223 protein-coding genes, 4 tRNA genes, 1 other RNA gene, 5 pseudogenes, 1 CRISPR repeat array and 1 riboswitch (2 of these 235 cut by a window edge) are annotated in these 230686 nt (G+C 52.3%); of the genes and pseudogenes, 180 read left to right on the forward strand and 53 right to left on the reverse strand.

Annotated elements, in window-relative coordinates:
- The 26 genes from BN1247_RS02770 to BN1247_RS02890 all read left to right on the forward strand — a co-directional run.
- Window positions 1-1409, forward strand: partial view of a valine--tRNA ligase gene (locus BN1247_RS02770; RefSeq protein WP_054949020.1) — the 3' portion only. 1459 nt of this gene lie to the left of the window's left edge; 1409 of the gene's 2868 nt are visible here — the last part of the coding sequence; the start codon falls outside the window, past its left edge; the stop codon is at window positions 1407-1409.
- A gap of 117 nt (window positions 1410-1526) precedes the next feature.
- Window positions 1527-3005, forward strand: coding sequence for a bifunctional folylpolyglutamate synthase/dihydrofolate synthase (locus BN1247_RS02775; RefSeq protein ID WP_054949021.1), 1479 nt, complete (start codon window positions 1527-1529; stop codon window positions 3003-3005).
- Entirely contained in the window at window positions 3002-4402 is a 1401-nt protein-coding gene (gene murC, locus BN1247_RS02780) for a UDP-N-acetylmuramate--L-alanine ligase (RefSeq protein WP_074011036.1), read from the forward strand. The genes BN1247_RS02775 and murC overlap by 4 nt, the downstream gene beginning before the upstream one ends.
- A gap of 166 nt (window positions 4403-4568) precedes the next feature.
- On the forward strand, window positions 4569-5330 hold the full coding sequence (locus tag BN1247_RS02785; RefSeq protein ID WP_054949022.1) for a prepilin peptidase: 762 nt from the start codon (window positions 4569-4571) through the stop codon (window positions 5328-5330).
- 32 nt (window positions 5331-5362) lie between these two features.
- Window positions 5363-6559 carry a type IV pilus biogenesis protein PilM gene (gene pilM / locus BN1247_RS02790; protein ID WP_187119703.1) on the forward strand — a complete coding sequence of 399 codons (1197 nt, stop codon included), beginning with the start codon at window positions 5363-5365 and terminating at the stop codon, window positions 6557-6559.
- Window positions 6556-7257, forward strand: a complete 702-nt coding sequence (locus tag BN1247_RS02795; RefSeq protein ID WP_054949024.1) for a PilN domain-containing protein — start codon at window positions 6556-6558, stop codon at window positions 7255-7257. Before pilM ends, BN1247_RS02795 begins: the two co-directional genes overlap by 4 nt.
- 174 nt (window positions 7258-7431) lie before the next feature.
- The gene (locus tag BN1247_RS02800; protein ID WP_054949025.1) at window positions 7432-8532 is read left to right on the forward strand and encodes a hypothetical protein; all 1101 of its coding nucleotides are present in this window, start codon (window positions 7432-7434) and stop codon (window positions 8530-8532) included.
- A gap of 187 nt (window positions 8533-8719) precedes the next feature.
- Window positions 8720-9910 carry an SPOR domain-containing protein gene (locus tag BN1247_RS02805; RefSeq protein ID WP_054949026.1) on the forward strand — a complete coding sequence of 397 codons (1191 nt, stop codon included), beginning with the start codon at window positions 8720-8722 and terminating at the stop codon, window positions 9908-9910.
- Between the two features lie 147 nt (window positions 9911-10057).
- On the forward strand, window positions 10058-11665 hold the full coding sequence (locus BN1247_RS02810) for a M2 family metallopeptidase (protein WP_054949027.1): 1608 nt from the start codon (window positions 10058-10060) through the stop codon (window positions 11663-11665).
- Between the two features lie 4 nt (window positions 11666-11669).
- Entirely contained in the window at window positions 11670-11798 is a 129-nt protein-coding gene (locus BN1247_RS18320) for a hypothetical protein (RefSeq protein ID WP_261796016.1), read from the forward strand.
- Between the two features lie 410 nt (window positions 11799-12208).
- Entirely contained in the window at window positions 12209-12880 is a 672-nt protein-coding gene (radC, locus tag BN1247_RS02815; protein WP_054951466.1) for a RadC family protein, read from the forward strand.
- A gap of 83 nt (window positions 12881-12963) precedes the next feature.
- Window positions 12964-13998 (forward strand): rod shape-determining protein, encoded by a 1035-nt coding sequence (locus BN1247_RS02820; RefSeq protein WP_054949028.1) that lies wholly within the window; start codon window positions 12964-12966, stop codon window positions 13996-13998.
- Window positions 13999-14010: 12 nt separating this feature from the next.
- Window positions 14011-14919, forward strand: a complete 909-nt coding sequence (mreC, locus tag BN1247_RS02825; protein WP_054949029.1) for a rod shape-determining protein MreC — start codon at window positions 14011-14013, stop codon at window positions 14917-14919.
- Window positions 14920-15450, forward strand: coding sequence for a rod shape-determining protein MreD (gene mreD / locus BN1247_RS02830; protein ID WP_054949030.1), 531 nt, complete (start codon window positions 14920-14922; stop codon window positions 15448-15450).
- Window positions 15451-15577: 127 nt separating this feature from the next.
- Window positions 15578-16276, forward strand: coding sequence for a septum site-determining protein MinC (locus BN1247_RS02835; protein WP_054949031.1), 699 nt, complete (start codon window positions 15578-15580; stop codon window positions 16274-16276).
- Window positions 16277-16315: 39 nt separating this feature from the next.
- The gene (gene minD / locus BN1247_RS02840) at window positions 16316-17113 is read left to right on the forward strand and encodes a septum site-determining protein MinD (RefSeq protein WP_054949032.1); all 798 of its coding nucleotides are present in this window, start codon (window positions 16316-16318) and stop codon (window positions 17111-17113) included.
- A 78-nt stretch (window positions 17114-17191) separates the two neighbouring features.
- Window positions 17192-17902: a M23 family metallopeptidase gene (locus tag BN1247_RS02845; protein WP_054949033.1), complete on the forward strand. Its 711-nt coding sequence runs from the start codon at window positions 17192-17194 to the stop codon at window positions 17900-17902.
- Window positions 17895-18773, forward strand: coding sequence for a M50 family metallopeptidase (locus BN1247_RS02850; protein WP_074011224.1), 879 nt, complete (start codon window positions 17895-17897; stop codon window positions 18771-18773). The genes BN1247_RS02845 and BN1247_RS02850 overlap by 8 nt, the downstream gene beginning before the upstream one ends.
- 210 nt (window positions 18774-18983) lie before the next feature.
- On the forward strand, window positions 18984-19472 hold the full coding sequence (locus BN1247_RS02855) for a flavin reductase family protein (RefSeq protein WP_054949035.1): 489 nt from the start codon (window positions 18984-18986) through the stop codon (window positions 19470-19472).
- A 216-nt stretch (window positions 19473-19688) separates the two neighbouring features.
- Entirely contained in the window at window positions 19689-20000 is a 312-nt protein-coding gene (gene rplU / locus BN1247_RS02860) for a 50S ribosomal protein L21 (protein WP_054949036.1), read from the forward strand.
- A 9-nt stretch (window positions 20001-20009) separates the two neighbouring features.
- Window positions 20010-20348: a ribosomal-processing cysteine protease Prp gene (locus BN1247_RS02865; RefSeq protein ID WP_054949037.1), complete on the forward strand. Its 339-nt coding sequence runs from the start codon at window positions 20010-20012 to the stop codon at window positions 20346-20348.
- Between the two features lie 6 nt (window positions 20349-20354).
- Window positions 20355-20645, forward strand: a complete 291-nt coding sequence (rpmA, locus tag BN1247_RS02870; protein WP_054949038.1) for a 50S ribosomal protein L27 — start codon at window positions 20355-20357, stop codon at window positions 20643-20645.
- Window positions 20646-20790: 145 nt separating this feature from the next.
- Window positions 20791-21393 (forward strand): Spo0B domain-containing protein, encoded by a 603-nt coding sequence (locus BN1247_RS02875; RefSeq protein ID WP_054949039.1) that lies wholly within the window; start codon window positions 20791-20793, stop codon window positions 21391-21393.
- A gap of 54 nt (window positions 21394-21447) precedes the next feature.
- Complete coding sequence (gene obgE, locus BN1247_RS02880) at window positions 21448-22743, forward strand: GTPase ObgE (RefSeq protein WP_054949040.1); 1296 nt, start codon at window positions 21448-21450, stop codon at window positions 22741-22743.
- 196 nt (window positions 22744-22939) lie between these two features.
- The gene (locus tag BN1247_RS02885) at window positions 22940-23713 is read left to right on the forward strand and encodes a DsbA family protein (RefSeq protein WP_054949041.1); all 774 of its coding nucleotides are present in this window, start codon (window positions 22940-22942) and stop codon (window positions 23711-23713) included.
- Window positions 23714-23762: 49 nt separating this feature from the next.
- Window positions 23763-24893 carry a tetratricopeptide repeat protein gene (locus BN1247_RS02890; protein ID WP_054949042.1) on the forward strand — a complete coding sequence of 377 codons (1131 nt, stop codon included), beginning with the start codon at window positions 23763-23765 and terminating at the stop codon, window positions 24891-24893.
- 106 nt (window positions 24894-24999) lie between these two features.
- Here BN1247_RS02890 and BN1247_RS02895 read toward each other — a convergent pair whose 3' ends face one another.
- Window positions 25000-25233, reverse strand: coding sequence for a hypothetical protein (locus tag BN1247_RS02895; RefSeq protein ID WP_054949043.1), 234 nt, complete (start codon window positions 25231-25233; stop codon window positions 25000-25002).
- A gap of 162 nt (window positions 25234-25395) precedes the next feature.
- Here BN1247_RS02895 and BN1247_RS02900 point away from each other — a divergent pair, with 162 nt between their 5' ends.
- The 17 genes from BN1247_RS02900 (at window position 25396) to yajC (ending at window position 40323) form a co-directional block, all read left to right on the forward strand.
- Entirely contained in the window at window positions 25396-25875 is a 480-nt protein-coding gene (locus tag BN1247_RS02900; RefSeq protein ID WP_054949044.1) for an ACT domain-containing protein, read from the forward strand.
- A 30-nt stretch (window positions 25876-25905) separates the two neighbouring features.
- Window positions 25906-27204: a homoserine dehydrogenase gene (locus tag BN1247_RS02905; RefSeq protein WP_054949045.1), complete on the forward strand. Its 1299-nt coding sequence runs from the start codon at window positions 25906-25908 to the stop codon at window positions 27202-27204.
- 1 nt (window position 27205) lies between these two features.
- Window positions 27206-28276: a threonine synthase gene (gene thrC, locus BN1247_RS02910; RefSeq protein WP_054949046.1), complete on the forward strand. Its 1071-nt coding sequence runs from the start codon at window positions 27206-27208 to the stop codon at window positions 28274-28276.
- On the forward strand, window positions 28269-29225 hold the full coding sequence (thrB, locus tag BN1247_RS02915; protein WP_054949047.1) for a homoserine kinase: 957 nt from the start codon (window positions 28269-28271) through the stop codon (window positions 29223-29225). Before thrC ends, thrB begins: the two co-directional genes overlap by 8 nt.
- Window positions 29226-29256: 31 nt before the next feature.
- The gene (gene pheA / locus BN1247_RS02920) at window positions 29257-30138 is read left to right on the forward strand and encodes a prephenate dehydratase (protein ID WP_054949048.1); all 882 of its coding nucleotides are present in this window, start codon (window positions 29257-29259) and stop codon (window positions 30136-30138) included.
- Window positions 30139-30255: 117 nt separating this feature from the next.
- On the forward strand, window positions 30256-31158 hold the full coding sequence (gene ilvE, locus BN1247_RS02925) for a branched-chain-amino-acid transaminase (RefSeq protein WP_054949049.1): 903 nt from the start codon (window positions 30256-30258) through the stop codon (window positions 31156-31158).
- Between the two features lie 251 nt (window positions 31159-31409).
- Window positions 31410-32333, forward strand: coding sequence for a LysM peptidoglycan-binding domain-containing protein (locus BN1247_RS02930; protein WP_054949050.1), 924 nt, complete (start codon window positions 31410-31412; stop codon window positions 32331-32333).
- Window positions 32334-32420: 87 nt separating this feature from the next.
- Entirely contained in the window at window positions 32421-33353 is a 933-nt protein-coding gene (locus tag BN1247_RS02935; RefSeq protein WP_054949051.1) for a protein kinase family protein, read from the forward strand.
- A 106-nt stretch (window positions 33354-33459) separates the two neighbouring features.
- Window positions 33460-34221 (forward strand): NAD(+) synthase, encoded by a 762-nt coding sequence (nadE, locus tag BN1247_RS02940; protein ID WP_054951467.1) that lies wholly within the window; start codon window positions 33460-33462, stop codon window positions 34219-34221.
- A 70-nt stretch (window positions 34222-34291) separates the two neighbouring features.
- Window positions 34292-35050: a YebC/PmpR family DNA-binding transcriptional regulator gene (locus tag BN1247_RS02945; protein ID WP_054949052.1), complete on the forward strand. Its 759-nt coding sequence runs from the start codon at window positions 34292-34294 to the stop codon at window positions 35048-35050.
- 12 nt (window positions 35051-35062) lie between these two features.
- The gene (gene ruvC / locus BN1247_RS02950) at window positions 35063-35584 is read left to right on the forward strand and encodes a crossover junction endodeoxyribonuclease RuvC (RefSeq protein ID WP_054949053.1); all 522 of its coding nucleotides are present in this window, start codon (window positions 35063-35065) and stop codon (window positions 35582-35584) included.
- A complete protein-coding gene (gene ruvA / locus BN1247_RS02955; RefSeq protein ID WP_054949054.1) occupies window positions 35581-36228 on the forward strand; it encodes a Holliday junction branch migration protein RuvA in 648 nt (215 codons plus the stop codon). The genes ruvC and ruvA overlap by 4 nt, the downstream gene beginning before the upstream one ends.
- A gap of 202 nt (window positions 36229-36430) precedes the next feature.
- Complete coding sequence (gene ruvB / locus BN1247_RS02960) at window positions 36431-37429, forward strand: Holliday junction branch migration DNA helicase RuvB (RefSeq protein WP_054949055.1); 999 nt, start codon at window positions 36431-36433, stop codon at window positions 37427-37429.
- Window positions 37426-37644: a DUF2905 domain-containing protein gene (locus BN1247_RS02965; RefSeq protein WP_054949056.1), complete on the forward strand. Its 219-nt coding sequence runs from the start codon at window positions 37426-37428 to the stop codon at window positions 37642-37644. Before ruvB ends, BN1247_RS02965 begins: the two co-directional genes overlap by 4 nt.
- Before the next feature lie 103 nt (window positions 37645-37747).
- On the forward strand, window positions 37748-38776 hold the full coding sequence (gene queA, locus BN1247_RS02970) for a tRNA preQ1(34) S-adenosylmethionine ribosyltransferase-isomerase QueA (protein ID WP_054949057.1): 1029 nt from the start codon (window positions 37748-37750) through the stop codon (window positions 38774-38776).
- 102 nt (window positions 38777-38878) lie between these two features.
- The gene (gene tgt / locus BN1247_RS02975; RefSeq protein ID WP_054949058.1) at window positions 38879-40012 is read left to right on the forward strand and encodes a tRNA guanosine(34) transglycosylase Tgt; all 1134 of its coding nucleotides are present in this window, start codon (window positions 38879-38881) and stop codon (window positions 40010-40012) included.
- A gap of 41 nt (window positions 40013-40053) precedes the next feature.
- On the forward strand, window positions 40054-40323 hold the full coding sequence (gene yajC / locus BN1247_RS02980) for a preprotein translocase subunit YajC (protein ID WP_054949059.1): 270 nt from the start codon (window positions 40054-40056) through the stop codon (window positions 40321-40323).
- Between the two features lie 186 nt (window positions 40324-40509).
- Here yajC and BN1247_RS02985 read toward each other — a convergent pair whose 3' ends face one another.
- Together BN1247_RS02985 and spoVB are read right to left on the reverse strand one after the other, a co-directional pair.
- On the reverse strand, window positions 40510-40911 hold the full coding sequence (locus BN1247_RS02985) for a TIGR04086 family membrane protein (RefSeq protein ID WP_187119705.1): 402 nt from the start codon (window positions 40909-40911) through the stop codon (window positions 40510-40512).
- Window positions 40912-40945: 34 nt separating this feature from the next.
- Window positions 40946-42559 carry a stage V sporulation protein B gene (gene spoVB, locus BN1247_RS02990; protein WP_187119706.1) on the reverse strand — a complete coding sequence of 538 codons (1614 nt, stop codon included), beginning with the start codon at window positions 42557-42559 and terminating at the stop codon, window positions 40946-40948.
- Between the two features lie 150 nt (window positions 42560-42709).
- On the opposite strand from spoVB, the gene BN1247_RS02995 reads away from it, so the two are divergent.
- The 3 genes and pseudogenes from BN1247_RS02995 to secD all read left to right on the forward strand — a co-directional run bounded on the left by BN1247_RS02995 (window position 42710) and on the right by secD (window position 46490).
- Entirely contained in the window at window positions 42710-43033 is a 324-nt protein-coding gene (locus BN1247_RS02995; RefSeq protein WP_315969586.1) for a post-transcriptional regulator, read from the forward strand.
- A 254-nt stretch (window positions 43034-43287) separates the two neighbouring features.
- Window positions 43288-43974 carry a hypothetical protein gene (locus tag BN1247_RS03000; protein WP_147675163.1) on the forward strand — a complete coding sequence of 229 codons (687 nt, stop codon included), beginning with the start codon at window positions 43288-43290 and terminating at the stop codon, window positions 43972-43974.
- A 379-nt stretch (window positions 43975-44353) separates the two neighbouring features.
- A pseudogene (secD, locus tag BN1247_RS18085) lies at window positions 44354-46490 on the forward strand (protein translocase subunit SecD).
- A gap of 253 nt (window positions 46491-46743) precedes the next feature.
- Here secD and BN1247_RS03015 read toward each other — a convergent pair.
- Genes BN1247_RS03015 through BN1247_RS03025 form a run of 3 tightly spaced genes read right to left on the reverse strand, consistent with a single transcriptional unit; the run spans window position 46744 to window position 50496 of the window.
- Window positions 46744-47856, reverse strand: coding sequence for a Ger(x)C family spore germination protein (locus BN1247_RS03015; protein ID WP_054949065.1), 1113 nt, complete (start codon window positions 47854-47856; stop codon window positions 46744-46746).
- A complete protein-coding gene (locus BN1247_RS03020; RefSeq protein ID WP_054949066.1) occupies window positions 47853-48959 on the reverse strand; it encodes a GerAB/ArcD/ProY family transporter in 1107 nt (368 codons plus the stop codon). Before BN1247_RS03020 ends, BN1247_RS03015 begins: the two co-directional genes overlap by 4 nt.
- A complete protein-coding gene (locus tag BN1247_RS03025; RefSeq protein WP_054949067.1) occupies window positions 48940-50496 on the reverse strand; it encodes a spore germination protein in 1557 nt (518 codons plus the stop codon). The genes BN1247_RS03020 and BN1247_RS03025 overlap by 20 nt, the downstream gene beginning before the upstream one ends.
- A 255-nt stretch (window positions 50497-50751) precedes the next feature.
- Here BN1247_RS03025 and recJ point away from each other — a divergent pair, with 255 nt between their 5' ends.
- From recJ to dtd, 4 genes are all read left to right on the forward strand, one after another.
- Window positions 50752-53325 (forward strand): single-stranded-DNA-specific exonuclease RecJ, encoded by a 2574-nt coding sequence (recJ, locus tag BN1247_RS03030; protein WP_054949068.1) that lies wholly within the window; start codon window positions 50752-50754, stop codon window positions 53323-53325.
- Window positions 53264-53776, forward strand: coding sequence for an adenine phosphoribosyltransferase (locus BN1247_RS03035; RefSeq protein WP_054949069.1), 513 nt, complete (start codon window positions 53264-53266; stop codon window positions 53774-53776). The genes recJ and BN1247_RS03035 overlap by 62 nt, the downstream gene beginning before the upstream one ends.
- A gap of 115 nt (window positions 53777-53891) precedes the next feature.
- Window positions 53892-56048 (forward strand): RelA/SpoT family protein, encoded by a 2157-nt coding sequence (locus BN1247_RS03040; protein WP_054949070.1) that lies wholly within the window; start codon window positions 53892-53894, stop codon window positions 56046-56048.
- Between the two features lie 118 nt (window positions 56049-56166).
- Window positions 56167-56607 carry a D-aminoacyl-tRNA deacylase gene (gene dtd / locus BN1247_RS03045; RefSeq protein ID WP_054949071.1) on the forward strand — a complete coding sequence of 147 codons (441 nt, stop codon included), beginning with the start codon at window positions 56167-56169 and terminating at the stop codon, window positions 56605-56607.
- Between the two features lie 387 nt (window positions 56608-56994).
- Here dtd and BN1247_RS03050 read toward each other — a convergent pair whose 3' ends face one another.
- Together BN1247_RS03050 and BN1247_RS03055 are read right to left on the reverse strand one after the other, a co-directional pair.
- On the reverse strand, window positions 56995-58824 hold the full coding sequence (locus BN1247_RS03050) for a cation:proton antiporter domain-containing protein (RefSeq protein WP_054949072.1): 1830 nt from the start codon (window positions 58822-58824) through the stop codon (window positions 56995-56997).
- Between the two features lie 268 nt (window positions 58825-59092).
- Window positions 59093-59521 (reverse strand): DUF2621 family protein, encoded by a 429-nt coding sequence (locus BN1247_RS03055; RefSeq protein WP_054949073.1) that lies wholly within the window; start codon window positions 59519-59521, stop codon window positions 59093-59095.
- Between the two features lie 288 nt (window positions 59522-59809).
- Here BN1247_RS03055 and BN1247_RS03060 point away from each other — a divergent pair, with 288 nt between their 5' ends.
- The 13 genes and pseudogenes from BN1247_RS03060 to BN1247_RS03115 all read left to right on the forward strand — a co-directional run bounded on the left by BN1247_RS03060 (window position 59810) and on the right by BN1247_RS03115 (window position 71316).
- Window positions 59810-60316 carry a hypothetical protein gene (locus BN1247_RS03060; RefSeq protein WP_054949074.1) on the forward strand — a complete coding sequence of 169 codons (507 nt, stop codon included), beginning with the start codon at window positions 59810-59812 and terminating at the stop codon, window positions 60314-60316.
- A gap of 80 nt (window positions 60317-60396) precedes the next feature.
- Window positions 60397-61098, forward strand: a complete 702-nt coding sequence (locus BN1247_RS03065) for a PspA/IM30 family protein (protein ID WP_054949075.1) — start codon at window positions 60397-60399, stop codon at window positions 61096-61098.
- Between the two features lie 90 nt (window positions 61099-61188).
- Entirely contained in the window at window positions 61189-62703 is a 1515-nt protein-coding gene (gene liaF / locus BN1247_RS03070; protein ID WP_054949076.1) for a cell wall-active antibiotics response protein LiaF, read from the forward strand.
- A gap of 13 nt (window positions 62704-62716) precedes the next feature.
- Window positions 62717-63817 (forward strand): HAMP domain-containing sensor histidine kinase, encoded by a 1101-nt coding sequence (locus tag BN1247_RS03075; protein WP_054949077.1) that lies wholly within the window; start codon window positions 62717-62719, stop codon window positions 63815-63817.
- Between the two features lie 85 nt (window positions 63818-63902).
- Window positions 63903-64547 (forward strand): response regulator, encoded by a 645-nt coding sequence (locus BN1247_RS03080; protein WP_054949078.1) that lies wholly within the window; start codon window positions 63903-63905, stop codon window positions 64545-64547.
- A gap of 14 nt (window positions 64548-64561) precedes the next feature.
- Window positions 64562-65620: a PAS domain-containing protein gene (locus tag BN1247_RS03085; RefSeq protein ID WP_054949079.1), complete on the forward strand. Its 1059-nt coding sequence runs from the start codon at window positions 64562-64564 to the stop codon at window positions 65618-65620.
- Between the two features lie 12 nt (window positions 65621-65632).
- Window positions 65633-65734, forward strand: a pseudogene (locus tag BN1247_RS18325) (Spo0B domain-containing protein); the annotation flags it as partial.
- Between the two features lie 45 nt (window positions 65735-65779).
- On the forward strand, window positions 65780-66424 hold the full coding sequence (locus BN1247_RS03090; protein WP_261796059.1) for a sensor histidine kinase: 645 nt from the start codon (window positions 65780-65782) through the stop codon (window positions 66422-66424).
- Entirely contained in the window at window positions 66424-67128 is a 705-nt protein-coding gene (locus tag BN1247_RS03095; protein WP_054949081.1) for a response regulator, read from the forward strand. The genes BN1247_RS03090 and BN1247_RS03095 overlap by 1 nt, the downstream gene beginning before the upstream one ends.
- 220 nt (window positions 67129-67348) lie before the next feature.
- A complete protein-coding gene (locus BN1247_RS03100) occupies window positions 67349-68425 on the forward strand; it encodes a tripartite tricarboxylate transporter substrate binding protein (RefSeq protein WP_054949082.1) in 1077 nt (358 codons plus the stop codon).
- Window positions 68426-68469: 44 nt separating this feature from the next.
- Entirely contained in the window at window positions 68470-68925 is a 456-nt protein-coding gene (locus BN1247_RS03105; RefSeq protein ID WP_054949083.1) for a tripartite tricarboxylate transporter TctB family protein, read from the forward strand.
- A gap of 98 nt (window positions 68926-69023) precedes the next feature.
- Window positions 69024-70535 (forward strand): tripartite tricarboxylate transporter permease, encoded by a 1512-nt coding sequence (locus BN1247_RS03110; protein WP_054949084.1) that lies wholly within the window; start codon window positions 69024-69026, stop codon window positions 70533-70535.
- A 265-nt stretch (window positions 70536-70800) separates the two neighbouring features.
- On the forward strand, window positions 70801-71316 hold the full coding sequence (locus BN1247_RS03115) for a CcdC family protein (RefSeq protein ID WP_074011037.1): 516 nt from the start codon (window positions 70801-70803) through the stop codon (window positions 71314-71316).
- A gap of 259 nt (window positions 71317-71575) precedes the next feature.
- Here BN1247_RS03115 and BN1247_RS03120 read toward each other — a convergent pair whose 3' ends face one another.
- From BN1247_RS03120 to BN1247_RS03145, 6 genes are all read right to left on the reverse strand, one after another.
- Window positions 71576-72286, reverse strand: a complete 711-nt coding sequence (locus tag BN1247_RS03120; protein WP_054949085.1) for an alpha/beta hydrolase — start codon at window positions 72284-72286, stop codon at window positions 71576-71578.
- A 94-nt stretch (window positions 72287-72380) separates the two neighbouring features.
- Window positions 72381-73526, reverse strand: a complete 1146-nt coding sequence (locus tag BN1247_RS03125) for an ABC transporter permease (protein ID WP_054949086.1) — start codon at window positions 73524-73526, stop codon at window positions 72381-72383.
- A 12-nt stretch (window positions 73527-73538) separates the two neighbouring features.
- On the reverse strand, window positions 73539-74477 hold the full coding sequence (locus BN1247_RS03130) for an ABC transporter ATP-binding protein (protein WP_147675165.1): 939 nt from the start codon (window positions 74475-74477) through the stop codon (window positions 73539-73541).
- 139 nt (window positions 74478-74616) lie between these two features.
- A complete protein-coding gene (locus tag BN1247_RS03135; protein ID WP_054949088.1) occupies window positions 74617-75396 on the reverse strand; it encodes an ABC transporter permease subunit in 780 nt (259 codons plus the stop codon).
- 83 nt (window positions 75397-75479) lie between these two features.
- A complete protein-coding gene (locus BN1247_RS03140) occupies window positions 75480-76187 on the reverse strand; it encodes an ABC transporter ATP-binding protein (RefSeq protein ID WP_054949089.1) in 708 nt (235 codons plus the stop codon).
- A gap of 3 nt (window positions 76188-76190) precedes the next feature.
- Window positions 76191-76607: a GntR family transcriptional regulator gene (locus BN1247_RS03145; protein WP_054949090.1), complete on the reverse strand. Its 417-nt coding sequence runs from the start codon at window positions 76605-76607 to the stop codon at window positions 76191-76193.
- A gap of 390 nt (window positions 76608-76997) precedes the next feature.
- Between BN1247_RS03145 and BN1247_RS03150 the strand changes: the two genes are divergently transcribed.
- Entirely contained in the window at window positions 76998-77522 is a 525-nt protein-coding gene (locus BN1247_RS03150) for an RNA polymerase sigma factor (protein ID WP_261796017.1), read from the forward strand.
- Window positions 77519-78277, forward strand: a complete 759-nt coding sequence (locus BN1247_RS03155) for a DUF4367 domain-containing protein (protein ID WP_054949092.1) — start codon at window positions 77519-77521, stop codon at window positions 78275-78277. Before BN1247_RS03150 ends, BN1247_RS03155 begins: the two co-directional genes overlap by 4 nt.
- Window positions 78278-78309: 32 nt before the next feature.
- On the opposite strand, the gene BN1247_RS03160 is transcribed toward BN1247_RS03155, so the two are convergent.
- Window positions 78310-78837 (reverse strand): hypothetical protein, encoded by a 528-nt coding sequence (locus tag BN1247_RS03160; RefSeq protein ID WP_054949093.1) that lies wholly within the window; start codon window positions 78835-78837, stop codon window positions 78310-78312.
- Window positions 78838-79124: 287 nt separating this feature from the next.
- On the opposite strand from BN1247_RS03160, the gene BN1247_RS03165 reads away from it, so the two are divergent.
- The 4 genes from BN1247_RS03165 (at window position 79125) to ssrS (ending at window position 84105) form a co-directional block, all read left to right on the forward strand.
- Window positions 79125-80120, forward strand: coding sequence for an LLM class flavin-dependent oxidoreductase (locus BN1247_RS03165; protein ID WP_054949094.1), 996 nt, complete (start codon window positions 79125-79127; stop codon window positions 80118-80120).
- 515 nt (window positions 80121-80635) lie between these two features.
- Window positions 80636-81913, forward strand: coding sequence for a histidine--tRNA ligase (hisS, locus tag BN1247_RS03170; RefSeq protein ID WP_054949095.1), 1278 nt, complete (start codon window positions 80636-80638; stop codon window positions 81911-81913).
- Window position 81914: 1 nt separating this feature from the next.
- Window positions 81915-83699: an aspartate--tRNA ligase gene (gene aspS, locus BN1247_RS03175; protein ID WP_054949096.1), complete on the forward strand. Its 1785-nt coding sequence runs from the start codon at window positions 81915-81917 to the stop codon at window positions 83697-83699.
- Between the two features lie 226 nt (window positions 83700-83925).
- Window positions 83926-84105: non-coding RNA, 6S RNA (ssrS, locus tag BN1247_RS16975), on the forward strand.
- A gap of 23 nt (window positions 84106-84128) precedes the next feature.
- Here ssrS and BN1247_RS03180 read toward each other — a convergent pair.
- A complete protein-coding gene (locus tag BN1247_RS03180) occupies window positions 84129-84446 on the reverse strand; it encodes a DMT family transporter (RefSeq protein ID WP_054949097.1) in 318 nt (105 codons plus the stop codon).
- Window positions 84446-84817, reverse strand: coding sequence for a DMT family transporter (locus tag BN1247_RS03185; RefSeq protein WP_187119708.1), 372 nt, complete (start codon window positions 84815-84817; stop codon window positions 84446-84448). Before BN1247_RS03185 ends, BN1247_RS03180 begins: the two co-directional genes overlap by 1 nt.
- A gap of 179 nt (window positions 84818-84996) precedes the next feature.
- On the opposite strand from BN1247_RS03185, the gene BN1247_RS03190 reads away from it, so the two are divergent.
- The 5 genes from BN1247_RS03190 (at window position 84997) to BN1247_RS03210 (ending at window position 89648) form a co-directional block, all read left to right on the forward strand.
- Entirely contained in the window at window positions 84997-85578 is a 582-nt protein-coding gene (locus tag BN1247_RS03190; RefSeq protein ID WP_054949098.1) for a 5' nucleotidase, NT5C type, read from the forward strand.
- A 265-nt stretch (window positions 85579-85843) separates the two neighbouring features.
- Window positions 85844-87175 (forward strand): AAA family ATPase, encoded by a 1332-nt coding sequence (locus BN1247_RS03195; RefSeq protein ID WP_054949099.1) that lies wholly within the window; start codon window positions 85844-85846, stop codon window positions 87173-87175.
- A 226-nt stretch (window positions 87176-87401) separates the two neighbouring features.
- On the forward strand, window positions 87402-88091 hold the full coding sequence (locus tag BN1247_RS03200; RefSeq protein ID WP_054949100.1) for a YczE/YyaS/YitT family protein: 690 nt from the start codon (window positions 87402-87404) through the stop codon (window positions 88089-88091).
- A complete protein-coding gene (gene cymR / locus BN1247_RS03205) occupies window positions 88024-88443 on the forward strand; it encodes a cysteine metabolism transcriptional regulator CymR (RefSeq protein ID WP_054949101.1) in 420 nt (139 codons plus the stop codon). Before BN1247_RS03200 ends, cymR begins: the two co-directional genes overlap by 68 nt.
- A gap of 68 nt (window positions 88444-88511) precedes the next feature.
- Window positions 88512-89648, forward strand: a complete 1137-nt coding sequence (locus BN1247_RS03210) for a cysteine desulfurase family protein (protein WP_054949102.1) — start codon at window positions 88512-88514, stop codon at window positions 89646-89648.
- Between the two features lie 279 nt (window positions 89649-89927).
- Here BN1247_RS03210 and BN1247_RS03215 read toward each other — a convergent pair whose 3' ends face one another.
- Window positions 89928-91394, reverse strand: coding sequence for a nicotinate phosphoribosyltransferase (locus BN1247_RS03215; protein WP_054949103.1), 1467 nt, complete (start codon window positions 91392-91394; stop codon window positions 89928-89930).
- A gap of 98 nt (window positions 91395-91492) precedes the next feature.
- Here BN1247_RS03215 and recD2 point away from each other — a divergent pair, with 98 nt between their 5' ends.
- From recD2 to BN1247_RS03265, 11 genes are all read left to right on the forward strand, one after another.
- Window positions 91493-93772, forward strand: a complete 2280-nt coding sequence (gene recD2, locus BN1247_RS03220; protein ID WP_054949104.1) for an SF1B family DNA helicase RecD2 — start codon at window positions 91493-91495, stop codon at window positions 93770-93772.
- 102 nt (window positions 93773-93874) lie between these two features.
- Window positions 93875-94387 carry a PRC-barrel domain-containing protein gene (locus tag BN1247_RS03225; protein ID WP_054949105.1) on the forward strand — a complete coding sequence of 171 codons (513 nt, stop codon included), beginning with the start codon at window positions 93875-93877 and terminating at the stop codon, window positions 94385-94387.
- A gap of 10 nt (window positions 94388-94397) precedes the next feature.
- Window positions 94398-94616 carry a hypothetical protein gene (locus BN1247_RS03230; protein ID WP_054949106.1) on the forward strand — a complete coding sequence of 73 codons (219 nt, stop codon included), beginning with the start codon at window positions 94398-94400 and terminating at the stop codon, window positions 94614-94616.
- A 3-nt stretch (window positions 94617-94619) separates the two neighbouring features.
- A complete protein-coding gene (locus tag BN1247_RS03235) occupies window positions 94620-94808 on the forward strand; it encodes a hypothetical protein (protein ID WP_054949107.1) in 189 nt (62 codons plus the stop codon).
- A gap of 110 nt (window positions 94809-94918) precedes the next feature.
- Window positions 94919-96091 carry an AI-2E family transporter gene (locus BN1247_RS03240; RefSeq protein WP_231633108.1) on the forward strand — a complete coding sequence of 391 codons (1173 nt, stop codon included), beginning with the start codon at window positions 94919-94921 and terminating at the stop codon, window positions 96089-96091.
- A gap of 181 nt (window positions 96092-96272) precedes the next feature.
- Window positions 96273-96401: a hypothetical protein gene (locus tag BN1247_RS18330; protein WP_261796018.1), complete on the forward strand. Its 129-nt coding sequence runs from the start codon at window positions 96273-96275 to the stop codon at window positions 96399-96401.
- A gap of 146 nt (window positions 96402-96547) precedes the next feature.
- Window positions 96548-99172 (forward strand): alanine--tRNA ligase, encoded by a 2625-nt coding sequence (alaS, locus tag BN1247_RS03245; RefSeq protein WP_054949109.1) that lies wholly within the window; start codon window positions 96548-96550, stop codon window positions 99170-99172.
- Window positions 99173-99262: 90 nt separating this feature from the next.
- A complete protein-coding gene (locus BN1247_RS03250; protein ID WP_054949110.1) occupies window positions 99263-99523 on the forward strand; it encodes an IreB family regulatory phosphoprotein in 261 nt (86 codons plus the stop codon).
- 41 nt (window positions 99524-99564) lie between these two features.
- Complete coding sequence (gene ruvX, locus BN1247_RS03255) at window positions 99565-99990, forward strand: Holliday junction resolvase RuvX (protein WP_054949111.1); 426 nt, start codon at window positions 99565-99567, stop codon at window positions 99988-99990.
- Window positions 99983-100303, forward strand: a complete 321-nt coding sequence (locus BN1247_RS03260) for a DUF1292 domain-containing protein (RefSeq protein WP_054949112.1) — start codon at window positions 99983-99985, stop codon at window positions 100301-100303. The genes ruvX and BN1247_RS03260 overlap by 8 nt, the downstream gene beginning before the upstream one ends.
- Window positions 100290-100571, forward strand: coding sequence for a DUF1292 domain-containing protein (locus tag BN1247_RS03265; protein WP_082415768.1), 282 nt, complete (start codon window positions 100290-100292; stop codon window positions 100569-100571). The genes BN1247_RS03260 and BN1247_RS03265 overlap by 14 nt, the downstream gene beginning before the upstream one ends.
- Before the next feature lie 253 nt (window positions 100572-100824).
- Here the strand turns inward: BN1247_RS03265 and BN1247_RS03270 are convergent, their stop codons facing one another.
- A complete protein-coding gene (locus BN1247_RS03270) occupies window positions 100825-101613 on the reverse strand; it encodes an ABC transporter ATP-binding protein (protein ID WP_054949114.1) in 789 nt (262 codons plus the stop codon).
- Between the two features lie 208 nt (window positions 101614-101821).
- On the opposite strand from BN1247_RS03270, the gene BN1247_RS03275 reads away from it, so the two are divergent.
- Window positions 101822-102091, forward strand: a complete 270-nt coding sequence (locus BN1247_RS03275; protein WP_054949115.1) for a hypothetical protein — start codon at window positions 101822-101824, stop codon at window positions 102089-102091.
- Between the two features lie 101 nt (window positions 102092-102192).
- Here the strand turns inward: BN1247_RS03275 and BN1247_RS03280 are convergent, their stop codons facing one another.
- Complete coding sequence (locus BN1247_RS03280) at window positions 102193-102465, reverse strand: hypothetical protein (RefSeq protein ID WP_054949116.1); 273 nt, start codon at window positions 102463-102465, stop codon at window positions 102193-102195.
- Window positions 102466-102732: 267 nt separating this feature from the next.
- Between BN1247_RS03280 and BN1247_RS17570 the strand changes: the two genes are divergently transcribed.
- Window positions 102733-102915: a hypothetical protein gene (locus BN1247_RS17570; protein WP_147675168.1), complete on the forward strand. Its 183-nt coding sequence runs from the start codon at window positions 102733-102735 to the stop codon at window positions 102913-102915.
- A 375-nt stretch (window positions 102916-103290) separates the two neighbouring features.
- On the opposite strand, the gene sigK is transcribed toward BN1247_RS17570, so the two are convergent.
- The 3 genes from sigK to BN1247_RS03295 form a co-directional block, all read right to left on the reverse strand.
- Entirely contained in the window at window positions 103291-103998 is a 708-nt protein-coding gene (sigK, locus tag BN1247_RS03285; RefSeq protein WP_054951471.1) for an RNA polymerase sporulation sigma factor SigK, read from the reverse strand.
- A gap of 109 nt (window positions 103999-104107) precedes the next feature.
- Window positions 104108-105241, reverse strand: a complete 1134-nt coding sequence (locus BN1247_RS03290; RefSeq protein WP_054949117.1) for an oxidoreductase — start codon at window positions 105239-105241, stop codon at window positions 104108-104110.
- Between the two features lie 163 nt (window positions 105242-105404).
- Window positions 105405-106907: a carboxypeptidase M32 gene (locus tag BN1247_RS03295; RefSeq protein WP_054949118.1), complete on the reverse strand. Its 1503-nt coding sequence runs from the start codon at window positions 106905-106907 to the stop codon at window positions 105405-105407.
- A 424-nt stretch (window positions 106908-107331) separates the two neighbouring features.
- Between BN1247_RS03295 and BN1247_RS03300 the strand changes: the two genes are divergently transcribed.
- Window positions 107332-107751 (forward strand): CBS domain-containing protein, encoded by a 420-nt coding sequence (locus tag BN1247_RS03300; protein WP_054949119.1) that lies wholly within the window; start codon window positions 107332-107334, stop codon window positions 107749-107751.
- 124 nt (window positions 107752-107875) lie between these two features.
- Here BN1247_RS03300 and BN1247_RS18555 read toward each other — a convergent pair whose 3' ends face one another.
- Together BN1247_RS18555 and BN1247_RS18335 are read right to left on the reverse strand one after the other, a co-directional pair.
- Complete coding sequence (locus BN1247_RS18555; RefSeq protein WP_187119711.1) at window positions 107876-108028, reverse strand: YrzI family small protein; 153 nt, start codon at window positions 108026-108028, stop codon at window positions 107876-107878.
- 709 nt (window positions 108029-108737) lie between these two features.
- Window positions 108738-108827: pseudogene (locus tag BN1247_RS18335) on the reverse strand (helix-turn-helix domain-containing protein); the annotation flags it as partial.
- On the opposite strand from BN1247_RS18335, the pseudogene BN1247_RS18095 reads away from it, so the two are divergent.
- Window positions 108828-108989: pseudogene (locus BN1247_RS18095) on the forward strand (citrate/2-methylcitrate synthase); the annotation flags it as partial.
- A gap of 80 nt (window positions 108990-109069) precedes the next feature.
- Window positions 109070-109959: pseudogene (locus BN1247_RS03305) on the forward strand (lipoate--protein ligase family protein).
- Between the two features lie 122 nt (window positions 109960-110081).
- On the opposite strand, the gene BN1247_RS03310 reads toward BN1247_RS03305, so the two are convergent.
- The 3 genes from BN1247_RS03310 to BN1247_RS03320 all read right to left on the reverse strand — a co-directional run bounded on the left by BN1247_RS03310 (window position 110082) and on the right by BN1247_RS03320 (window position 113094).
- Window positions 110082-110768, reverse strand: a complete 687-nt coding sequence (locus BN1247_RS03310; protein WP_054949120.1) for an LrgB family protein — start codon at window positions 110766-110768, stop codon at window positions 110082-110084.
- Entirely contained in the window at window positions 110695-111153 is a 459-nt protein-coding gene (locus tag BN1247_RS03315; protein WP_231633109.1) for a CidA/LrgA family protein, read from the reverse strand. The genes BN1247_RS03310 and BN1247_RS03315 overlap by 74 nt, the downstream gene beginning before the upstream one ends.
- A gap of 351 nt (window positions 111154-111504) precedes the next feature.
- Window positions 111505-113094 (reverse strand): long-chain-fatty-acid--CoA ligase, encoded by a 1590-nt coding sequence (locus BN1247_RS03320; protein WP_054949121.1) that lies wholly within the window; start codon window positions 113092-113094, stop codon window positions 111505-111507.
- A 489-nt stretch (window positions 113095-113583) separates the two neighbouring features.
- Here BN1247_RS03320 and BN1247_RS03325 point away from each other — a divergent pair, with 489 nt between their 5' ends.
- The 8 genes from BN1247_RS03325 (at window position 113584) to BN1247_RS18340 (ending at window position 119541) form a co-directional block, all read left to right on the forward strand.
- Complete coding sequence (locus BN1247_RS03325) at window positions 113584-114096, forward strand: YqeG family HAD IIIA-type phosphatase (RefSeq protein WP_054949122.1); 513 nt, start codon at window positions 113584-113586, stop codon at window positions 114094-114096.
- A 2-nt stretch (window positions 114097-114098) separates the two neighbouring features.
- Window positions 114099-115313 (forward strand): ribosome biogenesis GTPase YqeH, encoded by a 1215-nt coding sequence (gene yqeH, locus BN1247_RS03330; RefSeq protein ID WP_054949123.1) that lies wholly within the window; start codon window positions 114099-114101, stop codon window positions 115311-115313.
- A gap of 33 nt (window positions 115314-115346) precedes the next feature.
- Window positions 115347-116195 carry a shikimate dehydrogenase gene (gene aroE, locus BN1247_RS03335; RefSeq protein ID WP_054949124.1) on the forward strand — a complete coding sequence of 283 codons (849 nt, stop codon included), beginning with the start codon at window positions 115347-115349 and terminating at the stop codon, window positions 116193-116195.
- Window positions 116196-116432: 237 nt separating this feature from the next.
- Window positions 116433-117014 carry a nicotinate-nucleotide adenylyltransferase gene (locus BN1247_RS03340; RefSeq protein ID WP_054949125.1) on the forward strand — a complete coding sequence of 194 codons (582 nt, stop codon included), beginning with the start codon at window positions 116433-116435 and terminating at the stop codon, window positions 117012-117014.
- Complete coding sequence (gene yqeK / locus BN1247_RS03345; protein ID WP_054949126.1) at window positions 117004-117594, forward strand: bis(5'-nucleosyl)-tetraphosphatase (symmetrical) YqeK; 591 nt, start codon at window positions 117004-117006, stop codon at window positions 117592-117594. Before BN1247_RS03340 ends, yqeK begins: the two co-directional genes overlap by 11 nt.
- Window positions 117595-117596: 2 nt before the next feature.
- A complete protein-coding gene (gene rsfS / locus BN1247_RS03350; RefSeq protein WP_082415771.1) occupies window positions 117597-117938 on the forward strand; it encodes a ribosome silencing factor in 342 nt (113 codons plus the stop codon).
- Window positions 117905-118783, forward strand: a complete 879-nt coding sequence (locus BN1247_RS03355; protein ID WP_074011039.1) for a class I SAM-dependent DNA methyltransferase — start codon at window positions 117905-117907, stop codon at window positions 118781-118783. Before rsfS ends, BN1247_RS03355 begins: the two co-directional genes overlap by 34 nt.
- 632 nt (window positions 118784-119415) lie before the next feature.
- The gene (locus BN1247_RS18340; RefSeq protein ID WP_261796019.1) at window positions 119416-119541 is read left to right on the forward strand and encodes a hypothetical protein; all 126 of its coding nucleotides are present in this window, start codon (window positions 119416-119418) and stop codon (window positions 119539-119541) included.
- Window positions 119542-119552: 11 nt separating this feature from the next.
- Here BN1247_RS18340 and BN1247_RS03365 read toward each other — a convergent pair whose 3' ends face one another.
- On the reverse strand, window positions 119553-120758 hold the full coding sequence (locus BN1247_RS03365) for a PsbP-related protein (protein WP_054949130.1): 1206 nt from the start codon (window positions 120756-120758) through the stop codon (window positions 119553-119555).
- A gap of 618 nt (window positions 120759-121376) precedes the next feature.
- On the opposite strand from BN1247_RS03365, the gene BN1247_RS03370 reads away from it, so the two are divergent.
- The 3 genes from BN1247_RS03370 to BN1247_RS03380 all read left to right on the forward strand — a co-directional run bounded on the left by BN1247_RS03370 (window position 121377) and on the right by BN1247_RS03380 (window position 125066).
- Complete coding sequence (locus BN1247_RS03370) at window positions 121377-123464, forward strand: hypothetical protein (protein WP_054949131.1); 2088 nt, start codon at window positions 121377-121379, stop codon at window positions 123462-123464.
- Between the two features lie 9 nt (window positions 123465-123473).
- Window positions 123474-124334: an ABC transporter ATP-binding protein gene (locus BN1247_RS03375; protein ID WP_054949132.1), complete on the forward strand. Its 861-nt coding sequence runs from the start codon at window positions 123474-123476 to the stop codon at window positions 124332-124334.
- A 90-nt stretch (window positions 124335-124424) separates the two neighbouring features.
- A complete protein-coding gene (locus BN1247_RS03380) occupies window positions 124425-125066 on the forward strand; it encodes a hypothetical protein (RefSeq protein ID WP_147675169.1) in 642 nt (213 codons plus the stop codon).
- 366 nt (window positions 125067-125432) lie between these two features.
- On the opposite strand, the gene BN1247_RS03385 is transcribed toward BN1247_RS03380, so the two are convergent.
- Together BN1247_RS03385 and BN1247_RS03390 are read right to left on the reverse strand one after the other, a co-directional pair.
- Window positions 125433-126527 carry a YncE family protein gene (locus BN1247_RS03385; RefSeq protein ID WP_054949134.1) on the reverse strand — a complete coding sequence of 365 codons (1095 nt, stop codon included), beginning with the start codon at window positions 126525-126527 and terminating at the stop codon, window positions 125433-125435.
- Window positions 126528-126589: 62 nt separating this feature from the next.
- A complete protein-coding gene (locus tag BN1247_RS03390) occupies window positions 126590-127267 on the reverse strand; it encodes a YiiX/YebB-like N1pC/P60 family cysteine hydrolase (protein ID WP_054949135.1) in 678 nt (225 codons plus the stop codon).
- Window positions 127268-127744: 477 nt separating this feature from the next.
- On the opposite strand from BN1247_RS03390, the gene BN1247_RS03395 reads away from it, so the two are divergent.
- From BN1247_RS03395 to BN1247_RS03410, 4 genes are all read left to right on the forward strand, one after another.
- Window positions 127745-128056 carry a transposase gene (locus BN1247_RS03395; protein ID WP_054948915.1) on the forward strand — a complete coding sequence of 104 codons (312 nt, stop codon included), beginning with the start codon at window positions 127745-127747 and terminating at the stop codon, window positions 128054-128056.
- A 29-nt stretch (window positions 128057-128085) separates the two neighbouring features.
- Entirely contained in the window at window positions 128086-128973 is an 888-nt protein-coding gene (locus tag BN1247_RS03400; RefSeq protein WP_231633368.1) for an IS3 family transposase, read from the forward strand.
- Between the two features lie 427 nt (window positions 128974-129400).
- Window positions 129401-130669 carry an exonuclease SbcCD subunit D gene (locus tag BN1247_RS03405; protein ID WP_054949136.1) on the forward strand — a complete coding sequence of 423 codons (1269 nt, stop codon included), beginning with the start codon at window positions 129401-129403 and terminating at the stop codon, window positions 130667-130669.
- Window positions 130626-134375 (forward strand): AAA family ATPase, encoded by a 3750-nt coding sequence (locus BN1247_RS03410; RefSeq protein WP_082415772.1) that lies wholly within the window; start codon window positions 130626-130628, stop codon window positions 134373-134375. Before BN1247_RS03405 ends, BN1247_RS03410 begins: the two co-directional genes overlap by 44 nt.
- Before the next feature lie 113 nt (window positions 134376-134488).
- On the opposite strand, the gene BN1247_RS03415 is transcribed toward BN1247_RS03410, so the two are convergent.
- Window positions 134489-135256, reverse strand: coding sequence for a CDP-alcohol phosphatidyltransferase family protein (locus tag BN1247_RS03415; protein WP_054949138.1), 768 nt, complete (start codon window positions 135254-135256; stop codon window positions 134489-134491).
- A gap of 325 nt (window positions 135257-135581) precedes the next feature.
- Between BN1247_RS03415 and BN1247_RS03420 the strand changes: the two genes are divergently transcribed.
- Window positions 135582-136160, forward strand: coding sequence for a lysophospholipid acyltransferase family protein (locus tag BN1247_RS03420; RefSeq protein ID WP_054949139.1), 579 nt, complete (start codon window positions 135582-135584; stop codon window positions 136158-136160).
- 96 nt (window positions 136161-136256) lie between these two features.
- Here BN1247_RS03420 and BN1247_RS03425 read toward each other — a convergent pair whose 3' ends face one another.
- Window positions 136257-136808: a DJ-1/PfpI family protein gene (locus BN1247_RS03425; protein ID WP_054949140.1), complete on the reverse strand. Its 552-nt coding sequence runs from the start codon at window positions 136806-136808 to the stop codon at window positions 136257-136259.
- A 965-nt stretch (window positions 136809-137773) separates the two neighbouring features.
- Between BN1247_RS03425 and BN1247_RS03430 the strand changes: the two genes are divergently transcribed.
- The 5 genes from BN1247_RS03430 (at window position 137774) to BN1247_RS03450 (ending at window position 147533) form a co-directional block, all read left to right on the forward strand.
- Window positions 137774-142255 carry a S8 family peptidase gene (locus tag BN1247_RS03430; protein ID WP_054949141.1) on the forward strand — a complete coding sequence of 1494 codons (4482 nt, stop codon included), beginning with the start codon at window positions 137774-137776 and terminating at the stop codon, window positions 142253-142255.
- Between the two features lie 452 nt (window positions 142256-142707).
- Window positions 142708-143820: a serine hydrolase domain-containing protein gene (locus tag BN1247_RS03435; protein ID WP_054949142.1), complete on the forward strand. Its 1113-nt coding sequence runs from the start codon at window positions 142708-142710 to the stop codon at window positions 143818-143820.
- Between the two features lie 33 nt (window positions 143821-143853).
- The gene (locus tag BN1247_RS03440; protein WP_054949143.1) at window positions 143854-144588 is read left to right on the forward strand and encodes a GntR family transcriptional regulator; all 735 of its coding nucleotides are present in this window, start codon (window positions 143854-143856) and stop codon (window positions 144586-144588) included.
- Window positions 144589-144820: 232 nt separating this feature from the next.
- Window positions 144821-146452, forward strand: a complete 1632-nt coding sequence (gene nagZ / locus BN1247_RS03445) for a beta-N-acetylhexosaminidase (RefSeq protein WP_231633111.1) — start codon at window positions 144821-144823, stop codon at window positions 146450-146452.
- Between the two features lie 19 nt (window positions 146453-146471).
- Window positions 146472-147533: an HAD family hydrolase gene (locus BN1247_RS03450; protein WP_054949145.1), complete on the forward strand. Its 1062-nt coding sequence runs from the start codon at window positions 146472-146474 to the stop codon at window positions 147531-147533.
- Window positions 147534-147799: 266 nt separating this feature from the next.
- Here BN1247_RS03450 and BN1247_RS03455 read toward each other — a convergent pair whose 3' ends face one another.
- Window positions 147800-148579 carry an IclR family transcriptional regulator gene (locus BN1247_RS03455; RefSeq protein ID WP_054949146.1) on the reverse strand — a complete coding sequence of 260 codons (780 nt, stop codon included), beginning with the start codon at window positions 148577-148579 and terminating at the stop codon, window positions 147800-147802.
- A 253-nt stretch (window positions 148580-148832) separates the two neighbouring features.
- Between BN1247_RS03455 and BN1247_RS03460 the strand changes: the two genes are divergently transcribed.
- The 23 genes from BN1247_RS03460 (at window position 148833) to BN1247_RS03570 (ending at window position 173908) form a co-directional block, all read left to right on the forward strand.
- The gene (locus BN1247_RS03460; RefSeq protein ID WP_054949147.1) at window positions 148833-149930 is read left to right on the forward strand and encodes an ABC transporter substrate-binding protein; all 1098 of its coding nucleotides are present in this window, start codon (window positions 148833-148835) and stop codon (window positions 149928-149930) included.
- A gap of 9 nt (window positions 149931-149939) precedes the next feature.
- Complete coding sequence (locus BN1247_RS03465) at window positions 149940-151112, forward strand: ABC transporter ATP-binding protein (protein WP_054951472.1); 1173 nt, start codon at window positions 149940-149942, stop codon at window positions 151110-151112.
- Window positions 151112-151981 carry an ABC transporter permease gene (locus tag BN1247_RS03470; RefSeq protein ID WP_054949148.1) on the forward strand — a complete coding sequence of 290 codons (870 nt, stop codon included), beginning with the start codon at window positions 151112-151114 and terminating at the stop codon, window positions 151979-151981. The genes BN1247_RS03465 and BN1247_RS03470 overlap by 1 nt, the downstream gene beginning before the upstream one ends.
- On the forward strand, window positions 151978-152781 hold the full coding sequence (locus tag BN1247_RS03475) for an ABC transporter permease (protein ID WP_054949149.1): 804 nt from the start codon (window positions 151978-151980) through the stop codon (window positions 152779-152781). The genes BN1247_RS03470 and BN1247_RS03475 overlap by 4 nt, the downstream gene beginning before the upstream one ends.
- Before the next feature lie 18 nt (window positions 152782-152799).
- Window positions 152800-153939: a M20 family metallopeptidase gene (locus BN1247_RS03480; RefSeq protein WP_054949150.1), complete on the forward strand. Its 1140-nt coding sequence runs from the start codon at window positions 152800-152802 to the stop codon at window positions 153937-153939.
- 223 nt (window positions 153940-154162) lie between these two features.
- Window positions 154163-155719 (forward strand): family 10 glycosylhydrolase, encoded by a 1557-nt coding sequence (locus tag BN1247_RS03485; protein ID WP_054949151.1) that lies wholly within the window; start codon window positions 154163-154165, stop codon window positions 155717-155719.
- Between the two features lie 571 nt (window positions 155720-156290).
- On the forward strand, window positions 156291-157736 hold the full coding sequence (locus BN1247_RS03490; RefSeq protein WP_197278545.1) for an ABC transporter substrate-binding protein: 1446 nt from the start codon (window positions 156291-156293) through the stop codon (window positions 157734-157736).
- Window positions 157737-157926: 190 nt separating this feature from the next.
- Window positions 157927-158802 carry a carbohydrate ABC transporter permease gene (locus tag BN1247_RS03495; protein WP_054949152.1) on the forward strand — a complete coding sequence of 292 codons (876 nt, stop codon included), beginning with the start codon at window positions 157927-157929 and terminating at the stop codon, window positions 158800-158802.
- A 14-nt stretch (window positions 158803-158816) separates the two neighbouring features.
- Window positions 158817-159707: a carbohydrate ABC transporter permease gene (locus BN1247_RS03500; RefSeq protein WP_082415775.1), complete on the forward strand. Its 891-nt coding sequence runs from the start codon at window positions 158817-158819 to the stop codon at window positions 159705-159707.
- 119 nt (window positions 159708-159826) lie between these two features.
- Window positions 159827-160939, forward strand: coding sequence for an ABC transporter ATP-binding protein (locus BN1247_RS03505; protein ID WP_054949153.1), 1113 nt, complete (start codon window positions 159827-159829; stop codon window positions 160937-160939).
- A gap of 80 nt (window positions 160940-161019) precedes the next feature.
- Window positions 161020-161808, forward strand: coding sequence for a DUF624 domain-containing protein (locus tag BN1247_RS03510; RefSeq protein WP_054949154.1), 789 nt, complete (start codon window positions 161020-161022; stop codon window positions 161806-161808).
- Between the two features lie 314 nt (window positions 161809-162122).
- A complete protein-coding gene (locus tag BN1247_RS03515) occupies window positions 162123-163517 on the forward strand; it encodes a sugar phosphate nucleotidyltransferase (RefSeq protein WP_054949155.1) in 1395 nt (464 codons plus the stop codon).
- 61 nt (window positions 163518-163578) lie between these two features.
- A complete protein-coding gene (locus tag BN1247_RS03520) occupies window positions 163579-164229 on the forward strand; it encodes a CpsD/CapB family tyrosine-protein kinase (protein ID WP_054949156.1) in 651 nt (216 codons plus the stop codon).
- A 233-nt stretch (window positions 164230-164462) separates the two neighbouring features.
- A complete protein-coding gene (gene galU, locus BN1247_RS03525) occupies window positions 164463-165344 on the forward strand; it encodes a UTP--glucose-1-phosphate uridylyltransferase GalU (protein WP_054949157.1) in 882 nt (293 codons plus the stop codon).
- Window positions 165345-165360: 16 nt separating this feature from the next.
- Window positions 165361-166044, forward strand: a complete 684-nt coding sequence (locus BN1247_RS03530; RefSeq protein ID WP_054949158.1) for a sugar transferase — start codon at window positions 165361-165363, stop codon at window positions 166042-166044.
- A 41-nt stretch (window positions 166045-166085) separates the two neighbouring features.
- Window positions 166086-167564 (forward strand): lipopolysaccharide biosynthesis protein, encoded by a 1479-nt coding sequence (locus tag BN1247_RS03535; protein ID WP_054949159.1) that lies wholly within the window; start codon window positions 166086-166088, stop codon window positions 167562-167564.
- 119 nt (window positions 167565-167683) lie between these two features.
- Complete coding sequence (locus BN1247_RS03540) at window positions 167684-168454, forward strand: sugar phosphate nucleotidyltransferase (RefSeq protein WP_054949160.1); 771 nt, start codon at window positions 167684-167686, stop codon at window positions 168452-168454.
- A 56-nt stretch (window positions 168455-168510) separates the two neighbouring features.
- Window positions 168511-169056 (forward strand): dTDP-4-dehydrorhamnose 3,5-epimerase, encoded by a 546-nt coding sequence (rfbC, locus tag BN1247_RS03545; RefSeq protein ID WP_054949161.1) that lies wholly within the window; start codon window positions 168511-168513, stop codon window positions 169054-169056.
- Window positions 169057-169091: 35 nt separating this feature from the next.
- Complete coding sequence (rfbB, locus tag BN1247_RS03550) at window positions 169092-170081, forward strand: dTDP-glucose 4,6-dehydratase (RefSeq protein WP_054949162.1); 990 nt, start codon at window positions 169092-169094, stop codon at window positions 170079-170081.
- A gap of 34 nt (window positions 170082-170115) precedes the next feature.
- Window positions 170116-170862, forward strand: coding sequence for a WecB/TagA/CpsF family glycosyltransferase (locus BN1247_RS03555; RefSeq protein WP_054949163.1), 747 nt, complete (start codon window positions 170116-170118; stop codon window positions 170860-170862).
- A complete protein-coding gene (locus BN1247_RS03560) occupies window positions 170855-171769 on the forward strand; it encodes a glycosyltransferase family 2 protein (protein ID WP_054949164.1) in 915 nt (304 codons plus the stop codon). Before BN1247_RS03555 ends, BN1247_RS03560 begins: the two co-directional genes overlap by 8 nt.
- A 117-nt stretch (window positions 171770-171886) precedes the next feature.
- Window positions 171887-172576, forward strand: a complete 690-nt coding sequence (locus BN1247_RS03565) for a CatB-related O-acetyltransferase (RefSeq protein WP_054949165.1) — start codon at window positions 171887-171889, stop codon at window positions 172574-172576.
- 105 nt (window positions 172577-172681) lie between these two features.
- Entirely contained in the window at window positions 172682-173908 is a 1227-nt protein-coding gene (locus tag BN1247_RS03570; protein ID WP_054949166.1) for an SAF domain-containing protein, read from the forward strand.
- A 99-nt stretch (window positions 173909-174007) separates the two neighbouring features.
- On the opposite strand, the gene BN1247_RS03575 is transcribed toward BN1247_RS03570, so the two are convergent.
- Entirely contained in the window at window positions 174008-174355 is a 348-nt protein-coding gene (locus BN1247_RS03575) for a helix-turn-helix domain-containing protein (RefSeq protein WP_054949167.1), read from the reverse strand.
- A gap of 296 nt (window positions 174356-174651) precedes the next feature.
- Here BN1247_RS03575 and BN1247_RS18345 point away from each other — a divergent pair, with 296 nt between their 5' ends.
- Both BN1247_RS18345 and ytaF read left to right on the forward strand, forming a co-directional pair.
- Window positions 174652-174780: a hypothetical protein gene (locus BN1247_RS18345; protein WP_261796020.1), complete on the forward strand. Its 129-nt coding sequence runs from the start codon at window positions 174652-174654 to the stop codon at window positions 174778-174780.
- A gap of 52 nt (window positions 174781-174832) precedes the next feature.
- Window positions 174833-175471 (forward strand): sporulation membrane protein YtaF, encoded by a 639-nt coding sequence (gene ytaF / locus BN1247_RS03580; protein WP_231633380.1) that lies wholly within the window; start codon window positions 174833-174835, stop codon window positions 175469-175471.
- Between the two features lie 150 nt (window positions 175472-175621).
- Here ytaF and BN1247_RS03585 read toward each other — a convergent pair whose 3' ends face one another.
- Together BN1247_RS03585 and BN1247_RS03590 are read right to left on the reverse strand one after the other, a co-directional pair.
- Window positions 175622-176284, reverse strand: a complete 663-nt coding sequence (locus BN1247_RS03585; RefSeq protein ID WP_054949169.1) for a helix-turn-helix domain-containing protein — start codon at window positions 176282-176284, stop codon at window positions 175622-175624.
- Between the two features lie 159 nt (window positions 176285-176443).
- A complete protein-coding gene (locus BN1247_RS03590) occupies window positions 176444-177010 on the reverse strand; it encodes a beta-class carbonic anhydrase (protein ID WP_054949170.1) in 567 nt (188 codons plus the stop codon).
- A 178-nt stretch (window positions 177011-177188) separates the two neighbouring features.
- Between BN1247_RS03590 and BN1247_RS03595 the strand changes: the two genes are divergently transcribed.
- A complete protein-coding gene (locus BN1247_RS03595; RefSeq protein WP_054949171.1) occupies window positions 177189-178448 on the forward strand; it encodes an MFS transporter in 1260 nt (419 codons plus the stop codon).
- Window positions 178449-178587: 139 nt separating this feature from the next.
- Here BN1247_RS03595 and BN1247_RS03600 read toward each other — a convergent pair whose 3' ends face one another.
- Window positions 178588-179316 (reverse strand): NAD-dependent protein deacylase, encoded by a 729-nt coding sequence (locus BN1247_RS03600; protein WP_054949172.1) that lies wholly within the window; start codon window positions 179314-179316, stop codon window positions 178588-178590.
- A gap of 295 nt (window positions 179317-179611) precedes the next feature.
- Here BN1247_RS03600 and BN1247_RS03605 point away from each other — a divergent pair, with 295 nt between their 5' ends.
- Window positions 179612-181387 carry a coproporphyrinogen III oxidase gene (locus BN1247_RS03605; protein ID WP_054949173.1) on the forward strand — a complete coding sequence of 592 codons (1776 nt, stop codon included), beginning with the start codon at window positions 179612-179614 and terminating at the stop codon, window positions 181385-181387.
- 164 nt (window positions 181388-181551) lie between these two features.
- Here BN1247_RS03605 and BN1247_RS17575 read toward each other — a convergent pair whose 3' ends face one another.
- The 4 genes from BN1247_RS17575 to BN1247_RS03620 form a co-directional block, all read right to left on the reverse strand.
- Entirely contained in the window at window positions 181552-181689 is a 138-nt protein-coding gene (locus BN1247_RS17575; protein WP_157360844.1) for a hypothetical protein, read from the reverse strand.
- Entirely contained in the window at window positions 181686-183206 is a 1521-nt protein-coding gene (locus tag BN1247_RS03610; RefSeq protein ID WP_054949174.1) for a flotillin family protein, read from the reverse strand. The genes BN1247_RS17575 and BN1247_RS03610 overlap by 4 nt, the downstream gene beginning before the upstream one ends.
- A 1-nt stretch (window position 183207) precedes the next feature.
- Window positions 183208-183744 carry an NfeD family membrane protein gene (locus tag BN1247_RS03615; protein WP_074011235.1) on the reverse strand — a complete coding sequence of 179 codons (537 nt, stop codon included), beginning with the start codon at window positions 183742-183744 and terminating at the stop codon, window positions 183208-183210.
- A 276-nt stretch (window positions 183745-184020) separates the two neighbouring features.
- Window positions 184021-184656, reverse strand: a complete 636-nt coding sequence (locus tag BN1247_RS03620) for a lysoplasmalogenase (protein ID WP_054949176.1) — start codon at window positions 184654-184656, stop codon at window positions 184021-184023.
- A 239-nt stretch (window positions 184657-184895) separates the two neighbouring features.
- Here BN1247_RS03620 and BN1247_RS03625 point away from each other — a divergent pair, with 239 nt between their 5' ends.
- The 8 genes from BN1247_RS03625 to BN1247_RS03660 all read left to right on the forward strand — a co-directional run bounded on the left by BN1247_RS03625 (window position 184896) and on the right by BN1247_RS03660 (window position 198332).
- Complete coding sequence (locus BN1247_RS03625) at window positions 184896-185870, forward strand: carbohydrate ABC transporter permease (RefSeq protein WP_231633113.1); 975 nt, start codon at window positions 184896-184898, stop codon at window positions 185868-185870.
- Between the two features lies 1 nt (window position 185871).
- Window positions 185872-186774, forward strand: a complete 903-nt coding sequence (locus BN1247_RS03630) for a carbohydrate ABC transporter permease (RefSeq protein ID WP_231633115.1) — start codon at window positions 185872-185874, stop codon at window positions 186772-186774.
- A gap of 116 nt (window positions 186775-186890) precedes the next feature.
- Window positions 186891-188249, forward strand: a complete 1359-nt coding sequence (locus BN1247_RS03635) for an ABC transporter substrate-binding protein (protein ID WP_054949177.1) — start codon at window positions 186891-186893, stop codon at window positions 188247-188249.
- A 111-nt stretch (window positions 188250-188360) separates the two neighbouring features.
- Window positions 188361-189518 (forward strand): GNAT family N-acetyltransferase, encoded by a 1158-nt coding sequence (locus BN1247_RS03640; protein WP_054949178.1) that lies wholly within the window; start codon window positions 188361-188363, stop codon window positions 189516-189518.
- Window positions 189519-189658: 140 nt separating this feature from the next.
- Window positions 189659-190153: a gamma-glutamylcyclotransferase family protein gene (locus tag BN1247_RS03645; protein WP_054949179.1), complete on the forward strand. Its 495-nt coding sequence runs from the start codon at window positions 189659-189661 to the stop codon at window positions 190151-190153.
- 30 nt (window positions 190154-190183) lie between these two features.
- Window positions 190184-193867, forward strand: coding sequence for a PD-(D/E)XK nuclease family protein (locus BN1247_RS03650; protein ID WP_187119712.1), 3684 nt, complete (start codon window positions 190184-190186; stop codon window positions 193865-193867).
- Entirely contained in the window at window positions 193860-197762 is a 3903-nt protein-coding gene (locus BN1247_RS03655; RefSeq protein ID WP_054949181.1) for a UvrD-helicase domain-containing protein, read from the forward strand. Before BN1247_RS03650 ends, BN1247_RS03655 begins: the two co-directional genes overlap by 8 nt.
- Window positions 197763-197831: 69 nt before the next feature.
- Window positions 197832-198332, forward strand: a complete 501-nt coding sequence (locus BN1247_RS03660; protein WP_054949182.1) for a YkvA family protein — start codon at window positions 197832-197834, stop codon at window positions 198330-198332.
- A gap of 275 nt (window positions 198333-198607) precedes the next feature.
- Here the strand turns inward: BN1247_RS03660 and BN1247_RS03665 are convergent, their stop codons facing one another.
- Window positions 198608-199273 (reverse strand): SGNH/GDSL hydrolase family protein, encoded by a 666-nt coding sequence (locus BN1247_RS03665; RefSeq protein ID WP_054949183.1) that lies wholly within the window; start codon window positions 199271-199273, stop codon window positions 198608-198610.
- Between the two features lie 356 nt (window positions 199274-199629).
- On the opposite strand from BN1247_RS03665, the gene BN1247_RS03670 reads away from it, so the two are divergent.
- The gene (locus BN1247_RS03670) at window positions 199630-200838 is read left to right on the forward strand and encodes a 3D domain-containing protein (protein ID WP_054949184.1); all 1209 of its coding nucleotides are present in this window, start codon (window positions 199630-199632) and stop codon (window positions 200836-200838) included.
- Window positions 200839-201173: 335 nt separating this feature from the next.
- On the opposite strand, the gene BN1247_RS03675 is transcribed toward BN1247_RS03670, so the two are convergent.
- The 4 genes from BN1247_RS03675 to BN1247_RS03690 form a co-directional block, all read right to left on the reverse strand.
- The gene (locus tag BN1247_RS03675) at window positions 201174-201428 is read right to left on the reverse strand and encodes a hypothetical protein (protein WP_054949185.1); all 255 of its coding nucleotides are present in this window, start codon (window positions 201426-201428) and stop codon (window positions 201174-201176) included.
- A 312-nt stretch (window positions 201429-201740) separates the two neighbouring features.
- Entirely contained in the window at window positions 201741-202085 is a 345-nt protein-coding gene (locus BN1247_RS03680; RefSeq protein WP_054949186.1) for a hypothetical protein, read from the reverse strand.
- Between the two features lie 140 nt (window positions 202086-202225).
- A complete protein-coding gene (locus tag BN1247_RS03685; protein WP_074011040.1) occupies window positions 202226-202654 on the reverse strand; it encodes a GNAT family N-acetyltransferase in 429 nt (142 codons plus the stop codon).
- Window positions 202655-202670: 16 nt separating this feature from the next.
- Window positions 202671-203186, reverse strand: a complete 516-nt coding sequence (locus tag BN1247_RS03690; RefSeq protein ID WP_054949187.1) for a 2'-5' RNA ligase family protein — start codon at window positions 203184-203186, stop codon at window positions 202671-202673.
- A gap of 138 nt (window positions 203187-203324) precedes the next feature.
- On the opposite strand from BN1247_RS03690, the gene BN1247_RS03695 reads away from it, so the two are divergent.
- Window positions 203325-203861, forward strand: coding sequence for a phosphatidylglycerophosphatase A family protein (locus BN1247_RS03695; RefSeq protein ID WP_054949188.1), 537 nt, complete (start codon window positions 203325-203327; stop codon window positions 203859-203861).
- Between the two features lie 301 nt (window positions 203862-204162).
- On the opposite strand, the gene BN1247_RS03700 is transcribed toward BN1247_RS03695, so the two are convergent.
- Together BN1247_RS03700 and BN1247_RS03705 are read right to left on the reverse strand one after the other, a co-directional pair.
- Complete coding sequence (locus BN1247_RS03700; RefSeq protein WP_054949189.1) at window positions 204163-204807, reverse strand: hypothetical protein; 645 nt, start codon at window positions 204805-204807, stop codon at window positions 204163-204165.
- Between the two features lie 53 nt (window positions 204808-204860).
- Window positions 204861-205898: an alpha-hydroxy-acid oxidizing protein gene (locus tag BN1247_RS03705; protein ID WP_082415780.1), complete on the reverse strand. Its 1038-nt coding sequence runs from the start codon at window positions 205896-205898 to the stop codon at window positions 204861-204863.
- Between the two features lie 221 nt (window positions 205899-206119).
- Between BN1247_RS03705 and BN1247_RS03710 the strand changes: the two genes are divergently transcribed.
- From BN1247_RS03710 to BN1247_RS17580, 7 genes are all read left to right on the forward strand, one after another.
- Window positions 206120-206196: transfer RNA gene (locus tag BN1247_RS03710), tRNA-Met, on the forward strand.
- Window positions 206197-206320: 124 nt separating this feature from the next.
- A tRNA-Asp gene (locus BN1247_RS03715) sits at window positions 206321-206397 on the forward strand.
- Window positions 206398-206454: 57 nt separating this feature from the next.
- Window positions 206455-206531, forward strand: a tRNA-Ile gene (locus BN1247_RS03720).
- 18 nt (window positions 206532-206549) lie between these two features.
- Window positions 206550-206624, forward strand: a tRNA-Val gene (locus BN1247_RS03725).
- A gap of 172 nt (window positions 206625-206796) precedes the next feature.
- Complete coding sequence (locus BN1247_RS03730; RefSeq protein ID WP_054949190.1) at window positions 206797-207855, forward strand: tyrosine-type recombinase/integrase; 1059 nt, start codon at window positions 206797-206799, stop codon at window positions 207853-207855.
- A gap of 185 nt (window positions 207856-208040) precedes the next feature.
- Window positions 208041-208895 carry a helix-turn-helix domain-containing protein gene (locus BN1247_RS03735; protein WP_187119713.1) on the forward strand — a complete coding sequence of 285 codons (855 nt, stop codon included), beginning with the start codon at window positions 208041-208043 and terminating at the stop codon, window positions 208893-208895.
- Window positions 208896-209268: 373 nt separating this feature from the next.
- Window positions 209269-209487, forward strand: a complete 219-nt coding sequence (locus BN1247_RS17580) for a hypothetical protein (protein ID WP_054949192.1) — start codon at window positions 209269-209271, stop codon at window positions 209485-209487.
- Window positions 209488-210741: 1254 nt separating this feature from the next.
- Here the strand turns inward: BN1247_RS17580 and BN1247_RS03745 are convergent.
- Complete coding sequence (locus BN1247_RS03745; protein ID WP_054949193.1) at window positions 210742-210951, reverse strand: helix-turn-helix domain-containing protein; 210 nt, start codon at window positions 210949-210951, stop codon at window positions 210742-210744.
- 141 nt (window positions 210952-211092) lie between these two features.
- On the opposite strand from BN1247_RS03745, the gene BN1247_RS03750 reads away from it, so the two are divergent.
- The 21 genes from BN1247_RS03750 to BN1247_RS03840 all read left to right on the forward strand — a co-directional run bounded on the left by BN1247_RS03750 (window position 211093) and on the right by BN1247_RS03840 (window position 222290).
- A complete protein-coding gene (locus BN1247_RS03750) occupies window positions 211093-211296 on the forward strand; it encodes a hypothetical protein (RefSeq protein WP_054949194.1) in 204 nt (67 codons plus the stop codon).
- A 104-nt stretch (window positions 211297-211400) separates the two neighbouring features.
- A complete protein-coding gene (locus tag BN1247_RS03755; protein ID WP_054949195.1) occupies window positions 211401-211706 on the forward strand; it encodes a hypothetical protein in 306 nt (101 codons plus the stop codon).
- The gene (locus BN1247_RS16995) at window positions 211703-212038 is read left to right on the forward strand and encodes a helix-turn-helix domain-containing protein (protein ID WP_074011041.1); all 336 of its coding nucleotides are present in this window, start codon (window positions 211703-211705) and stop codon (window positions 212036-212038) included. The genes BN1247_RS03755 and BN1247_RS16995 overlap by 4 nt, the downstream gene beginning before the upstream one ends.
- Window positions 211969-212331, forward strand: a complete 363-nt coding sequence (locus tag BN1247_RS03760; RefSeq protein WP_187119714.1) for a hypothetical protein — start codon at window positions 211969-211971, stop codon at window positions 212329-212331. The genes BN1247_RS16995 and BN1247_RS03760 overlap by 70 nt, the downstream gene beginning before the upstream one ends.
- 193 nt (window positions 212332-212524) lie before the next feature.
- Window positions 212525-212677: a hypothetical protein gene (locus BN1247_RS17585; RefSeq protein WP_157360845.1), complete on the forward strand. Its 153-nt coding sequence runs from the start codon at window positions 212525-212527 to the stop codon at window positions 212675-212677.
- A 27-nt stretch (window positions 212678-212704) separates the two neighbouring features.
- Window positions 212705-213754, forward strand: a complete 1050-nt coding sequence (locus BN1247_RS03765) for a hypothetical protein (protein WP_054949197.1) — start codon at window positions 212705-212707, stop codon at window positions 213752-213754.
- A gap of 97 nt (window positions 213755-213851) precedes the next feature.
- Entirely contained in the window at window positions 213852-214052 is a 201-nt protein-coding gene (locus tag BN1247_RS03770) for a helix-turn-helix transcriptional regulator (RefSeq protein WP_054949198.1), read from the forward strand.
- 32 nt (window positions 214053-214084) lie between these two features.
- Window positions 214085-214609 (forward strand): hypothetical protein, encoded by a 525-nt coding sequence (locus tag BN1247_RS03775; protein ID WP_054949199.1) that lies wholly within the window; start codon window positions 214085-214087, stop codon window positions 214607-214609.
- Entirely contained in the window at window positions 214563-214820 is a 258-nt protein-coding gene (locus tag BN1247_RS17925; protein WP_187119715.1) for a hypothetical protein, read from the forward strand. Before BN1247_RS03775 ends, BN1247_RS17925 begins: the two co-directional genes overlap by 47 nt.
- A 321-nt stretch (window positions 214821-215141) precedes the next feature.
- A complete protein-coding gene (locus BN1247_RS03780; protein WP_054949200.1) occupies window positions 215142-216380 on the forward strand; it encodes a hypothetical protein in 1239 nt (412 codons plus the stop codon).
- A 1199-nt stretch (window positions 216381-217579) separates the two neighbouring features.
- Window positions 217580-217816: a helix-turn-helix domain-containing protein gene (locus BN1247_RS03795; protein ID WP_054949203.1), complete on the forward strand. Its 237-nt coding sequence runs from the start codon at window positions 217580-217582 to the stop codon at window positions 217814-217816.
- The gene (locus BN1247_RS03800) at window positions 217817-218155 is read left to right on the forward strand and encodes a hypothetical protein (protein ID WP_054949204.1); all 339 of its coding nucleotides are present in this window, start codon (window positions 217817-217819) and stop codon (window positions 218153-218155) included. It abuts the gene before it with no gap.
- Window positions 218156-218184: 29 nt separating this feature from the next.
- The gene (locus BN1247_RS03805; protein ID WP_054949205.1) at window positions 218185-218778 is read left to right on the forward strand and encodes a hypothetical protein; all 594 of its coding nucleotides are present in this window, start codon (window positions 218185-218187) and stop codon (window positions 218776-218778) included.
- Window positions 218771-218923, forward strand: a complete 153-nt coding sequence (locus BN1247_RS17590; RefSeq protein WP_157360846.1) for a hypothetical protein — start codon at window positions 218771-218773, stop codon at window positions 218921-218923. Before BN1247_RS03805 ends, BN1247_RS17590 begins: the two co-directional genes overlap by 8 nt.
- The gene (locus BN1247_RS03810) at window positions 218910-219293 is read left to right on the forward strand and encodes a cysteine-rich VLP protein (RefSeq protein WP_054949206.1); all 384 of its coding nucleotides are present in this window, start codon (window positions 218910-218912) and stop codon (window positions 219291-219293) included. The genes BN1247_RS17590 and BN1247_RS03810 overlap by 14 nt, the downstream gene beginning before the upstream one ends.
- 230 nt (window positions 219294-219523) lie before the next feature.
- Entirely contained in the window at window positions 219524-219913 is a 390-nt protein-coding gene (locus BN1247_RS03815; protein ID WP_054949207.1) for a hypothetical protein, read from the forward strand.
- Window positions 219900-220244, forward strand: coding sequence for a hypothetical protein (locus BN1247_RS03820; protein WP_054949208.1), 345 nt, complete (start codon window positions 219900-219902; stop codon window positions 220242-220244). Before BN1247_RS03815 ends, BN1247_RS03820 begins: the two co-directional genes overlap by 14 nt.
- On the forward strand, window positions 220231-220647 hold the full coding sequence (locus BN1247_RS03825) for a hypothetical protein (RefSeq protein WP_054949209.1): 417 nt from the start codon (window positions 220231-220233) through the stop codon (window positions 220645-220647). Before BN1247_RS03820 ends, BN1247_RS03825 begins: the two co-directional genes overlap by 14 nt.
- Entirely contained in the window at window positions 220611-221045 is a 435-nt protein-coding gene (locus BN1247_RS03830; RefSeq protein WP_187119717.1) for a hypothetical protein, read from the forward strand. The genes BN1247_RS03825 and BN1247_RS03830 overlap by 37 nt, the downstream gene beginning before the upstream one ends.
- Window positions 220999-221631: a hypothetical protein gene (locus BN1247_RS03835; protein WP_147675173.1), complete on the forward strand. Its 633-nt coding sequence runs from the start codon at window positions 220999-221001 to the stop codon at window positions 221629-221631. Before BN1247_RS03830 ends, BN1247_RS03835 begins: the two co-directional genes overlap by 47 nt.
- Complete coding sequence (locus tag BN1247_RS03840) at window positions 221589-222290, forward strand: hypothetical protein (RefSeq protein WP_147675174.1); 702 nt, start codon at window positions 221589-221591, stop codon at window positions 222288-222290. The genes BN1247_RS03835 and BN1247_RS03840 overlap by 43 nt, the downstream gene beginning before the upstream one ends.
- 448 nt (window positions 222291-222738) lie before the next feature.
- Here the strand turns inward: BN1247_RS03840 and BN1247_RS03850 are convergent, their stop codons facing one another.
- Window positions 222739-223017, reverse strand: a complete 279-nt coding sequence (locus BN1247_RS03850; RefSeq protein ID WP_054949214.1) for a GIY-YIG nuclease family protein — start codon at window positions 223015-223017, stop codon at window positions 222739-222741.
- A 201-nt stretch (window positions 223018-223218) separates the two neighbouring features.
- Window positions 223219-223653, reverse strand: coding sequence for a helix-turn-helix domain-containing protein (locus tag BN1247_RS03855; RefSeq protein ID WP_315969587.1), 435 nt, complete (start codon window positions 223651-223653; stop codon window positions 223219-223221).
- A gap of 172 nt (window positions 223654-223825) precedes the next feature.
- Here BN1247_RS03855 and BN1247_RS18100 point away from each other — a divergent pair, with 172 nt between their 5' ends.
- From BN1247_RS18100 to BN1247_RS03860, 3 genes are all read left to right on the forward strand, one after another.
- A complete protein-coding gene (locus BN1247_RS18100) occupies window positions 223826-223987 on the forward strand; it encodes a hypothetical protein (RefSeq protein WP_222705235.1) in 162 nt (53 codons plus the stop codon).
- A 283-nt stretch (window positions 223988-224270) separates the two neighbouring features.
- Complete coding sequence (locus BN1247_RS18350) at window positions 224271-224402, forward strand: hypothetical protein (RefSeq protein WP_261796022.1); 132 nt, start codon at window positions 224271-224273, stop codon at window positions 224400-224402.
- Window positions 224403-224477: 75 nt separating this feature from the next.
- Window positions 224478-225512, forward strand: coding sequence for an ornithine cyclodeaminase (locus BN1247_RS03860; protein WP_054949216.1), 1035 nt, complete (start codon window positions 224478-224480; stop codon window positions 225510-225512).
- Here the strand turns inward: BN1247_RS03860 and mgtA are convergent, their stop codons facing one another.
- Window positions 225513-228266, reverse strand: a complete 2754-nt coding sequence (gene mgtA / locus BN1247_RS03865) for a magnesium-translocating P-type ATPase (protein WP_054949217.1) — start codon at window positions 228264-228266, stop codon at window positions 225513-225515. It lies immediately after the preceding gene.
- Window positions 228267-228628: 362 nt separating this feature from the next.
- A riboswitch (M-box (ykoK) riboswitch) is annotated at window positions 228629-228799 on the reverse strand.
- 568 nt (window positions 228800-229367) lie between these two features.
- Between mgtA and speD the strand changes: the two genes are divergently transcribed.
- Complete coding sequence (speD, locus tag BN1247_RS03870) at window positions 229368-229772, forward strand: adenosylmethionine decarboxylase (protein ID WP_054949218.1); 405 nt, start codon at window positions 229368-229370, stop codon at window positions 229770-229772.
- Between the two features lie 332 nt (window positions 229773-230104).
- Window positions 230105-230686: a CRISPR direct-repeat array (repeat unit 30 nt; unit sequence GTTTGGATCTTACCTATGAGGAATTGAAAC); it runs 2722 nt beyond the window's last position.

Raw genomic sequence — 230686 nt, forward strand, 5'->3', positions numbered from 1 at the left:
GACACCGCATTCCAGCGTGGTACTGTCAGTCCTGCGGGGAAACGACGGTGTCTGTGGACGACGTCAACACCTGTGCCCATTGTGGCAGCGAGTCGCTCAAGCAAGACGAAGACGTGCTCGACACGTGGTTTAGTTCGGCGCTGTGGCCCTTTTCGACGCTGGGCTGGCCGGAGGAGACGGCAGACTTACAGCGTTACTTCCCGACCGACGTGCTCGTCACCGGGTATGACATCATTTACTTCTGGGTGGCGCGCATGATTTTCACCTCCCTCGAATTTAAAGGTGAAATTCCGTTTAACGACGTGCTCATTCACGGCTTAGTGCGCGATGCGGAAGGACGGAAAATGTCCAAGTCCCTCGGCAACGGCGTCGACCCCCTCGAAGTGATCGACACGTACGGTGCGGACGCGATGCGTTACATGCTGTCGACGGGCATCACGCCGGGGCAAGATGTGCGCTTCCATTGGGAGCGGGTGGAGATGGCGCGCAACTTCGCCAACAAAATTTGGAACGCGTCGCGCTTTACGCTGATGAACTTGGAAGGCTTCACTGCAGATGACGTCGATTTGTCCGGAGAGTTGTCCCTTGCCGACAAGTGGATCTTACATCGCTTGAACGAGACGACCGCCGAAGTGACGCGCGGCATCGACCGCTACGAGTTCGGGGAAGTCGGCCGCACGCTGTACGCCTTTATTTGGGACGAATTTTGCGATTGGTACATTGAGCTCGCCAAGCTGTCGCTGTACGGAGACGATGCAGCGGCGAAGCGGACGACACAGTCGGTACTCACGTACGTGCTCGACCGCACGCTACGCCTATTGCACCCGTTTATGCCGTTTATTACGGAAGAGATATGGCAACACTTACCAACGAAAGGTATGAGTATCGTCACGGCGGCATGGCCAGAAACGGACAGCGCTCACGATTTTCCAGAGGAAACAGCGGCGATGACGCTCGTCATGGACATCGTGCGCCACGTGCGCAACATTCGCGCCGAATCGAACGTGCCACCGAACAAAGCGGTCGCGTTAATCGTCCGTCCCGACGAAGCATCGTTACGAGCGGTACAGGCCGGAGAAGATTACATCGCGCGCTTGGCGAAGACGAGCGAACTTGTGATCGATCCTACGGCGACGCGTCCGGACAAAGCGATGTCTGCTGTCATCTCCGGCGCAGAACTGTATTTGCCGCTCGAAGGCCTTATCGATTTGGAAAAAGAAGTGGCGCGGCTACAGAAAGAACTGGCGCGCCTCGACCAAGAGGTGGCCCGAGTCGCCAAAAAACTGAGTAATGAAGGATTTGTGGCGAAGGCGCCGGCACACCTCGTCGAAGCGGAACGGCAAAAAGGTGTCGACTACGAACAGCAGCGCGAAAAAGTGCGCGAACAACTCGCTACGCTCCAAGCGTAAGCAGTGGGAGTAGTGCAAGCAGTAACGGGGCACGGGAAAGGTAATAAGGTATCCTTTAAGGTCCTTGTCGCGAGTGAGACGTTCACGCGCATGTACTGAACAGAGGGAGTAAAACGTATGTCGACATCACAGTCACAGTCGTTAGCAGCAGCACTCACTTGGTTAAAAAGTTTTGATCGTTTTCACATCCGTCCGGGACTGGAACGGATGGAGGCGATGCTGGCGGCGCTCGGTCACCCCGAGCGCGGGCTCCGCTTTTTGCACATTGCCGGAACGAACGGAAAAGGGTCGACAGGTGCGTTTACGGCGCAGCTATTGCGCGCGCACGGGCAGACGGTCGGCGTTTTTTCTTCTCCGGCTATTATGCATGAACTCGATCGTATAAAGTATAATGGGGATAGGATCACAGACGGGGATTTTTTACAGTGTGTCGCGACGCTTCAGACGGTCGCCGCGCAGTTAGACGAGCGGCCGACCGAGTTTGAAGTCATGACGACACTCGCACTCGTTTACTTTAGTACCGTGCGTCCCGATTGGGTCGTATGGGAAACAGGCCTCGGCGGACGGTGGGATTCGACGAACGTCGTCGATCCGGTCCTTTCGATTATTACGAACGTCGGACACGACCACATGGCGATATTGGGCGACACGATCGAACAAATTGCCGCAGAAAAGGCTGGCATCGTCAAGCAGGGGCGCCCCGTCGTTACCGCAGCAGCGCCACCGGCCACAGGCGTCATCCGCGCGCAAGCGGAAAAAATGGAGGCACCCTTCTATGCCTTGTCCGACTATGTGCACACCGGCGGCAGTTCCGGGAAAGGGAGAGGAGCTCACGATCGCAGCGAGGCACGCGCCTGCTCGGACGCTCACGGCGAGGCACACGCTCGCGTGGGTGATCGCCTAGATCGCCAAGATCACCAAGATCATCCAAACGGTCGTACGCACCGCGCGCACGACCGTAACGAGCGGAGCGGCAGGCGGCAGCAGCGCTTTACTTACCGAGGGCTAGTACATGAGTGGGAGCAGTTAGCGATTCCGCTACTCGGCGACCACCAAGTGCAAAATGCCGCCTTAAGCTTATTCGCACTCGAACTACTCGAGCGGGAAGGGTACGTGCACTTAAGCGATCTAGCCGTCACGTGCGGACTAGCTGCAACGGAGTGGCCGGGCAGGATGGAGCTTGTGCAGGAGCAGCCTCTGCTTTTACTCGACGCCGCACATAATCGGGAAGCCGCCGTGCAACTTAAGCAGGCGCTCGAGACGTATTTTACATACGATAAATGTTGGTTAATCATTGGAATTTTTGCTGATAAAGACATTGCAGCGGTCACGGAGCCGCTCGGCCAGTTAGCCGATGACATGGTGGCGACTTCCGGTGATAACCCGCGCTATGTCGCGGCTTCCACCCTCGCTGCACAGCTAAAAGAGGCGTTTCCGGCAAAGCGCGTGAGAACGGTCGCAGCGCCAGAGGCGGCTGTCCAGTTGGCGATGAGGCATTGTAAAACAAACGATTTAATCGTAGTGGCAGGTAGTCACGACTTGATGAGTCGTGTGCGTAAGCACCTAGTGCAAACGAAAGTAAAGGTTGGTGGGTGACAGTGACGAAAGAACACGTTCATTTTGTCGGGATCGGCGGGTACGGCATGAGTGCGATTGCGCGCGTTATGTTAGATATGGGGTACCGCGTCAGCGGCTCAGACGTCACGGAAAAAGAGTTGACCGTGCGATTGAAAGAGCGGGGTGCGACCGTTTATATTGGCCACGCGGCAGAAAATATAGATGGCGCCGATTTCGTCGTCTATTCAACGGGTGTCCCGAAAGACAACATCGAGTTACAGACGGCGAAGCGGGAAGAGATTCCGCTTTTACACCGTTCGGAAATGCTCGCCAAGTTGTTAAACGAGCGCAAAGGGATTGCCGTCGCCGGGGCACACGGAAAAACGACGACGTCCTCGATGATTGCGCATGTGATGGCACATAGCGGCGCTGATCCGACGTATGTGATCGGTGGCGAAGTGGTCGGTTTGGGCGGTAATGCGCAAGCGGGAAAAAGCGACTACGTCGTCGCCGAAGCGGATGAAAGCGACGGGAGCTTTCTCGCGTACCATCCATACCTAGCGGTCGTCACGAACATTGAAGCAGACCATCTCGAAAATTACGACGGGTCGTTCGCCAATCTGTTAGCCGCTTACCGCCAGTTTTTGAGTCAAGTGCAGCCGGGGGGACAGGCACTCCTTTGCGGCGATGACCGTTACATCCGCGAACTGTTACCTGAAGTCGTAGCCCCTGTCGCCACGTACGGGTTAGGAGAAGATGTGGACGTGCGCGCGACCGACATCCGCATGCAAGGGATGCGCACGCGATTTGCCGTAATAGATCGCGGACAGCTTTTGGGGGAGGTCGAGCTGGGCGTTCCTGGTCGCCATAACGTGTACAATTCACTGGCGACAATCGTCGTCTGTCTGAAGGCAGGCATCTCATTTAGCGACATTGCCGCAGCCTTACCGCATTTCCGCGGCACGAAACGGCGATTCGAAATTGTCGGTGAGGCAAACGGGGTGACGGTCGTCGACGACTATGCGCACCACCCGACAGAAATCGAAGCGACGATTGCGGCGGCGAAGGCACTCGACCAGCGCATTATCGCCGTGTTTCAGCCACAGCGGTACTCGCGCACGTATTTTTTACTCGATGCGTTTAGCCGCGCCTTCGGCGAAGCGGACGAAGTGGTCATATCCGACATTTATGCACCGATCGGAGAAGAGCGGATCGAAGGCGTTAGCGCGCGCCGCTTAACGGAATTAATCCGCGAGAACTGCAATCCACAGGCGACGTACTGTGCGACGAAGGAAGATGTGGCGAACTATTTGCTAGAGCGGGTACGGCCGGGAGATTGTGTGCTGACGATGGGTGCGGGTGACATTTGGAAGGTGGCAAAAAACTTATCACAAGCTTTGAAAACCTATCCTTTAAAACGGGCAAACAGTGAGTAAGTGTTAAAAATTGAATCGGGTCATTCAGAACGCGGCGGACTTTAGTTCCGCCGTTTTTTTTGTCAGAAGGCTTGCCACCGCAACTAATCTCATGAATAATAAGAGTTAAGATAGCACGCGACATACAAGGGCAGGCGACCAGCTTGTTGCAAGGGGAGGGCGAAGAGTGGAAACAGTTGGAGCGTACGCCGCGTTTGCCGTAGTAGGGTTAGTCGTCGGCAGTTTCAATAACGTCGTCGCTTATCGCGTGCCAGCCGGCGAATCGGTCGTCGAGCCCCCTTCCCACTGTCCGGTTTGTGCCACCCAGCTAAAGGCGAGTGATCTCGTTCCCGTGCTCAGTTTCGTCGTCCTAGGCGGACGTTGTCGCTATTGTCGGGCGCCGATCCCCTTCGTCTATCCGCTTATGGAGATCGCTACAGCGCTCCTGTTCGTCCTCGCCTTTTGGCGCTTTGGCTGGTCGGGGGAACTAGGCGTCGCCTTGCCACTGTTCGCCTTGCTGACGATCGTCACCCACACCGACGCGCGACTAAAGCGTATTCCAGATGCGATCACTATTCCCGGGATGGTTTACTTCGCCTTCGTGCGGCTCCTGTACCACCCGTTGCCGTGGCAAGATTACGTGTTCGGTTTTTTTGCCGCAGGGGGATTGCTGTTGTTAATAGCCGTCACTAGTCGCGGCGGGATGGGCGGGGGAGATATTAAATTGATGGCGCTAGCGGGCCTCGCTCTCGGCTGGCAACAAAGTTTGCTCGCCTTCGCCTTGGCGACGCTCAGCGGGGGAGTCGTTGGCACCTTCCTGTTGTTAACGGGAAAAGTTGATAGAAAAGATACACTTGCTTTCGGTATTTTTCTAGCGATTGGCATCGTTTGCGCTTACGTATGGGGCGAACAAATGTGGCAGTCGTACTGGCACGATCGGTTGCTTTAATTTTGTCATCACGCGGTAAAGGAGTCATGACGGTGTGGGGTTCACGATCTTTTCTAGGAATGGAAATAAAAGATGACTATGTAAAAATCGTAGAAATGAGTCGCCGAAACCGCGGCGTGCAGCTGGAGCATTTTGTGTATGAACGCTTGCCGCAAGGTTGGATCGAGGGCGGGCGCATCAAAAAACCGGTGGAACTCGCCGAGTTTTTGCACCGAGTCGCAAAAGACGAAATGCTGCGCAAGCGCAAGGTACATGTGTCGATTGCTAGCCCACACTTTCGCTTGCGAAAAAAAGTGTACCCATACATGTCGCAACGGTTGCTAAAAAAAGTGATCGCGCACGACGTGCACGAACAGATGGCGTTACCGTACGACGATCCGCTATACGACGTCGCCTATTTGCAACGCCCACGCAAACGTGACGAAAACAACGAATGGAAACTTCTGTTAGCTATCGCATCGCGCGCTTTCGTACGCGACTACGTCGAAGTTGTACGGGCGAGCAGATTGCGACCGGTCGGCGTCGATTTGGCGCCGCTAGCTGTTTACCGCTGGCTAAAGTACGTGCGTCCGGACCAAAGCGAAGTACAGAGCGTCCTCGTCGTCAATGTGTCCAAGCGGGTGGCAGAGGTCGCTTTATTCGCGCAGGACGTGCCCGTTTTGTCGCGTCGTTTGACGGTTAACGTCGCTGATCACGTCGTCGCGGCCGACCTTCGCACCCAACTCGTCGCGCAAGCTTCTGGCAAAGTCGTCGGGCGCATCGGAAGCGAGAAACCGGTACATACATCTAGCTGCGCCCATGAAGAGGAAGCTGCTTGCACGTCGGAGTGGATCGACGGCGAGGAAGATGGACACCCAACAGGAAGCACACGCGGTGACGGTACGCGCCATACTAAAAAGTCCGGAAACGTCACTTATTTGTCGCAAGCGGGCGTTACGGTGAAAGATCGCGCTTTGGTTACAGCTTACGCGGACGAACTCGCCGCCTTACTCGAACAGATGGTCACATTGTACGACCTCGATCTCGCGACAGAAGTTGTGTTGACTGGGGATGAGCTCCCTTTGTACCCACTCAGTCACCTCCTGCAGGAGCGATTGGCGCATCGCGTCACCGTCCTCTCGGAGGAAATACCGGTGAGTGACTCCCTCCTTTACAAACCGCCAACGGGGGTGAAAAACGGGCTATGCGTGTCCATGGGGTTGGCGCTGCAAGGATTGGTTCGCACGTGAACATTAACTTAATGCCGCGTGAACCGCTGTTTCGCCGTTTTTTTTATGTCTGGCTGGTGCTGACGCTTTTCGCCCTCATCGCTCTCGCCGGTTTTGCCCAGCAGTTATTTAATAAACAGCGCGCCGTCGCCAGTCAATTGGACAAGCACGTCGAACAGCTTTCAAGGGAGAAAAAAAACATGGCGACAGCGTTAAAAAAGTATGAGCAGCGGGAAAAGTCTTGGCAAAAAAACAAACCGTACGTCGCGTATGAAACGGTGGTCGAACAGCTTTCACAAGGCGTGTTGTATTGGGGCGACATCCTGTCTGAGATGGAAAAAGTGCTGCCGGATGGCGGGGCACTGTTTCGCCTCGAGGTGACGGGTACGACCGTGCAAGGATTTGCCGTAGTCCATTCGCTAGAGGGTGCTGCCTCGTTTATGGAAAAAATGCAAGGAATCCCTTATGTGAGCGGCTTTGCGTTGGAGACGGTCAATACTCCGACAGAGTTTGTCCCGCTGTACGTCGAGGACGAGGGTGCCCACATTTTCCGCTTTCGTTTCGAAGTCGAAGTGGCAGAAGCGGAAACTTCGGAGTCTGGCGACGCTGATGACGAGGCGCCTCGCGACGACGCGGACGCAGTTGAGGAAGACGCTCACGGCGGGGGCGGTAGGGACGACGCTCACGGTGGGGAAGCAAAGGACGATGTGCGCGATTAGTGCGAGCGGATGGCCTTTAGTTGACGTGAATAAGGCCGTATACATATGGCCGACAAGTTGTGTGCAGACGGTTAACAAAGCTGAGACGGCATGGACAGTATGGCCGTACGGACGGTTATTAAGGCCGTGACGGTATAGGTCGTACAGTCGTGCGAACGGTGAGGTGGCGCGAAAATGAGAGTTAAACTATGGCGGAACAGAATGCTACTCGTATACGTAATAATCGTTTTCGTGTCACTGGCGGGGCTCCTCGGCTATTTTGCACCAAAAATATGGCAAGAGTGGCGACGCATCGACGCGTTAACGAAACAAAAAGAATCGATGGAAGCGTACATTGCAAAGGGGAAGAAGTTGCTAAAGAAAGAAGAAAAGCGTCCGACGGCGCCGTTAGACGACGCGACGCTCGCCGACTTGCAGCAGAAGTTACCGGTGCAAGAGGAAATTCCGCGCTTTATTCAGCAACTCGCGAAGGCGTCCGAGCGCGCGGGCGCGACGCTAAACGGCCTCCACTTCGGACGTAGTGAGCAGGAATTGAATGAGCGGCTTGTAGCGCCGGGCTTTGCACCGGAAGAAGAACAGCAAGCGGCTGCCGAAGAAAAAAAGCGTGAGTGGCGTGCGGCCTTTGGGCAAAAAAACGGCGCAGAAAAAAAAGGGGAAAAGGACAAACAGGCAGAGCCCCCGCCTAAGAAACGGTCGCCGCTGTTAAAAGTGGACGAGAGCGTAAAAGCATCCGAGCGACAAACAGCCACCGCTAAACAGAAAGATAACGATCAACGTGTCAAAGCCGTATGGACCGACATCTACTTAAAAACGTCGTATCGTAATCTAGCGAACTTTTTTTCGGAGATGCAAGAGATTGAGCGATTGACAGAAGTTGTCGCCTGGCGGTTCGTCCTTCCCGACGAAGAGAACAGCAGCCACGTGCGCATTCGCGTCAAAGCGTTTTTTTACGAAGATGAACAACTGACCGCCTTACCGCTGCTTCCGGCACCAAACATTTCTCCGGACGGTGGCCGTGCCCTTACCGTGTTGCCTCGCGCGCCGCAACCGAAAGAGGATGACGACGATGCGAAAAAGGACGAGGATAAGCACCAGCGTGACGGTCGCGTCATTTTGAACATGCCGTTTATTTTGAAACCGAACGAAGACGGCGACGGCTATATCCTCTATCCGTGGGATCCCGACGAGGCGGAGGATGATGAGGAGGACGAAGAGGCTAACGGCAGCAGCAATAAACGCGAGCGGGCTAAAGGCAAAAGTGATCAGCGAGAATAGACAGCGTATGAGTAGATAGGCGACGTATGGGTGATTAGGGCGACATATAGGTTGTTAGGGCGACGAATGGGTGGTTATGCGACAGTGGCAGTAAGCGGGAACGAAGAAATGCGTATCTGCGGTTCTATCTTCTCTACTTTTTCATACAATACGAGTAAAACAAGCTCGTACTAGGGAGAAGATGAGAATGAGTGAACCGCGGGTTAACGTGCGCAGTAAAAATAAGCGGATCTTTAAGTCGGCTGGCGGAGGGCAGGAACGGCAACATTGGCTCGGCGGAGGCGACGCGCCGAACGCGCACGAGCTTCCCGAAGGAGTAAGCAAACGGCGTTCGGATCAAGATTATTGGTCGCACTACGTATACAGAAGGAAACGCAAAAAGCCGCGGCGATCGGAAGGCAAACAGCCGTTTACGGTGAAAGCAAAGCGGGCGGTAAGCGGGGGCCATATCGCGACAAAACTCGTCATCGCCGGTTTAAGTGCCGTATTAATCGGCACGCTGATGGGCTTGTTCATTTTAAACGTGTTCGTTACCGGAGACGGGCAAGGCGAGACGGGGACGATCGACGATCGACTGCGCGGCGCGACCGGAGGCGCGAACGGTAAGGGGCAGCCGTCACAGACGGGTAACGGGACATCGCCCCAGCCCGAGGCAGGTAAGCAATCGTCACAGTCAGGCGAAGGAGATAAGCAATCGACGCCGGGGAGTGGGGCGGGGCAAGGTGTGCCAGCGGCGGAAGACGGTTCGGATGCGGTGTACCTCCCGGAAGTGAAAGCCGTCTGGGTGCAGGGGGGCGTGTTCGCCAAGCAGAGTGGTGCGGAAGAGGTGGCAGCTGCACAGCGCAAGCATGGATTTGCGTCTGCAGTCGTCCCGATGGGCGATCAGTACCGCGTGTTTTTAGGAGTCAGCTTTAATCGAGACGATGCGCTTAAGATGGCCGCCGAAATTAAGGACAGCGGCACAGACGTCTATTTACAAGACGATATCGCCATCCCGCTAGTGCCGCTGACAAACATCGCGCAAGCGCAGGGGCAACAGCTGCAACAAGCAGCTGTTGCTGGCCAAACGGTGTTAGACAGAGTCGCCCGTTTAACAGCGCAAGGCATAGCCGGTGAAAAAGTGTCAGGCGGGATACAGCGCGAGATTAAAACGATCGAACAGGCGCATCGCACCTTTTTAACGGCGCTTAAAAACGTCGAGGGTGAGCTGTCTAGAGACGGGCAGGAAGCAGTGAAAGTGATGGCGCAAGGCCTGTCGGAAGTGGTCGCAGCGATGAAACAGTATGCGGAAGAAGCGAAAACGTCGTATTTGTGGCAGGCGCAAGAGGGGATGATCAACTACCTCATCGCCTACTGGCAACTTGGCCAAGCGAAGTGAACCAACTCGGGGTGCGATTCGTTTAACAATTGAGGGCTGGAGGTTAGTAGGCGTACGCAGCGGAATGATTTATAAAATTATAAAGCAAATGCTGTCATAATTCGCAGTTATGTGGCGGCTGTATAACGGTAGAAAGGAATCATCACCATGGCTATTACTGAATTTTTAAGACGACAAAACGAAGCACTCATTCCATTGTACAAAGAGAGCGCGCTGACAGCGTGGATGAGTGCGACGACGGGGGAAGAGGCGTGGAGCACGCGACGGGAACGGGCGCTCCACGCCTATTACCGTTTTTTCGCCGACGAAGCGCGCTTTGAGCAAGTGATGACATACCGCCAACAGGCAACGCTCGACCCCCTACAGCGCCGTCAATTGGACGACCTGTACATAAACATGGTTCGCAATCAGCTGGACGGGGATCTCGCCGCGCGCACGGTAAAAATGACGCAAGAGCTGTCGCACCTTTTCACGACCTTTCGCCCCACCTTGAATGGACAAGCCGTCACGAACAACGATCTGCTTAAGATCTTGAAGGAAAGTGACGATTCACATGAGTGTCAAGAAGCTTGGCTCGCGAGCAAGCAGATCGCTAAACAGGCCGAGAGAGACATTCTCGCCTTAGTCGCGCAGCGGAACGCCGAGGCGCGGTCGCTCGGATTCGACAATTTCTATCACATGAGTTACGCCACCGAGGAACTAGATTTGGACGAGACCTTCGCCCTGTTTGAAGAAGTGCGTGCGTTGACAGAGGAGCCGTATCAACGCGTCAAACGGGAAATCGACGAACAGGTGGCAGAAAAGTTTTCCCTCCCGCTAGACGAACTGCGGCCGTGGCACTACGGCGATCCTTTTTTTCAAGGGGCACCACCGGAACCGCGAGTGGCGGTGGACGAGCTATATCAAAATAAAGATTTGGAACAGCTAACTGCAGACACCTTTGCGAGTATGGGCTTTGATATTACCGATCTGCTAGCGAAGAGCGACCTTTACCCGCGTGAGAACAAATACCCCTTCGGGTTTTGTACAAGTATGGATCGCGAAGGGGATGTGCGCGTCCTCGTCAATGCGGACGCAAGTCAATTTTGGATGACGGCACTCTTACACGAATTTGGCCACGCCGTCTATTATAAACACGTCGACCGCGCACTGCCGTTTTTGCTCAGATGTCACGCGCACACGTTGACGACAGAAGGCGTCGCTATGTTTTTCGGCCGCTTGAACAAAACGCCCGCTTGGATCGACAAGTTTTTATGCACGGATGGCGAAGGAATCCAGGGGCGAAACGGTGGCCGCGGCAGAGCGTCACAGGTGGCTGCTGCCGGCGCCCATGCCCTTCAGCGGGAGTTACTTGTAGGCATGCGCTGGTTTTTGGCGTTCGTCTTTTTCGAACGGGAATTGTACGAACGGCCGGAGCAAGATTTAAATCGTCGCTGGTGGGAAATAGTGGCGGATATTCAACAGCTTCATCCTCCGGAGGAGACGCATTATCCGGATTGGGCGGCGAAAATGCACTTTTCCCTCGCGCCTGTCTCGTACCAAAACTACATTTTGGGCGAATTGACGGCGTCACAGTTGCAGCACTACATTGAAACACACGTCAGTGACGATTGGTTCACCCCAGAAGTCGGCAAGTACTTACGGGAAGTGTTTTTCGCCCCTGGTGCCCGCTGGGAATGGCAGGAAAAAATCATCAAAGCGACTGGGGAGCCGTTAAACGCACAGTTTTTTGGCCAACAGGTGGCACGCGTTTAACGACGTGGAACGAATGTTAGTCGGCGGACAGCAGCGGGCGCGCACGTCGACTACGATCGAAAAAAATGGTCGCTTAGTAGACGCGCATAGATGCGCGCGAACGGTTGTCGGTGGACATGGGCGTACAGGTTGACGCCTTCGACCGACAGGCGGGTACCGGGAGTGTCCTTTCTACTTCCTATGAACGGAAAATTCGCTAGAAAACTTTTTACAAACAATTACTGTTTACGACCATTTCTGAGCTTGTCACTGCGGGTTCGCTTTGTTAAACTGGACGTTAGGTAAAAGTCGAAGGAGTAAATAATCTGTTCGTTTTTGACGAAAGATGTAGCTGAATGAACGTTAGCATATAGGGGTTATCGTTTAAGCAGCGAAATATGCCTCCAGAGATGTTCATCTTGAAAATTTCGTTGCCCCTTATTTACTTTAGTGACAAGTACTCGTCGACCGTTGCGGTCGCGGACGGCACGTTGTGACTTAAGACGGTCATCGCGCTATTGTCATAAGGAGGCACGGGGTGTGAAAGAAGAGACGAAACACGTAATGATTCGCGACGTTCCTGTAGATGAACGGCCGCGCGAACGATTGATGCAATACGGCGCCACAGCGCTATCTAACGCGGAACTCATCGCCATTTTACTGCGTACCGGCACATCGTCGCAGTCAGCGAAACATTTAGCCGAACGCATCTTGTCCGCAGCGGGTGGGCTAAAAGGGTTAACGGATAGTTCGATCGAAACGTTGACACAAGTTAAAGGAATTGGACCGGCTAAGGCGGTACAAGTGCTCGCGGGCGTCGAACTCGGACGCCGCATATCGCGCGCATTGCCGGAAGAACGCTTCGCCATCCGCTCGCCGCAAGACGCTGCTGACCTTATGATGGACGAGCTACAACATTTACAACAAGAACACTTCGTATGCCTGTTTTTGAATACGAAAAACGAGGTCCTAGCGAAAGAAACGGTGTTTGTGGGCAGTTTAAACGCCTCGATCGTGCACCCGCGAGAAGTGTTCAAACGCGCGATTAGTCGCGTGAGCGCCGCGATCATTTGTTTGCACAACCATCCGAGCGGTGACCCGACGCCGAGCAGAGAGGATCGTTACGTGACGAAACGTCTGAAACAAGCCGGGGAACTCATCGGCATCGACGTTTTGGATCACATCATTATCGGAGAACAACGCTTTTACAGCATGAAAGACAACGGGCTAATGTAACGTACGCGAAACAGGCAAGCGGAACGTACAGCTTACACGGGACAAATGAAACTTGCAGTGACACGAAGGGAGCCACTAGAAAGATGTTCGGAGTTACTAAAGATTTAGGAATTGACTTAGGGACTGCCAATACACTTGTATATATTAAAGGAAAAGGCATCGTCGTACGCGAGCCTTCCGTCGTCGCGATCGACATCGACAACGGGACGATCAAGGCGGTCGGCGACGAAGCCAAACGGATGCTCGGACGTACGCCGGGCAACATTAACGCCAAACGGCCGATCAAAGACGGCGTCATCGCCGATTATGATACAACACTGGCTATGCTCAAATATTTCATCCGCCAAGCACAGCGCAAGCGGTCGCTGTTTGGACGGTTGCCGAACGTCATGGTATGTGTCCCGTCCGGGATCACGGCCGTAGAAAAGAAAGCTGTCGAAGACGCGACGAAGCAGGCTGGCGCGCGCAGTGCGATTACGATCGAAGAGCCGTTTGCCGCAGCGATCGGGGCTGACTTACCCGTTTGGGAACCGACCGGTAGTATGATTGTCGACATTGGCGGCGGGACGACCGAAGTGGCGATCATCTCCCTCGGCGGCATCGTCACGCGGAAATCGATTCGCGTCGCCGGCGACGAGATGGACAGCGCGATCATTCAATACATTAAGCGCATGTACAATCTAATGATTGGCGAGCGTACGGCCGAAGCGTTGAAAATGGAAATCGGATCTGCGATTGCTCCTGAGGAAGAGGAATTTATGGACATTCGCGGTCGCAACTTAGTAAGTGGTTTGCCGAAAACACTGCAACTTTCGTCGACAGAAATTTCCGAGGCGCTTTCCGACACAGTGACTTCAATCGTCGACGCCGTAAAGATTTGTTTGGAAAAAACACCGCCGGAACTGGCAGCAGACATTATGGATCGGGGAATTGTTCTCACTGGTGGCGGCGCGCTCTTACGCAACATGGATACCCTCTTGGCGAACGAAACGGGCATGCCTGTCCTCGTCGCGGAAAATACGTTAGACTGCGTAGCTTTGGGGACTGGGCGCGCGCTGGAAAACATCCATCTCTTTAACTCGCGTCCCGGAGCGACGCTGCGCTCTGACCGGAAATAAGGTGCTTAGTTCATGTGGTTTCGACTGTTCAGCAATCGAAAGCTATTCATTTTGCTGACTTCGCTCGTGCTGTTGCTTCTTCTCATGGGCGTGACTGGCAACGGGCGTACGGAGCTCTCGTGGCCGGAAAAAGCGTTTAAAAGCACGTTGGCAAAATTGCAAGGGCTCGTCTATAAACCGGCTGGCGCAGTCACCGATTTTATTGACGACCTCGCGCATATGGGTACGTTGTACGAAGAAAACACGAAACTGCGGGCGAAGTTAGAAAAACAAATCGACGTGACGGACGAACGAGACGATTTGCGCGCCAGACAGAAGGAGCTCGAGAAGCTTGTCGGTTACTACGAAAAACACAAACAGGAACATATCGTGGCACAAGTCGTCGCCCGCAGTGCGGACCGTTTTAACGACGTCATCGTGATCGACCGCGGCATGGCCGAGGGCATTAAACCGAACATGGCGGTTATTACGCACGAAGGGCTTATTGGCCGCGTCGAGAGTGCTACCGATTCAATGGCTAACGTACAACTACTGACGAGTTCGCGGCAAGAAAACCTGATGAAAGCTCCTGCGATCGCTGCGGAAATTAAAGAGCGAAACGCGTTCGGGATCATCGAAGGTTACGACCACGACAAGAAGGCACTTATTCTTTCAATGGTCGACTCCCAAGCGAAACTGCATAAAGGCGACACGGTCATCACGTACGGACAGTCGGAGATTTACCCGCCTAACTTGTTAATCGGGACGGTTCAAGAAGTCGGCAAAGGCAATTACGGTTTGGATCAGACAGCGTATGTGAAACCGAAAGCAAGCTTCGATCGTTTACGTTACGTCATGGTCGTACGCGATACGGGTAAACTCGAGGTACAAAAACATTTAGAAGAAAACAAAGCAGACAAACGAGCTAAAGGAGGGGATTAGATGATACAACGCGCGTTGTTCATCGGCTTCCTCTTCTTCCTTTTTTTACTGGAGGGGACGCTCTTACAGTGGCTCGTTCCGGACTCGTGGGGAACGACGTGGACATTCGTACCTGCCCTGTCATTCGTCGCCATTTTGCTCGTCGCAATTTTTTTCGATGAGCGGCGGGGTCTTATTTACGCGGCACTGTTCGGTTTAATGCACGATCTCGCATTCGGGCTAATGCTCGGTGCGTATACGTTTAGCTACGTGTTGATCACATATTATGTCAGTTCGGTGATCAAGCAGTTTCACCAAAGTAACGTGTTCGTCGTCGTCACCGTCGTCGTTGGCGTCATCCTACAAGTCGCGTCAGTTTACGGTCTATTTGTGTTGTTTGGCGTGACGCAGATGGACTGGCGGTTGATGCTCTACAAGGTACTCATCCCTACGGCCGTCTTTAATTTACTGTTTGTTCTCGTCATGTTGCGGCCGCTAAAAGTTTGGGTAAATAAACTAAAGGCAACCGTCGATGAACATTTCTTTCGCTAGCGCCCTTCTCGGTACGTCTGGCGCCCTTCTAGCAAATTAGGTGAGAGGTTTCGTCAATTTCTTTTCTAAAGGCAGGAATACCGGGAACTCGTGACGAATTGCATTTTAATAGGATGGAGTGACGGCCATGGAACAGGTAACGCGCTCACCCGTTGTGATCAAAGGCACGTTAGACGGACTCTTCTTCCGTTTGGACGATCAGTGCGCGTTTACAGACGTGCTTGCGGATCTAGAGCAGAAATTGGCAGAAGAACAGGGACAGTTGTTGGACGGACCGGATACGTCTGTGCGCATCCAACTGGGACAGCGGCAAATTGTGCGCGAGGAAGAACGCGCGTTACGCGCGTCGTTCGCGAAGCGGCCCAACTTAATCATCACGCACATCAGTTCCGAGGCGGGGCACTACCGGCTAGATCACGATCCCTTCAAACTGTTAAAGAAAGCTTCTGGGAGAGTGCGTGCGGGGCAAGTGTTGGAAACAGATAGTAGCTTGCTGTTATTCGGCGATGTGAACCCAGGGGGAATCGTTCGCGCTGCCGGTCACATCTATATATTTGGCTCGCTTCGCGGGACGGTACACGCCGGTTGTAGCGGTCAAGGCAGTGCCATTATCGTCGCAGCGGCAATGATGCCGACGCAACTCAGAATAGCGACGGCATTTAGCCGACCGCCGGACGAGGGGAAACGTCACGTCGGATCTATGGAATTTGCTTACATAAACGGCAAACACATTGCGATTGAGCCTGTCGTTCACCTACATCGCGTGCGACCGGAACTGGTTCAAGAGACCGTAACGGCCGTTAAATTAAACGATCAATTCGCATAACGACTGCCGCGCACGTGTCGGTTTAGAGGAGGAATCGCCTTGGGAAGAGCAATCGTTGTCACATCCGGTAAAGGTGGCGTCGGCAAAACGACGACGTCGTTCAATATTGGGACCGGTCTAGCGCTAGCAAACAAGCGGGTCGTCCTCGTGGACGCAGATATTGGTCTCCGAAATTTAGATGTCGCGATGGGGCTGGAAAATCGGATTGTGTTTGATTTGGTCGATGTGGTCGAGAATAAATGCCGTATGCAGCAAGCACTCGTCAAAGATAAGCGCTTTGACGATTACTTGTACTTGCTTCCCGCCTCGCAGACGAAGGAAAAGTCGGCAGTGACGGCGGAGCAGTTCAAACAACTGACTACGGAACTAAAACGCCAGTACGATTATGTGATCATCGATTGTCCAGCAGGGATTGAACAAGGATTTCGCAACGCCGTGGCCGGAGTCGACGAGGCGATTGTCGTTACGACGCCGGAAAACACCGCGATTCGCGACGCCGACCGCGTCATTGGGTTACTAGAAAAAGAGGAGATACAACCGCCGAAGTTAATCGTTAACCGCTTGCGTCCAGACATGGTGCGGGGCGGCGATATAATCGAAGTGGACGAAATCGTGCAAGTGTTAGCGATCGACTTGCTCGGGGTTGTGCCGGACGACGCAAACGTCATTAAAGGGTCGAACCGCGGGGAACCGCTGGCGATGGACACAAACTCGCGTGCAGGGCGCGCGTACCTCAACATCTCTAAACGCATTCTCGGTGAAGCGGTGCCTCTGATGCCACTCTACGAAAAGACGAGCTGGTGGAAGCGGATGAAAAAGTGGTTCGGCAACGCCTGATGGGCAGGTAGCTTGTTCATATCAGCTCCCCCTTTCTCATAGGTTGTACAAACGGGAAGAGAAAGGGTTGAGCATACGGTGAAAGAGGTCGATCAGCGGATCAAACGGCGGCGCGATGAACGGATTCGCGCCTTGCAAGAGCAAGCACCTTACCGCGATGTGAGGCGGCCGTCACCAGAACGCCGCGAGCTGCGGGGGCAAGGTAAGTTATTCTTGCAAACTGTCCTGTCGTGTGTACTTCTTCTTTTTACTTACCTCATTTTCCAGGTGGACAGTGCGACGTTCCGCCAAGCACAAACGGCGATTAGAGACATTATGGCGCAAGACTTTAATTTTAACGACGTCGCTACTTGGTATGAAGAAACGATCGGCGGCATGCCAGCCATTATTCCTACATGGACGAAAAATGCCAATCCATCCGGAGCAAATAGTTTACAACCAGCTCATTGGTTGCTACCCCTTAACGGCGAAGTGAAGAAAAAATATGCGGCGGCGCATCCTTACATTACGATTCGAGGCTTTCAGAATGCGCCGGTCGTCGCCAGTGCGGAAGGTCTTGTCGCCTTCGTCGGGGAAAAAGACGGGTGGGGACAATGCGTCATCGTGCAGCACGCGGGCCAGTTCGAAACGTGGTACGGAAACTTAAAGCAGGTGCGCATCAAACTGTCTGATTGGGTGCAGCCACAGCAATTGCTCGGGGAACTCGATGAGGTGGGCGGGGATGTCCAGTTCGCGGTGAAACGAGGAGGCGAATTCGTCGATCCGCTAGATGTGATTGCGCGTGACTGACGTGACAGGCGCGCCTTTCGGAAAGCTCCGATTTCGCATTCACCCCTGCTTTTGGCTCGTCGTTATTTTGGCGGTGTGGGGTGGTTACTTCGTCGAAATAGCCACCTTGTTTGCACTCGTCATCATCCACGAACTAGGACACGTCAGCGCTGCCCGCTATTTTCGCTGGCGGATGACGGAAGTCGAGCTGCTGCCCTTCGGCGGCGTCGCCAAGACGGACGAGTGGGGCACGGTGCCAGCGCGCGAAGAAATACTCGTCGCTATTGCTGGACCTGCATACAACGGCGCAATGATCGTCTTTGGGGCGATTTGTTACGTGAGCGGCCTTTGGACTCCTGACTGGTCGCGTTATTTCGTGACGGCGAATTTGTGGCTGGGCGGTTTTAACTTGTTACCCGTCTACCCGCTCGACGGGGGCCGTATTTTGCAAGCGTTGCTCAGTTATAAATGGCCGTACCGCGCATGTATTGTATGGACGTTGCGCCTAAGTGTGGCCGCGGCGGCAGTGATGGTCGTCGTTAGCTTCGCTCCCGCACTGTTCGGAGCTCCACCGCTTGTTAACTTGTTATTGCTGGCTCTTTTTTTGTTACTCGCAAACGTGCGGATGTGGCGGAAGAAAGAGTATCAGTTTATGCGTTTTCTGGCGCAGCGACTCGTGCAAACAAACGAGGTGTGTAAACAGTGTATCCTCCTCACTTCAACTGAGGAAACTCTTTGGTCCGTCGTGAAAAAGTTAAAAAAAGAGGAATGCCACGTCATTGTCGTCCGGGATTGCCACGGGGACATTCGGCGCATTTTGACTGAAGAAACGGTGCTCCGCCACCTGTTTGGGCCTGCTTCTCCCCATAGCACACTAGGTGAACTGCCGTAAGCATAAGGACTGCCCTCATCGCGCTTGGCGGGCAGTTTTTTCCTACCCTAAAAAACGTCACATAAGCTGTGCGCGATTAGGTACAAATTCTCTTCCAGGTATGATAATGTATAAAGCAGACATTCGAAAGTATTTTATTTAGATATTGCACGGGTGGCTACCTACATGGTGGACAGCCCTTACTCATCAACGACATATTGGGGGAGACCAATGCACACACCAATCGATTCAAAACTGTTCCGAGAAACAATGGGCAAATTTGCGACCGGAATTACTGTTGTGACGACACCAATTGAAGGCGATGATGTCCACGGCATGACGGCAAATGCCTTTATGTCCGTGTCGCTAGAACCGCCGCTCATCTTAGTATCTATCGATCGGCGGGCGCATACGCACCGTTACATCCAGGAAGCGAAGCGCTTCGGGGTGAACTTTTTGCACGCGGAGCAAGCCGCGCTATCTAATCACTTTGCCGGTAAGGCGAGTGCCGAAGTAAGTGCTGCGTTAAAATACGAGTGGCACGACGATATTCCGCTATTAGCCGACTGTTCGGTACAGATCGCCTGTCGGCTGTGGGCGAATTACGACGGCGGCGATCACACGCTGTTCGTCGGCGAAGTAGCCGGCATGAACGTATTAGGCGGAGAACCGCTACTGTACTATTCCGGCGCTTACCACACGCTCAAGCCCGAGGCGTAACGACGCGCGGAATTGGCGGGGCGACGGAAGCGAATGTCGAGGTGACGCAAGCCAACATACCCGATGAACAACAAAACGAAGTGCCAACCTTGACCGCTGATGCACATTGTGGTAATATTTTTTTGTTATGTGCTTGAACCGCACGGCAGAGGTAACGAAGTCTTAAGGACACCTCATGCTGGCGAGTCTAAAGTATGAGGAGGTGCATCGACTACGATGTACGCGATTATTGAAACAGGTGGAAAACAGTATAAAGTACAAGAAGGCGACGTGCTCTTTATCGAGAAGCTAGCGGCGAACGAGGGCGAATCGGTACAATTCGACCACGTGTTGCTCATAGCAAACGAAGACGGTGTAAAAGTCGGCAGCCCGACTGTCGCTGGGGCGACCGTCTCCGCAAAAGTAGAAGCACACGGACGCGGCAAAAAACTAACTGTTTTTAAGTACAAACCGAAGAAAAATTACCATCGCAAACAAGGCCACCGTCAACCGTTTACGAAGGTGACGGTCGAAAAAATTAACGCGTAGTAGGCACGCATGATTAACATTACGGTTAAGCGGGACAAGGTAGCACAAACGGTGCGGGAAGTGACGTTGAGTGGCCACGCGGGGTATGACGATTACGGGAAAGATATCGTCTGCGCCGCTGTGTCGTCGGTTTACATCAACATCGTCAACGCCGTGGAAGCTCTGTTACACGTTTCATTAACGCTTGAGCAGCAGGGCGGTCACGCCGTGTGCCGCGTACCTGACTTAAAGGACGAGCAAGTTGCCGCACGCGTGCAACTACTTCTGGAAACACTCGTTTTTTCCTTACAGACCATTGCGAAAGAATATCCTTCTTTCGTTTCGATACGCGACTCGGGAAAGGAGTGACACGATATGTTAAAACTGGATCTACAACTTTTCGCGCAAAAAAAAGGTGTCGGTTCTACTAAAAACGGACGGGACAGCATTTCCAAGCGTTTAGGCGTGAAGCGCGGCGACGGACAGCAAGTGAGCGCCGGTAGTATTTTAGTCCGCCAACGCGGCACGAAAATTTACCCTGGCTTTAACGTCGGACGCGGTGGCGACGATACGCTGTTCGCGAAAGTCGACGGCGTCGTCAAGTTTGAACGCTTAGGGCGCGAACGGAAAAAAGTGAGCGTCTACCCGGAAAGCGTAGAAGCTTAAACACGTTTACGCAAACGAGATCTCTAGCAGCGGCTGGAGGTCTTTTTTTGATTTCCAAAATAGATTAACTTTGTGTACAATATAAATGGGCCGTTTGGTGTCGGCTTACGCGCTTGGCCATTGCCGTTTTTTTCGGAGGGAAGTCATGCAGAAAGCTGCTCAAATCGACGAGGAACATAAACTGTTAACGTGTTTGAACTTCAAGCGACACGATTGGTTGAATCATCTGCAAGTAATGACAGGATATTTGTCGTTACGAGAGTATGACCGGTTGCGCAACTACGTGACTCGCGTGCTCGACGAAGCAGAACGGGAAGGGCAAATCTTCCAAATCGCCTACGCCCCGCTCGCTCACTATTTGCTCACCTACAATATTTTTGCCAAAGACACCGCTTTCAACGTACATATTGCGGCAAATGTGACGCGCCTCAAGGCGCAAGTAGGGGAATGTTTGTTGCAAGCGATTTGCACCTTCGAGCAGGTGATCGCCGCTGCGTGTACCAGAAAAGCGACGGACGTCGTCACGATCGACTTGGCGCTACACGACAGTGAAAACAAAGTGCCTAGCGGTTGCAGTTACGTCTTGTACGTCGACGTCACACCGCCCCCCGCTGTTTACGAAGCGCTCCGAAACACAAATTGGGCACTCGTCCAAAAACAGCTCGGCCCGTGGTGCGAGGATGTAACGATCGACTGGGACGGCCGTACGCTCGAGTGTGGGGTGCGCGTTGCCGGACAAGCTAAATAACGGGTATAATAGCAGTTGGCACCTTCATCTTACGAAAAGCAGCAGGTGAGCAGGATGTTTGTAGATAAAGTAAAAGTGTATGTGAAAGGGGGCGACGGCGGCAGAGGAATCGTTGCCTTCTGGCGCGAAAAGTACGTAGCAGAAGGCGGGCCAGCTGGCGGTGATGGCGGACGCGGGGGCGACGTTATTTTTGTCGTCGACGAAGGGTTGCGCACGTTAATGGATTTGCGCTACCAACGCCACTATAAAGCGGCACGCGGGGAACACGGGCGAAGTAAGTCTCAGCACGGCGCAAACGCGGAACCGCTTCGAGTGAAAGTGCCGCCGGGCACAGTCGTGATGGACGAGGAGACGGAGGACGTGATCGCCGACTTGACGACTCACGGTGCCGAAGTGGTCGTCGCGCGCGGTGGGCGCGGCGGGCGAGGTAATGTGCGGTTCGCCACCCCGGCTAACCCGGCGCCAGAAATTGCCGAAAACGGTGAGCCTGGCGTGGAGCGTTGGATAATTTGCGAATTGAAGTTGCTCGCTGACGTCGGGTTAGTCGGTTATCCGAGTGTGGGTAAGTCGACGCTCCTGTCAATCGTCTCGGCGGCCAAGCCGAAAATTGCGGCGTACCACTTTACGACGTTGTCGCCTAACTTAGGGGTCGTCGACGTCGGCGACGGGCGCGATTTTGTCATGGCAGACTTGCCTGGTTTAATCGAAGGCGCACACGAGGGCGTCGGACTCGGACACCAGTTTCTGAGGCACGTCGAGCGCACCCGCGTGCTCGTACACGTCATTGACATGGCCGGGTCGGAAGGGCGGGATCCGCTCGCCGATTATCACCAAATTAATGCCGAGCTTTCGCTGTACAACGAGTCGTTGGCGCAGCGGCCGCAAATTGTCGCAGCAAACAAAATGGACGTGCCCGGGGCGGAGGACAACTTGGCGCTGTTTAAAGCTGAAGTAGGTGACGACGTTCAGGTGATCCCTATTTCCGCCGCGACGCGCGACGGAGTGCAAGCGTTGCTGTACGCGATTGCCGACGCGCTAGACGAGGCGCCAGCTGCCTCCTTGTCAGGTGGCGGCAGCGGAGAAGCCGCAGAACAAACGGATTACAAGTTGTACCGCGCTGCCGAAAAACAGGAACAGTTCGTCATTCGCCGCGATAACGAAGTGTTCGTCGTCGAAAGTGCTAAACTGGACAAACTCGTGACGATGACCAATTTTGCTTATCAAGACTCGATCGATCGCTTTGCTCGCATTTTACGCAAAATGGGAGTTGACGATGCCCTGCGGGAGAGAGGGGCGCAAGACGGCGATACCGTGCGCATCGGCGAGCTTGAATTCGAGTTCGTCGAATAGGCCTGAGGTCGGCGATTGTCGAAGGCGATTGTCGAAGGTCGAAGAGATACCTTGACCAGTGGCGTTCCGGTAACGTCGGAAAATCGAAGAAATAAAAGAAGTGCATAGACGCGTAAGAAGTGAAGTGGACGAAAGATAGTGGACAAAGCTAGTGGACTAAAGCTAGACGTGTCAATGGACGAGTGGAGGGAGTCACTTGGCTAAACGTAAGCAAACGGATCGTAAACTCGAACTTATTTTTGGGGGAGTCGTGTTAGTTGTCTTACTCGCAATCGTCATCCCGCTACTCGTGCAGTCCCAAAGTGGGTCAACGGGAACGGACAAGCCTCCGCAAGCCGAAGGGACCGGTTCGGACGATGCAGCTCAATCTGAAGGAGATGTGAGCGATCAGTTGCCGCAGCCGGCACGGACGGGGTTAGATGTTCCGCTTGACGCAGACGACCAAACGTTAGGGGAAGAAAAAGCGCCGGTGACGGTCTTCGAATTTTCCGATTACCAGTGTCCGGCGTGTCAAATGAGTGTGCAAATGCTGCACCCGACGCTCAAAAAACTGATCGATGACGGCGACGTGCGCTACGTGTTCAAAGATTACCCGCTGAACATGCATCCGAACGCGCCGCAAGCGGCAGTGGCCGCACGGGCAGCCGGAGAGCAAGGGGAGTATTGGGCGATGCACGACCTGCTGTTTGCACAGCAACAAGAATGGGCGAAGTTAGCGGACGACGATTTTCGGAAAAAATTGTTAGATTACGCACAAGAGCTCGGGCTCGACGAGGCGACATTCGAAAAAGCGCTCAAGAGTAAAACGTTGAAGACGCAAGTAGACAACGGCAGGCAATTAGCGAATGATCTCAACATCGAATTCACGCCGACGTTCGTCATCGGGGGCGCAGTATATGAAGAAGGGCTCTCGGTAGAGCAATTGCGCGCGATCGTGCAAGATGAGAAGAGTAAAAAAAGTAAGCCTTAATAATGACACAAAAAAAAATAACAACATATAGAGAGGGAAGAATTTATTAATGGGGAATGTGGTGTCAGTTAACGTATACAGTGAGAGGGGCATTCCGTTTGAGCGCAGCAATGTCATGCGCATTTGTGAAGAATTAAGCCACGTGTCGCGGGAGGAGCGGGAACCGGACCTGTTCTGGTTGTTGTATCAGACGATGCGATCGCTGCTAAAGCAAAAACGCCTGCAAGAATTTCACAACTTTCTTCGTGAAATGGAACAGTATCCGTTCCCGCCTCATACCGAGTACATGGACGCGTACATTAAATTGTTAAGAGCTTTTTTATTGCGGGCACAAGGGAAGACGCAAGCGGCGGCCGGTCTGCTGAAGCAATCGCTACACAAACACGGAGAGCTAACAAGGCTCGGCATGAAGAACGTGCATGTGCTCTGTTACCGGGAATTAGGGAACTTGGGCGTGGATTGCAAAAAATATAAAGATGCCATTGTGCACTACCAACTGGCGATCAATCACCTGCCACTAAACAAGGACAGCGAATACATGTTAGCTGTTTTACTCGGAAAAATCGTGTTTTGCAACTACCGGTTAAACAATTTCCGCGAGGCTTTTGCCGATTTAGAGAAAGTGCTCCTGCTGGTCAATAAGTCCAGTCACACCTTCGTCCTATTGCAAGCCGTCATCTTTAAGGCTCTTTTACTCGGGGAAAATTATCGGCAATACCGCGAATCGAACGACTGCCTCGAGTGGGCGCACGAGCTTGCCGTACGGAACCGATACACGGATGCTCTGGCTAACATTTGGCGCATACGTGGGATCAACTACTGTCATTTAGAGCAGTACGTGTCCGCAGAGCAAGCCATACAACAATCGATTATGCTTAGTGGCGATTTCGATGATCGGGAAGGGGTGGTGCTATCACAATTAGTACTGTCCGAATTGTTGATCGTGCAAGGGCGGAAGCGAGAGGCGAAACAGTTGCTAAAAAACGTGTGCGAAACGATTAACAAGCAGCAGTTGTTCACGGACGATTCTACGTATAGGTTAAAGCTTCTTTGTGATAAAATGTCTGAAAATAGTAAAAAGTGGGTAACGGAGCTGCATAACGACAACGACCTATTAACGACTGAAGTGTTTGCTCGGGAAAAGCAACTCATCGTGAACGACTGCTTCGGATTCGATTAAACACATGTTGCGGAGGGCGGTCTCCTAAGTTTGCCAAAGGAAGGGAATCTTTTACTCCCTTCCTTTTTGTCGTTGTCTAATGTGTTATGCTACTTTCCTCATTTCTTTAATGAAGGGGGCGTTGCTGCGATTCTCGTTGGAGGAGCTTTTGTTTCCACAGTTCGAGTAGCTCGAGGTACTCCAAGAGGATGAGCTGTTCAAAAAAAAGTAGGCGCTGTTGCAAATACTGCTCCGACTGTTGCAGTTTTAACAGTTGTTCTTGCTGTTCTGAGCATCGTCGTTGGAGGTTATAGACGCGATTTTGCAGCTGTTCAATCGCTTCTGTCAAGTCTGCGGTCACTGACGTTCTCTCCTTAGTTCCTTTAAATGCCAATAGTCGTTCTATGTATTGTATGGTGTAACCGTCGGTTTTGCTTGTACCATAGCCGAAGTAAGTATTAAAAAAAAAAGCCCTTGCCTGTTAGCGCTTGCAGCATTTATAATGTCCACAACGTGCATACATATGTCTGTTTTGGGAGGACTGTTACCTGTGAGTGGTGACGAACAGTTTTACTTAATACGGGCTGATATTTTACCCGAAGCGATTGTGAAGACGGTTGAAGCAAAAAAACTACTCGCCTCCGGAAAAGTGGAGACGGTCGGCGAGGCTGTCGGCCGCGTCGGACTCAGTCGCAGCGCGTTTTACAAGTATAAGGACGGTATTTACCCGTTCAGTGCCGCGATGAAGGAGATGATCATTACCGTCTCGATGAACTTAGAGCACCGTTCGGGTGTGCTTTCCAGAGTGTTAAGTTATGTGGCGGGTGTGGGTGGCAACGTGCTAACAATTAACCAAACGATTCCGCTACAGGGGATGGCTAACGTGGCGATGTCGATCGATACGACTCATTTGGCCAAAGGTATTACGCAATTTTTGGAGGAGTTGCAAACAGTAGACGGCGTCAAACGGGCCCTGATTGTCGGGCGCAGCGAAACGATTTAGGAAATCTAACATTTTTTAGGAGTGGACGCATTGAACAAACAGACGATTAACGTGGGACTCATCGGGCTCGGGACGGTCGGTAGCGGCGTCGTCCGCATTATCGAGCGCCACCAAGAAGATTTGTATCAGCGCACGGGCTGCCGCATCGCGATTGCAAAAATACTCGTCAAGCAGTTGGACAAGGAGCGGACAGTATCTGTCGCGGCCGACAAGTTGACAGACAACCCGCGCGACGTCTTGCACGACCCGCACATCGATGTTGTCGTCGAAGTGATGGGCGGGGTCGATACGGCGCGCACGTACATGACGGAGGCGCTCGAAAACGGCAAGCACGTCGTAACTGCCAATAAAGATTTAATGGCGCAGCACGGTGCTGAATTACTTGAGCTGGCCGCGGCCAACAAGTGCGACGTCTTTTTCGAAGCGAGTGTCGCAGGGGGCATCCCGCTGCTGCGGGCGTTAGGTGAAGGACTCTCCTCGGACCGCGTGAAAAAAATGATCGGGATCGTCAACGGGACGACCAACTACATTTTAAGTAAAATGAGTCACGATGGTGCGGCGTACGCCGACGTCTTGCACGAGGCACAACAACTCGGTTACGCTGAGGCCGACCCGACAGCCGATGTCGGTGGACTAGACGCCGCCCGCAAAATGGCTATTTTGGCCACGCTCGGCTTTCACACCCCGGTCGTGCCGGACGATGTCGATGTGACGGGCATTACCGACGTGACGCCCGCCGATCTTGCCTACGCGAAGCGACTCGGTTACGAAATGAAGCTCGTCGGGATTGCCCAGGAAGACGACGGAATGATCGACGTGTCGGTGCAGCCGACGATGATTCCGGTGGCGCATCCGCTCGCCTCCGTCGGCGGTGTGTTTAATGCCGTCTACATTTACGGGGAAGCGGTTGGGGAAACGATGTTTTACGGACCAGGTGCTGGGGAATTGCCGACGGCTACGGCAGTCGTCGCCGATCTCGTCGCCGTCGTGAAAAACATGCGCCTCGGTGCCACGGGGCAAAGCGGCGCGCCCCTCTACCGGGAAAAGAAGTTGAAAGCAGACGACCAAAAATATGCGAAATGCTTTTTGCGTTTGCTCGTCGTCGACCGCGCCGGCGTGTTGGCGAAAATCACGCAACTGCTCGCCGATTACGGGATCAGTTTGGAAAAAGTGATTCAAGACCCGCTGGGCGGCCGCGACCTTGCCGAAATCGTGCTCATTACGCACGAAGCGAGCAAGCACGCGTTTGAGCAAGTGAAACGACAACTCGAGCAGCTAGACATTGTGAATGACATTGTGAGCAGTTACCGCGTGGAAGGGAGAATGTGACATGTGGCCAGGATTAATTACCCATTACAGTGATTATTTACCAGTTAACGAGGCGACGCCGCGAGTGACGCTGTACGAAGGGAATACACCGCTCATTCCCGCGGTGAACATATCAAAGGTTCTCGGCGTCGAGTTGTATTTAAAATATGAAGGATTGAACCCGACGGGGTCGTTCAAAGACCGCGGAATGGTATTGGCGGTCGCGAAGGCGATTGAGGCGGGAAGCGATACGATTATGTGTGCGTCGACGGGGAATACGTCGGCAGCGGCAGCAGCTTATGCGGCGCGGGCTAAACTCCGCTGCATCGTGCTCGTCCCCGACAAAAAAATTGCCGTCGGCAAATTGGCGCAGGCTGTCAGTTACGGGGCCGAAATCGTCGCCGTCGACGGCAATTTTGACGAGGCGCTGGCGATCGTGCGCGAGATTACGGATTCCTACCCGATTACGCTCGTCAATTCGTTAAACCCGTACCGCATCGAAGGCCAGAAAACAGCGGCGTTCGAAGTGTGCGACGCGCTCGGAAGTGCGCCGGACGTCCTGGCGATCCCCGTGGGTAACGCGGGGAACATTACCGCTTACTGGCGCGGGTTTACGGAGTATGCGGCAGCGAAGCGGATTGCTAAAACGCCCGAGATGTGGGGATTTGAGGCAGAGGGAGCCGCTGCGATTGCGAAGGGTAAACCGATTGCCCAGCCGGAGACGCTCGCGACGGCGATTCGCATCGGCAATCCGGCGAGTTGGGATCGTGCGGTTGCGGCAGCCGAGGAATCCGGCGGTGTGATCGACATGGTGAGCGATGAAGAGATCGTCGCGGCTTACCGCCTGTTGGCGCAAAAAGAAGGGGTGTTTGCCGAACCAGCTTCCGCCGCTTCGCTCGCTGGCGTCATCAAACAGCGGCAGCGCGGGCAGCTCGCCGACGGCACGCGCGTCGTCTGTGTCCTAACTGGTAACGGGTTAAAAGATCCTCAGGCGGCGATTGACGCCGGGAAGGTGCAGCCGACAGTCGTCCGCTCGACGCTGACCGACGTACTGGCGGCGATCGGTCAGAAACGGGGGAGTGTGCATGTGTAACCGGGCGTCGAAAATAGAGCCATTTGAAGTCGTCGTGCCGGGGAGTACGGCCAATTTAGGTCCCGGATTCGACTCGATCGGCATGGCGCTCAATGTATTCACGACCGTGCGCGTCGAGCGCGCGCACACAACGCGCGTCGTCCTACACGGCGACAACTTAACCGGATTGCCGGCGGATGAGACAAACCTAATCGTGCAAGTGATGCAAAAATGTTTCGCGGCACGGGGTGAGGCGCTCCCTTCGCTCGCCGTGCACGTGTGGAGTGACATACCGATGACGCGCGGCCTCGGTAGCAGTGCCGCCGCCCTCGCTGCCGGACTCGTGGCGGCGAACGAACTGCTCGGCGGCGCGTTCAGCATGGACGAGTTGTTACAGTTAGGGACGGCGTGGGAAGGTCATCCGGACAACATCGGGGCGAGTTTACTCGGCGGAGTCGTCATCGGATCGTGGGACGGACGCCGTGCAGCGGTCGTGCAAGCAGATCCGCCGCCGCTCCCCGTCGTCGTCGCGATCCCGGAATACGAGCTTTCGACGACGGAGGCGCGTGACGCATTGCCAGGCGAATTGCCGTTCCGCGAGGCGATCCTTTCTAGCAGTCGGGCGAACGTGTTGACGGCAGCACTGCTAACAGGGCGGTGGGGGTTGCTCCCGGCGGCGATGCAAGATACGTTTCACCACCCTTACCGCGGCCGGCTCGTCCCGGGGTTAGCCGACATGTTAGCGGCAGCTAATCGGCACGGGGCGCAAGGGATTGCCTTGAGCGGCGCAGGCCCGACGTTACTCGCCTTTGCGCAAAGCGGGGAAGAGGAGCGGCTGGCACACTATTTAGAAGAGACGTTTACGCGCCATGGGACGCGTGCACACATCCGCCACCTCACACCGTGGGCACAAGGGGCAACCGTGCAAAGGGGCAGCCACGCGATTGACACGGAAAAACGAACCGTGTAAAGTGATGAGAAAAATAAAAGGAGCATTTTCAATGAAACAAACGGTTGCCTTTTTAGGGCCGGCTGGAACGTTTACACAAGAAGCAGCGCACTATTTGTTACCGGAGACAGCTTATGAAACAGTTCCGTACAAGACGATTCCCGACGTGCTGAGCGCTGTGCATAGCGGGGAGGTCCACTTAGGCGTCGTACCAGTGGAAAATGCGATTGAAGGGTCCGTCAATTTGACGCTCGACTGGCTCGTGCACCAAGTGGCAGCGCCGATCGTCGGCGAATTGGTCTATCCCGTAGCACAACATTTAATCGTGCACGAGGCGCATGCGCAACTGCCATTAGCAGAGGTGACGAAAGTGCTCTCCCACCCGCAGGCGATTGCGCAGTGCCGCTTGTTTTTACGCGATAACATGAGCGGTGCAGAAATCGAGTACGCCAGTAGCACAGCCGAAGCGGCGCGCATCGTAAGCACACATCCGGAGCACCGCTGGGCGGCGATCGGCACGCGCTTGGCACAGCAAATATACAACTTAAATTTGCGGGAGGTAGCGATCGCTGATTACGCGCACAACTATACCCGCTTTATCGTCGTCGGCCAAGCGCCGCACGAGGTGCAACCGAAGGCCGTCGCGCAAAAAACGAGTTTACTTATTACGTTACCGGAAGATTTCCCGGGAGCGTTATATCAAGTACTGGCAACGTTCGCTTGGCGGAAAATTAACTTGACGCGGATCGAATCGCGCCCGACGAAAAGAGGTCTCGGTAGTTACCACTTTTTTATCGACGCGGAAGCGTCAGCAGAAGATGTGTTGCTGCAAGGGGCGATGCGTGAAATTGACGCGTTAGGATGTAGACTGCGTCAGTTAGGTTCTTACCCATGTTACGCAGTTAGCACTGATTTTACCGCTGTAAAGCGTTGACAACGTCAAGAGACAGTAATATAATATGTTCTAAATCATTCTTGCGTTGAAATGTTTCGATAACTTTATTATTGTCATCACCTGTCATATTGTCATAATTTTTCGGAGGTGCTTCTCGTGGAACAGCGGTGGATATTTTTAAATGGAAAATACGTAAAAAAAGAGGAAGCGACCATATCCGTCTTTGATCACGGCTTTTTATACGGGGACGGTATTTTCGAAGGTATTCGCGTCTACAACGGCAACATTTTTCGCCTGCGCGAACATATGGTGCGCTTATACGACTCGGCGAAAGTCATTATGCTAGACATCCCGTACACGCTCGAAGAGCTAGAGCAGCACGTAGCTGAGACGGTGCGAAAGAATGAATTGCGCGACGCGTATATCCGCCTAATCGTTTCACGCGGCATCGGTGATCTCGGGTTAGATCCGGCGAAATGCTCACAGCCGAGTGTGATTGTTATTGCCGATCAGGTGACCATGTACCCACAGGAAGTGTACGAAAACGGGTTGGAGATTGCGACTGTGCCGACGCGGCGAAACATCCCGGAAGCGCTAAACCCGAAAATCAAATCGCTCAACTACTTAAATAACGTATTAGCAAAAATCGAAGCGAGCCGCGCCGGAATTGGCGAAGCCTTATTGCTAAGTAACGACGGGTATGTCGCTGAGTGCTCGGGCGACAACATTTTCCTCGTCAAAGGCGGTGTGCTGTACACGCCACCGAGCGCAATCGGGGCGCTGGAAGGCATTACGCGGCAAGCGATTATCGACATATGTGCGCGCATCGGCTATACGGTAAAAGAAGAGCGGTTTACGCGTTACGACGTGTATACCGCGGACGAGGCATTTTTAACCGGGACGGCTGCAGAAGTCATCGCCGTCGTCGACGTCGACGGGCGCAAGATCGGTAGCGGGAAGCCCGGTACGGTGACGAAACAACTACTGGAAGAATTCCGCAAGATTGTCCAGGTCGAAGGTTTTAACGCGTACGAACCTGTCTCTCATACCACGCGGTAGGACGACGTCCTGCGAGTTGCACCAAACAATAGTGAGCAGTGGACGGCGAACGATTCGAACAGCGTGCGGCGCAGAAAAAATGGCGCCGCGTCGTGCCGCGTCACAAGGCCTAGGGGAATTTCCTCTCCCTAGGTCTTTTTTATGCGCAATTCGCCTAATTGGTGCATAGGATGGAAGTAGCCTATGCTCGCCGGGTGCGTCCCTCAGCGCGCGGCAGCGGGTAGGAGAAATTACGCACGAGGAGGGAAAACATGAGAATCCATATCGTCCGCCAAGGAGATACGCTGTGGAAACTTTCTAAGCAGTATAACGTGTCGTTGCAAACGATTATTGACGACAACCGTCATATTCAAGACCCTAACAATTTGCAGGCGGGGACGAAAATTCGCATAGCGACGGAAGGCGTGCCCATAAAGCCGAGGCGGCAAGCGGCTGCCCCGGCCGAAACGCAACCAGCGGCAGGTAAGAAGGTCGCTTCACCCTCTCCGATTGAGCGAAAGCGCATAGATGTACTTCCGGGTGAAACGCGTAGGCCGGCTAGCGAACGGACGTCACAGCCCACTGAACGGACGTCACAGCCCACTCCAGTTGAACCGCAGCCAGTCGGGGCGCTTCCGCTCGATCACATGTCTAGCTCGGTTGGCAAACAAGGCGCAGATTCTAGCGCTGCTTCGTCAACTTTTGGCTCATCTTCAAGCGACTTATCACCTCTTGGCATCGGCGGGTGGTTTGAACAGCCGTGGGTGTCGATGACAGGGGCGATGTACGGGCTGCCCGGTCAGCAGCCATGGGGGCCGTTTGATCCGCACGTCTCGGCAATGGCGCCCATTTCCCCGCCGTCACCCCTCGCGATGCCCATGCGGCAGCTTGGGATGCCGGTGGCGCCATATGCGGCACCTTATGCGATCGCGCCCCCAGTGCCCCGAGTGCCTCCAGTGCCACCGGTGCCGCCAGTCGAATTGTCCGCAATCCCACATCTGGGGGTGCCGATGGAATCACCGGACGCGCACCTGTCGATGGGGATGCCAGCTATGCCGTATATGAGGGCGCCGTGTCCGTGTATGACCGCCATGCCATACGATGGGTACGGCTCCGGGGGGTACGCACCGCACGGTTACCAAGAAATGATCGATTGGTGGGATGGGAGTAGCAGCTCGTCTTCTTCCTCGTTTTAACGGAGCGACGCATGGTGCGTGAGGGAGCTTAAGTTTCCACGACCATCCGTGGCAGGAGCGACGACTTTTTTGACAGGCGGGAACACAATGAGTATAAATGTGCGGGAATTGGCGGAGTACCTAGGGGAACGGATCGTTCGGACGGGTAAACGACACGGGCTGTTATACATCGAGACCACGCGGCGAAAATATTTGCTAAAACCGATCGCAGATAGGCACCACGTGCTTTGGTGGCAGCGAGTCGACCGCGCCATCCGGGAACGCGGCTTTACGTCGATGCCCGACTTTTTTGTGTGGAAAAACGAGTGGCTCGTCATGCGCTTCATTTCCGGACGACAAGCACGTTACAGTCGCTATCGGGACGTGATGGTCGGTGCGCAGTTGCTGGCGCGTTTTCACGTTGCCGCGCGGGGGATCGAGAGCGGTGCCACACGAGGGCGAGAAGCGGCCACGCTCGCACAAAGGGTGCAAAAACGGTTCGAACAGTATGAACAGTCGTGTCGCGAGCCCGTCTCGTTTTTACCTGCGGCTGTGCGCGATGACTACCGCCGCTGGGGCGAATGGGCGCTGCGAAAAATCGAGGCGTCACCGATTCACGCGGTGACGCGGTTTGAGAAGGCAAAGCGGGCAGTAGCCCATCGCGATTTGGCGAGCCACAACATCGTCATCGGCAAGGGCGGGAAGCCGTGGCTGATCGATTTTGAAACGGCCGCCTTCGATGCGCAAATCGGCGATGTGTGGCAAATGACGAGCCGTACGCTCGTCGAATGGCATTGGGATCCGCGCGTCTACGAAGCGATCCTAGCTAACTACCAATTGGTTCGTCCGCTGCGCCCCGAAGAGCAAGTTGTGCTCGATCGCTTGCTCATGTTTCCGAACGATTTTTTCCGCGAACAGACTGGCTTGTTAAAAGGGCGCCGCGGTTATTCCCTACAAAAAGTTGCGCCGTATTTATTAATGATGGTGCAAGACCGTCCGCGTTGGCTACAGTTTTTGCGCTGGCTCGGAGTCGCTTGGTAGAATGGTGGCGTTGTGCTATCATAAACAATAGTAAAAGACGATCGTGACAGACGATATGTCAAGACGATGTCGCGCACTTATAGGAGGATACTCAGTTGTGAGCAAAATCGAGCAAAATATCGCACACGTCGTCACTTGGCTGCGCGAACGGGTGCAGGCGGCGCGGGCGGACGGCTTGATCGTAGGGATTAGCGGCGGCGTCGACAGTGCCGTTGTTTCTTTTTTGATTAAACAAGCTTGTCCAGATCATTCTCTCGGCGTGATCATGCCGTGTCACTCTAACGCACGCGACGAAGAGGATGCGCAGAAAGTCGTGGCAGCGAGTGGGATTGACTGCGTGACCATCGATGTCTCAGCCCCTCACCGCACGCTGCAGCAAACGGTCGAGGCGCAGTTAACGGCAGCCGGGAAGGTGGCGTCTCGGCCAGAAATCGAACGACTGAGAGACGCCAACTTACGGGCACGCGTGCGCATGGCGACGTTGTACACGGTAGCGAATGACTTTAACTATCTCGTCGTCGGTACGGATAACAGGGCCGAGTATTATACGGGGTATTTTACGAAGTACGGCGACGGCGGTGTCGATTTGCAGCCGCTGGCGCGCTTGTTGAAACGGGAGGTGTACGACTGGGCCCGTCACCTCGGCGTCCCGGAAAGTGTGTGCAATCGCCCACCATCGGCAGGGTTGTGGGAAGGGCAAGAAGACGAAACGGAAATGGGGACGACGTATGCGGCCATCGATGCGTTTCTCGCGGGAGAAGCCGTGGCAGCGCGCGACCGCGGCGTCATCGAAAACATGCACCGCCGTACGGAACATAAACGCCATACACCGCCCATCCCTCCACCGTTTCCTAAAGCGGACGATTAACGGACGTTAACGTTCTGGTAAGAAATGGTTAGCGGATGAGCAAATCTTTCTAATTGTAGAGGGGATAACTATGGCTGGACATTCTAAATGGAAAAATATTCAACACCGTAAAAATCGCCAAGATGCGGCCCGGGGAAAAACGTTTACGAAAATATCGCGGGAAATTTTTGTCGCTGCACGCCAAGGGGGCGGCGATCCGTCCGCCAACCAGCGCCTAAGGCTAGCTGTGAGTAAAGCGCGGGAGGCGAACATGCCGAACGACAACATTGAGCGTACGATCAAAAAGGCGCTCGGTGCGCTCGACGGTGTCACTTACGAAGAAATCACTTACGAAGGATACGGACCAGCTGGCGTGGCTGTCTTAGTCGAAGTGCTAACCGATAATCGCAACCGTACGGCTGCCGACGTGCGCCACATTTTTTCCAAGCACGGTGGCAATCTCGGCGCGAGTGGCTGTGTGGCGTGGATGTTTGCGCGCAAAGGGACACTCGTCGTCAATCGCGCGGACACCACCCTTGACGAAGATCATTTACTCATGCTCGCCTTAGAGGCCGGGGCGGAAGATTTTGCTGCAGAAGAAGAGACGTACGACGTGACGACAGCCCCCGAGCAGTTTGAACAAGTAAAAGAAGCACTTTCTGAAGAAGGCGTGACGTTCGCGCGAGCAGAAATCGCGATGGAGCCGGAAAACACGGTGACGTTAAGCGGCGACGACGCGACGAAAATGTTGAAACTGATCGATGCGTTGGAAGATAACGACGACGTGCAAAACGTTTACGCCAATTTTGAATTAGACGAGGAAGCGTTGCAGCAGCACAGCGCGAACTAGGGAGAGAAGTTTGTGCGCATTATGGGAATTGATCCGGGGATCGCCATTGTCGGCTTCGGCGTTGTCGAGCAGCACGGGCACCGCATCACCCCGATTCAGTACGGCACGATCGAGACGAAGGCCGGGCTGCCGACGCCGCGTCGCCTAAAACAAATATACGACGCGTGCACCGAACTGTTGGCGAAGACGACGCCGGACGTCGTGGCGATCGAGAAGCTTTTTTTTAATCGCAATGTGACGACGGCTTTCTCTGTCGGACAAGCGCGAGGTGTCATTATGCTGGCGGCAGAGGAAGCAGGTGCCGCCATTACCGAATATACGCCACTGCAAGTGAAGCAAGCGGTCGTCGGCTACGGCAAAGCCGAAAAGCGGCAAGTGCAAGAGATGGTAAAAGTATTGTTGTCGTTATCGGAAATTCCGCGTCCAGACGACGTGGCCGACGCGTTGGCGATCGCGATTTGCGAGGCGCATTCGGCACAGCTACAGCGTCAGCTTCATGTTGCGGAGCAGCGAAGCAGGAGGAAGAGCGAGTGATCGATTTTATAGACGGAGAACTTGCTTACATTTATCACGAGGCGATCGTCGTGAAGGTGTACGGGGTCGGCTACCACATTTTTTGTCCGGATCCGCGCGCTTTTGGCGCCGAAGGGACGCGGCTACGCGTCTTTACGCACCAACACGTACGGGAAGATTTTATCGGTCTATACGGCTTTCCGTCGGTGGAGGAACGCGAACTGTTTCGTCAGTTGTTGAACGTTTCCAGCATCGGGCCGAAAGTCGCACTCGGCATTTTGAGCGCGGGTGAGCCGGCTGCTGTCGTGCGGGCGATTTACGAGGAAGACTACCGCTATTTAACGAAGCTACCCGGCGTGGGGAAAAAGACGGCACAACGCATCGTGCTCGACCTGAAGGACAAGTTGTCGCTCGACGTGTGGCTGAACGACATGATCGCTGCGGGTCGAGGAACCGACTTTGGGGAGAACGCTGCCCAGGCGGGGGATGCGGAGGTGGAAGCGGGCGGGTCCTTAAGTGAGGCGAGAGAAGCGCTCATGCAGCTCGGCTATACGGAAAAAGAAGCGAGCCGCGCGGTGCAAGAGGCGGCAGCACAATTGGACGAGGAAAATGTTTCTGTCGACATTCTCATTCGGCAGGCGCTGCAGGCGTTTTTGCCCTCGTGAGCGCCTACGGGCGAACGAAGCGACGATAGCTACGACGTCCGGGCACACGTGTCGTAGACGAGGGGGGCGTCGCGACTTCGAAACGACACGTCGGCCATACGGGTGTGCTTGACGACACGCGGCTTGTACAGAAGGGCACCGCACGCCCGTTACCCCGTAAGGCGCCTTAGGAGACGTGTTTAGCACGCGAGGAGGGATCGGAATGGACGAGCGCGTCATATCGACGCAGTATATGCGGGAAGACGATCAAGTGGAGTTGAGTCTGCGCCCTCGTTATCTCGCCGAATATATCGGGCAAGCGCAAGCGAAAGAGACGTTACAAATTTTTATCGAGGCGGCGAAAGGGCGCCGCGAAGCACTCGACCACGTGTTGCTGTACGGACCACCCGGCCTCGGTAAGACGACGCTGGCGACGATCGTCGCCAACGAGTTAGGTGTCAATTTGCGGACGACGTCCGGCCCGGCGATCGAGCGGCCTGGTGACTTGGCAGCGCTACTTACGAATTTGCAACAAGGAGATGTTCTGTTCATCGACGAGATTCACCGCCTGCACCGGAGCGTGGAAGAGGTACTCTATCCGGCGATGGAAGACTTCGCCCTCGACATTATGATTGGCAAAGGACCGAGTGCCCGCTCGGTGCGGTTAGACTTGCCGCCGTTCACGTTAATCGGAGCGACGACGCGCGCCGGCTCGCTGTCGTCGCCGCTACGCGACCGCTTCGGCGTGCACAGCAGATTGGAGTACTACAGTGCAGAAGAGTTGACGACGATCGTCAGCCGGGCGGCGGAAATTTTGCAAGTGGACATACACGGTAACGGTGCGGAAGAAATTGCGACGCGCGCACGCGGCACGCCGCGGGTGGCAAATCGGCTACTAAAACGGGTGCGCGACTACGTGCAAGTGCGGGGCGACGGCATTATAACCGCTGAAATGGCGCGGGAAGCGTTAGAATTAATCCAAGTGGATAAACTAGGGCTAGACAAAGTCGACCATAAACTTTTGTATGCGATTATGAAGAAGTTTCGCGGGGGACCAGTCGGCCTGGATACGATTGCCGCTGTCATCGGCGAAGAGCCGCAAACGGTGGAAGACGTGTACGAACCGTATTTGCTACAGATCGGGTTTATCGACCGTACGCCGCGCGGCCGCACCGTCACCGCTAACTGTTACCGCCACTTCGGATTGGAGCTACCGTCGTGAATGATTTACCGAAGCTACTCATCGGCTTGGGCGCCGTCCTGATCGTCGTCGGACTCATTTGGCAATTCGGCGGAAAGTTTTTACCTCTCGGACGGTTACCCGGTGATATTGTGGTAGAGAAGGAAAACGTCAAATTCTACTTTCCGATCGTCACGTGCATCGTCCTCAGTATCGTCGTGTCGCTCGTCCTGTGGTTTGTCCGCTTGTTTCGTTAGCAAGTGCCTCTTCGTTCACAACAGTTCCATTGACTCCAACTAAGCGGTATTGCTATAGTGGTACAGGTATGCAGGAAGGTGTACTGGAAAGGGACGAACGCCTTTGGATGTGTCACAGTTTGACTATGAGTTACCAGAGCATTTAATTGCGCAAACGCCGCTCGAGGAGCGGTCGCAGTCGCGTTTACTCGTGTTAGATCGCACAACGGGAAAAATTACCCACCGGCACTTTACTGACATCGCTAACTATTTACATGCCGGTGACGTCCTTGTCGTCAACGACAGTAAAGTATTGCCTGCTCGCCTCATCGGTAGCAAGGTAGACACCGGAGCGACGATCGAGTTGCTGTTGTTAAAGCAACTCACAGGTGACCGTTGGGAAGCGCTCGTGAAACCGGCCAAACGGGTGCGCGAAGGAACGCGCATTTCCTTCGGCGAAGGGGAGCTCGTCGCCGTCGCGGAGGAAGGGACAGAAGTGGCCGGTGGACGCGTGTTTCGCCTCGTCTACGACGGCGTCCTACTCGAACTACTCGAGCGGTTAGGGCAAATGCCGTTGCCTCCTTACATAAAAGCGCAGTTAACGGTGCGCGACCGCTATCAAACAGTGTACGCACGCCATCTCGGCTCAGCTGCCGCGCCGACGGCTGGCCTGCACTTTACGCCCCAGTTGCTTAAACAGCTCGAGCAAAAAGGTGTGCGCATCGCACCGATCACGTTGCACGTCGGGTTAGGGACGTTCCGGCCGGTGACGGTCGACCGAGTGGAGCAACACGAGATGCACGCTGAATATTTCGAAGTAAGTCGGAAAACAGCGGAGACGATCCGCGCGGCGAAGGCAGCGGGGAAGCGAGTGGTCGCCGTCGGCACGACGTCTTGCCGCACGTTAGAGACGGTCGTCAAGACGTACGGCGACATGCGAGAAGCGAGCGGTTGGAGCGACATTTTTATTTACCCCGGCTTTCAGTTCCGCGCCGTCGACGCGTTAGTGACGAATTTCCATTTGCCGAAGTCGACGTTGATTATGCTCGTCAGTGCGCTTGCGAGTCGCGAACGCGTGCTGGCGAGTTATCGGGAAGCTGTGCAGCAAGAGTACCGCTTCTTTAGTTTCGGCGATGCGATGCTCATTATTTGATGCATTATTTAATGCCTGTTATTTAATGAAATTCTCGCGCGCTGTTTTATTCATTGCTATGTTAAGATATAATGAAGACGATCAGTAGTAGGAGGCACTGTATTGGCTGTTCGCTACGAGCTCATTAAAACGTGTCGACAGACAGGGGCACGTTTAGGGCGCTTACATACACCACACGGCACGATTGACACGCCGGTCTTTATGCCAGTCGGCACGCTGGCTACCGTGAAGACGATGAGTCCGGAAGAACTGAAACAGATTGGGGCGCAAATTATTTTAAGTAATACGTACCACCTGTTTTTGCGCCCGGGGCACGACATCGTCGCCGAAGCTGGCGGACTGCACGCGTTTATGAACTGGGACCGCGCTATTTTGACCGATAGCGGCGGGTTTCAAGTGTTTAGTCTAAGCAAGCTCCGGCGGATTAGTGAAGAGGGGGTTGCCTTCCGCTCCCACATTAGCGGGGAACCGCTCTTTATCGGGCCAGAAAAGTCGATGGAAATACAACACGCACTCGGCGCCGATATTGTCATGGCCTTCGACGAGTGTCCGCCGTATCCGGCGGAGCGGGACTATGTCAAAGCGTCGCTCGAACGGACGACGCGCTGGGCGGAGCGCTGTTTGAACGCCCATCAGCGATCCGGTGAGCAAGCGTTGTTCGGCATCGTGCAAGGCGGGATGTACGGCGACTTGCGCGAGCAAAGTGCACGCGAATTGACCCAGTTCGACTTTCCCGGGTACGCCGTCGGCGGTCTCTCCGTCGGCGAGCCGAAGGAATTAATGTATGACATGCTAGAGGTGACGACCCCGCTGTTACCGGCGGACAAACCGCGTTATTTAATGGGTGTCGGTTCACCGGACGCACTCGTCGAAGGCGTCCTGCGCGGCATTGACATGTTTGACTGTGTGTTGCCGACGCGCATCGCGCGCAATGGGACGACGATGACGAGCACCGGTCGCTTAGTGATCCGCAACGCGAAGTTCGCCCGCGATTTCGGATCGCTCGATCCAGCGTGCGACTGTTACACGTGCTGCAACTACAGTCGGGCGTACATTCGCCATTTAATGAAGGCCGACGAAATTTTTGGCATGCGACTAACGACGACCCACAACTTGTACTTTTTGCTGCAACTAATGAAAAACGTGCGACAAGCGATTGTGGATGATCGGTTACAAGATTTTCGGGATGAATTTTTTGCTCGTTACTACGGGCAGGGTTCATATAAAGCTTTTTAAAGCAACTTTATTACTTCCCAAGAAAAGGGGGACGATACATAATGGATCAAAACTTATTAACATCGTTGATCCCGTTTATACTTATTTTTGTCGTTTTCTACTTCTTGCTGATTCGTCCTCAGCAAAAACGGCAAAAAGAACGCAATGCGATGCTGCAAGCGTTGAAGCGGGGCGATCAAGTCGTCACGATCGGGGGACTACACGGGTCGATTGTCGACATTACGGAAGAGCAAGTGACGCTCAAAGTGGCAGAAGGTACGAAACTCGTGTTCGAGCGCGGTGCCATCAATGCGGTGAACAGTCAGGAATAAAAAAGAACACGATCGCGTATGGAGACAGGAATTTTCCCCCTCGGGAAGTTCCTGTTTCTTTATTAAGGAAAGAGGGCGTTAGGAAAAGCAATAGAAGAAGGTCTAGAAGAGGGGGCAGGGTGAAGGTAGTAAGGGGGGGAGGGGTGAAGGCTTAGGGAGGGGGTAGGAGGGGGAAGGCGTCAACGGTTATGCGCGCGTGTTGACGCCGATGGCTCCCCCTAAGGCACCAGTGACGAGGGCGCCGCAGAGGTGGAGCACGTTCTGCCAACCGAAAGGGGAATCAAACGCCAGCAGCCCGATCACAAACACTAACAGTGCGTAACAGAGCGCCGTCACAGCTCCGTGGTACCAACCGCGGCGTCCGCTCCGACGCCCGGACATCCAGCCACCAGCGAGCAAGGCGACGATGTTAATTCCGTAACTAAAGGAATAAAAGCTCGCTTCAGACACACGGGTGTAATTGAGGACGAGCGACGTTAAAAACGAGCCGACGATGACGAACAACCACACAGTGAGTAGCCCGGCTAGCAGCGGCGAGCGCGTGAGAAAGCGATCCATCTTTTTACCTCCGACATTGTCAGACTTCACTACATCGTATGACAGCCTGTACGCGTTTAGACCGTTATTTTTTTGGGAAAAGACGCGCTAAATATTTGCCGACGAGCGGCATGTACTGCACGTCGTTTTGTGCGAGGAGGCGCAACCAAACGACGACACCGAAGTACACAATGGCGCTGCAGAGGAGTGAGAGTGCAACGGCTAGCGGTAACGGGTACGAAGCGAACCAAAGGGATACACATAAATAGCACGTCCATCCAGTGACGAGCATCGCTAGCAGCACTTTTGCGATTTCGCGCAAGTCGAACGTAAAGTTTACGATTTTAGCAATCGAGCCGATGTGTAACAAGGTGACAATGACGATGCCCGTGTTGATCGCGATGACGACGCCGTCGATGCCGAGCGACGGCTGTGAACCGAGTAGCAAAATGAGCACCGATTTGGCGACAGTTCCGACAATTGAATTGCGCGTGGCGTCCTTGGCGCGGTCTAATCCTTGTAGAACGGCAGCAAACGGCGCTTGTACGTACGCCAAAATCGTAAAAGGCGCCATCAATTGCATCAGGCGGCCCGCATCGGCGTTGCCGAAGATGAGTAGGCACAGCGGTTCCGCTAGCACGACCATGACAGCGGCGCACGGGGCGCCGACGAACAGCGACAGGCGGAAGGACTGTTTAAGGCGCCAGTGAATGGCCAGCTCGTCTTGTCGCGCTGCTGCCTCGGCAATCGCGGGTACGAGCGATACGGAGAGCGCATTCGTGAGAAAGCCGGGAAAAAAGACGAGCGGTACAACCATGCCTGCTAACTGCCCATACAGCGATGTCGCAGTCGCCGTCGCTAAACCGGCCAACGCTAAGCTCTGTGCGACGAGAATCGGTTCAGCGGCATATGTCACGTGTCCGATGAGGCGGCTGGCGGTGACAGGTCCGGAGATACGAAACATGTCGCGCAACAATCCGGACGGCGGTGGCCAGCGCTTCTGTCCGCTGACGCGTGGGCTGCGCGGCCGCTCCGGATCTTTTTGATAAAAATAGATCATGAGACAGAGGCCGGTAAACTCGCCGACGACCATGCCGATCATGCCGCCGGCAGCAGCGAATTCAATGCCGCGGGGCAGTAGCAGCGAGGCAAAAAATAACACGGTAAAAATGCGCACGACTTGCTCCAGTACACTAGCGGAAGCGGAAGGGAACATGTTTTGTTTCCCTTGAAAGTAGCCGCGAAAAATGTGAGAGACGGCGACGATCGGCACCATCGGCGCGATCCCCATTAAGGCGTATATCGCCCGCTGATCAGTGAGTGCGTAGCGGGCGATGAGAGGTGAGGCGACGAACATGAGCGTCGTAAGTATTGCACTCGTCACGACGACGACGCCGGTCGACACGTAAAGAACCGCGTACACGCGCCGTTCATCCTTTAACGCTTCAGCTTCCGAAACGAGTTTGGATATGGTAATATTTAAACCGACGGTAGCGAGCGTGATGACGAGCATAGCGAACGGGAAGGCCATTTGAAATAATCCCATTCCTTCGTCCCCGATCAAGCGCGTTAACGTGATGCGGTAGACGAAACCTAACACTTTATTTAAAAAACCGGCAGCTACCAAAATAAGTGTACCTTGCAAAAATGTTTGTTTGCGCAACCTTTCGGCCATCCCTTCTATGCGGTTGTCTCTCAATGGGCAGGTTGGAACGCCTTTTTTGCATGAGTTGCTAAGATTTTTTATACGTCTCGGTAATACAAGCCTATGCGCGGGCGGGAGCGGTTCATGACGACTTTTCCCCATGGGGAACGTTTGTGGCAATTTTTCAAATGTAGCAGGAGCTTGGTGGATTTTGTCGAATATGATATTCCGCAAAAAAAGTATGAGAAAGCAGGGACTAAGGTGACAGATTACGATCTTAACACATCTTGGGAGAAGGAAGACTTGGAAGACGTCATCGAAAAGTTATGTGCGAGCAAAGCGGAGGAATTTGAATTTTACGGGTACGAAAACATTTCCGGTCGCGAGATTTGGTTGTGCGTATCCAAGGGGTATGAGGAACAGTTGCCAGCATTACATAAGTTAGTGAACGATATACTATCGCTAAAAGTCACGGACTTCATGAACTGGATGACCGTGAACGCGTATAAAGGAGTCGACCTTACGTAGGTCGACTTTTTTTCTGTGAAAGACGACGTTGACCTTAAAAATAGTCATAAGGTTGTCTTAAGTTATTTGGCAGGAAATAACCGGGAAAAATGATTGCAAATACATTGACATATATACAAATAAAGGATATAGTAAGCGCTAACAGGATACCAAATGCTTGCAATTCAAAAATAACGTGAAAGACAAGTGGACGTTTAAGCGAAAATAAAGGACAACGGCCTACACAAGGGCGTATTTTGAAAGGAGATGTGAAAGTGATGAAAAAGATTCGCGAGTCTCTCTTACTTGCCGGTTGCCTCGCGCTTCTATTGGGTGGTACGTATGCTGTCGCTAACTCCAATTCTACAGTGAAAGACTCTAACCAGTCCCTCGATCAGTTGTTTGGCGAACTAAAGCAAAAAATGCACCACGCTGACGACCGCAACGGTGCGAAGGTCGTCGCGCAAGGGAAGGGCATTCAAATAACGCAGCGAGAGTTTTTACAGTACAAGGCGAACAAAGAACTGATCGCCGCATGGAACAATCTGCAAACGACACCCTCCAACGAGGAGCTGCTAGCGGAGCTTGCGCAAGAAAAGTTGGCCGTCGCCCAGGCGACGAAACGGGGCATTACTGCGTTGGACGAAGAAGTAAAAGCGTTTATCTCTGAGCAGCGGGATGTGCTCGCACACGAATTGTCGGGCGATGTAAAGGACGAGGTGCAAAAGGTACAGCAGCATTTGTACGACATCCGCGGGCTATCCGAGGACGCCTATTGGCGCGACCCGGAAGTTGTGCAAAACTATAAGGACTTGCTGTTAACGCAAAAACTGGTGGAGGAGCTGTTCGCGGCGGGTGAACTGAACGAAGCAGACTTTTCCTTCGAAGACTATAAAGTAAAGTTGTGGCAAAATGTGAAAGGCAGCATCAAAGTGAACTTGCAGGCTCTCAATGCCCTGTGACAGTTACGCACGCTCGCCTACTCTGTATGACTCACCTCCCGTTACCTGTCGATCATATGAACAAAAAGGCGTTGGTAACAGTTGTAAGCGAGTCGTAGTGACTTCCTTTTTACTAAAGGAGAGGAGATCCCCCCTAGCCGACGGTTGCTCAACGTCGGGAAGGGGATTTCGCATTTTTCAGCGGGTATACCGTTTGACACGGAGTTGTCGCTGGCTCCATTACGAACCGAGTAGGCAGAAAAGTATAAAGGCAGGTTTCTGGCAGGAGGGTGATGGCCCCGCAGCCTGACAGTGAAATGTTCCCTTGTCTGTAATTGACATCGCTTGTCCGACTTGCGATAATTGTTGTGTTGGACAAGAGGGAGGTAGCGTTTTTAAAATGATCAAATGGGGTAAACTGATGACATTTATCGTCCTCGTCCTCGCCCTGTTCGGCGTCATCGGCTGGACAGCGGGAGATGTAGCGAAAAATGTCACGCTCGGATTAGATTTACAGGGCGGATTCGAGGTACTATACGAAGCGAAACCGCTCAACAAAGGAGAAAAAATAACAGAGGATACGATGAAAGCAGCGGTAGCTGCTGTCAATAAACGGATCGACGCCTTAGGCGTACAAGAGCCGATCGTCTCCATCGAAGGGAAAGACCGCATTCGCGTCCAGCTGGCCGGGGTGAAAGACGAAGACCAGGCGCGGCGCATATTGGGCACGCCGGCGAAACTGACCTTTCGGCTCGATAACGGAGAAGTTGTATTAACCGGTAACGATTTAAAAAAGGCAGAACCGGGAATCGAAGAAAAATCTGGCCAACCTGCCGTTATGCTTAAGTTGAAAGACGCTGAGAAATTCGCCAAAATTACACGCGAACACATCAATGAAACGTTAGCTATTTATTTGGATGAAACACCGCTCAGCACACCTTATATTAGAGAACCAATTCCGACGGGGGAGGCCTCGATCAGCGGCGAAATGACGGTGGAAGAAACGCAAGAAATTGCTCAGTTACTTAACTCCGGGGCACTGCCGGTCGACATGAAAGAAATCCAGTCGCTGTCAGTCGCCGCCAGTCTCGGGCAGTTGTCGCTCACGCAAAGCTTAAAAGCGGGGCTTTACGGGACGCTCGTCGTCCTCATCTTTATGATCGGTTACTACCGCATTCCTGGTTTAGTCGCCTCGATCACCCTCATTGCCTACGCCTACTTAGTGCTGCTGACGTTCTCGCTCCTACACGTCACGCTGACACTTGCGGGTATTGCCGCGTTTATTTTAGGGATCGGGATGGCCGTGGACGCGAACATTCTCATGTACGAGCGGATTAAAGACGAGATCCGGCACGGGAAATCGATTCCGTCGTCGATTAAAGCGGGCTCGCGGCGCTCCTTCCTTACGATTTTTGATGCCAATATTACGACGATCGTCGCGGCGGCGGTACTGTTTTACTTCGGCTCCTCGAGCATTAAAGGCTTCGCCGTCTCGCTCATCGTCAGCATTTTAGTGAGCTTCATCACTGCAGTTGCCGGATCGCGTTTGCTTATGAACTTGTTGCTCAAAGCGCGCGTCATTCAAAAGCCGAGTCTGTTCGGAGTGAAAGGGGAGGAAATCGGTGAACTATAAATTAGATATCGTCGGTCACCGCAAAGCGTATTTCCTTGTTTCGGCCTTGCTGCTGTTGGTCGGCATCGTCTCCCTCCTCGTCTCCGGGCTCAACTTAGGGATCGACTTCGTCAGCGGGACGCGGCTCGACGTTGAAATTAAAAAAACGTTCAAGGTCGAAGACGTGCAGACGCTGTTAGAGAAGCAAAAAATGACTGACGCCCAAGTGCGTGCTGGGGGGAACAACAACACGTTTGCCATCGTGAACGTGCCCCATGCACTGGACAAAAATCAAGTCGACGGGCTTACAAAAGCGTTCCGCGACGCCTACGGCAAACAAGTGAACGTGCAAGCGGAAGTCGTCTCGCCCGTCGTCGGGCGGGAACTGGCGCGCAACGCCTTATTTGCGACGCTCATCGCCTTGGTCGGCATTATCATTTATGTCGCGATCCGCTTTGAATACCGTTTTGCGGTCGCGGCAGTGCTCGCACTCGTGCACGACGCACTGTTTACCGTCGGCATGTTCTCCTTGCTGCAAATAGAGGTCGACTTGACGTTTAACGCTGCGATTTTGACCATCGTCGGATACTCGGTCAACGACACGATTGTCATCTTTGACCGCATTCGCGAAAATATGAACGGCTTTAAGTTGAAGACGTTCGACGATTTGCGGGATCTGGTCAACGTCAGTATTCAGCAAACGTTGGCTCGCTCCATTAACACGGGTTTGACGGTGTTGTTTATGGCTGGCGCCATTTTCTTGTTCGGCGGTGAATCGATCGCCAACTTCGCCCTCGCCTTGCTGTTCGGACTGACGATCGGGATGTATTCGTCCATCTTCATCGCCAGCCAAATTTGGGTGCTGTGGAAGTGGCGCTCCATGGAAAAAGAGCGCATGCAACCAGCCAAAGCGGCGGCAGAATAAGGGCAGTGTGCAGGTGGTCGACATGTGCGCGATAGAAGTTAAACGCCGAGCGCCTGGCTGTCCAACTGCGTGATAGAAGTTAAACGCTGAACGCCTGGCTGTCCAACTGCGTGATAGAAGTTAAACGCCGAGCGCCTGGCTGTCCAACTGCGTGATAGAAGTTAAACGCCGCTCGCTTGGCTCAACTTACACGAGATCTTCAGAGGCTCTCCCCGACCGAATTGTTCTATTAGTCGCGGGCGGGCTTCTTTGCCTAATCAATAATGCCGCGCTTGACGATTTCTACGGTGACGTGAGGGGTGATTGTCATGTGCGGGTACGTTTTTTTCCAGTCTAATTTCTTCCACGTGTCAAAGTGAAAGGCGATGAGTCGGCGGCCGATGCCGAGGGCATCGCAGTTGGCCTGTTGCAGTTTGCGAACGACCGCTTGCGCCCGTTCGGTAAAGTAACGGGACAGCTGTTCATTTAACGCTTGCACTTCGCGCGCATTGTTCAACTGGTCGCGCGGAAACTCGATGACGTTGACGCGCAATAAAAGACGCAAGTCAGATGACGGTTGACCCGTTTTAGACACGGACACTTTCAATTTTCGTTTCATGCTTTCGACGTTAACTGTAATGAACGGGTTTAGGTCACGTTTTTTGCCACCCATTTTTACCCGGTGCGTCAGTTTTGCTTCCCTTCCTTTGCGATCGGCGAGCAGTAAAAAGAGCATCGCTTCGTCAAACGACAACTTTCCTGACAACCGCTGCCCGTTGAACAGTGCGATGCCGTTAACGCTTGCTTCATTGTCATGGCACTGTACGTACGGGAGGAAGGCGTCTTCGCCCGGGTTAAAAAAGAGGGGGGATACCGACTGCACGTTGACAATCGGGATTTGCGTCGATAGTTCCGCACTTTTGATCAAATCGTCTAAGTAGTCGGCGAGTAGCGTCGCTTCCCCGACTTGCGCTTTTTTAAAGTCGTTTGCCCTTCCTTGGACGATGGCGAGGTGGGCGTTCAAAGAGTCTCGTGGACTGCGGTACAAAAAATCTAACAACGGGTACATGCCCCTTTTTTTTACTAGTTCCTCGCCGATAAAGATGAGCCGGTTATTCGAACGGTCGATTTCTTTCGCTACTTTGCGGTCAATGACTTCGAACGCATCCGCCGGCGTGTCGCCGACTCCACTGACGACAATTGACTGCGACTGAACCATTTTCGTAAAGTTAGGCAACGAACACGTCACTAAGATGCGCCCGTCTGCGGCGAGATCGAGCCCAAACCCGCGTACGATCGTGTAGTCTCGCAACATGCGCTGATCCCAACACCCTGCTGTACAAACGAGGCTCACACAAAGGAATACGCTCACAATTTTCGCCTTCATCCTCCTGCCCCCTTTGTCTCCGTACGTATGAAAATATACGAAATGATCAACAGTGACACCGGAACAATCCCGAAAAAAACGAGGTCTAAACGTTCGACCCACTGCGCGTAGTGGGCAACGGCAAGCGTATTGCCCGAGAGCAGTCCAATGACAAAGCAGGCGACGGCGGTGTACGGCACTGTTTTCCCAAAAGTGTTCGTCTGGAACACTTGCTGTACCCCTTTTGCCGCGAGAAATAAGTAACTGGCGAACGTCGTCGCAATCGACACGGTCCAGATAGAAAAGAAGAACAAATCGAGCCGTTCGACCACTCTGATCGTAAAACCTTTTAGCATGTACAGGACTGGCTCGGGAATGAGCGCCAGTTCGTTCGGGCCAAAGAAAATGATGACGGTGAAGACGACAAACGTATAAAAAACGGTGACGACCAAATTAGCGAGTGAAGCAGCTTTTAGTTTTGCTTTGTCACTGCCGGTCGTATACGGGTAGGCGACTAACAGTAGTTCGAAGCCGAGGAAGTACAAGGACGCTTCTTTGACACCAGTCATAATACCGCTCAAGCCAGCATTTCCGACGGGCAAAATGTAATAGACGTTCAAGATGCCTAATGTGTAGGAACTGATCATTTGTAAGAGCGGAATAGCGAGTAAGCATGACACGAGCACATAAAAACGGGCCATAATGCGCAAATTGCTCATGACGAGGTACAAACAGACCGCGACAAACACGGCGAGGATCACCCAACGCGGTGTGAGTGGCAACATCCACGCACTAACCGTGAAACTGTACACTTGTAACACGTATGCCCCGACCACAGCGAAATGGCAAATGTACAAGAGGCCCAACCCTTTTCCGAGGAATCTCCCTAACAACTGCGGCAAGTAATCATACAGTGTCAGCGACGGAAAGCGTCGCCCGAGCGCCCAGTAAAGGATGAGCACAACTTGGACGCAGGCGCCCGACAACAGTACCGCTATCCAGCTGTCCTCTTTTGCTTTTGTAAACACGGCATAGGCGAGCGACGTTAACCCGATGCCGGCTTGCGTCTGCAACAGTAAAAAAAACAGTTGGTTTGGTGTGATACTATTTTCGGCGTTTTTCACGTCGTTTCCACCCTCTCGAATACCACTCGCGGCGCAGTCGCTGTGGGCGACTGTCTAGCGGACGCGTGTTCATTAACCAGAGTGGTACTCGCATAAATGTATCTTTAATGTCTTGTGCCCGTAACGGGGCTAGTGGTGCAAAGTAAGGTGAACCAAACGGCTCTAGCTTGCACAAGTGGATAAACATCACCATAAAGCCGAACACGATACCGAGTAGACCGAATGTCGCCGCCGCTAGCATGAGCGGAAACCCTAACAGACGGACGAGTGTACTCATTTCGAACGTTGGGATGACGAAAGAAGCAAGAGCTGTCAAGGCGACGACAATGATCATTTGCGACGAGATGAGGCCAGCTTTGACGACGGCATCGCCGATGACTAAACCGCCGACGATGCCGATCGTCTGCCCAATCGGCGTCGGCAAACGAATCCCGGTCTCCCGGATTAACTCTAGCGTCACTTGCATCCCCATCGCTTCGAGTAGCGGCGGTAGCGGGACTTTATCGACTGATTCTTTGAACACCAATACTAACCCGTCGGGAATAATTTCAAAGTGAAACGAGACGATCGCAATATAGAACGCGGGTAAGGCGAGCGCCATAAAAAAGCTAATTAAGCGGATAAAGCGAAAAAAAGTGCCCATGTACCAGCGGTTGTTGTAGTCGTCCGGCGTTTGAAAAAAGGAGAAAAACGAGACGGGCATAATAAACGCCCCAGGCGCCCCTTCCGCTAACAGGGCGACCCTCCCTTCTAACAAATTCGCGACCGTTCGATCAGGGCGTTCCGTGCGCAACAGTTGCGGAAAGGGGGAAAGTGGCTCGTCTTCGATATAATCTTCGATCGTACCGACCGCAATGATACTGTCGGTCGCAATATCTTCGAGCCGATGTGTCACTTTAGCGACGGTGTCCGGGTCGGCGAGATGGCGTAAATAGATGAGGGCGACTTTTGTATGTGTCTCTTGTCCTAACGAAAAATAGCGCACGGTGAGTGACGTATTTTCCAATTTGTTGCGGATTAAATACGTGTTAATTGTTAAACTTTCCACAAAGCCATCGTGTGCCCCGGAAATGACCTTTTCTTCTTCTGGCTCATCGATGTTTCGCTGGTGATTCGCTCCGACGTCCAGCAAGTGCAGCTGATCGCTACCGTTCAGACAAAGGGCACACTTGCCGTTGACCATTTGTGCGGCGGTCTGTCGTAAGTCGTTAGTGACATCCATCGTTGTCGTCGTCAATATAGCGTCGAGACCGCTACCGATTGTTCCGTCTTCAACGACGGGATCGCGCGCGTACACTTGCGCGAGCGGGGTCAAAATACCGTGTTGCACTTTCTGTTCATCGATCAGTGTCGCAATGTAAAAGAGGGCTCCAACACGTCCGTTAAAGACTATTTTGCGCTCTGAAAAGTCGTCGCTGTTACCAAACAGCTCGCGCAGTTGTGCCGCGTTCTGTTGTAGCGACGTGGAAGCCGGCTGCTGTTGCTGTTTTTGCTCCGTCTGCCCTGGATGCGGTCGTTGGACGTAGCGATTAGCCACTTCGATCTCCCCTAGTCTGAAAGTATACACATCACGCATCGTCCGGTGTCGTCCCGATGCCGCCTCAAGTTGTGGACACACCTGTTTGTTCGCTTCCACGATTCGTTCCGTTAGTTTTGTTCCGTTACTAGGTGCTACACGTGGACATACTGTTAACATGCGGCTGAGCTGCCTGTTTTATGTATTGCAAAGGAGTATTGCCCCTCAATCTGCTCGTTAGCTATAATAGAGAGGTTAGGGAAGGGGGAATACATCGTGTACCACCCCAAGACACGGTGGACCTTAGCCGCGGCAGAGCAAGCGGAAAACAGTGAGACGGAAGCGCTGGCCGCGGTAACGGGCGTTCATCCGATCATCGCCCGCCTCTTGCAAGCGCGCGGCTTGGACAGCAGAGAGCAAGTGGCGCAATTTCTCGACGTGTCGCCAGAGGCGTTTAACGATCCGTTTGCCATGTACGGCATGGACGTCGCGGTCGACCGCATTCGCCGCGCCGTCGATCACCGCGAAAAAATATGGATTTACGGAGATTACGATGTTGACGGAGTAACTAGTACGAGCTTAATGCTGGAGACGTTTCGTGCCCTCGGGCACGAGGTCGACTTCTACATACCGAACCGCTTTACCGAAGGGTACGGCTTAAACGGCGCCGCACTCAACTCAGCGGCTGAGCGTGGCGTCACGCTCGTCATCACTGTCGATACAGGTATTTCGGCGGTTAAAGAAGCGGAAATCGCCCGTGCGCTCGGACTCGATCTCATCATTACTGACCATCACGAGCCGCCGCCGGAATTGCCGGACGCTTACGCCGTCATTAATCCGAAACACCCGTTGTGCCGCTACCCGGACCACATGCTGGCTGGGGTCGGAGTCGCGTTTAAAATGGCGCACGCGTTACTCGGGCGCGTGCCGGAAGAACTGTTGCCACTCGCAGCCGTCGGGACGATTGCCGACCTCGTACCGCTAGCGGACGAGAACCGCTTGCTCGCGGCACTCGGGTTAAAAAAACTAAACGAACGGCGGCACATCGGTTTGACCGCACTGTTAGAGGTCGCCGGCATCGATGCAAACAAAGAAGTGACGGCGGGACATATCGGCTTTTCTATCGGGCCGCGCCTCAATGCGAGCGGACGCTTGCACGTCGCTGATCCCGCAGTTAAACTGCTCACGACCCGCGACCGCAACGAGGCTTACGCATTGGCACAGCAGTTAGATGCGATTAATCGCGAGCGACAACAAATTGTCGACGAGATCACGAAGGAAGCGATCGCCCTCGTCGAAAAAGACAAAAGCGATAACCAATACGCGATCGTCGTGGCGCGACCGGGCTGGAACGCCGGTGTGATCGGCATCGTTGCCTCCCGTCTCGTGGAGCGTTACTACCGGCCGACGATCGTGCTCGCCATCGACGAAGCGAGCGGGCAGGCGAAAGGTTCGGCCCGTAGCATCGAAGGGTTTGATATGTTTCAAGCACTTTCCGAATTACAAGAACTGCTGCCGCACTTCGGCGGCCATACGATGGCAGCGGGTATGACTCTCGCCGTGGACGACATTGGCGAGCTGCGGCAGCGGTTGAACGGGATTGCTGCAGATTGGCTCTCCGAGGAAGACTTTATCCCGTCCACCACCGTCGATCTGTCTTGTACACTCGCCGACCTTTCCCTCGAGTGGGTGGAACAACTGTCACTGCTCGAACCGTACGGGATCGGCAACCGTACGCCGCGTTTCTGCTTGACGGGTGGACAGCTCGGCGAGGTGAAGCGGATCGGGCGGGATCAAAGTCACTTGCGCCTGTCACTCCGGACGGATGCTGACAGTGTCCAAGCGGTTGCCTTTCAAATGGGTGCAGCGGCAAACGAGCTCGCTGTCGGGGCAGAGGCGGAAGTTGTCGGCGAATTGTCTGTCAACGAATGGAATGGCCACCGTTCGGTGCAATGTATCGTCCAGGACATAGAAGTGGCCCACTTGCAACTGTTCGACTGGCGCGGTCGCAAGGTGACGTCTGAGGATTGGCAGCAACTAGCTGATAACGGCACGGTCTTCAACTGTTTTCATCCGCTGAGTGCGGCCGAGGCACGCAGGCAGTTGCCGGGGCGCGAGGCGTCGCTTGTTCTGTGGGACGGGTACGGCCATGTCGTAGGCGACGGTAGTGACGGGACGAGCTGGGGCGATACGAATCGCGTTGAGGACGGCGATCGCTCCGAAGTCTATACCGCTGGCACTGTTGGCGAAAGTAGCCTTAAGGAAGAAGCTAGTGCCGACAAGCACACGACAGCTGTCCCGCCGGCGCTTGCGGACAGTTGCTGTCTCGCCTTTGTCGACTACCCGACAGACAAGGCGACGTATCACCGTATATTGCGTGCCGTACCGACGTTAGAGCGCGTCTACTTTTTTGGTGCGGACGAAGCGCTTTACGCCGTCCCGAGCCGCGACGACTTTAAAAAAGTGTACGCTGTTTTGCATAAAGAGCGGCGCATGCATAAAGGTGACTTGCACCGGGTGGCACGGGGCATCGGTATGGCGACTCCGACGGTCGCACTCGCGCTCGACGTGTTTAACGAACTAGGGTTTACTGTAGAAAAGGGACAAGTAGTAGCACTTCAGGCCAAAGCGCCGAAGCGGTCGCTAAACGAGTCCGCGATCCTCGCCCGGCAGCGCAGGCGCAAAAAGGCGTACGATGCGTTTTACTATGCATCTCAGCGCCAGCTGCTCGAGGAGATTACGAAAGTGAGGGCGGAACAGGCTGCCCACATTCCAGGAGGAGACGACCATGGATTTCAAAGAGAAAATACGCGTCATTCACGACTTTCCCCAACCGGGAGTTCGCTTTAAAGACATTACGACGTTATTGCAAGACGGAGCCTGCTACAAAGCGGCTATCGATCAAATGGCGAGCGAGCTTCAAGGCTTAAACATTGACCTCATCGCCGGACCGGAAGCGCGGGGGTTCGTCGTCGGCGCTCCCCTTGCCTACGCCCTCGGCACCGGCTTCGTTCCGGTACGCAAAGCAGGCAAGCTGCCTGGAGAAGTCGTTGAGGCGGAATACGACCTCGAGTACGGAAAAAGTAAGCTCGCCATTCACCGCGACGCCATTCAACCAGGGCAGCGTGTCCTCATCGCCGACGATTTGTTGGCGACAGGTGGAACCATCAGCACGACAGTCGACTTAGTAGAGCGCGTCGGCGGCGAGGTTGTCGGGGTCGCTTTTCTCATTGAACTGACTTACTTAAACGGGCGAGACAAGTTAGGTGACCACCCCATTTTTACGTTAGTGCAGTATTGACGTAGGTGTCGTTTGAAGCGCTTGGCGACCCTGACGCGGTATGTCTTTACATTCCAGCGTCTATCGCCGATAATGATTAGACTAAGGTTTTCGTTGTAGATAGGTGAATCCGATGATGACGATCGAACGCTTACTAGAAAAAGCGGGCCAGTACATGACCGCGGATGATCTGTCGCGCATAGAGGAGGCGTACGAGGTCGCCCGCGAAGCGCATAGCGGGCAAAAACGGGAGTCTGGCGAGCCGTTTATATGTCACCCGCTAGCGGTGGCTTACATTTTGGTCGAGTTAGGGATGGATACGTCGACGGTTATGGCTGGGCTGTTACACGACGTCGTCGAAGATACAGAGGTGACACTCGAGGAAATCGAAGAGGCGTTCGGTCCGACCATTGCGCGCTTAGTCGACAGCGTCACGAAAGTGACGAAATTAGGACGAATGAAGTATAAGTCTAAAGAGGAGCAGCAGGCGGAAAACCACCGCAAAATGCTCGTGGCAATGGCGCAAGACGTCCGCGTCATCCTTATTAAACTGGCGGATCGTCTGCACAACATGCGTACCCTCAAATACCAACCGTGGGAAAAACAGCAGCGGACGGCGAGTGAAACGTTGGAAATTTTTTCCCCGCTGGCACACCGGTTAGGCATTTCCGCTATCAAGTGGGAATTAGAAGATATCGCCTTGCGTTACAAGAGTCCGCAAGAGTACTACCGCATCGCTAATTTGATGCAAAAAAAGCGGGCCGAGCGGGAAGAGTATTTGAATGACGTGATCGAAAAAGTGCAACAGCGCTTACAAGATATGGACATAGAAGCCGACATTTCCGGTCGGCCGAAGCACATTTATAGCATTTATCGCAAGATGAAGCTGCAAAACAAGCAGTTTAACGAAATATACGATTTGTTGGCCGTACGAGTGATCGTCAACAATATTAAAGACTGTTACGCCGTATTAGGTATTATTCACACGTTGTGGAAGCCGATGCCGGGACGGTTCAAAGATTATATCGCCATGCCGAAGGCAAATATGTATCAGTCGTTGCACACGACGGTGATCGGTCCGAAGGGTGAACCGCTAGAGGTTCAAATTCGGACGTGGGAAATGCACCGCACGGCTGAGTACGGCGTCGCTGCCCACTGGGCTTACAAAGAAGGGAAGCAAAAACAAGAGCCGTCGTTCGAAGATAAACTGACGTGGTTCAGGCAAATTCTCGAGTGGCAACAAGACGTCTCCGATGCGCAAGAATTTATGGAATCGATGAAGATGGATATTTTCTCCGACGTTGTGTTCGTGTTTACGCCAAAGGGGGACGTTATCGAACTGCCGGCGAATTCGGTGCCGCTCGATTTTGCCTATCGCATTCATACAGAAGTCGGCAACCGGACGATCGGGGCGAAAGTGAACGGGAAAATCGTCCCCCTCGACCACAAGTTAAAAACGGGTGACATTGTAGAAATCTTAACGTCAAAACATAGCTACGGGCCTAGTCGCGATTGGCTTAAAATCGCTCAATCGTCACACGCGCGGAGCAAGATTCGCAATTGGTATAAAAAAGAGCGCCGCGAGGAAAGTGTCGCTAAAGGGCGGGAAGCGCTGGAGCGCGAAATTAAAAAATACGGCTTTGATGTCGACAACGTGTTAACGGAAGATGCCGTTGCCGAAGTGATCGCCAAGTTTAACTTCCAAGGTGAAGAAGACATGCTGGCCGCGATTGGTTACGGTGGCATTACGGCAGCGCAAATTGCGAACCGTCTGACGGAGAAGTTGCGCGCAGCAGAAGATGCCGCGATCCCCCCCGAGGCTAAAGTCGTGCCAAAACCGCACAAAAGCGTCGCGCAAGGCGTCCGGGTGAAAGGGGTCGACAACTTACTCGTCCGCTTTTCTAAATGTTGCAATCCGGTGCCCGGCGATGACATCGTCGGTTTTGTCACGCGCGGTCGCGGCGTTTCCGTGCACCGCTCGGACTGCCCCAACATTCGTACGGACGAAACGGAGCGGTTAATCGATGTCGAGTGGGAAGAGCGGTCCAACCAGTCGTTCAACGTCGACTTAGAAGTATACGGGATGGATCGGCGCGGTATGATGCACGAAGTGTTACAAGTTGTCGCTGAATCGAAGACGAACATGACTGCTGTAGCGGGCAAAGTGACGCGCAACAACATGGCCGTCATTAACGTTTCCATTATGGTGCAAAACTTGGACCACTTACACGCCGTCGTAGAAAAAATAAAGCAAATCAAGGACGTATACAGTGTGACGCGCGTGATGCAGTAACGCCGCGCGGCTTCATTTCTTGCAGATGATGCTGGAGCAGTGTACGCGGAGAACGCCATGCGTGGGAAATACCGCGGGCAATATTAAGTAACTTTGGCAGTCGGAAGGGGGGTCCCATGTGCGCGTCATTATTCAACGCAGCGGGCCAGCGCGAGTGACGGTCGACGGCGAGGTGACAGGGGAAATCGCGCACGGCCTCGTCTGCCTCGTCGGGTTCACCCACGGTGACGACGCCGACGCAATCGCCTATGTCGCGGACAAAATCGTTAATTTGCGCATTTTTACCGATGACGAAGGGAAGATGAATCACTCCTTGCTAGACAGCGGGGGAGAGATCCTCAGCGTTTCCCAGTTTACCGTTTACGGCGATTGCCGGAAGGGGCGGCGACCCAGTTTTACACAAGCGGCGGCACCTGACCGCGCTGCCGCGCTGTACGATGCGTTTAACGAGCGACTCCGTTCGTACAGCGTCCGCGTCGCCACCGGCGTTTTTGGCGCTAATATGCAAGTGTCGCTAACGAACGACGGGCCGGTCACCTTCATTGTCGACAGTAAGTAGCGCAAATGCCGCGGGTGAGCCCCCACGAGATGGTTCGTGCTGGGGCAAATGCCGCGGGTGAGTCCCCACGAGATGGTTAAGTGCTGGGTGATTCACTGCGAGACGGATGTCTACATACATGATGTATCGTCGTAGGACGTATGAAGTATCACAGTAAGACACACGTATGAAGTAACACTACTGTAAGATACGCGTATGAAGTATCACAGTTAGGTACACGTATGAAATATCACTGTAAGACATGTGATGTATAACCTTGAGACGCATACAGGAAGGGCTGTCCATTAGCCGGGTTAACCGACGATTGGACAGCCCTTCGACTTTTTCCACAAACAACTACAGGACATGCGATCGTTTATCTACTCCATAGGACATGCCTGTTCGCCTTCACTCTAATTCGGTGCGCATTTCTTGCATATGTTCCGGACTGCCGGTAACGAGTAGCCGATCGCCGAGTGCAATGCGTGTATCGCCGTGGGGAATGATCGAGTCTCCGCCACGGTGAATGCGCAGGACGAGCGTGTCTCCGAGGAAGGGGAGCTGGCGCAAAAGCACGCCGTCATAGCGCCGATTGCCGACGACGATCTCTTGTAAGTCATCGCCTTTATCTGTCAGTAAAGCGACGGCGGCCGGATACTCGATCAAACCGCGCAGCAACGTATTCGTCGCAAAAAGACTCGAAAAGGACGTAATGTTGTGTTCCGAGAGTTGTTCTTGCGTCGCTGCTTGGTCAGACAGCACGATGATGCGCTGTTCCGGATCGCGTTCGCGGGCGTAAAGGGCAACGTCCTTGTTAAACGTGTCGTTTCCGGTGGCGAGAACGAGTACGTCGGACGCGAAGACGTCGTGTTGCACTAGGTCTGGTAGCGTCATTTTTTCAAGATCGACGAGCGGAAATTTAACTTCCTGGGTGACGGATTCCGGTGCAATCTTCTGTTGACTCGCGCCGTAAAGTGTGACGTGATAAGCCCTCTTTTTTAGGGCTAGTCCGACAGGTAAGGTCGCACCGTTAACCCCCACAATAGAAACAGTCGGCATTTCCTCCTGCGGCTGTTCCGGTTTGACGCGGTTGAACGCGATCGGCGATATGAGACACGTCAGTACCGCGACGACAATGAAGGCGTCGTGAACGGCCGGTCGGATTAACTCTAGCTTAAGGGCAATCGTAGCTGCCGCGATGACGAGGCTGAGCGTCGCCGAAAGTAAAATACCAGCTGACCAAGCTTCACGCCAAGAAAACCATTTGCGCAAAAAGAGGAGCGGCACAATTTTCGAAGCGAACAAAGAAAATAACAAGTACGGGACGAGTAGGAGCACGAGCGGGTCAGCGAATAAGGTGCGCAAATCGAGATTGACGCCGACCATGACAATAAAGATCGGTATTAAAAACCCGTAGCCGAACGATTCCAGTTTGTGTACAAGTTCCGGCTTAGGCGACATGAGCGAGACGAACAGCCCCGCTAAAAACGCTCCGAGGATGTTTTCCGCCCCGACCGTTTCCGACAGCGCGACGAAAAACAAGATAAGGGTGAACGCGCCGCGCGTACCGATTTGTACCGTTCCTTTGGCCAGTCGCTGCAGCCAATCGCGTTCGGCGAGCGGTTTGGTAATGCGGTACAAGGCGAAAAAGGCGAGTACGAGGGTAAACATCAACAACGGGTGCGGCCCGCTGTGAGACGTAATGGAGACGAACACCGCAAGTAAAATCATCGTGACAAAATCGGCGATGACGGCGATCAACAAAATTGTTTGTCCGAAGGGTGTGTTCGTTAAATTATTCTCTTTTAAGACTGGTAAAACAATACTAAGCGAGACGGTGGCGATCATGAGCGTCATCAAATACGGTTGTTGCGTCAAGTTTAACGGGACCATTAGTAGCCCCAAGCCAAAAGAGACGATTAAAATGAGGCCGAAGGCGACGGTCGCAATTTTTAGGGGACTGGCGGTGTTACTTTTGCCTCTGGAGCGGAAGCTGTCGAAGTCGACTTCCAGACCGCTGAGGAAGAGTAAGTATATGAGCCCGAGTGTCGACAGTAGTTGTAACGTCGCATCTTGTTGAACGATGTTGAAGCCAGTCTTACCGATGAGGATGCCGGCTAGTATTTCCGCGACGACGACGGGCATAAATGTCCACTTTAAACGGTTGATGACAATCGGTACGACGAAGGACACAGAGACGACGATCATGAGTGAGGTTAACGATACGTGGTTGTCCAAGGAGAGACCCCCCCTGTTTTCTTATGGAGTAAATGAGACCCATAAAATTCAAATACGGTTATTATACCATTTACGGCTGTGAATCGCGTACTATTTTTGGATGTCGCTTTGGTCTGTCACACACGAACCGTATTGCCGTGTTCTCGTTGGGGGGAGCGGTGCCGTGGGGGTGGGGCTGCCGGTGCGGGAGCGATCAAGGGGCTATGAAACGCAAAGACCCGTCACTATTTGTGACGGGTCACTGTGCCTAGCTATTTCGACGTGTCTGTTACCGGTCTAACAACGCGCGGTACGGCGTAATGTCGATTTGCTTTTCCTGTAAATGGGCGACGAGCCATTTGTGATCGCGCTTCGGTGTCGCTTCGATGTACCCTCTAAGGATAATGTCCATCGTCATCGCGGGTGCTTTTTCCTCGAGTGCAATCTGACTAATTTTCGCGGCGATCGAGTGTCGTGCCGTGTCGCGGAACAACTGCGGGACCGGTTGCACGAGCTCTTCCAGAAAGGCGAGCGTCTCTTCTGTCCACAAGTGTCGTGCCTTACTGACGTAGTGATCTTGCCAATCGAGAGCCGACTTGCCGTCTTTCTTTGGCATGCTCTTCAAAAACTTGCGGAACATGAAGTAGCCGCCAATCGCGAACATGGCAACTAAAAATAACATCCAGAACACGATAAAGGTGCCAAACATGTCCGACATGTGATTCACCCCTGTATCAATAAGCGCTTTTTATAATACCAAACTCATCGTATCAGATTCACTACATTAAACGTATGGGATCGTATACTTGTCCACAGAAACGACCGTGCTCTATTATACCATTTTTTCACCATTTTTTCGTGGACTGAGACGTATCTCCGTCTCGAGGCGGAGACGAAATCGTGCTGTGGCCAGTTATGGGGGATGCGCTTTTTAGTTAAGATAAAAGCAAGCTCAAAGGATACTGCTTTGAGAATACAGAGTAAGCGTCTTGGAAGGAGGTTAAACATGGCACATAAACATTCCGGATCTTACGCTTTCGGGGTTATCCTCGTGATCCTAGGCGCGATGATGTTGTTAGGGCAGTTTGGGATCGGGATCGGCAGTCTCCTCATGTTTGCGATCGCACTATTCTTGATCGTCAAAGGGTGGGGCATGTTAAACAGTTCGGGAGGTGGTGCTAGGCGGATGCTAGGGATTTTTCTTATCGTATTCGGCGTACTCTGGATGACAGGGTTACTTCCTTTTTTGTTCGGCTTAGCGATTGCGGTGCTCCTCATTTATTACGGTTGGGGAAAAATTAAAGGTAGCGCGAAGGATGTGGCCCCAGCGAGTGCGCACAGTTCTTATGCGGGTGACAGTGGGATGTTCGGGCACAACGGCGATGGGGAGGCGTATGACCGTCACTGGTACGCAGGTAACGACTACGGCCAGCCAAGAAGAGGACATCGGCCAGCTGGCGACGATTTGGACGACTGGGAACGGGACGTGAGAAGGCGAGACCGCGATTATTGACCATAGGTGTGAAACGTAGCTGTGAAACGAGCGATTGAGTAACGGCTAGCTGAATTAACTAACTTTAGGAGGTACACATAATGAGTATTTTTAAACGGTTCCGCGACATAACGGTGGCGACGATTAACGAGGCGTTGGATAAAGTAGAAGATCCGGTAGCGATGCTCAACCAATACATGCGCGACATGGAAAGCGAGATTTCGCGCGCAGAAGTAGCGATTGCCCGGCAAAACGCGATGGAAAAAAGGTGGCGCGCGCTTACGGAAGAAATGGAGCATCGCGCGAGCAAACGGACGCGTCAAGCTGAGCTTGCCGTCGACACTGGCGACGACGAGATTGCCCTGCGCGCACTGTCCGACAAAGAATACTGCCTATCCAAAATAGAAGAATACCGCCGCCAACACGAAACGGCGAAAGAACAGAAGCGCCAGCTTTTGGAACAGTTACAGGAGTTAAAGGATAAGTATTATGAACTGAGGAGCAAAAAGTTCGCCCTCGTCGCACGCGTGAACGTGGCGCAAGCGACGAAGCAAATGAATTCGGCGATGAGTGCGATCGATACAGACAGTGCTGCCAAAGGATTTTCGCGCATTGAAGAGCGCGTCATGATGATGGAGGCAGACGCTGACGCGAGCCGATCATTGCGGACGACCTTCCAACCCGATCATTTTGGGCGAACGAGCTTTGCATACAGTGAAAAAGTAGAGGCGGAACTAGCAAAAATAAAAGCAGCGAAAAAAGGAGCGGTCGAAGAGAAAGATGGCCCTACTTCGTTGAGCTAACGTTACGGGCTATGATATAGTAAGCTTAGCCATAGCTTGGCAACGGGCTATGGCTGCTTTTTCTTCCTGCTAGCGGAGGTGAGCGAAACGGTGAAAAACTCGAGGATATCGACTTACTTTCTCGGAATCGTCTTGATCGGCGTCGGTGCCGCTGTTTTATTAAAAAATTTAGGTATCATCGATTTGCACATTAGTTCATTCATTGCGCCGGCGATTTTACTTTATTTCGGGCTTAAACTGTTGGATCAAGGGCAATCGACGGGTGGCGGCGTTTGCCTCCTAATCGGGATCGGTTTACTACTCAGAGTGTTCGGCATTCATATTGGCAGTATATTCGGGTTTGCTCTATCGCTTGCGATTATTTATTTTGGCTACCGCATGATCCGGACGAAAAAAACGAAGCTCACTGTTTCACCTAAGGAGCAGGACGATAGTACAAGTGGTGACACTACCGACGGCGAGCGCCCCTGGGAAGACGATCTACTTTGGGAGGAGTTATCCGGCGAACGCGCCAAAGGCAGCGATCATCGGGAGGCGGGGAGCGGTGACACCGATGACCGCGATGACCGCGATCACCGCGATCGTGGCAACAACGGCGATCCGTCGGGCGGGAATAACGGAAAGTATGGCAATGATCACTCCTATACGACGGATGGTCAATATTACAAAAGTTTTACCGATAATATAAAGGACTTCTCTAAGGACATTAGGCGCGACATTGAAGAAAATATCCGCCCGGAAGAGTTGAAACAAACGCTGAAGCAGGGCGTTGAGCAATTGAAAAAGAACTTCGGGGCGACGTTTGGGAACCGTTACGAGACACCGAACGACAATCGACGAGACGAGCCGTTCGACGAAGAGCGGCGGGGAGAGCAGTTTAGCGACGCAGCAGAAGGTGAGCGCCAGTTTTACCGCGACAGTGTGGACGATGCTAACCGCCGCGATTACCGTCGGGACGAGAGGGGCGGTCGCGCGGAGTTCGATGGCGACGCCAACGGTGAGTACCGCGGCGCGTACAGGAAAGGCGACGCGCGCCGCGAGCACCGGAGTGAGTACCGAGATGCGGACGACCGGCACGAGTATTACGAGTATCACAGCGACAGCGCGGATTGGCGCAGCGAGCGGACTGAAGACGACTGGCAACGAGAGGAACAAGACTATTACTACCGTACAGATCCGAGACGCGGTGAGTTTCGCCGCGCGCGTTCGCGGGCACGGGCATTTGCCGACCGTTCACCGAAGGTGACGCACTCGCTCATCGGTAACTTATATTTGACCGGGCCGCGGTGGGAACTTACCGATATGGACATTTGGCACGGGATTGGCGATGTGAAGATCGACCTGTCGCGCGCCTTCGTGCACGAGGGAGAGACGGTCGTCATTGTGAACGGCTGGATCGGCGACATCGACATTTTTGTCCCGTACGATTTAGATATGGCGGTATCCTGTCACGTCAACATCGGCGATATTAATGTGTTCGGCAACGAAGACGGCGGTCTTAACCGAAGTGTGACGATCGAGACAGCCGACTATCAGACATCTACGAGACGCGTCCGCATTGTCATTAATTTGATTATCGGCGACGTCGACGTCATTTACGTGTAAGGGAGGGCAGCGTATGCCAGTCAAGCGTCTGCCTAACATTCAGTGGCAATACATGCGCCAACTGCTGTGGGCGTGTCTTAGTGCCGTGACGCTCGGAGCGATACTCTTTTTTTACGCGTGGTACGCCTTAGCGGAAATTGCCTCACTCAAGTCGTGGATGGACACGCAGTGGGGATGGTCGCTACCGGCGTTTCCTGGGATCGCTTTTGCCTTTATTTCTATCGTCATCTTTTGGCTTGCTGCCGTCGTCGTCGGGGCGCCAATTGGCTACATTAGAGGTAACTTGTTGAAAAAAAGGCTGGAAGTCGTGTTACAGTCGACGCTGCGTTTAGAACGGGGCGATTTATCGGCGCGTATACCCGATTTAGGGGAAGATGAAATCGGGCAACTCGGGCGGCAATTAAACGACATGTCGGCGCGTTTTCAACAGCAAGTCGCTTCGCTACAACGGTTGTCGACGACGAATGTCGAACTGACCGACCAAGTGAAACAAGGGGCCATTCTGGAAGAGCGGCATCGCCTCGCCCGCGAATTGCACGACGCCGTCAGTCAGCAGCTGTTCGCCATCTCGATGACGATGGCCGCCTTAAAGCGCACGTTCGCACACAATCCGGACAAGGCGGTACAGCAAGTGGCATTAGTGGAAGAGATGGCAGTTGCCGCCCAGTCGGAAATGCGGGCGCTGTTGCTCCATTTGCGACCAGCGCATTTGGAAGGGAAGAGTCTCACGCAAGGAGTCGGGGAGCTGTTAAGCGAACTACAAGGGAAGCATACGCTCGACTTTGTGTGGTCGATTGGCGAACTACCCGAATTGCCTAAAGGTGTGGAAGACCACCTGTTCCGGATCTTACAAGAAGCGCTCTCGAATGCGCTGCGCCACGCGAAGGCGAAAAAAATCGAGATCAAACTGTCAGTCGTCCGGCAAAACATCCGCTTAAAAATAACGGACGACGGTGTCGGTTTTTCTGCAGAGGAAAACAGTAAGGCGTCTTCGTACGGGATGATGCTCATGCGGGAGCGCGTTGCCGAAATTGGCGGTGTTTTAAACATTTCTTCTGCGCCGGGGAAGGGAACGATGGTCGAAGTGACCGTCCCGCTCGTCGTCAAAGAGTGACATAAAGAGAAACAGGAGAATAGACGCCGCCGAGCGAAGACTTAACGGTTGTCGTGTAACAACTCACCTTGCGGGAGGGCTAGACGTGGAAGAAAAGGTAAAGGTATTGCTTGTCGACGACCACGAAATGGTGCGTATGGGCCTAGCTGCTTTTTTATCGACGGAAGAAGGGATTGAAGTCGTCGGTGAAGCGTCGAGCGGCGCGGAAGGGGTGAAACTTGCCGTGCAGACGAAACCGGACGTCATTTTGATGGATTTAGTAATGGAAGGGATGGACGGAATTGCCGCGACGAAAGAGATCAAAAAAGTGTATCCCGAGGCAAAAGTCATCGTCCTGACAAGCTTTCACGACGACGATAAAGTCTACCCGGCAGTTGAAGCCGGCGCGTTCAGTTACTTACTGAAAACGGCGCGCGCTTCGGAAATTGCCCAAGCGGTACGACAAGCGTATCGGGGGCAATCCGTGTTTGAGGCACAAGTTGCGGGCAAACTCATCAACCGCTTTGCACGTGGGAAGCAAGAGCCTTTGCCACACGAACAGTGTACGGCACGGGAGCTAGAAGTGCTTTCCTTAATTGGCGAAGGGCGCTCCAATCAGGAAATTGCCGATCAGCTCTTTATTGGCATTAAAACGGTGAAAACGCACGTTAGCAACATTTTAAGTAAACTGGGCGTCGAGGACCGTACGCAGGCGGCGATTTACGCCCATCGCCACGGTATTAGCAGTTAAGGTGGCGAGGGAAAATGATCAGGACGACAACTTCAATTGGAAGAACAACAGCGACCGCCCGCCGCCGGACAGTCACCCTCCAAACAAAAATCGTCATTTTGACGATTCTTTTATTAGCCGTTGTGTTAGCGGTTACAAGTGTATATTTTATCCATATGTTTACGGCTACATTAGAGGAACATATCGGTGAAAACGCGCTCGATGTGGCGCGGACGGTCGCTGAAATGCCGGAAGTAAAAGAGGCGCTCGCACGAGGTGATTCAGCGTCATCGAAGGTGATCCAGCCGTTGGCGGAACACATCCGCACCGCGACCGAGGCTGAGTTTGTCGTCATCGGCGACGTGAACGGGATCCGTTATTCGCATCCGGTTCCAGAGCGGATCGGGGCGCACATGGTCGGCGGCGACAACGATCAAGCGCTTGCCTTCGGGGAAGCTTACGTCTCCGTGGCAACGGGGACACTCGGGCGCTCGATGCGCGGAAAAGTGCCAGTCAAAGACGAGCAGGGTAACATCGTCGGCATCGTGTCGGTCGGCTTTCTCATGAAGAACATACAGGAGGCGACGATGGCTTACGTGCAAAAAATTGTTCTCATTAGCCTCGCTTGTTTACTAGCTGGCATTGCCGGGGCCGTCGCACTTGCGCGGCGCATCAAACGGGACATTTTCGGACTGGAACCCGTCGAAATCGCTGATTTGTTACGGGAACGCAACGCCATGCTGAAAGAGCGCAGCGCGATTTTGCAGTCGGTGCGGGAAGGTCTCGTTGCGATTAATCAAGAGGGGGTCATCACGGTGGCGAATCAGGCAGCGGAACACATTTTGCAAGTGCTAGGCGAACTAATCGGCAGGCACATTCAAGCAGTCATTCCGAATACGCGCATGTTGGACGTGCTGGCGACGGGGGAACGCATTCCGGACGAAGAGATGATGATCGGTTCGCGGCTCATCGTGGTCAACCGCGTGCCGATATACGAAAGAGGTGCCGTCATCGGTGCCGTCTCCAGTTTCCGTGAAAAGTCTGATCTCGATCGCGTTCATCAAGAACTGTCCAGTATCAAGCGATACGCCTAGGCGCTACGGGCGCAAACACACGAGTTTGACAACAAATTACATACGATTGCCGGTATGGTGCAAATTGGCGATTACGACGAAGTGAAGGCATACATTGCCGAATTGCAAAAAGACCACCAAGACATGATTGCATTTTTGCGGGAGCGCATTCCGGATAAAATGATCGCTGCCGTCATCATCGGAAAATACAGCCGAGCCCAAGAGTTAAAAGTCAACTTACAGATCGAACCCGAAAGTTCGCTTTGTCACGTTGCAGCAGAAATCGACCGCCACAAATTAGTGACGATCTTGGGGAACTTGTTGGAAAATGCGTTAGAAGCGGTGAGCCACTCACCCCCGCGCGAACGCCGGGTCGATATGTTTGTGACCGACGGCAATGACGACATATACATCGAAGTGAGTGACAGTGGGCCGGGAATTGCTCCGGAGCATTTGCCGTACGTTTTTTCGAGCGGTTTTTCGACGAAGAGTGGGGAACACCGCGGGATCGGCCTCGCGTTGACCAAAAGCGCCGTAGAGGAGTTAGGCGGTACGATTCACGTGAACAACCAACACGAAGGCGGAGCCCTATTTACCGTCGTCATTCCACAGCAGGGAAACGCACCATTGATGCGGAGCATTCCGCAGGGGGAAAACATTCCATTAGAGGGCAGCATTCCGCAGGGGGAAAACATTCCGTTAGAGGGCAGCATTCCGCAGAGGGAAAACATTCTATTAGAGGGCAGCATTCCGCAGAAGGGAAGCATCTCTCAGAAAAGGAGCACTCTACAGGAGGGCAATATTTCACAGGAGGGAAACAATTGATGGAGCTCATCCGCGTCTTAATTGTGGAAGACGACTTTCGCGTCGCTCATCTCAATCGGGAGTTTACCGAACGCATCGAAGGGTTTACCGTCGTCGGAGTCGCTGGAACGGGCAACGAGGCGTTACAGCTACTCAGGGCAACTGAGCTAGATCTCGTCTTGTTGGATGAATACGTTCCCGAATTATCGGGCAGTGACTTGCTGCGGGAGATACGCCGGAAACAGTTAAAAATCGATGTTATCTTCATTACGGCGGCGAAAGAAATTGACACAGTCCAGTCGGCCTTGCGCGGCGGTGCGCTCGAATATATTATCAAGCCGTTTACGTTCGAACGCTTTCAAGAAACACTCATCGCTTACCGGCAGTACCGACGGGAACTATTGCAGCGTGGGAGTGTGGGGCAACGGGAAGTCGATCAGCTGTTTCAAAAGCTCGCGCGACGAAGGCAACGTGAAATACACGCGAAAGGGATCGACCCGGCGACGTTGCGGCAAGTGCGCGCGATCGTTGCAGCTAAGGCGGAGTCGGAAGCGGGGGCGCTAACGGCGGAACGAGTCGGGCGCAAGCTCGGGGCTAGCCGGACGACAGCGAGGCGCTATTTAGAATATCTCGTCGCCGAAGGCGAACTCGAGACAACGATTTCCTACGGTACTGTCGGGCGGCCGGAGCGAAAGTATATCGTACGCAGCTTGAAACATATGTGAGAGGCACTCGCCAAAAGTGAGTGCCTTTTTTCATACACTTTATGCACAAAATGATGTTTATACTCATTAAGCCGTTTAAGTGTATAAACTAGGCAAACAATCTGCGACACAGTATAGTAAAACAATCATTGAAAGCGCTTTGCTTTTTGTGTGCGATCGTTCCCTTCTAAGCGGTAGCGATGCGAAGTGATCGACGCGCGATTATTGAGGAGGTTATGTAATGGGAAGAAGGCGTTATATTAGTGTCGTATTTAGTTTCCTTCTTGCGATGGCACTCGTATTAGCCGCCTGCCAGACAGCAGATAACAGCGAGAGTGAACAAGGGAAAGGCGATTCGGGAAAAAAGGAGGCCAAGTCCGCCACGGCGCAAGGAAATGCCGTGTGGGAGCCGGAAAAGCCCATTGAATTCGTCGCGCCTGCTGGAGCTGGCGGTGGATGGGATACGACGGCACGTACGGTGCAACAAGTGTTGTCGGAAGAAGGGCTCGTCGAAAAAAATATTATGGTCGTGAATAAACCGGGCGGTGGCGGAGCGATCGGTTGGACATACATTCACGATCAAAAAGATGGGGATCCACACACGTTGTTCGTCACGTCGCCACCGATTATGTTCGTGCCGCTTAACGGCCAGTCCGAGTATAACCATAAAGACTTCACCCCGATTGCCGGGCTCATCGCCGATTACGCGGCGTTCGTCGTGAAAGCGGATGCGAAGTGGCAGACGATGGAAGATCTCGTCGTCGATCTAAAAAAGAACCCGCGCGCCATTTCCGTCGTCGGCGATTCGGCACCCGGCAGTATGGATCACATGCAGTTTGTAAAAGCGGTACACGCGGCGAAAGTCGATGCAAAGAACATTAAATTCGTGTCTTCGCAAGACGGTAACGGGATGGCGATGTTACTCGGCGGGCAGGTTGACGTGTATTCGACCGGTCTCGCCGAAGCGACGGAACAAGCGAAAGCTGGTAAAGTGCGCGTCCTCGCCATTACCGCACCGGAGCGGTTGAAGGAGGAGACGGTATCCGAGTTTCCGACACTAAAAGAACAAGGCATTGACGATGAGTTTATCGTATGGCGCGGTTTTATGGGGCCTCCGAATATGGATCCCGCAGCCGTAAAGTATTGGGAAGAAACGTTAAAGAAGATGACGGAAACTGATAAATGGCAAGAGAAATTGGAAAGTTACGGTTGGGAAGCGAACTTTATGACAAGTGAGGAGTTTGGCAACTTCTTGGATAAAGAGTATGACGTGTTTGAAAAACTGATGCAGGAGATCGGCTTAAAGAAAGGCAATTAAGCGGGTAGATCTTGTTTATATTCAAGAGAAGGGGCAGATGTAGAGTGTCGCTATCCACCGATCGCAAAATTGCAATCGTGTTGTTTGCCGCCGCGGTTTTTTATTTGTGGGGAGCCTACCGTTTACCTGAATTTCCGTATACGCCGATGGATGCTGACGTCATCCCGAAAGGGTTAGGCTACTTGCTTGCGCTACTTTCTGTCATATTATTTGTGCAAAGTAAACCTACCAGCGTCGCCGCGGAGCGACGCCGGTTGGACAAACAAGATATAGGTGTGCTCATAAGTATGTTTGGGGCGATGCTGCTTTACGTCTTTTTGCTGGAACGCGTTGGCTTTTTGTTGACGACTGTAGCTTTTCTCATCTTCGCGACGCGTTTTCTCGGCTACCGCAAGTGGTCGGCTAACGTGCTCGTTAGTTTCATTTTTTCCGGCGCGATGTACTACACGTTTAATTACGTACTACTCATTTATTTGCCGCGCGGCATCTTGCCTTTTTGAATGCGACACGTATTTGAGCAGGGGTGTACATTAAACCATGAACGTTTGTTGTTATTTATGCAATATGAAGGGAATGTTCCGGTTAGTGAGGTGAAACGATGGATGCATTAGATGGTTTATTAACAGGCCTACAAGTGGCGGTTGCGCCGGAAAATATTTTGTTCGTGTTTCTCGGCGTATTAGCAGGCACGGTGATCGGCATGTTACCTGGGCTCGGGCCGATAAGTGCGATCGCGATTATGATTCCGATTAGTTATCAAATGAGTCCAGCCTCAGCGTTAATTATGATGGCCGGTGTGTATTACGGCGCGATTTTCGGCGGCTCGACGTCGTCCATTTTGTTGAATGCGCCGGGGGTCGCCGGTACGGTGGCGACGTCCTTTGACGGTTATCCGATGGCACAGCGGGGCGAAGCGGGTAAAGCGCTCGCGGTCGCAGCGATTTGTTCTTTTGCCGGGGGGACAATCGGCGTCGTGTTACTGATGATGGTGGCGCCACTCATGGCGGATTTTGCCGTTTCCTTCGGACCTACTGAGTATTTTGCCCTCATGTTGATGGGGCTGACGGCGATTGCCAGTTTGTCCGACGGATCGACAGTAAAGGCCCTCATTGCCGGTGTCGCTGGACTCATGTTGGCCACTGTCGGGGTCGACGGGCAAACGGGGACGCAGCGGTTCATGTTTGGCTCGACGCACTTGGCCGACGGGATCGACTTTCTCGTCATTGCCCTCGGTGTGTTCGCTTTGGCGGAAGTCGTGTTTTTAATTTTGGCGCGGCACGAGAAGTTTGCCCATAAAAAGAGCATTGGCAGTTTGCGCTTGAACAAAAAAGAAGTGAAGCAGCTGGGTGGCCCGGTCACACGGCATTCGCTGTTCGGGTTCGTCGTTGGGGTGCTGCCCGGCGCCGGGGCGACGATCGCTTCCTTTTTATCGTATTTGACAGAAAAGCGGTTAGCGAAAGACCCGTCCCAGTTCGGCAAAGGAGACATACGCGGTGTCGCGGCGCCGGAGACGGCGAACAACGCGGCGTGTAGCGGGGCGTTCGTGCCGCTGTTGACGTTAGGTATTCCCGGGTCGGGGACGACGGCTGTGCTATTAGGGGCATTGCTCGTCTTCGGCATTCAACCAGGGCCGCTCTTGTACGAGCAGCATCCGGACATTTTTTGGGGCGTCATTGCCAGCATGTACGTCGGCAACATCTTTTTGCTCATTCTCAACTTGCCGCTCATCCCGTATTTTGCGCGCATTTTACTTATTCCGCGCCCAATGCTCATCGCGCTCATTATCATTTTTTGTTTTATCGGCGTGTTCGGGGTGAATTTTAATACGTTTGATTTGTTTTTGTTGCTAGCTTTAGGTGTGGTCGGCTTTTTGATGCGCATGTTTGAGTTTCCGGCACCGCCCTTTATTCTCGCCTTCATTCTAGGGGGGATGATGGAGCAGTCGCTGCGGCAGGCGCTAACGATTTCGAACGGTGATTGGTCCGTGTTCGTGACGAGTCCGATTGCGCTCGTACTGTTCGTCTTGACCGTTTTGTCGCTGTTGTTTCCTTACTTGCGGCAATGGGTGGTACGGCGTTTGGGTGGTAATGGGGAACAGGCCTCCGTTTAAAATCCTTAAGAGCCGCGAGCGTGTGATCGGAAGGATCGGTAGCTGGAACACATATGTACAAGTGCTACTAGATGTTTCTATTGCACAAGGGATAATTTTTCGCAGGTGTTTTTAGAGCTTGCGTCGTGCGAGTCTTCGCGTACGTGGGGGATCGTTCCGGTTTCGTATCGCAGGCTGGGTTGTGCTGGTGTAGCGTTATGTCGTAAAATGGTGGTACACATTTTATACGACAATATTTCGCAACGTACAACTAAGGAGAATTGACATGGCCTTACCCTTACCGGCAGGAGTGAACTATCAGCTCTTGTTGACGATCGGCGCAGCGTGCATGGCGTTATTCGTCATCGTGTTACGCCTGAGGGCGACGAAAAAGCCGACGTCCGCAAAGAAAATTTTAATGCCACCGATCGGGATGAGTACCGGGTTTTTCATGTTCGTCTTCCCCCAGACGCACATCCCACTCACTTATGCCCTTTTTGCGTTGCTCGTCGGTTGTCTCTTTGCGGTCCCCCTCATTAAAACGAGCAAAATGGCCGTTGACGGGGGAGACGTATACTTGAAGCCCTCGAAAGTGTTCCCCTTCATACTGTTAGGTTTTCTGGCGATTCGCATCGTGCTCCACGATGTTGTGCAAAACTACGTCAGTTTGGAACAGACGGCGAGTATCTTTTTTATTTTGGCCTTCGGGATGCTAGCGCCGTGGCGGCTCGCGATGTATGCGCGCTTTCGTAAATTGCTGTCTGACGAGGGCAATGGGCAGCTGAACGTGACGGACAGCTGATTCGGCAGGAGACGAAAAAGGCAAACGCCATGACAGGCGCAAGCACAGGTGACAGCTTACAAGGATAACTAGTCAATGGTAACAAGTACGGAAAAATAGCATACGGGATAATGATTGACGAAATAACAGCATATGAAAAGAAAAACAGACGGGGAACTCCCGTCTGTTTTGTATGTCACCTTAACGAGCGAACGCGCTTGGTGCACGCTGTAGGGTTGTGAAATCTACGGTGTTGTCGCACGTTGTCTCAGCGTATCGGTTAGGCAGGGAAAGTCTGCTCGAGCCAGCGGCGTACCGTCTTTTTCGCGTCTTCCGGCAAGTCTTGGTGACTCGTCTCTAAAATCTCGACAGCCGTCGGTCCGCTGGCTAGTGCTGCTAACTGTTTCACGCTCGACACGGGGATAATAAAATCTTTCGTCGCACCGACGACGAGCGCGGGGACAGTGACGTCTTGTATGCGGGGGAGGAGTTCTTTTTTCATGTGCTGCAAAAACTGTTCACCGTCTAAGTCCTCGACGTACATCGAGCCCCACTTTAACGCACTCGTCACGTACTTATTGTTAAAACGCGCTTCCGGATTCGCACCCATCCCGAGAGTGACCAACCCGACGACACCGTCGATTTGCGTGGCCGCACCGACCGCAGCCGCCGCACCCATACTGTGCCCGAGGAGGACGACGCGCGATTGCTCCGTACTGCGGCGCGCTAATTGCACCGCCTCGATTAAGTCCTCTGGATGGGTCAACTTACCGCGACTGGCGCCCATTTTGTGACCGGGGAAGTCGAGGTTGACGACTTCGTAACCGATGTAACAGAGGTACGAAGCTAAGCCGTCGAGGTGGTGCTTAGAAACACTGAAGCCGTGCCCCATGACGATGCCCAGATTGCGTGCTTTACGCGCGTCGGGTGTGTAGCGCAGTGTGTTAATCGTAAAATTGTCGTTCGTCTGCTCGATCCGTTGTATGTCCATTGGCTAATCTTCCTTTAGTTATAGTTCAGCCCTATTTTAACATACTTGCTTATCCGAGTTACAAAAAGCCGCCAAGAGATGCTTACGAACCCCCTCAACTTTCCGCGGATTGGATAAATCGGTTGAAGCGGAGTAAGGCGAGTGACACGCCGACGAAACTAAACGCGAGTAAGATGACGAGCGACAACCACACGTCTCCGGTGTGGGCGCCGCGGAGCATGACGTCCTGCAACCCGCGCTGGGCCCAATACTGCGGCGTAAATTGGCCAATTGCTTGCATAATGCGCGGCATGAATTCGAACGGAAACCACAGCCCCCCGAAGACGGCGCCACCCATAGCGATAATTTGCGTAAAGGCGACCCCTTGGTTTTCGTTTTTGACGAAGAGCGCTAAGGCGAGGCCGAGGCCAGTGGCGCACACGTTTAGACATACGATGAGCAGTGATACGGCGAGCACGTCACCGACGTGTAAATCGTACACGAAATAGCCGAACGCAAGGAGGACAACACATTGGATACACGTGACGATAAACGGCGGGACCCACATGCCGACGAGATAGTCGAGCGGCTTCATCGGCGTGCTGCGCAGTCGGGCGAGGGTGCCACCTTCTTTATCTTTTAGCATGCGGTTAGCCATCGTAATCATGATGAAGAAGACAAACATGACGGTGTAACCGGGGACGACTTGGGTGACCATGTCGAGTTTCACCGCGTTTTCTTTTACTTCTTCTATGCGGATCGGTGCAGCTAGCAGTTGTTCTGAGTCTTTTTGCCCAATGCCCATCTCGCCGAATACTGCCTTTAGCTTTGCGTTGCGGTAGTGACTCTCCATGTTTTTTAGCACGGCTTCGATTGGCGCGACGCTTTGGTCCGCCGCGGCGTCGCGGTAAAATGTGATGGTCGCCGGCTCCTTCCGCGCGTCAAATGCTTTTCCGAACCCTTTTGGAATGACGATGAGCGAATTCGTTTTTCCCTTTTTGAGTTGCGTGACCTGCTCCTCGATTGATAGCTTATCGTTTTGTTTTACGGCAAATCCCTTAATTTTTTCCAAACCTTTAACAAAAGCAGCTGATGCTTCCGATTGGTCCTCGTCGACGTAGTGGATCGTAATCGTATCGGCGACACTCCCGAACACGGTGGCAAACAAGACGATGAACACGATCGGAAGCACGAACAACCAAAAAAAGTTTCCCTTTTCCCGCAATAGTATTTTTAGTTCTTTTACAATAATACTTTTCACGCTAACTCCTCCTTACTCGTCGCGCAACGACGTACCTGTTAAATTGAGAAACACTGTCTCTAGTGAGGGGCGGACGACTTCGAGTCTTTTCACGGTAAACTTTCGTTCGATTGCAGTGCGCATCACGTGTTGCATCGTCTCTTGCACGGCATCACTCTCTAACTTCCAGCCGCGGCCTTGCGCGGTCGCTTTTGTCACCGCTCGGAACTGCGGTAACTGCTCCATGTTACCCGCTTCTAAATCGTCCGCCTCAAAGTAGATCGCGTTCTCGCCGTAGCGCTCCAGCAATTCGTGCAAGGCGCCTTGGGCGATGACGCTGCCGCTGTCGATAATCGCGATTTCATCGCAAAGGGCTTCCACTTCTTCCATGTAGTGGGTCGAGTAGACGATCGTCACCCCTTCCGTTTGCAACTTGCGAATCATGTCAAAGATCAAGTTGCGCGACTGTGGATCGATCCCGACCGTCGGCTCGTCGAGGATGAGCAATTCGGGGCGGTGGAGGAGAGCAGCGGCGATGTTTATGCGTCGCTTCATCCCACCGGAAAAATTGCGTACCGGTTGTTTCGCGCGGTCGGCAAGGCCGGTGAACTGTAACACGTCGTCAATGCGCGCCTTCAGTTCCTTGCCACTCATCCCGTACATTTCGCCGAAAAAAATGAGGTTATCGTAAGCGGTAATTTTTTCATACAACGCAATCGCTTGTGGGACGTACCCGATTTTGCGGCTAATGTGTCGGCGTTGTTTTTCGCTGTCAAACCCGAGGACGTTGGCCGTACCGCTGTCAGCGTCGACAATGCCGGTCACAATTTTCATCGTCGTCGACTTTCCGGCACCGTTCGGCCCGAGTAAGCCGACACACGACCCGCGCCGCACGGAAAAGGTCACGTCGGTAAGCGCGCGTTTGCTACCGTATGCCTTTGTTAGTCTGTTTACATGTAAAACTGTTTCCACAACTTTCACTCCCATATCGTTTTGTTTATGTTCAGTTAACGGAGCGGCTAAATCTTTATGCTGCAGTTGCGTACTTCCAGCAGTCCGCGCGGTTTATGTTGCACGGGCGAACGCATGTCGCGGGACGTTCACCGTAACACTATATGTCGAGATGCCGTTCGAGGACGCGCGCCGTCGCACGGACGAGGCAATAAGCGGCAAGCCAACTCGCGGTGACGACGAACGGTAGGCCGGGCGGATAAGGGAACGACGCGGTGACACTTTCCGCACCGGAAAATAGGAGAAACAAATTGTGGGTGTCGTCGGCGCTCCCAAAGTAAGTGTATAGCCCGCTAGCTGCGAGAAAAAACAAAATCCACAGCAGTGGTGTGAGCGGCTTTACCCGCGACCTGCCGACGATTCCGATGAACATACCGAGGGCGATCAGGAGCGGATAGAGCGCGATCAATATAACCGACCACGATGCGCCTGTTAACAGGAATCGAATGAGTGTGTCAGCGTCGACCACATCACTCGTTACGGCGGTATATGCACCAAGAATTGAAGCTACCGCAAACGAGACGACAGTAACTAGTAACGCTTGTAACAAACTCGCAACATATTTTGCGGCGACGAGATGGAGGCGCGAATGCGGGAGCGCTAACCACCAATCGCGCGTACCGTTTTTCCATTCGCGTATCACGTTACCGTAACTAATAAAGAAGGCCATGTAAGGAAAGCCGAGCGTGAAATACCAAACGTTGTGCAGCTTGACGCTGCCGGTGTTTATTAAATACGTCCAGAGTGGCAGCCATAACAGTGTGAGTAGAATCGCGTAAACGAACCACCACTTATTTCTGCCCTCTCGGTAATGCTGTCGCTCGTGGCGCCACATATACTCGTGCTGGAGCAGTGGAAGAAACACGCGCTGTTCCGGCATAGCAATACCTCCTCATAATAACGAACAGTGTCCCTATGGACCGGACTTAAGTAAACGTCTCAAATCGTCTATATGACAATGAGTTACAAGCGATCGCGGAACGTTTCTCTAAACAGAGAGTCCATCGAACCGTGTGCGCGGCGTAAGTCGTCGACGTCGCCGGCTAATTTCACCTTGCCACGGTCGAGAAAGACGACATGGTCGAATAGGCTTTCCACTTCGTAAATGTCGTGCGTACTAATTAGGATTGTCTGTTCACTAGTCCCGATATGGTCGATTAATCCCCTCACGATGCGGTCGCGCGAAACGACGTCGATGCCGGCGAACGGTTCGTCGAGCAAGAGCAGTGGCACGTCGCGAGCGACACACAAAGTGAGCATGAGGCGCGCTTCTTCGCCCCGCGACATGCCGGCTGCCCGCGATTCCAGGTCGATGTGCATGAAGTCGGCCAGCTCCTCCGCTTTTTCCGCGTTAAAACCAGGTAAAAAGTGGGCTGCCCACTGGAAAGCGTCGCTGACGGTGTGATCGGGAAACCAGCGCGCCCGGTCGGGTAAATAGGCGATTTTGCCGTTCGTTTCCCATCCCGGCGGCTGACCGAGTACAGAAATGTCGCCGCTGTCGGGCCGGCTTAAGCCCATCGTCAAACGAAAAAGCGTCGATTTCCCCGAGCCGTTCGGACCGAGCACGCCGCTGACGCGGCCACCAGGGATCGCTAACTCGAGAGAGTCGAGCGCGCGCTTGGCGCCGTATGTTTTCGTGACGTTGTGGCAGTGCAAGGCATAGTCGGTCATGTTTTAATTTCCCTCCTCTGTGTTGTCAATGCCTGTTGACAATCCCTTTCGTAGGACGTACGACTGGATATCGGCCCAATCGTATCCTAAGCGGGCCATCTTCGTAAGAAATTCCTCGATCAATTGCTGGGCTAACGCCGTGCGAAAGGCGTGCACGCGTTCTTCCGAGGTCGTAATAAATGTGCCCTGTCCACGGCGCGTCTCGGTTAGCCCGTCGCGCTCTAACTCTTGGTAGGCGCGCATGACAGTGTTCGGATTAACTTTCAACGCGTGCGCCATCTCGCGCACGGACGGTATTTTCGCCCCCAACGCAATCTCCCCTTTAGCAACCGAACTTTGCATTTGCTCTAAAATTTGTTCGTAGAGCGGTTGGCTAAGATCGAGGCGAAACAGTAAGTTGTCAACTCGCCGCTCATCCATTGGCCACCCTCCGATCAACAAGTTCAAGCGTGTGGTGTGTGATAAGTGTATTATATCACCTAATACACTGAGTGCAAGAGTTATTTTCACTCAGCGCACAAAAAAGGCTTTGTTCACAATGGGTTACAACTACGGTAGAGGGTGCTTTTTGGCCTACCCTTTCTGTACGGCTATAGTATAATGAATACAAATGGAAAGATTTGCGCTGTAGAAACTTTCGACTTTTAGACGGTTGCAACTAGGCCGTTTAGCTTTTTATGTCTTTTTTTACAATGATTTAACGAGTGATGTGTCATACTTATGCCGTCGCGCGCTGTCGTCGGGTGACAGCGTCACACATATAGATTGGTGTAATAAAAGGGGGTTACCACGATACAACAAGGGCATGAGTTGCAGCGCATTTTGTTTGAAATGTTTTATCAACGCGTCTATAAAACGGCCTATTACATCGTTAAAGACGAGCATTTAGCACAGGACGTGTTGCAAGATACGTTTATAAAGGCATTTCGCCACATTGAGCAATGTCCGGACGGGGAACGGGCCGGGGCGTGGTTGGCGACCATTGCGTCGCGCACTGCGATTGATTACATAAGAAAGCAAAAAAGAAGGAACGCTTTGCCCTTCGATAACGTCTTAATAGAAAATAATGCTTTTCAGCGGGAAGTCGCTTCTTCGGTGGAGCAAACGGTGGAAGATGCGTTTGCGATCGAAGAAATTTTGCGGGAAATCGATTCGCTTGACGCGGATTCACGCGTAGTCCTGATTTTGAAGTATTTGCATGAACTGAAGGATCAAGAGATTGCAGAGGCGCTCGATGTAAAACTCGGCACAGTCAAATCGAGAATATTTCGCGCAAAACAAAAACTGAGTGCGATACTGCAAAAAAACCGCTTAATGGACGGTGAGAGCTTATGAACGATCGCAACCAACGTGCGGGGCAGTTACTGAAAGCGGCAATCGAAGAGGGGATGGCGCGGGCGCCTGACGCTCTGCTGCCGAAAGAAGAGGCGTGGCAAAATATAATTGACGCACTCGAGCAACAGGAAGCCCCGAAGGAAAGGCGCAAGCCCTTCAGGCGGTTCTGGAAACCGTTAGGCATCGTCGTCGCTGCGGCGTCGCTCCTGTTTATCGTGTTCATGTTGCCGCAGACTGGTTCGGCGTTTAACTGGTTTAAGAATCTTGTTCTCAAACCGGAGGGAGATGGGGTTAGCTTATTCACGTCTTTCGGTTCGGACGAGTCGGATGAGGATATCGAGATTGTAGGCGAGAGCGAAGAAGTGAGGACGAAGAGTCTCGAACGGGCGAAAAAAATGACTTCCTTTCAGATTAGGTTGCCGCAATACATGCCGGATGGCTACAAACTGCACGAGATAATGCTCGATGTCATCCCTGGTGTGAAAAGTGACTCGGTGACCCTTTATTATAGGAAAGGGAAAAACACTTTAGAGATTCGGCAGGAATATTCCGGCGAAGGAGCTGGGACTTACTATTTCAATGGCTCGAAAACAAAGTCGAAGATTGTGCGCATTCATTCGGAGAAAGGCGCCTTAGTCGAGCAGGAGAACGGGGCTGTCAATCTCGTATGGTTAGCCAATAAGGTAAGTTTTGATATGTCGGGCTATTTGCCGCCAATGGAAATGATTCGCATTGCCGAATCGTTGCGCCCTTAAGCGGGCGGGGGACCTATTTTAGGTCCCTTTTTTCAGCTGTAGTAAATCGTGTTGGAATAAGTAGTGCGCGTTTCGCTCTGTCCTTTCTGATTGACGTAGTGGGTCGCTTTTGTGCGGTATTTCCGCTTTTTTTTCGCATTGAGTATCACTGTTTTACTCACTGAGGAACTGTTGTGCCGTTCGTATTTCTTTGTCGTAAACACACTTTTCCACTGCTTAGAGGTATAACATTGCAGTGTGTATGTAATGGCGGCGGTGGTTACTTTTGTGGTCGTTTGTGTCATTCCGCTAATTTGCAGTTTTCCAGCGGTGTTTTTTGATGTTTTGCTCGTGCATTTACTGATGAGGCTTTTAGCGGCGGTTGCCTTCGCAGGTGAGCTCGCGGCACCGTGTGCGAGTGTATGAGCCTCTTCACCTACCTTCTCTAGCGCCGTTTGTTCCACTTGGTCTGTGTGCGTGGCATCGTCCGTGCGCATGTCAGTGTCAACGATTTCGTCGCCCAACTCCGCGACGATTTCGACAGCCGGTAGCTCTTCGATACTAAAAATTCTTTTTTTCATTTTCGTGGACTGCCCCTTTCTTGAATTGTATCTTTCTTGAGGTATTGTATAATGGGAAAAAAGTTCCCTCACAAATATAGACGTTTGTCATTGTAAAAGGTTACACTATTGCCGCATAAACGATTGCTTTCGTCAATGAAAGCAGTTAACAGTTTATACAGAAACATGGGTATAATAATAGTGATAGGCTGGCTAGGGGTAATTGCGTCATATGTTCGGGGGCTTGACTGGACAAGGTGCGGCGGTGGTAGGATAATACGGGTATGGAGTATAGGAGGGGAAGTTAGATGCTGACGTTAAGTATTCTAGACCAGTCACCGATTTCTTACGGTAGCAATGCGCGAGAAGCGCTACAGCAAACAGTAGAACTGGCGCAAGTTGCCGAGAAGCTTGGCTATAAACGGTTCTGGGTATCTGAACACCACGACTCGACGACACTGGCCGGTTCGACGCCAGAAGTGCTCATTGCCCACCTTGCGGCGAAGACGAACCACATTCGCATTGGATCGGGTGGGGTGATGTTGCCCCACTACAGTGCGTATAAAGTAGCGGAGAATTTTCGCATGCTGGAGGCGTTGTACCCGGAGCGGATCGATCTCGGGGTCGGACGCGCTCCGGGTGGGATGCCGCGGGCGACAATTGCGCTTAATGGCGACCGAAGACGGAACGTTGACCAATATCCCGATCAAGTTGCACAGTTAAAAGCTTATTTAACCGATACATTGCCGACTGACCATCCGCTGCACGGTTTGAAGGTGTCCCCGCTCATCGATACGGTGCCGAAATTATGGCTCCTCGGTTCAAGCGGCGGAAGCGCGGCCGTTGCCGCAGAACAAGGGGCCGCTTATGCCTTTGCTCACTTCATTAACGGTGAGGGGGGGCAGGCGGCGGTGCAAGCGTATAAGGAACGCTTTCAACCGTCAGCCTTTTGCGAGCAACCACAGGCGAGTGTCGCCGTGTTCGTCATTTGCGCTGATACCGACGAAGCAGCTGAACGGATCGCATCAAGCCTCGATCTATCCTTACTCATGCTGGAGAGCGGCCAGCCATCTTTGGGCACGCCGCCGATCGAGATGGCCGAGGCGTATGCATACAGCCCGTTCGAACGCGCCCGCGTTGCGGCTAACCGGCAGCGCATGGTCGTCGGCAGTCCGCGTACTGTGAAAGACGAGCTGACGGCAATGGCCGCCGCTTACGGCGTCGAGGAAGTGATCGCCGTCACGATTACGTATCGCCATGAAGACCGGCTGCGCTCCTACGAATTGCTCGCCGACGCGTTTTAATCTGATCCCACCTTTACAGGTGGGGAGGTTTAACAGTTGACAAATGCACACAAGTTGCCTATAATGTGGGACATTATAATTGAACAGTTACTGCCAGTGATGAGAAGAGTAGCTATGTCCACTTAGCGAGAGAGAGGGTGTCGTAGGCTGGAAGCACCCTTCTAACGTGCCATAGTGAACGACCTCTCGGAGGACTTTCACTGAACCCGGATTGGTGCACTTAAGAGCGGTAAACTTGGCGGTCCGCATAGAAGCGCAGTGCATAGAATGCCGGCAGTAGGTGACAGCGTCGTCCCGGACGTTACCCGGTTAAAGTGGGAGCAGACTTGCTCCAACAAGGGTGGTACCACGGGAAATGTGTGCACAATAAGACAAAGTAATCTCTCGTCCCTGACTAAACGAGTCAGTGGCGGGAGATTTTTTATGTTCTGCACGCGACCCTTTTTCCATATCTGAACATGCGGTAATTTTTCGTTTGGCGTTCGTTGCGAGCTTTTCAAAGGAGGAGATGACTGATGAGCTTTAAAGCACCGCGCGGTACAGTTGACCAGTTACCGGGCGAAGTAGAGAAGTGGCAATACGTCGAGGACAACATACGCGCTGTTTGCCGAGCGTTTAACTACGGTGAAGTGCGTACGCCCATTTTTGAGCACACGGAGCTGTTTCGCCGCGGTGTCGGGGAGACGACCGACATTGTGGAAAAGGAAATGTACTCGTTTCGCGATCGCGGCGACCGGGATATCACGTTGCGTCCAGAAGGGACAGCGGGTGCTGTTCGCGCCTTCGTCGAGCACAAATACGACAAACAACCGCTCCCGACAAAATGGTATTACATGGGGCCGATGTTTCGCTACGAACGGCCGCAAGCGGGGCGAATGCGCCAATTTCACCAGTTTGGGATCGAATTGCTCGGCACGAAAGAGCCAGCTGCTGACGCTGAAGTAATCGCCTTAGCGCTCGAAGTCGGACGCGCGCTCGGCCTGACACAGCTACGCACGGAAATTAACAGTGTCGGCTGCCACGTGTGCCGGCCCGTGTACCGCGAAGAGCTGATCGCGTACTATACGAAGCATAAGGACGCGTTGTGTCCCGACTGCTTAGCGCGCCTTCACCGCAATCCGCTCCGCCTGCTCGACTGTAAAAAAGAACGATGCCGCGCCATTTCCAAGGACGCGCCATCGATTCTAGACTACTTGTGCGACAGTTGTGAGCCACACTTTGCCGCTGTGCAGGCGCAGCTAAAAGCGATGGACATTCCGTTTGTCGTTAACGACCGCATGGTACGCGGACTCGACTACTACACAGAGACGGCGTTTGAAATTGTCGGTGAAGGTCTCGGCGCGCAAGCGAGTACGATTTTTGCTGGCGGCCGCTATAACAACCTCGTGCGGGAAATTGGCGGCGACGACTTGCCTGGCGTCGGTTTTGCCGTCGGGCTCGAGCGGCTCTTGCTGGCGATGGAAAAGGAAGGAGTACAGATTCCGAGCGCGGTTGGCATCGATTGTTACGTCGTCGCGATCGGCAAGGCGACGGATGACAAGGCGAGCGCACTCGTGCAGACGCTGCGGCAAAACGGGTTCCGTACCGAACGGGATTACATGGCGCGAAAAATGAAAGGACAAATGAAGGCCGCTAACCGACTGAACGCGCGCACGGTCGCCATACTCGGCGAAGATGAACTCGCACGCGGCACCGTACAGGTGAAACAGTTGGCGAGCGGTGGGCAAGAAGAAGTGCCTGTAGACAATCTCGTGCACTATTTACAGCAATGTCTCGAACAGGAGGAACAGTAACATGTCTTTTTTAGAGCGAACGCATTTTTGCGGTGAATTAAACGACTCACATATCGGCGAACAGGTGCAATTAAACGGCTGGGTGAACAACCGGCGCGACTTGGGCGGGGTTATTTTCCTCGACGTGCGCGACCGCTACGGCATTGTGCAAGTCGTGTGCAACCCGGAGTATTCCCCGGAAGCTGCCGCGATCGCGGACAGCGTGCGCAGCGAGTACGTCGTCTCCATTACCGGTTCCGTCGTCGCCCGCGCAGCCGAAACAGTCAACGAGAAACTGGGAACCGGAAAAATCGAGGTGCGTGCGACGAAGATCGACATACTGAACAAGGCAAAAACGCCGCCGTTTACCCTGAACGATTCTCGCATCGATGTCGACGAAGCGGTGCGGCTCAAATACCGCTACCTCGACTTGCGCCGCGAATCGATGCAGCGCGCCCTCATTGTACGCCACCAAACGGCACAAGTGATCCGCCAGTTTTTAAACGACAACGGCTATTTGGAAATCGAGACGCCAATGCTCGGCAAGAGCACGCCGGAAGGGGCACGCGACTATCTCGTGCCGAGCCGCTTGTACGCTGGCGAGTTTTACGCCTTGCCGCAGTCGCCGCAAATTTACAAGCAGTTGTTGATGGTCGCTGGCTTGGAACGGTATTACCAAATTGTACGCTGTTTCCGCGACGAAGACTTACGCGCCGACCGACAGCCGGAATTTACGCAGCTCGACTTGGAAACGTCGTTTTTGCATCCGGAATCGCTGCAACAGCAGTTGGAGCAAATGATGGCGAAGTTGCTGAAAGAGACGGTCGGCTACGAGGTGCAGCTGCCGTTCCCGCGTCTCACGTACCGCGAAGCGATGGATCGCTACGGTTCCGACAAGCCGGACTTACGCTTCGGGATGGAGCTCAATGACGTGACCGACATCGTGAAACAGTGTAAGTTCCAAGTGTTTGCAAAAGCGGCGCAGTCGGGCGGACAAGTGAAAGGGATCAACGCTAAAGGGTGTGCCGGTTACAGCCGCAAGGACATCGATGTATTGACGGATTACTTAAAGCCGTACGGGGCGAAAGGACTCGCGTGGATCGCCGTTAAAGAGGACGGGCTGAAAGGTCCTATTGCGAAGTTTTTCACGGAAGAAGAACTGGCGCAACTATCGACGGAACTTGCGGCTGAGACGGGTGACCTCTTGTTGTTCGTCGCCGACAAGCCGCAAGTCGTTGCGGATTCACTCGGCCAACTGCGTTTAAAACTCGGGCGCGACTTAAACCTCATTCCGGAAAACACGTTTGCGCTAGCGTGGGTGACGGAATTTCCGCTGCTCGAGTATGCGGAAGAAGAAGGGCGCTACGTGGCGATGCACCATCCGTTTACGATGCCTGTCGCCGAAGACCTCGACAAACTGGAAACCGATCCGGGAAGCGTACGGGCGGAAGCGTACGACATGGTGTGTAACGGCTACGAACTCGGCAGCGGCAGCATGCGCATTTATGAGCGGGACGTGCAAGAACGGATGTTTAAGGCGCTCGGGTTAACGGAAGAAGAGGCGCACGACAAGTTTGGCTTCTTACTGCAGGCGTTTGAATACGGGACACCGCCACACGCCGGCATGGCCTTAGGACTCGATCGAATCGTCATGTTGCTCGCCGGCCAAAGCAACTTGCGCGAAGTCATCGCTTTTCCGAAGACGGCGAGCGCCCGCTGCTTAATGATGAACGCGCCGAGTGCGGTAGACGAAAAACAGTTAGAAGACTTGCACCTTAAGGTCAGTGAAGAAGAACCGTTCGCGTAGTGATGGGGCAGTTTGCACACAATAAGCGACCCTGCGCAGCGGACAGCGTTAAATTGATTTGCCTTTCAATAGAAAAAGTTAAACTACATCGACGTAAGCGATGTCCATCCTATCTGGGTGCGGTTCTTTTAATACTAAAAGAACAATTTAAGAATATTTATTGACGAGCGTAAAAGAAACGCTTGCATAAAAGTCGCCCGCGTGGTAACATGAAGTTACAAAAAGATGAGCCCTGCGATGTACGTGATACCCCGACAGTTTTGAGCCAACACTTTATCAACGGGATTCTGGACGTCACGATCAGGATTGGATGCCGTGTCATACGCGGACCCGTGAATGGCCGTGCAGGAAACCCACCTGCCTAGGCAGGTTCAAAACTAAGGAGCCACGGCATAATGGGGCTCTCTTTTTTTGATGTTTTTTTCCGTCTTATGCGGTCATTAATTTTAACCCAGCGGCAGCTGCGATAATGACGCTGATCCATAAGATTCTCCGCCAGTCCCTCGCCTCACCGTAAAACAGCATCCCGACGACGGCGCCACCCGCTGCACCAATCCCGGTCCAAATCGCGTACGCCGTCCCCATCGACAGTGTTCGCATCGCTACGTGCAGGAAGAAAAAACTTAAGCTAAAGCCGACGATTAATAGCGCATAAGCGTACCACTTGCGCGTTTTTGCCGCTTCGTTTATCATCGTGACACCGAATACTTCAAACAGCCCCGCGACGATGAGTAAGATCCACGCCATTACGAGTTAGCTCCTTCCGGTGTTTTTTCTTCGGTGACAACTTTCAACCCAATCACACCGCTCAGCAAAACGAGAATGAGTAGCACTTTGACAAGTTCGAACGGTTCGCCGAAAATCGTCATCTCGGCGAGTACGGTACCGACGGTACCTAGTCCGACATAGACGGCGTACGCTGTGCCGACGGGCAAGACGCGCCCAGAGACGATTAATAAATAGTTGCTCACGACCATAGCGACAAATGTGCCGCTCCACGCCCATACCCCTTCCGCGTGCTTCAGCCCGATCACCCAAAAAACTTCAATGACTGCAGCTACGATGAGGACGAACCAATGTCGATTCAACGGTCTTTGCAATGTGTTCTCTTTTTTCATACGCAATGTGTTCACCTTTCTCGTGTAGCAGATTGCCAATAAAAACATTCCATGCAGAAGTCATTCTCCGTTCGAACGGCTTAGATCCGCCGTATTGTACGATGGATTGTATGGCGTGTCAATAACACATACTATAATAACAATAACAGTTGACAGTAACTGCGATCGGGGGGGTGACCATGTTGAGGATCGGTGTCGACATTGACGGCACGATTGAACAGACGCAGCGCGCCGCCGTCGAAATTTTTAACAAAAAGTTACATAGAGAGGTGCGGTTAGAAGATGTGCGCACCTTTCACTTGGACGAAGCGTACGGTTTGGAGAAGAAGGAGAGCAAAAAGCTGTGGCGGAAGCTGGAGCCGAAAATATACTCGCTCGGAGTACCCCTCGAGCACGCCGCCGAAGTGTTAACTAATCTAAATGAGACGGGACATTTGATCTATTTTATTACAGCGCGGCCCGGCTTTCCACACATCACAAAAATTACCGAGTCGTGGCTGAAGAAGCATCGCTTTCCTTTTAACGGTGTCAATTTGTTTATGAACATGCAAAACAAAGCTAAAAAAGCTAAGGAGTTGCAGCTCGATTTGTTTTTTGAAGACGCGCCGGACCACATTGAGCGCTTCGTGCAAGAGGGAGTTCCGGTCGTCGTCGTGGACGCGGCGTACAACCGTAAGCTAGCTTACAACGTACCGCGCATCACCGCTTGGCGCGATGTACCGGAATTAATTGCGCAGATGACGTCTGAAAATAGGAATTAATCGCTAATCGATGCCAAAAGTGAGCGCTGGGACCCTTTCGACGTAAAAACCGTGTAAACACATTGAAGGACAACCACTTCTTCTTATATAATAGAGGCGACCCATCTGTCATCGTACACGAGTCGATGCATTGTGTGGGTCGCTTATTTTATGGTAAATGAGTGTGTCACCAATTGTGATACCGTCACGTAAATACGTTTTTAGTTGACAAAACAGGTATGAATTCGCAGTTTTTGGAGAGTTTTCTTCAAGGGAGAGATGCGCGGTGGATTTATTTTCCTATTTAGCAGAAAACGATAAGAAACAAACAGCCCCGCTAGCAGCGCGCATGCGCCCGCGTACGTTAGCGGAGTATATCGGGCAGACGCACATTGTCGGTCCCGGTAAAATGTTGCGTCGGGCGATTGAAGCAGACCGCGTCTCTTCATTAATTTTTTACGGACCTCCGGGCACGGGAAAAACGACGTTAGCGCGCGTCATCGCTGCGACGACGAAGTCACATTTCACCGATTTGAACGCTGTCATCGCTGGCGTCGCCGATATCCGCAACGTCGTCCGCGAGGCGAAAGAGCGGCGCGGTATGTATGAGCAGCGGACGACACTGTTTATCGATGAAATTCACCGCTTTAATAAGTCGCAACAAGACGCATTGCTTCCGTATGTCGAGGATGGAACGATCATTTTAATCGGCGCGACGACGGAAAATCCGTTTTTCGAAGTGAATGCAGCCCTCTTGTCGCGGTCGCAAATTTTTCAACTGCATCTACTCAGTCACGAAGAATTAGCCGCCATTATGGCGCAAGCGTTAGACGATGCGGATCGCGGCCTCGGCATGTACGACGTCCGCTTTGACGACGATGCGAAGGAGCATCTGCTGTATTTTTCCGACGGCGACGCGCGGCGCCTGCTTAACGCGATAGAATTGGCGGTGACGACGACTGCGCCACAGAATGACGGGGCGATCCATATCGATTTAGCTACTGCGGTCGAAAGTATTCAGCGCCGTGCGGTGCGCTACGACAAAACTGGCGACAACCACTACGATACGATTTCTGCGTTTATTAAGTCGATTCGCGGCTCTGACCCCGACGCCGCCCTCTATTGGTTGGCGCGAATGATCGATGCCGGGGAAGACGGGCGGTTTATCGCGCGGCGCCTCGTTATCGCCGCAGCCGAAGATATCGGTAACGCCGATCCACTAGCACTGCAAGTGGCGATGAGCGCGTTCCAAGCTTACGAATTAGTCGGGATGCCGGAGGGGCGGATTCCACTCGCTCAGGCGACGACGTATCTCGCCTCTGCCCCGAAGAGCAACGCCGCTTACGTCGGCATTAATGAGGCGTTAGCCGATGTGAAGCGAGAAGGACACGGACCCGTACCGCTCCACTTGCGCGATGCGAGTTATAAAGGGGCAGAGAAACTCGGCCACGGCAAAGGGTATCTCTATCCGCACGATTACCCGGGAAATGTCGCAAAGCAAACGTATTTTCCCGAGGGCGTCCGTAAATCGTATTACCGACCCGTCAACCACGGGGTAGAGAAAAGGTTACGCACGTATTTGGAACGAGTCGCGGAGCTCACGAAAGAGAGTCCGTAACTGTAAATTGTCGGCCTTTCATCGATATGGAATATCGCCTTACACGAGTAACGAATGACGCAAGTAAGGAGCATCACGCAGTCTTCGTGAGAAAATCAAGTTCGTGACAAGAAAGTCAAGTTGTCACATAAGGGCAACTGTTAACGAGAAAAGGTGCCTGTTACGAGAAAAGGTACCCGGTAACGAGAAGTGTTTGTTGGAACAAATAGAGAGGTAGGGAAAAAAGATGGAGAGGGCCAGAGAGTTACTTTTGCGCAGCGCCATGTTTTTCGTCGGGATGGCGCTTATCAGTTTAGGGAGTGTGCTAGCGATTAAAGGGAGCCTCGGCGTCGTCTCTTGGGACGTCTTACACGTCGGCCTAGCGGAGGTGACGCCACTTTCGATCGGTACGTGGACGATTTTAGTCGGTGTGATCCTCATCATTTTTACGATGCTACTCGGGAGGCGTCCATCTCTCGGATGTATCGTCAACATGCTTTACATCGGCCCCTGTATCGACTTGTTTCTCATGCTCGGCATTCCCACACCAGACTTTTGGCTATGGCGGGTATTGTTAATGCTTGCGGGAATCTTTGTCGTCGGCTTCGGGACGGGAATGTACGTCGTGGCGAAATTTGGGGAAGGACCGCGCGACGGTTTTACACTTGCGCTCGCCAAGCGCATCGATTGGCCGATCGGGCGTACGCGTATCGCCATCGAAATTGTCGCCCTTACGATCGGCTGGATGTTGGGCGGCCCGGTGTTTGTCGGAACGCTAGCGGCCGCGCTAGGGATCGGGCCGATTATGCATTGGTCTCTAAAAATGTGGCAAAAATGGATAACGTACTTAGTGGGAGGGAATTTTGCCGTTGAAAATTTCGACCAAAGGCCGGTACGGGCTAATCATCATGATGGATTTAGCCAACCATTACGGTAAAGGACCGGTTGCGTTAAAGAGCATTGCCGAACGTCACAACTTGTCTGATCACTATTTAGAACAGTTAGTGATTCCACTCCGCAATGCCGGATTAGTGAAAAGTATACGTGGCGCTTACGGCGGTTACAAATTAAACCGCGCGCCACAGGATATTACCGCTGGCGACGTCATTCGCGTCTTGGAAGGTCCGATTCGTCTCGTTGAATGTTCGGAAGACGAAGACCCTGCGACACGCCATTTGTGGCTGCGTATCCGCGACAGTGTGAACGAGGTGCTCAATTCGACGACGCTACAGGATTTGATTACGTTCGAGGACAAAGGAAATAACGACTATTATATGTTTTACATTTAAAAGTATTTGTCTATATTTGTAGCCGATTTAGTGGCCGATTATTTAATTCTGAACGAAGGATGGCTTTTATGAGTATATACTTAGATCACGCTGCGACGACGCCGCTTCATCCCGCCGTACGTGAGGCGATGCTGCCGTATTTGGACGAGCGTTTCGGCAATCCGTCGAGTATTCACCGCTATGGCCGGCAAATTCGGGCGGCGATCGACAAGGCGCGCGATCAGGTGGCAACAAGTCTTAACTGCGACTCGCGCACGATTGTGTTTACGAGCGGCGGCACAGAGGCAGACAATACCGCGCTCATTGGGGCGGCCTTAGCGTTGCGGGCGCGCGGCAAGCACATCGTCACGACGGCGATTGAACACCAAGCAGTACTCGATACGTGTCGCTTCTTAGAGGAGATTGGGTACCGCGTGACGTACATACCGGTCGACGGGACGGGAATGGTGCACGTAGAGGAAGTTGCCGCCCACTTAACAGATGAGACGGTTCTCGTCAGTGTCATGTACGGCAACAACGAAGTTGGGACGGTGCAACCGATTGCCGAACTCGGCGCGCTCGCACGCGAGAAGGGGGTTCTCTTTCATACCGATGCGGTGCAAGCCTTTGGTAGTATTCCTCTCGATTTACAACGACTTCCGGTCGATTTACTAACGGTTGCCGCGCACAAAATAAACGGGCCAAAAGGTGTCGGCGCCTTGTACGTCGCACCGAAGGTGCACCTTGCGCCACTACAGTTCGGGGGCTCACAAGAGCGTCAGCGGCGTGCCGGAACGGAGAACGTCCCTGGCATTGTCGGCTTTGGGGAAGCGGCAGCAATCGCTGCAGCACAAGTCGAAGAAAAGCGATTACACTGTGCGGCATTGCGGCGGACGATGCTCGCGGTATGGGAGGAGAACGGCATCGATGTTGTCATCAACGGACACCCGACAGCGCATTTACCGCACATCTTAAATATTAGCTTCCGCGGGGTCGATACAGAAGCGATGTTGATGAACCTCGATTTGGCGGGCATTGCTTGTAGCAGCGGCTCTGCCTGTACAGCCGGTTCTTTGCAACCGTCGCACGTGCTTCAGGCGATGCAGCTTTCCGACGAGGTGATCGCTTCGGCGATCCGCATCAGTTTCGGGCGGGGGAATACGGTGGAAGATGTGACGCGGGCTGCGGAAGAAATGGTAGCGGTCGTGAAGCGGTTGAAGAAGTGAACGTCGCGTATGCAAAATAGGCTAACAGATGGCGGCCGACGGCTCACGCCTGTTAGCCTATGTCTCCAGGAATGCTTACTTTTCATTTCCGTAAGACACATACAATGTTGCTAGCATGAAGAAAAAGGCGAGTCCCCTTAGATGATAAAGGAACTCGCTAAGCTTATTATTATCGTAAATCTGCTTTTTCTGTATGACGGTGCGGAAGTTATGCGGTTCCTGCTTTTCGCCTAGTGCTTAAACGTAAAATCTCGTGTCATCGCTAACGAACCGCCGCTTTTACTCCTCTGGCGCCTCTTGTTCGCGGCGCACTTTTTCCCGCGTTTCAACGAGCAGGTTTTGTTTCGTTTGCCACACGTGTTCGCTCATATCGACCGGGTATACTGCCGGGTTTAAGTTGCGCAAATACTCTTCCCAGAACTGTGACAGTTGTTCGGAATGGTATTTGCGTATGGCGGCGAGTGTCGGCTGATCGTAGACGAGCTTTCCGTCGAGGAAGATCGGTTGCAACAACTCTTGGATCACATAACTGCTAACGACCTTTTTGCGGTACGTATGCACCGGGTGAAAGAGGGTTAACGGTTTACTTACGTCCACTCTTTCCTCCACCGAAGCGATCAAATCGCCACTCGCTTTGTTCGTTTCCCTGTCGATAATGCGGTAAACTGTTTTGCGCCCCGGCGTCGTCACTTTTTCCGGGTTAGAAGAAATTTTAATCGTCGGAAGCCATTTTCCCGCTGTTTCTTTTGCGACCATTTTATAGACGGCGCCGAGTGCGGGCTGGTCAAAGGCGGTGATTAGCTTCGTCCCGATGCCCCAAGAGTCGATCTTCGCCCCTTGCGATTTTAAGTGTAGGATCGTATGCTCGTCCAAATCGCTGGAAGCAAAAATTTTCGTCTCGGTCAAACCGGCTTCGTCGAGCATACGTCGCGCGATTTTTGACAAGTAAGCGAGGTCGCCGCTGTCGAGACGAATGCCTTTTAACTCTTTCCCTTGCTTTTCGAGTTCCTTGCCGATCTTGATCGCGTGTGGGAGTCCGCTTTTTACGGTGTTGTACGTATCGACTAACAGTGTCGTCTGCGACGGCAGTGCGTCGACGAACGTCCGAAAAGACTCGATTTCATCGTCGAACAGTTGTACCCAGGCGTGGGAATGCGTCCCTTTGCACGGAATGTCGAACAATTGTGCCGCACGCACGTTGGACGTGCCGTCAAAACCCGCTAAATACGTGGCACGTGCTCCCCAGATCGCCGCGTCGACTTCTTGGGCGCGGCGCGAACCGAATTCCAGCAACACGTCGCCCGGAGCGACGTGGCGGACGCGAGCCGCCTTCGTAGCGATGAGGGTTTGGTAGTTGATCATGTTCAGTAGCGCTGTCTCGATGAGTAACAGTTCGAAGATCGAACCTTCGACGCGCACGAGTGGTTCGTTTGGGAAGACGAGTGTCCCTTCGGGCATCGCGTAAACATTGCCAGTGAAGCGCCACTCCTTGAGCTCTTTTAAGAAGGCCTCATCGTACTTTTCTTCTTCGCCGCGCAAAAAAGCAATTTCCTCGTCGGTAAACGCAAGCTCCGACAAGTACGTGATCGCCCGTTCTAACCCGGCAAACACGGCGAAGCCATTGTGAAACGGCAATTCGCGAAAATATACATCGAACACACAGCGCGTGCGATGGGAGCCGTTTTTCCAATGCGCGTACATCATGTTTAATTGGTATTTGTCCGTATGAAGTGCGGGGGTGTGCATCCCTTCATCTCCTCTCGCCTAAAAAAACAACTAGTCACACACCGTTTTTTCTTATACTATATAGTGGAAGAAGAAAGTGTTAAGTAGGTGTTTCACTCGTGCATCAACAACGATTATCCCTTTTTGATGAAACATTTGTCAAGGGTTGTATCGTGAGGGGAATTTTTTATAATAGCGAAAACAATTATGGTGTTTGTTTATTTCGCGTGGACGAAAGCTCCGAACCGCTTGAGGAGAAAGAAGTAACGATCGTCGGTTACATGGGACTCCCGCAAGAAAATATGTCGTACACTGTTTACGGTCACTGGCAAACACACCTGCGTTTCGGACGCCAGTTTTACGTTGAGCGCATGGTACAGGAATTGCCACAGTCGCGGGAGTCCGTGATCAAATATTTGTCTAGTGACCTTTTTCCAGGTATCGGTCCGAAGACGGCGACCTACATCGTCGATCAGCTCGGGGACAATCCGCTGCAACAAATCATGCGGCAACCACACAGGTTGTCCGAGCTGCCGAAGTTGTCGCGGAGGCGCGCGGAGATCGTCACCGAGAACTTGCAAAAACATGCCGATTTCGAACAAGTACTGTTGTTTTTATACGAGTGTCATATCGGTTACGCGTTAGCGTTAAAAATTTATCAGACGTATCAACGGGAAACGATACACGTGCTGCGGACGAATCCTTATCAGCTCATTTACGACATTGAAGGAATCGGGTTCGCTCGCGCCGATGCGATTGGCCGTGCCGCAGGCGTCACGGAGGAGGCACCGGAGCGGGCAAAGGCGGCCATTGTGTACGTGTTAACGCAAGCAGCGCACGCGGACGGGCACGTCTTTTTGCCAAAAGGACAGCTCGCGCAAGATGTCGCAGAGCTGCTCGCGCGCAGCAGCGACGATGAGGCGTGGCAAAGTGCTTTTACGACGTATGTGCTCGAAATGAGCGAAGAAGGCCACCTCGTCGTCGATGACGATGCTGTTTATTTGCCGAGTTTGTATTACTCCGAATGCGGGATCGCCAAAAAAATTCAGCTGTTGGCGCTGCAAGATAAGGCAGAATACGCTGCCGACGACATATTCCGCATCGTCGGGGAACTGGAAGAGGCGTTTTCGCTGTCCTTTGCCGACGCGCAACGGGAAGCACTGCTAACGGCGGCGGCGCAGCCGCTCATGGTGTTGACGGGTGGTCCTGGGACAGGGAAAACGACCGTCATCCGCGGCATTTGCCATTTATTATCCCACCTCGAAGGTTTTTCACTCGATCAAGTGACGGACAGCGAGGAGGATCCGTATCCTGTGCGTTTAGTGGCTCCCACGGGACGGGCAGCTAAACGGATGGCTGAAGCGACAGGGCTGCCAGCGATGACGATCCACCGCCTTCTCGGCTGGCGCGGCGACTTCTTTGAACGCGACGCTGAACATCCGTTGACGGGACGCGTCCTCATTGTCGACGAGGCGTCGATGATGGACGTGTGGCTCGCATACCAGTTGCTGCGTGCGGTTCCCGAGGGGATGAAAGTGATCGTTGTCGGCGATGCCGACCAACTCCCTTCCGTCGGACCGGGACAAGTGTTCAGTCACCTGATCCAAAGCGGGGTCGTCCCGTGCATCCATTTAGACCACATTTACCGCCAAGACGAAGGTTCTTCCATCATTGAGCTCGCCCACGAAGTGAAGGCGGGAAAATTGCCGCCTAAGCTCACGGCACCGACGGACGATCGGCGGTTTCTTACGTGCCGCAAAGAAGAGGTCGCACCGCTCGTCGTCGAACTCGTCCATCAAGCGCTGAAGCGCGGCTATACGATTTTTGATGTACAAGTACTCGCGCCGATGTACCGCGGTCCGGCAGGAGTAGACCGCTTAAACCGCGCGCTGCAAGAAGTCGTCAACCCGAAACGAAAAGGGAGTAAGGAGGTCGCTTGGGGCGACAACGTTTTTCGCCTCGGGGATAAAATGTTGCAGCTAACGAATAACGCCGAGAAGTCGGTGTACAACGGCGATATCGGCGAAGTGATCGCCATCGGTGCCCCTGGCGGCAGTGGTGGTGGTAGCGGCAAAAACGGCGACAGTAACGATATTTGTTTATGGGTCCGTTTCGACCAGACCGAGGTCGGTTACACGCGGGCACAGCTCAACCAATTGAGTTTGGCGTACTGTACGTCGATCCACAAAGCGCAAGGATCCGAATTCCCGATTGTCATTTTGCCCATCGTCAGTGCCTACCGGCGCATGCTGCAGCGAAACCTTGTCTATACGGCGATTACGCGGGCGAAGGCGTACCTTATGTTGTGTGGAGAAGTACAAGCTTTCGCCGACGGCGTGAAAAAAGTGAGCGGCTTCGACCGCAACAGCCGCCTCGGTGAACGTTTAAAACAGGCGTAACGTAAGCGCACGTGACTTAGGCGTCTTGACAGTGGCAATAATGTGCATCATAAGGGACAAGCTCCCGCCGCATACTACACGTGCGGGAGGGAGGCGTTCCTTTTGCGCAAGTCCCAAGATGTCATTGGGTTACCAGTGTATTGCCTTCGTTTCGGCAAACAAATCGGTGTCGTCCAAGACCTGCTGTTTAACCGCGAGCAACACTTGTTTGGGTTGCTATTGGCAAGCAAAGGGTGGTTTACGCGGGGACGCTACATTCCCGCAGACCGCATCGCCTCGCTCGGTCTGGACGCAGTGACAGTGGACAGTGAAGACGTGTGCGAGTCCTTCGAACAGTGTGACGACGTGATGGGGGTTTGCTCGGGGCAGCGTAAGCTTAAAGGGTTACCGGTCGTGACGGCGACTGGACGAGCGTTAGGAACTTTGGAGAACGTTTATTTTATGGAAGAAATGGGCACGTTAATAGGGTACGAATTAACGGACGGGTTGTTGAGCGATCTAAGGGAAGGGCGAAAGGCGCTCTGTACGATGGAACCTCTCACGTGGGGGACTGATGCAGTGATCGTACCGGGGAATGTTTCGTCCGATCTTAAGCCGGTCTCCACCAGAAAGTGAGGGAACGCAAGTGGTACGCTGTCCAAACTGTAAGTCACACGATTTGGGAAAAGTCGGAACGAATCAATATTACTGCTGGAGTTGCTTTATCGAACTCACCGTTGTCAACGGCGAAATCGGCGCGGTGTATCAAGTGGAAGAAGACGGGAGTCTCAGTTCGTTAGATGATCTGTTTATTCAAGATGATGCGGGTAACTCCCTCGGTATACAGGGGGAAAAGGGGGCATAGTGAATGAACGGTCGGGGGTTACTGTGGACAACGTTAATCAGTACGGCGGCTGCCGTCATTATGCGGCGCATGAACAAGCGGCGCAGGAAAATGACGCAGCGCAATTGGTTGCAGCGGCTCACACAGGCAATTATTCCACCGATGCAAAACATCCGCCCATTTAGGAAAATGATGCGCCGTATGGCTCGGTAAACGACCGATAAGTTCTGCAACACCACCAGGGGCTGCTCCAAACACTTCGCGAACGGTTTGAAGTGTTTGGGGGCAGTCCCCCTTCTTTTTTATCGGTATCGTGATTCGACATGCGTAAGCGGCACGGTTTGTACATATACTTGGAACAACAGCAAACAGGCGACTGCACAGACAAGCTCTTCGTCGCACGCGCCTGTTACCGCTTGGGGAGAACGAAAATGGAACCCAATAAACGACGTTCACTGTTGTTCATGGCGCTTCTTTCACTGCTCGTACTCGCGAACCTTTATTTACTCATGCAAGTTAGCCCACTCATCGGTAAACTGTTTCAATTTCTGAAAACGGTGTTGTTACCTTTTTTTGTTGCTGTCATTATTTCTTACGTGTTACATCCGATCGTGACGCTTCTCAGCAGCCGCATGGTACCGCGGGCAGTCGCAGTGTTGTTAATTTACGCCACCTTTATCGTCTCCACATTCATTATTCTCATGAATATTCTTCCGCTTTTATCACAGCAATTTCGCGAACTGGCGGAGAATTTACCAGCGTGGAACGATCGGTTACAATCGTGGATCCACCGCGTCTTGGACGGTAAAAGCGCCCTTCCCGAGACGATTCAACACGGGTTAGACGACGCGCTGCAAAATATGGGAGACAACGTGTCCGAAAGTGTGGAACTGTTTATGACGAGCGCGACGGGTGCCTTAAGTCGTGTGCTGGTGTTGTTATTAATTCCGTTTATCGCGTTTTACATGCTAAAAGACTTTAAGGGCGTCGAGCGGTACTTGCTGCAGCTGCTGCCGCGCAAAAACCGAAAAAATTGGTTTCGATTGCTGCGCGACATCGACGAGGCGCTCGGGAATTACATTCGCGGTCAAATACTCGTATGTGTCGTCGTCGGTGGCCTCGCTTACGTCGGCTATTTGCTGATCGGACTGCCCTATGCATTTTTAATGGCGGCGATTGTCGCCTTGACGAACGTCATTCCGTATATAGGCCCGTACATCGGAGCCGCGCCAGCGGCCGTCGTCGGGCTGAGCGAGTCGTGGCAGCTGGCCGTGCTCGTGCTCGTCGTCAACGCCATTGTGCAAATACTCGAAGGCAATCTCGTCTCACCGCAAATTGTCGGCCGCACGCTAAAACTACACCCTCTGTCAATCATACTCGCCTTACTCGTCGGCGGGGAATTAGCCGGTATCGTCGGTATGATTTTTGCGGTACCGTTGTTGGCTGTCGGAAAGGTGATCGTCAGTCACATCGTGCTCTATTATACGGAAGGATAATTCGCTGGAAAAATTGACATCCTTACACGCGAACGGTATAATACAAGCAAACTTGACATGTGAGCGACGGTGACAGAACCTGAGTATGCTTGCACACCGGACAGAGAGGGACTTCCGAGGTTGAGAGAGGCCCCCCGGACAGGCAACCGTACGGCCAGTTCTCGAGTTGCAGCAGTGGCGATTGGGACAACGGTCAAATGCGTCAGCTCAACTGTTAGGCACCGTAGACAGCAGGCAAACAGTCGGGCGCATCCGTTCTTTAACGATCGCGAACCCGCTGCCGGTTAACCGACCGTTAAACGATGAGTGACCGTTCGTTGTAGGCGATACAGCGAAGGGTAATGAGGGTGGTACCGCGGGAAAAACAACCTTCTCGTCCCTAACCGAACGTTGGGGAGGAGAAGGTTGTTTTGTATGCAATGCGGCGAATCGCTCCGAAGGAGGCAGAAAAATAGGATGAAATCGTACGAAATACGTCAAAAGTTCCTTGATTTCTTCGTAGAAAAAGGACACCGGGTCGAGCCGAGCGCCTCGCTCGTGCCGTATGACGATCCGACATTGCTGTGGATCAACAGTGGGGTAGCCACGTTAAAAAAATACTTTGACGGGCGGGTCACGCCAGATAACCCGCGCATTTGTAACGCGCAAAAGTCGATTCGCACGAACGATATCGAAAACGTCGGAAAAACACCGCGGCACCATACGTTTTTCGAAATGCTCGGCAACTTTTCCATCGGCGACTACTTTAAAGAAGAAGCGATTTTATGGGCGTGGGAATTTCTTACCTCGCCGAAGTGGATCGGCTTTGCACCGGACAAGTTGTCCGTGACGATCCATCCGGAAGACGATGAGGCGCTCCGCATTTGGCGCGATCAGGTCGGCGTGCCAGCAGAGCGGATTGTTAAGTTGGAAGACAACTTTTGGGACATTGGCGAAGGGCCGAGCGGGCCGAACACGGAAATTTTTTACGACCGGGGCGCCCACCTATGCGATCCGGATGACCCCGAATGCTACCCGGGAGGGGAAAACGACCGTTACTTAGAAGTGTGGAACCTCGTCTTTTCCCAGTTTAACCACAATCCGGACGGCACGTACACGCCGCTTCCGAAGAAAAACATCGATACGGGTATGGGGCTGGAACGGATGTCATCTGTGTTACAGGACGTCGAGACGAACTACGATACGGACTTGTTCCGTCCACTCATTGAACAGACGGCTGCCATCGCCGGAGTGCGTTACGGTGAAAACAGTGATACGGACGTCGCTATGCGCGTCATTGCCGACCACGTGCGTACGGCTTGCTTCGCCATCGGCGACGGGGTGTTGCCGGGCAACGAAGGGCGTGGTTACGTCATCCGCCGTTTATTGCGGCGCGCCGTCCGCTACGGGAAAACGCTCGGGATCGAGGGAGCGTTCATGTACCAGCTCGTGCCGACCGTCGCTGAGTTGATGGGCATGTTTTACCGCGAAGTTGTCGACAAACAAGATTTTATCGCCAAAGTGGTTAAAGGCGAGGAGGAGCGTTTCCACGCGACGTTACACGACGGATTAGTCATTTTAGAGCAAATCGTAGCACGCACGAAAGCGGAAGGAAAGAACCAACTGTCCGGGGAGGATGCCTTTACACTGTACGATACGTACGGCTTTCCACTCGATTTAACGGTCGACTTTGCCGCCGATCACACCCTCGACGTCGATCGGGAAGCGTTTGAGCGGGCGATGGAAGCACAGCGGGAACGGGCCCGCGCGGCGCGCGAGCACGTCGACAGCATGCAAGTGCAAGGCGGCGCACTCAGTTCGTTAAAGGTTAAAAGCGAATTTGTTGGTTATAATGAAGTGGTGACAAGTGCGCACGTTGCAGCGCTCATTAGCGAGAATGATAGCGTAGAGGTCGTTTCGAGCGGCGAGCGGTGCTTGCTCGTACTGGATCGGACGCCGTTTTACGCTGAGAGCGGCGGTCAAGTGGCTGACCGGGGGACGGTTACTAGCGGTAAGTCACAATTAACAGTTGAAGATGTGCAAAAAGGGCCAAACGGCCAGCACATTCACCACGTGCTCGTCGAATCAGGGACAATTCGCGTGGGAGATGCCGTGGAGGCGGCGGTCGACCAGGCCATGCGCCAAGATGTTGTGAAAAACCATACCGCGACTCACCTTTTACACAAGGCGTTAAAAGAAATCGTCGGCGAACACGTCAACCAAGCGGGCTCACTCGTTGCACCCGACCGCTTGCGCTTCGATTTTTCGCATTTTGCAAGCTTGAGCGCCGAACAACTGGCCACGATTGAACAGCGTGTCAATGCGCGTATTTGGTTAAACGAACCGGTCGACACACTCGTCAAGCCGCTCGCTGAAGCGAAAGAAATGGGTGCAACGGCGCTCTTCGGAGAAAAATACGGTAACGTCGTGCGCGTCGTCAAAGTCGCTGACTACAGCTTAGAATTGTGCGGTGGGACACACGTATCCCGTACGGCGGAAATCGGCTTGTTTAAAATTGTGAGCGAAGGCAGCATCGGCTCTGGCGTACGCCGCATCGAGGCCGTGACTGGGCAGCACGCGTACCGTTATTTGAGTGACCAGTTACAATTGTTGAAGCAGTCGGCCGAGCTCGTCAAAAGTAAAGTAGCGGAAGTGCCGGAACGAATTGAGGCGTTGCAACACACACTAAAACGAGTCGAACGCGAGAACGAGTCACTGAAGGCGAAGTTGACGCAAGCGGAAGCGCAACAAATCGTCCGCCAAGTGCAAGACGTCGCCGGCGTGCCTGTACTTGCCGCCCGCGTCGACGCGGCGGACATGAACAGCTTGCGCAATACGGTCGATGCTCTGAAACAGCAGTTACCGCAAGGGATCGTCGTACTCGGTGCAACTGTCGGTGATAAAGTGCAACTCGTCGCCAGCGTGTCCCCCGATTTGGTGCAGGACGGCTACCACGCGGGTAAACTTGTAAAAGAGGTTGCGACCCGCTGCGGCGGTGGTGGCGGTGGCCGCCCAGATCTAGCGCAGGCTGGCGGGAAGGAACCGGATAAATTGCAAGCGGCGTTATCCGAAGTGCCAGCACTCGTCGCCCGTATGGCGTAAGTTCACAAATATTACACGGCTGAGGCAGGAGAAACAAGTAGAGAGCGAGAAAGAGTTTTTAACTACTTTTTCAGGTAAGGGGTGGCTAGGTTGAGTTCGATGGACAAAACGATGAAGTTTAGTTTTAAAGATGATGAACAACCAGTTGACGTACGTGAAGTGTTGTTGAGCGTTTTCGCAGCACTTGAGGAAAAAGGATACAACCCGATCAATCAAATCGTCGGATACTTGCTATCCGGCGACCCGGCCTACATTCCCCGCCACCAAAACGCCCGTAACATGATTCGCAAATTGGAGCGGGACGAAATAATCGAGGAGTTAGTGAAGTCGTATTTAGAGAACCACAAATAAGTAGGCGCAATGTTGGATAATATACACGATAGGGGTTCATCATGCGTATTATCGGATTAGACGTCGGGGAGAAGACAATCGGGGTAGCGCTCAGTGACGGACTCGGTTTGACTGCGCAAGGTGTGGAAGTGATCCGCCGTGCCAGCCGTGCGCAGGACATCGCGCGTCTACAAGAACTTATTGAAGCTAACGACGTGAGCCAAATCGTCGTCGGGCTGCCAAAAAATATGGACGGGTCGATCGGCGCGCGCGCGCAAACGTGTCAGTCGTTTGCGCTAGAGATGGAAAAAGCGCTCGGATTGCCCGTTATCTTATGGGATGAGCGGTTGACGACCGTCGCGGCGGAAAGGACGTTGTTATCGGCCGACGTCAGTCGCAAAAAGCGGAAACAGGTAATCGATAAGCTTGCTGCATCCCTCATTTTACAAGCTTTTTTAGACGCGCAAAGGAGGAATACGCATGCCTAAAAATGGGGCTAGCGATGAGCGGGAAGTCATTTATATTCCCGACGACGAAGGTAATGACGAAGCATTTGAAGTGGTCATGACGTTTGAACGGGATGACAACGGCAGTAAATATATGATGGTCACTCCGGCCGACGGCGAAGTTGACGAGGACGGGCATACAGAGGTGTACGCGTTTCGGTACACCGACGACGATGACCATCTCCACCTCTACCTTATCGAGGACGAGGACGAATGGGCGGTCGTCGAAGAGACGTTCAACACGCTGCTCGGTGATCAAGAAGAAGACGACGGTGAGCAGGATGCAACCTTATAAGGTGTGCCACTGTTTAACAGACGCGTTCGGTACAGAACTCGTATTGGAAAATGGTGGATCGAAAGGCGAACGTTACCGCATACTGGCGGAGATGGAAATCGACGAACAGCCGTACGCCGTGCTACAGATGCACGGCGATCCGCGTGAAGACGCGTATTTATTTCGCGTCCTGCGGCACGAGGAGGGCGGGTATGTCGTCGAAGACGTTGCCGACGACGACGAATGGGAGCGCGCTGCCGATGCGTACTATCGAATGATTTGCCAGTAACAGTAGGTGAGGTTGCACGAATTGTCGAGACGTGGCCTAGACGGAGCAAGGAAAACGTCGGGCGGGATGGTCGGGTAACCCCCCTTTTTTGTCCGACGTTTCTTTTTTGTGCCGCCGGTGTAAGGGCCACTTATGTGTTTAAAATGGTTAATCGCCATACATACACCATGGTACGGTAAACCCCTAATAGGGGTTTGACGCTCCGGGGCGGCGAGCGACCAGCCCGTACAGTTACAAGTTCGATAACCCCCTATTACACGAGTTTGACCCACGGTCGATCTTTCTGCCATTCTACTTCCAGCGGCATATCGAACAATGTACTTAATTGACAGTCGGTTAACGACTGTTTTTTTTCGCCACTCGTTAACACGCACCCGTCTTTTAGCAGTAGCGCATGTGTAAAGAGCGGTAAAATCTCTTCGACGTGGTGCGTGACGTAGACGATTGTCGGTCCGTCAGGTTGTTCCGCAAGGCGTTCAATAGTCGCAAGCAGCTGTTCGCGCGCCGTTAAGTCCAAGCCCGTACAAGGCTCGTCAAGAATGAGCAATTGCGGTCGGCTCATCAATGCCCGCGCGAGGACGAGGCGCTGTTTTTCGCCTTGGGAACACGTGTGAAACAGTTTGTCGGCTAACTGTTCACAGCCAAACAACTGCAACAGCTCCAGTGCGGTTTGCCGATCTTCCTCGGTGACTGCTTCGTACACGCCGATCGACGCATGTTTGCCGCTCAATACGACATTTAGCGCATTTTCTCGTCGTTGTGAGCGATAGAAGCGATCAAATAAGGTCGCACTTACCCACCCAATCGATTGGCGTAGCTCGCGTAGGTCGACGTGCCCAAACGACTTACCTAACACGGCAACCGAACCGCGTGACGGCCACATATATCCGGAGACGATATTCAAGAGTGCCGTTTTACCTGCGCCGTTCGGACCGATGAGCGCCCAGTGCTCCCCACGCCTCACTGACCAGTCGACCGCATGCAATATATAGCGGTCGTCGCGTTGCCAACTCACATTTTGTAAATCGATTATATTAGCCAAAGTTGAAAAACTCCTTTTTGCTATGATTCAGGAAAGTAGTGGGGGATTGACAGGCTTGATTCAGATTCCCCTTCTCCGCACATTGTTAAGTCGCACAAAAGTGCCTGTTGTTGTATGATTACCATAATAGGATAACTCGCGTCATTACTCAACCGGGTATGAAAGGAAGATATAAAATCTCATCATGGACGCTAAGGGAGGCGAATGATTGTTGGACATTAAATACTATATTTTTGAAACCATTGCTGCAAGCCACATAATGAGTGGCATCCTAGACTTGTACAAAGTGATATTTGACACCCGGAATTACTTACCTATTAAAATAAAAGATAAAAAAGGATTACTATTTAATATCGCATTAGATGACACAAAGGTTATTGGATTTAAAATTGGATACGAGCTTGATAAAAATAAGTTTTATAGTTGGCTGGGCGGTGTGGATCCTAAATTATTAAGAGGTGAGTTAACGCGTTGTTAAGCCATAAACCCAGCATTAAGGCTAATTAATTAATAAGTTCTCGACAATAGAATGACCCTCATACGTATTGTATAAGGGTCAGCTTCCTCTTTATGTGGTGGCTAGGCATTTTTTAGTTTATAAATGTCACGGTCATGTTTTGCAATCATTTGATCGTAGTAGGCAAGATCGGCTTTCATCACCATTTGTTCCAACATTTTAGCAGTGCGGTCATCAATTTCTTCAACAGCTTGAGCAATGGCTGGGATCATGGCCGTATCGTCCTTGAGCGCCACGATGTCGGCTTTCATGGTCGAAATGTCCACTTCAACGTTGCCAACGCGCTCGTTTAACTGTCGCAGTTCACCCAGAATCAGGTCTAATTTGTCGTCCATGGCGGTCCTCCTTTCTGTTTTCGACTTTCATCCGTATCGAGTCGGTTGCTCCATCTAGTGCTGCGAACCTAGCCGTTCATATTGCTATAGCTTTTCTTATTATAGCAGAAGCATGGGTGACCTACGGTTAATCTTTTACAGATTTTCTTCTACTGCCAGAATTGTGTCAAACGAGTTGGTGTCGTGAGGACCTTCTCGATTTACTGTCGATTAAAGGCATAAATACGTGTTGAGCGGTGTTGATTGTCACTGAAGGGGAGTAGTGCAATGAGATATACAGTGAAAGGGAGAATAGGCGGAAGGTCGTTAGAGGTCTACCGACATCATCAACATAGCGGTGCCGCAATAGGTCGCTCCCACCGCGTACTGCACGACCGTTGTCGCAAGTGTGCTGACGCTGCTTCTGCTGTGGCGGCGGGAGAGGAAGCGGGATGTTGTTTAATGTCATGACTTCTTTGCGGGTAGACAGAATTTGATCGCTGTAAGTACGAACCAAATAGTACCAGAAGTAAGGCCAACCCATTTAAGCCAAGTCATGTGGTTTAAAGTCGAGGTCGGAGATCCAAGAAGATAGTAAGAGAAAGAAAAGTAGATCTGTTGCGCTAAGCTTCTGCATAACTTTTTCCGGTGGAATCGGCTATGATCTATTTTAGAGAACGTCACGATGTACGCAACGGTATAAAAGGTGTGCGGAATGCCGATCACCGTAGCTCCTATCTAAGGAATACCATAACAAAAGGTGTGCTTCTGTCAGCGTATTCTTCGAAAAAGGAACCTGAAAGAGCCCCTGTAAAAGGGGCCATCCACCAAGCCTTTAAGCTTACACTACTTATTCTGCTCCTTCGTGCGGTAAAACTCGTGAAACAATTTCATTAGTGCCCTTTTTTCGATGCGGGAAACGTAGGAACGCGAGATACCGAGTTTGCGAGCGATTTCTCGTTGCGTCTGCTCTTCGCCGTTATCGAGCCCGAAGCGCCCGCGAATGACTTCTTGCTCGCGTTCGTCGAGCACGTGAATGAAGCGGTATATTTTGCTCTTCTCGATCTTGAGTTGCACTAGCTTGATCACTTCGTCGATATCTGACCCGAGGACGTCGATTAACGTGATTTCGTTGCCCTCTTTATCAGTGCCGATCGGATCGTGGAGTGACACATCTTTGCGCGTCTTTTTTAGGGACCGCAAATGCATTAAGATTTCGTTCTCGATACACCGGGCGGCGTACGTGGCGAGTTTTGTTCCTTTGTTCGGACGGTAACTTTCGATTGCTTTGATTAAGCCGATCGTTCCAATGGAAATTAAGTCTTCGCTGTCTTCGCCGGTATTCTCGAATTTTTTTACGATGTGTGCCACGAGGCGCAAGTTGTGTTCGATCAACATGTTGCGCGCGACTTTGTCCCCCTCGCCTATTTTACGTAAGTAATATTCCTCCTTGTCTTCGGAAAGTGGCTGGGGAAAGGCGTTGTTTTTAATGTACGACACGAACAACACGATCTCGCGGAACATTAAGGAAAGTAAGGCAAACAGGCCCGGCACCACGTGTCACCTCCATAAGTTGGAGGGACTTGCTCTCTACTGTCGCAAGCCCTCTTAAGTTACCTTATGAGGATAAAGTGGGCGCGTGCCTGTTCGGGAGAAATTTTCCTTACGCTTTCAGTGACACAACCCTTCCTTCGGCATGACTCCGCATTGCGGCTTCGATGACGCGAATCGTCTCCCGACCGTCGACGGATGCTACGGGAGGTGCCTCCCCGTGCAGAATTGCTGCTGCAAACACGCGGTAATAGGAAGCGTATGAACCGGGAATAGGCGTTACTTTAGTGGTTGTTGTCGGCAAGTTCGCTCCGCTTGTTGTCTGTTCTCCTCCGCTTGTTGCTTGCTCTCCTCCGCTTGTGGGCAAGGTAGTGACGGCGACGTCGATGGCGCGAGCGGCGTCGGCGGCAGTTGCCCAGGCGGCGCTGCCCGGTTTGTGACCTTGTTTAAGTGCTGCTTCTTGTGGGTCAAGGCCGTAACTGAAGAAACTGCCACGGTCACCGTGAACGGCAAAGCGCGGTCCTGTCTGTAGTACGAGGCACCCGCCGTGCAAAATGACGCGTAGCGGGTCGTCGTAGCCGAGTACGAGGTGGAAGTAGTCGACTGTTTGCGCAGCAGGACGTTGTAACATGAGATCGGCCGATACTGTTTTTGGCGGTCCGAACAGGTGAATCGCTTGGTCGATGAGATGGGAACCGAGGTCGTACAACAGCCCCGCGCCGGGGACATCGCGTTCGCGCCAACGATCCCGCACGTGTGGACGGAAGCGGTCAAAGTGAGCTTCGTACGTGTGGATATTGCCTAATGTCCCGTCGGCGATGTTCGCTTTTAACGTTAAGAAGTCGCTGTCCCAGCGGCGGTTTTGGTACACGCTCAGGATGAGTCCGCTCTCCTCGGCGATTTGCACCAACTCATCTGCTTCCTCCGCGTGGAGGACGAACGGCTTTTCGACGACGACGTGTTTGCCCGCCGTGAGGGCCCGTTTGGCGAACTTGTAATGCGTATCGTTAGGAGTCGTAATGACGACAGCGTCGATCGTTTCGTCTTTGAGCACCTCATCGATGTCGGAGACGACGGCGACATCGGGATAGTCGCGCGTCACTTTGCCTGCGTTACTCGAGACGACTGTCGTTAGCGTTAGATCGTCGATCGCGTCGATGATCGGGGCGTGGAACACGGAAGCGGAAAATCCGTAGCCGACGAGTGCAATATTCACGTTGTTAGTAGTGCCACTTTTGTTGTTCATGTTGTCACTCCTATTGTCCATTGTGCCACTCCTTTTCACTCCTCAAAAATGAATTGAGACGTGAAAAACAATTACGTAATTTATATAACTATTGAAACAAACGTATCAAAAACGGGTACCGCTCAGCCCTTCGGTCGTGGCGCGGTACCCGTTAAGTGCACAGTTACAGTTCGTACAGTTCGCCGTATTTTTGTCGTAAATAACGCATATACGGTTCGTTCGACAGCGCGCCGCCAGTCGTGCGAGCGATGAGTTCTTCTGGTGTAAATTTACTGCCGTGGCGATAAATGTTTTCTTTCAGCCAGTTGTGCAATGTAGCGAAATCCCCCTGCCTGATCTGGACCGGAATGTTCGGGTGAGCGCGCAAGGCAGCGTCGAAAAATTGGGCACTCATAACGTTGCCGAGCGTGTATCCTTGGAACGATCCGCCGATCGTCCCCCCGAACCAGTGGACGTCTTGTAAGACGCCGTCGCGGTCGTTCGGCGGAGTGACGCCGAGGTCGGAGGTGTAGCGTGCGCGCCACGCTTCGGGCAAATCGCGTACAGCGAGGCGGCCTTCGAGCAGTTCGCGCTCTAAGTCGTAGCGGATGATCACATGCAAATTGTAGGTCACTTCGTCGGCGTCCGTACGAATTAACGACCGCTGCACTTTGTTAATGGCGCGGTAAAACTTATCGAGCGAGACGTCGCCTAGCTGACTCGGAAACGCTTCTTGTAGTTGCGGGTAAAAATACGTCCAAAAGTCGCGGCTGCGTCCGACGATGTTCTCCCACAAGCGCGATTGGCTTTCGTGTACGCCGGAAGATGTGCCTTCGGCGAGCGGCGTGGCTTCAAATTTCCGGTCGATTCCGAGCTCATACATCGCGTGGCCGGCCTCGTGCATCGTCGAAAACAGTGCATCGGATAAGTCGTTTTCGTTAAAGCGAGTGGTGATCCGTACGTCGCTGAGGGAAAACTTCGTCATAAACGGATGGTGTGTGCGATCTTGTCTGCCGCGTTCGAAATCGAAGCCGTATTGACGAATGGCGTCGAGACCGATCGCTTCTTGTTTGTCTTCCGGGTAATGGGCTTTTAAAAAGCCGTCCTCTGGCGGAGTCTGTGCCGTAATCGTTTCGACGAGCGGCGTGAGTTGGTTGCGCAAATCGGCGAATAGCGGGTTGATCGTCGCAACTGTCATCCCGTAATCGGAGAAGCCGATGAGTGGGTCCATGACGTGCTCCGCTTTGAAGAAAGACGAAAATTCCCGGCTTAACTCGAGCGTTTTTTCTAGTAACGGCGCGACGGCCGCAAAGTCGTTTGCAGGGCGCGCCTTCGTCCAAGCCGAATAGGTGACGGCTGAATGGGAATTAAGTTTACTGACAAAGTCAGATGGAATGTTGACCAATTTTTCATAATAGCGCCGAGCAAGGCGGATGAGACTCGCGTCGTCGGAATCGTAAGGCAAACTTTCTTCGTAAGGGCGCAAGTCGTCGAGCAACTGGCCCGTTTTATCATCGGTGATTGTTTCATGTGCAATGCGCGCCAGCGTCGCGATTTGTCGACCGCGCGCTTCAGCACCGGCCGGCGGCATGTAAGTCGATTGATCCCAAGACAGCACGGCACCGGCAGCGAACAAGTCGTTAGTCTCGCGTAACCGTTCTTTAAGCTCTTTCAATTTAGCTTCCATCGGATCCTCCTTATGTACGATGTGATATTATTGGGGTGGCGGGGATCGTGTACCTTAAAAAACGCCAGTCTACCCCGCAAAGAAAAGCGATGCTACTAAGAGTTTAACACAATTGTTTGCTGCTTCGGCACTTTTTGTGCGGGTCTGTCAATGTGAATGAAGACTGCTTTGTGCACGGCGGACGAGGAAAGCCGCCCTTTTCCCGCGCAGTGTCATCGCGGGTAATCAGTGAAGTTCGCCGCCACTTGCGGTAATGTCTGCATTCGTCGTTGCGGCTGTGACGACGGCGATGTGCAAGGCCCGGACGATGTTGGAAACACGATTATTTTTTTCGCTCCAAAATGAGCAAATCATGTTGGTAACTATCGCGTGAAATGCCGTATAATTAGGGTAGATAACAAGGTGTGGAAAAGGATGTGCTCCGATGAACATTGCCTTTTTTTTACTGCCTAAAGACGAAGTGAAGTTTTTAAATCCAGAAGCGACGTTGCGTCAAGCACTAGAGAAGATGAAGTATCATCGATACACGTCGGTTCCGCTCATTAACGAACAGGGTCAGTATGTTGGGACGCTTACCGAAGGAGACTTATTGTGGTTTATTAACAATGCGTTGGACGAGGGCCGCACAGACGTGTTGAAGGCGAAATTGAAAGACGTTCCGCAACGCGTCCACAACGTGCCTGTGTCCATTAACGCTGAAGTTGAAGATTTATTGACACTCGCGATCGACCAGAACTTTATTCCCGTCGAAGATGACCAAAAAAGCTTTATCGGTATTATTAGGCGGAGGGACATCATTAAATTCACAGCTAAACTGCTATATAACCAAAATCAAAATAGCTAATTTGTAAACGTTGTTATTGCGACTGGAACATAACGACCTTTGACGACATGAAACAATAACGAAACCCCGCAGATGAACTGGCGCGTACCTGCGGGGTTTTCAAATGTACCTTTAGATGACGTCGTTAATAAAACATGTGCCAATGTTTGGCTCGTCGATCGCTTACTTCTTCCATAAGGTGCGCGATTCGTTCAGCGCTTTGAACGCGTGTCGCGTCGATGGCGGGTTCTCGCCGCGAGATCGTTACTGTAAAAAATAGTAAGTGGAAAGTAAACACGATTGTTCACCCCCTATATGTGTGTGTCTTCTTTCACGTCGAACCTTCCACCAATAAAAACCAGACTGTCTGAAAACGTACATTGCTCATAACATTTCCTCCTTTGGGTGCCTAAAAATAAATAAAAAGCCACAGGTTGGTAACCACCTGTGGCTTTTAAGCGGGCGCAAGTTATTGTCGGGAGTAAGAAGGAGAGGACAAGAAATTGGACCGTGCCAGAGTCGTTAATGTCGAGTGTCGTACTTCGACAAAGTATATGGCATTAACGTCCGCAACTTAACCCCTTGACAGCATGCGCTGAATCGCCCGAAAATATAAAAAAGCCACAGGTGTTCGACCTGCGGCTCTTTATACCATGTGATGTGAGAGTAACCTTAGCGAACTACTGAACAGCTACGAACAGCCGTTAGCGTTCGGTTCCCCTCGTAATTAAATATAAAGCGCGAGGTCGACGAGAATGGAAGTATGCAGTTTTGCCCAGTGTGTTCACAACGTCAGTCATTCTGTCGTACCTCCTTTAGAAATAATTACAATTGCTATTATACGCATGTTACGCCCTTCTGTAAACCCTTTTTTCGTAAAAAGGTGTTCTTCCATAAAAAAGGGTGATCGCATTCGTTGTAGTATCCTTGCCGCCAACTTTGCAAATCGTGAACGCTTTCGTCGTAACTTTTTATTATCTCTTTTGCATAGGTCAGAAAACGGCGTCCACCGTCGGTTGTGCCAAAAAGAGTACTTCCGCTGTTTTGTGGAAATTTTCGTAGTGAGCAGCCGTCACAAATGTTCTCAACCACTTCATGTCCTACAGGCCGTTGCGATGCCTTCCACGCTGTACACGCCGACATTTACCGCGAGCAGAATCATCGGCTGGACGGCGCACGTGTTGGAGCAGGCAGCATATAATCGCATTTTCCGGCCACAGTCCGTTTATGTCGGATCCGTACCTTCTAAAGACATATAAAAAAATGCCGTACGGCACATAATCGTGTATGATAAGGAGATGATGGATCGACATTCCTTGAAGGACAGGAGTACGACTCGATGACACTTTTAGAAACTTTTCTCGATCAACCGGCGTGGCGCATCATCGACCATACCGAGTTCGGCACAAACTTTGCCGCGCTCGATTCTTTTGCGATCGACGATACGTTGTGCGCAGCCGTCGGCGCCAACGAATCGGAAGCGGTGGCGCGCTTCTGGGTACACGATGCGACCGTCGTGCTAGGTATACAAGACAGTCGGCTACCATTTGTGTCCGAGGCACTTGCAGAGTTAGAGGGACGTGGTTACCATACGCTCGTCCGCAGTTCGGGGGGGCTCGCCGTCGTCCTCGACGCCGCCGTGCTTAACGTTTCGCTCATCGCTCCAGCGCCAGACGTGTTCGGGGGCATCGACTTCGGCTATGAAACGATGTGGCAGCTCGTCCGCGAAATGATTTTGCCGTTCGGAAAGGGCGTGGCGACGGGGGAAATAGTCGGATCGTACTGTCCGGGTCGTTACGACTTGTCGATCGGCGGGCGTAAGTTCGGCGGCATTTCTCAGCGGCGGACGCGCGGCGGGATGGCCGTGCAGGCATTTTTGCTCGCCGCAGGGTCAGGTGCGGCGTGGCCGTGCAGGCATTTTTGCTCGCCGCAGGGTCAGGTGCGGCGCGCGCGGCGCTCGTGCGCCACTTTTATGATCGCGCTGACCGGGAACGGACGTCGACCTTCGATTACCCGCGTGTTCGCCCGGAAACGATGGCCTCCCTCGCTGAATTACTCCAGACGGACATAACGGTCACACAGTTAAAAGGGCGCGCTGCCGACGTCTTACAGCAGCATGCACCGCAACTAAGGGCGACGCCACTTTTTGCTGCGGAGGCTGCTCGTGTGGAACGCAACCGCGAACGGATGATGGCGCGCAACGAAAAACTACTGCGCGAAAGGAATTAAGGTGTGAACGCTTCTCGCGTCTATCTTCTTTTTTTACGTGAATGGAAAAAGCCCAGACGACATAACGATGCGTCCTGGGCTTTTATGGGCCAATGGAACGATTAAAAGGTGGAAAAGACCTTTTAGAATAAAAGTAAAATGAAGAGCGGGGCGAGGATGGAGGTGAATACCGCACACAACGTCATCGCCACGGAGCTTGCGGTGCCTTCTGCTTCGCCGTATTCCAACGCCTTGGACGTACCGATCGCATGGGCAGCACTTCCCATGCCGACGCCTTTACCGAGAGCGTGGTCGATGTGGCACCATTTGAATACATACGGGCCGAACACGGCGCCAGTTAAGCCAGCGACCATGACGAAGACGGCTGCAAGCGGTGGGATGCCCCCTAGCGTGCCTGCGATATCCATCGCGACGGGGGTCGTCACCGACTTCGGCAAGATGGAGTAGATGAGCTCTTCGTCGAAACCGAGGAGATGAGCTAGCGCGATACCGCTAGCGAGCGCCAGTAGGCAACCGACCGTCACGCCGCATAAAATCGAAACAGCGTACTGTTTCACCATCTTCCGGTGGCGATACAGCGGGATCGCCATGGCGACGACGGCAGGGCCTAGGAGCTCGTTCAGCCACCGCCCGCCGATCATATACGTGTCGTACGAAATACCGAGAGAAAGTAATAGCGCGACCATTGCCGCCCCCGACGTCAAAAGCGGCAGCAACAGCGGGAAGGGGGCGTATTCATAAAGGCGCTTCATCGCCAGAAAGAGGACGATGGTTACACTGATGGTGAGCAGTCCGACAAGCCATTTCATCGCGTGCCGCCTCCTTTCGACGTGCCATCCACTGCGTGACCAACCCCGACGTACATAAAACGGCGACGGTACTTACCATGACGATGGCGACCGCCCATATGCCCTCCTCTTTAAAAAAGGGCAAGAAATCGATGACGCCAATGATTGTTGGAAGAAATAGGAGTGGTAAATAACGCAACAGCGGATCAGCTCCGGATGCGAGCCACTCCTCTTTAACGAGTCCAGTCATTAAAAAGAAAAACAAGAGCAACATGCCGATGATGCTGCCGGGAACGAACAAATGGAACGCGCGCTGCAGCCACGTGCCGACGAGATACAAAACATACAGCCCACTTAATTGGACGATAAGGCGGATCGCTTTCTTAAACATGTAATCGACAGTCACTCCTCTCTAACAACCTTTCATGTGACAAAGCGTGATCTGACGTACTGTTCTGCGGCGCTGGCGGGACATATACGTCGCCTTGTGTCTCACCTACACCTCATAAAGCTCATAAATGTGTTTGGCAAGTTTAGATATTATGATATTGTGTATTTTATATAACCAGCGATATTTTGTAAAGTACTTTCAAGTGTGAATAACGGTGCGCAAAGAAAAAGACGGTGCGTTACACAGGCTAGCACCGCCCATTTTTTAGAACCGGTTCAAAACTTATTACCAATTTTATTCCGCTTTTATTCCGCAAAAACGCATGGCATCTGTGACCCTTCGTCAACATTTAGTGTACGAGTTTTTCTAGTGTACGAGTTTTTCGTGATCTTTCCACCAAGCGGTGCGTAAGCGGTACTTCTGGATTTTTCCCGTAGCTGTGCGCGGTAGTTGATCGACGAAGATATACTCTTTTGGCGCTTTGTAATGGGCCAAGTGCGAGCGACAAAATTGCTTCAGTTCGGCGGCAGTCGCTTTGCTACCCTCTTTCAGCACGATGAACGCGACGGGGGCTTCGCCCCATTTTTCGTCCGGCTTCGAGACGACGCCGACGTCGAGGACGTCCGGGTGTTTGAACAAGACACCTTCTACTTCGATCGAAGAAATATTTTCACCGCCGGAAATGATCACATCCTTGGAACGGTCGACAATTTCGATGTAGCCGTCCGGGTGAATGACCGCAAGATCGCCAGTGTGAAACCAACCGTTGCGGATCGCTTTGGCCGTCTCTTCCGGCTGTTTGTAGTACTCCTTCATGACGGTGTTGCCCCGGGCGACGATTTCGCCAATTTCTTTCCCGTCCCACGCTACTTCTGTACCGTCGTCGCGCAGTACCGTCGTTTCACCGCTAAAAATCATCTCCACGCCTTGCCGACTCATCATCGCCGCTTTTTCATCCATCGGCAAGTTTGCAAAGGAATCGCGCCATTCGCAGTAAGAGATGAAAGGCGCCGCTTCGGTCAACCCGTAAACGTGGATAATAGTCATATTTAAACGCTGTTGCACCTTTTCGATGACGGCCGCTGGCGGCGGGGAACCGGCCGTGGCGATGCGCGGGTGCGCTTCTAACTCAATGTTGTCGATGTTCGGTGCCTGCAATAACATGCTAAGTACCGTCGGCGCGCCGCAAGCGAGCGTTACTTTTTCTTTTTCCATCAATGCGAGGACGTCTTTTGGGACAATTTTGCGGAGACAGACGTGGGTTGCCCCGACACCAGAAACGGCCCAAACGCCTCCCCAGCCGTTGACGTGAAACATCGGGAGTGTGTGTAAATACACATCGTCAACCGAGATGTGTAAGTGAAACAAGAAGTCGGCCGCATTAATATACGTGTTGCGGTGGGTGAGCACGACTCCTTTCGGTTTAGACGTCGTGCCACTCGTATAGTTAATCGTGATCGGATCATTTTCGTCAATCGCGACAAAAATAGGATCTGCACTCGACTGAGCGAGTAGTTGTTCGTAGTCGATCCCTTTCAGCGGCGATTCGTAACCGCTGTCAATTTGGACAACGTGACGGACTTTGGGTAACTGTGGCAAAATCGTGTCAATCGTCGCTCCCCATTCGGAATCGACGACGATCACCTCGGCGTCGCTGTGATCGATTATGTAGCGCAGTTCCTCTTCTTTAAGACGAATGTTCAGCGGGACGAGGACGGCTCCTAACTGACAAATACCGTAAAAGCATTCCAACATTTCATGCGTGTTCGGTGCCAATACGGCGACCTTAACGTCCTTTTTTACACCGAGGTCTTTCAGCCCGTGGGATAGCCGATCGCATCGTTCGGCAAACTCCACATAAGTAAAGCGTTTTTCACCGTCGATGACAGCGAGTTTGTTGTGGTACAGCTTGACAGCTCTCCGCTTAAAGTCTAGTGGCGTTAGTGGTGTGATCATGTTGGCGCGATCTCTCCTTTCACTCTTACTACTAATGTGTACTTAACAACGTAAAGCGGTTACACATTGATGATGCTATGTGGTAACGTGTTAAAGTCTGTGACCGACACGCATAGAAAACAGGTGCAGCGTAGGGAACCATCGTGCGTCGCACATACTATTAAAGCGCTTACCATTTTGGCACCCCGAGATCTTCTTTACGAACACCTTCATCAATTCTAACGTTGTGCTCCCGCAGGCCAAATAGGGACAGTGCAAATCCAAGTCCGAATATAACATAATAACAGACATAGAGTCAATCCCCCAATAGTTTCGTTAGCACCGAAGAATAAAAAAAGTCGCTAGAAGGTGGGCTGTTTCCGCTAGATGGGGAATTTATGCCGGGGAACCTTTCCACTGAGATTCTTTTTTGCGGGAGGGCGGGGAAATATGGTAAGCTTATGCCATCAAGAAATGCCGTTAGAGGTGCATTTGAGGTGAATAAAGGCGTTGAAGCAGCTAATTCCAGATATGTTCGTCAAAGATGTGTACAACATCGACTATAACGACTTGCAACGCCGCGGAATTAAGGCGATTATTACCGATTTGGACAATACGTTAGTCGAAGCGGACCGCCTAGATGCGACGCCCGAGTTAGTCCGCTGGTTAGCGGAAATACGAGCACGAGGCTTTCGCGTGATGATCGTCTCCAACAACCGAGAGACGCGCGTTTCCCGGTTCGCGGAACCGCTCCGCATTCCGTACATACACGCGGCAAAAAAACCGTTCAACACGTCGTTCCGCAAGGCGCTTCAACGGATGGAGACAACCTCGAAGGAGACCGCCGTCATTGGCGACCAACTGTTTACGGACGTACTCGGCGGCAATCGGCTCGGCTTGTATACGATTTTAGTTACCCCGATCTCGAAGCGGGAAGGACTGGGGACGAAAATAAACCGCTGTTTGGAAAAGCTCGTCTACGCGTGGATGAAAAAGCGCGGCATCGAGCGGTGGGAGGAATAAGTTTGACAGAGGCGATACATTATTGTGCCGGCTGCGGCGCACGGTTACAAACTGAAAATAAAAACCGTTCGGGGTATGTGCCAGAGGGCGCGCTGACGAAGGAAGGAGCGGTATGCCGACGGTGCTTCCGCATTCGCCACTACAACGAAGTGTCACCGGTCGAATTGACGGCTGACGATTACCGCGCCGTGTTGGACCAAATCGGCCAGTCGGAGGCGCTCGTCGTACAAATTGTCGATATTTTTGACCTCGAAGGTAGTTGGGTACGGGGGCTGCCGCGGCGGATTGGCGCCAACCCGCTCTTGCTCGTAGCGAACAAACTGGACTTACTACCGGCGTCGACCAACTGGCGCCGCCTTGAACAATGGCTGCGCCACGAATGTCTGGAATGGGGCGTGCGCCCGTTAGACGTCGCGCTGTGCAGTGTGAAAAAAGGGACAGGCACGGAAGATGTCGTTCAAAAAATTGAGCAGTACCGCGATGGCCGCGACGTGTACATCGTCGGGGCGACGAATGTCGGCAAGTCGTCGTTCATGAATCGGATTTTAAAGGATTACGGGGAAGGTGAAGGTAATGAAATGACGACTTCGTTTTACCCGGGGACGACGCTCGGCACAGTCGGCATCCCTTTAGAAGACGGTCGCGAGCTAATCGACACACCGGGTATTGTCAACGAGGACCGCCTCAGTGAGCGCATCGCGCCGCACGACTTGCGCTATGTCGTACCGACGGCGCGCCTAAATCCGAAAGTGTTCCAGTTAAACGCAGAGCAGACGCTCTTTTTTGGCGGGTTGGCTCGCTTCGACTTTAAGCGCGGCGAACGACAGCCGTTCGTCTGTTATGGGGGACGGGAGCTGTACATCCACCGCACGAAACTGGCGAACGCCGACCAGTTGTACAGGGAGCAGCGCGGAAAACTGTTAGTGCCGCCAACTGCTTCAGGAGAAGTCGCTGCTAGCAATCCTGCAGATCGCTTGCCTGATTCAAGGGAGGGCTCAGTCTCTGGGGATCCTATATCTAACGATTCGCGGTTAGGGGATCCAGTAGCCGCCAATGCACTTGACTTGACGGTCAAACGGTCTTTTCGGATCGACGGTGAGAAGACGGACATCGTCATTTCTGGGCTCGGCTGGCTGACGTGCCGCGGCGATGCCGCTGACATTGACGTGTACGTGCCGCGCGGCGTCGCTGTATCCGTTCGACCGGCAATTATATAGCATAGCGACAGTGTGTTCTACGGGAGGGGTTACATGGAGACGACGGTTCAGGCGACGGCACACACACAGCTTTTAGCGGTCATCGGGCACCCGATCGCCCATTCAAAGTCACCACAGATGCATCAAGCCGCTTTAAATGCGCAGCAGCTTCCGTTGACGTATCTTGCCTTTGACGTGTGGCCGGAAGAGTTACAGGAAGCTGTGAGTGGGTTGCGTGCACTCAGGGTACGCGGCTGGAACGTCACGATTCCGCACAAAGTGGCGATTATACCTTTTCTAGATGCAATTGACGAAGATGCGCGGGAAATTGGCGCCGTCAATACGGTCGTGAACGACGGTGGCCGGCTCATCGGCTACAATACGGACGGGGCGGGCTACTTGGCGTCCTTGCGCGAGGAGACGGGAATAACGCTCCGTGAGCAGCGGGTGCTTATCTTAGGGGCAGGCGGTGCGGCGCGGGCGATCGCCTACGTGCTGGCGCGGGCTGGTGTACCACACATCGTCGTCGCTAACCGTACCGCTTCCCGAGCGCGCGAACTCGCCTCGTTTGTCGCACAGTGGACGGAGACATCGGCACTTGCCTTGGAAGAGGTAGCGGCGTGCACGAGCGACCGCACCTTAATCGTCAATACGACGTCTGTCGGCATGGCACCGCACACGGACGCCACGCCACTCGACCCACGGCTCATACCAGCGGGCTCTGTCGTGAGTGACTTAATTTATAATCCGGCGAAGACGCTGCTCTTGCAGGAAGCGGAAAAACGCGGCTGTACGATTCATAACGGGCTAGGGATGTTTATTCGCCAAGGGGCGCTCGCCTACGAGAAGTGGACGGGAAAGCCCGCACCGCTAGACGTCATGCGCTCTGCCGCTTCGTCGTAAGATATAGTAAGGCAGGAGTAGATCTGTAAATAGGGCAATAGGAAGAAGTGTTGCCCGGAAAACGTTTGATAGATATACTTACAATCTGTCGCTTCGGAAAGGGACGAATCGTTACGGTGGGAAGAAAAGAAAGCACATCTAGGATAAGATACAGTCGACAAATTGCGCAGTACAGGCTGTGTAGCCAAGCGATGGTCGCTCATAAAGAAGTAAGTGATAGGGCGGTGAGAGGTTAGGATGCGGGTCGGACTAATGGGTGGCACGTTTGATCCGATTCACCTCGGGCACCTCATCGCCGCGGATCATGTACAGGAACAATTGGACTTAGACGAAGTATGGTTTTTACTAGCAGCAGTGCCGCCGCACAAGAGCGGCCAGAGGATTACCGCCCCAGAGCATCGCCTGCAAATGGTGCGTTTGGCCGTTTCTGACCACCCGCATTTTCGCGTCTGCACGATTGAATTTGAACGGCGCGGGCGTTCGTACACCGTCGATACGCTCACCATTTTGCGGCAGCGGTATCCGGAACACGACTTTTTCTTTATGATCGGTGGGGATATGGTACAAAATTTACCGAACTGGCACCGCGTCGACGACCTCGTCCACTTGGTGGAGTTTGTCGGCATGACGCGTCCCGGGTACGCACGGCAGCCGTTACCACCCCCGATTGCGGCGGCGGTACAGTATGCCGAATTGCGGCTCGTCGACATTTCGGCGACAGACATTCGGGAGCGGGTAAAAGAAGGGCGTTCGATCCGTTATATCGTACCGGATCAAGTGAGAAACTACATTGAGGAGCAACAGTTATATGCAACGTGAACAACTTTTAGCGGCGATCGAGAGCGAGTTGAACGATGCGCGCTTTCAGCACACGCTGAGAGTCGCGAAAACGGCCGTCGAATTGGCGGGGCGGTTCGGTGCAGATCCCGCCAAAGCAGAACTGGCGGCACTGCTGCACGATTACTGCAAGTGCTGGCCGCGGGCGACACTCAGGCAATGGATCGTCGATCGGCAGTTAGATGAAGATGACTTGTTAAACTACGGACCGGCTTTATGGCACGCGTTTGTCGGCGCTGCTGCTGTACACGAGCGCTTCGGGATTGACGACGAACACGTGTTAAACGCGGTGCGTTACCATACATCGGGAAGGCCGGGGATGACGCCGTTAGAAAAAGTTGTCTGTCTCGCTGATTATATTGAGCCGGGGCGTACGTTCCCCGGCATCGACGACGTGCGCGATCTCGCACAGCACGACCTGGAACGGGCGCTATTGCGTTCGTTCAACAATACCGTCATGTGGCTGTTACAAAATGACCGCAAGGTGTTCCCGTTAACGATTGCGGCGCGCAATGACTTGTTAGTGCAAATAGCCGCTCGTCATAAAAAGGAGGCGTTATAACATTGGATGAATTGCAAGTAGCTAAGTTAGCCGTTCACGCGGCCGAGGACAAAAAGGCGCACCGCTCCGTCATTTTAGACATTCGCGGGTTATCGGTCATCGCCGATTACTTTGTCATTACGACCGGGAACTCGGAAAAACAAGTGCAGGCGATCGTCACCGGGGTCAAAGATGCGATGGCCGAAGCGGGAATCGACATTCGCGGCATTGAAGGGTACGAACAAGGCCGCTGGGTGTTAATCGACGCTGGCGACGTCGTCATTCACGTGTTTCACCGCGACGAACGCGACTTTTACGGGTTAGAACGTCTATGGGGAGACGCGAAAAGGGTCGAGGCGCAGTGACGCCCCTTTTGCGAACGACTGACGATAGCTACCGGCAATTAGCTTATGTTTACGATTTACTCATGCGGGATGCGCCTTACGGCGAGTGGTTGGCGTGGGCTGAACAGATGTGGCGCTTGGCGGGTAGTCATCCCCGCCAAGTCGTCGATTTAGCCTGTGGGACAGGGACACTGACTCGTGCGCTAGCACAGACGGGTCGTCAAGCAATCGGCGTCGACTTGTCCACCGACATGTTGGCCGTGGCGGACCAGAAAGCGGCGGATAGGGGTGGTACGCAAGGTGCTGATCGCGTCGCAGGAGCCGGAAGTGTCAGAAGTGCCAGAGGTACCACAGGCGCTCGAGACGGTGCCGTCACGTGGCTGCAGCAAGATATGCGCGAGCTGCAATTGCCAGCAGCGGTGGACAGCGTCGTTTGTTTTTGTGACAGTCTGAACTACTTGCTGACGGAAGGAGATTGGCGCGAGACGTTCCGCGCAGTATACGATGCCTTACAGCCGAACGGCGTGTTTCTATTGGACATTCACAGTGAGTATAAGGTGCGCACCGTGTTCGGTAATGAAGTGTACGCGTGGGAGGAGTCGGGTGTGTACTGCGTCTGGCACAATGAGCTCGACGAGGCGGCGTGTGCTGTAGACGAAGCGCTCACCTTGTTTGTCGAAGGTGAAGACGGATGCTACGAGCGGTTCGACGAGTGGCATCGCCAGCGGACGTTTCCGCCTGACGTCGTGCGCCAGTGGCTGGTCGACGCCGGGTTTGAGGTGCTTATGGTGACGGGTGATTTCCGAACGACGGGAGGAGTTCGTGCCGAGGATGAGCGCGTCTTTTTTTGTGCGCGGAAACGGTAGGAAGGTAAGTCCTGCGAATCGTGAACAGGGATGTGAGAGAACGAGAAGGTAATCGCAGAGATTGAGGATATAGAGACAATATAGATTGGCGAAAAGAACCAGCTCCTACAGGGCTGGTTCTTTTTGAGGTTTACATTGGGATATTTTTCGCCATTACGTGAAAAGAGCCAGCTTTCGTCTATGAGAACCTTTTAAACGCTCGGTTGCTTTAAGTTTCGCTTGCTAAGTGTATGATGATTCGTTATTGTATTATTGGTATAACATTAGACTGAAAGTTGGGATTAACATGGAACTATACATTTGGATGTTTATGGCGATCATACTATTAGTCCTTAGTATCGCTGCGTTATTTAGAACTGTTAATAAAACTGTGAAAAGGAAATGCGATGACTCCAGACAACTAAAGGAAAAAATTGATAAATCAGAACAGGAGGTTAAAGAAATTAAGAATAAATTACATAAATAAGAAATGAGGTTCTTAAATGATTAAAATGGGAACATGTTAATTTGGCGTTGTACGATGGTCGTAACAGCGAGTTCCGGCTGGTCCCTCGTCGTGCTCATCGTCTATATGAGACGAGTACGCATGTGTTGACGGAGGGACACTTACTGCCGTTTTTACAAACGTGTGTTTGTTTCACAACGCACCGGCTCTGAGCGACGTCCTTCGGGAGTGGTCGGTGTATGTGCTTGCGGCGAGCGGTGCGCTGTTTTTAACCGGGCAATGGTTGCTGCAGCGCACGCAGCGGTTTCATTAGTTGCCCGATGTTTACTTCAGATCCTTAAAGGAATTAACCATTCTTTGAAACGTCTTTTTGCTCTCGGCAAATTGGTCTTGGTTGGACCATGCCATGATTTGGTAGAAGTGCGTCTTCGTTTCGACGACAGTGTACAAATAAGCGATTTTGTACTTACTCATTTCCCCGGTCGCCTCAAATTGCAGCGCCTTGTAGTTGCCTATTGTTATTTTCTTCGGGGAGGTCGTTTTTAAGTTGTCGATCGAATCGGCCGTCATTTCGTGGAAGAAATCGACGAAGTCGTCTAAGACCAACTCATTTTCCTTTTTTTCATCGAAAATGACGATGGCGTATTCGTCCCCTTGCAAGTTTTGTACTTGAATGTCGGCGCTGTCGTTCAGATCGTCCGTCGACTCCCACCCGCCGGGAACGGTCAGCTGTACTTTGTTCTTCTCGTCTTTCACGACGTGTTCGCCTTTCGGTGCCTCTTTAGTGGTGGAAGTTGCGTTGCCCGCGTCTCCGGCTAATGGGCGGAAGCTGGCGGCTATTTTTTCAAACTCCGCTTGATGGGTCGCGACATTTTCATCTACAGTCCAAAAGACGAGTTGATAAAACTTGTCGTCCGCCTCGACGAGATACACGATGTACTGGACATCGATGCCTTCTACGTTCGCGGGCATACTGAAATGAAGGGCCGGGAGCTCATTGATCGTCAGTTTCTGCGGTTTGCTCGCTTTACCGTCTTTTGCACCGTCTGTCATATTGGTACTCACAATGTCGTAATAGTCATCGAGTTTGGCGCCCTTGACGAAGTCCTTTTTATTGTCGTACAAAATAATCAAGTATTTCTCCTTAATTAAATTGGCAAGGCCGAGTGTCGCTTGCGGGTTTAAGTCGTTTCGCTCTCGCCAATCTTTGGGTGCCTCGATTTGAAATGAACCGTCGGGGCTTTTGCGCACATTCTCTTGCTCTGAGGCGAGAGTTGTTTGCGAGGGGCCGTCGTCACTTTTGTCCTTGTCAGTTTTTTCGTCCTCATCCGTGTCTTCCTTACCGTTGTTGTCGTCTTTTTCGTTTGCTGTAGGTTCTTTCGCTGTTTTTTTCTTTTTGTCACTCGCTTCGGTTGTAGACTCTTTGTCGCCTGCGGACTCGCTTTTGGCTGAGCTACACCCGACGAGTAGAGCAAATGCGCATGCTACGGCTAAGAGCAGTTGCCCCAGTTTGTTCCTTTGTACGTGCATCTCGTCCATACCTCCAAATGGTTTTTCGGTCGGCGAGGTACGGTCGTTCGACCGCCTCTTGTAATTACATGTAAAAGTATATAGGATGTGTGGTTAGTTTCATACTGTTTTTTTACGGGGTTTGCGGCCTGACTTGCGTCACCACTCGATTACACGACACGTATGAGCTCGGAAGGAGACGTCTATATTCTATCAAAAGGAGTATTTCCTTTTATTTATTCTTTTAGTATAATCTCGCTTAGACATCAAGATTAGGCCGGAAGTAGTAGAACAAAAGGGGGGAAGAATCAAAAGGGATTTAAAGTGTATTTCAATTACGGATGTTGGGTGACTAGCTACACCAAGATTCATGCTGTTTCCGATGGGGAAGACGGTCCAAGATGTTACCGGACCGGATCCTCTAATATCTAATAGAAAAATGCAAATTGGAGGTAAAGCTAGCTGGACCGTCAGAAAAAATCCAGCAGGTACCTATTACATTCACCTTGACCCCGACGGCGCTTGGTATACGGGTTGTAACGGTTGGGGAAAAGCTGTGAGGTAATTTTAACTTGAAAAGGGGGTGTAGATTCATTACTCCCCCCTTTTTTAGGACAAGCTAACGAAAGAGGGTTCTCTATGAAAATAATCGACGCTTGGAAAATAGAACTCACCTTGCTGCGGAGAAATGTTTTTGTTTGGCTTGTACTGCTTCTATCGCTCCCCGTGCTCGCTCTCCACTATAACCGCCTTTTGCCGCAAGATCCTGGCGACGCGTTAACGTCGACTGCTTTCATCATTCAAGGTGGCATGATTGCGAGTATGATGTTAGGTTTTTCGCTGATGAATAGTGAAAACGCTACAGCGAGTGCGGAAGTTTTTCGCGTGCTCCCGAACGGCTTTCTCGTCAAGGCATGCGGCAAATGTTTGGCGTTACTCACCGCGGTCATCGCCTTTTGCCTTGTCGCACTCGCCGTGTTGTATACAGTGTACGCGTTTCACCCGATCCCGCGCTTTTTTTATGCTGAGGCCGTCACTTACATATCGCTTTACTTCGGTTTATCTTTTTTTGTCTCTGGCCTCGTCGGGATGAGCGTCGGCTCGTTTACGCAGTCGCGCTTTGCGTATATATTGTTAGTCATTTGCTGGCTGTTACTCGGGCCGTTAAATTTAGCGGTCGGCGAACCGATTATTACCGTGCTCCGCATCGATTTTACGCCACTGCTTATGTTTCTTAATTTAGGACAAAGTGAACCGCATGCGATGTATGATCCGGTGTACGGGTTGCCGCTAGAGACAGAGCGGTGGGTCGTGAAAGGGATGATGATAACGGTTTTACTAACCGTATTCGTCTTAGCGATCCTTACGAAAAGTGGTCGCGCGTCATTAAAGAACGTTTTCCTCGTGTCCCTCGGCGGAATCGTCCTATTCGTCCCGCTCCTTTATGCCTACGGGCAACCGAGTCAAGTGGTAACAATCCGTTACGGTCAAGAAGCGAAAGGTACAGTCGATCACGACTATTACCGCCAACAACGGGCTGTAGCGAAAGAGCGGGCGCCGGATGTAAACGTTCACGCGTACAACATCGAACTACACGACATACGCCATTTATCGGCGCGTGTGACGGTCGAATTGGCTCCGCAAGAACGCACGCGCGATTTTGCTTTCACGCTGTATCATCGTTTGCGCATCGACAGTGTGTCGTTGGGCGGAAAGACGCATGTTAACTTTGAGCAGCGGGGCGACCAACTGCGCGTACGATTGCCACAAGCGGTGCCAAAAGAGGACAAGATCGCCCTTACGTTTGTTTATGATGGTAACAGTTCCCCTCTTTTTTTTGCTAACGAACAGGCGATGATGCTTCCGAGCTATTTTCCGTGGTACCCTGTGCCAGGCGCTCATGATGCGATGCATGACTCCGAAGGGGGGGAGTTGCGCCAATTTCCCGTCGTTCTCGATCAAAAAGTGGACTATACACTGACGTACGACGGTGATCTCGCCTTAGAGACGAACCTTGCACCGGTCAAAAACGGCGTTTGGCGCGGGACGAGTTTGAGCGGGTTAACCGTCGTGGGGAGTAAGCTCAGTACGGAAACGATTAACGGCGCGCGCGTCGTTTATCCGTCGTCGATGGCTCTATTGGCAGTTGCCATGCCACAGTATGTAGCCAACATAAAAGCAGCGGCACGTCAAGTGAGCGCCGATCTCGGTCAAACGATTCACACCGACGTTCCCCATATTTTCTTTTTATCGGTGCCATCTTTTTCCGAATACTACGATACCGGGGTGCTGTTGTTGCCGGATCAGTTGGTGATCGCCGTCAAGCAACTCCACAACGATCCTGAACTCGTTCCTAGCGAAGGCGAACTTGTCCCCGACATCCTCGTAACAGCGACGCAGATGGGTGAACAGTCGTTCTATCAGGAGGACGACATGCGCAGATTGTTCGTCGATGCGTACGTTTATTGGTACGATCGTCGCTTCGGAGTGCGCAACGCCGACGGCGAACGGTACGAAATCGAACCGCCGGCGGCAGCGGACGACCCGCAGAAACAGGCAATCGCTAAAAAACTGGCGCAGTTTATAGAAGCGCACGACGCGAATGAGCACGTCGTGCAGCAATTTTTCCGGTGGTGGGTAGGAGCGTTGGAACGGGAGAAGTTGACCTTCCCCGCTTTCGCAAAACGACTTGACGCCGCATTAGTGAATACGGAAAAGGATAGGTGAACAAGGACGATGAACACGTTATGCATACGCCATTTAACGAAAGACTACGGAAATAAACGCGCGCTGAGCGATGTCACGCTGGAGATCCCGCAAGGGATGTTTGGACTGCTCGGGCCAAACGGGGCGGGGAAAACGACGTTAATGCGCATCGTGACGTCACTCCTCCCACCGACTACAGGCGAACTGACTTACGGCGACGTGCGCTGGCACCATGCGCACGAAGTACGGCAAATCATCGGTTACTTGCCGCAAAAATTCTCCTTATATAAGCACATTAAAGTGGGCGAAGCGCTGTTGCACGTAGCGACTTTAAAAGGAATGCGCAAAGGTGAGGCGAGGCGGGAAGTAGACGGCGTACTCGAGCAAGTGAACCTTACCGAGCAACGCGACGTGAAGATTGGGAAACTGTCAGGTGGGATGGTGCGGCGAGTCGGCATCGCACAAGCGATGCTCGGGAACCCGGAAATTATCGTTGTCGATGAGCCGACGGCGGGACTCGATCCGGAAGAGCGCATCCGCTTTCGCAAGTATTTGCGTCGCTTGAGTAAGGAAACGGTCGTCATCATTTCGACCCATATCGTCGAAGATGTCGCTGCAACTTGTGAACAGACTGCCGTTTTAGTAAATGGTAGCGTACGAATATGTGACTCTACGGAAAAAGTCGCGCAACAGGCGGTAGGGAAAGTATGGGAAATGCAAGTTGCCGAGGAAGATTTTTATGAGCTATCGGAAGAACTGAACATCGTCTCTAGTCAAAAGGCGGCAGGGCACTACCGAATCCGCTTTCTTTCCGAAACACCGCCCCACGGGGCAGAAGCGTGTCAACCGCATCTCGAAGACGGCTATTTACATTTGCTACAAAAAAGTTGACAGGTTCTTCGCTTGTAAACTGAGCACGAAAAGGACGATGTATAATTTCATAGAAAATAAACCGAATAACTGACAAGTGGGGGGATCGGCGTGTCAGGAAGACTTAATCTCTGTTTCGATTGGCGGGCGATGGGGAGTGTGGCCTACTTTCCGCTGGCAGTCGTCGTGGCCGTGATCGGATATGTACGTTTGAAGGAGGCGCAACTGGGGATCGTCTTGCCTGCGTTAGAGTTTACGCTGCCCGTTTTTGCGGCATGGTGGAGTATCTTTTTGTTTTACGACGTGCTCGAGGAAGAAGGAACGGAAACGATCCTCAGTTATCCTTTGGCGCGGTGGAAGTTAGGGGCGCTGCGGGTGGGTGTTTTTTTCTTAGGCTACTTTGCGCTCGTCGTCCTCGTCGTCGCTTTAACAGTATACTGGTCGGGAACGGACGCGTTTTTCCCACTCGTGTACCAACTGGGCGTCGAATCGTTTTTCTTCGCCGCGGTCGGCTTTTTCACGATGGTCGTGACGGCTAATTCCGGCTGGTCCCTCGTCGTGCTCATCGTCTATACGAGTACGCAATTATTGACCGAGGGACACTTACTGCCGTTTACAAATGTTTATTTGTTTAACAATGCACCGGTTCAGAGAGACCTTCTCCGGGAGTGGTCGGTGTATGTGCTTGCGGCGAGCGGTGCGCTGTTCTTAACCGCGCAATGGTTGTTGCAGCGGATGCAGCGGTTTAATTAGTTGCCCGATAGTCGCCCGATGTTTACTTCAGATCCTTAAAGGAATTAACCATTCTTTGAAACGTCTTTTTGCTCTGGGCAAATTGGTCTTGGTTGGACCATGCCATGATTTGGTAGAAGTGCGTCTTCGTTTCGACGACAGTGTACAAATAAGCGACTTTGTATTACTCATTTCCCCGGTCGCCTCAAATTGCAGCGCCTTGTAGTTGCCTATTGTTATTTTCTTCGGTGCCTCTTTGGTGGTGGAAGTTGCGTTGCCAGCGTCTCCGGCTAATGGGCGGAAGCTGGCGGCTATTTTTTCAAACTCCGCTTGATGGGTCGCGACCTTTGGGGCGGCTGCGCGGTCGTTTTTAAGGTATTTTGTAGGTTAATTTCGTAGACTACTTCCCTTCCCGTTAAGTAACACAAAGTCCTTTAGAATAGTTTCGCGCATGATCGGCAGATCGATATTTTTTACTTTTTTTAGCGTCTGTTTGTCAAAAACACCGATGTAACCGGCACGGGTGTTGTCACCGCGAGGAATAATCGTTAAAGTGTACACGTAGTCCTTGTCTACTCGAATCTGCTGTAGGTAGTGATCGTCCTCATCGTCGGCTTCTTTCACACGTTTTTGCACGCGATAGTTTTGGTCGAGCTTAAAAAGGTAACCTTCTTCCGTAGAGACGTAGAGGGTGTCACCGTCTACCGCTAAAAATTGCGGGGTGACGTCCTTGGCGAGAAATACCTTTTTCATTTTCTCTGTTTTTAGGTCGAAAATGACTATATGGTCTATAAATTCATTCCCCTTTATCGAAGGGGCCATTACAATTTTCCCTTGGAATAGTTGCATATCGTCGACTGCACCATAATCATTTACCATAGCGACTCTCTTTTTTATCTTCCCGCTCTTGATATCAACGATGTATAGGTAGCTATAATGATCCGCATCGACAGCAACGTACACATTTTTACCGTACACGAGTGCGGAACGGGTTAAGCTGGGAAGCGTGGTTTTGCGAACGTGTTCTCCCTTGCGGATTTCCATAATATTTTCGTCCATAGTCGTATTGTAAATGATCACTTGTACGTCATTCTGCGTATCCGCAAAGGTATGTTGATACTTGAATCCAGCGACGGTCATTTTTCCATTACGGTCAATACGAGCTCTTGTGTCATCACCTAAAGTAGCTGGAAGTAAATAACCGCCTTTTCCATCAGACCCGATGCGCTCCACGCCTTGCCCTTTAAAATTGACAGAGGAAAGGATATCGCCTTGTTCATCCGCAACGGCAAAAGCGGCATCTCGTTCGATGGATGAAGTATAGAGTAGACCGAAGGATCCCCCGTCTAAGTCAACCGTTTTCGTCGACTTTTTATGGGTGGTTTTTTTGGTAGAATATTTAGAATCAACCGTATCTGAGGGGCTGCAAGCGATTAAAAATATGCAAATTAGAAGAGCAGGTATAACGTGTTTGAGTCGCATGTGATCACTTCCTGTTAAATAGTCAATCGCAGGAGATGGCAACGCCATCCCCCACGGAAAGGTTACTTGGAATAGTACGCCACGGTATGTTTACTTCTGATTAGGTCTACAGGCCAAACAGAGGGACCGCCATCGTGATCTAGGTCTTTACCGCTCGCATTTTTCCAAGCCCGCCAAACGAGCTGGGAACAGTAGAACTTCTTAGACGTCTTTTTATCGGCAAAGAAATAGTTGTAAGGCTTTCCAATTTGTTTTTTGGCATAATTAGCTGCCTTAGTATACTGCTTCTTCGACGCTTTCTTGACGTACATTTTCTTAAGGTGTTTGTAACGGCTAGTCCAGTTATTTTTGTGTCTTTGGACACCTTTCTTCGGATAGCTTTCAACTGTATATCTAAGTTTACTATCCGGGTGGATAATTCCTGCATGACCAACTAACTTGCCAAGGGAAGCACCAGTGTCCGTTGTGACAAGCACGGCGCCCACCCTATCTTTCTTCTTCTTTTTGGCCATACCCGTTATTTCTTTTTTACTCACCCCCATGTCTTTCAATGCTTGATCGATCGCTTTCTGGTCCAGTTTGTTGCTCCAGTTTTTGTTGTATTCAGCTGTTTCCTTCGCCTTCTTCTTGATGTCTGCCTCCAAAGCAGATTTTGAAGAAGCGTCAACTGTAGTCGTGAAAGAGCCAGCGGCAAGAACAAAGAAGGCAATGACGGAAACGACGATTTTCTTTAAACGCATTTGTCTCAACTCCCATTTTTTATGGATTGGTTCGTTTTCCAGACCTATTGTTACAGCGCTTTCAAAGTAAATTCATCACAAGTTAATAGATTGCTTCTAATATACCCCCTCTAGACACCAATTTGCATTCCTGCAATCTTAGATGTAATCTCCTAACTGACAGTTGCATAATATCACAAATTTACTTACATGACAACAAAAAAATCATAAATAGTAAATTATATTTTAACAGTTCTGTCGTGTTAATTGGAACTTTATGTATAAGGCTAAAAAAATGATATACTCAATCAATTGGTTTTTGTTAAGTATAGGTGATCTATTAGTAAGGAGAAGATAGGTGTAAATAGAATGAAATGCTATATGTGTATTAAAAGAGAGGGCAGATCTAATGAAATGACTTAGCTATTAAGCCCCTATAGTAACTTGGACATCACTAAACACTTTAAGTTATACTAGTGATGAAAGGGGCAGAATCAAATGAAACGCCGTCAGTTCACCAAGGAATTTAAAATCCAAGTCGCAAAGGAAGCCATGGAGGTTGGTAACCAAGCGCTAGTTGCTCGCCGCTATGATCTCGGTTCTAACTTGCTTAACCGATGGGTTCGCGAATATAAGGACGGGCACTACGGGGACGTCCCGATCGAATCCGCCCAACCACGCGAATTCAGTGATCTTGCTCAGGAAAATGATCAGCTAAAACGGTTGTTGGGCGAAAAGGATTTAGAAATTGCCATTTTGCGTGATCTTGTAAAAAAGCAGCACCCTCACTTGCTGAAAAGATTGAAGTAGCGGACAAGTGGATTTCTAAGGGATACCCGATCCAAACCGTTTTACGGATTGTCCACGTACCGCGTTCCACCTATTACTATCAGAAACACTATCGGGTGAAGGAGAAGAAAGTAAGTGGGGGGAGACCGGCACCAGGTTACTCCTTCACAAACAGCGGGCAAAAAGTGTCCGACGAACAAATTAAAGAATGGCTTATGGAGCTCGTCTCGGGTGATGGCTACGCGTATGGGTACCGAAAATTAACGGTGGCGCTCCGTTCGACGTACGATTTAGTCATTAATAAGAAAAAAGTGTACCGTCTCTGCAAACGGTTAGGCATCTTACTGCCGCAGCGACGGAAGCGAATCCGCCACCCTAGGCGCCTTGCACGTAACCGCCTCGTTGAGCGATCGAATGAGCTGTGGGAAACAGACATCAAGTATGGGTACATTGCCGGAGAAAACCGCTTTTTCTTCCTGCTTTCCTACATTGACGTTTATGACCGTTCGATTATTGACTATCATGTTGGATTAGCTTGCGAAGGTCAAGACGCTGTTCAGGTGCTACAACGAGCGCTTTCGACACGCGGGCTTCAGGAGGCACAAGAAAAGCCGATCATCCGGACGGACAATGGTCCACAGTTCGTATCTAAAGTATTCGAAGAAGCTTGTGAACACTACGGTTGTGAGCACGAACGTATTCCGCCGAACACACCGAATAAAAATGCCCATATTGAGGCGTTTCATCGGATCGTTGAGGACGAATGCTTCAACAAGTATTCCTTTGAGACGTACGAGGAAGCATATCGTACCGTCATAGGCTTTATGGACTTTTATAACAACCGCCGCATACACGGTAGTATTGGGGACATGAGCCCCGCGCAGTTTTTCCATGCGCATCAAACATCTTCGTTGCGCACGAAAGCCGTTCGACTCTGATCCTTCCCTTTCGTCTTCCAAGCCAACAGCCGCTGTAAGACGTGACGTCAAGGGCGAGCGAAAGCGAGGGCGTAGCCTTTACCCTTGACGGAAGGTCTGAAGCGACTACACTTCTATTGACGAAAGGAAGCGAGAACCAGAGATAACGTGAGCTTGTAGTTATGTATGTCCAGTTTTAAGGGGTTTATCCGTTAGATCCATTAGTTTAAAAGTTATTGGGAATTTCAAAGTCAGCTTATGAATAAGGCCAGTGCTATTATCAGTAATGGGTTGGGCCTTCTGCTGACATTCCCGCCCCCCTCTACTATACTAGTAAGAAACGGGTAGTCGCTTAGGCGACGTTATTTTACTTTCTTGATGCATCATCCGATACGAGATTTACGACAAATCGTTTATATATCACTCAATACATAAGGAGGTCTGTACGATGCGTATTTTACATACGGCGGACTGGCACCTCGGAAAAACGTTGGAAGGACGCGACAGGTCGGAAGAGCAGTACCGCGTGATGGCGGAAATTTGCGAGATTGCGGAAGAGGAAGCGGTCGACCTCGTCTTAATTGCCGGCGATGTGTACCAAACGGTCAATCCACCGGCGTGGGCGGAAAACTTGTTTTACGAGACGATTCACCGGCTTAGCAACTTTGGTAAGCGCGCAGTCGTCGTCATTTCCGGCAATCACGACAACCCGGAGCGCATTCGCGCCGCCAACCCGCTCGCCGACAAGCAAGGGGTTTATTTAGTCGGCTTGCCGAAGGATGAGCTGACACCGTCAAAACTACCGCGTCCGCACAGTGTCCAAGCTGTCGCCGCCCGCACGGGGCTGCTTGAACTGGCAGTGCCGACGTGTGCACATCATGCGGTTCTTGCGCTATTACCGTACCCGTCGGAAGCGCGACTACAAGAACTGCTGTCGGCGAGTGCCGAGGTGAGCGACATTCGCGCCGCTTATTCGGAGCGGATCGGGCAGTGGTTCGCCGCGCAGGAGGCATACTTTCGTCCGGACACGGTCAATGTGGCGATGAGTCACTTGTTTGTGCACGGGGGACAGGAATCCGATTCGGAGCGGCAAATTCAACTCGGCGGCGCGTATGCGGTCGAAGCGGACAAGCTACCTCGCACCGCGCACTATGTCGCGCTCGGCCACTTACACCGCCCGCAAAAAGTGGCAGCGGCCTTAGCGCCGACGCGTTACGCCGGATCGCCGCTCGCCTACAGTTTTTCCGAGGCAGGACAAGAGAAGTCGGTCGTGCTCATTGAAGCCGAACCGGGCAAGTCTGCGACGACGCGCCTCATACGACTCACTTCTGGCCGGCCGCTCATGCGCTGGGAGGTCACAGGCGGCTTGACCCAATTAGACACGTGGTGTAGTGAGGGGAAAGATGCCGAGGCGTGGATCGATTTGGAACTACACGTGCCGCACCCGCTCTCGCAAGAAGACATTCGCCGCGTGCGCAAAATGCACCGCGGTTTTGTGCACATTCGCCCCGTTTTTCCCGAGGGCGAGGCGGAAACAGAGCATGTCCGTACGCCAGAGGCAAAGCGTCCGGAGGCGCTGTTCCGGCGCTTTTACAATGAACGCACGGGGGGCGAGCCGCGCGAAGCGGTGGTAGATCTGTTTTTGGAGCTGTTGCACGAGGAAGCGGACGTCGATGGGACAGATAGTAGGAAGGAAGTCGCCGATGAAGCCTCTTAAGTTGACGATCGCCGGGTTGCACAGTTTTCGCCGCGAGCAGACGATCGACTTTACGCGGGTGACCGATGCGGGCATCTTCGGCATTTTTGGACCGACGGGGAGCGGCAAGTCGTCGATTCTCGACGCGATCACGCTAGCACTATACGGGCGTGTCGAGCGCAGCGGCGGAAACCGCTACGGTATCCTTAACCAACACGAGCTACAGTTGCACGTGGCGTTAACCTTTCAAATTAGTAGCAGCAGCGGTAAAAACGTGTACCGCGTCGAGCGGACATATAAGCGCAAGGACGGACACAGTGTGCAGTCGTCGCACGCGCGGCTCATCGCCTGTACGCCGGAAGGAGACAAGGTGCTCGAAGATCGAGAAACGGCGGTAAATAACGGCATTTTACGCATTCTCGGTTTGAGCGTCGACGACTTTACGCGCGCTGTCGTTTTGCCGCAAGGGAAGTTTGAAGAGTTTTTGAAGCTGAAAGGCAAAGAGCGCCGCGACATGTTAGAGCGCATTTTCCGCCTCGACGCGTACGGCGAGGCGCTGAGGAAACGTTTGCTCACTCGCTTGCAATCGTTGGAAAGTGAAGTGAACCGTTTGGAGAGCCAGCAGGAATTGCTCGGCGAGGCGACGAGCGAGGCGGTTAAGGAAGCTGCAAGACAACTTGAAGTGGCGCAAGGTAAGTTAGCCGAAGCGACGCGAAACCGCGACGCGTTTGGGCACGAATTCGAACAGTGGCAAAAAGTTCGCGGGCATATGCGAGAATTGCGTGACGTCGCGCGTCGCGAGGAAGAGCTTGACGCGCGGCAAGGGGAGATGCAAGTGCTCGAAGCTGCGCTGCAAACGGCGGCGCGCGCTGAACGCGTCTCGCTGTACGCCGCGACGTACCGCGAGAGGGAGCAGCAGCTACAAGTGACAAAAGCGGCGCTACAGGAGGTACAACAAGCGATCACAGCGGCCGCAGAGGAACGGGAACAGGCACAAGCTGCACATCGTGCGGCTGAAGAAGCGTGGGAACGAGAAGCGCCGCATCTTTCGGAACGGAAAGTGAAGCTCGAAGAAGCGTTAGAACGGGAAAAAGAGCGCGCGGCGCTCGACCGGGAGGAACAGGATCGTGCCGAGCGACTACAGCGCGTGACAGACGGCTGGCAGCGTGCGAAAACGCAAGTTGAAACGGCGCAACAGGAATTGGCCGTGCTGCGTACCCGCGCAGCAGAGCTGCAGCAACGGGCGGCAGAGCTGCGCGTGACGACCGACGAACGCCGCCGCCTGCGAGTGGCGGAAGCGGCGAAGGCCGACGTCGAAGCGGCGGAAAAACAATTGACTGACGCGGAAAAAGAGGCTACCGCGCAAGTAGCGCACTGGCGCGTGGCGGAAGCGGCGAAGGCCGACGTCGAAGCGGCGGAAAAACAATTGACTGACGCGGAAAAAGAGGCTACCGCGCAAGTAGCGCACTGGCGCACGCAGACAGATGCGCGAGCGGCCGCCGTCGCAGCGGAGGAGGCGAAAGCGCGCGAATGGCAAACGTTGCGTGAAGCTGTCGAAGGGCTTAAAGGACAGGCTCCGACAACCGGAGAAAAGTTGCAACAGCGTGAGCGCGAGCTGCACGATTACGCCTACCGCGTGGAGCGACTCGCTCAGCTAGAAGCGGATCGGCAAAAGGCACGTCGAGATGTAGCAGCGCTCGCGAAGCAGCTGGACGACGTACGCGTGCGGCGGGAACAGCTAGACGAACAGCGCCAGCAGTGCGCCGCGAAACTTACTGCAGCGGAAACGCACCTCCAAGAGCTAGAAAAGGCACAGCGAGCCCGCATGGAGCAGCATATGGCGGCACAACTTGCGGCAAGTTTGGAGGCAGGTTCCGCTTGTCCCGTGTGCGGGGCAACCGACCACCCGCATCTAGCGGCGACCGGGGCGCACGCGGCGGAGCAGGCAGACGAGGGGCGTGTGCACGACGAACAGCTCCAGCGCGCCAACGAAGCGGTCGCCACGCTTAGGCAACAGTTGCATCAACGACAGACGGACTGCTCAGTGCTCGCGGAAACGTACACCCATCGCAAGGCACAGCGCGAAGGGGCAGAACAGATACTCGCCGAACGACATACGAAAATAGTGGAACAGCAGCAGGCGCTGCCGCGACGGCTGCAGGGGGCGACTGTGCCTGAGACGGAGGAACACCTCCGTAGGGAACAAGATAACCTTCAGGAAGAGCGCCGTAAGCTCGCAATTTGGGAACGAGACGTCGCCGCGAAAGAAGAACAGTTACACGCGTACCAGCTCGCGTATCACCGTCTGCGGGAACAGACGGCGACCGCGGAGGCGAACGCGCAACACGCCGCTGAACGGGCACAAACGGCGGAAGCAGCTGTCGCCAAGTGGCGGGAACGCGTCGCCACAACGAGGGCAAAATGGGAAGAGGTGCGCGGCGAGTGGACGTTTGCTGGGCTCGCCGAACGGCTACGCGAAGTCGAAACTTTCGACCGGGAACGGGAAACGGTTGAAGCGGCTCGCGAAACACTCACTGGCGAGCAGGAAGCGACGGAACAGCGGTTAGACGACGGGCGGCGAGAAGAGGATAAGTGGCGCGCAGCGACACACGACGCGGAGCAACAGCTGCGGAAGGTACGGGAGCGGCGGGAAGGCCTGACGACGGCGATCGACGCGATAACCGGCGGTCAGCCAGCCGCACAATTGCTCGCCGAACTCGTAGCTCGTTCCGATGAGTTGCGACAGCAGCTGGCCCGTACGGAAGAAGTCTTGCGGACAGCGGAACAAACGTGGCAAGAAGCGAGTCGCCAGCTGTCCGCCCTAGAGGCAAAAGCAGAAGATCACGCGGCACAGTTACAGCTGGCGGAGCAGCAGCTTAACGACAAACTCGCGACTTACCAGTTTGCGAGTGTAGCGGAAGTGGAAGCGGGGACCCTCCAACTGGAGGAGCGCGAACGTCTATCCGCTACGTTGACCGAGTTTCGCGAGGCGCAAATAAAAGTGGCTAGCGATCGGCAACGATTGCAAGAGCTCCTCGCCGGACGCACCTTGACTGAGGAAGCGTGGCAAGAGATGACTGCCAAGCGCGAGGCGCTCGCCGAGGTGTGGCAAGCGGCACAAAAAGCAGCCATTAGCGCCGAACACGCGCATCGGGAGACGGAGCAAAATCACGGCAAGTGGAAAGTACTTGAAGCGGAGCGCCGGAAATGGCAGCGGCAGCTCGACGATGCGCACGACTTACAGCAAGTGTTGAAAGGGAAGGCGTTCGTCGAATTTGTCGCTCGCGAACACTTGGAAGGGATCGCCGCCGACGCCTCGCGCCATTTGGGGAAATTGACGCGCTACCGCTATGCGCTCGAAATCGCGCAAGATGGCAACTTTGTCATGCGCGACGACGGTAACGGCGGGATGCGGCGGCCGGTGAGCACGTTGTCGGGAGGAGAAACGTTTTTGACATCACTCGCTCTCGCCCTCGCCTTGTCGTCGCAAATTCAGCTGAAGGGCGAATGCCCGCTCGAGTTTTTCTTTCTTGACGAAGGGTTTGGCACACTTGATCCCGAGTTGCTCGACGTCGTCATTACGGCGTTGGAAAAACTGCACTACGAACATATGACGATTGGCCTCATTAGCCACGTCCCAGAACTGCAAAACCGCCTACACCGCAAAATTCGCGTCCTACCGGCGACGGTAGATGAAGGAACGACCGTACGCATCGAGTACTCATAAGGCGTACGGTGCATACGGTCGTAAGTGACGGTTGATCAGCAATTTTATCTCACGTTTTTCCGCACGAAATGCCCCATTCCGCACCAGCTCCACCTCGTAAATGAGGCGCGAAGCTAATCGCGGATCGAGGACAGCGTGATGACGAGGCGCACAGCCGCTTTGGCCATAAAAATGCCGAGAAAAGCAGTAAAAAACAGTTTGATCCATACAATTGGCAGGGATATCCACAACGTGCAGGCGGCGAGTAATAATAAGACGAAGAAAAAGCCAGGCAACCCGGTAAAGAAGGCGACCCATTCAAAGAAGTTCGACTTCACGCGAATTTGCTTCACCGGGTCGACTTCTTCCGTCTTCGCCTGCGTTAATTGTAGCGCGATCGGAATAAATAACGACATCGTGGCGACGACAATTACCGTGTAGAGAACGGCGGCGTACAAAGCGCCGAGCGCCTGTCCCGTATGTAGCTCGACCAGCGCAATGCCGATCGAAGAAAAAATCGGAATGCTGCAGGCCTGAATCAAAATATCTAAAAAATAGCCGCGACGGCTCGTCCGCTCTTGGATGCGGGCCATTTCGCCGTCGACACAGTCGCTCATATACCCGATATTGTAAAAAACGAAGGCGAGTAAAAACGACGTCGGGCTCGCGAACGCCATACTGTACCCGGCAGCGATCATCCCGAGTAAACTGATCCAAGTGACGGCGTTCGGCCGTACATTTCGTTTGCTGAGCAAAATCGCAAAGTAGATGGACAGCCTCCTGAGCACATACCACGACCAGACGTCTTCGAGCTCGCGCCCTTTCTGACATTGCTTACGGTATGTCAAGACAGTGGGCGAGTCGAATGGTAGTGTCGGGAGATTTTTAGGCCGATTACCCATAGATTCCTCCACCATTTCAATCTGCTACAAAAGTTGTTTGAGTAAGGATGTATTTGTTGCAAAACGTACCACAACGCTTGCGGAATGTAAAGCGACGCATTATGTTAGCCACGGAAAAATACAAGACAAAGGTTGTTGCGAGATGAGTTAGACGAGAATGAGGACGCACGTCGGACACGAGAAGATACGCAAAGAGAAATAGAGCCGCACTGCCCAGACGCATGGCCTGAACAGGTTCTAAAATAACCTGGAAAAAATGGTATACTGTTGGGACAGAGTGGCTGTGACCCTTTTAAGAAGTTCTACAGTCAGGGAGGAGTTCGTCATGTTTTATCGAATTGTACGAGCGATTGTCTACGCCTATATGCATGTACGTTTCCGCATTGCGATTAAAGGCTTGGAAAACATTCCGGAGGGCGGCTGTATTCTCGCCATGAATCATACGAGTAACTACGACCCGGTAATGGTCGGCATTCATACGCCGCGCAAAATGCATACAATGGCAAAAGAAGAGTTGTTTGCGAATCGGCTTTTCGGAAAAATATTGTCAGAACTAGGCGCCTTTCCGATTAAACGCGGAAAAGGCGATATCCGTTCATTGAAGACGTCGATCCGCTTAGTGCAAGAGGGGAACATTTTTGCCATTTTTATTGAAGGGACACGGTCTAAGACGGGCGAAATGCAAGTACCGAAAAAAGGTGTCGGTTTTATTACGACGAAAAGTAAGTCGCCCGTCATTCCGACGTATATTTACGGAGTCAAAGGCGGCTGGTTCGCTCGTGCTGGAGTCGTCTTCGGGGAACCGCTGCAATTCGAAAGCACCGATTACGAAGAAGTTACGAACGAAATCGCTGCCGCGATCAAACAGTTGGCTGACGAGCAGCGGGAGCGGCCGAGCGCTTAGGCCTTCGACCCCTCGCAGGGCGTCGAAACGCCCAGTATACATTTCACTCGATCAATTGTGCATAGTCCGACGTTATTTAGTCTATAGGCTTAAAGATTAACTGTGCAGTAATTTGAGGAACTCGCGCATAAAGCCCGGTAGATCTGGCCACGCGTGACCAGAGACGAGATTGCGCTCGACGTAGAGCGGACTTTCGACGTATGTCGCCTGCATCACCTCTACCGAAGGTTTACAGGCGATGTAGGCGGTCAGTTTGCGCCCTTGCATGACATCGGCGACCGTCTCCAACACTTGGGCGGCGTGGCAAATAGCCCCAACTGGTTTTTCGTGGACGAAGAAATGGCGCACGATCGTAGGCAAGTGTTCGTTAAGGCGGATATATTCGGGCGCCCTACCGCCGGGGATAATGAGCCCGTCGTATTCTTTCGGCTTGACGTCGGCAAAGGACACATCAGCCTCAATTAAGTACCCAGGTTTTTCTGTATACGTCTCCCAATCGACAAAATCGTGCACGACCGTATGCAGTTTTTTCTTAGTCGGTGCAGCGATCGTCGCTTCAATGCCCGCTTCTTGTAAGCGGTAATACGGGTAATAAATTTCTAGTGCTTCGACAGCGTCTCCAGCGACAATTAACACTTTTTTCGTCATCGTCATCCCTCCATTGTATATATAGCATTTGCGATAAATTATCACTTACCCTACTAATAGCATTACCCTGTTACGTCGCGGTCAAAACTACTAGGTAGGAAACGGGGCTGGTTGCAGTGAAAAAAGTGTACGTCTTGCTCGTGCGCGAGGTGGATCAACAACTGAGCGGGAGCGGTTGTTATGGCCGCATCGAGGGTAATGTGGCAGCGACCCGAGGTTGTGCCGTGTTCAGTGAGCGACGGCAAACGATGGAGGCGATGAGGCGTAAGATCGTGGTCCCGAGCCCAATAGAAGGAGTTGTAAACTGTGAATTTGAGTATCCTCATCGCAAGTATGGTCGGTATTCTCGGTCTCATCGTTGGACTGATCGTCTGGGCTGTGACAAAAATAGCAAAGAGAAATTAATTAAGCAGGCTGCTAGCCTGTTTTTTTTTAGGTGCGCCCAGCATGGGCGCAGTCTATAGGGGGCAAATCTCGAATTGTGAAGGCAGAAGTAACAGTTAGCCTAACGCAAGGGTGTCCGCTGCGACGCGGAATTTGAAGGAAGCGGGCGGCAAACCTCCGGTCTGAGGCACACGAACTTCATACAAGGCTTGATATGATTGGATGAGTTAAGGCGTTAACACTTACTCCTACTCTATACAATATTACAGCTTTACAGTAAGATAGAGGCCGTTTTAAATCCCTTTTTTTGTGCATTTCCACTAATAAATAGTCTATTAAAACAACATTACTTATCACAGATATAAAATAATTTGCCTGCTTCGCAAATTTGCTCTTGCATATTGTTTTTTTTGTTATATGATAGATTTAACATCATGAGCAGACCCCATTTCTTAATCAAATTATAATATCGGAGGTGGTAGCGCTCTCTTTATCCAGCCAAATGTGTCGTTGTCGTGTAAGCTTTGGGGATCGAGCGTTTCAATCTACTAAAAATCGAATGAGGGGAGAAAGAATTAAAGATGAGAGTTAATAAGCGTGTTTTGATACGTTTCCTCAGTGTGCTCCTCTGTTTCAGCTTAGTGCTGCCACTCGGTTTCTTCTCTACGGTGCAGGCGAAGGCGGATCAAGGCGTCCACACATCCGTCCACGAAAAGTCGCAAAAACCGGCCAAGGAAAAGATCGCCGACCGCTTACAGAAACAGTTCAAAGAAAAGAAAACGGTTACGTTCCTGCTTAAATTTCAGGAACAAGTCGATACCCAAAAAGTAGCGAAAGACGCGGCAAAAAAAGCGCAAAAGCTAAAACAGACTGCCGCGCAAACGACACTGGCGAAACGTTCGTCCGTCGTCTCGGCTTTGCGGGGAACTGCCAACGAGACTCAGCAGGACGTCAAAGCGTTTTTGGACAAGCAGAAAAAAGCTGGTCACGTGACGTCGTACGAATCGTACTACATCGTGAATGCGATCGCTGTAACAGGCTCGCAAGAAGTGATGGAACAACTCGCTTCGTTCCCGGAAGTGGCGAAAGTGTTGCCGAACGAACTGCGGCAGCTACACCCGGCAGAGCGAGTAAAAGCGAAAGCGGAAACCGCAGTGAAAGGTACCGCTAAAGCTAAGGACGGAAAAGCGAAGCAGGACTCCAACCTTTCGGACATCGAGTGGAACATCGACCGCGTAGGGGCTCCCGCCGCCTGGCAAATGGGGATTGACGGCACAGGAACGGTAGTCGCGAACATCGATACGGGGGTCGATTGGGAACACCCGACGTTGAAAGAAAAATACCGCGGTTACGATGAAGCTAACCCGGACAACCCTAGCCACGACTTCAACTGGTTCGACGCGACGGCCGGCCGTACCACGCCGTACGACGACGACGGACACGGCACGCATACGATGGGCACGATGGTCGGTGCCGAGCCAAACGGTGCGAACCAAATCGGTGTCGCTCCGGGGGCGAAATGGATTGCCGTTAAAGCGTTTACGCCAGCAGGCGGATACGATAGTGATCTGTTAGCTGCTGGCGAATGGATCCTCGCGCCGAAAGACGCGCAAGGCAACCCGCGCCCTGATATGGCACCCGACGTCGTAAACAACTCGTGGGGCGGTGGATCGGGCATTGACGAATGGTATCGGGACATGGTACGCGCTTGGCGCGCCGCTGACATCTTCCCCGAGTTTTCCGCTGGGAACACGCGTCCTGGCAACCCGGGGGGACCGGGTTCCGTCGCTAACCCGGCGAACTACCCCGAGTCGTTTGCAACCGGTGCGACTGACATTAACGACCAATTAGCGAGCTTTTCGCTTCAGGGACCGTCGCCGTACGGCGAGCTTAAACCAGAAGTGAGTGCACCGGGCGTCAACATCCGTTCGGCGATCCCGGGTAACGGCTACGGCAACTACAACGGCACATCGATGGCCGGACCGCACACGTCTGCTGTCGTTGCTCTGCTGCGGCAAGCGAACGCATCGCTGACAGTCGACGAAATCGAACAGATCTTGCAAGATACGGCGACGCCGTTGACGGACAGCACCTTCCCAGAATCGCCGAACAATGGCTACGGCTACGGCTTAGTGAATGCGTTTGACGCCGTTTCCTCCGTCATGGACGGATTGGGCCGTGTGCAAGGACAAGTCGTACGAGAGGGCGAAGACAATGAACCGCCCACTTTTGAACATGATTCGGTGAGTACGACTTACGAAGGGATGGATTTGCCCCTCGTCGTGACAGCGCGCGACAATGTAAGCGTCACGAGTGTGCAACTGCAGTATCGGTCGAATAGCGGTGACGACTGGGCGACGGTTGACGCGAAACGCATTAGCGGGGACTTCCGCGACGGGGTGTATCAAGCGACAATACCCGGTGAGGACATTAGCGGGTCATCCTTGCACTACCGCTGGAAAATTACCGACTTCGGCAACAACGAAGTGACGAGCGACGTTTACGACGTGAACGTATCCCCGGGCATTACGATCGGCTACAGCGAAGACTTCGAAAGCTATCCGGTCGGCTGGGTGTCCTATGGCGAGAACGACAGCTGGGAGTGGGGTGTACCGACGTCGGGACCGGGCAGCGCCTTCTCCGGCGAGAACGTCTACGCGACCAATTTGAGTGGTATGTACGACAACAACTCGCAAGCGACACTCATGATGCCGCCAGTCGATTTGCCCGAAGGGCCCGCATACTTGCAGTATAAGCATTGGTACAACTTAGAGAACCGCTGGGACTTTGGATACGTGCGCGTGTCAACCGACATGGAAAACTGGACGACGTTAGAGACGTACACGAACATTTCTAACGATTGGGTTGACGGAGAAGTAGACTTGTCCGACTATGCCGGACAGCGCGTGTACCTCTCGTTCCACCTGGCGACTGACTTCAGTGTGACGCGGGACGGATGGTACATCGATCAAGTCGCCTTAACGAACACATCGCTGAACAAAGAAAGCAAAGCGAAGTTGGGGGTTGAACCGAAGCAAAGCGATAAGGCGGATAAAAACGATCCTGCTGCTGCGACAGGAAAAGCGGACAAAAGCAGCGCCGCTACATCTGCTGAGAAAAAAGGCAAGCCGGCTGTCGCCAAGCAAGGTGCGCCGAAAAACGTGAAGGCACCTGCTGCCAGCAAACAGAACGGAAAAAAACCGGACAAGGGCAAGAACAAAGGAAAGAACAAGGATAAAAAGGATAAAGACAACGGTAAACAACCGGCTGCCCTGCCGTTAGCAGCGAAAGTAAGTGTGCTCGAGTCGGGACGGCAAGTGAACACGAACCCGGCAGACGGCAGCTACTCGCTTACTCACGCCACTGGAACGTACACGATGCAGGCAGAAGCATACGGTTTCCGATCAGCCGATCAGGCCGTGGAGGTCTCGCGCGACGGCGAAGTGACGGCAAACTTTACGCTCGACCCGATTCCGCAAGGAAACATTACCGGTACCGTCACGAATAAATCGACGGGTGAACCGGTGGCGAATGCGACGTTGTACGTCGTTGAAGACGCAGCGGTACAACCGGTGTCGACCGATGAAAACGGCGCTTATTCGCTAACCGCCTACGAAGGCACGTACACGCTAGTCGTGTCGGCGCCGAATTACTATCGCACGGAAGTTGAAGTGACAGTGTCCGGTAACGACGACACGACAAAAGACATCACCTTGAAGCCGTTTATCGGTTACCCCGGTGAAATTGGCTACGACAGCGGCGAACCAGATAATGCCCGCGCCTTCTATGACGCTGGAAACGGCTGGGCGGTAAAAATGTCGCTCGCCGAAGGCAAGGAGCGTGCGTTGCTCACGGCTGGCGTGTTCCGCTTTTGGGATACGGAATGGCCGATTCCGGGAGGTACGGAGTTCCAAGTTGCCGTATACGATGCGAGTGGCGACAAAGGTGCTCCGGGTAAGAAGCTCGCTGGACCGATCGACGCGACCGCTAAGCGCGACGGTAGCTGGACGGTTGTCGACTTGTCGGATAAAGGGATCATGGTTGAAGGCGACTTCTACATTGTCTACATCCAGACAAAAGTGCATCCGAACGCTCCAGGCCTCGCGACCGATGAAAGCGGTCAATGGTCCGGACGCAGCTGGCAGCTCGTTGGCGGCGCATGGTCCCAATCGCCGCGTGACGAAGGTAACTACATGATCCGCGCCCGCGTGAATTACGAAGTAGAGACGCCGACGATTACGTCGCCAACAGACGGGTCGTTCACGAACGATGCGACGATTACAGTAGAAGGCCAGGCGACCGCGGACACGAATGTACACATTATGAACAACGGAGAAGAAGTTACGACTGCGACTGCGACGAAGGACGGCAAGTTCTCTACTGACGTCGAGCTGCAAGTCGGCGAAAACTCGCTCACGGCTGCCGCTTCTACCGAAAATGGTAGAACCGAGGCGTCTGAACCGGTTGTCGTCACGCTCGACCAAACAAAACCAGAGGTTACCATCGACAGCCCGAAAGACGGTTCCAAAACGAACCGCGAGACAGTGACGGTCGAAGGTAAAGCGATCGACGACCATCTCGACTGGGTGAAAGTGAACGGTCAAAAAGCGAACGTTAACGATGACGGATCGTTTGCTCAGCGCATCTTGCTCGACAACGGCAAGAACGAGATTAAAGTTGTCGCCCAAGATAAAGCTGGCAACAAAACGACGAAGAAAGTGACAGTGCACGCGAAGTACGAAGTACCAGTGATCGACAACTTGGAGCCGACAGAGGACAAGCACTTGAAAGCTGGGGAAACGGTGAAGATCGCGTTTGACAGTGAGCCTGGACTTAAGGCGACATTCACCATTCGCATGCCGCTCGTGAACGAAAGGGCGAAACTTACGGGAGTCACCGAACTGCCGATGATGGAAATGGGCGATGGCCATTATGTCGGCTACTGGACGGCCACCTCGAACGCCTTCGCGAAAGGTGCCGAGATCGAAGTGAAAGTCGTCGACGACTACAAAAACGAGGCTCGCAAAACGGCAGCAGGTAAATTATTCATTAACGTCGAATAGGTGCCGTTGCTAAATCGCCCGCCCAAGTCGTGAGTGCCGCATAAGCTCGAGGCGGTCTTAGCAGTTGGCTTAAGAAAAACTAATAGCGATATAAACGGTAGGTTGCCGGTCGACTAAGGTTGCATGGGAAAGAAAATAGGACGGTCATTGTAGACTGACTATCCATCATGACTACCCTTGACGAGATGTCACTTATGGTGACTAACGACTAACCTACCTAGCGTCGAAGAACCTTACCATATCGCGTCGTAATGCCACCCATGCTTGACTAGGGTGGCATTACTTTTTTCACTTTGTTCGCAAAATCTGTCACAAAAAAGTCTTTTATTGTTGTTGCAGGAATATCGTTTATGGCGTCGAATAGTTATATAAACGTCTGGTGGTCTATACAATATTGGCGCAAATTGGCAATCAATACAAATTTACAAATACAGTCGCTTGGTGGTGGAACGATGAACGGAAATTTGCCGCTGCGTCCTGAAAAAGTCGGGATCGACGGCCCGCGTCTGCGCGCTGCGTTTCAATTGCTCGACGAAGCGGTAGAGTCGGGGGCTATTCCCGGGGCGGTTGCTGTGATCGGCAGGGGATCTGACATCGCAGGACGACACGCGGTAGGTTATGCGGTAAAATGTGAGCAAGAAGAGCAAGTTTTGCAAATGGATACACTATTCGACTGCGCGTCGCTGACGAAAGTCGTCGTGACTTTACCGCTTATTTTGATCTTGCTGGACAGGGGTGAGTTACACTTAAATGAACCGGTTGCCACTTTTCTCCCCGAATTTGCCGTTAACGGAAAAGATGCGGTCACTGTTGGGCAACTTTTAACACATACGTCAGGGTTAGCGGCTCACCGACCGTTTTACGCGCACGATACGACTGCAGAACAAATTAAAGCGGCCGTGTGCAATGAGCCGTTAGCTTATGAGAGTGGGACGCAAGTCGTTTACAGTGATCTCGGATTTATCGTCTTAGGAGAAATCGCAGCAAAACTTTACGGTTGTCCATTAGATGAAGCCGCTGCACACGAATTGTTTCACCCCCTCGGGATGCGCGATAGCCAATTTTGCCCGCCGGACGGATTAAAAAGCCGGATCGCCGCCACTGAATATCGCGAGCACCTCGGGCGCTATCAACGCGGCGACGTGCACGACGAAAACGCTCTTGCCTTAGGAGGCGTCAGTGGACACGCGGGGCTGTTTGCGACCGCGGGCGATCTTGCCCACTACGCAGCGATGTGGCTCGCGAACGGCGCGTGGGAGGGACAACGCATTCTTTCTTCAGCTAGCGTCGCCTTCGCGACACGCAGTTATACAACCCACCTACAGGATAACCGCGGGCTAGGATGGGCGCTAAAAGGGGACAGTTTTGATGCAGCGGGAGATCTTTTTTCAACGGCGACTTTCGGTCATACAGGGTTTACCGGGACGAGTGTATGGATCGATCCTGAACGCAGCTTGTACGCGGTCTTACTAACGAACCGCGTGCATTTCGGACGCGAAACGTCGATTGCTCGGTTGCGCGCCTGTTTTCACAATGCGGTGGCGGCAAGTGTCATTGCACCGTAGCTCGTGGCTTATTTGGAGGAAAAGAGGGATTGTATGAAGCACGTGCTCAATAAAAATATTCCCATCCCGCTATATTATCAATTGAAGCAGTGGTTGTTGGACCAGATGGAGCGCGGCGAATTGAAACCAGGAGACTTCATTCCATCAGAACGTGAACTAAGTGAACGTTTCGAAATAAGCCGCATGACTGTAAGGCAGGCGTTGCTCGAACTCGTCAACGAAGGAAAACTCGTGCGTGAAAAAGGGAAGGGGACGTATGTCGCCGAGCCAAAAATAAGTCAAGGGTTGTTGAAATTGACGAGTTTTAGTGAAGACATGTTGAATCGCGGCATGACGCCAGGGGCGCGAGTCGTAGATGTCGCCGTGAAGCGCGCCCCGCAGAGCGTGCAACCTAAACTAAATATCGGATCGCGCGAAGCAGTGATCATCGTCACACGCGTCCGGATGGCGGACGACACACCGATGGCGCTAGAGACGACTCACCTCTCGCTCTCGCGCTTTCCCGCGCTCGAACAACAAGATTTTAGTAACACGTCACTTTATCAATTTTTACACGACCATTACGGAGTGAAAACGTCCTTTGCCACACAGACAATGGAAGTCGGCTTGCCAAACGAGCGGGAACAAGAGTTGTTACACATTAGCGAAGACATCCCGATTCTACTCATCGAACGCGTCACGCTCGACGAGCAACGAGCGCCGATCGAGTTCGTAAAATCGATTTACCGCGGCGACAGGTACAAACTGTATGCCGAGATGGAGCGATAGGTTAATCGTGTACGATACGATCTTCCCGGTCCTTTGGCAACGCTGATCGCTCCGTTATTTTGGTATGTTATGCGCGTTGCAATTTATGAAAGACGAAGCGATTGAGGTAACGGCAGTCAAAAATAAGGACAAGGAAACGTTTAGAAGTTGTTTAGATTTTTTATGTGGAACTTTCGTGTACACATAAACGGATATAAACAGACAGACATGTTCAGAAAGGATGAATGACGCGGTGGACGTTAACCAACTATCCTTAAGGCAAAAAGTCGGGCAACTGATGATGTTCGGCTTTTCCGGGCTGACAGTGAGCGAGGACATACGTCAACTGATCGCGGAGGATTACGTCGGAGGCATTATTTTGTTCGCGCGCAACATTGGCACACCGAGTGACGTGTTGCGATTGACGAGTGACCTTCAAGCGGTAGCCAAACAGACGGCACAACCGAATCCACTTCTGATCGCCATCGATCAAGAAAACGGTGCCGTACGTCGTCTAGGGAAGGGGCCGACCCTTTTCCCGGGAAATATGTTGCTAGGGGCAATCGATGAACCGGAGGCGACGCGCGCAGTAGCCCGTGCAACCGGTGCAGAATTAAAGGCACTTGGTATTAATATGAACTTGGCACCCGTACTCGACGTCAATAACAATCCGCATAATCCGGTCATCGGCGTACGTGCGTTTGGGGAGGATCCGGAAAAAGTTTCGACGCACGGTACAGCGGCGATTGCCGGCTACCGTGAAGCCGGAGTACTCGCGACGGCCAAACATTTCCCCGGGCACGGAGATACCCATACCGATTCACACCTCGCTTTACCGACGATTGCTCACGATTTAGAACGGTTGGAACGAGTCGAGTTCGTTCCGTTTAAGAGGGGCATTCAAGCGGGCGTCGAATGTGTGATGGTCGCTCACGTCTACTTTCCCGCTTTGGAACCGGGCAAAGACGTTCCAGCAACGTTATCTCGCGCGGTCGTCACCGGGCTCTTGCGCGAAAAGATGGGGTTTTCCGGAGTCGTTACAACCGATTGCTTAGAAATGAAAGCTATCTCAGAAGGAATTGGCACAGCCGAAGGGGCACTCCGCGCCTTAAAAGCCGGTTGTGACATTCTTATGGTTTCACATACGGCACATGAACAAAAAGCGGCCATAGAACGCATTGTACAAGCGGTGGAACAAGGGGAGCTTGCAGAAGAAATACTCGACGCGGCTGTGGCACGTGTCTTGAACATGAAACAGAACAAGTTGACGTGGGATGATGTACCACCCCCCGTCGGGGGTAAGGCGCATCAACAGCTCGCGGAACGGCTGTACGCTCGCGGGGTCACAGTGGTGAAAAACGAAGGAATCTTACCGCTAGACGACTCTACTTCTACCTCGGGCGACATCCTCGTCGTAACGCCGGAAAAAGCGGTGTCGACGTTAGTCGAAGACGTCGAATATGCAGACTATAGGCTCGCTGATGCGTTGCGTGCGCATTCTAGTCGCGTGACCGAGGTGACGTTCTCGGTAGATGGCACGGTTAGCGACGCCGAAATGGAATCGCTTGTCGTCCAAGCACAGTCAGCCGATACGGTAATCGTCGGTACAGTAAACATGCACCTTAAGCCGACACAAGCTGAACTCGTTCGTACGCTATTGACGAAAAATAAACGGCTCATCGTCGTCGCTATGCGCAACCCGTACGACTTAATGGCCGTACCGGATGTGCCTGCCTACGTGGCGACGTATGAGTTTACTTTTCCCGCGCTCTGCGCTTGTGCCGACGTCATTTTCGGTAAAACCGAGGCTCAAGGAAAGTTGCCAGTGACGATTCCTTTGTCAGCACCTACTTATTCGCCTCGCGACAATTTATCGACGGACTGACGTCAGGAGCTGTTAAGTGATGAAAAACCGTTGGATCACGTTTGATTTAGATGGTACGTTAATGCAGAACCCGTTTGTCGGTTGGGTGTTCCCGGAAATCGCTAAAGCTGTTTTGCAAGCGTTAAACGCACAGCACGGAAAGGCGGATGCCTCCGCTACTAAAGGGGTGGAGGGTGCACCGCCTCTTTCTAGCAACTCAGGAAATAAACGAATGATGGCCGTGTTGGGCGAGGTGGAGAAGGAATCGGCGGCGGTTCCCCGCGATTCCGACGTGCCGGACGATGTTGGCGATCTAGCAGATGAGCCAAACAATGCTAGCGATACTGACGTTCCCGACGAAGCAGACGATGCCGGTGGCTCCGACGAAGCTGGTGGCGCAACGGAAGTGCAGATATCGGCAGCGGAGAAGCGTATCCTCGAGGAGATTCGCGAGAAAATCTTCAACGAACATAAGAGACGCATGCGGGCACGCGAGTGGGTCGCCGCGTATGACTGGGACGACATCGTGCAACAATGCGTTGCCAAGCTGGGGCTGCAGCTAACAATCGACGTTGCTAGTTTAGTAAAAAAACATGCTCTACCACCAAAAATTTACTTGCTCGAAGACGGTGTGCACGATGTGTTAAAGGCGTTAAAAAAAAGCGGTTACCGTCTCGCCGTCGTCACAAACGGTTTTTATAAGTATCAAGCGCCAGTGATGGAAGCCTTGAACATCGACGCGCTATTCGATGCCGTCATAACACCGGAGCGCGTCGGCTACGGCAAACCCGATCCGCGTATGCTCGCCCCTCTACAGCAGAAGGGGGAAATCGTCGCCCACGTCGGCGATCGGCTCGATCACGATGTGTGCTTGGCGAACGAGAGTGGCGTGACGTCTGTGTGGGTTATACGGAAACTGCCCGCTAAGTTACACGCGGTGGCGCCGCAGCATCGGCAAGACAGCGACGCGACGATTGACCTATGTACCACGCGGTGGCGGCAAGAGCAGGGGAAATCTGCTGCGCCGCTCCCTACCGAAGCCATCCCCGACGTCGTCGTGCACTCACTGGACGAGCTACTTGCTTATTTGGGGATAAAGTAAGTGTCGCTCGATAAACAACGATCAGAAAGATGAGAAAGGTACTGTATCAAGGTGCGAGTAGCGTAACAAAGCCGTAACGATTACATCCCTTCCGCGGTGAAAGGCATGCTGATTAGGACCCTGCGGCTGTTATTCAAAAAACAGCCGCAGGGCTCACACCGACTGCAGTCATAAAGAAAGGTAAAAAATGAGTTGTAGACCAGCTCTCCCATTTTATACTCACCTCAGGCTCGACGCATCAACGCGCCTTTCCCATTACCTCTACGTTATTCACCTAGAGTTTCTTTTTGCAACGGACTATACCCGAGACGGGTAGAAATGTTTGTAGCTGTCGCCCTTACGGCAGCGATTAGCTGTTCCAATTGCGGTTTCATCCGATCGGATGGCCCAATAATGCTGATCGACGCGTGCACCTCGGCGAGCGAGTCGAAAATAGGTGCCGCGACCCCAGTAACCCCGATATTGCGCATGTCCGAGCTGATTTCGTACTTTTTCTGACGAATCGTTGTAAGGCGTTCTTTCATTTGCTGTCGGTCAGTGATCGAGCGCTCTGTATAAACTATTAATTCATCAGATAGAATTCGGTCGATGAACACCTCTTCTTGAAAGGCGAGAATGACTCGCGAGGCAGACGTCGCGTATAACGGGAACCGCCTGTAAGTATCGACGTTAAAGCGGATCGGATGGGGCGAGTCGATTTTTTGCATATAGATGGCGTCATATTTATCGCGTAAACATAAACAGACGAGCTCCTTCGTCTTAGCGGCGAGAGTTGTGAGGTCGGGGGTACAAAGTTCGACGAGGTTTTGACCGTTCATCACTTTGTGTCCGAGTTCGAGCAACGTATAACCGAGAGAGTAACGTTTTGTCGCCGGGTTTTGTCTAATAAACCCTTCGCTTTCGAGTGTCGCGAGCAGTTTGTAGACGGCGCCTTTGGAAATCCCGAGCCGCTTACTTAGTTCGGTGACGCCCATTTCTGGCGGGGAATCGAGAAACGTTTTCATTAACAAACAGCTTTTTTTAACCGATGATAAATAATTATCCACAACGGATCATCCTTTTCTCACTCACAGTGATAGATTCCGAACAATTCATGCGCATTTTTCGGATAGTGTACCATAAAATGACGGCTATTGTACAGGTAGTGTCACGACTATGAGCGTTCACCCCATTAGGTCGACTTTCAGTACTCGGAAAATTGTTATTGCCGTAAGCGCTCCCGTATGCTATGATGTCAATCATAGTTTATGTATAGTAAAACACGTTTCCGTATGGGAAACAAGGGAGGAGACATGTGCAATGAAGAAAAAGTGGTTTGCCGCGGTGACAAGTGTGATGTTAGTCGGATCACTGTTGATAGGATGCGGAGGCACCGAGGACAAAAAAGATGCCGGACAAGCAAAAAGCGAGGAAGGGAAGCTCGAAAAACAACTCGTCGTTGCAGGTAACGGGGCAACTGTAGAAAAACTGATGAAGGATGAGATCTTCAAAAAGTTTAACGAGAAGTTCCCCGACGTTAAATTAACGTACGTGAGCGGTGTGTCCACAGAAATTGTCGCGAAAGTGAAAGCGCAAAAGAACGCGCCGCAAATCGATGTCGTCGTCGTTGAGGGGGGCGAGCAAGAGGCGGGACGCAAAGAAGACTTGTGGGAAACGTTAGATGAAAAGGAAATCCCGAACATAGCCAAAGTATCCGACGATTTAAAAGTAACTGACAACAGTGGCGTTACTGTCAATTTCACCCCGATGGGCATTTCCTATAACGCGGAATTAGTGAAAGAAAAAGGGCTTCCCATACCGGAATCGTGGAACGACTTGGCGCGTCCGGAAATGAAAGACAACTTGTCGCTCACTGAAGTAACGAGTAACTTCGGCCGTTCGACGCTCATCATGCTCGCCTACGCGAACGGGGGATCAGAGAAGCAAATTGATCCCGGATTCGACAAATTGAATACGATTGCCGGTTACATGCCGACATTTGCGAAAAGTGCCGCCCAGTTAGAGCAAAGCTTGCAAGATCAGACGGCCGTGTATACGACGTGGACGATGGCGAGAAGTTTAGTGCAAAAAGAAGCTGGCTTGCCCATTGAATTTGTGTTTCCGAAAGAAGGCGCGAACATCGTCCCGAACGTCGCTGCACACGTTAAAGGAGCCAAAAATGAACACGCGGCAAAACAGTTTATCGACTTCTTACTGTCCGACGATGTACAAAAACTGTACGGTGAAGCGTTGTTTTACAACCCGGCAACTTCTGTCGAGCTGTCGGATGACGTGGCAGAAAAACTAGCGTTTGACCGTGACAAAGTCGTGACATTCGACTACGGTGCCATCAGCACGCACATGTCGGAATGGCTAGATCGCTTCAACAAAGAAACGGCAACGAAGATGGGGAAATAGGTGATTAGCTTGGCTAAAACGATTGATGTAGAATTGCGCAACGTGCAAAAGCGGTTTGACGATCACGTCGTCGTGAACCGTTTCAATTTACAAATCGAGAAAGGGGAGTGCATCTCCTTCCTCGGCCCTTCCGGTTGCGGCAAAACGACGACGTTAAATATGATTGCCGGTTTTTTAGAACCCGATGAAGGTGAGATTTACATTAAAGGAACAAAAATGAACGGCGTGCCGCCAAATAAGCGCGACCTCGGGATGGTCTTTCAAACGTATTCGCTATTTCCACACATGACGGTAGCCGAAAACATTTCTTACGGCCTGAAATTGCGCAAAATAGCGAAGAAGGAAATAAATGAGCGCGTCCAAAAGGTGTTGCAGCTCGTACGGCTGCCACACGTTGGGGATCGTTATCCGAAACAGCTGTCTGGGGGACAACGGCAACGTATCGCGATCGCGCGAGCACTTGTCGTCGAACCGTCACTGTTGCTGTTGGACGAGCCGCTCAGCAATTTGGACGCTAAACTGCGGGAAGAATTGCGAGAAGAAATTCGCCGCTTGCACCAGCAAATCGGTGTGACGACGATTTTTGTCACACACGATCAAGAGGAGGCACTGTACTTATCCGACCGGATCGTCGTGCTCGATCACGGTAAGATCGAACAAATTGGCACGCCGTGGGACATTTACAACCGACCGGCTTCCACCTTCGTTCACACGTTTATCGGGAAGACGAACCGCTTTACTGGAAAAATCGAGCAAGTGACAGCGGAACGGGTGACGATCTGCATGGCCGACGGTTCGACCGTGTGCGCAGAGGGCGCAGCCACGGCAGAGCGGACAACTTCATTCCCCCGCATGGCACCTGGTGCGGAAGTGAATTTTTACGTCCGTCCGGAAAACATCCAAATTAGTGCGACGGCCGATGGAGGAAGCGATGTATTCGACAGTCAAACAGGTGCACCAGCGGCTACGGGAAGCGATGCGCTCAATAGTGTCAGGGGACGTCTCCGCCTCATGTCGTTTCTCGGTTCCTATATGCAATGTGACGTACAGGTCGGGGAGCAAACCGTCTTCGTCAAGCTGCCAATGTCTGAGCGGCCGCCAAACTTGACGCAAGGACAAGCCGTTTACTTACAGTGGCATCCACAAAGTGTATTTATTTTACCCGAAGAGGTGCGAGAGTGATGGCGAAACGTAAGACGTCGGGCAAACGGCATCCGGCATATGCGGCGCTTTTATTGCTCGTCCCTAGTTTGATCGTTATGATTGGCGTGTTTGTACTCCCACTCTTTTTCATGTTTTTACAGAGCTTTCAGAACTATGATGAGACTTTTACGCTACAAAACTACTTGCTCTTCGTACAGGATCCTTTTTACCTAGAAATATTGTGGCGCACGATTCGTGTCAGTTTGTGGACAGTGCTCACCTGTTTAGTGCTCGCCTTTCCCGTCGCTCTGTTCATGTCTAAAGTGTCGGGGAGATTGCGTGGGGTCGTCACCTTTCTGATCATCTCGCCGCACTTAGTGAGCGTCGTCATTCGCAACTTCGGTTGGATGACGTTGTTAGGCGAGAAAGGTTGGATTAACGAGACGCTACTGAAATTAGGGGTGATCGATGCACCGCTACGCTTACTGTACAATGAGCTCGGCATCGTCATCGGTTTGACGGATTCGTTTATCGTTTATATGGTTTTGGCGCTTGCCACAAGCTTGTATACGATCGACCCGTCGTTGTACAAGGCGGCGTCCATTCTCGGCGGGTCGCGGTTGCGGGCGTTTTTTGACATTACGCTTCCGCTTAGCCTCCCAGGGATCGTCGCCGGGACGACGCTCGTGTTCAGTTTGTCGATGAGTGCGTTTGTCACACCGGCGCTCATGGGCGGGACATCGGTGAAGGTGCTCCCCGTCATCGCGTACGAGACGATCATGACGACGCTGAACTGGCCGCTCGGGGCGGCAATTTCGTTCATGCTGTTGTTTTTTACAGTATTACTCGTCAATGTCTTTACACGGCTGGTGGAAAGAAAGCGATATAGAGAGGTGTTTTCATCGTGAGCAGGCGTTTCTCGTTACTCGGTTTCGTCACTTGCTGTGTCCTGTTGTTCGTCACGGCGCCGTTCATCGTCATTATTCCGAGCTCGCTAACGGCGGCGAATTATTTATCGTTTCCGCCTGAAGGGTTGTCGTTGAAATGGTACGCCAAAATTGCCGAGCGTCGCGAGTTTATCGACTCATTTATTTTTAGCCTGCAGCTCGCGACAGTAACGGCTGTCCTCGCGACGATCGTCGGGACGCTTGCTGCACTGTCGCTGGCGAAGTTTCGCTTTCCGGGGAGGCAGGCAATCAATACGCTACTGCTGTCGCCACTGACGATCCCAGCGCTCATTATCGGGATTGCCGCCTTGCAGTTTTTTACGCGCTTCGGCCTTGCGGGGACGTTTTTTGGCTTGCTCGCGGCGCACGTGCTCATTTCTATTCCTTACGTCGTCAGACTCGTACTGACTGGATTAAGTACGTTTGACTATACGCTAGAGCGGGCGGCTTACATTTTAGGTGCGAAACCGGTGCACGTCTTTTGGCACATTACACTGCCTCTGTTGAAACCGGCGATCGTGTCAGGATTAATTTTTTCGTTCCTGACATCGTTTGACAATGTCACTGTGTCCCTATTTCTCATCTCTCCGGAAAACACGACGCTGCCGCTCGCGATATTCAGCTACATGCAAGAAACGCTCGATCCTTTAGTCGCCTCCGTTTCGTCGATCGTTATTTTACTCAGTTTCGCGTTTATCATTTTGCTCGAAAAAGTGTACGGGTTGGATCGCTTATTTGGCCTGAATACGCAATCCCATTAGTAGAAAGGTATGCATACGATGTCCGTTTTTACACTTGCCGCTCAGTCCTATATGCCGGAATTCATGCGGTTGCTTAAGGAAAGCGTCAATCATGATTCACCGTCGACGAGTAAAACACATAACGATCGCATGGCCGATTGGCACACCCGTCATTTTCTGCGCATCGTCGGAGGGGAGGTGCGGCGGCAAGAGAATGCAACATACGGTGACCAACTGTGCTGCGAAATTGGGAACGGTCCGAAGACGGTGTTATTGGCGGGTCACTACGACACGGTGTGGCCCGTCGGAGAGGTATCCAAGCGCCCGTTTACCATTTCCGCGGGGAAAGCGTACGGACCGGGCGTGTACGATATGAAGGCGTCACTACTCCAAGCACTGTTTGCACTTAAGCTGCTGCACGACACAAGAAGTTTTCCACACGATAAAAAAGTCGTCTTCTTTATGAATAGTGACGAGGAAATTGGCAGTCCAACGTCGCAACAAGTGATTGAAAGAGAAGCAAAGAACGCGCACGCCGCGTTTGTGCTCGAGCCACCGCAGGAACCGGGTGGGGCGTTGAAGACAGCGCGCAAGGGCAGTGGTCGGTTTCATCTGACCATTCGCGGCGTTGCTGCCCACGCCGGAGTCAATCCTGAAAACGGGGTGTCAGCGATCGAGGAACTTGCGCACCAAGTGCGGCAGCTACATGCGCTAACAGATTACGAGACAGGGACGACGGTCAACGTCGGAATCGTTAAAGGCGGCATGAGCACGAATACAATCGCCGACCGAGCAGAGGCGAGTATCGACGTCCGCGTGGCAAACAAAGAAGAGGCGGCAAACATTCGAACGTCCATTTACCAAATGAAACCCGTTCTTCCGGCGGTAGAACTAAAGGTTAGCGGGGGGATTGTGCGCCCGCCGATGCCGCGAACAGACGAGACCGAGGCGTTGTTTATGCTTGCACGGCGCATTGCCCGGCAAGAACTCGGCCTCAACTTACAAGAAGCGGCAACTGGCGGCGTAAGCGACGGTAACTTTATCGCTAACTGCGGCGTACCGACGTTGGACGGGCTTGGTATAAGGGGAGGGGGCGCCCATGCGCTGACTGAACATATTCTCATCGAGGACATTCCGACTCGCATCGCGCTTCTCGCCCGATTAATCGAACAGTGTTAAGCAGACAAGAACAGATCGGTCGAATCAACGCACCGGTCTGTTTTTTTGTCCGCCTGTCGTTGCTTTCCTACTGCTTGCACACCAAGTTTACATGCAGTCGTCGTGTCATCATTTTATTTCACAAGCTTATTTGGCGGGCAGGAATTTACTAAGACTGTATCGAATTTAGTAATCGTCAGTAGGTAAGCGCTATCAAAAAAATGGGGTAAAGGAGCTGAAGGTTTTGCTAAAAAAAGTAGCTGTCGTCGCTGTCTGTTTTGCCCTCGTATTAACGACTGTATGGGTAGGATTTAGTACGTCACCGCCGGAAGTAGCAGCGAAAGGCAAACAGGAAGAAAGGCATTACCGTGCGTTTTGGGTGAACGCTTTTGAACCAGGGTTGAAAACGCCACAGGAGATCGATCAACTCGTCGCTGACGTGAAAGCGGCAAACATGAACGCGATCGTGGCGCAAATTAGTCGTAGACACGATGCCTACTACAATAGTACGTATTTGCCACGGACAGAGGATCCCGCCGTCCCGATAGGGTTCGATCCACTCGGCTACTTGATCAAAAAGGCGAAAAAGCATCATATTGAAGTGCACGCCTGGGTAGCCGTCGGCCCAATGTGGAGCACGGTGTACGGTGGACCGCCGCAAAATCGGAACCACATTTGGCACAAGCACGGACCGGATGCTCCCGATGAGGACACGTGGGTGACGAAAGGTTACGACGGATCGAGTGGCGCGTACATGCAGCCGTATATGGACCTCGGCAATCCCGACGCCGTCGAACACCTCGTGAAGATGGTGCGAGAAATCGTGCGCAAGTACGACGTGAATGCCATTCACCTCGACTACATCCGTTACCCGGAGAACCCGGGTGGCAAACCGAACGGTTGGTACGGGTACAACCCGACGGCACTGCAGCGGTTTCAGCTGGAGACAGGGCGTACCGATCGTCCCGAACCGAGCGATCCGGAATGGCTACAATGGAAAGTGCGGCAAGTCGATCAAGCGACACAGCGCATCTACTTAGAAATTATGAAGCTCAATCGTAAGGTTCACGTAACGGCTGCGGCGCTTTCGTGGGGCTTTGCCGACCCGCGCACGTCCGACTGGCAGAAGATGGACCCGGTACAGCGTGCGCATCAAGATTGGAAAAAGTGGGTACAACACGGGTACCTCGACTACGCCTTCGTCATGAACTACGATCCGGAGGCCGACCCGCGCCGCTCCGAACGGTTCGAACAATGGATTGAATGGCAGAAAGACATGCCACGTACACGGGGTATCGTCATCGGCCCTGGCATATACTTGAACAGCATTTCCGATAGTATCGTTCAGATCAAAAAATCGCTGGCACCTTCGCCTGCGGGCAATGTTGCCGAAGGTGTCAGCCCGTACGTGTACAACGTTTGGAGTAACGACGGCAAACCGCAAGGGGATCTCATTCGTTCGCTGTCCCAACCGACCGCTTACAACGACGGTGAGCCACCCTTTACGAAGAAAGTAAAACCGCCGGTCGCCGATTGGAAGAAAGCGAAAAAAGGGCACGTGCTCGGCCGTATCGTCGACAAGCGCGGGCAAGTGGTAACGAGCGGTACTGTCGAGCTGTTAAAAGACGGCAAAAGAAATCATGCGGTGACAGTAGCGATCGACGGCAACGGTTACTTCGGGGCGACCGACTTACAGCCGGGTAAGTATACCGTGCGCGTGAACGGTGTCAAACTAAAGCAGAAAATTAAAGTGAAGCAGAAGAAAGTTGCCGCCGTGACGCTCAAGATAAAAAAGAAATAATTGTATAACGTTTCGCAGCATCATGCGCGGCGGACAATGCCACTAGTAACGTTGTACAAATACCAGTTTTGTCAATTGTGGCATAGAAACGACACCGCATCGCTTCACGAGGAGTGGTGCGGTTTTTCTAGCTTACAAATTTGTCATTTTTTTATAACGGAAAAGCAGGAATTTCGTTTTTGTTAGCGAATATAGTAATTTATACTAACATATGGTGGTCTATACAATTGCTCAAAGGCGACAAAGGCGACAATCCCGGGTCAAGAGCACAGAGGTAAGTCATCATTCCTGCGCAAAAAGAAAGCGTCTTCCTGTACGAAGTTTGCGCAGATGCCCATATACATAACTTAAGCGCAGGCGTCTTGATCGCGGTAACGGAGAGTGTTGCAGGCACAAAGGATACAAACAGCATCAAAGGCGTTGTCCCTTGTGAGCTCGTACAGATTAGTAAGGGGGTGGTGTCGGCGCTTGCAAGTTTAGTGTGACTAAGTGTAAACGATATCAATCGGGCAAAAGGCTGAGCGGATATCTAAAAATTGTATCTAAAAAATTGAAAATGGGAGGAAGTAAAGTGAGGCGTTACAAGAAAATCATGTATTTGCTGTTCGTGGCGGTCCTTTCGGTGGCGCTCCTGGCCGGGTGTAACAGTGGCACGTCTTCGGGTGACAAGGAGGATAATGGCAATTCTGGGAAGACCGAGGAACCGGCGGCTAAGGGCGACGAGAAGAAAAAAGATGTCGTTAAAGTGTGGACATTTCCCGTAGAGGCGGAATACAACGACAACTTTGCCAGGATTAAAGAGGCTTTCGAAGAGGCGAACCCGCATATTACGATTGAAAAAGAAGAGCTCTCCTGGGCAGAGGGGATAAAGAAGTTTGACACGGCGATCAACGCAGGTAATCCGCCGGACATTATGTTCGTTACGCCCTCGGCCAAATACGCACAGACAGGTTTAATGGTACCGGTTGAAGACTACGCCGATGCGAGTGCTTTGGAAGACTTTGATGCGAACGCACTCGAATACATGAAAATCGACAATAAACTGTACGGTTTACCGCTGTACATGAAGTTGCATACGATTGCCGGTAACCCGAAATTGATGGATGAAATCGGGCTCGACTGGAAGAAGATCCAACGAGAAGGTTGGACGTGGGACGAGTTTAAAAAGGCGATCAAGAAGGGAACGAAGAAAAACGCGGACGGCAAGCAACAGTACGCGTTCGTCTTTCACGGAGCCGAGACAGATCCGACTGAACTGCTCGATCATATGAACTTGAACAACGGTCTTATTTCCGCTATTGACAAAGACGGTAAGTATCAGTACACGAGCCCGAAGTTTTTGGAAACGCTTAAGTTTATCCGCTCGCTTATAGACGAGGATTTAATGCCGAAAGAGTCGAACCAGATTACGCCGACGAAGCGCATGGAGTACTTCTACTCCGAGCAGGCGATGATTATCGGGAAGGCGATGCCGTACTACGAAGTCGTCATCGGCAATCACAATCAAGACGTGAAAGATAAAAAAGCGTCCGCTGGTCAGAAAGAAGTCGATTTTGTCCTTTTACCCGAACCGCATCACAAAGATGCGGAAGCGGTGACACCGGGTGGCGTCGACGGCTACGCGATGTTTAAGCAGAAAAATTATAAAGGGAACGTCGATCAAGACACGCATTTGAAAAACGTCGCTAACGTTCTCGTCGCTTTGACGTCGAAAGAGGCTGGCGCGTCTGCGGTCGTGTTACGATTGCCGCAGGTGACGAAGTCAGGGGACGAAATGTGGAAAGACAAGTATGAAATGAAGCCGGAAAACAAAGAAATGTTGGATCGACTATTTGAAAAAGTCGTGCCGCCGGTGCAAGTTGATCCGGAGTTGTCGCAAAAAGCGATCAAGCTTTACGACGAAGTCATTAAAGCGAAATACCCGGCCTTACTCGGTGGGGATGTCACGGCCGAAGATATGCACAAAGCGATTGTAGAGCGGGCCGAGAAAGACTTTGGCGACAACATCGTGAAGTGACAGTCTGTGACAGTCTGTGACAGTCTGTGCCAGTCTGTGCGTGGCAAAGGCTTATCGGACATCAATAGCGTAAGCCTTGACAACAGAAACAGCCCCGTTGTGCTCGCCGTTCTCCCCGGAGCGGCGAGCACTGTACGTGTTCTAAAGTAGCCATTAACTGTAAGGGCTTGAGAAAGGAGACTAGCTTAAGTTGAAGCAATTTATTCGCGATCACGGCTGGGCGTATGTGTTTATTGCGGCACCGGTGCTCGTCTTTCTAACGTTTACGCTGTATCCAATCGTGCATGCGTTTTTGATCAGTTTTCAAAAATATAACGTGTCTGGTTCCGAGTGGATTGGTCTAGAGAATTACCGCGACATTTTCACGAGCGAGTTGTTCGGCAAAGCGTTTATTGTGACAGTTATTTACACTGTCGGGACGGTCCCTGTGAACGTGCTCATCTCACTCGGTTTGGCACTCCTTATTTTTAAGTTAGGAAAAAAATCCCAGACATTTTTTAAGGCTTCCTTTTATTTACCGGCCGTCACCTCCGGTGTCACATTGGCTCTCGTGTGGTTGTGGATGTATGACCCGATGCCGGAAGGGTTGTTTAACCAGTTGTTAAACGTGTTCGGCGTCTCCAATGTGAACTGGTTAGGGTCAAAAGACACCGCCTTGTTCTCTTTAATGCTGATGACGTATATCGGCGGCCACGGTGCAGGCATTATTTTATACCTTGCTTCTTTGGGCGGCATTCCAAAAACGATTTATGAAGCAGCTGACATCGACGCGGCGAGTGCGTGGTCCAAGTTCAAAAATATTACGTGGCCACTGCTAAAGCCGACGACATTGTACATGTTCGTCATCGGCGTGATCGGTTCCTTCCAAGTATTTGTGCCGATTTACTTGATGACGGGAGGCGGACCGGATCATGCGACAACGACGATTGCCTACTTAATCTATCAAAATGCCTTCGAGTACTTTGAATTCGGCATTGCAGCAGCGCAATCGTTCGTGTTAGCCGTCATGATCGTGATCGTTTCTGTATTGCAGTTTAAATATTTAGGATCTGACGTTGAATATTAAGGGGGGCTGACAACATGGAGTCTGACTTGCAAATACAGCGCACTGAAGAAGTCCCTATACTGAGGGAGCAGAAAAAGCCGTCTTTTTACATCGGCCGCACGCTGACGTATGCGGTGCTCATTTTATGGTCCGTTTTTACGTTTTTTCCTTTTTACTGGATGTTGACATCGGCACTGACCGATCCAAATGCGTCGGTGGCACTTAGATTTTCGCTTATTCCGCAAGAGATTACACTCGATTCGTTCATATACTTTTTTACGTTTAACGAACACGTGTGGCGCTGGTTGTTTAATTCTATTTTTATTTCGTCCGTCATTACGGCATCGAACGTCTTGTTTGCCGCGATGGCCGGTTATGCCTTCGCCAAACTAAGATTTCCCGGGAAAAACACGATTTTTTGGATTTTGATGTGTGCGATTATGATTCCGGGGCAAGTGACGCTGATCCCGCTGTACATTTTGATTATTAACGTGTTTGATATGGCGGATACGTATGCAGCGATCATCTTACCATCGCTAGCAACAGTGTTTAACGTCTTTTTAATGAAGCAATATTTAACGTCGATCCCGTCGACATTAATTGATGCCGCGCGGATCGATGCGTGTACGGAATTCGGCATTTTTCGGAAAATAATCTTGCCGCTGGCAAAGCCGGGTCTCGCCGTGCTAGCGATTTTCACGTTTGTCGGGCAGTGGAACGATTTTTTCTGGCCATTTCTCGTGACGCAGACGAGCGAGATGCGTACGATCCAGGTTGGACTAGCTTCGTTCCGCTTTGCCGATAGCACCCAGTTTGGCCCGATGATGGCCGGAGCGGTTATTGCCTCCGTCCCGATGATCATCTTGTTTTTCTCGCTGCAGCGCTATTTCTTGCAAGGGATTACGATCGGGGCATTGAAAGGTTAAAGACGAGGGTAGTACCCGGGGGGCAAAGCTAGGGCACTTATCCCCGTAGGAGAAGTAGCAAGTACTTTTTTAGGGAGTAGATCGCGATAGACCGCTATGAACGAGAGGAGTATACAAAAGTGGCACAAGTAGTGTTTGAGCGCGTAACGAAAACGTTTAAAGATGAAAAAAGGGGTTACTTCAACGCTGTCGACGACGTCTCCTTTACGATCGAAGACCGGGAGTTCGTCGTTTTCGTCGGCCCGTCCGGTTGTGGCAAATCGACGTCGCTGCGCATGATCGCTGGCTTGGAAAAACAGACGAAAGGAAATATATCGATCGGCGATACAGTCGTGAACCAGTTGCAGCCGAAAGAGCGGGATATTGCGATGGTCTTTCAAGACTACGCGTTGTACCCGCACATGACCGTTTACGAAAACCTTTCCTTCGGCTTGCGTAATTTGCGGGAAAAGAAAACGGCGATCGCACAGAAAGTAAAAAATGCAGCACACATTTTGGGCATCGAACATTTGCTGGATCGCAAGCCGCGGGAACTGTCCGGGGGTCAAAGACAGCGGGTCGCAATCGGACGCGCGATCGTACGTAACCCGAAAGTGTTTCTTTTCGATGAACCGCTGTCTAATTTGGACGCGAAATTGCGGCTGCAAATGCGCGTCGAATTGGCAGAGCTGCACAAAGAACTGCAAACGACGATCATTTATGTGACGCACGATCAAGTCGAGGCGATGACGTTAGGCCAGCGCATCGTCGTCATGAACGAAGGGACGATCCAACAGTTTGCGACTCCCGACGAACTGTACCACCGACCGAGCAACTTGTTTGTCGCCGGCTTTATCGGCGCTCCTTCGATGAACTTCGTCGACTGCCGCGTCGACCGGGACAAGCTCGTACTAGCGGACCTATCCTTTCCGATCCCAGAAAAGTACCGCGCCTCGTGTCAGGATTACGATGGGCAGACGGTCGTCCTTGGGATTCGCCCGGAAAATATGTTCGATCCACAGACGGTGCAGCAGCTAAAAAATGAAGTAAGCTTCGACATTGAGGTGAAAGTGGTGGAACGGCTCGGCAACGAAAACTTGCTCTACTTCGATCAGTTCGAGCAGCAGTTTACAGCGCGCGTCGATGCAGAAAGCCGCTTACTAGCGGGTGACCGCGCGAAAATCGTCATGAGCACCGACAAAATTCACCTCTTCGATAAAGAGACGGGAGAGGCACTTGCCCGCGATGAGTAGGATGCACGGGAACGAACGCCGTTTTAGAAACGAAAAAGGATGCGGCGACAAAGCTATCCTCAAACAGGAGGGAGACGGCGATGGACACCAACACCATTTCCGGAACGAGAGAAGGTTCGGCGACGCACACGATGTCTAGAACGAGAAATGGCTCGACAATGAACAGAGGTCCCGAAACGAAAGGTCATTCGGCGAAAGGCACCGTTAGTGACGTTTTGAAAAAAAGCGGCCACGAAGTGTATGAAAACATTTTAACGGTCGTCGGCGTCAGCGTATTGTCTTTTTTAGTCGTCGCTCCGGGGATTTTGTTTTTGAAACCCCCGCTATTCGGCATCGTTTTTATGCTGCTCACGGCCGCCCCTGCGCTCGCCGCCGCCTTTTACGCTATGCGACAGAAGCTAGAGCGGCGGTCGATTCAAACGTTTAAGTATACAGTGTTTTTTACCGGGTTTAAGAAGTTTTACGGTCGGGCGTTGACGTATGGTCTCGTTATGGCCGCCTTTACACTTATTTTAGTTACCTCTTGGTGGTACTATTGGCATAACCAGACGTTTTTTCCGCTTGTGATCGCTTTATTTCAAACGTATTTTTATGTATTCGTGAACTTGGCGTTCATGTACACCGTACCGATTCTCGTCAGTGAAGATTGCAGCATCCTAACTAGTTTTCATCGGTCGCTGCAATTGTTTTTAGGTAACGGTTTGTATAGTGCGGGGGCAGTATTGCAAATTGTTACCGTTGGCGCGCTATTACTCGTAACTGTCATAAGCGCACCGCTACTTTTAACGGGAACTGTCGCCGTCTTCTTACTGAACACTTATGAAAACTTAGTCGCACAGCCAGCTGAGGCGTGTAAGAAAAGAGAATAAAGAAGGATCGGCCGACAACAGAAAGGTAGCATGTTGTGCGGCGAGTGGAGGGAATGGTTCCCTCCTTTTTTACTACAGCGATTGTCGTCAACTATTGAAAAAATTATCAAACAGGTGTAAGATTTAAAATGAAACACTTATGCTTTTGTCGACTTGAAGATGCACAAACTGTGATGGCATTTTAATAACAAATCGTAAAACAAGGGGATGAAGGATTGATTTACTGAGTCAAACTGTTATAATCATAATGTCCTGTTCTTAATAAAGAACAGAAGAAGAGCTTCGTTGTGAATGTCATAAAAAGGATGATGGACATGAAGTTGATCCTCTTGTCCGGCGGATCGGGGAAGCGACTGTGGCCACTTTCGAATGACTCTCGTTCCAAACAGTTTCTACACGTGTTAAAAAACGAACAAGGCGAGCTAGAGTCGATGGTTCAGAGGGTTTGGAAACAGTTGCAATCTTGCGGGCTAAACGAATCTACCGTAATTGCAACGAGCAAAAACCAAGTCGATGCCATTGAGAACCAACTAGGGACACACGTTCCGCTCATTATTGAACCTGAGCGGCGCGACACGTTCCCTGCTATTGCTTTAGCGGCTACATATCTTTATTCCGTCGCTGGCGCTAGCCTCGATACGGTTGTCGGCATCCTGCCAGTCGATCCGTACGTGGAAGGCCGTTTTTATAAGCGGGTTGTACAATTGGAGCAAGTACTTCGTGCCACGGATGCGGAAATAGCGTTAATCGGCGTAAAACCGACGTACCCTTCGGCGAAATACGGTTATATCGTGCCGCAGAAGGCGTCAACAGGGGTGGCAGACGCGGCGGAAGGTGCCATTACGGTTAGCCACTTTAAAGAGAAGCCGAGTGAAGAGGTAGCGGCGGCGCTCATAAATGAGGAGCAGGCTCTTTGGAACTGCGGCGTGTTCGCCTTTAAGCTCGAATATATCATTTCCTTACTCGAGAAGGAGCAGTTGCCGCTGCACTACGAGGAACTTATAAAGCAGTACAACCGTCTACCGCGCAACAGTTTTGACTACGAAGTGGTAGAAAAGGCTAAACGAATCGTTGCCTTATCGTATGACGGGGACTGGAAGGACCTCGGCACGTGGAACACGCTTACCGAAGAGATGGGTACGGCTTTAATCGGTCGTGGGGTCGTAAGTGCCGACTCTAGAAATACACACCTCATCAATGAGCTGGACATTCCAGTTGCCGTGCTCGGTGTGTCCGATGCCGTCGTCGCCGTCAGTCCAGACGGGATCCTAGTAACAGATAAAGAGAAGAGTCCGGCGGTGAAAGATATCATTGCAGGTCTTAACCAACGTCCGATGTATGAGGAACGCCGCTGGGGATCGTACAAAGTACTCGATTATAAAAAAACGGCGCACGGGATGGAAGTGTTAACGCGGCGCATCGGGATGAAAAGCGGTAAACATATTCGCTATGAACAGCATTTGAAACGAAGTGCCGTATGGACCATTGTAGAGGGGGAAGGCGAGCTGGTGCTCGAAGGGGAGATCAAACGAGTCGTACCCGGCGATACGGTGCAAATCCCAATCGCAGCCAAACACGGGATAAAGGCGCTTAGTGAACTTGAGTTTGTCGAAGTACTAACAGGTCGGGAACTAGTTGACGAGAGTGGGGTAACGATCTACGATACGTGGGAAGAAGTAGAGAAGTATTGCCATTACGTGAGCAATTAAACGTATAGATGTCAACAGTTCATACTGTGTGAGCGCATAAGACACTAAAGGGGGGAAAACGTTGAATCGTCAGCAACTCGCAAATACGAAGAGGACGGCAAAGTATACGTATACGGACCCGACATCGAAAGTCGCGGAACAATATCAGCGCATACTTGCGAACATGGAAGGCGCGGCGCACACGGTAGTGGTCACATCTATTAGCCGCGGAGCGGGAACGACGACGACAGTTAGCAACTTAGCGGTTGCACTGGCAGCGCGTGGTGCAAAAACGTTGTTGGTCGATGCGAACTTGCGGCACCCGGCTGTGCACGACGTGTTTACTGAGGGCCAGGCGAACGACGGCGGTCTCACGAGTGTGCTATCGGGGAAGCGTACGCTCGCTAAGGCGGTTACCGCAACGGGCGTCAAGTCGCTCACTTGTTTAACGAGTGGACCGTTGCCAAGTGGCCATCCGGCTAATTTGTTCACCGCGGAGAAGTTTGCTGCTCTATTGGAGGAAGCGACGCAGTTGTACGAATACGTCCTTCTCGATAGCCCACCGATCCTCACTTACGCCGACGCTCAAATTGTGGCCAACCACTGTCAAGGATCGATCTTACTACTAAATAGCGGCGAGACGGCGCAGGAGGCGGCGTTACAGGCAAAACAACTGTTGACGAGCGCGGAGGCACGACTGTTAGGTGTCATCTTAAATAAGCGCACCAGCTAGCGTTTCGTATTGCACTCGAAGCGTGAATGTCGCGTGACCCGTTGCGTACGTTGCGTAAAATGCGTTGCGGGTGTTCAATGAACGAGTTCCGTATACGGTTCCCGTGTTATATGTCGTACACTGCACCGCCCTTGGACCTCGTGTAGCGGCGCGTTCTCAAACAAGAATCAGATACAAAAAATACGAAATGATGAATAAATAGTAAGCTATTACAACAATGGGGGGACGATCGCATGGTGAAAATAAAGAAGGCCATTATTCCTGCTGCGGGGCTTGGAACGAGGTTTCTACCGGCGACGAAAGCACTGCCGAAAGAAATGCTTCCCATTATTGACAAACCGACGATCCAGTACATTATCGAGGAAGCGATTGCTTCCGGCATCGAAGACATTATTATCGTGACGGGTAAAGGAAAGCGTGCAATTGAGGATCACTTTGACCACGCGGTCGAATTAGAACAGAATTTGATTGCGAAAGAGAAGTTCGAGCTGTTAGAACAAGTGCAGCGCATCTCCAACATGGTCGACATTCATTACATTCGGCAAAAGGAACCGCAAGGTTTAGGTCACGCCGTCTGGTGTGCGCGCAAATTTATCGGCGACGAGCCGTTTGCCGTTCTTTTGGGAGACGACATTGTCGAAGCGGACAAGCCGTGCCTAAAGCAGATGATCGAACAGTTTGAAGTGACGCAGTCGTCCGTGATCGGCGTGCAAACCGTACCTACAGAGGAAACGCATCGGTACGGCATCATCTGTTCGGAGTCACAGCAAGGGAGACTGTACAAAGTGGCCGACCTCGTCGAAAAGCCACAAGAAAATCCCCCTTCTAACTTAGCGATCATGGGGCGGTACATTTTAACACCGGAAATTTTCCGCTTTTTGGAGAATCAGCCGATCGGTGTCGGCGGCGAAATTCAACTGACTGACGCCATTCAATCACTGTGCGACGTACAAGACGTGTATGCGTACGATTTTGACGGGACAAGGTACGATGTCGGAGAGAAACTCGGCTACGTCTTAACGACGATTCACTTTGCTTTAAAAAACGAGGAAATAAAGGATCGGGTTTCCTCGGAAATACAAAAATTACTGCGAGCAGAAGTAGTAACAAAGTGAGGAGGGCGTAAAAAGAATGAACGTGTCTACTGCAACTGCTAGAAAAGAGGATCCGGTTCAACAACAACGACCGGTCATCCACGTTGCCGATCACAAGACATATTTACTGATTAAGCGTTTAGCCGATATTTTACTAGCTTCAGTAGGGCTCATAATTCTTTCACCGCTTTTCCTCATTGTCGCTATTTGCATTAAACTAGAGGATCCACGAGGTAAGATCTTTTTCAAGCAAAAGCGGGTAGGCAAGAATGAACGCGAGTTTTATATGTACAAGTTCCGCTCGATGCTGTCCAACGCGGAAGAGTTATTACCGAGTTTACTGCACAAAAACGAAGTTTCGGGTGCGATGTTTAAAATGAAGAACGATCCGCGGGTGACGAAAGTCGGGCGCTTTATCCGCAAGACGAGTATCGATGAATTCCCGCAACTGTGGAACGTGATCAAAGGGGACATGAGCCTCGTCGGCCCGCGTCCGCCACTTCCTCGCGAAGTGAAAGAATACGACGATTACGCGAAGCAGCGCTTGCTCGTGACACCTGGCTGCACTGGGTTGTGGCAAGTGAGTGGACGCAACGATCTCGGCTTTGCGGAAATGGTGGCGTTAGATCTCGAGTACATTTCTAAGCGAAGTGTGCGTTATGATTTAAAGCTCATCCTTAAAACGGTTAAAGTGTTGTTCGGCGACAAGGATGCGTTTTGACCGCGTACGCATTGTAGGGCGCACATTTTGGAGTAAAGTTGGTGACTGTTGTGCTGAAGGATTCTATTTTACTGTCCGGGCATCGCTTGGCCAAGTCGATTTCACAGTTGGTCATTACGATGATTCTCGCCCGCGTATTGACGAAGGGCGAGATGGGGATTTATCAACAAATACTCATTATTACTGTCACGCTAAGTTCGTTTATCCCTTTTGAGCTCCCGACATCCTTTAGCTATTTTTTCAATAAGACGAATGAAAAAAAACAGCAGCAAAGCGTGATCGCCAACACGTTTTTCACGTTATTCGTCCTCGGTCTAGTGACGTTTCTCGTATTGATGCTGTTGTATGACCGCGGCTGGATGATGGCCGAGCATAAAACAGCGGGCTTTTCGCTATGGGTGGCACTCTGGTGCAGCGCGATGATTAGCGGTAGTTACTTAGAAAACTTGTACGTGTCTACAAAGCGGGCGAAAACGTTTAGTTTGTTCATGTTGCTCTACTATGTGGGCTACTTTGCGACGATCGTCGCTGTGACGCTGATGACGCAAGATTTACTGCTCATCGTCCAGTTGACGGCCTTGTGGGAGTGTGCGCGGGTTATTGCGTTACACGTCATTTTCAATCGGGTAGAGTCGTTATCGCTACGTCTCAACTTACCGTTACTAAAAGAGCAAGTGAGCTATACGCTTGTCGTCGGGGCAGTGACGGCAGCAAATGTCCTCACACTATTTACTGACAAAATATTAGTGAACAGTTTTTATCCGCTCGAACAGTTTGCCGTCTTTTCGATCGCCTCGAAAGAGATCCCATTCGTTTACACGGTAACTGTCTCGGTCGTTACAGCGATGTTGCCGAAGTTAAGCGCCATTTTCAACGTCGAACGCAGCCCAGAGCGGACGTTAAAAATGTGGGTCGATGCGAGTAAGGCGTTAGCGGTCATTATTTTTCCGCTGTTTTGGGTGCTGTTGTTTTACAACCGGGCGTTTATCGAGATTGTGTATTCTGCTAGCTACTTAGAAGGAGCAGGCATTTTTATCATCTATTTGTTGAAGTTTCCGTTAAGTTTTACCGTTTTTTATACGCTGCTACTCGTTTCGGGGAAGCAAAAGTTAGTGCTCAAAAATGCGGTCATCGTCGTTGTCGTCAATTTGCTATTGAGCGTCGTCATGATGTTCGCTTTTGGTATCGTCGGGATCGCTGTCGCAACGGTGCTTACTGCGTACTTAGGCATTTACTTGCAGCAAAAAGACGTGTGTAAAGTGTTTGCGATTAAGCAGCGAGAGTTGCTGCCGTACGGTATGATTGCCAAAACGTTTCTGTTGTCGGGGGCGACGACTTTAGTTATTTACACACTGTTTTCGTTTTTGCCCATCGACCATCGGCTCGCCTTTGTTCTCGGTGGCACACTGGCGATGATCGGCTACGTGGCACTTGCGTTTTACCGCAAAGATTTAGATGTAAATGTATTGTTGGACGCTTTGCGCCGCAAACAAAATCGTTCCGATCAGCAGACGGCGTAGTCGGATTGGCAATGCCCGCGTTAAGGTTCGTTAGGAAAGTATTTTGTGAGAAGTCGCTAGTGCGCAGTGTGAAGGTACCTAATGTTGAGGGAGTTCATTTTATGTGAGAGGTGATGACGGTGAAAGGTGTTATTTTAGCGGGAGGTACTGGGTCGCGACTGTATCCGTTAACGAAGGGTACGAACAAGCACCTCCTGCCAGTAGGAAAGTACCCGATGATCTATCACGCCATTTTTAAACTGAAAGAAGCGGGGCTGGATGAGGTGTTAATCGTGACCGGGCGGGAGCACCTCGGCGACATGGTCAAAGTGCTCGGGGGCGGCGCTGAGTTTGGCGTGCACTTGACGTATAAAGTGCAAGAACAAGCGGGTGGCATTGCCGAGGCACTCGGTTTGGCCCGTACGTTCGCTGGCGGCGATTCACTCGCGGTGCTATTAGGCGATAACGTGTTTGCCGACAGTTTGGCGCCGTACGTCGCGCGCTTTCGCCAGCAAGGCGGGGGCGCTAAAGTATTGTTGAAAGAAGTGTCCGATCCGGAACGGTTCGGCGTAGCGGAAATTTACGGCGACCACATCGTGTCGATCGAAGAGAAGCCGGTGCACCCGAAGTCGAATTACGCGGTCACAGGCATATATATGTACGATGCGGAAGTGTTTGACATTATTGAGACGGTCAAACCGTCGGCACGCGGCGAATTAGAAATAACCGACGTCAACAACGGCTACATTCGTCGCGGCAATTTAACGTATGAGGTGCTCAAAGGGGAATGGACAGACGCGGGCACTTTTTCCTCGCTCATGCGCGCGAACGATTTAGCGTCAAATGTCGACTGGCGTCTAACGGAAGAAAAAGACTCGGCGCCGGAGTTGGCATCGACCGTGACCGTTTAGCCGTAAACTGTCATCCCGAGTACCGCCGCATACAAGGACGATAGGAGGTTGTTTCGGTGAAAGTTGCGGAAACGAAACTTGCCGGTGTAAAAATTGTTGAACCCGACGTGTTTCGGGACAAACGCGGTTTTTTTACGGAGAGTTACAACGCGCAGAAACTTAAGGCACACGGGATCGACCATACGTTTGTGCAAGACAACCATTCGTTGTCGACTGAGGCGGGCGTTCTGCGCGGACTGCACTACCAGTTGTATCCAAAGGCACAAACGAAGCTCGTGCGCGTGTTAGCAGGTGCTATTTACGATGTCGTCGTCGATTTGCGGCGCTCCTCGCCGACGTACGGCGAGTGGTTCGGGACTGTGCTCAGTGAAAGCAATCAGCGGCAACTGCTCGTACCGCAAGGTTTTGCGCACGGTTTTTGCACGCTGACCGACAACGCGCAAGTGTTTTACAAAGTTGACTCCTATTACGCGCCCGAATGTGAGCGAGGGATTATATGGAATGATCCGACACTGGCGATCGACTGGCCGACGGGGGATCCAATTCTATCGGACAGAGATGCGCGTTTTCCGCTTTTTCAAGACGCAGAAGCTAACTTTTAAATAACGGAAAAAAGGAAATAAGGGAGACGTAGAAAGTGAAGCTACTCATTACTGGCGGCGCCGGTTTTATCGGCAGCAACTTTATCCACTACATGTGTGAAAAATACCCGTCCTATACACTCGTCAACTACGATAAACTGACATACTGTGGCAATTTACAAAACTTAACTGGCGTCGCGCATCTCCCGCAGTACACGTTTATCGAAGGTGATATTTGTGACCGTGCACGAGTCGACGAGGTCGTGAAGCAGCATAAAATCGATACGATCGTTAACTTTGCGGCGGAATCGCACGTTGACCGTAGCATTCAGCAAGCCGATGTGTTTGTACAAAGCAACGTATTAGGGACACAGGTGCTACTCGAGGTGGCGAAAGCGAACGACATTCACAAGTTTGTGCAAATATCGACCGACGAAGTATACGGAACGCTCGGAGAAACGGGGTACTTTACCGAGACGACCCCGTATGCGCCGAACAGCCCGTACTCCGCGAGTAAAGCGGCCGGCGATATGCTCGTGCGCTCCTACTATAGTACATACGGGATGAACGTGAACATTACGAACTGCTCGAACAACTACGGGCCGTACCAGTTTCCGGAAAAACTCATTCCGCTCATGATTACGAACGCGTTACAAGGGAAGAAACTGCCGATTTACGGCGACGGAAAGCACGTGCGCGACTGGCTACACGTTTACGATCACTGTACGGCCATCGACCTCGTGTTGCACAAGGGCGAACCGGGTGAAGTGTACAACGTCGGCGGGCACAACGAGCGTCACAATATCGATATTGTGACGGAAATTGTGGACATGCTCGGCGTATCGCCGTCGCTCATTACGTATGTCGACGATCGTTTAGGGCACGACCGCCGCTATGCGATTGATCCGAAGAAAATATGCACGACGCTAGGGTGGGAGCAGCGCTACACGTTTGAAACAGGCCTCCGCGAGACAGTTAGGTGGTATTTGGACAACCGCGACTGGTGGGAACCGCTGAAGGCTCGCTTGGCACAGCAAATCGGATAGGCGCGAGGCGCGGTGAGAGAGGTTGGTTTGGCGGATGGAACGGAAACGTTTAGGAAATGTGGACGTTTGTGTCACCGAAGAGCAGGAAGTGCTCCACGTTGTTGAGCAGGTGATCCGGCGCAAAGAACAGGTGACGCTCTACTATTTGAATGCGCACTGTTTTAACTTGGCGCAAGGCGATGAGGAATACCGCCGTATATTGAATGAGGCGGACCTACTGCTCAATGACGGTATCGGGGTGGAGCTCGGAGCGAAAATGAACGGGTTTTCGTTTCCGGAGAACCTTAACGGCACCGATTTGACGCCGAAACTGTTACACTTGGCGGCTGAAAAAGGGTTCTCCGTCTATTTGCTCGGCGCGGAGCGGCAAGTGATCGAAAAAGCAGTGGCACAAATTGCTCGCAAATGGCCGACATTGAATGTCGTCGGCTACCGCGACGGCTTTTTTGCCGCAGACGACCCGGCGATCGTACAGGAAGTGAATCGCTTACAGCCTGATTTGCTCATCGTCGGGATGGGCGTACCGCGGCAAGAGAAATGGATTAGTCGCCATCGTGCCGCGTTAAACGCACATGTTATGACCGGGGTCGGTGCGTTCTTCGATTTCACTTCCGGTAACGTGCGCCGCGCGCCCCGCTTCGTGCGCGCAGTAAAAATGGAGTGGGCTTTCCGCCTGTTACTGGAACCGAAGCGACTCTGGCGCCGCTACATCATCGGCAACGTCGCATTTTTTTATCACGTGGTGAAAGCGAAGAAAAGGCAGGAAGCAAACGATGGGTAACGAGCCAAAAGTGTGTATTATTATCGTCAATTACAATACGACCGAGGACACGATCGCTTGCTTGGAATCACTTAAGGCGGTCGATTACAGCAACGTGGACGTCGTCCTCGTCGACAATTGTTCTCGCGACATAAGTGCGCTGGAGCAGTATGCGGCTGAAAACGGCGTCCACTTTTTACCCTTAAAAGAAAATCTCGGATTTGCTGGCGGCAACAACGTGGCGATCAAGTATGCGCGCGAACAGTTATTAGACGTCGATTACTTGTTGTTACTCAATAACGACACGGTAGTCGATGTTGGGTTTTTGCAGCCCCTCGTCGCCGAGTTTGCGCGCCGTCCGTCTGTTGGCGCTTGTTGTGCCCACATCAATTATTACGACCCCCCGCAAGACACGTGGTACGGCGGGGGAGGCATAAAGTGGCCGATCGGCAAACCGTATCACGAGACAGCGTCGCGCGATGACTTGACCCCGCGTACGGTCGACTTTCTTACCGGGTGCGTGTTCATGTTTCCGGCGGGTCTCGTGGAGGAAGTCGGTTACTTGGACGAAGACTACTTTTTATACTTCGAAGATGTCGCCTTTAGTGTCGACATTCAGCGTGCCGGTTACGAACTAAGGTATGTGCCGGAATCGCTCGTGTATCATAAGGTGTCTGTGTCAACTGGCTACCGCTCCCCGCTGGCGAATTATTACGGCACGCGGAACAATTTATTGTTCATGTCGCGCTATGCGAAAAAACGACACTACGTGACGTTTAGGTGCTTTTTTTTACTAAAAAATGTCGTTAAATACGCGGTCCACTTGGCGAAAGGGAAGTCCTCACGCGGTATCCGCCGCGCAATTGTACAAGCGTTCAAAGATTTTCGCAACGATCGCGTAGGAAAAGGGGAATTACGCAGTAAATAAGTGGTAGCCACTGCGTAAACGGCGGCGGTCAATTCTCAAGATACAGGAAACAGGAAAAAAGTGGCCTTTGGAGCGTTTATTGCAAGAAGTTTCCAAGGAAAAGAGGGGGCGTCACGAGTGAAACGGTTGCTGAAACAACTGCTCCCCGCATCAGTTAAACGAGCGATTAAACGGCGGCAGTTTAAACTGAGAAATAAAGACGTGTTCGTGGGACACGGCGTCGAAGTCGATCCAGTGACGACGAGGGCGGAACAAGGGTGTACGATCAACGCGTACTCGTATGTGGCGGAAGCGGAAATCGGCCGCTACACGTATTTCGGCCGCAACTGTATCGTCATGAACGCAAAAATCGGTCCGTTTTGTTCAATAGCCCCGCACTGCCGCATCGGGTTAGGTAGTCATCCGGCACACTTCGTTAGTACGTCGCCACTTTTTTATTCTACCGTCGGGCAAGTAAATGGCGAAGTGTGGGTAGACCGCAATTACTACGGTGAATTCACGCCTGTGGAAATAGGTGCTAACGTATGGCTCGGTGCGGACGTGACCGTATTGGACGGGGTAACGATCGGAGAGGGTGCGATTTGTGCCGCAGGGTCAGTCGTGACGAAAGATGTGCCGCCTTACGCCATCGTCGCCGGCGTACCTGCGAAAATCATCAAGTACCGTTTCGATGAAAAGATTATCGCGGAGCTGCTCAAGTTAAACGTATTTGCCCGCGATGACGCGTGGTTAAAAGCGCATTTAACGGGAGCGGTCGATCCTGACAAGTTGTTACGGCGGTTGGCCAAGCAACAATCGCCTAGTTAGCGGGACATGTGCGTCGGATAAGGATAGAAAGCCCAGTTTTACATCGAAGAAGAATAGACAGCAGCAGATATACTCAGAAACGTTGCAGGAAAAGGAGGAAACGAGATGACAATAGGAAACGGGACGGAACTAGTTAAAAAGGTCGGGATTGTCGGTACAGGGTTTATCGGCCGTGGTCTTCTTCTCGCCCTGGCTCAGCAACCGGACCTTTCGGTGTCACACGTCTTGACCCGCAGAAATATACATACGATGGCGAATTACCCATATGCCGATTTGCTCACGAACAGTGTGGACGAGCTGATCAGTCATGCCGATGTGATCGTCGAATGTAGCGGCGACGTCTTATACGGTTCGGATGTGGTGGCGCAAGCGATGGCAGTCGGCCTGCCAGTGGTGACGATGAATGCGGAATTGCAAGTAGTCACTGGTTCGTATTTTGCGCGCCGTGGCATGATTACCGAAGCAGAAGGCGACCAGCCAGGCTGTTTGGCCGCGTTGCATGAAAATGCCGTACAGATGGGGTTCAAGCCACTCGTATACGGTAACATTAAAGGGTTCCTCAACCATAACCCGACGGAAGACGATATGTTGTACTGGTCCGAACGCAACGGGATTAGCGTCAACATGACGACATCGTTTACGGATGGGACGAAAATTCAAATCGAGCAAGCGTTAGTAGCGAACGGGTTAGGAGCGACGATTGCACGCGACGGATTGCTTGGCATTAAAACGGCTGACGCTGACGTTGCGGATGGCGGTGTATCCGACGGGGGTACACAGTTGGCGCGTGAAGCTGAACGCTTAGGTCAGGCGATTAGCGATTACGTGTTAGCACCGAAAGCGCCTGCGGGCGTGTTTATTACGGCTACCCACGACGACGCTCAGAGCGACGCGCTAAAGTATTTTAAAATGGGCAGCGGTCCGTACTACACGTTGCTGCAAACGTACCACTTATGCCACCTGGAAATCCCGAAAACGATTCGCCGCGTCCTGAATGGCGGTACGGTATTACTTAATAATTCACCGGCTCCGACAGTTAGTGTCGCTGCAGTTGCCAAGCGGGACCTCTCCCCAGGGGAGACAATTGTCCGCGGCATCGGCAGTTTTGCGGTGCGGGGGTCGAGTGTGACGATTGCCGAACACCGTGGCCACGTACCGATCGGCTTACTGGCGAATGCCGTCGTGAAGCGGCCGGTGGCGGCGGGGCAAACGCTCACCTTTACAGACATCGACCTTCCGGACGATGTGTCTAGTAGTTTGGCGCTCGAAGCTTGGTTGGAAACGGAAGCGCAATGTTTGGATGCGGAGCCGCAGCCTGTTCAGACGTTCTAATCGAACGGATCGTGTGTCCACAGCCCTAAAGATTAAAGGTCGACGTGTGTATATGCCGTCGACCTTTTACTTTTCAATGACTATGGACGATTCTGGCCGTCAATGTTTCCGGTCGGTATTTTTCCCCGCTTTTTCGAGGAACTGTTTAAACTGGTGCGTCGTTACTTGCGAGTCGATCGCCAGTTGCACGAGTTCTATCCATTCGTCAGGCAGTTCTCGTTCGCCTTGTGCTTTGGTTCTATCTGATCCGTATAGTAACGTATCGATAGAAACGTTTAGGACTTGAGCTATTTTTTCCAGCAGTTGAATGGAAGGGTTTGACTGAATATTGCGCTCTAAGGAACTAATATACGATTTAGCGACACCTGCGCGTTCAGCGAGTTCAGATAAAGTTAGTCCTTTTTGCATGCGATATTTTTTAACTTGCTCACCGATCGGTTGTTCCATCGTACACCCCCTCCTTCTTACTAGTATGTCTTCCCAAAATATCCTCTTTACAACCGTCTGCTACATTATTTTGTTAATACTACTGTTAACGATAATAGTTGTCGGCTTGGTTTCTTTAGAAATTTATTCCTATAATTTATAGGGAGCGCTTTCTTATATATATTTTTTTCCTCCGCGTCTATGTGCTTCAATACGGATGTTACTTTTTTATCAACAAGTTCGAGAGGGATAAGCACAAATCCTCAACACGTACATAACATGAGGGCAACGACAGCTTAGGAAGGGGAAGACGAATGATGCGACGGGAATTGCCGTGCGCTTGGAACGAAGTGCCCCGCATGTGTCACGCCGTGCGCAAACGGATGCCGCGCATTCGTAACAGTTGCTTCAAACGGATGTCGAGTGTCCGCTATCGGGCCATGTGAGGTGAAGAAGTGCAACAAAAGTGAAAATATGGAGGAAAGGGAGTTGATTGGTTTGGCGTGGTTGCTCATTTTGGCGTTTACCTTTTCGTCAAGTATCGATAATTTAGGAGTAGGTGTCTCTTACGGCATTCGCAACATACGCATCAGTCATTTCAAAAATTTGCTGATTGCCGTCATCTGCTTTTTGTTTAGCATGGTGGGCATTTTGTTCGGACGGTGGATTGCTACCGTATTACCGGGCATATTGCCTGTCTTGCTCGGATCCTTCTTAATTTTCGTGATCGGGTTGCGCATCATTTTGTTAGCTGTTCCGCGTAAAAAAGAGGTGTCTGGCGCGGCGGCCAACCGTCCAATCGGTGCACACGGCCACAGCATGAAGGGTATTTTGAAACATCCGGAGAACGTCGACGTTGACCAATCAGGGCAGATTGGATTTGTTGAAGCGTGTGTGCTCGGGGTAGCCCTTTCGGCTAACGCACTAACGAACGGCTTAGGGGCTGGGTTGCTCGGCTTGTCACCGCTCGCAATTTCTTTAACTGCGTCGATTGGCAGCTATTTAACCGTTTGGTGGGGTGTGGCCTTAGGGCACAAAATGACCCACATCCGCATCGGGTCGTTCTCGGTCGGACAGTTTGGGACGCTAATAAGCGGGGCGATATTGCTTTTGATCGCCTTTACCGCTTTCTTTTAAGATACTGAACCCCTCGATAATAAAGGCCTTCCTTCGCGCGAAAGAGCGGCAGGAAAGGCCTTAAGCGGCAGGAAAGACCTTAATTTGTCGGTTCCATATTCGTTACGTTGTCGCGTAGACGACGACCTGTTTAAGCTGCACGATGACGTGTTACGACGTATTGTTCAATGTTTCTAGTCGCTCGCTGACGAGCTGTACGGCGAAGGCATCATCTAAGTAGCCAATTGGAAAAAGATAGTCGGGAATGATATCTGTCGTCAAAATAAAGTACAGCAACGCACTGCCGATCACTGACCGCTCTTTGTCCGAGATGTGTGCGTCGGATAGTTTCTCGTACATTTGTTGTAGTCGCTCGATGAACGGACCGGCCCCGTCAACTTGTTGCACTTTGAGCGGAAACTGCTCCTGGATGACGCGTTGTCCCTCAGCGGTGCGCGCATACTGTTCATAGTTGTCCAGTTCTTTTTTTACGCGGGTGGCAACATGTTGTACGTCGACGAAGTGCGTCGCGTCGAGAGCGTTGACGAGCAGGTGCATGTCGGAATTAAGACTTTTTTTTTCGTCGAGGTCTAGTTCGTCCTGCCCTAAGTCGAGTCCGATCGCCACCAGTAATTGCTTGAGCGGTACGTCGAGCGCAGAGGCAAATTGTTTTAAATGTTCGATTTTCGGCGTTTGTTTTCCGCTAGCGATGCGCGAGATCGTCGCCGTGTCAATCCCTGTCAGGGCACTTAGTTTCCGCATCGATAGCGCGCGTTCTTTTAGTAACGATTTAATGACGAGACCGAGTTTAGGATGCTCTTTCTGTTCACACATGCAAGTCCCACCTCGATTAACGATTAAGCCCGGTATATCGGGCTGATGTTTCAGATTTGTCAACAGTATATGCGTCCGTCAACAAAATGTTGCATTGTGTGAGCTGTTCAGCGGTGTGTGTCGCCACCTAGCCTTACGAGACACAAAGTTAAGCGAATGTTACTCCGGTTTGTAACCGTCGACGACGCGGTCGAGATTTCCAGTTTCTGGGTCGATGATTAGGCCGTGTACCGGTACATCGCGCGGGAGGAGGGGGTGGTTTTTAATAATGTGGACACTGTTTTTTACTCCTGCCGCGACGTCGTCGAATCCTTTTAGCCATCTCTTGAGATCGATGCCAGCGTGTTTGAGTGTACCCGTCGTCGTAGCAGAGATTCCTCTTTCGTGCATCTTTTGTAACACGGTGGGCGGATGGACAGCGCTCATGCCGCAATCGTAATGGCCGACGACACACACTTCTTGTGCCTTTAGTTCATAGATGGCGACAAGGATACTGCGCATTGCGCTCCCGAACGGGTGCGAGACGATGGCACCGGCGTTTTTAATGATTTTAGCGTCGCCGTTTTTCAAGTTCATGGCGCGCGGGAGTAATTCGACGAGCCGCGTATCCATACAAGATAAAATGACGAGTTTTTTGTCGGGGTATTTCGTCGTCGCGTATTTTTCATATGCCTTTTGGCGGACGAAGCTTTCGTTAAAGTCCAAAATTTGTTCTAGCATATGCATTCGTGTTGCTCCTTTCCAGGCATCTAAACCAGGGGACATGTTTATCCTTGAGCTTAGCGGAATTGCAATATTATAACATGTCGATTGCCGTAAAGTAAAAAAAACATGAACGGCTCGGTTAGAAGATATTATTAGAAAAGGGAATTTTATCGCCGACAGTGTGACAGGAGGGGATCGCGTGGGGGTTAGTGTCCATAAACAATTGAAAGCGCGTTCAAAGTCGTGGTTGATCAACCGGAATTTCACTTGTATTTGGTCGAGTTGGCTCTTTTACGAATACGGGTTTCAACTGTATTTGATCGCTTTCCCGTTACTCATTTACGATTTGACCGGTTCTGCTTTGGCGATGAGCGTGATGCGGGTCGTCGATTTTATCCCGAGCGTCGCTCTCGGTTTGTTCGTCGGTGTGCTCTCCGACCGCCTTAACCGTAAATGGATGATGGCATACGCGACGATCCTCCGCTTGGTCGCTACTGCGTTACTTCTTTATTTACTGACGGCGGCGCAATTACAGCTTTGGCACGTGTATGTCGCCGTCTTTTTGATCGCTTCTGCTGGGCAACTGTTCGTGAATGCCCATCACTCCTTGATGCCACAGCTCGTCCCAAATAAGGAGTTAACGTCCGCTAATGCAAAACTCGTCTTCATCGAAACGGTTATCGGTATGGCCGCCCCTGGGCTCGTCGGTTTTATCATTGTGCGTTACGCCTACGAACTGACATTTTCCAGTTATTTTGTGAGTATGCTGCTCGTGTTCTTCCTGATCTTGTTCGTACGTCCGCCCGTGCGAAACGCGCGACAGGAGCCGGAAGACGAACGCCAAGCAGCGGGGGAGCGCGGTTCGTTTCGGACAGAACTGCAAGAAGGGATGCGCGAACTGTTCGGTAATAAATTGTTACTCGCGCCGACGCTACTTATTTTGTTTTTGAACATTGCTAACGGCGCTGTCACGGGGGTGCTCATCTTTTTTGCCGCTGACGTCGTGGCAGCGAGTAAAGTTGAGATCGGTCTAGTGTTCGGCATTGGCGCGATCGGTAGCTTACTTGGCTCACTTCTCGTCTCGCGGTTGCAAAAGCGATACCGCCGCGGCCAGTTACTCCTGTGGGGGTTACTGTTATCCGTTTTAAGTTATGCATTACTCGTGTTTGCGTACACGTGGTGGCTGATCGCGCTATCGGTCGCGATCCGCTATTTTGCGACAACGGTGGCGAATATCCTTTATTTGACGTTGCGGCAACAGTTGACTCCGAATCATTTGCTCGGTCGCGTCGCGGGAACATCCCATACACTGATGCAACTGACGGTGCCGTTTGCGCTTCTGGCTGCCGGTTTGTGGGCCGAGTATTTGCCGGTTAGATGGTTGTTTGTCGGGGCAGGTGTAGGGGTGGCGGTCATTTATTTCGCGAATGTGAACGGGAAAGTAAAGGAGATAGAGTAACTTGAAGTCGACTCCATTGACGAACGACGCAAAGACACTCTACTGTGAGGAGTGATCTTTGCGTCTGGCGTGCTTTGATGCCTCGTCGCATGTCGTTTTGCCGCTGTGTGCGAACCGGCGCTATTGTAAGATGATGGTGTTATTGTACGAGCTGTTGCATCACTTTGCCGATGCTGTCGTTAATGACGAAGTCAGCGTACATGTCGTACGGAGTCGTCGAGTTGTTAATGAGGATCAGTTTCTGGTTGTTGTAAAACTGTAGTAAAGCCGCAGCAGGGTATACCTTCAGCGACGTCCCAGCCACGATGAGCACGTCAGCTTCCGAAACACGTGTTAAGGCTTCTTCTAAGACATCTTCGGGTAGCGCCTCTTGATAGAGGACGACGTCTGGCTTGACGACCCCCCCGCATTGATCGCATGTGGGTACCGCTTGTTCGCTTTGTAAAATGTATTCGAGAGAAAACGACGTGCCGCATGTCATACAATAATTGCGTTGTACCGAACCGTGTAGTTCAAGTACGCGCTGACTTCCCGCTTGCCGGTGCAGGCCATCAATGTTTTGCGTAATGATCGCTTGCAAATTGCCCCTTTTCTCTAACTTGGCGAGGGCAAGGTGTGCCTGATTAGGTCTCGCGTCCTTGTAGATCATCTTCTTTTTATAGAAATCGTAAAACTGTTCGGTATGGTTCATGAAAAAGTCGTGGCTTAACAGTTCTTCCGGTGAGTAGCGGTCGTCGTGCAACGATGCGAACAATCCGCTAGCCGAGCGAAAATCGGGGATGCCACTTTCTGTCGACGTACCGGCACCGTCAAAAAAGACGACATTGGAACTTTCGTTAACGATTGCTTTTATTTTGGTGAAATCGATGGTGTATGCACCTCACAAAAATGTTTCGCAAATGTTTCGTTCGGATCGACCCGATATATATAATGATACACCAATAGGCAGATGAGGGAAAATATTTATTGACTTTTCCCACTACAGGTCGTTATACTATGTGCGGGGAATGGGTTGATTTATTGATTTCGCACAGTGGCTCGACTACACTATGAAGGGTATAAGTAGGGGGAAATTGTCCTTACATATTGATCGTAATGATACCTAAGTACTTAACCTGAGCATTAATCCGTTTTTCATACGAAGAAGGAGTGGCATGCAAAAGATGGAACGCATACGCGTCGCGGGGGTTGATCCCTCTATTCATATAGATCTTGAACGCATCGTCGGCCTGTTCTTTCCCGGTTGTAAAGTCATCGGTGAACAACACAGCGAGGACGAGAAGACGTGTAAGGGTGGAACGAACGTCGATGAAACGAACGCCGACGGATCGAACGTCGGTGGAACGAACGCGGAGGCTTCGCTCGTATTCGAGTTCGACCAACAGGGTCAAACAAGCGACCATCCAGATCATATCGTCGGCCAAGGGAGCGATTGTCAGGATCGTCAAGATACAGGCGACCATACGGATCATACAGACGGTCATAAAGGCGATCGTGTGGGCACCTCGATCGCTGTAACAGCTCTCTTACACGACTTAACTAGCGGCAAGAGGTGGCAAGCAACCGATACAACAAACATACGAACCACACCGAACACACGGCACGTGACGGACAGAAAGAGTACCGCGAATGCATTAGAAGGAACTATCAGTACACGTCCGTCCGATCAAACCAAAGTACGCGAACAGCGCAAACGGGTGAAGCAGGCCATCTCCCGCGCCTTACTAAAAGTGCTCGAGCAAGCGACTGACGTTGTGCAGCCGTGGGGCGTGTTGACAGGGGTACGCCCGACGAAACTACTGCACGCGATGTTGCGCCAAGGGCATTCGTTCGCCGAGGCGCGCGACACGTTGCAGCGACAATTTTTACTGCAACCGGTCAAATGCGCCTTGCTAGAGGAAATCGTCACGCGGCAACGGGCGATCGTACCCGACTTGTACACACTCGATCGCGAAGTGAGCTTGTATATTGGCATTCCGTTTTGCCCGACGAAATGCGCGTACTGCACGTTTCCCGCTTATGCGATTAAAGGGCAAAGCGGCTCAGTAGAAGACTTTCTCGCCGGATTACACGAGGAAATACGCGCGGTCGGCGCGTGGTTAAAAGCCCACGACATCGCCGTGACGACAGTTTACTTCGGCGGGGGCACCCCGACGTCGATTACGGCGGAGCAGCTGGAGGCGCTGTTTGCAGAATTGCACCACTCGCTACACGGCTTCGACCGCGTGCGCGAATGGACGGTGGAAGCGGGGCGGCCGGACACGATCGACGAGGAAAAGCTGGGCGTGCTGAAAAAGTGGCATGTCGACCGCATCAGCATTAACCCGCAAAGTTTCAAAGAGGAAACGTTGCAAGCAATCGGGCGGCACCATTCGGTTGCGGAGACGGTAGAAAAATATGCACTCGCCCGGGAAATGGGCATGCAAAACATAAATATGGATTTAATTATCGGGTTGCCGGGGGAACGACGCGAGACGTTCCGACAGTCTCTGCGGGTGATCGCCCAGCTTCGGCCGGAATCGCTCACCGTACACACGCTCTCTTTTAAGCGTGGGTCGCGCATGACGCAAAATAAGCGCAAATACGAAGTGGCCAGTGCCGAAGAAGTGGCTGAAATGGTCGAGATGGCGCAAAAGAGGACGAAGGAAATGGGATACGTGCCCTATTATTTGTACCGGCAAAAGAACATTCTCGGGAATCAAGAGAACGTCGGTTATGCGTTCCCCGGGCAAGAAAGCTTGTACAACATTATGATTATGGAGGAGCGCCAGACGATTATCGGCTTAGGTTGCGGTGCAGTAAGTAAAATCGTGCCGCCTGGTACGGCGAAGATCATCCGTTGGCCTAACCCGAAAGAGCCGCGGGCGTACATAAAAACGTACCGGGAAATGATCCCAGAAAAGCTAGCCGCGCTGACACAAGCGTTTGAAGGTAGTTAGTACTTGCGCCTGAACATGTTCGCTAATGACAGGAGGACAGGAGATGCAACGAGGCCATCACCCCAATTGTTCGGGGGACGGCCTTATGCAATGCCACGCATTCAATGTCGCACATTCAATGCCACACATTCAATGTCACGCATGCAAATGCCACACATTCAATGTCACACAGCTTCACGAAGCGGAAGTCGCCGCTTCCGCCATTTAGCTACCGCCTCTTTAAATCGGAAGTGGATCTGTTTAAAAATCCGTTTGTCGCGGTAGTGAAACAGTCTCCCCTCACTCGCCTGTGTCGTCGTCACTCGCCTGCGTCGTCGTCGCGTGCCGCAGCTAGCTCGCCGACCGCCCCTACGTGTGTCGGTACGGAGTCATTTTTTTGTGCGAGCTGTTGAATCATGCGGTTGACGTCGATGCCGGACACTTCTTTCACCATTTCCGGTGCTTGCGCCATTAGCTTAGTCACGTAATTGCTTACTTTCGTCGCGCCGTCGCCGCCTTCGCCAGCGTCGACGACCGTTAAGCGGTCGATGTTCGCCATCGGTTCGGCCACTTTTCCAGCCAACTCAGGCAACATTTTCGCGATGAGGTCGAGCACAGCCGCTTGCCCGTACTGTTCGAACGCTTCGGCCAGTTTTTGCTTTGCTTCCGCTTCGGCCAAACCTTTGGCGCGAATAATATCGGCCTGCGCCATCCCTTCCATTTTTTCGACTTCTGCTTTGGCCGAACCGATCGCTCGCTCGGCTTCGGCGTCGGCCATCCCTTTCGCTTTAATGGCAGCAGCTTCGGCACGCGCCTGCGCTTCCCGTTCAAAACGATCCGCTTCCGCGGTTTGTTCTTTCGCATAGCGGTCGGCGTCCGCTTTTTTACGCACTTCGGCGTCGTATTGTTTCTCGCGGCGCACAATTTCTTTCTCCTCGAGTTCGATTTCTTTCTGTTTGCGCACGAGTTCAATTTTCATTTCCTCGTCGACGACTTGTTGTCGGTTGCGGTTTTCTTGTAATTGGTACGCTTGGTCGGCTTCCGCCCGCTTCATGTCTTGTTCGATTTTAAACTGAGCGACGTGCAATTCTTTTTCTTTTTGTGCTTCGGCGACTCGCGTTTCCGAGATAAGCCGTGCTTTCATCCCTTCTTCGCGCGCTTTTGCCGTTTGGATTTCCGTGTCGCGTTTGGCGTTAGCTTCCGCGACATCGGCGTCGCGCCGCACGACGGCAATGCGCGGCCGTCCGAGCGCTTCGAGGTAGCCGTTATTGTCGCGTACGTCCTTGATCGTGAAGGAGACGATTTGTAGACCCATTTTTTTCAGGTCTTTCGCCGCCACCGATTGAACCTCTGTGGCGAACCGTTCGCGGTTTTTATAAATTTCTTCGACGGTCATCGTGCCTAAAATGGCGCGCAAGTGACCTTCTAACACTTCGCCCGCTTCATCGTTCAGCGTAGCGTCCGACTTGCCCATAAACTGCTCCGCCGCAGTGGCGACATCGTCTAACGTCCCGCCAATTTTAATGATGGCGACTCCGTCGACGGCGATCGGTACGCCTTGCTCGGTGTACACTTCCGGAGTCGAGACATCTAACTTGTGCGAGAGTAGGCTGAGTCGCGCAGACCGTTGGAAAATGGGGATAATAAATGCACCGCCACCGCGAATGATTTTTAGTTTACGCCCGGATTGATCAGTGAGGACGTTTTTGCCCCCTAATAAACTACCCGTGACGATCATCGCCTCATCTGCGCCGACCGTCTTATAACGGGACCAAAACGCCAGACCTAATACGACGAACACCCCGATTACAACGAGGACAATCATGATAGCATCATCCATTTTAATCTAGTGCACTCCTTTCGTGCGTATCGTACGGTGAGACGTAAAGAACAGAATCTTTCACCTCTACGACGACGACACGCGTTCCTTCGACTATTTTTTTGCGGTCAAAACTTGCTGCAATTTGGTTCGTGTTTCCACTAATTGTGTGAATGAGTACTTCCCCGTATCCTTCTGCCGGAACGGTCGTAAGGATCTCCCCTACTAATCCAGTGAATTCATCCATCGTCATCCCAGTCGAACTTTCTGTGTCGTCCATCGGCTTGACGTAGACAAAGTAAAGCAACAAAAAGGAGAAGACGGCGATGCCAGCGGCACAAAGCACGATATATGTACTAGGCCAGTCGGTCACGCGATTGAGGATGAGGCCAGCACCGCCGAAGGCCGTGACCGCCCCGACGAACGTTACGGGTTGAAACAGTGCGGAGCCGAAGGAGAATAGTCCGTCGAACAAGCTGCCGAGTAAATCACCGAAGATGACTGTAAGCAGCGTCACGGCGATCCCGCCGATAAAACATGTCCAGTATACAGTTTCCATATCCACGGTGGCCACTCCTTTCGTTGCTACTTTCACTATTCACAGTAGGGGGCGGACGCACATCGCCTAAATGTTGTTCCTAATACAGTCTTGTCGTATACAACAGTTGTTTGTTTACCACCTCCAGCGGTTATTTTACAGCGTTCCCGTTTAAGTTAGTTGCGCAGAACTTTTGTTATCGGGCTTTGCTACTATTGTCTACCTATATATACGTATCAGCATGCCTCTGGTTTCGCGAAAAAGCGATGATACTTAAATGGCCTTGTACGGATTCGATCATAAACTGAGAGTGAACAAGTACTGCGCACTGTAATACGTGACCATCACTCCGTAATCGCCCCAACTGACGCTTTTGACGAATCGGTTCCAAGCGAGTAGGGCATCAGAAACGTAAAACAGTAGTGAGCCGACAATGATTAACGGGTTGCCGGAGAGTACGGCGCGCCAAACCATTAGCGAAATAACCGCAATGTAAAGGATAACGGCAAACTGTAGCCCACGGCCTCCTTCTTTATTTGCACCAGGTGCAAGTAGCGCGTAATAGCTCGCGGCAAGCGCAACCAATACGATTGTGGATAGAAGGGCGGGGGGATCGAGTGCGTCTAATCGCCATGGTGCTGGAAAGGCGATAACGTAAAAGACGTGGGCGATAAAAAAGGCGACCAGTCCTTGTAAAAAGTGGTTGGACGGTAACACGAGAAATACATCGCCGACGACGGAAAACAGTAAAGCGATCAAGACGAGCCAACCGTATACACCGGCAGCGGGTAACTTAGTAGCCGCTATTAAAATGATAAAAAACATCGCACTCGGCTTCAGTACGAGATGCCGCCAACTATACGGCCGTTTCAATACGTAAAGGTAGGCGACCGCAGTACAACACGCACCGAGTGAGAAGGCGTATACGAGCAAGCAATCACCTCCCGCCAATCGTTTACGGCAAGCGCACGCAACGGCATGTGACCGCAGCGCAACCACACCCGACACGTTTTCTATACATTCTATAACCTTAGTATATCGTACAAGTTTTGCTCATACAATTAGTAGATAAACTGTCGGCCGTTTTTTTCAAACATGCAGGAATTTGCCGTTTCATAGCGAATAGTTTTTATCCGGCCTTTAATTGTTCATGGTGAAAGGAGTTTGTATAAGTGGCCAATCGCAAAGCGCCGAGTGGCGCAAAATACGCGCAGCGTCCCGGGCGCAAGAAGCAGCGCAGGTCAGCACAGGAGCGGCGCTGGTCAGCAGAGGAGCGTCGCGAGACGAAGTATTTTTACGTGTTTGTCCTACCGTGGATTGCTGGATTTATTTTATTTATGGGCGGTCCGATTATTTTGCTTTCTTATTACAGTTTTACCCAGTACGACATTGCTAGCGCTCCGGTGTTTGTCGGCGGGCAAAATTACGAGCAGTTGTTTGAAGACGAGTTGTTTTGGAAAGCGGCGGGGGTAACGCTCTATTACACGTTGCTTAGCGTGCCTGTCGGGCTCGGTCTGGCACTTATGACGGCAATGCTTGTAAACGCTGACATTCCGGGGCAACGCATTTTTCGCACGATCATTTATTTGCCGTCCGTCATTTCCGGTGTCGCCTTATCGCTGTTGTGGGTGTGGCTGCTAAACCCGCAAATCGGCATTGTCAATTACTTAATTTATAAAGTGTTTGGCGTAGAAGGACCGCAGTGGTTGCTCAGTGAAACGTGGGTCATTCCTTCCTTAATTCTGATGTCCTTTTGGGGGATCGGCAATCAAATGGTCATTTACTTGGCTGGTTTGAAAGGGGTTCCATCTAATCTGTACGAGGCGGCGAAAATCGACGGGGCCTCGCGTTTTCGGCAGTTTTGGCACATTACGTTGCCGATGATATCGCCGGTGACGCTGTTTTTACTCATTACGGGGATGATCGGTTCTTTCCAAGTATTCACTCAAGCTGCGGTCATGACGCAAGGCGGGCCGAATTACGCGTCGTACTTTTACGTGTATTACTTGTACCAGCAGGCGTTCGGCGCGTTTAACATGGGGTACGCGTCGGCGATGGCATGGATTTTACTGATCGCCGTCGTCATTCTCACTGCGATCTTGCTGAAGTTTTCCGATCGCTGGGTGTACTACGAAGGAGGGAAATAACGTGACAGGAAGGATGGTAACAGAGACCGACTCCCGTCGCACCACCCCGCTCCCGCCGCACCTCGGACAAAGCGTCCGGCGCAACCGTTTAGTGACGAGGTTGGCTGTGTACCTTGCGATATTGTTTATTTGTGGCTTGATGTTGTTACCGCTGTTTATTATGTTGTCCACGGCGCTAAAAACGCAAGAAACAGTGCTCTTGTTTCCGCCGCAATGGATTCCCAATCCGCTCAACTGGGCCAGTTTTTCCGAGGCGCTAGCGACGGGGCCGTACGGGCAATACTTTTTTAATACGTCGCAGTATGCGATTGTCGGGACGTTCGGCGAGGTGCTGTCGTCGGCGATCGTCGCCTACGGCTTTTCGCGCTACCGCGGTTGGGGACGCAATGTGCTCTTCCTCATCGTGTTAGCGACGATGATGATCCCGTATCCGGTCGTCATGATTCCGCAGTTCGTACTGTTTAAGACGCTCGGGTGGACGGACTCGTACTTGCCGCTTATCGTGCCCGCTTTTTTTGGCTCGGCCTATATTATCTTTTTGCTGCGACAGTTTTTTAACACGCTACCGAATGATTTGTTTGAAGCGGCGCGGTTAGACGGGTGCGGCGAGTTTCGCGCCTTTTGGAAGATCGCTTTGCCGCTCAGTAAGCCGGCGCTCGCCAGTGCGGCGATTTTCGGGTTCATGGGTCGGTGGAACGACTATTTAGGACCGCTCATCTACCTGAACAGCGAGGAAAAATATACGGTGTCGATTGCTTTGGCCTCTTTTATGAGTCCGTACACACTTATTCCGTGGCACTTGTTGATGGCTGTGACGCTCGTGGCTGTGTTACCGCCGATCGTTATTTTCTTCTTTGCCCAAAAGTACTTTGTGCGCGGCATCGTCATTTCTGGCATGAAGTAATGGTGAAAGGAAGTAAAGGAGGTGAGCGATACGGGAGTTGTTGTCAATTAGCGCATCATGCGTTAGTGGCACTGTCGTACGGTGTAGGAAAAATGTAAAACGGGAGGTATGAGGCAGTGAAAAAGGCTTTTTTTACAGTTTTTGTCGTCATTGCGGTCGTCATGGTTACTGTTTTAAGCGGTTGTAGTCAAGAGGCAGGCTCGGATGGCAAGAAGGGTGACAGCAAGTCCGGCGATGTGACGTTGACGGTGCTGATCAACGCGGGAGCGAAGGTCGATTTTTTGAAAGATAAGGTGAAACCTGCGTTCGAGAAGGAAAATCCGGGGGTTAAATTGAACGTCTTGTCGGTGCCGTACGATCAATACGACTCGAAGTTGTCGACACTCATCGCTGGGGGGACACCGCCTGACGTGTGGAGTCACTGGGGGCAAAGTGGGTTCGCCGATTATTACAAGCGGGGGCTCATCGCTGATTTATCTCCTTTCATGGACGACTTTGACAAAAGTAAGATGCAGGATAAATTGTTAGATATTTACAACATAGACGGTAAACAGCATGGGATCCCGTTCTCGTCTTTTACGAGTTTCTTCTATTATAATAAAGAACTGCTCGACAAAGCGGGGATCGATTACCCAGAGTACAAGTGGAACGATCCGGAATGGAACTGGGACAAAGTGGTCGATATGGCCAAACAGCTAACGAAAGACTATGGAAAGCCGAACGGTGTATACGGGTTTACAATGAATTTAGGAGACACAATTGACACGTATGGCTGGGACTGGGGCGCTGACATTTACGGCGACGAGGCGTACAAAAGCGGGATGGTCGGGGAAAGTCAGTTGACAGGACCGAAGTTTATCGAGTCCGTGACGTTTTTCCGCGATCTTATTTTTAAAGAAAAAGTATCGCCGACTGCGGACATTACGCAAGCGGCACAACAGACGGGCGATCCGTTTGTCGCTGGCAAAGTGGCAATGAATATGACGGGCGCATGGGGATTAGGTAACTACGAGAAAGGAAAAATGAAGTTCGGCGTTGCCCCGATTCCGACCGGTCCAGCGGGGACGGCAACCCCGATCTTGTACGTCGACCCGTTAATGATTTCTTCGAAAAGTAAGCATCCAGACGAAGCTTGGAAACTCGTCAAGTTTTTGGCAAGTACGGAAGCGCAAAAAATGTGGGTTGAAGTGACCGGGTTTCCGCCAGCCGATACGGAGGCGTACGAAGACTGGTACAGCCGCTTCAAAGACAATATCGACGTGGCGTATTTGAAGGAGTTGAATGAAGCGGCGATTGAGAACGGCAAAGAATCGCCAAACCACTTGCTCTCCGGTTACGCGGAAATTTTGACTTTCTTAACGAACGAATCAGAGCCGATCTTCTTGAAGAACGAAGATCCGAAACAACTGTTAGAAAAAATGGACCCGAAATTTAACGACTTGCTACAGAGGATCAAGCAGAAGTCAGAAAAATAGTTTCTTCTATCCATGACAGAATGGTGGATTCACCCACATTTGGCTTCTTTTATGCGGGAAATGTGATAAAATATGGGCGATCAAGTCATTTCATGCGAAGGGGAAATAGCAATGGTAGAAGTTCGTGCCTTACAGGTCGGTGAGCTAGCAGCTGCGGCAGCGCTTGCGGATGCGACGTTTCGCGACGAGGAACAGTTTTCGATGGCACAGGCGTTTCCGAACATTTTTTCGCACAGTTTACGGGAACAGTCGTACGGGGCGTTCGACGACGGAAAGCTCGTTTCTTTCATGGGAGTTGTTCCGACGGTCGTCCACGTTGGGGATGCGCGGTTAAACGTTTTTTCGATTGGCGCTGTATGCACCCATCCAGACTACCGCGGGTATGGGCTTGCGAGCGATGTGTTAGCGAAAGCGATGGCCCATATCGACCGCGCCGACGGGGCGCTCATGCTCGTCTCGGGCACTCGCTCACTATACACGCGGATCGGTTGCCACTTGTTTGGGGCGGTGACGCGGTTCGTACTCAAGCCGACGCACGCGCGGTCACTGCTGGCGCAGGCACCGACAGGCGTCGTGATCCGTGAATTGGAACCGGCTGACTGGTTGAAACTCGCGGCACTTGCAGCGGCGCGTCCGGTGCGATTTGAACAAAGCGTGTGGGATTTGGCGGCGCTAATCGACGCAGAAGCGTACGCGAGTTGCATTAAGTTAGCACACAAAGTGCTCGTTGCCGAAGAAAATGGACAATTGCGCGGTTTTCTCGTCGCTAGTGTCCCTTATGCGAACGGTTCCAAACGGCCGCCGCACGCCTTTGAGTGGGCAGGCGATGCGGAAACGATACGCTTGCTAGCGGCGGCAGCGGTCGACCGTTACGCGTTGACCGAGTTGGAAATTCCGGTCTCATGGTTTGAAACGGCGCTGCTCGAAAGCTTGCAGCAACCGTTCGCGGAAAAGAAAGAACAACAGGAGCAAAATCTCGGTACGGTGAAAGTGATACAGGCGGAGCGCCTCCTCGCGCAGCTGAGACCGTATTTGCACGCGCGAGATGCGGAGGTAAGTGAGCAGTTAACGGTGCGCCAGTTGGCGAACGGGGATACGGTCGTCTCGGTCGCCGACGCAAGTACCCAGTTAACCCCACAAGCGTTCATTTCACTGTTGTTCGACCCCGAGCCTAACTTTGGCGTGGCTATCGATGTGCAGTTACAGGCACAGTTAAAACGGCTGTTTCCAATTCCGTTTCCGTATTCTGCCGGCTTGAACTACGTATGATGCCAGTTTGTATGGTGTGAGCCGCCCTAGGGGCGGTTTTTTTAATTCGTGTATATTACTAAAAAGTCGCGAGCGTTTAAACGTTTAACAGAAGGTTCTCATATAATGAGGTAGGATTTAATTTAGGGGGTATTTCGTCAGTGGGACATCCGAGTAGAACGACATTGTACTTCGCCTACGGTTCGTGCATGGACGAAGAGAGGTTACGGGAACACGGGGTGCACCATTTCTTTCAGGATGTAGTCGGAGCCGGGGTACTGAGTGGCTATCGCTTAGCGTTTACGCGTAGGCGAGGGAATTACGCTTACGCTGACATCGTGCAGGATCGCCGCCATTCGGTCGAAGGGATCGTTTATCGCTTGCCGCCAGAAGGTGTCGCCTATTTAGATGAACGGGAAGGGCGCGGCGTCGCTTACGAACACCTATGGGTGGAGGTTGTTGTCGGTCGCACAGTGCTCTCCCCCGTACTGACGTACACAGTAATCGACAAGTATTTTCCTGAACTTCCTCCAAGTGAGACGTATTTACGCGAAATATTGCGCGGTGCCGACGGGATCTTGAGTCCGCGTTATATGAAACAGTTGCGAGAACGGTTGAAGCGCCAGTTTCATCTCGACATGAGTAACATTCGGTGAACCTTCCAACGATCCGCCGCCGCGGAGATCGTGCGCGCAGAGCGAATTTCTGCTGCTTTTCCCACATTGCCGTTTACCGCGGGAATTGGTAAAGTTGAAAGAGATACGTTAAGGGAGGAGGGTCTTTTAGTTCGCATGAAACGTTTGTATACAGGGCCTTTTTCGGCTGTTTACCGGAATGTTTGGATTGCGAAGGCGAAGCGGATGGCGAGCGATGACTGGTTGTGGCTGCTGCCGACGCGCTATTTGTTACATACGGTACGGCAACGGCTGCTAACGGGACAAGCTGGTTTAACGGAAGTTCCGCTGCAAACATTTGACGATGTCGCTAAGCACCTCGCCGAGCAGGACGGGCGTGCGACTCGCTTCGTCAGTGAGTATGTCCGCGTAAAAATCGCCCAGAGATTGCTAGAGCAACACGAGGGCGATCCGGCGCTTGCCGTGTTTCGTCCGATCGCCCACCAACCGGGGTTAGCTTTTTCGGTTGCGCGCACAATTGGCGAAATGAAGCGGTACGGCTTCCGCCAAGAAACGGTGCAGACGTATTTGGAAGATTACCGCGCGACGGCACACGAGTTTCCGCGGGAATACGCGATCGCTCATTTATTCTTTCTATATCAACAAGAATTATACCGCCACGACGAGCTGCTTGTCGACCACGAAGAGCTGTTACATATCGCGACGGAACGCTTGCGAACGGTCGGCGATTTAGCTGCAGATCCGCTAGTCGGAAGACGCGTCCTATGGATCGACCACTTCACGGACTTTACGCCGTTGCAGATGGATTTATTGTGTGAGTTAACGGCTGCCGCGAGCGAAGTCGGCATTTATATTCCTTTTCCTGCACAGCACGAAAAAGATTTGCCTCATTTAAGTGCGCAACTACAAGAAACGATTTACAAGTTAGCAGATTTAGGGGTCGAACACGTGCCCCTTGACGGATTGACGACAGAGGAAGCTATGCGGCGACTGCAAAGCGATTGGCTGCCTGAGGCCGAGGTAAAGGCGGAAGACGAGGGTGCTTTCTTTTCTAGCGCCGCGTTCCCTTTACTCGAACGCGAACAGAGGACCGGTGAAGGATGGGAACGATCAGCGCGGACTGGTCAAGCGGACAAGCTGCCGCCGGCGCCAGCTGGCCTTTCTTGCTTACCCGCTTGTTCGCCACAGCGCGAAGTGGAAGAAGTGGCGAAAGAGATAAAACGGCTCGTGCGCTTGGAAGGCATTCCGTTAAATGACATCGCGATCGTAGTGAAAGATTCGCAGTATGAACCGCTCTTGCACGAAGTGATGCGGCGCGACGGGATCCCGCTCTATACGGATGAGCGCGTCCCTTTACACGAGACGACGCTCGTAAGACAACTGCTCGCACTGTTGCGACTGCCAGGGGCTGGCTGGGAGCCGCGCGACGTGCTCAGTTTAGCACAAGGTGGCTACCTCCGCTGGCAACATCAACCGCCGCACGGCATAGAGACGTGGGTACGCCAAATTGGGCTGACGAGTGAGAGCGGCGACTGGCGGCTCGCATGTGAGCGCGACTTGGCTCGGCTACAGCGGTTAGCGCGCGACCAAGAGTCTTCGTCGCTTCCCGAGGAGGAACGGGCGAAGTTACTTGCGCGCCTTGCACGACAACAGGAGCATGTACGGCGCATTGCGGCTTGGTTAAACGAGGTACACTGTTATGTGGACGACCTTGCTGCTGCGACTTCGTGGGAGGAACGGCTCGCGGCCGTCGAACGGGTGTGGCAAAAGTTGGACATCAGCGCCAGTATTCGCCGTGTCTGGTTGGACGAGATCAAACGCGGCGAGTTAGACGGCTATTGCCGCGATTTACTTGTCTTTGAGGCATTGTGTAGCTTGTTGCAGGAGATGAAACAGCAGGGAGTGCTGTACGCACAGCGAATAACTCATTCGTGGTCTGGTCTCGTCAGCGAATTGCGCGAACAGATTAGTAGAAAAAACGTGACGGCGCACCGTGGTCAAGTAGGGGGCATTCGCCTGTTTGATCCGTCGGCGATTCGCGGTGCTAGTTTTGCCGTCGTGTGCGTGCTCGGTTTAAATGAAGGGAGTTTTCCAGCCTATAACCGCGAAGACTGGTTAATTCGCGACGCAGAGCGCGTAACGTTACAGTTCGGACAAGCCCGTTTGCCCGCGAGTTACGCTGGGGACGAGATGGAGCAGCTGTTTTTTGAGATGGCGACTCACCCAGCGCGCGAGAAGCTCATTCTGTCTTATGTTTCTCCGGAAGTGGACGAGCAAGTGCTACGCTCGCGCTTTTTGGAACAGCTGCAGCGGCGGTTTGCGCCAGGCGAGTGGCTTGCGCCAGAGCGTTTTAGCGAAGCGTTGGAAAGCCGCCTGTTTGCGGCCGAACGAGAAGCCGTTTCTTCGGGGCAAGAGTATTTAAACCGCGCGTTGTGGCATTGGGGTAGAGCGGAACGAGAGACTGAGGTGTTGCGGCAGGATCCACTTTACCACGCAGAGCGAAGTGCACTCGATCGGTTAACCACTCACGCAGCGATTGAGCGGGTACGGCGCGAAGGGCCCTACAGCCGCTGGGATGGACATCTACAGGATCCGCAAATCCACGCGAGGTTGCGGGCTGAATTTTCCCCCGATCGCACGTACAGCGTGTCGTGGATTGACGATTATGCGGCGTGCCCACTGTACTTCTTTTTTGCGCGCGTACTGAAGGTGCGCCAGTTGGAAGAGGCGGAGGAGATGTTGTCGCCGCTCGAGACGGGCAACGTGTTACACGAAGTGCTGCGCCGCCTGTTGAGTGCTAGGGAGGGGCTGTTTAGCGAGCAGTCGTTCGACGCGTGGCGAGACATGCTGCACGACGTGTTCTGCCAGGTGACGGCGGAGTGGGAAGCGGAGCGGCAGCACGTGTTGTCGCCGCTGTGGCCGCTAGAAAAACAGCGGTTGTTAAGTCAGTTGGAGCGGTGGTTAGTGCACGAGGTCGAGCGGATGGGACGCGGGCGCTTTACGCCCCAGCACCTAGAGTTTGCGTTTGGGCTACCTGCTGGAGACGGTAGCGACCCGCAGTCTGTCTCCGAGCCGATTGAGCTCTCACTCGGGGGGGAGACGATACGGCTCGTCGGGCGCATCGACCGCATCGACCGCGATCGCGATGGCAACTTTGTGTTGTACGACTACAAGTTGTCGACGGCGCGCTACAAAGGATGCCACAATATGGCAGAGACGACTAACTTTCAACTGCCGCTGTACGCACTCGCTTACGAGCGATTACTCTTAGATAAAGGAGAACAGGGCAAAGCGGCAGGAGCTGGTTTTTACAGTTTGCGTCCGCAAGATAATTTCCAGCTGATCGGCCTATGGGAAAAGGCGTCGCTCGCCGATTTAGGTTTGCCGCCGCGCACGCGTGCGGGAGTAACCGAAGACGTGGCTGAAGAAGCGGCGCAAGCGTTGGTGCGCATCGCTAACTTCATGGCGGCGATTAAGAGCGGGCGCTTCTACTTGCTACCGGAGCACGAAGAGAATACGTTTTACGGTAACAGAGCGCTGTATCGCACCGAGCGGCGCATACGAGACGTAAAAGCGCGTAAAGCGCGTGAGGCGCGTGAGGCGGAATATCGTACAGCGGAAGTGGCATGCGCCGAGAGTACGGATGAGACTACGGAGCGTACCACCGACACGGCTACGGACGGACAAGGGGATCGACAACGGAAACAGGTAGAGCGAGGTGAGGCACGTGATTGATTGCGTAGCGCCAAAAAGAGAGATTGTGCGCGACCCGGCACCGCAACCGGGACAGTTACAAGCGATTGCGCAATTGGACCGCGATCTCGTCGTTTCAGCCGGAGCAGGTTCTGGAAAAACATGGGTGTTAACGGAGCGCTACATTGAAATGCTCAATCGCGGTACGCGGCCAGATCAAATAGTAGCGATTACGTTTACGAAAAAAGCGGCGGCAGAGATGAAGATGCGCATCCGTGCGGCGCTTGCCCATATGGAACAGACAGCGCAAAGTATGGAGGAGGCTCATTACTGGCGAACGTGTCAACGCGACCTCGAGCGGGCGACGATTACGACCATTCACGGGTTTTGTACGACATTACTCCGAGATGCGCCGCTCGAAGCGACGCTCGACCCTAGCTTCCGCATTCTCGATGAAACCGAGGCAGCCATGTTGGAACGGCGGGTTCAGCGAAAAGTCGTCGACGATTGGTTAGCGCAAGGGGGAGCGCAGGCTGAGCTGCTGTACCGCGAGCTCGGCGGCCGCTGGGCTGTACAGGACGCCGTACACGCCTTAGTTGCGCAAATTCGCACGTACAACGTGTCACAACAGCAATTGTTGCAGGAAACGACGGCGACGTTGGATGCGCGGCGGCAGACGTTTCACCAGCTAAAACAAGAGCTCAAACAATTAGCGGTGCACGGGCAACACCTCGTACAAGAAGCGCTCGATCGCAATGGAAAAAAGCCGCCGCCCAAATATTTGCAAACCGCTCAACCTTGGCTGCAAACATTTTCGCAGCTGTTAACTGAGGCTGAGGAGTGGGACGGCACGTACGAGGCGCACTTTGTCGACCGCGTCCACGACCTGCAAAAGCGTATATGGCGCAAGAGCGGCTCCGACGACTTGAAACAGTTGCATGCACAGTTAAAAGACGGGCTTGACGAGTGGTTGTTACACACGGAAGCGCCTAGCTACCGTGAGTTGCTCCACGCCTTACTCGACGTGACAACAGCTGTACACGCGTCGTACGAAGCAAAAAAGAGTGAGCGGCAAGCACTCGATTTTAACGATTTGGAACAGCGCGCCCTCGCCATGTTACGTACGCACCCGGAAATTGCGGCGCGCTGGCAGCAGCGCATCCACTACTTAATGGTTGACGAATTCCAAGATACGAATAATTTGCAGAAGGAAATATTAGACAGTTTGTGTGGAGCGGAGAGTACGGTGAAACGTTTCGTCGTCGGCGACGGCAAACAGTCGATTTACAAGTTTCGCGGCGCCGACGTCGCTGTCTTTCACCGTACAGGTGCTGAGATTTGCGCGCAAGGGGGAGCGGCAGTCTCTCTCGATGTGAACTTTCGCACGCAACAGCGACTCATTGCGTACGTTAACAGCTTGTTCCGTTTTCTCATGAAAAAAGAGGCAGACGATCCGGATGACGTCGTCGCTTACGAACCGCTCGTCGCTTTCCGTAAGCCACCACATACAAACGCATCTGTCGAGTTGCTCCCGCTAACGATTACAGAAGAAATGGCAGATCGGGCGCGGGAAATAGAAGCGCAGCGTATGGCTAAACGGTTGCGCACGATAGTCGAACGACGCGAGCCCGTCGTTTGGCAGCGGCCAAAAGGTGGCTCCGGCAACGGAGCGAGTGGCACCGGCGGTGTAGAAGAAGCGCGTCCAGTCACTTATGGCGATATGGCCATTTTACTCGCGGCGCGCACCCATTTGCACACGTATGAACAAGCGCTCTCCGACGAAGGCATTCCTTACCTCGTCGTCGGCGGGCGCGGCTTTTACGAACAACAAGAAGTGTGGGATGTGCTCACAGTGCTCCGCTTCGTACAAAATAGGGACGATGAAGTAGCCTTGCTCTCTTTTTTGCGGGCGCCGTTCGTCCACTTGAGCGACGAAGCACTTTACTGGTTGACGCGTGAAGCATCCCTTACACAAGCTTTTTTCTACACCGATGGCGCCCCAGAAGGAGTCGCCGCTGACGACTGGGAGAGGCTCCTCCGCGCGCGTACTTTATTCAAACGGTGGGAACGGATGAAAGTGACGGAAAACGTGTATACGTTAATGCGCGACATCGTCTCCGAGACCGGCTATTTAGCCATCTTGCTAGCGGCGCCGAACGGCGAACAAGCTGTGTTGAACGTCGAGAAGCTGCTAAAAATCGCGCGCGAAGCAGACGGCGAAGGGTTCACCTTGTTTGAGTTTTTGCAGTGGATTGACGAACTCGTGCAAGCGGATGTACAAGAAACTGAAGCGGAGTGGATTCGCGACCGCGGCAATGCGATCGTCATTATGACCGTCCACGCCTCGAAAGGGTTGGAGTTTCCTGTCGTCGTCCTGCCCGATCTCGCCCGGGAAGGGTTAAAAGGTACGTATGACCGTGCGCTGTACGCGCCGGGGCAGGGAGTAGCTGTGCGCTGCTCGCGCCAAGTGAGCGGCGTAGCGGAAGGGGACGGCCTGTACGACGCGTTTACGAAAAAAGAGCGGGCGCGGGACTTGCAGGAATCTTATCGTCTTTTTTACGTCGCAGCGACGCGGGCACGCGATTACTTGCTAATGGTCGGCTCGCAAAAAGAGACGAAAAGACCGAGTGAAGAACTGAAAAATAACTGGCTAGACTGGGTGGTTAAACATTTAGGATATCGCCAGCTCGCTGAGGTTCCGGACGGTGTGTACAATTCTGCTGCCGATTGGTCGATGCGAGTGACGTGGGATTTAGCGGAAGAAGCCGCGCGCGAGGCGTCTAGCGATGCGGGACCTCTGTGCGAGCAGCAGACGGACGCGACTCGCAGGGACGGTACCGAGCAACGGATGAGCAGTGCCAAGGAGGATGCCTATCCGTTGTACCGCCCACTTTCGGTCGAGGAAGTGGGGACGGCAGAGCCAGCGGTTTATACGGTGTCCGCCTTAATGGATTACGAGAAGTGCGCCCGCCTGTTCGTGTTAAAAAATCGATTGCAGTTGCCGCAAAGTTTCGCCGGGGTCCAGCAACCGCAAGCAGGGGAGAAGGAGACAGCCGGGGAAACTGGTCCGAGGGCAGCGGCATCAGATGCGACATCGCTAGACGCGTCTGAAAGAGGTGCAGCGGTGCCAGATGCGACATCGCTAGACGCGTCTGAAAGAGGCGCAGCGGTGCCAGATGCGACATCGCTAGACGCGTCTGAAAGAGGCGCAGCGGTGCCAGATGCGACATCGCTAGACGCGTCTGAGAGAGCGGCAGCGGCACAATTAGCGGTGGGTGAGTCGCTCGGCAACGTCGCCGTGCCACTTCTCGGCAACGTCGCCGTGCCACCTACTGCCGTCGGCAATGTCTTACACCGCGTGCTCGAGCAGGGGAGAAGGCCAGAGGCTCTCGACGCGGCGATCGCGCAAGCATGCCGCGCCGAGCGTTTAGACAAAACCGTTTATGAGCACGTCGCTGCGCGCGTACACCCCCTCGCGGAAACGTATTACCGGAGTGACATATACGCCGCGGCCGAAGCGGCACAGCGCGTGTGGCACGAGTTTCCGTTTCACTTCCAGCTGGCGGGGCATACGGTTTCCGGGGTCATTGATCTCTTGTACATCGATGCGGACGGTGCGGCGACGATCGTCGACTTTAAGTCAAACGATGTGCACGACGACGACCATTTAAAGCAGCTAGTAACCGACTACGAGGTGCAACTGCAACTGTATGCGTTAGTCGTTAAGCAGCTGTTGCAAGTACGTGTTCGCCGCGCGGTGCTGTACTTTTTACAACGCGACACCCCCGTTTCCATTCGAGTGGAACCGGATTTACTCGCATCGAAAAAAAAGAAGTGGGTTCATTCGTTACACGAGATGCACCGCCTGATGCAAGGTCGACAACTCCCGCACTGTACGGATGACCGCTGCTACTGCCGCAATTTTTTATTCGCGTAAAAAAGTGTCCAGCGGAACAAACTAAGTACGGAAAACCGCTTTGACAACCTTTATGAGGGTGGTGTTCGTATGACTGACTCTTGTGATCCGTTCGAAGCGAACGGTCAGCTCGTCGCAATGAACAAAAAGGAGCAGCGGTTTTACGATCGGTTACGCAAGCAACTATCCGCTAAAATTAAGCAATGGCAGGAAAAATTAGGAAATAGAGCCGCCGAATACTTACTGCTGCTCCCGGACCTATTCGTCTTGTTCGTCCGCCTTGTGCGAGATGCGCGCGTGCCGAAACAGGCGAAAGTTCTCGCTGGCGTCGCGCTCGCCTATATCGTCTCTCCGATCGATATCATTCCCGACTTTCTAGGCGGTATTGGCTGGCTCGACGACATCGTGTTGGCCGTTTACGCTGTTAAGCGAATTCTCGTCGACGTCGATCAGCGTATCGTCAAACAATATTGGACTGGGGAGTCTGATCTGTTATCGCGGGTACAGGAAGTGATTGCGGCAGCGGACCGCCTTATCGGTAGCCGCGTCGTCCATGCGATTCAGAGAAAACTGGCCAAGGCAGGGAAGTAGGATCGGGCAGATCTGCCCATTAATGGCACGCGAATGGTATGCGAAGACACAAGGTGTGACTAATAGTAACGATTGGCGATACATTTTGTGACTGAAGATTAGTTAGTAATTAGTTGTCTTTTGTTACGAATCGAGACGCTTTCCAACGAATGATGTAACATTTTATGACAAACAATTGAAGCCCGTCGACAACGGAATGGGTGTTGATGCTCATTGAAGCTTTCCATTCCAATGTCGACGGGCTTTGTGACAATGAAGCCGCGCTGCGCCAGATACTACGGCCTAAAAAAGGGCGTACTGGAAGCAAATGTATCTGCGATGACACGGTAGCCGCGGGCATTCGGGTGAATCGGCTGTTTCAAGGTGAAGGGGCGGTATTCCTCGAGTACACCATTGCGGTAATAACTGATAAGTTGTGCCTCTCGCCCTTGAAAAGCCATATACAAGTCGGCGACGGGAAAGTTGTAACGGGAGGCTATTTGCCGGATGATCCCCTCATTGCAAATGCCGACGAGTTCACGCGCGAGCGGCGTGTTCGGAAAAGGGTTATAAAACGTGCCGACGACGACCGAACGATGCAATTTAGCCAACGTATAACAAATGGTCGCGAAGTTGTGCTCGAATTTGGCTAGGGCGCGATCGAGGTAGTAACTATTACCAGAATGGCGCCAACGTACATACGCGTAAATAAGATCGTCGCCCCCGATGCACACCGTTACGAGGTCGGCGTCGCTCATTAATCGTAGCACCGACGCATGTTGCATTAACTTAAGTAGCCCGGTACTCGTCAGCCCCCTTTTTCCTAAATTACTAAAAAAAACTGGCCGTCCGACGTGGCCTTCGATCATCTCCGCCAAAACCGTCGGATAGCGGTTCCTATACGGGACGTTACTACCTTTTGTAATAGAATCGCCCAAGGCGACATAAGCGAAAGGATACATCGCGCTACTCCCAGAAAGAAGTTGTTACATCATATGCTTTTCCATCCCCTTCCGTGACTTGAGAGGGGTGAAAAGAGCTATTTTTATTCCATTTAATAGAAAATGAGGATCGGCGATCTAACGTCATAAACCGCTTTCATAACCGTTTCGGCATACGAAGCAATCGCGGAAGCGTGTCGAAAGACGTCAAAAACGGTAGTGAGGGCGCCTAGGAACGTTTTTTTTTGGCACAAATAGCCGATCAGGGCTATATATGCGTCATTCGACAAAAAATTACTAGTAGCATTGCGCGGGTAAGTCTGCTACAATAGGCGCAAGATTGGTGATTCCTCCCTATACTATTTCGGAGGTGTTGCATGAGACATAAGGTCATACTCGGCATGGGGATTCTTACGGTATTCGCTGTCGCTGGGTTATTGGTCGGATTTGCCATGCAGAAGGATGTTACAATTTCGTTTAACGACGGTAAGAAGGACGCGAAAGTGACCGTGTGGATGGGCACAGTGGAAGATGCACTGGCCGAAGCCGACTTCGACGTGGAAGAGTTGAAGAAACATTACCGCACGAGTGTACCGTGGACCCAACCGATTGAAGGGGACGTCCAAGTCGATTTGACGCGGTTTTACCGGGTGACGTTATTTGACGCCGGTAAGAAGTCGTTAGTAGAGACAGAAAATAGGACGGTAACTGACCTTTTTGAGGAAAAAGGCATAACTGTTGGAGACTTAGACGAAGTTAACGTATCACTTGATGATCAATTGACAGATGACATGCAAATAGTCATCGACCGCATCGAAGAGAAGGTAGTAACAAAGAAAGAAAAACTTCCCTTTGATACGAAGAAAAAAGAGGATGCCGATCTAGAAAAAGGCAAGGAAGTCGTCACGCGTCAAGGGGCTTCCGGGCAAAAGGTCACAAAAATAACATACAGATATAAAAATGGCGAGCTAATTGCGAAGGATAAAAAAGTTATCCGCAACAAAAAGCCGGTTAACAAAATAATCGCCGTAGGTACGAAGGAAGAGAAAGTAGTTGCAGCAGACAAACAACAAGTACATACACCTAAGAAGTCGGGCACGCAATTAGCTAATCGCCAGCGGGAGCAGACGTCCAATCAGTCTGCACCGAACAAACAAAACAACGAGTCTAAGCAAAGTGCGCCGAGTAAGCCAAAACCGGCTCCTAAACCGTCGCCAAAACCGGCTCCTAAACCGTCCCCAAAACCATCCAAACCAAGACCTGGAAAGCCAACAGCTTCCAATCCGGGGACGATTCAAGGACAGCCTTACTCGAGAGTCCTATCGATGACGGCAACGGCTTACTGTAAAGGAAATGACGGTGGTGGCCGTACGGCAACTGGTACCGTTCCGAAGCGCGGAACGATCGCCGTCGACCCGTCGGTCATTCCACTAGGGACGCGCCTGTACATTTCAGGATACGGATTTGGGGTTGCTGAGGATACTGGTGGTGCGATCAAAGGCAACATCATTGACGTTTTCGTCGGTTCTTGTGGCGAAGCAAACCAATGGGGAAGACAAGGCGTCAAAGTGTATATCCTGAAATAACGGCATACTTTGTAAGACATTTTTGGGAGGAACGCCCCCAGCTACATTCAGTGGCTGGGGCTTTTTTGGCGCTGTGAGCCGGAAACGGAAGGCTTACCGCCTCCCCGTGAATTTATTTTTTTACAGGATAAAATTAAACCTAAACAAATTCGATATAATAGTGTATAATAACTAGTGAATGACCCCTTTCTAATAGATTCCTCCCTTTTAAGCGTTGCCTTTCGCACGGCAACGCTCTTTTTTTTGCAGAAAAGCATGGTCCGAAATTAGAAAAACGCTTTCGGATCCGCGTACCCGAAAGCGTTTAACATTTGCCGTAATTATAAACGGTGAGACTAAAGTAGTTGCGACGTTTCTTCCGATTCTAGCCACTCGTTCCAAGTCGACGGCGTTACCGAAGAAGGAATCGTTTTGCCGCATGAACTCATTCGTTCATATGCCTCGTTCAACAGTGAACGTTCGTTTCGTTCTTTATCAGATAAGTCGCGTTTGTGCGCTTGTTCATTTAGTTGCAAGATCCGGCTCTTAATCGCCGATTCCACCGCAGACGCCTGAGCGTGCGTCTCCATCAGTAAAATACGTTTAATCACTGTCACTACCTCCTTACGAGCATAAGCTATCTTTATGTTAATGGTTGAACCATTATGTGCGAAACGTGAGCGCTATCACAATAAAGCAAGCGCTTTTTCTTCCTGTTTATATGATACCCTATTTTCGCCTTCGAAAACGTTAACATTTTGTGAACGCTTTGTCACACTTGAAGATGAAAGGTGAAGCGGAGATTGGAGAGGTTCTGTCGATGGCGTGCGTTTGAAGGGGCTGCGACAGGAAGCCGCTCTTTTACCGGCTTTCTGGACAGCCCCTTCATTTTCAAGGACTTTTTTGAGACAGCTTCTTCGTCCTTAACGGACGGTGCTTAAATAAGAGGCGATTTCCGCCACTTTATGTTGCGCGGCTTCTACTATTTCGTTCGGAATGGCCTGTGCGCGTTGAAAGCGATTTGGCCCAGGATATTTGCCGATATAAGGTTGGTCCAACTGTAAAAGTGAACGATCGTTTGCTCTTTGACGGGCATAATGGGTTGGGATGCGTAAATAGTACATCGTTCGTGAAGCGGCATCTTCTATGCGCATGTCGTATGTGAAGTCTATGTTTCCGCGGCGCGTGAACCCTTGTGCGCATAACATCCGATCGACGACGGGAAAAGGTTTCACCATTCCAGTGAGCAAAGATTCTTCAAAATGCAAAGATGGAACCTCCTTAGCGGCATGTTGTTCACGTACTTGCTTATTAATATAAACGTATGCAGCGACAGCGTGTTTCAAATCGGCAAACTTTTTTTAATCCAAAAAGGCACTGAGACGATTCAGCACCTTTGTGAACAATGTTACAGTTCTTTTTTCATGGCGATGTGTTCAATACCTGCGTCTAAAAAAAACTCCCCATACGGCTTGTAACCGAGTGTACTGTAAAACGGTTGGGCTTGTGTCTGTGCGTGAAGTTCGACCTCAGATGCCCCTTGCGCCATAGCTTCCGTTTCGAGTGCCGCCATGAGCTCGCGTCCAACCCCGCTGCCGCGGTAGCGGGATAAAACAGCGACCCGTTCGGCTTTAGCAGATCGCGGTGTGACGAGACGCATGCGCGCAGTTCCCGCCAATTCGCCGTTCACGGTAGCTAAAAAGTGGGTCGCCTCGTTTTCGAGTGAGTCGAGTTCGAGCGTCGGGGGAACGTGTTGCTCTTCGACGAATACTTTGTGGCGAATGGCAAAAGCGTCTGATTGCTCATCTGCCGTTATTTTTTTTACAGTGATCGTCATTTAAAACTGTCTCTCCTTAAGGTTGTTCAGATAATAAAAACGTTTGATACACTGTCCACATGCCGTTGTCCATTTCGTATAATAGATGGAAGCGGTCAACGGTCGTCGTGGCATTGAGCTGCATCATGCGTAAACTAACATATACGTCGTGCAGCTCCCCGTCTGACAGTTTTTGTCCGATCGTCATGTGCGGGACGTAACTATACGCCTGTCCGTCGTCTAAGAGTCCTGAGTTACACGCTTCGTGCAAACGGATCAGCGGTTCTTCGTCCTTAATCGCCATATAGATCACGTTCGTCGTCGGATAAAACGTATTCACTTTGTGAAACTCAATCTCGAAAGGCGCCGTCTCACGTGCGATTTTTTCCAAATGGGTCACGATGTCAGCGAGTTTACGATCTTGCAGCGAAAAATCGTACTTAAGAGTAATGTGCGGGGGAATGAGTGAATAATTTGAGTCGTAACGTTTACGATACGGATTCGCTAAGTCTTGAATTTCTCTGGACGGAAAAATAACGATACCGTATTTCATGTGGCTGCCTCCTTTTTGGGACAGTTGTATTTTGAATAGTGTACCTCATTTTTGCACGGTTGACAATTACAATCTTTAAACGTATTAATGTACAATGTATAGTAATAGAAAAAAAGTGAATGGGAAAGGAGACGTACGATGTCACACGTCCACAGTAATGTCGTAAAAAGTGCAGCTCTACAACGGCTAGAGGAACGCGGTGTCGCGCTCAAAGATATCGCTGATATTGTATACGAGTTACAAGTACCTTACTGTCCGCAATTAACGAAAGCGGCTTGCTTAGAAAGTGTCGTATCCGTTTTGGAAAAGCGGGAGATCCAACACGCGATTCTCGTCGGCGTGGAGCTGGACGAGTTAGCGGAACAAGGGAAGCTCTCTGAACCGTTGCAGTCGATTGTCGCCTCCGACGAAGGGCTGTTCGGGTGTGACGAGACGTTAGCGCTCGGTTCGGTGTTCGGGTACGGCAGTATCGCCGTCACTTCGTTCGGCTATCTGGATAAGCAAAAAACGGGTATAATTCGCGAACTTGACCGTAAGCGCAACGGTAAAGTACACACATTTTTAGACGATCTCGTGGCGAGCATTGCTGCTTCTGCCTCCAGTCGGTTGGCCCACCGGCTACGCGATGAGGAAGAAGCGTTAAAGGTAGTAAACGAGGACAGTAGCGCCCTGTAAAAAGGGCAAAAGACCCTGTTATAGGGTTTTTTTAATTCCGCTAAAAAAAGCCGAGACGGGGGCTCGGCATTAAATGTAAGAGGAGGGAACATTATGATTGGCCTAAAAAAAGGCCAAGGTTTGTTTGTAATATTAGCGTATGCAAGCTGTAAAAAGGGTGATTAGGCAAAAAATAAAAATGTGTTGCTATCCCAACACTGGCGATCCCAACATCTAGTCCATGTGCGAAACAGTAAAAGTGAGGATGAGCCGTCATTTTACTGTTGACGCACTCATCCTCACGAATCATCAGGGGGGGCGTTTACCGCAACTGGCTACATGTTTGGCTAATTTTTTGTGCGAGTTGTTGGATTTGCGACGCTTTTTGATTTACTGCTTGTTGAGGGTTTGTACTTTGCTTAACCTGCCCAGCTAACGTACCAATTTCGGCTTGTAACGCCTGCGTATGCTGCTGGATTTGTTGGAGTTGGGTATTGACTTGTTGCTGTTGCGCCGTTTGTTGGCTAGCTTGCGCGCTAGCCTGCAAGCCGCCCGCCTGTTGCCCAGCTTGCATAGCCGATTGCTGTCCTGCTTGGCCTACTTGCATACCAGCTTGTTGTCCCGCTTGCATACCTACTGGCTGCTTCATGCTAGCTGGTTGACTGGCCTGCATGCCAGCTGACTGGCTAGCTTGCATCCCCGCTTGCTGTTGCGTAGTCGCTGACGGACTAGCCTGCATTCCAACCTGTTGGCCAGCTTGTGCACCTGCTTGCATGCCAACCTGTTGTCCAGCTTGAGCACCTGCCTGCATGCCAGCCGTTTGCGCGGCCTGTTGGCTCGCCTTCATACTCGCCTTCATATGCGCCTGTTGCTGTAGCATTTGGGCAGAACTCGTTGCCTCAGCGGTCGCTTGCTTAGCCTTTTGTATAGCTTGTTGTTTCTGGAGCTTTTTGCTTTGGTTTGGCAAAAGATACAACCCCTTTTTTCAGAAAGTAATCGAAGGCCCAGCCCCCGACACGTTTAGCATGGCTTCCGCATGTCGCTACAATTCCCTGTAGAAAATGGCACGGTACGCCCTACTACGGTGGTGCGGCAGTAGCTTTGCGAATGAATGATTGGTGACATGTCCGCTGCGCGCCTCACCGTAATAGGTGTTTTTGTTTCCAAGGAAAAAGCAGAAGTTGTCGTGCGGGAATACGGGGAAGTAAGTAAAAATCGGGTTGTTATGTAACTTTTATGACGAGCGATTGGTCGACGTCGCGAAAAGACTTGCGGCCGGTTTACACCCATTTCGCCAGCAACAGCTAGTGCATAGGCGTACGGACGCCCGATTAGGACTGCCGTGGCTCCGAGGGCGACTGCTTTAATGACGTCGGCGCCGCGTCGGATGCCGCTGTCGAGTAGAACGGGGACATCGCCTTTCACTGCTTCACAAATAGAAGGTAAAACGTCAAGGGTGGCCACAGCGCCATCGAGCTGCCGACCGCCGTGGTTAGAGACGATGAGGCCATCGACACCGTGTTCGACAGCTAAAACGGCGTCATTCGGGTGGGTAATACCTTTAATGAGCAGCGGCAACTGTGTTTGTTCACGTACGAAGGCGAGTTCCTTCCAAGTGAAGGCGGTGTTGTTGCCCTCGTCTAACGCCTTTAGCACAGCCGCGCGGACGTTTTTTTCCGGAGGTTCGTCTAACATGCTGCAAAACACTGGGTCGGAAAAGTAGTTCCCCATTCCATCTCCCGATAAAAAAGGTAAATACGCGTTACGCAAATCTCGTTCGCGCCATCCGAGCAAGGTGGAATCGATCGTCACGACGATGGCCGCATAATGTGCGGCTTCTGCTCGCCGGAGGAAACTGATGGTTAGCTCGCGGTTGCGCGGAGGGTACAATTGGAACCAGCGGTGGGCACCGCCCATTGCTTCGGCCACTTGTTCGATGGTCATCGTCGCTACGTTACTTAGGATATAGGGGATACCGAGTTTTGCCGCTGCCTTCGCCGGGGCTAATTCCGCGTCGCAGTGTAAAATCGAATTGACACCGATTGGCGCCAGTAACATTAGTTCCCCCAAGAGAAAAAAATGTCGTAGCGGTTGTTTCGTATGGCGCGGTACAAGTTATTGTGTCAAATTGAGTGGTCATTATGTAATGCGCAAAGCCTTTCAAGAGAGGGTTGTAAGTTTAAAGGTGTTATATTAATATTCCAAAACATTTTTTTAAAAAGAGATCCTAAAAAAGGCTTGTCAAATCCCCCGTAATCGTGTATAGTTAATTTTGTTGCCGCGGGGTGGAGCAGTCTGGCAGCTCGTCGGGCTCATAACCCGAAGGTCGCAGGTTCAAATCCTGCCCCCGCAACCATAAGTGTTATTTCGACAGCGTTAGAATGACATCTAGTGCCCGTAAGGGTGCAACCATAAGTGTTATTTCAACAACGTTGAGTGAGCTTTTGTAAGGCTGAGGGGCTTAAGGGGAATGGTTGTCTGGAGCTGTGGTGTAGAGGCCTAACATGCCTGCCTGTCACGCAGGAGATCGCGGGTTCGAATCCCGTCAGCTCCGCCAGAAAGTACCCTAAGAAAACCTCTTGACAAAGCCAAGCAAATCGGTTAAAATATTTAAGGGCCTATAGCTCAGCTGGTTAGAGCGGTCGGCTCATAACCGATTGGTCACAGGTTCGAATCCTGTTAGGCCCACCAGCACCTAACTACATACGTGGGCGGTTAGCTCAGTGGGAGAGCGCCACCTTGACACGGTGGAGGTCGGAAGTTCGATCCTTCTACCGCCCACCACACCAACGGAAATCCGCGCTATGTCGCGGGTTTTTTCGTTTTTAACCGCGGGACAAAGCGGGGACAGGGCGAGGACAAGAGCGTCACACGGCGCTGGTGGTCTACGCAGCCCTGCTAACACCTTCCTACGCCATTCTACCGTCTCTATAACGCAAATGGAGGCGGTCTTTTCATGTCTAAACCTTCCAAGCGAAAAGGCAAACCCACAAAAAAAGAACGCGACGCATTAAACGATGAGCATCTATTGCAAGGGCTATTTGACAAGTTTTACCGTGTGAAGGTAGCGGAAGGCCGCGCGGAACGCACGCTAAGAGGCTACCGCGAGAACTTTGGCTACTTCATGGACTACCTCAATGAAAAAGGCATGAGCGCCGACGTACGGTTAATTACAACGGACTTAATCCGCGAGTATGTCGTGCACATGCTGCGCGAAAAGGTGCGTTTCGACGGCCACCGCTTTAAGCCTGACTATGAGAAGCGTGTCGGCCTATCGCCGGTAACCGTTAACACACGTCTGAAAACGTTACGCGTGTTCTTCGGCTTCCTGCATGATGAGGAAATTATCGACCGCGATCCGATGAAGAGCGTTAAGAACGTTGCGGAGGCCGAGGAGTTGCCGGACATTTTCACCGCGAACGAGCTTAAGCGCATCTTAAAGGCGCCTAACTTGCGGTTGTACAGCGATTTCCGCGACTACACCATTATGCACGTGCTGTTAGATACGTTTGTGCGTACGGGCGAGGCGCTGAGCCTGAAAACTAGCGACATCAATTTTGATATGAACACAATCATGGTGCGCGCCGAGGTCGCGAAAGGTCGGCGTACGCGAGTACTGCCGATTAGCACGCGGACGGCGAACCTGTTACGGGAGTTGATCCGCGAGAACAGCGACTTCGACAGCGATTATGTGTTCTTGACGAATTACGGCGAGCAACTGCCCGCGGAAAACTTGCGGAATCGGCTAAAGAAGTTTGCAGAAGTTGCGGGCATCAAGAAGCGCGTCTATCCGTATTTGTTCCGCCATACCGGCGCGACTATGTACTTGGAGGCAGGCGGCGACTTGCGGCACTTGCAGCTCATTCTAGGGCATAAAGACTTGCGCATTATTAAGCGTTACACGCATTTGTCGCAGGAGTCCGTGAGGAGGCAGCACGGCAAATACACGCCGCTTAATCACGTGATAGGAAACCGCAGTAAGCCGCGGAAGATCAAGCGGAGCGACGCCAATTAACAAAAAAGGAAAAGGCCGCACGTTGGCGCGTGCGACCAAAACACGAAAAACGAAATATTGATCACTTTGCATTATACGCGAAAAAAGCGGGCAATGCAAGGGGTTATTTAGTAATGCCGAAATTCGGCGTACGTGTTCGTGTTTTGGCGGCCTTTTCCTTCCGCATAAAACGGGAGGTAAAACGAATGACAACCACACTCACAAGCGCGGACGTTGCCGCGTTTAAACAGTTAGCACAATTCGAGAACCGCGTGGCAATGGACGCCACCATAGCGGCATTCCTACGCCGCAACAAGTATGAGCTGGCGCCGGCCGCGCGAAAGGTACTGAAAGCGATTAGCGGCTACGCGGTGAAGTTTGCGGGCGTGGCCTACACGAAAATTGAGACGCTGGCGCGGGAGGCCGCCGTGTCGCGGTCGAGCGTCGAGCGGGCGATCCGTGCGTTAAAGCGGCTCGGTATTATCGAGGTGCACCACACGGCACGCAGGCGCGGCGGGCAAGGGCATAGCGTGTACGTTGTGCAGGCGGCCAATGACGCACCGACTGACGTACCGCAAATGACGTACCGCGAAGAGCCGCAAAAGGTAGGCCGGACAAGCACGGAGACCGCGCGGCAGCCCGCCGAAACTAATATCTTTAAAGCTAATAAGACAAACTTACATAAACGTAATACTTACGTAGCCGACGCGAGGAAACCGTCAACCATTCCACATGTCCTTGCTGCTGCCGTGCGGCCGTTCAGTCGGTCATTATGCACGCCTGCGCATGCTTGGGGGCGTGTGGTGCTTGCGCATCGGGAAGCCCGTCTAACGGCGCATGTGGGCGCGGAGGAGGTTGTAAGGGCGGCAGTAGGGGCGTTTAAAGAGGCGGTGGCGTCGTACAAGGCGGGGCGTGTGCGCAAGGACTTTGCCGGCTATTACTACGGCGTGCTGCGGCAAGTGTTCGCGGTAGAGCGCCGGCGTGGGGGGGCGGCGCAAGGGCAGGCGGGCCCGGGGCCGTCTCTTTTACACCTCTTTATGTGTATAAAAGACAGGGTTTAAAGGGTTATATTTATATTTCAAAAAATTTTTTTTAAAGGGCGATGTTCTTCGCCGGAAGGGCATCCAGCCGGTCAAATTTTCCCGCGGAAAAAATAAAACCCTGCCGGAAAGCCTGTCTGGCCCCCGCCCGCCTGCACAACACGTGTGTAGGCGCTCTGTGGGCGTGTGTGGGGCGTTTTGCCGTCGCTGGGGTACGATAGCGCCTGATCGGCATTCGAACGCCTAGAATTGCGTTATATTCGGCCACTCGCGGAAAACGTGGAGCGCCGCGGGCAGGCGGAGACAGACCCGATAAAGAAAGCGCGGATTATTAGCTTTTTACGGGAGTACTGGAAAAGCAAAGGGGAGTATTTAGAGGGGAGGAGAAAAAAGGTTGCCGATAATCGTAAAACTTTTGATGACGCCGCTGAGACGGTGGGGGAGTCCAGACGGAATGCGCGCACGCTTCCTCGTCACTGTAGCCGAACGTCAAGCAGCCGGGCAAGTCGGGAAACTTTACGGAAATACCGTCGTCGGCGTAGTTGAATATCGCGGGGTAGACGTAGTACTTTTTCCGGTAAGGCTTCATAAAATTGCGTTTCTTTTCCACTGAAAACAACTTATTCGGCGCGAGATCAAAATAAGCGCAGAGGTTCGCGATTAATTGGGCTGGAATTTGTCGGCTGTCCATATGCTTGTTGTTTATAAGATCGTTAAGAGTAGGGAGTGGGCAGTTGATTTCCTTTGACAATTTCAATACCGGTATACCGCGGTTCTTTAAGACGTCGCCTAAATGGCATCTAAGTATGAATTTGCTCACCATACACTACCTCCATCAATAAATGCGCTCGATTAGTATTAGTGTAGCATGCCCCGTAGGCCGACGGCAGGTAAAACGTAAATGCGCCGCGAGATAGGCGACTCCTTGAAACGGGGACTCGCGTCACGCTTTAGAACGCCAAAAACGCGGTTTAGGTAGTAACATACCAGCCCGCGAAAAACAGGCGCCAAAACCGTTGGGGCGCAAGGCTTTATTTTTCCTAAACCGTTACATCTAGTGCCCGCCGTGGGCGGGGCGGCGCGGAAGATGATCAAAGGGGTGGGCAGGCGGTTCTCCCTTTAGTGTGTTATTGTGCTAAATTCACTACGCGAGTTGTTTCACGTTAGCACCTTCGTACTCCCTCCTTTGAAGGGTTAGCGCGAAAACCCATTGATACATAAGGCTTTTGGAGTTTATTTAGCACCTTTGATGTGCTAGATATCTTTTGTGTATGGGCTTCGCCCGTGTCAGTTGTAAACAACTGCCACCCTCAAGCCATATTCTCGCGATATTACCTTGCGCAATAACTACCCGCGGTAAATAAGCTACGACAGCAAGGACGGCTTGCCGGACTTGCGGGGCGTTAGCCCCTGTGTTTGTGCCCGTCCTGTATTGTCGCGGAAGGTCTCTCTACGAAACATCAAAGACTAAGAAGGCGCTACACACCGAAAACCGCCAATTTCCGCGTCACACCAACGTTTTGGCGCGTTTTTAGGTGTCCGAGCCATGCACGCTCTATTATCAATTAGCGCATGTCGTTATCAATTAGCGGTCAACGGCGCCGCGCTATCGGTTAATGATTAATCACTAACGTATAAACGGCGCCGTATGCGCGTGTGTGAGGCGCTATATCGCGCGATAGTGTAATAACGCATGATCGGCGGCAAAGGCGCCCACAGCCGCGATTAGGGCGCCGTGGAGTGTGTTATTGCTTTACCTTCTGGCGCGGCAAGTCTTTGACGCGCAATCTTTTAGTTAGTTCTCGTTAATAGGTGGTTATAGTTAGTGCAACCGCCCGCCATGTCGGCCGACTGCGACGCGGCCACGTCACTTGTCCGGCACGTATTCGATAAGATCCGCCGGCGTGACGTTCAACCCGCGGCAAAGGCCGTCTATCGTATCGTAGTCTATGCGTTTGGTCGCGTTGGCTGCGAGTGACGTTACAGTATTGCGGCTAACACCGCACAGTCGCACTACGTCCTTATTCGTCAACCCGCGCGCCTTCATAATTTCGCCTAACTTGCATCGTACAGTCATATTTGAGACCTCCTAAAATAATTTTGCCCAACATGTTGACATACTGACATTCACCATGTAGAATGAAATACAGTTAAGTCAGGATGTTGACATGGCAACATGTCAGCTATCACATTCTAGCACAATGAGGAGGCAACGACAATGTCCAACTTCGACATCGAACTACACCGCAAACTATCGGCACTGCCCGACGCAGCACTAGCCCGCTTGACCGAAATCGCCGTCGAGCACACGGCCGCGCCACACCTAACGCGAGCCGAGCGCGCCGCCATTCGCGCCAAGATCGAGCCGCTGCGGGCGGAACGTGACGCAATCATCAACGGGGCGGCCGGCCACGATGCTTAACGCGGTCATCTTTACAATCGGTGGCATTAGCGGGGCGGTGTGCCTTGCGCTTACCTTGCGCGACCTTCGCGCGGAATTAAAAGAACTCAAGGAGGAATTTCAAAATGACGGTAAAAACGAAGTTGCAGCCAATCACGGTGATGTACGAAATCGAGGACGTAGACGGCACGGTGACCACGTCGGCAGTTCGCGGCGTACTGCTTGACGATAACACGGCGCTAATAATTGACCAAGAGTGCGGCGGCTACGCGCTGTTTGCCGACCGAGTGGCGCCGACAGGGCGTGAGGGCGTGTACACATACGTCGGCAACACGCGGCTGGACGAAGTGCGCGGCGTGGCGCCGGATTTGCTTGAGCAGTTGCCGGACATGACCGCGGTGGAGTTGTTGCGCGCGCTGGCCGCGGAATGACTGTAGGCGGGGCGCTGGCGGCAACTGGCGCCCACAAGATTAACACGCTAACCCGCGAAATCAGCCGAGAGGAAAAGATTGCAAAGGCGGTTGAGTTGCGGCAGGAAGGGCGGTCGTTTCGACAGATAGCAGAGTGGCTTGGCGTGCATCATCAAACTGTCAAGCGGTGGGTGGGCGGTGAAAATGCAACTGTCTCACGTGCGACAGTTGCAGAAGTAGAAGGCAGCGACGGTGTAACCCGCCCTGCCAGCGCGCGGCAATCGTGCTGGAGTTCGAGGAGCTGGTCGAGCAACTGCGGAAGGAGGCGAGGGAGAGGCAGTTGGCGGGGTTGAGACGGGGGGATGAAAAGCCCGTTTTTCCAGAGCTGGAAAAACGGGAGAAACAGCACACACACATAGAGCTAGCTGAAAAAGCCGGCATAGGAAAGTCGTCAATGGCCAACCTCCAAGCCGTCCAACGCAAAGAACCGAAACTATTTAACGAAGTCAAGTCTGGACGCATCACCATCAACAAGGCGTACACAGAAACGAAAAAGCGCGAGCAGGCGCGGAAAGAGGGGAAAGGGGCGAAGATACCGGCGCCCTTGCGTAATAACTGCGGAAGATCGACGACAGGTAAGGCGTAGGTGTGGCGCGGTAAATGTGCAGACGTTGCAACATTTGAGCTGCGGCCGCACTATGCGTCAATGCAGTAATGGCGCGGACAGTTGGGGTTGTTGGCGTTGCTATGTTGCGTGTGTATCCCCTACCGAACGAATCGTTCCCCCATCCTTTCGACGTTGTTGGCGTTGCTATGTTGCGCGGCTATCAAGTCTGCCAATGACTGGGCGAATCGTCATAGGCATTGCGTGGGCAAAAGAGGAGCTGTCGCGGGAGTTGCGCGAAACAGATCGAAAGCTGGCGGAGGGGGACGCGGCGGAAGACATTGCGCAAGCCGGCGACGAGCTGAAGGAAATACTCGACTGGCTTTGACGCGAAGCAACGAAGGGGGACGAAAAGATGGGCGAAATTACGACGCAAAATGCAGCGCAATTTGACGACTCGCAATTGGACACGGCAACGACGCTTTTTCTACAACGCAAAGAGGCGAATATGCGTGAGATTGTGGGGAAGGCGTATACGGAATTAGGCCGGGAACTTGCGGAAGCGCGTGACAGGCTGGCGAGGCAGGGCAGTAAGTATAGTGGGGTTTTTGAGAAGTGGTACACGTCACTGGGGTTTAAGAAGACGAGCGTTTATAACTACATCAATCGATACAACCTTGTTCAACAGTTGAACGAAGTTGATGAAAAGGAGCGGGTGGAGGAGCTTCCTAACAACCTCATCTACGAAGTGGCCAAGCCTTCCGCAGAATCCACACCTGCGAAAGCGCAAGCTAAAGCGGAGGTACTTGATGGTGAGATCGACACGCTGAAGGAGTACCGCGAACGTATTGCGGAGTTGGAGGCGGAGGCGAAACGGGCGGAGAGCGACAAAGAGGCCGCCGAACAGCGCGCGGAGCTAGCGGAACAAATCGTAGAGGAAAAAGAATTCGAAGTCCAAGAACTGCGCCAAGCCGCCAAGCCGCAAATCGTCGAGAGAGTCGTTGAAAAGGAGGTGGTACCACAGGACGTCCAGCGAAAGTTAGCGGGGGCAGAGGCGGAACGTGACGAGCTAGACGCGGCACTGTCGAAGACGTACGCAAGGATTCGCGGCCGCCAAAACTACATGGAGGGCTTACTAAGTTTAAGGCGGGGCTTGGTTTTCAGAAAGCGAATTAATTGTGTCGCTTTTGGTGACCACCATGCGTATTTTGGCCGTTTAGTTACCCCTTATATAGTGAAGGGGGCTGTAAAACGTGTCCTCCTATGTATACGCATTATAGGGAAGTGTGCGCAGCGGGGCGGAAGGTTGTATTTACCGCGGCTAGTTGCGCTAATAAACGCCGAGAGGGTAGCGGGTGGGCGGCGCTTCGTCACTTATTTTTCGGCAGGCGGCTACCTTTTGCGCGATAGTACGGTTATAGGGGTGGGAAAGGCGGCATGGCGAGATTTTTCCGCTCAGGCGTGAATTGAGCTTCTGCAGGGCTTACAGTTAGTGATGGGAGCTTTTTATTTGCCCTAAACTATCAATCTATCTATAGACGTATTGAAAGGAGGTGATGCATTTGCAAGGCGCTACTGTACGCAAGATTCGCCACCTGCACGGCCTTACGCAGCAGGAAGCGGCGGAACTGCTCGGGGTATCCCGCGCCGCAGTGCAACAGATCGAGACGGAGCGGCTGGCAATGTCCGACCGGCTGCGGCAGAGATTCCGTGAAGTGTTCGACGTTGACGACGAAATGTTGGCGTTTTTGGAACGGTTTTAAAACTAACAAAAAAACGAAGGGGAGCGGTATTTATGGAATGGGCATTAAAAGAGGCGGAGCAACTATTCACGCAAGCACGGTTTACAGCAGAAATTGCGGAGAGTAAAGGAATGGACGTGGACGCGGTGGCGTTGCTCAGCGCGGTGATGAGCTGCGCGTGGGGCATCGGAAGTAACTACACGTTTTGTGTTATGAGTGTTGACCAAATAAGCACGCAAGGGGAAAAGGGGGACGCAGAAAAGACAAAGGGGGCGGCGCAATCCTTGGCGGCAGGCATCTTGAATATTTGGGAATTCGCGGAGAGAATGGCGGGTTACGCCCGCGGGATTACGGGCAACCGCGCATCATTAGGCAAAAAGATAGAACGGCGGGCTGAAAGGATTTGTGACAAGGCGCTTAAGGCTTGCGAGGAGTTGAAAAGGTCTGTTAGTAACCCGTATAAAGCAAAATCCAAGGAGCTTATACGCCTATTTGCGGAAATGAAACGATTTTTTAAGACAATGACCGACATTGAACAAGCGCTGGCCGAAGAACGGCGCGCGATACTTGAAGCGTAGCGGCGGCCTATTCCTTGGCGGGGCTGGCTGCCGCGTTCGCAACTTGCACACAATTCACCAATTAAATCATAACACGCGGAGAGATCGGCGGGCAATTGTGCACACTTCTACGTATGGCGCGGAAGGGCGGCCGTTCGGCTACTCGACCGAGGTTATCGCTTTTAACTTCGGCAAAGCCTTCTTTTCCGCGAAGAATACAGGTATGGCATAGTGACGTAGTATAGCGGCGGCTTTTGAAAGCCGGTGATTATACTACGACTAAAGACAAAGACAAGGGCTAACGCCCGCAGCCGCAGCAAGCTGCGCCTGCCATCACATCTATTTTCCGCGGGTAGTTATTGCGCAAAAGATTACCGCGAGTAAAGGCATGATGGCAAGGCTGTTTACAGACTTGCAGGCGAAGCCTAAACCTCCCTAGTTTCTTTTAAGGATGAGGCGCCAAAACCATTGGTACATAAGGCTTTTTAAAAAATTTTAGCACGGCCGTGTGCTAAATACGGTCGAGTAGCACCAAAAACGAGGGGGAATTTTGATGACAAAAATCACGGTTGTTGATTCGATTATGGGTAGTGGCAAAACGTCATGGGCGATTCAGTACATGCAAGAGGCGATGCAGCTGGAAAAATTCATCTACGTCACGCCGTTTCTATCGGAGGTCGAACGTATTCGCGAGCACGTGGCCAACCGCAGCTTTACCGAGCCCAACAACGCCAACGAAGACGGCAGCAAAATGACGAGCCTCAAAGGCCTGATTGTTCGCGGCGAAAATATCGCAACTACGCATAGCTTGTTCCAGACTGCGGACGACGAATTAATTGAGCTGCTGACCGACAGCGGCTATACGCTCATACTCGATGAAGTCATGGACTGCGTCGAGCCCGTCAACGTACGGCCGAGCGACATAAGGAAGCTAGAAAACAGCGGCGACATTCGCATTGTAGATAACCGCGTCGATTGGGTAGGAGATCCACACGACGACAGCCGCTATAAGGACATTCGCCTACTGGCGCAAGCCGGCAACCTGTTCTATTACCGCGGCAAGTTTTTAGTTTGGGCGTTCCCGCCGCGTGTGTTCCGCGCGATTAACAAGGTTATCGTCATGACGTACCTTTTCCGCGGGCAAATGCAACGCTATTACTTCGACCTATTTAAGTTTGACTACGAATACAAGGGGGTTAAGCGAGGCGACAATGGCCGGTACGAGCTGACCGATTACGACGAAAGCCGTGAGCAGCGCGCGGAGGTGATGGGGCTGATCGACCTTTACGAAGGCAAGTTAAATGAGGTAGGCGAGCGCAAGAACGCGTTAAGCTCGACTTGGCTGCGCAAAGCCGACGGCGAAACGTACGTTCGAATAAATAAGAATTTGTACAACTACTTCCGCAACGTTGCGAAGGCCAAGCGCAGTGACGTCTACTACTCGACGCTGAAGGAGGTAGAACCGCACATAGCACCGCGAGGCTTCAAAGAGCCAAAACGAAAGAACGACACCGGCAAGCGGCAAATCGTTATACCGCTAAACATGCGCGCCACGAACGACTACGCCGACCGCTGGGCGATAGCTTACGTGTTTAACCGGTACGCTAATCCAAATATAAACAGCTTTTTCCAAGACAACGGCGTTCGCATCGATGAAGAGCTACTGGCCGTGTCCGACCTGTTACAGTGGGTGTGGCGGTCGCGCATTCGCAAAGGCGAGCCAATTAAGCTTTACCTGCCGTCTCGCCGTATGCGTGAGTTGTTACAGGCGTGGGCGAAATACGAGATATAAGAGACAAAACAAAACGAGGGAAAAGGGGAATGAGAGAATGAGAGAGGCAAACACACAACGATACATCTATGACGTGATTTTAGAGGCGCTAGAATACGACATGTACCGTTACCGCGTCGAAGCTTTCCGCGAGCAGCTCACCGACTGGCAACGCAACGACCGGCGCGGCTGGCGGGCGTGGCTCGACCACACGCTGGCCGACGGCATCAACCGCGAGCTTGTGCCGGCGCCGCTAACGTGGCGCACCGTCAAGCTTCACCCGCGCAAGCTGAAGGAATGCACCGAATGCGGCCGCGTGTTTTACGACTTGTCGCGCAACGGCCGTACTAGCGTGTGCCACTACCTTGGCGACGCTTGCCACTTGGCTCGCGACCGCAGGCGCAAGCACGAGACGGCCGTGGCGGCAGCGTTAGCGTCGGGCAAGCGNGGCGGGCGTGGCTCGACCACACGCTGGCCGACGGCATCAACCGCGAGCTTGTGCCGGCGCCGCTAACGTGGCGCACCGTCAAGCTTCACCCGCGCAAGCTGAAGGAATGCACCGAATGCGGCCGCGTGTTTTACGACTTGTCGCGCAACGGCCGTACTAGCGTGTGCCACTACCTTGGCGACGCTTGCCACTTGGCTCGCGACCGCAGGCGCAAGCACGAGACGGCCGTGGCGGCAGCGTTAGCGTCGGGCAAGCGGTTAAGAGTGATCGACGGCGCGGCGCACAACTACAGCCCGAAAACACGTGAACGCATGGAGCGGCAAATGTTCGTGTACGTGTCGTGGCAAGCGGCAACGCCCGAAGAAGAGGCGTATTACACAAACATAGAGGCGGACGCGGCGGGCATTGCGCGGCCGAACTTGCGGCGCGCCGATGGGTACTGGAATAGCGATAAAACACCGTGGAAAGGGCACAGCGAGGCGCCGGAGGAAAAGCAGGTTAAGGCGTATAACCTGCGCGATATGACGACGGAAGAGCGGAAAGAGGCGGGATTAGAAAAATATTTTAGGAGAGTGGCAAAAGTGGGTAAACAAAACGGAAGGTGAGTCTAATTAGTAGAGGGATAAGGCGAGAACTTGAGCACCGCCGCGGAGTGTTCAACTCCACCTTTTCCCTTCGTAAATTTGTCGCCGACCTAGGCAGCTTTTGCCCGGTCGGGGGCTTTTTTTTATTGCCAACTTGTCACAGAAAACTATGAAAGGGGCTGTTTGTAGTGACACCAACCGACGTAAAAGCGATACGTGCACACTTTGGCCTATCGCGGCGCGAGTTCGCGGAGAAGATCGGCGTTAGCTGGTCGACGGTGCAGGCGATAGAGACAGGCCGCCGGCGCATCACCGACGAAACGCGCACGAAAATAACAAGCACATTCGATTTGTCGGCGGACGTTCTCGACACAATTCACCGCGTGAAGCTCGCGGAGCAGTATTATCGCGGGGGTGGTGATTGAATGACTGACGCAACCGTGAAAGTGACGCTCACGCCCACCGGCTTCCGCAAGTACGATGCGGCGGTGACGGTAGCGGCAGGCGGTGACGGCCGCGTGCTGTACGAGCATACCGCGACCTTCGCGAATTCAAACGCCGTCTTTCCCGCATACAAGGCGTTGGGAAAGGCGATTAACCACCTGCCGCGGCTTGGTGTGGAGGAAATTGACGTAGTGACCAACTGCGCGCCAATGGCGAACGAGCTAACCGGCGGCCGCAACGCAAATACGGCGCTTTTGACGATGATCCGCGAGCGGTTGGCGCAAGCGGGCGTAACTATCGGCGAGGTAACGAAAATCTAACACGAGAATGAGAAGGAGAGCGAGAGAGAATGAGCAAACAGGAAATGATCGGGCAGAAATTTGGACGCTGGACGGTTATTGCGGCGGAACAGGACGATGTGGCGAAGGTGCGCTGTAAATGTGAGTGCGGCACGGTGCGATTGGTTCGCGCTGCGGACTTGACGGCTGGAAAATCGGGGTCATGCGGCTGCCTGCGGTCGGAAAAGACGACAACACACGGCATGTCAGGCACGCGCTTTTATAAAATTTGGCAGGACATGCTTCAACGTTGCAATAACGAAAATATAGCGGCATATCCCGACTACGGCGGGCGCGGTATTGCCGTGTGCGACCGCTGGCACACCTTCGAGAATTTCCGCGACGACATGTACGCTGAGTACCTGCGGCAAGCGGAAGCGCTTGGCGAGCATCGAATTACAATTGACCGCGTAGACAACGACGGCAACTACACGCCGGAAAACTGCCGCTGGGCGACGCCGATAATGCAGGCGCAAAACAAGCGCGGCGTGCCCGAGCATGAGCGAGAGTTACGCGAGCTTATACAACGGTTCCTTGAATTGCAGGAAGAGGTAGAGGAATTTCTCGCGGCACAGGCGGCGGGGGCGGTGGCTGCCCATGGATAAATTAGACCGGAACATTGCGGAAGCAAAAGAGATCCTGCGGGATTGCATGTGGCTAATTGCGGAAGCTCGCGGCATTGTTGCGGGAGAACGCGCAGCACAGGCGCACGCCGACGAGCAGGCGGTGGCGCAGCATGTCGAAGCTTAACCGTGAGCTGCGACGTCACGCCCGCCTGTACTGTGCATGCTTTGACTTGGACACACGCGACGAGTGCTTACTGGAGAAGGGCGAAGGTTGTACTTGCGCCTATTTTCGCGACGAGGGCGGCCGCTGTGCGTATTTCGAGCGCGCTGTGTTGCCCATTAACCCGCGACTAAACGAAATTTACCGCCGTTCAGTCATCGGGCACGACGACGGCATGGGCAACGCGGGCACCTGCGCCAACTGCGGGGCAGCATACGCACGGCGTAGCAACCGGCAGAAGTATTGCGAAAGCTGCCGCGACGGGGCGGCGAAAGATCGGACGAAGCTACGTGTACGCGACTACCGGCAACGACAACGCAAAACGACACGGTAAATGTAACGGTTTAGGAAAAATAAAGCCTTATGTATCAATGGTTTTCGCGCCTTAATTTTGGTGGTGGCTATGTTACTACCTAAAAGGCGTTTTTGGCGTTCTAAACCGTTACGCTGTAAATGCGCCTGTGAGGCGACTTGTTCGCGGCAGGTACAAACACCTTAGGCGCCTGCTAAAAACGCCTCACAGCGTCGTATAATCGGCCGCAATCGGAAGGGGAGGCGGAAATGATGGGAAAACCTGAAGGAGAGGCGACGGAAGAAGCACGCCCGCAGCCAACGCGCCTGTTTAGCGCCTACGAGCGTACAGTTACGTTTTCAGCCGGCGTGGCGCGCACGACGGTGATACTCTACGACATCGACGCGGACAAAGTGCACAGCCGAACAACGCGGCTGGCGGTGCGCAGTCGGAAATCCACTACCGCGCGGCGAATTGCGTTTAACCGACTGCGGAAGTGGGCGAAAGAAAACGGGGAGGTGCCGGCGGTGTTAAATGGGGACGACATAGACGCAACAGGCATACCGCGCGACTTGAAACCAACCGATGAACTCCGGGCGAAGTTGGAGGCGGAAGCGGACGAAGAGGCGCGAGGGGAGGCGGCGAATGATGGCGAGGCCTAAATTTCACGTCGTACAACATGCGTATGTAGGCACGCACGGCAAGACGTACGTGCTGACGGTCGTTGAATCGGGTGGCAAAACCTTCCGGCATACGGAAGAACACGAGCCGTACCCACTGTACGACTGCGCGCTTGACTGCTGGCAGCTGACGCGTGACTGGCTGCTTGACGAATTCAACGCGCGACAGATCACGCTAAACTGCAACGTGCTTGGACAGATCGAAGTAGACGCGGACGGCAACGAGCGCACAATCGACCAGACCGGCGCGCTGGCGTTTGCGGAGGAACTGCGACAAGGGGCGAAGGAGGCGCGGGAGAATGGAGGAGAGTAAAGATCATGCACGACGACCCGAGTCGCAAGTGACGCGGGCAAAGGTGGTTGTCATGCGGCACGAGCAAAACGGCTTCGGGGTTGGCGTTGAGCTGCTGCGGGAGGGCGAAGTTTACCGCGTATTGTCGCTATGGATTGACGATGAGCAAATAACGTCTACGCGGCAGGTGCTGCATTTTGCGTGTAAACGCGTGATGGACGCCGTGGACGACGACACCAAGCTTATTATATTCGTCGCGCAGAACCGGCACTTCCTAAAAGCGCGGGAGCTTTCCGCGGCGATGAAGCTGCACAAGCCCGACATAGACGCGGTGTTTTATAGGGCAAAAACGCTGCAAGGTGACGCGTGGGCGCTTGCACAAGACGCGTGCGAGCGGCAAACAAACATTATATCGGACGTGTGACGAACAAAAATTGCGAAGGAGACGATAGCATGACGAAAAACAAAGGCAACAACGACTGGACGACGCAACGGGCGGCACTCGATCGCGAGGTACTCGACTGCAAGGAGGTTATCACGCGGTACAAGCAGACACCGCGGCCGTATCGCGACGTGACCGACAGCGAGTATGCCCACGCCAGAAAGCGGCTGATCGAAGCCGCAACGGAAATCAAGTATGGCGACTACGAGGCGGCCAAGCCGGCTGATCCGTACGCGAGCATGTCGCTGGCACAGCTACGGGCGCAGCAGGAGGCGTTTAACAAAGAGCTGGCGGAGCGGCGCGAGGCCGGCGGGCGCGCCAGCCGCCAGGGCTTTGCGGAGGGTATTACGTCTCTCTTATCAAACAACAGGTGGGCATAAAAGAGCACTCTTACACCTTGCGCCGGAAGGACTTCGCGAAGGTTATGACGCTGGCCGCCCGCATACAGGCGCTGGCGCAGCAGGAAGGCGCAGGCGATGGCGAATGAGGTATTCACTGCACCTTGCGACCGCCGCCGACGACAAGCGCGGGGCTTACGCCTACTGCATTACGAATTACAAAGGCGAGCAGGCGCGGGGCGTGTTTGTGACCGCGGGCAGGCGGCGCTTTGACGAAAACTACACCGCACATGTCGCCCTGCAGCGGGCATTACGGCACGCGGCGCGGCTGGGCGGCATCATTCAGCTAACGGTCGTGCTCGACCACAGCTTAATTGACGCGATTGGCTATGAGCTGGGCGGGCTAGAGCCGCCAACATATGCGACCCTGAGCCGCACCACCACGCGGCTGACCAAGCGGTTTACTAGCTGCGACCTTGCGGCAATGTCCAACGAGGACGACTTACAGCCCGGCGAGGCGACGGCGGCTGACGAGGCGCTGGACGCGCTGGAGCACTACCGCACGCTTAAAGGCCGTTGGCAGCTGTGCCGCGACGCAATTGTGAACCCGCGAAAACTAATAAAATAACGAGGAGACGATTAACTATGAAAATTTCCAGCGAATTGCAACGCCTAATGGACGCATACGAGAGCGAAGACAAAGCGAGCGACGAGCGCAGCAGCCGCGCAGCCACGCAGGTGGACGAGCTGACAGCGGAACTTGCCGCGGCCAAGCACAAACTGGAGCAGGCGATTGACGCGACGTTAGAAGATCCGACGGCCGCGAACGAAAAGGCCGAGCTTGAGGCGCGTAAGGCGGTATTCGACCTGGAATTGCGCTTACAGGGCGCGCAGGAGCGTAAAAAGCGGGCGTTCGGTTTCAATGACGCCCGCAAGGAGGCGCTGGCGCAGCAGGCAATCGACAAGGCGCGGGCTGAGGCGGCGGAATACTACGCAAAAAAGCAGCCGAAAGCGGCGCAAGCGGTGGCCGACGCAAAGCTGGCGTACCTGAACGCGCTGGCCGATTACCACGACTTAGGCGAAGAGGCGCAAGAGATTTACTACGGCACGGGGCGACAGGTAGGCTGGACGGGCGACCTGCAACGCATCCACATACAACCGTTGTACCCGTTCTATAGGCTCGGAGACCGGCAAATTTACGGCGTAAGTGAGGTCGAGATCGACCGCGCATACAATCGCGGCGTGATTGAGCGGCGATCCGTCGAAGAAGGCAAGGAACGGGGCTAGGCGGCGCGACAAGTCAATGCTGGATTGGCGGCGTGGTGGCTTAACAGCGGCCGCGCCTAATTTTTTCTTGCGGAGTGGCGCTACCTACGGTATACTACATAGGACAGACGGTAGGACAGCCGAAGGACAAACGCGCACACAGCGTACACATACCGCGGAGGCCTTGACACGGTGGAGGTCGGAAGTTCGATCCTTCTACCGCCCACCACACGCAAAAGACGCGGACTTTGCCGCGTCTTTTATGCATTTATGGGCGTTGGACTGTTTAGAGACATTTTTCGACAGTGTGGCGCTCCTAGATTTCGCAAAGTAATGCCCCACGTTTTCGTGCGGTAAAACATCGTAGGAAGGCGTACCGCACAGACATTAGATAGGAAGGCGTACCGTCAAAACGTTGTAAGCAAAACAATTATTCTTGTCGAAAGAAGTTTAATATTATATGTAAATTTTACCTAAATTTCGGCCATTGGTTATAGCCAACCTTTGGATCGTTTGAATTAAAGCGTCTTATATATTCGACTTCTTTCCGATTGACTTCCTGATCAGATGCATCATCTGACTCCCACAATATTTCCTTTCGAACCGTAAAGTCTCTTCGTTCTTCCCGTGAAAAGTCTTTCTCAATTAATGCACTACTAGCGCTACCGAAGTAGTTAATACTATCTGTCAAATCTTTACCTATATAGATCTTTCCATTTGGATAGGTGATTTTGTAAATAACCTTCATTAGTACCCCCCACTTTATAACAGGAGTAGTAGCAAGAGACTCATCAAGTTGATTAAAAATGAAACAAGAAAACCCATTTCTAATTGTTATAAGTTTTTAAACTATCGGTCTCAGACACTTTTTTTCCAGTATCAGTCTAGTGTTTACGGAACCCAACATAGACGTCTCGGTTGAAAGGTTAGTGCACTTTGAACGGATTATTTATTGTTCGCCATCATTCCCACCTTCCCCGTTGCAATGTTCGCGTATAACCTCCCACAACTTCATTAACGTATTGATGTTGCGCTCCGAATCTTGGGCAATGCTATGTAACATCTCTGCATACTCGGGGTGTTTCTTCACTTTTTCTAGTAAGATAAATTCATCGCTTGTCACGTATGTGTTCCGGTCTTCCACGACGACCATTGGTGCTGGCGATTCCGTTCGACCGAGTAAAAAGTCGGTCGTTACGTCAAATAAGTCGGCTAATTTCATTAAGGTACCGTAATCTGGCTCGCGATTGCCTGCCTCATAATTGGAATATGTGCCTCGGTGAATCCCTAGTTCATTTGCGATATCTTCTTGTGTAAGCTTTGTTTTTTTCCTCAATTGCGTTAGTCGGTTTCTAAACATCGCCTGCACCTCAATAAGTATCATTAAGTGTATTATAAAGCCTCAAATTGAATCGTTTAATAAAATGCGTCGAAATGACTAATATATATTGACATGCGTCGTATCGACTCGTATACTATTTATTAAATAATCTTCATAACGACACGTTAGAGGGGATTTATGCAGTTTGTGAAAAGTTTAGTGTCAATATGAAGCTGTGAATGCCGCTGTTTCCACTGGCGATGTTTTAATTGTGCAGCTCGCGAACGGACTTAGCTGGGCTAAAGCGGTAGATCGTGAGACGTTCCAACGCATCCAACGGTTGGCGCTCGAATCTCTCATCGTCGGGGCGATCGCTTCAATTAAGGTGCCATTCTAAGGTGCCAGTCGTGTAAGGTGCCGGTCGTCGCCCACGCTGTACCGCTACTTTTTTTTGGTCGTGACGACGGTGCTCATAGTATGGTACGTGTTTTGGGCGGGTCCGCGGTTATTTGCCCGGCATTGACTTGAAAGCGCTATCGTAAATTACGGCTCATTAACCGATGTGGCTATGGCCGGATTGATGCGACTACGCACCGTCGATCCGGAGATGAAGACGGAAGCGGGACCGGGTATGCGTTGCGCTCGCCGTTTACTAGCCCGTTTATCGGGGGGGCGGGTTGGTGACGTCGATGCTACCGTCGCTGGCGTTGGCGTTGACGTACGGCGCCCTAAATGTTGGGCTCGTGTTTTTTGGCGATCGGGGGTGGCTTATGTTGGCAAAAGCGACAGGTTATTGGACAGGCTCTCTTTAGGGAAAGGTCAGTCGAACACGATATAGAACGAGTTAAATGAGATAAACGAGGCAACTATTGAAGGGGGAAAGCAATGTGTCTACTTACGACTTTTTATATTTGTCGCAACGCGACGTCATCCGCTGTGGCGGTCAATCGATGTGTGACGTGATGGGTGATGTGGAAACAGTCTTAGCACTTCACTATGAAGGGGATTATATTTTGCCTCCGAAAGTGGTGTTGCGTTGGGGCGACTTGGATAGCGAAGGGGGGCGGGGGCGCATTAATGCGATGCCCGGTTACGTTGGCGGGAGAGTGAACATCGCCGGGACGAAGTGGGTCGGGAGTGCGCCACGCAATCCGGTGACGTACGGATTGCCGCGCGCCTCGGCGCTTATTGTGTTGAACGATCCGGAGACGATGTTGCCGCTCGCCGTTATGGACGGCACCGTGATTAGTGCGATGCGGACGGGGGGAATGACGGGTGTGGCAGCAAAATATTTGGCTCGTTCCGATGCGACGCGGGTCGGAATCATCGGAGCGGGGACGCAAAACCGTACGCAACTAATGGCCTTGAAGGTTGCTTTGCCACAGCTACGGGCGGTACGCGTGTACGATTTATCGTGGGAGCGCGCAGAAAAGTTTGCTGAAGAAGTAAGCGACTTGTTAGCCGTCAACGTCGTCCTCGTTGCGACCGGTGAAGCTGCGGTGAGTGGCGCAGATGTCATCGTCACCGCGACGACAGCGACAAAGCCGGTCGTGCGAGGAGAGTGGATTGGGGAGGGATGTTTTTATTCGCACGTCGGCGGCTATGAAGCCGACTATGCGGTCGTAGAGCGGGCAGACCAGATTGTCGTCGACCATTGGGACGGCATCAAGCATCGCGGTGCACAAACGCTAGCGCTTATGCACCGCGAGGGGCTGTTTACCGACGACCGCATTGACGCCGAATTAGGGGAAATCGTCACGGGTAACAAGTGTGGCCGATCGCGGGACGATGCGTTCATTTACTTTAATGCGGTCGGCATGGCGTTGGACGACCTAATCGTAGCGAAAAGGGTGTACGACAACGCCAAGCGTCGCGGCATTGGAACGATGCTACCGTTGTGGGAACAACCGGCATTTATATAACTACAACCACTCGTTGAAGCGATAGATATACCACTTTTTAACGGCCTGTGTCACGACAGAGTAGGCTAACAACGTCGCGACGAGCCAAGGGAAATATGCGAGTGGCAGTGGTTGTAGGCCAATGCTCGCTCCGACCCCAGTGAAAGGTAAGGCGGTCCCTAGTGCCATGATCAAGCCTGTTAAGACCATGACAGGCGTGCTTGCTTTGCTTTGCACAAACGGAATTTTCTCGGTGCGAATCATGTGTACGATGAGTGTTTGCGATAGTAACCCTAAGACGAACCAACCAGAGTGGAACAATGCTTGGGATTCGACCGTATTGGCGGCGAAAACGTACCACATTAACGCAAACGTCGTCATATCAAAAATGGAGCTGATCGGACCGATAAATAGCGTAAATCGACCGACGGATTTGGCGTCCCATTGTTGTGGTTTGCGTAAAAACTCTTCGTCCATCGTGTCCCAAGGCACAGCGAGTTGCGAGATGTCGTACAACAAGTTTTGAATGAGTAGCTGAATGGGTAGCATCGGTAAAAACGGGATGAATGCACTGGCGACAAGTACGCTGAACATGTTACCGAAGTTGGAGCTGACGGTCATTTTAATGTACTTAATCATATTGCCGAACGTCTTCCGTCCCTCGACGACTCCTTGCTCTAGGACGAGCAAACTTTTTTCAAGCAAAATGATGTCGGCCGAATCTTTGGCGATGTCGACAGCGGTGTCGACAGAAATACCGACGTCTGCTTCTTTTAAAGAGATCGCGTCATTAATGCCGTCACCTATGAACCCTACCGTATGCCCGTTGTTTTTTAGCGCGCGGACGATTCTCGCCTTTTGCAACGGGTTTACTTTCGCGAACACGGTCGTTTTCTCAGCGGCAACCGCCAGCTGCTCCTCCGACATGGCGTCGACATCGTTCCCGAGCAGCAGGTGTTCGATGTGAATGCCGACGTCTTTACAAACTTTGCGGGTTACGGCTTCGTTGTCCCCGGTGATGACTTTAACGTCGACGCTATGTTCTTGCAGCGCCTTGATGGCCGTTTTGGCTGTTTCTTTAGGTGGATCGAGGAAAGCGAGATAGCCGACGAGGGTAAGGTCCTTTTCATCTTGCAAACCGTAAGTGCCTTTTCGGGCGCCGGGTTGTTTGACGGCAACGGCAAGCACGCGTAAGCCGTCCGCATTCATGTTGTCGGCAAGCTGCTGCACGCGTTTAGTGATTGTCGCTGTGAGGGGAACGATCTGACCGTCTTTGTATGCGTGCGTACTGATCCGAAGGACTTCTTCCATCGCGCCCTTACAGATGAGGAGGTGTTCGCCGTCTTGACGCTCGAGTACGACAGACATACGGCGGCGATTGAAATCGAACGGAATCTCGTCGATTTTAGTGTATTTATTCCTAATGTCGGCATCTTCGGCATATTGTAGCACGGCGACATCGAGCAAGTTTTTTAGTCCGGTCTGGTGGAAACTATTCAAGTACGCGTATTCGAGCACCTGTAAATCTTTCTGCCCTTGTAGGTCGAGATGCTTGGCTAGAATGATTTTGTCTTGGGTCAATGTGCCCGTTTTGTCCGAACACAATATGTCCATCGCCCCAAGGTTTTGAATGGCGTTGAGCTGTTTAACGACGACTTTATTGCGCGCCAATGTCGCTGCACCTTTAGCTAAGTTGCTCGCAACAATCATCGGCAACATTTCTGGCGTCAAGCCGACCGCTACGGATAAACCGAACAAAAGAGCTTGTAGCCAATCGCCTTTTGTAAATCCATTGACGAAAAAAATGATCGGCACCATGATCGCCATGAAGCGAATGAGGACGAAAGTGACGCTCCGGATGCCTTTGTCAAAACTCGTCAATGGTGGTTTTTCCAATAGCGTGCTAGCCATGGCGCCGAAATATGTGTCGGTGCCTGTCGCAACAACGACGGCCGTCGCCGAACCGCTCACAATATTGGTGCCCATGTAGCACATATTGCTCAGTTCGAGCGCGTTGGGCGGCGTTGTTTGCTTTTGTGACGATGCTTGCGCCTGCGCTTGTGCTTGTGTTTGTGTTTGTGTTTGAGTTTGTGTCGCGGTATGGCCATGTTTAGGAGAACTAGGCATGATGTCCATTTTTTCGACGGGCATAGCTTCTCCCGTTAGGGCGGCTTCTCCGACATGCACGTCTTTCGATGCGATTAGCCTAACGTCGGCTGGAACCATGTCGCCTGCCGACAGGTGGATCATGTCTCCCGGCACTAGCAGTTCCATGTCAATTTCTTTTTGCTCCACTAGTAGATTTGGCAACTGTTGGCCATCTTTCTGTTGCCTAGCCTGCTGCGGATCTTCAGAGCGTCGTATCACTGTTGACGTCGTTTTGACCATTGCTTTAAGCTTTTCTGCCGTACGCATTGAACGGAACTCTTGCGTAAATGTGATCAGGACGCTAATAGTTACCATCGTCGCAATGATGATGACTGCCTCGAGGTCGTTGTCGATTATATAGGCGAATGTTGCAAGTGAAAGTAAAATGAGGATAAAAGGGTTTTTAAAGCATGCGAGCAATTGCATATACCAGGACGGCAGCTTTTCATGGACAATTTCATTTTTTCCATGCCGTTCTAATCGTTTTTTCGCTTCAGTTTCTGTGAGACCTTGCCGGTTTGTGTCCAAGTCTTTTAACAGGGCTTCTTCAGAGGAAAGAGATGCTTGAATAAGCTGTTCGGCGATTTTTTGCGTCAACTTTTCTCTGTCGTTCGCGGGTTTTCTCATTGTGGCTCCTCCTCACACTTTTTTTCATCCAAAACGGCGGTTGTCTTCACGCGGTCGATGACGCATTGAAGAAAAAGCTCCCCCTGTAGCAGAGAGAGCGCGTAGTGAGTCATTGAATCACTAATGAAAGCACCCGCAACCCGTATTTAATGCACGCGCAATTTTGGAGATCAGGTTAAACAGATTTGCGCGAAGTGCTCAGGGAGCAGGTTTTCCCTCTGTACAGAGTTTTGCTCATGACAATAGAGCAGCCAGCTTTGCTTACAGTGCATTAGGATGTGCTCCCTCCCTTTATTTGTTGTTTGAAATAAGAAAAACCCTTTAGGTGACCTAGAGGGTTAATGTTGTGCACGACGTGCACGTTCCGTTCCCCCTAGTCGAGTTTTGGCACTATACAACGTAAAGAGCATATGCTCTTAGCCACATTGAGAGAAGCCTTATTCCGGCAACTCCTGTTCTACCCATTGGCATCTTTCGATATTTCCGGGCAGTGGCCTATGTTTGTATAGGAGCCTCACCTAACGAGGACATATATTCGCTTACATTTTAATTATAAATCGAAAAGGCCACTTTGTCAAAAATAGGTAGTTTTAACACGATATGATAATAAAAAGTTTAATAAATTGCTAAGCCGCTAGAAGGGCATATACATAAAGTCGACACATATACAAATTGGGATGCGCAAACGGATTTGCACGCGAATACTGTAACAGAGGTTGACATTTCGCACCGCGGGAAGTATGATTTTTTTGTCTAACTTCTGTCTAACTTCGATACGCCACATGAATGGAACAAAGGGGGAATGATACGCCGTGGACAGTAGCAGTAGTCACTTACCTCAAAACCCACAATTTAACAAGCTAATCGGGAGAGGTATTACGCGCGTAACAACCTCCGATGGCATTCATCCTTTCGAGTAGTTTTTCCTTTTTATTACACGAGTACTGATGAATCGTGAATCGGGTCCGATTAAGAGCCGTTTTTTATTGAGCGGGAATACTTTCGGAACAAACGTGCGATGTCCCCACTCCCTTCGTCTCTCTGCTAGTCGCAGCGGGACTATTTATTGATTGACCAAAATAAGGAGAGGGAGGAAGCCAAATGACCTATTCTACTTTTGGCCGGCACGTTGCCGCTGATTTATGGGGAGTCGCCTTCGAACGCATCAATAACTGTGATTACTTGCAAAACCGCCTCGTTGAAGCAGCGGAAATGTGCGGGGCAACCGTATTATCTATTCAAGGGAAGCAATTTGCGCCGCAAGGAGTTACTGTCTTGCTGTTGTTGTCTGAGAGCCACCTTTCAATTCATACGTATCCCGAAAAAGGGTTTGCCGCGTTAGACTGCTACACTTGCGGCGATACCGTCGATCCGGAAATTGCGATCCGTTATTTGTTATCTGTGTTGCAGCCGGAGACATTTCATTTGAAAAAGATGATCCGCGGAATGGGAGAAATTCGCGTCGAATTACCCCATTGTCTCGTAGCGGCTGTGGATGAATGGTGAGTGATATTGGTATTGTTTTGATAATGATCGGGTATATGTCGCGACGGAGGGATAGTGAAAAATTGGGAAGAAATGATCAGTACACGGCTCGTCGTGCAGTTTAGGATATTCACGAACGGCAAAGGTTTAGCCGACACTTTTTGTCGTCGACCCCTTGTAGCGTTGTTACCCTAGGGGATGGACGACAAATTGAAAAATGGAGGTATTGCGAGGTTAGGGGAGAGAATAAGAGGAATAGTGGGATTATGGGGAACTGCGACTGGGATTAGACGATTGCCTCGTGCTTGTTTGGGTTATATGATGGGAGTAAGTAGCTATAAGCGTTTTTTTGGGTTTGGATCTTACCTATGAGGAATTGAAACAGGCTCATACGGGTTGAGCCGCGATACACCGCTCCGCGAGTTTGGATCTTACCTATGAGGAATTGAAACTAAAATCGATCATTACTTGTACTTGTTCATCTGACAAGTTTGGATCTTACCTATGAGGAATTGAAACTCGCGTAGCGCCCATGTATCAGCCGGAATGTACAGGTGTTTGGATCTTACCTATGAGGAATTGAAACGTGTCCGGGACATGGTCAACCTGCTCCGGGAGGCCGGTTTGGATCTTACCTATGAGGAATTGAAACTGAAAGAATATTGGGGTGTTCATCGTGGAATGAACAGGGTTTGGATCTTACCTATGAGGAATTGAAACCCATGACCGTCTCCTTTCGATGCTTCTACTTGTATCGTTTGGATCTTACCTATGAGGAATTGAAACCGGGGTTCGTCGATTATCTCCGAACCACCTATGACAGTTTGGATCTTACCTATGAGGAATTGAAACAAACGCTTAGGGCGTCTTCGATCCTCTCCCGATCAGCTGTTTGGATCTTACCTATGAGGAATTGAAACATCAGTGATGTATTT

Origin of the sequence: Numidum massiliense (assembly GCF_001375555.1) — a bacterium.
In the GTDB taxonomy this organism is placed as follows: Bacteria; Bacillota; Bacilli; order Thermoactinomycetales; family Novibacillaceae; genus Numidum; species Numidum massiliense.

Excerpts from the sequence above, each read along its gene's own strand:
- mgtA (WP_054949217.1), bottom strand. The coding sequence starts at position 228,266 with ATGAGAAAACCCGCGAACGACAGAGAAAAGTTGACGCAAAAAATCGCC.
- BN1247_RS03395 (WP_054948915.1), top strand. The coding sequence starts at position 127,745 with ATGAAACGCCGTCAGTTCACCAAGGAATTTAAAATCCAAGTCGCAAAG.
- BN1247_RS02900 (WP_054949044.1), top strand. The coding sequence starts at position 25,396 with ATGTCTGTTTTGGGAGGACTGTTACCTGTGAGTGGTGACGAACAGTTT.
- BN1247_RS02945 (WP_054949052.1), top strand. The coding sequence starts at position 34,292 with ATGGCTGGACATTCTAAATGGAAAAATATTCAACACCGTAAAAATCGC.
- BN1247_RS03750 (WP_054949194.1), top strand. The coding sequence starts at position 211,093 with ATGTCCAACTTCGACATCGAACTACACCGCAAACTATCGGCACTGCCC.
- BN1247_RS03560 (WP_054949164.1), top strand. The coding sequence starts at position 170,855 with ATGGGTAACGAGCCAAAAGTGTGTATTATTATCGTCAATTACAATACG.
- BN1247_RS03855 (WP_315969587.1), bottom strand. The coding sequence starts at position 223,653 with ATGATACTTATTGAGGTGCAGGCGATGTTTAGAAACCGACTAACGCAA.
- BN1247_RS03370 (WP_054949131.1), top strand. The coding sequence starts at position 121,377 with ATGAAAATAATCGACGCTTGGAAAATAGAACTCACCTTGCTGCGGAGA.
- BN1247_RS03695 (WP_054949188.1), top strand. The coding sequence starts at position 203,325 with ATGTCACACGTCCACAGTAATGTCGTAAAAAGTGCAGCTCTACAACGG.
- thrB (WP_054949047.1), top strand. The coding sequence starts at position 28,269 with ATGTGTAACCGGGCGTCGAAAATAGAGCCATTTGAAGTCGTCGTGCCG.
- BN1247_RS03745 (WP_054949193.1), bottom strand. The coding sequence starts at position 210,951 with ATGACTGTACGATGCAAGTTAGGCGAAATTATGAAGGCGCGCGGGTTG.
- BN1247_RS03820 (WP_054949208.1), top strand. The coding sequence starts at position 219,900 with ATGGCGAGGCCTAAATTTCACGTCGTACAACATGCGTATGTAGGCACG.
- BN1247_RS03590 (WP_054949170.1), bottom strand. The coding sequence starts at position 177,010 with ATGCATATGCTAGAACAAATTTTGGACTTTAACGAAAGCTTCGTCCGC.
- BN1247_RS03055 (WP_054949073.1), bottom strand. The coding sequence starts at position 59,521 with ATGTCGGACATGTTTGGCACCTTTATCGTGTTCTGGATGTTATTTTTA.
- BN1247_RS02835 (WP_054949031.1), top strand. The coding sequence starts at position 15,578 with ATGGAACAGGTAACGCGCTCACCCGTTGTGATCAAAGGCACGTTAGAC.
- BN1247_RS03265 (WP_082415768.1), top strand. The coding sequence starts at position 100,290 with ATGCAACCTTATAAGGTGTGCCACTGTTTAACAGACGCGTTCGGTACA.
- BN1247_RS03450 (WP_054949145.1), top strand. The coding sequence starts at position 146,472 with ATGAAAAACCGTTGGATCACGTTTGATTTAGATGGTACGTTAATGCAG.
- BN1247_RS03410 (WP_082415772.1), top strand. The coding sequence starts at position 130,626 with ATGGGACAGATAGTAGGAAGGAAGTCGCCGATGAAGCCTCTTAAGTTG.
- BN1247_RS03405 (WP_054949136.1), top strand. The coding sequence starts at position 129,401 with ATGCGTATTTTACATACGGCGGACTGGCACCTCGGAAAAACGTTGGAA.
- BN1247_RS03340 (WP_054949125.1), top strand. The coding sequence starts at position 116,433 with ATGCGGGTCGGACTAATGGGTGGCACGTTTGATCCGATTCACCTCGGG.
- BN1247_RS02775 (WP_054949021.1), top strand. The coding sequence starts at position 1,527 with ATGTCGACATCACAGTCACAGTCGTTAGCAGCAGCACTCACTTGGTTA.
- BN1247_RS03800 (WP_054949204.1), top strand. The coding sequence starts at position 217,817 with ATGACTGACGCAACCGTGAAAGTGACGCTCACGCCCACCGGCTTCCGC.
- BN1247_RS03765 (WP_054949197.1), top strand. The coding sequence starts at position 212,705 with ATGGGCGAAATTACGACGCAAAATGCAGCGCAATTTGACGACTCGCAA.
- BN1247_RS03190 (WP_054949098.1), top strand. The coding sequence starts at position 84,997 with ATGTTGAGGATCGGTGTCGACATTGACGGCACGATTGAACAGACGCAG.
- BN1247_RS17585 (WP_157360845.1), top strand. The coding sequence starts at position 212,525 with ATGACTGGGCGAATCGTCATAGGCATTGCGTGGGCAAAAGAGGAGCTG.
- BN1247_RS03660 (WP_054949182.1), top strand. The coding sequence starts at position 197,832 with ATGACTGACTCTTGTGATCCGTTCGAAGCGAACGGTCAGCTCGTCGCA.
- BN1247_RS03420 (WP_054949139.1), top strand. The coding sequence starts at position 135,582 with ATGTTTTATCGAATTGTACGAGCGATTGTCTACGCCTATATGCATGTA.
- BN1247_RS03365 (WP_054949130.1), bottom strand. The coding sequence starts at position 120,758 with ATGCACGTACAAAGGAACAAACTGGGGCAACTGCTCTTAGCCGTAGCA.
- BN1247_RS03160 (WP_054949093.1), bottom strand. The coding sequence starts at position 78,837 with ATGAAAAAAAGAATTTTTAGTATCGAAGAGCTACCGGCTGTCGAAATC.
- BN1247_RS02800 (WP_054949025.1), top strand. The coding sequence starts at position 7,432 with ATGAGAGTTAAACTATGGCGGAACAGAATGCTACTCGTATACGTAATA.
- ruvB (WP_054949055.1), top strand. The coding sequence starts at position 36,431 with ATGGACGAGCGCGTCATATCGACGCAGTATATGCGGGAAGACGATCAA.
- BN1247_RS03280 (WP_054949116.1), bottom strand. The coding sequence starts at position 102,465 with ATGGACGACAAATTAGACCTGATTCTGGGTGAACTGCGACAGTTAAAC.
- BN1247_RS03060 (WP_054949074.1), top strand. The coding sequence starts at position 59,810 with ATGGCACATAAACATTCCGGATCTTACGCTTTCGGGGTTATCCTCGTG.
- BN1247_RS03440 (WP_054949143.1), top strand. The coding sequence starts at position 143,854 with ATGAAGCACGTGCTCAATAAAAATATTCCCATCCCGCTATATTATCAA.
- BN1247_RS03425 (WP_054949140.1), bottom strand. The coding sequence starts at position 136,808 with ATGACGAAAAAAGTGTTAATTGTCGCTGGAGACGCTGTCGAAGCACTA.
- BN1247_RS03210 (WP_054949102.1), top strand. The coding sequence starts at position 88,512 with ATGAGTATATACTTAGATCACGCTGCGACGACGCCGCTTCATCCCGCC.
- BN1247_RS03310 (WP_054949120.1), bottom strand. The coding sequence starts at position 110,768 with ATGAAATGGCTTGTCGGACTGCTCACCATCAGTGTAACCATCGTCCTC.
- BN1247_RS03215 (WP_054949103.1), bottom strand. The coding sequence starts at position 91,394 with ATGCACACCCCCGCACTTCATACGGACAAATACCAATTAAACATGATG.
- BN1247_RS03415 (WP_054949138.1), bottom strand. The coding sequence starts at position 135,256 with ATGGGTAATCGGCCTAAAAATCTCCCGACACTACCATTCGACTCGCCC.
- BN1247_RS03705 (WP_082415780.1), bottom strand. The coding sequence starts at position 205,898 with ATGTTACTGGCGCCAATCGGTGTCAATTCGATTTTACACTGCGACGCG.
- BN1247_RS03555 (WP_054949163.1), top strand. The coding sequence starts at position 170,116 with ATGGAACGGAAACGTTTAGGAAATGTGGACGTTTGTGTCACCGAAGAG.
- pheA (WP_054949048.1), top strand. The coding sequence starts at position 29,257 with ATGAAACAAACGGTTGCCTTTTTAGGGCCGGCTGGAACGTTTACACAA.
- BN1247_RS02875 (WP_054949039.1), top strand. The coding sequence starts at position 20,791 with ATGCAGAAAGCTGCTCAAATCGACGAGGAACATAAACTGTTAACGTGT.
- BN1247_RS03065 (WP_054949075.1), top strand. The coding sequence starts at position 60,397 with ATGAGTATTTTTAAACGGTTCCGCGACATAACGGTGGCGACGATTAAC.
- BN1247_RS03145 (WP_054949090.1), bottom strand. The coding sequence starts at position 76,607 with ATGGATGAGCGGCGAGTTGACAACTTACTGTTTCGCCTCGATCTTAGC.
- BN1247_RS02865 (WP_054949037.1), top strand. The coding sequence starts at position 20,010 with ATGATTAACATTACGGTTAAGCGGGACAAGGTAGCACAAACGGTGCGG.
- BN1247_RS03300 (WP_054949119.1), top strand. The coding sequence starts at position 107,332 with ATGAACATTGCCTTTTTTTTACTGCCTAAAGACGAAGTGAAGTTTTTA.
- BN1247_RS03570 (WP_054949166.1), top strand. The coding sequence starts at position 172,682 with ATGACAATAGGAAACGGGACGGAACTAGTTAAAAAGGTCGGGATTGTC.
- BN1247_RS03260 (WP_054949112.1), top strand. The coding sequence starts at position 99,983 with ATGCCTAAAAATGGGGCTAGCGATGAGCGGGAAGTCATTTATATTCCC.
- BN1247_RS03665 (WP_054949183.1), bottom strand. The coding sequence starts at position 199,273 with ATGTATCCTTTCGCTTATGTCGCCTTGGGCGATTCTATTACAAAAGGT.
- BN1247_RS03500 (WP_082415775.1), top strand. The coding sequence starts at position 158,817 with ATGGAGTCTGACTTGCAAATACAGCGCACTGAAGAAGTCCCTATACTG.
- BN1247_RS03040 (WP_054949070.1), top strand. The coding sequence starts at position 53,892 with ATGACGATCGAACGCTTACTAGAAAAAGCGGGCCAGTACATGACCGCG.
- BN1247_RS02820 (WP_054949028.1), top strand. The coding sequence starts at position 12,964 with ATGTTCGGAGTTACTAAAGATTTAGGAATTGACTTAGGGACTGCCAAT.
- BN1247_RS03615 (WP_074011235.1), bottom strand. The coding sequence starts at position 183,744 with ATGGAAACTGTATACTGGACATGTTTTATCGGCGGGATCGCCGTGACG.
- BN1247_RS03510 (WP_054949154.1), top strand. The coding sequence starts at position 161,020 with ATGGACACCAACACCATTTCCGGAACGAGAGAAGGTTCGGCGACGCAC.
- yajC (WP_054949059.1), top strand. The coding sequence starts at position 40,054 with ATGGATCAAAACTTATTAACATCGTTGATCCCGTTTATACTTATTTTT.
- BN1247_RS03850 (WP_054949214.1), bottom strand. The coding sequence starts at position 223,017 with ATGAAGGTTATTTACAAAATCACCTATCCAAATGGAAAGATCTATATA.
- BN1247_RS03235 (WP_054949107.1), top strand. The coding sequence starts at position 94,620 with ATGAACGGTCGGGGGTTACTGTGGACAACGTTAATCAGTACGGCGGCT.
- BN1247_RS03155 (WP_054949092.1), top strand. The coding sequence starts at position 77,519 with ATGAACGATCGCAACCAACGTGCGGGGCAGTTACTGAAAGCGGCAATC.
- BN1247_RS03755 (WP_054949195.1), top strand. The coding sequence starts at position 211,401 with ATGACGGTAAAAACGAAGTTGCAGCCAATCACGGTGATGTACGAAATC.
- BN1247_RS17590 (WP_157360846.1), top strand. The coding sequence starts at position 218,771 with ATGGATAAATTAGACCGGAACATTGCGGAAGCAAAAGAGATCCTGCGG.
- BN1247_RS03670 (WP_054949184.1), top strand. The coding sequence starts at position 199,630 with ATGAGACATAAGGTCATACTCGGCATGGGGATTCTTACGGTATTCGCT.
- BN1247_RS03200 (WP_054949100.1), top strand. The coding sequence starts at position 87,402 with ATGGAGAGGGCCAGAGAGTTACTTTTGCGCAGCGCCATGTTTTTCGTC.
- BN1247_RS17570 (WP_147675168.1), top strand. The coding sequence starts at position 102,733 with ATGAGATATACAGTGAAAGGGAGAATAGGCGGAAGGTCGTTAGAGGTC.
- BN1247_RS03095 (WP_054949081.1), top strand. The coding sequence starts at position 66,424 with ATGGAGCTCATCCGCGTCTTAATTGTGGAAGACGACTTTCGCGTCGCT.
- BN1247_RS03355 (WP_074011039.1), top strand. The coding sequence starts at position 117,905 with ATGGGGAGACGCGAAAAGGGTCGAGGCGCAGTGACGCCCCTTTTGCGA.
- BN1247_RS03685 (WP_074011040.1), bottom strand. The coding sequence starts at position 202,654 with ATGACGATCACTGTAAAAAAAATAACGGCAGATGAGCAATCAGACGCT.
- BN1247_RS03460 (WP_054949147.1), top strand. The coding sequence starts at position 148,833 with ATGAAGAAAAAGTGGTTTGCCGCGGTGACAAGTGTGATGTTAGTCGGA.
- BN1247_RS03480 (WP_054949150.1), top strand. The coding sequence starts at position 152,800 with ATGTCCGTTTTTACACTTGCCGCTCAGTCCTATATGCCGGAATTCATG.
- rplU (WP_054949036.1), top strand. The coding sequence starts at position 19,689 with ATGTACGCGATTATTGAAACAGGTGGAAAACAGTATAAAGTACAAGAA.
- radC (WP_054951466.1), top strand. The coding sequence starts at position 12,209 with ATGATTCGCGACGTTCCTGTAGATGAACGGCCGCGCGAACGATTGATG.
- ruvX (WP_054949111.1), top strand. The coding sequence starts at position 99,565 with ATGCGTATTATCGGATTAGACGTCGGGGAGAAGACAATCGGGGTAGCG.
- alaS (WP_054949109.1), top strand. The coding sequence starts at position 96,548 with ATGAAATCGTACGAAATACGTCAAAAGTTCCTTGATTTCTTCGTAGAA.
- BN1247_RS03120 (WP_054949085.1), bottom strand. The coding sequence starts at position 72,286 with ATGGACATACAACGGATCGAGCAGACGAACGACAATTTTACGATTAAC.
- hisS (WP_054949095.1), top strand. The coding sequence starts at position 80,636 with ATGAGCTTTAAAGCACCGCGCGGTACAGTTGACCAGTTACCGGGCGAA.
- BN1247_RS03090 (WP_261796059.1), top strand. The coding sequence starts at position 65,780 with ATGATCGCTGCCGTCATCATCGGAAAATACAGCCGAGCCCAAGAGTTA.
- BN1247_RS16995 (WP_074011041.1), top strand. The coding sequence starts at position 211,703 with ATGACTGTAGGCGGGGCGCTGGCGGCAACTGGCGCCCACAAGATTAAC.
- BN1247_RS03605 (WP_054949173.1), top strand. The coding sequence starts at position 179,612 with ATGGAACGCATACGCGTCGCGGGGGTTGATCCCTCTATTCATATAGAT.
- BN1247_RS03385 (WP_054949134.1), bottom strand. The coding sequence starts at position 126,527 with ATGCGACTCAAACACGTTATACCTGCTCTTCTAATTTGCATATTTTTA.
- BN1247_RS03805 (WP_054949205.1), top strand. The coding sequence starts at position 218,185 with ATGAGCAAACAGGAAATGATCGGGCAGAAATTTGGACGCTGGACGGTT.
- BN1247_RS03140 (WP_054949089.1), bottom strand. The coding sequence starts at position 76,187 with ATGACCGACTATGCCTTGCACTGCCACAACGTCACGAAAACATACGGC.
- BN1247_RS03375 (WP_054949132.1), top strand. The coding sequence starts at position 123,474 with ATGAACACGTTATGCATACGCCATTTAACGAAAGACTACGGAAATAAA.
- BN1247_RS03775 (WP_054949199.1), top strand. The coding sequence starts at position 214,085 with ATGGAATGGGCATTAAAAGAGGCGGAGCAACTATTCACGCAAGCACGG.
- mreD (WP_054949030.1), top strand. The coding sequence starts at position 14,920 with ATGATACAACGCGCGTTGTTCATCGGCTTCCTCTTCTTCCTTTTTTTA.
- BN1247_RS03135 (WP_054949088.1), bottom strand. The coding sequence starts at position 75,396 with ATGCCGGAACAGCGCGTGTTTCTTCCACTGCTCCAGCACGAGTATATG.
- BN1247_RS02930 (WP_054949050.1), top strand. The coding sequence starts at position 31,410 with ATGAGAATCCATATCGTCCGCCAAGGAGATACGCTGTGGAAACTTTCT.
- BN1247_RS03075 (WP_054949077.1), top strand. The coding sequence starts at position 62,717 with ATGCCAGTCAAGCGTCTGCCTAACATTCAGTGGCAATACATGCGCCAA.
- BN1247_RS03530 (WP_054949158.1), top strand. The coding sequence starts at position 165,361 with ATGAACGTGTCTACTGCAACTGCTAGAAAAGAGGATCCGGTTCAACAA.
- BN1247_RS02805 (WP_054949026.1), top strand. The coding sequence starts at position 8,720 with ATGAGTGAACCGCGGGTTAACGTGCGCAGTAAAAATAAGCGGATCTTT.
- BN1247_RS03390 (WP_054949135.1), bottom strand. The coding sequence starts at position 127,267 with ATGCGTTTAAAGAAAATCGTCGTTTCCGTCATTGCCTTCTTTGTTCTT.
- BN1247_RS03180 (WP_054949097.1), bottom strand. The coding sequence starts at position 84,446 with ATGGCGTGGATCTTACTCATCGTCGCGGGGCTGTTTGAAGTATTCGGT.
- BN1247_RS18345 (WP_261796020.1), top strand. The coding sequence starts at position 174,652 with ATGCGACGGGAATTGCCGTGCGCTTGGAACGAAGTGCCCCGCATGTGT.
- BN1247_RS03730 (WP_054949190.1), top strand. The coding sequence starts at position 206,797 with ATGTCTAAACCTTCCAAGCGAAAAGGCAAACCCACAAAAAAAGAACGC.
- galU (WP_054949157.1), top strand. The coding sequence starts at position 164,463 with ATGGTGAAAATAAAGAAGGCCATTATTCCTGCTGCGGGGCTTGGAACG.
- BN1247_RS03780 (WP_054949200.1), top strand. The coding sequence starts at position 215,142 with ATGACAAAAATCACGGTTGTTGATTCGATTATGGGTAGTGGCAAAACG.
- BN1247_RS02810 (WP_054949027.1), top strand. The coding sequence starts at position 10,058 with ATGGCTATTACTGAATTTTTAAGACGACAAAACGAAGCACTCATTCCA.
- BN1247_RS03435 (WP_054949142.1), top strand. The coding sequence starts at position 142,708 with ATGAACGGAAATTTGCCGCTGCGTCCTGAAAAAGTCGGGATCGACGGC.
- aroE (WP_054949124.1), top strand. The coding sequence starts at position 115,347 with ATGGAGACGACGGTTCAGGCGACGGCACACACACAGCTTTTAGCGGTC.
- BN1247_RS03085 (WP_054949079.1), top strand. The coding sequence starts at position 64,562 with ATGATCAGGACGACAACTTCAATTGGAAGAACAACAGCGACCGCCCGC.
- BN1247_RS03585 (WP_054949169.1), bottom strand. The coding sequence starts at position 176,284 with ATGTGTGAACAGAAAGAGCATCCTAAACTCGGTCTCGTCATTAAATCG.
- BN1247_RS02935 (WP_054949051.1), top strand. The coding sequence starts at position 32,421 with ATGAGTATAAATGTGCGGGAATTGGCGGAGTACCTAGGGGAACGGATC.
- BN1247_RS02855 (WP_054949035.1), top strand. The coding sequence starts at position 18,984 with ATGCACACACCAATCGATTCAAAACTGTTCCGAGAAACAATGGGCAAA.
- BN1247_RS03035 (WP_054949069.1), top strand. The coding sequence starts at position 53,264 with ATGGATTTCAAAGAGAAAATACGCGTCATTCACGACTTTCCCCAACCG.
- aspS (WP_054949096.1), top strand. The coding sequence starts at position 81,915 with ATGTCTTTTTTAGAGCGAACGCATTTTTGCGGTGAATTAAACGACTCA.
- rpmA (WP_054949038.1), top strand. The coding sequence starts at position 20,355 with ATGTTAAAACTGGATCTACAACTTTTCGCGCAAAAAAAAGGTGTCGGT.
- BN1247_RS02890 (WP_054949042.1), top strand. The coding sequence starts at position 23,763 with ATGGGGAATGTGGTGTCAGTTAACGTATACAGTGAGAGGGGCATTCCG.
- BN1247_RS03815 (WP_054949207.1), top strand. The coding sequence starts at position 219,524 with ATGGGAAAACCTGAAGGAGAGGCGACGGAAGAAGCACGCCCGCAGCCA.
- BN1247_RS03735 (WP_187119713.1), top strand. The coding sequence starts at position 208,041 with ATGACAACCACACTCACAAGCGCGGACGTTGCCGCGTTTAAACAGTTA.
- BN1247_RS03290 (WP_054949117.1), bottom strand. The coding sequence starts at position 105,241 with ATGAACAACAAAAGTGGCACTACTAACAACGTGAATATTGCACTCGTC.
- BN1247_RS03810 (WP_054949206.1), top strand. The coding sequence starts at position 218,910 with ATGTCGAAGCTTAACCGTGAGCTGCGACGTCACGCCCGCCTGTACTGT.
- BN1247_RS03165 (WP_054949094.1), top strand. The coding sequence starts at position 79,125 with ATGCTGACGTTAAGTATTCTAGACCAGTCACCGATTTCTTACGGTAGC.
- BN1247_RS03470 (WP_054949148.1), top strand. The coding sequence starts at position 151,112 with ATGGCGAAACGTAAGACGTCGGGCAAACGGCATCCGGCATATGCGGCG.
- BN1247_RS03115 (WP_074011037.1), top strand. The coding sequence starts at position 70,801 with ATGGCCTTACCCTTACCGGCAGGAGTGAACTATCAGCTCTTGTTGACG.
- BN1247_RS03640 (WP_054949178.1), top strand. The coding sequence starts at position 188,361 with ATGGTAGAAGTTCGTGCCTTACAGGTCGGTGAGCTAGCAGCTGCGGCA.
- BN1247_RS03690 (WP_054949187.1), bottom strand. The coding sequence starts at position 203,186 with ATGAAATACGGTATCGTTATTTTTCCGTCCAGAGAAATTCAAGACTTA.
- BN1247_RS03100 (WP_054949082.1), top strand. The coding sequence starts at position 67,349 with ATGGGAAGAAGGCGTTATATTAGTGTCGTATTTAGTTTCCTTCTTGCG.
- obgE (WP_054949040.1), top strand. The coding sequence starts at position 21,448 with ATGTTTGTAGATAAAGTAAAAGTGTATGTGAAAGGGGGCGACGGCGGC.
- yqeK (WP_054949126.1), top strand. The coding sequence starts at position 117,004 with ATGCAACGTGAACAACTTTTAGCGGCGATCGAGAGCGAGTTGAACGAT.
- speD (WP_054949218.1), top strand. The coding sequence starts at position 229,368 with ATGACCTATTCTACTTTTGGCCGGCACGTTGCCGCTGATTTATGGGGA.
- BN1247_RS03295 (WP_054949118.1), bottom strand. The coding sequence starts at position 106,907 with ATGGAAGCTAAATTGAAAGAGCTTAAAGAACGGTTACGCGAGACTAAC.
- mreC (WP_054949029.1), top strand. The coding sequence starts at position 14,011 with ATGTGGTTTCGACTGTTCAGCAATCGAAAGCTATTCATTTTGCTGACT.
- BN1247_RS03575 (WP_054949167.1), bottom strand. The coding sequence starts at position 174,355 with ATGGAACAACCGATCGGTGAGCAAGTTAAAAAATATCGCATGCAAAAA.
- thrC (WP_054949046.1), top strand. The coding sequence starts at position 27,206 with ATGTGGCCAGGATTAATTACCCATTACAGTGATTATTTACCAGTTAAC.
- BN1247_RS03320 (WP_054949121.1), bottom strand. The coding sequence starts at position 113,094 with ATGATCACACCACTAACGCCACTAGACTTTAAGCGGAGAGCTGTCAAG.
- BN1247_RS03240 (WP_231633108.1), top strand. The coding sequence starts at position 94,919 with ATGCGTAAGCGGCACGGTTTGTACATATACTTGGAACAACAGCAAACA.
- BN1247_RS03185 (WP_187119708.1), bottom strand. The coding sequence starts at position 84,817 with ATGAAAAAAGAGAACACATTGCAAAGACCGTTGAATCGACATTGGTTC.
- BN1247_RS03110 (WP_054949084.1), top strand. The coding sequence starts at position 69,024 with ATGGATGCATTAGATGGTTTATTAACAGGCCTACAAGTGGCGGTTGCG.
- BN1247_RS03825 (WP_054949209.1), top strand. The coding sequence starts at position 220,231 with ATGGAGGAGAGTAAAGATCATGCACGACGACCCGAGTCGCAAGTGACG.
- BN1247_RS03430 (WP_054949141.1), top strand. The coding sequence starts at position 137,774 with ATGAGAGTTAATAAGCGTGTTTTGATACGTTTCCTCAGTGTGCTCCTC.
- BN1247_RS03515 (WP_054949155.1), top strand. The coding sequence starts at position 162,123 with ATGAAGTTGATCCTCTTGTCCGGCGGATCGGGGAAGCGACTGTGGCCA.
- BN1247_RS03610 (WP_054949174.1), bottom strand. The coding sequence starts at position 183,206 with ATGGATGATGCTATCATGATTGTCCTCGTTGTAATCGGGGTGTTCGTC.
- BN1247_RS03015 (WP_054949065.1), bottom strand. The coding sequence starts at position 47,856 with ATGAAGGCGAAAATTGTGAGCGTATTCCTTTGTGTGAGCCTCGTTTGT.